This window comes from Sulfitobacter sp. F26169L (genome assembly GCF_026410285.1).
Taxonomy (GTDB): domain Bacteria; phylum Pseudomonadota; class Alphaproteobacteria; order Rhodobacterales; family Rhodobacteraceae; genus Sulfitobacter.
Genome location: NZ_JAPMLP010000008.1, coordinates 57,672 through 223,701 on the forward strand (window position 1 = coordinate 57,672; position 166,030 = coordinate 223,701).

The 166,030-nt window shown below is 55.8% G+C and carries 154 protein-coding genes, 2 tRNA genes and 3 pseudogenes (1 of these 159 running past the window's edge); 84 read left to right on the forward strand and 75 right to left on the reverse strand.

The window, feature by feature from the left end:
• Positions 1-65: the beginning of a 2,3-diaminopropionate biosynthesis protein SbnA gene (sbnA, locus tag OS189_RS15245; RefSeq protein WP_267168195.1), read on the reverse strand. 976 nt of this gene lie to the left of the window's left edge; 65 of the gene's 1,041 nt are visible here — the first part of the coding sequence; it begins with the start codon at positions 63-65; its stop codon lies beyond the left edge, outside the window.
• Positions 44-508 (reverse strand): ParB N-terminal domain-containing protein, encoded by a 465-nt coding sequence (locus OS189_RS15250; RefSeq protein WP_267168196.1) that lies wholly within the window; start codon positions 506-508, stop codon positions 44-46. Before OS189_RS15250 ends, sbnA begins: the two co-directional genes overlap by 22 nt.
• A 287-nt stretch (positions 509-795) precedes the next feature.
• On the opposite strand from OS189_RS15250, the gene OS189_RS15255 reads away from it, so the two are divergent.
• Genes OS189_RS15255 through OS189_RS15265 form a run of 3 tightly spaced genes read left to right on the forward strand, consistent with a single transcriptional unit; the run spans position 796 to position 3,456 of the window.
• A complete protein-coding gene (locus OS189_RS15255) occupies positions 796-1,212 on the forward strand; it encodes a ribbon-helix-helix domain-containing protein (protein ID WP_267168197.1) in 417 nt (138 codons plus the stop codon).
• Between the two features lie 29 nt (positions 1,213-1,241).
• Complete coding sequence (locus tag OS189_RS15260) at positions 1,242-2,330, forward strand: extracellular catalytic domain type 1 short-chain-length polyhydroxyalkanoate depolymerase (protein WP_267168198.1); 1,089 nt, start codon at positions 1,242-1,244, stop codon at positions 2,328-2,330.
• Between the two features lie 10 nt (positions 2,331-2,340).
• Positions 2,341-3,456 carry a C45 family autoproteolytic acyltransferase/hydrolase gene (locus tag OS189_RS15265; RefSeq protein WP_267168199.1) on the forward strand — a complete coding sequence of 372 codons (1,116 nt, stop codon included), beginning with the start codon at positions 2,341-2,343 and terminating at the stop codon, positions 3,454-3,456.
• A gap of 192 nt (positions 3,457-3,648) precedes the next feature.
• Here OS189_RS15265 and OS189_RS15270 read toward each other — a convergent pair whose 3' ends face one another.
• Together OS189_RS15270 and OS189_RS15275 are read right to left on the reverse strand one after the other, a co-directional pair.
• Entirely contained in the window at positions 3,649-3,990 is a 342-nt protein-coding gene (locus OS189_RS15270; RefSeq protein WP_267168200.1) for a DUF4112 domain-containing protein, read from the reverse strand.
• Between the two features lie 6 nt (positions 3,991-3,996).
• Positions 3,997-4,155: a YqaE/Pmp3 family membrane protein gene (locus tag OS189_RS15275; protein ID WP_267168201.1), complete on the reverse strand. Its 159-nt coding sequence runs from the start codon at positions 4,153-4,155 to the stop codon at positions 3,997-3,999.
• A 101-nt stretch (positions 4,156-4,256) separates the two neighbouring features.
• Here OS189_RS15275 and OS189_RS15280 point away from each other — a divergent pair, with 101 nt between their 5' ends.
• Complete coding sequence (locus OS189_RS15280; protein ID WP_267168202.1) at positions 4,257-5,024, forward strand: Crp/Fnr family transcriptional regulator; 768 nt, start codon at positions 4,257-4,259, stop codon at positions 5,022-5,024.
• A gap of 14 nt (positions 5,025-5,038) precedes the next feature.
• Here OS189_RS15280 and OS189_RS15285 read toward each other — a convergent pair whose 3' ends face one another.
• On the reverse strand, positions 5,039-5,536 hold the full coding sequence (locus OS189_RS15285; protein WP_267168203.1) for a DUF892 family protein: 498 nt from the start codon (positions 5,534-5,536) through the stop codon (positions 5,039-5,041).
• A gap of 286 nt (positions 5,537-5,822) precedes the next feature.
• On the opposite strand from OS189_RS15285, the gene OS189_RS15290 reads away from it, so the two are divergent.
• The 6 genes from OS189_RS15290 (at position 5,823) to OS189_RS15315 (ending at position 10,976) form a co-directional block, all read left to right on the forward strand.
• Positions 5,823-6,302 carry a hypothetical protein gene (locus tag OS189_RS15290; RefSeq protein WP_267168204.1) on the forward strand — a complete coding sequence of 160 codons (480 nt, stop codon included), beginning with the start codon at positions 5,823-5,825 and terminating at the stop codon, positions 6,300-6,302.
• Positions 6,299-6,700, forward strand: coding sequence for a phage holin family protein (locus tag OS189_RS15295; protein WP_267168205.1), 402 nt, complete (start codon positions 6,299-6,301; stop codon positions 6,698-6,700). Before OS189_RS15290 ends, OS189_RS15295 begins: the two co-directional genes overlap by 4 nt.
• The gene (locus OS189_RS15300; protein WP_267168206.1) at positions 6,690-7,841 is read left to right on the forward strand and encodes a DUF3618 domain-containing protein; all 1,152 of its coding nucleotides are present in this window, start codon (positions 6,690-6,692) and stop codon (positions 7,839-7,841) included. Before OS189_RS15295 ends, OS189_RS15300 begins: the two co-directional genes overlap by 11 nt.
• Before the next feature lie 62 nt (positions 7,842-7,903).
• On the forward strand, positions 7,904-8,851 hold the full coding sequence (locus tag OS189_RS15305; RefSeq protein ID WP_267168207.1) for a YihY/virulence factor BrkB family protein: 948 nt from the start codon (positions 7,904-7,906) through the stop codon (positions 8,849-8,851).
• 15 nt (positions 8,852-8,866) lie between these two features.
• Positions 8,867-9,847 carry an endonuclease/exonuclease/phosphatase family protein gene (locus OS189_RS15310; protein WP_267168208.1) on the forward strand — a complete coding sequence of 327 codons (981 nt, stop codon included), beginning with the start codon at positions 8,867-8,869 and terminating at the stop codon, positions 9,845-9,847.
• Positions 9,837-10,976, forward strand: coding sequence for an AI-2E family transporter (locus OS189_RS15315; RefSeq protein ID WP_267168209.1), 1,140 nt, complete (start codon positions 9,837-9,839; stop codon positions 10,974-10,976). Before OS189_RS15310 ends, OS189_RS15315 begins: the two co-directional genes overlap by 11 nt.
• A 47-nt stretch (positions 10,977-11,023) precedes the next feature.
• Here OS189_RS15315 and OS189_RS15320 read toward each other — a convergent pair whose 3' ends face one another.
• From OS189_RS15320 to OS189_RS15350, 7 genes are all read right to left on the reverse strand, one after another.
• Positions 11,024-11,272, reverse strand: coding sequence for a GlsB/YeaQ/YmgE family stress response membrane protein (locus OS189_RS15320; RefSeq protein ID WP_267168210.1), 249 nt, complete (start codon positions 11,270-11,272; stop codon positions 11,024-11,026).
• 128 nt (positions 11,273-11,400) lie between these two features.
• Positions 11,401-12,474, reverse strand: a complete 1,074-nt coding sequence (locus OS189_RS15325; RefSeq protein WP_267168211.1) for a PRC-barrel domain-containing protein — start codon at positions 12,472-12,474, stop codon at positions 11,401-11,403.
• A 256-nt stretch (positions 12,475-12,730) separates the two neighbouring features.
• On the reverse strand, positions 12,731-13,249 hold the full coding sequence (locus OS189_RS15330; protein WP_267168212.1) for a DUF421 domain-containing protein: 519 nt from the start codon (positions 13,247-13,249) through the stop codon (positions 12,731-12,733).
• 3 nt (positions 13,250-13,252) lie between these two features.
• Complete coding sequence (locus OS189_RS15335; protein ID WP_267168213.1) at positions 13,253-13,900, reverse strand: DUF998 domain-containing protein; 648 nt, start codon at positions 13,898-13,900, stop codon at positions 13,253-13,255.
• Positions 13,901-14,150: 250 nt separating this feature from the next.
• On the reverse strand, positions 14,151-14,972 hold the full coding sequence (locus OS189_RS15340) for a Crp/Fnr family transcriptional regulator (RefSeq protein WP_267168214.1): 822 nt from the start codon (positions 14,970-14,972) through the stop codon (positions 14,151-14,153).
• Positions 14,973-15,138: 166 nt separating this feature from the next.
• Entirely contained in the window at positions 15,139-16,650 is a 1,512-nt protein-coding gene (locus OS189_RS15345) for a mechanosensitive ion channel family protein (protein ID WP_267168215.1), read from the reverse strand.
• A gap of 383 nt (positions 16,651-17,033) precedes the next feature.
• Positions 17,034-18,152 (reverse strand): extracellular catalytic domain type 1 short-chain-length polyhydroxyalkanoate depolymerase, encoded by a 1,119-nt coding sequence (locus OS189_RS15350; RefSeq protein WP_267168216.1) that lies wholly within the window; start codon positions 18,150-18,152, stop codon positions 17,034-17,036.
• A gap of 187 nt (positions 18,153-18,339) precedes the next feature.
• On the opposite strand from OS189_RS15350, the gene OS189_RS15355 reads away from it, so the two are divergent.
• The 3 genes and pseudogenes from OS189_RS15355 (at position 18,340) to OS189_RS15365 (ending at position 21,176) form a co-directional block, all read left to right on the forward strand.
• The gene (locus OS189_RS15355; protein WP_267168217.1) at positions 18,340-18,513 is read left to right on the forward strand and encodes a CsbD family protein; all 174 of its coding nucleotides are present in this window, start codon (positions 18,340-18,342) and stop codon (positions 18,511-18,513) included.
• Between the two features lie 417 nt (positions 18,514-18,930).
• A pseudogene (locus OS189_RS15360) lies at positions 18,931-19,768 on the forward strand (transposase family protein); the annotation flags it as partial.
• Positions 19,769-19,973: 205 nt separating this feature from the next.
• Positions 19,974-21,176, forward strand: coding sequence for a zinc metalloprotease (locus tag OS189_RS15365; protein ID WP_267168218.1), 1,203 nt, complete (start codon positions 19,974-19,976; stop codon positions 21,174-21,176).
• Between the two features lie 40 nt (positions 21,177-21,216).
• Here the strand turns inward: OS189_RS15365 and OS189_RS15370 are convergent, their stop codons facing one another.
• Positions 21,217-21,969 carry a ZIP family metal transporter gene (locus OS189_RS15370; protein ID WP_267168219.1) on the reverse strand — a complete coding sequence of 251 codons (753 nt, stop codon included), beginning with the start codon at positions 21,967-21,969 and terminating at the stop codon, positions 21,217-21,219.
• Between the two features lie 173 nt (positions 21,970-22,142).
• Positions 22,143-23,195, reverse strand: a complete 1,053-nt coding sequence (locus OS189_RS15375) for a hypothetical protein (RefSeq protein ID WP_267168220.1) — start codon at positions 23,193-23,195, stop codon at positions 22,143-22,145.
• Between the two features lie 366 nt (positions 23,196-23,561).
• Here OS189_RS15375 and OS189_RS15380 point away from each other — a divergent pair, with 366 nt between their 5' ends.
• A complete protein-coding gene (locus OS189_RS15380) occupies positions 23,562-25,127 on the forward strand; it encodes a phospholipase D-like domain-containing protein (RefSeq protein ID WP_267168221.1) in 1,566 nt (521 codons plus the stop codon).
• Between the two features lie 29 nt (positions 25,128-25,156).
• Here the strand turns inward: OS189_RS15380 and OS189_RS15385 are convergent, their stop codons facing one another.
• The 3 genes and pseudogenes from OS189_RS15385 to OS189_RS15390 all read right to left on the reverse strand — a co-directional run.
• Entirely contained in the window at positions 25,157-25,861 is a 705-nt protein-coding gene (locus tag OS189_RS15385) for a phosphatase PAP2 family protein (RefSeq protein ID WP_267168222.1), read from the reverse strand.
• Positions 25,862-25,973: 112 nt separating this feature from the next.
• On the reverse strand, positions 25,974-26,177 hold the full coding sequence (locus tag OS189_RS18730) for an integrase core domain-containing protein (protein WP_416237488.1): 204 nt from the start codon (positions 26,175-26,177) through the stop codon (positions 25,974-25,976).
• A 30-nt stretch (positions 26,178-26,207) separates the two neighbouring features.
• Positions 26,208-26,558, reverse strand: a pseudogene (locus OS189_RS15390) (transposase); the annotation flags it as partial.
• A 398-nt stretch (positions 26,559-26,956) separates the two neighbouring features.
• Here OS189_RS15390 and OS189_RS15395 point away from each other — a divergent pair.
• From OS189_RS15395 to OS189_RS15405, 3 genes are read left to right on the forward strand one after another with little or no spacing between them, the layout of a single operon-like run.
• Positions 26,957-27,433, forward strand: a complete 477-nt coding sequence (locus OS189_RS15395) for a hypothetical protein (RefSeq protein ID WP_267168223.1) — start codon at positions 26,957-26,959, stop codon at positions 27,431-27,433.
• Positions 27,430-27,798: a hypothetical protein gene (locus OS189_RS15400; protein ID WP_267168224.1), complete on the forward strand. Its 369-nt coding sequence runs from the start codon at positions 27,430-27,432 to the stop codon at positions 27,796-27,798. The genes OS189_RS15395 and OS189_RS15400 overlap by 4 nt, the downstream gene beginning before the upstream one ends.
• A complete protein-coding gene (locus tag OS189_RS15405; RefSeq protein ID WP_323380240.1) occupies positions 27,776-29,509 on the forward strand; it encodes a relaxase/mobilization nuclease domain-containing protein in 1,734 nt (577 codons plus the stop codon). The genes OS189_RS15400 and OS189_RS15405 overlap by 23 nt, the downstream gene beginning before the upstream one ends.
• A gap of 131 nt (positions 29,510-29,640) precedes the next feature.
• Here OS189_RS15405 and OS189_RS15410 read toward each other — a convergent pair whose 3' ends face one another.
• From OS189_RS15410 to OS189_RS15420, 3 genes are all read right to left on the reverse strand, one after another.
• Positions 29,641-31,047 carry a hypothetical protein gene (locus tag OS189_RS15410; RefSeq protein WP_267168226.1) on the reverse strand — a complete coding sequence of 469 codons (1,407 nt, stop codon included), beginning with the start codon at positions 31,045-31,047 and terminating at the stop codon, positions 29,641-29,643.
• A gap of 54 nt (positions 31,048-31,101) precedes the next feature.
• Positions 31,102-31,701, reverse strand: a complete 600-nt coding sequence (locus OS189_RS15415) for a hypothetical protein (protein WP_267168227.1) — start codon at positions 31,699-31,701, stop codon at positions 31,102-31,104.
• Positions 31,702-31,835: 134 nt separating this feature from the next.
• Positions 31,836-32,387 (reverse strand): hypothetical protein, encoded by a 552-nt coding sequence (locus tag OS189_RS15420; RefSeq protein ID WP_267168228.1) that lies wholly within the window; start codon positions 32,385-32,387, stop codon positions 31,836-31,838.
• Between the two features lie 109 nt (positions 32,388-32,496).
• Here OS189_RS15420 and OS189_RS15425 point away from each other — a divergent pair, with 109 nt between their 5' ends.
• From OS189_RS15425 to OS189_RS18660, 5 genes and pseudogenes are all read left to right on the forward strand, one after another.
• The gene (locus tag OS189_RS15425; protein ID WP_267168229.1) at positions 32,497-32,910 is read left to right on the forward strand and encodes a helix-turn-helix domain-containing protein; all 414 of its coding nucleotides are present in this window, start codon (positions 32,497-32,499) and stop codon (positions 32,908-32,910) included.
• A gap of 326 nt (positions 32,911-33,236) precedes the next feature.
• Positions 33,237-33,755, forward strand: a complete 519-nt coding sequence (locus tag OS189_RS15435) for a hypothetical protein (protein WP_267168231.1) — start codon at positions 33,237-33,239, stop codon at positions 33,753-33,755.
• Positions 33,756-34,013: 258 nt separating this feature from the next.
• Positions 34,014-34,832, forward strand: coding sequence for a GIY-YIG nuclease family protein (locus OS189_RS15440; RefSeq protein ID WP_267168232.1), 819 nt, complete (start codon positions 34,014-34,016; stop codon positions 34,830-34,832).
• 77 nt (positions 34,833-34,909) lie between these two features.
• Positions 34,910-37,024 carry an AAA family ATPase gene (locus OS189_RS15445; protein WP_267168233.1) on the forward strand — a complete coding sequence of 705 codons (2,115 nt, stop codon included), beginning with the start codon at positions 34,910-34,912 and terminating at the stop codon, positions 37,022-37,024.
• A gap of 769 nt (positions 37,025-37,793) precedes the next feature.
• Positions 37,794-38,831: pseudogene (locus tag OS189_RS18660) on the forward strand (recombinase family protein); the annotation flags it as partial.
• 359 nt (positions 38,832-39,190) lie between these two features.
• Here the strand turns inward: OS189_RS18660 and OS189_RS18665 are convergent.
• The 4 genes from OS189_RS18665 to OS189_RS15465 form a co-directional block, all read right to left on the reverse strand.
• Entirely contained in the window at positions 39,191-39,319 is a 129-nt protein-coding gene (locus OS189_RS18665; protein WP_323380241.1) for a hypothetical protein, read from the reverse strand.
• Between the two features lie 125 nt (positions 39,320-39,444).
• Positions 39,445-39,521 (reverse strand) — tRNA-Met (locus OS189_RS15455).
• 1,163 nt (positions 39,522-40,684) lie between these two features.
• Positions 40,685-41,533 (reverse strand): S-formylglutathione hydrolase, encoded by an 849-nt coding sequence (gene fghA, locus OS189_RS15460; RefSeq protein WP_267168234.1) that lies wholly within the window; start codon positions 41,531-41,533, stop codon positions 40,685-40,687.
• A 60-nt stretch (positions 41,534-41,593) separates the two neighbouring features.
• Positions 41,594-42,709 carry an S-(hydroxymethyl)glutathione dehydrogenase/class III alcohol dehydrogenase gene (locus tag OS189_RS15465; RefSeq protein ID WP_267168342.1) on the reverse strand — a complete coding sequence of 372 codons (1,116 nt, stop codon included), beginning with the start codon at positions 42,707-42,709 and terminating at the stop codon, positions 41,594-41,596.
• Positions 42,710-42,846: 137 nt separating this feature from the next.
• On the opposite strand from OS189_RS15465, the gene OS189_RS15470 reads away from it, so the two are divergent.
• The 18 genes from OS189_RS15470 to OS189_RS15555 all read left to right on the forward strand — a co-directional run bounded on the left by OS189_RS15470 (position 42,847) and on the right by OS189_RS15555 (position 66,447).
• Positions 42,847-43,749: a LysR family transcriptional regulator gene (locus tag OS189_RS15470; RefSeq protein WP_267168235.1), complete on the forward strand. Its 903-nt coding sequence runs from the start codon at positions 42,847-42,849 to the stop codon at positions 43,747-43,749.
• Positions 43,750-43,789: 40 nt separating this feature from the next.
• Positions 43,790-44,695, forward strand: a complete 906-nt coding sequence (locus OS189_RS15475) for a bestrophin family protein (protein ID WP_267168236.1) — start codon at positions 43,790-43,792, stop codon at positions 44,693-44,695.
• Between the two features lie 410 nt (positions 44,696-45,105).
• The gene (locus tag OS189_RS15480) at positions 45,106-46,356 is read left to right on the forward strand and encodes an acyl-CoA dehydrogenase family protein (RefSeq protein WP_267168237.1); all 1,251 of its coding nucleotides are present in this window, start codon (positions 45,106-45,108) and stop codon (positions 46,354-46,356) included.
• A 1,157-nt stretch (positions 46,357-47,513) separates the two neighbouring features.
• On the forward strand, positions 47,514-49,715 hold the full coding sequence (locus tag OS189_RS15485) for a NosR/NirI family protein (protein ID WP_267168238.1): 2,202 nt from the start codon (positions 47,514-47,516) through the stop codon (positions 49,713-49,715).
• 11 nt (positions 49,716-49,726) lie between these two features.
• A complete protein-coding gene (gene nosZ / locus OS189_RS15490) occupies positions 49,727-51,664 on the forward strand; it encodes a TAT-dependent nitrous-oxide reductase (protein WP_267168239.1) in 1,938 nt (645 codons plus the stop codon).
• A 3-nt stretch (positions 51,665-51,667) separates the two neighbouring features.
• Positions 51,668-52,999, forward strand: coding sequence for a nitrous oxide reductase family maturation protein NosD (locus tag OS189_RS15495; RefSeq protein ID WP_267168240.1), 1,332 nt, complete (start codon positions 51,668-51,670; stop codon positions 52,997-52,999).
• Positions 52,965-53,861, forward strand: coding sequence for an ABC transporter ATP-binding protein (locus tag OS189_RS15500; RefSeq protein WP_267168241.1), 897 nt, complete (start codon positions 52,965-52,967; stop codon positions 53,859-53,861). Before OS189_RS15495 ends, OS189_RS15500 begins: the two co-directional genes overlap by 35 nt.
• Positions 53,858-54,682: an ABC transporter permease gene (locus tag OS189_RS15505; RefSeq protein WP_267168242.1), complete on the forward strand. Its 825-nt coding sequence runs from the start codon at positions 53,858-53,860 to the stop codon at positions 54,680-54,682. The genes OS189_RS15500 and OS189_RS15505 overlap by 4 nt, the downstream gene beginning before the upstream one ends.
• Positions 54,679-55,245, forward strand: coding sequence for a nitrous oxide reductase accessory protein NosL (locus tag OS189_RS15510; protein ID WP_267168243.1), 567 nt, complete (start codon positions 54,679-54,681; stop codon positions 55,243-55,245). The genes OS189_RS15505 and OS189_RS15510 overlap by 4 nt, the downstream gene beginning before the upstream one ends.
• 4 nt (positions 55,246-55,249) lie before the next feature.
• Positions 55,250-56,167, forward strand: coding sequence for an FAD:protein FMN transferase (locus tag OS189_RS15515; RefSeq protein ID WP_267168244.1), 918 nt, complete (start codon positions 55,250-55,252; stop codon positions 56,165-56,167).
• Positions 56,168-56,723: 556 nt separating this feature from the next.
• Positions 56,724-57,092, forward strand: coding sequence for a hypothetical protein (locus OS189_RS15520; RefSeq protein ID WP_267168245.1), 369 nt, complete (start codon positions 56,724-56,726; stop codon positions 57,090-57,092).
• Positions 57,089-57,697: a TetR/AcrR family transcriptional regulator gene (locus tag OS189_RS15525; protein WP_267168246.1), complete on the forward strand. Its 609-nt coding sequence runs from the start codon at positions 57,089-57,091 to the stop codon at positions 57,695-57,697. The genes OS189_RS15520 and OS189_RS15525 overlap by 4 nt, the downstream gene beginning before the upstream one ends.
• Positions 57,694-59,052 (forward strand): efflux RND transporter periplasmic adaptor subunit, encoded by a 1,359-nt coding sequence (locus OS189_RS15530; protein ID WP_267168247.1) that lies wholly within the window; start codon positions 57,694-57,696, stop codon positions 59,050-59,052. The genes OS189_RS15525 and OS189_RS15530 overlap by 4 nt, the downstream gene beginning before the upstream one ends.
• A 41-nt stretch (positions 59,053-59,093) precedes the next feature.
• Entirely contained in the window at positions 59,094-62,174 is a 3,081-nt protein-coding gene (locus OS189_RS15535; protein ID WP_267168248.1) for an efflux RND transporter permease subunit, read from the forward strand.
• Between the two features lie 281 nt (positions 62,175-62,455).
• Complete coding sequence (locus OS189_RS15540; protein ID WP_267168249.1) at positions 62,456-63,322, forward strand: glycosyltransferase family protein; 867 nt, start codon at positions 62,456-62,458, stop codon at positions 63,320-63,322.
• Positions 63,323-63,375: 53 nt separating this feature from the next.
• A tRNA-Arg gene (locus OS189_RS15545) sits at positions 63,376-63,452 on the forward strand.
• Positions 63,453-63,812: 360 nt separating this feature from the next.
• Positions 63,813-65,162: an NADP-specific glutamate dehydrogenase gene (gdhA, locus tag OS189_RS15550; RefSeq protein ID WP_323380242.1), complete on the forward strand. Its 1,350-nt coding sequence runs from the start codon at positions 63,813-63,815 to the stop codon at positions 65,160-65,162.
• A gap of 190 nt (positions 65,163-65,352) precedes the next feature.
• A complete protein-coding gene (locus tag OS189_RS15555) occupies positions 65,353-66,447 on the forward strand; it encodes a TRAP transporter substrate-binding protein (protein WP_267168250.1) in 1,095 nt (364 codons plus the stop codon).
• A 54-nt stretch (positions 66,448-66,501) separates the two neighbouring features.
• Here OS189_RS15555 and OS189_RS15560 read toward each other — a convergent pair whose 3' ends face one another.
• The 12 genes from OS189_RS15560 to OS189_RS15615 all read right to left on the reverse strand — a co-directional run bounded on the left by OS189_RS15560 (position 66,502) and on the right by OS189_RS15615 (position 78,941).
• Positions 66,502-67,893 (reverse strand): TRAP transporter large permease, encoded by a 1,392-nt coding sequence (locus OS189_RS15560; protein WP_267168251.1) that lies wholly within the window; start codon positions 67,891-67,893, stop codon positions 66,502-66,504.
• On the reverse strand, positions 67,893-68,468 hold the full coding sequence (locus OS189_RS15565) for a TRAP transporter small permease subunit (protein ID WP_267168252.1): 576 nt from the start codon (positions 68,466-68,468) through the stop codon (positions 67,893-67,895). The genes OS189_RS15560 and OS189_RS15565 overlap by 1 nt, the downstream gene beginning before the upstream one ends.
• A 132-nt stretch (positions 68,469-68,600) precedes the next feature.
• Positions 68,601-69,692, reverse strand: coding sequence for a TRAP transporter substrate-binding protein DctP (dctP, locus tag OS189_RS15570; RefSeq protein ID WP_267168253.1), 1,092 nt, complete (start codon positions 69,690-69,692; stop codon positions 68,601-68,603).
• A gap of 19 nt (positions 69,693-69,711) precedes the next feature.
• Positions 69,712-71,037: a TRAP transporter large permease gene (locus OS189_RS15575; protein WP_267168254.1), complete on the reverse strand. Its 1,326-nt coding sequence runs from the start codon at positions 71,035-71,037 to the stop codon at positions 69,712-69,714.
• Positions 71,027-71,527 (reverse strand): TRAP transporter small permease subunit, encoded by a 501-nt coding sequence (locus OS189_RS15580; protein WP_267168255.1) that lies wholly within the window; start codon positions 71,525-71,527, stop codon positions 71,027-71,029. Before OS189_RS15580 ends, OS189_RS15575 begins: the two co-directional genes overlap by 11 nt.
• Before the next feature lie 251 nt (positions 71,528-71,778).
• A complete protein-coding gene (locus tag OS189_RS15585; RefSeq protein ID WP_267168344.1) occupies positions 71,779-73,035 on the reverse strand; it encodes a D-amino acid dehydrogenase in 1,257 nt (418 codons plus the stop codon).
• 119 nt (positions 73,036-73,154) lie between these two features.
• Positions 73,155-73,586 carry a nucleoside diphosphate kinase regulator gene (gene rnk / locus OS189_RS15590; RefSeq protein ID WP_267168256.1) on the reverse strand — a complete coding sequence of 144 codons (432 nt, stop codon included), beginning with the start codon at positions 73,584-73,586 and terminating at the stop codon, positions 73,155-73,157.
• Positions 73,587-74,053: 467 nt separating this feature from the next.
• A complete protein-coding gene (locus OS189_RS15595) occupies positions 74,054-74,926 on the reverse strand; it encodes an amino acid ABC transporter permease (RefSeq protein WP_267168257.1) in 873 nt (290 codons plus the stop codon).
• A 9-nt stretch (positions 74,927-74,935) separates the two neighbouring features.
• Complete coding sequence (locus OS189_RS15600) at positions 74,936-75,784, reverse strand: transporter substrate-binding domain-containing protein (RefSeq protein WP_267168258.1); 849 nt, start codon at positions 75,782-75,784, stop codon at positions 74,936-74,938.
• A 23-nt stretch (positions 75,785-75,807) separates the two neighbouring features.
• On the reverse strand, positions 75,808-76,620 hold the full coding sequence (locus OS189_RS15605; protein ID WP_267168259.1) for an amino acid ABC transporter permease: 813 nt from the start codon (positions 76,618-76,620) through the stop codon (positions 75,808-75,810).
• Positions 76,621-77,364, reverse strand: coding sequence for an amino acid ABC transporter ATP-binding protein (locus OS189_RS15610; protein WP_323380243.1), 744 nt, complete (start codon positions 77,362-77,364; stop codon positions 76,621-76,623).
• A 137-nt stretch (positions 77,365-77,501) separates the two neighbouring features.
• On the reverse strand, positions 77,502-78,941 hold the full coding sequence (locus OS189_RS15615) for a DUF6880 family protein (RefSeq protein ID WP_323380244.1): 1,440 nt from the start codon (positions 78,939-78,941) through the stop codon (positions 77,502-77,504).
• A gap of 232 nt (positions 78,942-79,173) precedes the next feature.
• Here OS189_RS15615 and aspS point away from each other — a divergent pair, with 232 nt between their 5' ends.
• Positions 79,174-80,952, forward strand: coding sequence for an aspartate--tRNA ligase (gene aspS, locus OS189_RS15620; protein WP_267168260.1), 1,779 nt, complete (start codon positions 79,174-79,176; stop codon positions 80,950-80,952).
• A gap of 45 nt (positions 80,953-80,997) precedes the next feature.
• On the opposite strand, the gene OS189_RS15625 is transcribed toward aspS, so the two are convergent.
• Positions 80,998-81,474, reverse strand: coding sequence for a hemerythrin domain-containing protein (locus OS189_RS15625; protein WP_267168261.1), 477 nt, complete (start codon positions 81,472-81,474; stop codon positions 80,998-81,000).
• A gap of 205 nt (positions 81,475-81,679) precedes the next feature.
• Here OS189_RS15625 and OS189_RS15630 point away from each other — a divergent pair, with 205 nt between their 5' ends.
• Positions 81,680-82,417 (forward strand): GNAT family N-acetyltransferase, encoded by a 738-nt coding sequence (locus tag OS189_RS15630; protein ID WP_267168262.1) that lies wholly within the window; start codon positions 81,680-81,682, stop codon positions 82,415-82,417.
• Here the strand turns inward: OS189_RS15630 and OS189_RS15635 are convergent.
• Positions 82,414-83,133 (reverse strand): response regulator, encoded by a 720-nt coding sequence (locus OS189_RS15635; RefSeq protein WP_267168263.1) that lies wholly within the window; start codon positions 83,131-83,133, stop codon positions 82,414-82,416. The two genes, OS189_RS15630 and OS189_RS15635, sit on opposite strands and share 4 nt — an antisense overlap.
• 132 nt (positions 83,134-83,265) lie before the next feature.
• Here OS189_RS15635 and mce point away from each other — a divergent pair, with 132 nt between their 5' ends.
• Together mce and OS189_RS15645 are read left to right on the forward strand one after the other, a co-directional pair.
• On the forward strand, positions 83,266-83,670 hold the full coding sequence (mce, locus tag OS189_RS15640) for a methylmalonyl-CoA epimerase (RefSeq protein WP_267168264.1): 405 nt from the start codon (positions 83,266-83,268) through the stop codon (positions 83,668-83,670).
• Between the two features lie 3 nt (positions 83,671-83,673).
• A complete protein-coding gene (locus tag OS189_RS15645) occupies positions 83,674-83,970 on the forward strand; it encodes a DUF1467 family protein (RefSeq protein WP_267168265.1) in 297 nt (98 codons plus the stop codon).
• Here OS189_RS15645 and OS189_RS15650 read toward each other — a convergent pair.
• From OS189_RS15650 to trpS, 4 genes are all read right to left on the reverse strand, one after another.
• Positions 83,900-84,637 (reverse strand): EI24 domain-containing protein, encoded by a 738-nt coding sequence (locus OS189_RS15650; RefSeq protein WP_267168266.1) that lies wholly within the window; start codon positions 84,635-84,637, stop codon positions 83,900-83,902. The genes OS189_RS15645 and OS189_RS15650 overlap by 71 nt on opposite strands.
• Positions 84,628-85,200 carry a nitroreductase family protein gene (locus OS189_RS15655; protein WP_267168267.1) on the reverse strand — a complete coding sequence of 191 codons (573 nt, stop codon included), beginning with the start codon at positions 85,198-85,200 and terminating at the stop codon, positions 84,628-84,630. Before OS189_RS15655 ends, OS189_RS15650 begins: the two co-directional genes overlap by 10 nt.
• A gap of 115 nt (positions 85,201-85,315) precedes the next feature.
• Positions 85,316-86,041 carry a sterol desaturase family protein gene (locus OS189_RS15660; protein WP_267168268.1) on the reverse strand — a complete coding sequence of 242 codons (726 nt, stop codon included), beginning with the start codon at positions 86,039-86,041 and terminating at the stop codon, positions 85,316-85,318.
• A 117-nt stretch (positions 86,042-86,158) separates the two neighbouring features.
• Positions 86,159-87,184 carry a tryptophan--tRNA ligase gene (gene trpS, locus OS189_RS15665; RefSeq protein WP_267168269.1) on the reverse strand — a complete coding sequence of 342 codons (1,026 nt, stop codon included), beginning with the start codon at positions 87,182-87,184 and terminating at the stop codon, positions 86,159-86,161.
• A gap of 88 nt (positions 87,185-87,272) precedes the next feature.
• Here trpS and OS189_RS15670 point away from each other — a divergent pair, with 88 nt between their 5' ends.
• Positions 87,273-87,968: a rhomboid family intramembrane serine protease gene (locus OS189_RS15670; RefSeq protein ID WP_267168270.1), complete on the forward strand. Its 696-nt coding sequence runs from the start codon at positions 87,273-87,275 to the stop codon at positions 87,966-87,968.
• Here the strand turns inward: OS189_RS15670 and murJ are convergent.
• The 3 genes from murJ to OS189_RS15685 form a co-directional block, all read right to left on the reverse strand.
• Positions 87,965-89,509, reverse strand: coding sequence for a murein biosynthesis integral membrane protein MurJ (gene murJ, locus OS189_RS15675; RefSeq protein ID WP_267168271.1), 1,545 nt, complete (start codon positions 89,507-89,509; stop codon positions 87,965-87,967). The genes OS189_RS15670 and murJ overlap by 4 nt on opposite strands.
• 120 nt (positions 89,510-89,629) lie before the next feature.
• Positions 89,630-92,401: a [protein-PII] uridylyltransferase gene (locus tag OS189_RS15680; protein WP_267168272.1), complete on the reverse strand. Its 2,772-nt coding sequence runs from the start codon at positions 92,399-92,401 to the stop codon at positions 89,630-89,632.
• Between the two features lie 8 nt (positions 92,402-92,409).
• Complete coding sequence (locus OS189_RS15685) at positions 92,410-93,594, reverse strand: penicillin-binding protein activator (protein ID WP_267168273.1); 1,185 nt, start codon at positions 93,592-93,594, stop codon at positions 92,410-92,412.
• Between the two features lie 88 nt (positions 93,595-93,682).
• On the opposite strand from OS189_RS15685, the gene rsmI reads away from it, so the two are divergent.
• Genes rsmI through OS189_RS15705 form a run of 4 tightly spaced genes read left to right on the forward strand, consistent with a single transcriptional unit; the run spans position 93,683 to position 96,828 of the window.
• A complete protein-coding gene (gene rsmI / locus OS189_RS15690) occupies positions 93,683-94,555 on the forward strand; it encodes a 16S rRNA (cytidine(1402)-2'-O)-methyltransferase (RefSeq protein ID WP_267168274.1) in 873 nt (290 codons plus the stop codon).
• Complete coding sequence (locus OS189_RS15695) at positions 94,552-94,932, forward strand: YraN family protein (RefSeq protein ID WP_267168275.1); 381 nt, start codon at positions 94,552-94,554, stop codon at positions 94,930-94,932. The genes rsmI and OS189_RS15695 overlap by 4 nt, the downstream gene beginning before the upstream one ends.
• 58 nt (positions 94,933-94,990) lie before the next feature.
• Positions 94,991-95,926 carry a glutathione synthase gene (gene gshB / locus OS189_RS15700; RefSeq protein WP_267168276.1) on the forward strand — a complete coding sequence of 312 codons (936 nt, stop codon included), beginning with the start codon at positions 94,991-94,993 and terminating at the stop codon, positions 95,924-95,926.
• Positions 95,923-96,828 carry an alpha/beta hydrolase gene (locus OS189_RS15705; RefSeq protein ID WP_267168277.1) on the forward strand — a complete coding sequence of 302 codons (906 nt, stop codon included), beginning with the start codon at positions 95,923-95,925 and terminating at the stop codon, positions 96,826-96,828. The genes gshB and OS189_RS15705 overlap by 4 nt, the downstream gene beginning before the upstream one ends.
• Here OS189_RS15705 and OS189_RS15710 read toward each other — a convergent pair.
• The 4 genes from OS189_RS15710 to cobU are packed head-to-tail and all read right to left on the reverse strand — an operon-like array spanning position 96,800 to position 100,210.
• Positions 96,800-98,314 carry a YifB family Mg chelatase-like AAA ATPase gene (locus tag OS189_RS15710; RefSeq protein WP_267168278.1) on the reverse strand — a complete coding sequence of 505 codons (1,515 nt, stop codon included), beginning with the start codon at positions 98,312-98,314 and terminating at the stop codon, positions 96,800-96,802. The two genes, OS189_RS15705 and OS189_RS15710, sit on opposite strands and share 29 nt — an antisense overlap.
• A gap of 47 nt (positions 98,315-98,361) precedes the next feature.
• Positions 98,362-99,048: a glutathione S-transferase gene (locus OS189_RS15715; RefSeq protein WP_267168279.1), complete on the reverse strand. Its 687-nt coding sequence runs from the start codon at positions 99,046-99,048 to the stop codon at positions 98,362-98,364.
• A 59-nt stretch (positions 99,049-99,107) separates the two neighbouring features.
• A complete protein-coding gene (locus OS189_RS15720) occupies positions 99,108-99,692 on the reverse strand; it encodes a histidine phosphatase family protein (protein WP_267168280.1) in 585 nt (194 codons plus the stop codon).
• The gene (gene cobU / locus OS189_RS15725) at positions 99,689-100,210 is read right to left on the reverse strand and encodes a bifunctional adenosylcobinamide kinase/adenosylcobinamide-phosphate guanylyltransferase (RefSeq protein ID WP_267168281.1); all 522 of its coding nucleotides are present in this window, start codon (positions 100,208-100,210) and stop codon (positions 99,689-99,691) included. Before cobU ends, OS189_RS15720 begins: the two co-directional genes overlap by 4 nt.
• A gap of 96 nt (positions 100,211-100,306) precedes the next feature.
• Here cobU and OS189_RS15730 point away from each other — a divergent pair, with 96 nt between their 5' ends.
• From OS189_RS15730 to OS189_RS15750, 5 genes are all read left to right on the forward strand, one after another.
• A complete protein-coding gene (locus OS189_RS15730) occupies positions 100,307-101,185 on the forward strand; it encodes an RNA polymerase factor sigma-32 (protein ID WP_267168282.1) in 879 nt (292 codons plus the stop codon).
• A gap of 123 nt (positions 101,186-101,308) precedes the next feature.
• Positions 101,309-102,505 (forward strand): bifunctional phosphopantothenoylcysteine decarboxylase/phosphopantothenate--cysteine ligase CoaBC, encoded by a 1,197-nt coding sequence (coaBC, locus tag OS189_RS15735; RefSeq protein WP_267168283.1) that lies wholly within the window; start codon positions 101,309-101,311, stop codon positions 102,503-102,505.
• Positions 102,502-102,963, forward strand: a complete 462-nt coding sequence (dut, locus tag OS189_RS15740) for a dUTP diphosphatase (RefSeq protein WP_267168284.1) — start codon at positions 102,502-102,504, stop codon at positions 102,961-102,963. The genes coaBC and dut overlap by 4 nt, the downstream gene beginning before the upstream one ends.
• A 1-nt stretch (position 102,964) precedes the next feature.
• The gene (locus tag OS189_RS15745) at positions 102,965-104,023 is read left to right on the forward strand and encodes a HesA/MoeB/ThiF family protein (protein ID WP_267168347.1); all 1,059 of its coding nucleotides are present in this window, start codon (positions 102,965-102,967) and stop codon (positions 104,021-104,023) included.
• Between the two features lie 53 nt (positions 104,024-104,076).
• Complete coding sequence (locus OS189_RS15750; protein ID WP_267168285.1) at positions 104,077-106,089, forward strand: M3 family metallopeptidase; 2,013 nt, start codon at positions 104,077-104,079, stop codon at positions 106,087-106,089.
• Here the strand turns inward: OS189_RS15750 and OS189_RS15755 are convergent.
• From OS189_RS15755 to OS189_RS15785, 7 genes are all read right to left on the reverse strand, one after another.
• Positions 106,086-107,015, reverse strand: a complete 930-nt coding sequence (locus tag OS189_RS15755; RefSeq protein ID WP_267168286.1) for a 2-hydroxyacid dehydrogenase — start codon at positions 107,013-107,015, stop codon at positions 106,086-106,088. The genes OS189_RS15750 and OS189_RS15755 overlap by 4 nt on opposite strands.
• Entirely contained in the window at positions 107,012-107,422 is a 411-nt protein-coding gene (locus OS189_RS15760; protein ID WP_267168287.1) for a VOC family protein, read from the reverse strand. Before OS189_RS15760 ends, OS189_RS15755 begins: the two co-directional genes overlap by 4 nt.
• Positions 107,423-107,488: 66 nt before the next feature.
• On the reverse strand, positions 107,489-108,628 hold the full coding sequence (gene rodA / locus OS189_RS15765) for a rod shape-determining protein RodA (protein ID WP_267168288.1): 1,140 nt from the start codon (positions 108,626-108,628) through the stop codon (positions 107,489-107,491).
• Positions 108,625-110,550 carry a penicillin-binding protein 2 gene (gene mrdA / locus OS189_RS15770; RefSeq protein WP_267168289.1) on the reverse strand — a complete coding sequence of 642 codons (1,926 nt, stop codon included), beginning with the start codon at positions 110,548-110,550 and terminating at the stop codon, positions 108,625-108,627. Before mrdA ends, rodA begins: the two co-directional genes overlap by 4 nt.
• 18 nt (positions 110,551-110,568) lie before the next feature.
• Positions 110,569-111,201 (reverse strand): rod shape-determining protein MreD, encoded by a 633-nt coding sequence (locus OS189_RS15775; RefSeq protein WP_267168290.1) that lies wholly within the window; start codon positions 111,199-111,201, stop codon positions 110,569-110,571.
• 3 nt (positions 111,202-111,204) lie between these two features.
• Positions 111,205-112,125 carry a rod shape-determining protein MreC gene (gene mreC / locus OS189_RS15780; RefSeq protein WP_267168291.1) on the reverse strand — a complete coding sequence of 307 codons (921 nt, stop codon included), beginning with the start codon at positions 112,123-112,125 and terminating at the stop codon, positions 111,205-111,207.
• Between the two features lie 85 nt (positions 112,126-112,210).
• The gene (locus OS189_RS15785; protein ID WP_267168292.1) at positions 112,211-113,257 is read right to left on the reverse strand and encodes a rod shape-determining protein; all 1,047 of its coding nucleotides are present in this window, start codon (positions 113,255-113,257) and stop codon (positions 112,211-112,213) included.
• 180 nt (positions 113,258-113,437) lie between these two features.
• On the opposite strand from OS189_RS15785, the gene OS189_RS15790 reads away from it, so the two are divergent.
• Positions 113,438-114,022, forward strand: coding sequence for a VOC family protein (locus OS189_RS15790; RefSeq protein WP_267168293.1), 585 nt, complete (start codon positions 113,438-113,440; stop codon positions 114,020-114,022).
• Positions 114,023-114,025: 3 nt separating this feature from the next.
• Here the strand turns inward: OS189_RS15790 and OS189_RS15795 are convergent, their stop codons facing one another.
• Both OS189_RS15795 and OS189_RS15800 read right to left on the reverse strand, forming a co-directional pair.
• Complete coding sequence (locus OS189_RS15795; RefSeq protein WP_267168294.1) at positions 114,026-114,628, reverse strand: hypothetical protein; 603 nt, start codon at positions 114,626-114,628, stop codon at positions 114,026-114,028.
• Positions 114,629-114,745: 117 nt separating this feature from the next.
• Entirely contained in the window at positions 114,746-116,338 is a 1,593-nt protein-coding gene (locus OS189_RS15800; RefSeq protein ID WP_267168295.1) for a 2-isopropylmalate synthase, read from the reverse strand.
• Positions 116,339-116,617: 279 nt separating this feature from the next.
• Here OS189_RS15800 and OS189_RS15805 point away from each other — a divergent pair, with 279 nt between their 5' ends.
• From OS189_RS15805 to OS189_RS15815, 3 genes are all read left to right on the forward strand, one after another.
• Positions 116,618-117,283, forward strand: a complete 666-nt coding sequence (locus OS189_RS15805) for an SDR family NAD(P)-dependent oxidoreductase (RefSeq protein WP_267168296.1) — start codon at positions 116,618-116,620, stop codon at positions 117,281-117,283.
• Positions 117,280-118,806: a cryptochrome/photolyase family protein gene (locus OS189_RS15810; protein ID WP_267168297.1), complete on the forward strand. Its 1,527-nt coding sequence runs from the start codon at positions 117,280-117,282 to the stop codon at positions 118,804-118,806. The genes OS189_RS15805 and OS189_RS15810 overlap by 4 nt, the downstream gene beginning before the upstream one ends.
• Positions 118,807-118,900: 94 nt before the next feature.
• Positions 118,901-119,413 (forward strand): DUF922 domain-containing protein, encoded by a 513-nt coding sequence (locus OS189_RS15815; RefSeq protein ID WP_267168298.1) that lies wholly within the window; start codon positions 118,901-118,903, stop codon positions 119,411-119,413.
• 37 nt (positions 119,414-119,450) lie between these two features.
• On the opposite strand, the gene OS189_RS15820 is transcribed toward OS189_RS15815, so the two are convergent.
• Positions 119,451-119,795 (reverse strand): antibiotic biosynthesis monooxygenase family protein, encoded by a 345-nt coding sequence (locus OS189_RS15820; protein WP_267168299.1) that lies wholly within the window; start codon positions 119,793-119,795, stop codon positions 119,451-119,453.
• Complete coding sequence (locus OS189_RS15825; RefSeq protein WP_267168300.1) at positions 119,792-120,115, reverse strand: NIPSNAP family protein; 324 nt, start codon at positions 120,113-120,115, stop codon at positions 119,792-119,794. The genes OS189_RS15820 and OS189_RS15825 overlap by 4 nt, the downstream gene beginning before the upstream one ends.
• A gap of 70 nt (positions 120,116-120,185) precedes the next feature.
• On the opposite strand from OS189_RS15825, the gene OS189_RS15830 reads away from it, so the two are divergent.
• Both OS189_RS15830 and OS189_RS15835 read left to right on the forward strand, forming a co-directional pair.
• The gene (locus OS189_RS15830) at positions 120,186-120,872 is read left to right on the forward strand and encodes an ArsR/SmtB family transcription factor (protein WP_267168301.1); all 687 of its coding nucleotides are present in this window, start codon (positions 120,186-120,188) and stop codon (positions 120,870-120,872) included.
• 74 nt (positions 120,873-120,946) lie between these two features.
• Positions 120,947-121,669: an FkbM family methyltransferase gene (locus OS189_RS15835; protein WP_267168302.1), complete on the forward strand. Its 723-nt coding sequence runs from the start codon at positions 120,947-120,949 to the stop codon at positions 121,667-121,669.
• On the opposite strand, the gene OS189_RS15840 is transcribed toward OS189_RS15835, so the two are convergent.
• Positions 121,666-123,120 carry an MORN repeat-containing protein gene (locus OS189_RS15840; protein ID WP_267168303.1) on the reverse strand — a complete coding sequence of 485 codons (1,455 nt, stop codon included), beginning with the start codon at positions 123,118-123,120 and terminating at the stop codon, positions 121,666-121,668. The two genes, OS189_RS15835 and OS189_RS15840, sit on opposite strands and share 4 nt — an antisense overlap.
• Positions 123,121-123,270: 150 nt before the next feature.
• Between OS189_RS15840 and OS189_RS15845 the strand changes: the two genes are divergently transcribed.
• On the forward strand, positions 123,271-124,929 hold the full coding sequence (locus tag OS189_RS15845) for an NAD+ synthase (protein ID WP_267168304.1): 1,659 nt from the start codon (positions 123,271-123,273) through the stop codon (positions 124,927-124,929).
• Positions 124,930-125,074: 145 nt separating this feature from the next.
• Complete coding sequence (gltX, locus tag OS189_RS15850) at positions 125,075-126,409, forward strand: glutamate--tRNA ligase (protein WP_267168305.1); 1,335 nt, start codon at positions 125,075-125,077, stop codon at positions 126,407-126,409.
• Between the two features lie 4 nt (positions 126,410-126,413).
• On the opposite strand, the gene OS189_RS15855 is transcribed toward gltX, so the two are convergent.
• A complete protein-coding gene (locus OS189_RS15855; RefSeq protein WP_267168306.1) occupies positions 126,414-126,974 on the reverse strand; it encodes a gamma-glutamylcyclotransferase family protein in 561 nt (186 codons plus the stop codon).
• A 127-nt stretch (positions 126,975-127,101) separates the two neighbouring features.
• On the opposite strand from OS189_RS15855, the gene OS189_RS15860 reads away from it, so the two are divergent.
• The gene (locus tag OS189_RS15860) at positions 127,102-127,467 is read left to right on the forward strand and encodes a glycine cleavage system protein H (RefSeq protein WP_267168307.1); all 366 of its coding nucleotides are present in this window, start codon (positions 127,102-127,104) and stop codon (positions 127,465-127,467) included.
• Between the two features lie 3 nt (positions 127,468-127,470).
• On the opposite strand, the gene OS189_RS15865 is transcribed toward OS189_RS15860, so the two are convergent.
• The 3 genes from OS189_RS15865 to OS189_RS15875 form a co-directional block, all read right to left on the reverse strand.
• Positions 127,471-128,376 (reverse strand): inositol monophosphatase family protein, encoded by a 906-nt coding sequence (locus OS189_RS15865; RefSeq protein ID WP_267168308.1) that lies wholly within the window; start codon positions 128,374-128,376, stop codon positions 127,471-127,473.
• A gap of 68 nt (positions 128,377-128,444) precedes the next feature.
• On the reverse strand, positions 128,445-130,961 hold the full coding sequence (locus OS189_RS15870; RefSeq protein ID WP_267168309.1) for an ABC transporter permease: 2,517 nt from the start codon (positions 130,959-130,961) through the stop codon (positions 128,445-128,447).
• Positions 130,958-131,626: an ABC transporter ATP-binding protein gene (locus tag OS189_RS15875; protein WP_267168310.1), complete on the reverse strand. Its 669-nt coding sequence runs from the start codon at positions 131,624-131,626 to the stop codon at positions 130,958-130,960. Before OS189_RS15875 ends, OS189_RS15870 begins: the two co-directional genes overlap by 4 nt.
• 49 nt (positions 131,627-131,675) lie before the next feature.
• On the opposite strand from OS189_RS15875, the gene OS189_RS15880 reads away from it, so the two are divergent.
• From OS189_RS15880 to preA, 4 genes are all read left to right on the forward strand, one after another.
• Positions 131,676-132,344: an arylesterase gene (locus OS189_RS15880; RefSeq protein ID WP_267168311.1), complete on the forward strand. Its 669-nt coding sequence runs from the start codon at positions 131,676-131,678 to the stop codon at positions 132,342-132,344.
• Positions 132,345-132,479: 135 nt separating this feature from the next.
• Positions 132,480-133,802, forward strand: a complete 1,323-nt coding sequence (locus OS189_RS15885) for an NAD(P)-dependent oxidoreductase (protein ID WP_267168312.1) — start codon at positions 132,480-132,482, stop codon at positions 133,800-133,802.
• Positions 133,803-133,860: 58 nt separating this feature from the next.
• Positions 133,861-134,199 (forward strand): DUF1428 domain-containing protein, encoded by a 339-nt coding sequence (locus OS189_RS15890; RefSeq protein WP_267168313.1) that lies wholly within the window; start codon positions 133,861-133,863, stop codon positions 134,197-134,199.
• Between the two features lie 12 nt (positions 134,200-134,211).
• A complete protein-coding gene (preA, locus tag OS189_RS15895) occupies positions 134,212-135,516 on the forward strand; it encodes an NAD-dependent dihydropyrimidine dehydrogenase subunit PreA (RefSeq protein ID WP_267168314.1) in 1,305 nt (434 codons plus the stop codon).
• Between the two features lie 11 nt (positions 135,517-135,527).
• On the opposite strand, the gene OS189_RS15900 is transcribed toward preA, so the two are convergent.
• Positions 135,528-136,151, reverse strand: a complete 624-nt coding sequence (locus OS189_RS15900; RefSeq protein ID WP_267168315.1) for a TetR family transcriptional regulator C-terminal domain-containing protein — start codon at positions 136,149-136,151, stop codon at positions 135,528-135,530.
• Between the two features lie 164 nt (positions 136,152-136,315).
• Between OS189_RS15900 and OS189_RS15905 the strand changes: the two genes are divergently transcribed.
• The 6 genes from OS189_RS15905 (at position 136,316) to OS189_RS15930 (ending at position 142,816) form a co-directional block, all read left to right on the forward strand.
• Positions 136,316-137,566 (forward strand): Zn-dependent hydrolase, encoded by a 1,251-nt coding sequence (locus OS189_RS15905; RefSeq protein ID WP_267168316.1) that lies wholly within the window; start codon positions 136,316-136,318, stop codon positions 137,564-137,566.
• A gap of 88 nt (positions 137,567-137,654) precedes the next feature.
• Positions 137,655-139,115 carry a dihydropyrimidinase gene (gene hydA / locus OS189_RS15910; RefSeq protein ID WP_267168317.1) on the forward strand — a complete coding sequence of 487 codons (1,461 nt, stop codon included), beginning with the start codon at positions 137,655-137,657 and terminating at the stop codon, positions 139,113-139,115.
• Positions 139,116-139,142: 27 nt separating this feature from the next.
• Positions 139,143-139,928 carry an ABC transporter ATP-binding protein gene (locus OS189_RS15915; protein WP_267168318.1) on the forward strand — a complete coding sequence of 262 codons (786 nt, stop codon included), beginning with the start codon at positions 139,143-139,145 and terminating at the stop codon, positions 139,926-139,928.
• Between the two features lie 75 nt (positions 139,929-140,003).
• Positions 140,004-140,924 carry an ABC transporter permease gene (locus tag OS189_RS15920; RefSeq protein WP_267168319.1) on the forward strand — a complete coding sequence of 307 codons (921 nt, stop codon included), beginning with the start codon at positions 140,004-140,006 and terminating at the stop codon, positions 140,922-140,924.
• Entirely contained in the window at positions 140,921-141,763 is an 843-nt protein-coding gene (locus OS189_RS15925; protein ID WP_267168320.1) for an ABC transporter permease, read from the forward strand. Before OS189_RS15920 ends, OS189_RS15925 begins: the two co-directional genes overlap by 4 nt.
• Before the next feature lie 57 nt (positions 141,764-141,820).
• Positions 141,821-142,816, forward strand: a complete 996-nt coding sequence (locus OS189_RS15930) for an ABC transporter substrate-binding protein (RefSeq protein WP_267168321.1) — start codon at positions 141,821-141,823, stop codon at positions 142,814-142,816.
• A gap of 145 nt (positions 142,817-142,961) precedes the next feature.
• Here OS189_RS15930 and OS189_RS15935 read toward each other — a convergent pair whose 3' ends face one another.
• From OS189_RS15935 to ettA, 4 genes are all read right to left on the reverse strand, one after another.
• On the reverse strand, positions 142,962-143,435 hold the full coding sequence (locus tag OS189_RS15935; protein ID WP_267168322.1) for a hypothetical protein: 474 nt from the start codon (positions 143,433-143,435) through the stop codon (positions 142,962-142,964).
• Between the two features lie 28 nt (positions 143,436-143,463).
• Positions 143,464-144,015, reverse strand: a complete 552-nt coding sequence (locus tag OS189_RS15940; protein WP_267168323.1) for a L,D-transpeptidase — start codon at positions 144,013-144,015, stop codon at positions 143,464-143,466.
• 158 nt (positions 144,016-144,173) lie between these two features.
• A complete protein-coding gene (locus OS189_RS15945) occupies positions 144,174-144,380 on the reverse strand; it encodes a cold-shock protein (RefSeq protein WP_007117950.1) in 207 nt (68 codons plus the stop codon).
• Positions 144,381-144,638: 258 nt separating this feature from the next.
• Positions 144,639-146,294, reverse strand: coding sequence for an energy-dependent translational throttle protein EttA (gene ettA, locus OS189_RS15950; protein WP_267168324.1), 1,656 nt, complete (start codon positions 146,292-146,294; stop codon positions 144,639-144,641).
• A 276-nt stretch (positions 146,295-146,570) separates the two neighbouring features.
• Between ettA and OS189_RS15955 the strand changes: the two genes are divergently transcribed.
• The gene (locus tag OS189_RS15955; protein ID WP_267168348.1) at positions 146,571-147,185 is read left to right on the forward strand and encodes a nicotinate-nucleotide adenylyltransferase; all 615 of its coding nucleotides are present in this window, start codon (positions 146,571-146,573) and stop codon (positions 147,183-147,185) included.
• Here OS189_RS15955 and OS189_RS15960 read toward each other — a convergent pair.
• Positions 147,168-147,992 carry a DMT family transporter gene (locus OS189_RS15960; RefSeq protein WP_267168325.1) on the reverse strand — a complete coding sequence of 275 codons (825 nt, stop codon included), beginning with the start codon at positions 147,990-147,992 and terminating at the stop codon, positions 147,168-147,170. The two genes, OS189_RS15955 and OS189_RS15960, sit on opposite strands and share 18 nt — an antisense overlap.
• An 88-nt stretch (positions 147,993-148,080) precedes the next feature.
• On the opposite strand from OS189_RS15960, the gene dacB reads away from it, so the two are divergent.
• Positions 148,081-149,592: a D-alanyl-D-alanine carboxypeptidase/D-alanyl-D-alanine endopeptidase gene (dacB, locus tag OS189_RS15965; protein WP_267168326.1), complete on the forward strand. Its 1,512-nt coding sequence runs from the start codon at positions 148,081-148,083 to the stop codon at positions 149,590-149,592.
• Between the two features lie 97 nt (positions 149,593-149,689).
• On the opposite strand, the gene OS189_RS15970 is transcribed toward dacB, so the two are convergent.
• Positions 149,690-150,112, reverse strand: coding sequence for a tellurite resistance TerB family protein (locus OS189_RS15970; RefSeq protein ID WP_267168327.1), 423 nt, complete (start codon positions 150,110-150,112; stop codon positions 149,690-149,692).
• 122 nt (positions 150,113-150,234) lie between these two features.
• On the opposite strand from OS189_RS15970, the gene OS189_RS15975 reads away from it, so the two are divergent.
• The 3 genes from OS189_RS15975 (at position 150,235) to OS189_RS15985 (ending at position 154,661) form a co-directional block, all read left to right on the forward strand.
• Complete coding sequence (locus OS189_RS15975) at positions 150,235-151,815, forward strand: lysine--tRNA ligase (protein WP_267168328.1); 1,581 nt, start codon at positions 150,235-150,237, stop codon at positions 151,813-151,815.
• A gap of 60 nt (positions 151,816-151,875) precedes the next feature.
• Positions 151,876-152,277, forward strand: a complete 402-nt coding sequence (locus OS189_RS15980; protein ID WP_267168329.1) for a DUF4864 domain-containing protein — start codon at positions 151,876-151,878, stop codon at positions 152,275-152,277.
• A 104-nt stretch (positions 152,278-152,381) separates the two neighbouring features.
• Entirely contained in the window at positions 152,382-154,661 is a 2,280-nt protein-coding gene (locus tag OS189_RS15985) for a glycosyl hydrolase family 28-related protein (protein ID WP_267168330.1), read from the forward strand.
• 33 nt (positions 154,662-154,694) lie between these two features.
• Here OS189_RS15985 and OS189_RS15990 read toward each other — a convergent pair whose 3' ends face one another.
• The gene (locus tag OS189_RS15990) at positions 154,695-155,240 is read right to left on the reverse strand and encodes a hypothetical protein (protein ID WP_267168331.1); all 546 of its coding nucleotides are present in this window, start codon (positions 155,238-155,240) and stop codon (positions 154,695-154,697) included.
• A 236-nt stretch (positions 155,241-155,476) separates the two neighbouring features.
• Positions 155,477-155,662 carry a PLD nuclease N-terminal domain-containing protein gene (locus OS189_RS15995; protein ID WP_267168332.1) on the reverse strand — a complete coding sequence of 62 codons (186 nt, stop codon included), beginning with the start codon at positions 155,660-155,662 and terminating at the stop codon, positions 155,477-155,479.
• Positions 155,663-155,758: 96 nt separating this feature from the next.
• Here OS189_RS15995 and OS189_RS16000 point away from each other — a divergent pair, with 96 nt between their 5' ends.
• Positions 155,759-156,157: an NYN domain-containing protein gene (locus OS189_RS16000; protein WP_267168333.1), complete on the forward strand. Its 399-nt coding sequence runs from the start codon at positions 155,759-155,761 to the stop codon at positions 156,155-156,157.
• 6 nt (positions 156,158-156,163) lie between these two features.
• Here the strand turns inward: OS189_RS16000 and uvrB are convergent, their stop codons facing one another.
• Positions 156,164-158,368, reverse strand: coding sequence for an excinuclease ABC subunit UvrB (gene uvrB / locus OS189_RS16005; RefSeq protein WP_267168334.1), 2,205 nt, complete (start codon positions 158,366-158,368; stop codon positions 156,164-156,166).
• A gap of 158 nt (positions 158,369-158,526) precedes the next feature.
• Here uvrB and OS189_RS16010 point away from each other — a divergent pair, with 158 nt between their 5' ends.
• The 5 genes from OS189_RS16010 (at position 158,527) to OS189_RS16030 (ending at position 165,575) form a co-directional block, all read left to right on the forward strand.
• On the forward strand, positions 158,527-158,838 hold the full coding sequence (locus tag OS189_RS16010) for an ETC complex I subunit (protein ID WP_267168335.1): 312 nt from the start codon (positions 158,527-158,529) through the stop codon (positions 158,836-158,838).
• Between the two features lie 90 nt (positions 158,839-158,928).
• Complete coding sequence (locus tag OS189_RS16015; protein WP_267168336.1) at positions 158,929-159,858, forward strand: MYG1 family protein; 930 nt, start codon at positions 158,929-158,931, stop codon at positions 159,856-159,858.
• A gap of 125 nt (positions 159,859-159,983) precedes the next feature.
• Positions 159,984-162,173, forward strand: coding sequence for an NADP-dependent isocitrate dehydrogenase (locus OS189_RS16020; protein WP_267168337.1), 2,190 nt, complete (start codon positions 159,984-159,986; stop codon positions 162,171-162,173).
• Between the two features lie 153 nt (positions 162,174-162,326).
• Complete coding sequence (locus OS189_RS16025; protein WP_267168338.1) at positions 162,327-164,648, forward strand: Tex family protein; 2,322 nt, start codon at positions 162,327-162,329, stop codon at positions 164,646-164,648.
• Between the two features lie 120 nt (positions 164,649-164,768).
• Positions 164,769-165,575: a crotonase/enoyl-CoA hydratase family protein gene (locus OS189_RS16030; RefSeq protein ID WP_267168339.1), complete on the forward strand. Its 807-nt coding sequence runs from the start codon at positions 164,769-164,771 to the stop codon at positions 165,573-165,575.
• Positions 165,576-166,030: the final 455 nt, after the last annotated feature.

The window sequence follows — 166,030 nt, forward strand, 5'->3', positions numbered from 1 at the left end:
ACGTCATCGGCAATGCGTGCGAAAGGGTTGTTTGTGTCAGACGTTAAGGTTGGATTGGCGCGCATGGGCTTTCCTTTTCGACCTGTGTCAATACAGGTTCACGAATATCAAAATTGTCTGTAAACAGATCCGCAAGAGGCATCCCCATTAGGGGCACAGCGAATTTCAGCATGTGCCGGGACGTTTTGATCGGCAACATCTGGTTGCTTGCTGCGGCGCTGCGAATGATCTCTCGGGTCACCACCTCGCCCTCGCGCCATGAATCCACTTCGACCAAACTACGGTCATCGTAATCCACCACGACACAGGGCAAAAAATCCACTTCCAGCAGACGCAACGCGTGATACCGATGATGCCCGTCCAATAGCGTCTTACAGCCACGCGCAACAATCAAAGGCCGCTTGATAACTCGGTCTGTGACGATAGCGGTCATGATGTGATCGACATGGCTTGCGTCCACCTCTTCGTGAGGCGACACGTCCGCGATCGGAATTAGGTCCTGGTTCATCTCACTGTCCTTATCCGCTTAGAGCGCAGTGACGCATCCAACACTACGCGCCCTGATCCTCTATCATTGTCAGCTGTTATTCTTATGTTGTGTATCAGTTGTCATCCTAAGTGGCGCATCAATTGCGCATGGACCATCCTTCAAGGGGATCGAATGGTAAGAATGCTAAACCAGAATAGCATTTCTAACGCACACGGCTTCCTGGCCAAATTTTGCAGGAATATTTCAGATTGAGGTTGCACGGCTGAAAATAACGCCATACACCATCCATATGGATGGAGTATTCAATGAGTAACGTTAAACAACTGCGTGACAAGCAGCCCGAGAATGAAAAAATCACGATCAACCTTGGATTTGTCGACCTCGGTCGCATCGACCTGTTGGTTCAGGAAGGGTTTTATTCAAATCGAAGCGACCTGATCCGCACAGCGATCCGCAACCAGTTGGAAAGCCACACCGGCGTTGTCAGCCAATCGTTGGAGCGCCACACGATGGAGTTGGGCCTGCGCGACTATTCCGCGTCCGATCTGGAAGCGTTGCGCGACGCCGGTGAGGTGCTGCACGTCAAGGTTGTCGGGCTTGCCCGTATTGGCGCAGATGTCACGCCGGAACTGGCGCTCCAGACCATCGGCTCCATCACCGTTCTGGGTGCCCTGCAGGCAAGCCCCGGAATCAAAAAGGCACTTGCGGACCGCATCAAATAGGCTGCGCCACACCTAAAAAAGGAAACGAAATGAAACTCTTTAACGTAGGCGCTCTGCGCCCTGCGGCTGATGACGCACGCCTGTCCGCTGCGAGCGATCTGGTGCAGCGCACCCTTGCCCAGCACGGGCTGTTGCCCGGCAGCCAGACTCCGCAATCGGGTTGTCTCCATAATGGGGGGCTGCCCAACGTGGATGGGCTGATGGCCCGATTTACGCAAAACAGCGGAGGATTCGCCCCTGCGCACACCGAAATCCCCGAGGGGGCCCAATTTTTACAGAAAACCTACACACATGCGGAAGGCAGCCGGATGTATCGAACCTATATTCCGGCCTCGGCAGATATGGGCATCACGGGCGTTGTCATGATGTTACATGGATGCACCCAATCCCCCGAAGACTTTGCGGCTGGCACTGGAATGAATGCTCTTGCAGAACAGCATCGGATTGCAGTGGTCTATCCGGCGCAATCGCGCGGCGACAATGCGCAGTCATGCTGGAACTGGTTCAGCCGCGGCGACCAGCAGCGCGGCCGCGGAGAACCCGCGATACTGGCGGGATTAGCGTCTCAAATCTGTGGCTTTCATGGCGTTGAGCGGGACCGCACCTTTGTGGCCGGATTGTCCGCAGGCGGCGCGATGGCGAGTATTTTGGGAGAAACTTATCCGGATGTCTTTGCTGCTGTCGGGACCCACTCCGGTTTACCGGTCGGTGCCGCCAAGGACATCCCATCGGCTTTCGCTGCGATGGGCGGCAAAATTCTGGATACGCCGATCCGCGCCCGCAACGAAACGCGGGTCCGAACAATCGTTTTTCACGGCACAGCCGATGCGACTGTCAGTCCGAAAAACAGCGACATTATCGTGCAGCGTGCCTTGGGCACCAACATGAGCCAAAGCATCGAGACAAACGAACAGGGTCAAGAAAACGGACGCAGCTTTACACGGTACATATCAACCGACACGGACGGCACTGCTGTGGTGGAATACTGGCGCATTGACGGACAGGGCCATGCATGGTCGGGCGGATCGAACGCCGGAACCTACACTGACCCGAAAGGTCCGGATGCCAGCGCCGAGATGCTGCGGTTCTTTTTTGACAACGCCGATGAGGTTAATTGAAATGACACCCATGACATTCGACGCAGTGAAAGAAGCAAAGCCAGGCCCGAAATGGAAGGGACGCTGGAACCGTTCCTGGCCCGCTTACGAGGCTTGGTTTATCGCAAATGGCGGTGACAAAGGGCCAACCACGGTGCAATGCCGGGACGCGTTAAAGCGGTATATGCCCGAACTGGTATCCCTCTATGACAGACTGGTATTGATTTCAGGCGGTTCAGACCGCGCTGCGCGATTTTTGTCGACGTGGTGCCCGCCGTGTTATCTTGGAGGTTGCTCGCTTGCCGCTGTCGCCGACAAGGACGAGGTGCGCCTTGTGCGTAATTACGACCTGTCACCGGAACTGAATGAAGGGTTGTTGCTCCATAGTTCGTGGACCGGCCGCCCTGTCATGGGCATGGTCGAATTTCTTTGGGGGTTGTCCGATGGTATCAACGATGCGGGGCTCAGCGTCGCACTCGCTTACGGGGGCCGCTCGGAGACCGCTGAGGGGTTCGGGATCACGACGATCCTGCGATATGTGCTGGAGACTTGCGATACCGTGGCACAAGCAATTGCGGCGTTTGGGCGTGTGCCGTCGCACATGGCATATAATCTGGTGCTTGCCGATGCATCAGGGCGGACGGCCAGCTTAGAGTTGTCTCCCGGCGGTGGGGTCAAAATTATGCCCAATGCTATTGCCACCAACCATCAAAGTGGCCCGAAGCCCGCTGAGCGGCCTTCGTTTACACGCAGTTTCGAGCGACTTGAATATCTTGATGGTCTACGTGCAACACCGGCTGAGCTGAACAAGGCGTTCCTCCGTGCGCCGTTGATACAAGACCGCTATTCTCACGGCTTCGGCACGTTGTTTACGGCTGAATACGATCCCAATCGGCGAACGCTTGGCCTTACGATCAAAGGGGAACGCTGGGATCAATCGCTTCATGGATTTGAGGAAGGACAGAGGACTGTAAACTATGCCGATAATGGGCCGACCTTGCCAGGCGAAATTCAAGAGACGGTGCCGGATTGGTCTGCTGCGGCCATGATCGACTGGCAGCGGTTAGCCTCGGATTATGCCAAAGGCGCGGGGCGACCTGTTGTCGAGTATTTGCCGTCGTCGACAGAGGTGAAAGACGTGGCCTGATCTCTGCCCCGCGTCAAATGCTCTTGCTCATGCCGTCGGATATCGTTCCGGTCCCCGATGGCATGTGCATTGGGATCTACTGACGATATCCTCAGGTTATCGAAACCTCGATGCGACCGCCTCTCTCAACAAAAGCCCTTCGTCTGATTAATCGTAAAAAAAGCATGGCAACAACAGCAGTCATGGCACTCGCTAATCGCTTCGTCGTTCCAATTCTGCCCGAAGCAACGCAAAGTTCCGATTATTTGCCTTAAATACCAGATCGAAGATATCCCCGATAAGCGGCACCGCTCCTATGAAAAAGTCAAAACCGGTGTTGGCAACCATCCGGCCGAGCGTGCGCTTTCTCGCACCAAGCCTTTGGGCGCGATAGATCAGATATGCCGATGGCCCCAGACTCGCCAGATCGCCCACACCCGGAATGATGCCCACCACTGAATCCCATCCAAACCGGATGGGCGTTCCCGGTATTCGGTATCGACTGTCCAGCAAGGTTGAAAGCCGGTCAAGTTTTTCAATCTCCGTGGCTGACATGCGCGATTAGTCGCGCGCAACGATATAGATTGCATGCACCAGCCCCGGAATGTAGCCAAGGATCGTCAGTAAGATATTCAGCCAAAAGTGCTTTCCGATGCCGACCTTAAAAAATACGCCCAGTGGTGGAATAATGACCGATAAGATGATGCGGATGATATCCATGCTTTTACTTTCTTTCAGGTAGGTCTACGCTGAAAACACGAAGTCGGGTAGTTAGGCAATATAATAACAATACCCTGACTTAATCCATGTTAAGAATATGAATGAATGATAATTATAAAAGCTGCCTTGTCAGCAGGCTATCGCGCTTCGTCACTCTGACGGAAGCTGAATGCGCGTTTATTGCCCTTATGGAGGCAGACGAGAATGATTGCCGTAAAGGGCGTCCCGTCCTTGCCGTAGGCGATACGACCGAGGGCGTCATTGTGCTGAAGTCGGGGTGGGCGGTCGTCAAAGCCGACAGTTCAGATGGCCGCAGTCAAATCTTGCGGGTCTATTTGCCCGGAGAGGTCATGGGGCTGGCAGAGATCGGATCAACCCACGCCAATCATCGTATCGTTATGCAAACAGATGGCAAGATTTGTCCATTCCCCCGCAGCGGTCTGGCACCGTTGTTTTCGGACTATCCCAGACTTGGGGCATTGCTGGCAGCTTTGGGCAGCCTTGACCAAATTGCCTTGCGCCATCACGCCAGCAGCCTCGCCTCTATGGATGCGGCAAACAAGCTCAAGTTCTGGCTCCTTCAGCTTAGATCAAGACTGGAAGTTGCAAACGTCGGTCTCGGGAACCGGTTTCGTGTTCCTTTCAGTCAGGTCGAGATCGGTCAGGCCGTCGGTTTGACATCGATCTATGTGAACAAGTTGCTACGAAAATTTGTTGAGGAGGGAGCTATCGAAGTCGAACGGCCCTATGTTCGTTTGCTGAAACGCGATGAGTGGGAAAAGGACTGCGAGTTTGTAAACGCGTTTCATGACATGGACACGTCATGGTTTCCGGCGGCGAAGGACGATACTGCAAACGCGACGTCGTAATCACCCCTGCCCCATTAATGGCGCGCTTGTTCGTTGATATTATCCGTGGCAAGCCGCATCATCGTGTGATCATCATCATGGGATGCGGCAAGACAGATTTTTAGCGCCATCAAATCCTGATCCAGCTCTAGGTGGTCGGCAAAGGCAACGAGAGAGGCATATCCGGCGATAGCGTAATGCGCCAAACGCTGATATTGAATGATGATCATCGCATCTTTAGTCGTTTCTTCCCCGATGAACTCTTCCAACGCTTGAGCACGAGCGTCCTTCACAAGTCCCTCCATACCTTCGCAATGTGTTCCCATGATCTCTTCCTCATGGCCGACCGCGATATTTTCCAAGGTAGCAATCCCCTCACTTATATTGCCAACTCCTGCGCGCAACGCATGAACAAGTCTTCGGTTTCGGGCCACTTGTCCCAGCGCTTTGGTGACATCAAGTGCCTGTGTATTTGCGCTATAAAGGTCTTTGAGTTGCTCGATGTAGAGGTCTTCCAATGTGTCGATACGCATCGCGAGTCCTTTCAATATCTCCCGCCACGCTATCGCATATAGACCAACACGACAGGGAGCATCTGACAAGCATCGCTGGTTTCAGGGTTTTTGCTAAACCAGTTTAGCGTCTGCGGCCCACGGAACCAAAGCGATCACGTATAAGTTATCTTTAGAAAGCAGCAACCCCGCTGCGACACCGAAGGGAGACATCACTTATGCACAACGTTTTCTATCTCATTGGCCTTATTGTCGTCGTCTTGGCGATTATCGGCTTCGTATTTTGAACCTTAAAGGGAGTGATAACATGACAACCGATAATAACAAAAATGCTGGCCAAACCTCTTCAACCAAATCACAAGTCGAAGAAAGCGCATCGAATTTAGCAGAGCAAGGTAAGGCGGCGGCTGGCAAGCTGGCGCAAGACGCGACTTCGGCTGCGGCGCAACAGGCGGACGCCGCCAAGTCATCCGTCGCGGATGAGGTGTCTGGCGTGGCCTCTGCCCTACGCACCGCAGCCGAAGAAATGCGCAGTGGGTCGCCACAGGAACGGACATTCGGTCAAATTGCCGAAGGACTGGCAGACGCGTCTGATGCAATGCGCGAAAAAGACCTAAGCACGATGGTGCAAGACGTCAGTGCGTTCGCACGTAAGAACCCGATGGTTTTCTTGGGGGGTGCTGCGTTGATCGGTTTTGCAGCGACACGCTTCGCGAAAGCGTCAGGTGATACGTCAAACGATGTGACACACACAACACCAACCACATACCGGAGTGACTTTTCATGAGCGATCATAACACAAACAAGAGCGCTGGCGGCTTGCTTCAAGACGCTTTGCAAAACGTTAGCGGAATGGTCCGTAATGAGGTTGATCTGGCTCGAGCCGAGGTCAGTGAAAACATCAACAAGGCTGGTGTTGCTGTCGGTCTGATCGCGGGTGCTGCAATCATCGCACTTGTTGCATTGAATGTGCTTGCTGCAGCCCTTGTCGCGGCCCTCACCGAAGCCGGGATCGACGCAGGCTGGTCAGCGCTGATCGTTGGCGCTTTGCTGGGACTGCTCGCCTATCTATTGATCAACAAAGGCATCAATGACCTGAAACTTTCAAGCCTTGCACCGACGCGGACGGTTAAGAACGTTCAGCGCGATGCCGCAGCCGTAAAGGAAGCTTACGATGACAAATGATACACGTAGCCCGAAAGAAATCGAACGTGAAATCGAAGCACAGCGTTCGGACCTGACATCCAACCTCGAAGATTTGCAAGATAAGTTTTCGATAGATACGGTGGTGCGTCAAATCGGCGACCAGTTCCGCGAACACGGGGGAGATATGGGGCGCTCAATCTCGGAACAGGTCAAAGCCAACCCCATCCCACTTGCGTTGACGGGTATCGGTTTGGCGTGGATGATGTTTGGAAACAGCCAAAAACAGACGGCATCGGTCCGGTCCCGTGATTACGACGACGACCAGGGTTATAGCCAATACGAGCGCGATTTCCGCCGCACTCGTCTGGCTCAGGATCGGCCATACACACCACCCGCTCGCCCTGCTGCGTTCTATAACCGCGGACCGTCCTGGGCGCGTGACGATGAAGACGATAACGATACTTCATTGACTGAAAAAGCTGCTCACGCAACGGGAACCGCCAAAGACAAGGCGTCGCAGGCAGCTTCTGCCGTAAAGGAAGGCGTTGGGTCTACTGCATCTTCAGTCTCGGACAGTGCTTCACGTGCCGGATCAGCAATATCTGACGCCGCATCCTCGACAGGGTCCGCCATTTCGAGCGGTGCGCAATCTGCACGCAGTAGCATAGCTGCTGCCGGAAGCCGGATTTCCGAAGGCACGGAAACCCTGACTGAAGAAGGTCGTCAGCGGGTCGTTGAAGCCCGTCGCAAAGCTATTGAGATGCGCGACTCGGCAGCCCGCTCCATGAGCGACGGTGCGGACGCCGCCGCCGATATTTATGACCGCCAGCCGTTGGTGATCGGGGCCTTGGCTCTCGCCGTGGGAGCAGCGCTTGGTGGTGCGTTGCCGCGCTCCAAAACCGAAGACGACCTGATGGGCGCGCAAAGCGATGATCTGTTTGACCAGGCAGAGCGTATCTATGAAGAAGAGAAAACCAAGGCGTTGTCGGTCGCCAAATCTGTGAAGGACGAGGTCAAAGACATCGCGTCCGAAACAAAAGCGGATCTGGATTCGGGTGCGCCCGGCGACAAGTCTGCTGTTGATGCCATTGGCGATAAGGCCAAATCTGCCGCCAAAAGGGTTGCTGACAAGGCAGAGAGCACCGCTAAAGACAAAGATTTAGGCAAGCCCAAAACTTGAACCGGGTCGAGGGGGCCGCAATTACGGCCCCTTCGAGCAACTGACTTTATTTGGGGTATCTCATGGCACGTGGACGCGACGCTGAAAAACCGACCGAAATTCCGGCATCTGGCTGGAAGGATATTGCATTTCGTCTCAAGGATGAAATTGCAGATGATCGCGTCGGTTTGATTGCTGCTGGTGTCGCATTTTACGGCCTCCTTGCCCTGTTTCCAGCCATCACTGCGCTTATCGCAATCAGTGGTTTGCTGGTGGAGCCGAGCGCCATCGTTGAACAATTGCGCGGATTGTCGGGCGTCATGCCCGACGAAGTTATCACCATTATCACCAAGCAGGCCACAGCCGTAGCCGGCTCACGCGAGGGTGGATTGGGTTTGGCCGCTCTACTGGGTATTATCATTGCGCTCTATTCCGCGTCCAAAGGTGTCGCCAGCCTGATGCAGGGCATAAACGTTGCCTACGATGAACAAGAAAAGCGGGGATTTATCAAACTCAAACTGGTTACTTTCGGCCTGACGATTGCGTTGATGATCGGGCTGTTGGTGGCGCTGCTTATGATGATCGGTCTACCCGCAGCCCTGTCCTTCGTTGATCTGGGCGGCATGATTGAGACTTTGATTACTGTGGCAATGTGGATCGGCCTCTTGTGTCTGACAATTCTTGGACTTTCGGTGCTTTACCGTTACGCTCCGTCGCGCGACGAACCCGAATGGAAATGGGCTTCTCCGGGTGCGGTTGCCGGATGTTTGTTGTGGATTGGGGCGTCGGCAGGCTTTGCGTTTTATGTGAGTAACTTTGGCTCCTATAATGAAAGCTTCGGCACGCTTGCCGGTGTTGTTGTCCTGTTGATGTGGTTTTGGATTTCTGCGTTTATCATACTTTTGGGTGCTGAACTGAACGCCGAATTAGAGGCGCAGACCCGCGCCGACACGACCCAAGGCCACGATGAGCCCATGGGCCACCGCGATGCCGTGAAAGCCGACAATCTCGGCGATGCTGCGGGCAAATAAAGATTGGACTAAGAAATGCTTACGTCAGTCTTTTGGGCGCTCGCCCTTATCGTTCTCGTGACGACAGCGTTGCCTCTGACCAACAGCGCGCGCTGGTGGGTGCGCATGTGGGATTTTCCAAGACTGCATATCGCGATTTTTGCTTTGATTGTTTTTCTGGCGGCGTTGCCGGTTGATTTTGCCTTCAAACGGATTTTGCTCGCACTGTTGTGTGTCGCTTTCATTTATCAGGCAAAGCAGATTTTCCCCTATACGCCGTTTGCCAAGACCGAAGTCAATACGTCTGACCCACCGTCGCCCTCGGACACAGTGACGATGCTTGCGGTTAACGTTTTGATGGAAAATGACCGATACGATGATTTAATCACAATCATTAGACGTGAAGACCCTGATATCCTGTTTTTGATGGAAACCGATAAGGTCTGGGGCGATGCGCTCGCTCCGGTGCTTGCGCGGTATGATGAGGTAAAGGCACATCTGACAAACGATCACTACGGCCTGATATTCGCAACCCGTCTGGACGTTGAAGATATCGAACTCCAGTGGCCCGACAAGGACGACACACCAGCAATCAAAGCGGTTTTGCGCGCGCAGAGCGGGGTAGATTTCAATTTTATAGGTCTGCACCCTCGTCCGCCCGTGCCCGGAAATGACACTAAAGCCAGAGATCAGCAAATTAAAGACAAGGCCCTGATGACGTCGTCCGCTGACCGACCAACCGTCTGTATGGGTGACTTCAATGATGTAGCATGGTCTTGGACCACAAAACGTTTCAAACGATATGGCAACTTCGCAGAACCGCGTGTCGGACGGGGGATGATATCCAGCTTTCACGCCAATCATTCCTACATGCGCCTACCCATTGATCAGTTGTTCATCACGGATAAAGTCAGGCTCGTCTCGTTCGCACGGCTTGAGAATTTCGGCTCTGATCATTTCCCGATAACAGCGACGGTCTTTTTTGACACCGGTAAAGGGGCGCACAATGACGGATAATGCAACACCAACAGATACTCAAAGCGCCGCCGCAAAACGGCCCGAAGCCTCGCTGAACTGGAGGAACCTTTATTTCCCCTTATACGGAATTTTTGGTCTGTTGCTGTTGCAGGCGCTTGTCTCTGCAAGCGGTTTTCTGATCCCTGTCATCACGGCATTTCTTGGCTATTTTGTGCTTAATCGCCCACGCAGATGGCTGCAACGGATCGGTGTTCCACCGGTCGCGTCGGCCGCTTTGTTCACAACGTTCATGGCCATGATGATCTTTATCCTGCTTGTACAACTCAGCAGCCCGGCCGCGCAATTCATCGAGGATTTACCCTCGCTGGTAGACGAGATCAAACAAAAGATCGCGGGCACTGGTGGCGCACTTGAAGCTCTCAACGACGCATCAGAGGCAGCCGAAGAGGTCATGGCGGATCAGGAGGCTAACACCGTCGAAGTCGAGGTCGTATCCGACACGGGATTCGTGGCGACCGTCCTCAGCATGGCGCCGAGCTTTTTAAGTCGGGTCGGTTTTGCCTTGGTTCTGCTTTTCTTCCTCGTAGCATCTGGCGATATGTTCCTCACAAAAACGCTGGAAAGTCTCAAGTCGTTCAGCGACAAACGTCAGGCAGTGGAAGTATTGCATTCGATTGAGGAACGCCTTGGATATTATCTTGGCGGTATCGCGATTATCAATGCGGGATTGGGCATAGCGGTCGCTGTCGCGATGTATTTATGGCAAATTCCAGGCGCATTGATCTTCGGCTTCATGGCCTTCGGGTTGAACTTTGTGCCGTTTCTGGGGGGCTTGATGGGTGCCGTAATCGCGGCAGCTGTTGCATTTGTAAGCCTGAACGGCACATGGGCAGCAGCCGGAGTGTTTGCGACTTACATCGTGCTGACCTCTATCGAAGGTCAGTTCATCACGCCGCTCGTCATTTCGCGCAGGATGAGATTGAATACCACTGTCGTATTTCTTTCTGTCGCATTTTTCGCCTGGATATGGTCCATTATGGGTATGGTCGTCGCCCTGCCGATTTTGATAGTCATAAAGATCGCCTGCGATGAAACCGGCACATTTTTGACGCTCGCGCGGTTTCTTGGTGATAGCGAAGATTATGCCAACGACACTGAAAAAGGGTAGTAGCGGCATACAAAGGTGTTATCTTCGCCTGCCGGTCATTATTGGATCTAGCGTCGAACAAGTCTCGCTACGAAGATCAACAAACAGGCACCTGCCGCTGCCACGATGAGCTGACCAAACCAACCGCCTAATGTTGATCCGGTAATCGCAACAAGAAGCCAGTTCAACACCAGCGCACCGACGATGCCAAGGATAATATTCATCAGTAAACCCTGATCGGTTTTCATTATTTTCTCGGCGATCCAGCCCGCCAGAGCACCAAGGATGATCGAGCCGATCCAACCTATTCCAGTCATTTCAATTTCCTTTCAAAGACCTCTAATGAGGCAAAAAACGGGCGAAGCATCATCGACCATGGAATAACCCGTCTTGATGGTTCGCCCGCTGATAACGCAGCCGGGACAAGGGCTGCGTTATATTCGATTTAGTCGAGGCCGAGCTGTTCAGCCAAACGAAGGCCGGGGTCCAGAACGCGAACCTCGTTTTCGTTGTATTCCGGCATGTTTTCCAGCTGGGATTGGGTAAACTCTGGCAAGATCAACTCATCTTGACGCAAGATCAACTTTTCAACCGGCACTGCGACTTCATTTTCGCCCATACCCAGGAACCCGCCAACGCCGATAATAGCGACAAGCGTTTGACCGCGCATACCAATGAAGTCGACTTCGCCGACATCTTCGCCCGTTTCAGTTGCGACGCTGCGACCGATCAGGTCTTCGGCCTTACGGTCAAAGATCGGCAGAACGCGAACAGCTTCCTGATAACGGGCACGATCCTCGTCCGCCATGTTACCTTGTTCGTCAGCGTTGAAATCTTCCATAACAACGCGAGCCTGCATCTGTTCGATTTCAACATCTGCTTCGCCGCCACCAACGACGTTTACTTCTGGCTCTTCGCTGGTCACAGACACATTGGCATTATCGCCCTGTTCCACGTTCACCTGCGCGTCCTCTTGCGTAACATTAACATCTGCATCCGCAGCTTCGGTGACACTCACCTCAGCTTCACCTTGATCAAATTCAACACGCGGCTGCGCTTCCTGAATCGTGATCCGCGGTTCGGGCCGGATAAAACGCACAACCGGCTCCGGTTGATCCAGGTCGATAATCGGCTCGCCTGTTTCGACGTCTATTTCAGGCTTCGGCACCATGACCGTGACAACAGGTTCCGGGATGACCACAGTAATTTGCGGCTGGGCTTGCTCGACTGTGATGATCGGCGCCTGTTGACGCACGCGCACCGTTGGTTCTGGCACGACAACGGTGATTTCCGGCTGCGGTTGTTCCACTGTGACGACGGGCTGGCCTTGAGTCACTTCGACGTTAGGGTCGGGCACTGTCACATTTACAGTGGCATCTTCCTGTTCAACGACGACCTGTCCGCCCTGAACCGGAACAGCTGTCTGGTCGGTATCTGTCGTCGTCTGCGCGATTGCGCCACCCGCAACTATCGCGCCCAACGCAACAGAGCCGAGAAGTGTTTTCATTAACGAATTCATAGTGTTTTCCTTGATCTTGACCGTTGGCCCGCCGCCCCAAGAAAAGGGGCCGGCGAAGTAGTCAACGGTCATCGGTTTACACGAACGTAGATCGGTAGAGACGCTGCCCAACCGTCGTCATCCGTGATCGCCCAAACCAGCATTGCCGCCGGTCTTTGAAGCTGATCAAATCATATCAGCGCAAGATATCGCGTGGGGAACGCAGGCACTAATCCCTGACAAGTTTGATGGACTTTTCAAGCGGTGACATCGACATCTATCGGGATTTGCCCAATCCCTTTAAAAGGATTCCGTCTACCTGTGGTCCGTGCAAGACAGATACGTCACCCGTGGTTTCCAACACGACGGCCCTTATCGACGACATCTCAAGCGCATTGGCCTCACGCAGTTTGGCTAAAAGATCGCCTTCTGTAACGCGTGTTTTCAGCAGGGCTTCGTGGAGTATCTCACCATCTTTCATCAACAGCGCAGGTTCGTTCTGTAAAACACTGTCAATCGCTTCCGAGCGGTGGCGTAAAAATGCAACGCAGAACTGCACGGCAAACAATGCAGCCATTGCAGTCATGGTCTGCACCAATCCAGCCCAATCCGAGGACTGAGATGCACCGGCGAGCAGTGATCCCATGCCAACCGTCATGACAAAATCGAAGTTGGTCATTTTTGAAAATGATCGCAGGCCGAGAAAGCGAACAAGCACAATAATCCAGCAAAGACCCAAAGCGCTCAGCAATGCCCCTTTTGCAACGGCATCTATCAGCGTGTGATCGAAAAACATGATTTATCCTTCAGAGTAAGAGTTAACGGTGAGACGATCCTGCGCCACAGCTATCAACAGCCATGCAAATGCAGTGACCCAAATAATCGTGATTATCCCCAAACCCCGCTCAAAGGCGCCATCGTATCCCGTCGGCATGACAAAGAAAATCGGCGCTGCGATGATCCATAAAGCCGCACAGCAATAGCTGATCACAGCATAGCGACGAGCTGCGCGGGCCATTCCACGCGCCATCAGAAGAAAAAGTAGGGCAAACAACAATCCAAGCACATAAACGACATAAATATGTATCACGATGCCTTCGTTATCCTGATCGCCGTATTCGTTACGCGCGCCGATGATGACAACACACATCGCAAGTAAAGCCAGAGAGCCGATACCCAAGTTCCACCGCGTTCCATCCATATGAAGATGTGACGCGCCGATGGCACAGGCAATCAAGGTCGCCGCATATCCATACAACGCAACATCCTGAATGATTTCGTATTTGCCAGCTGCAAGATCGCTGACAGTATCCGCAATCCAATCGTGGTCCGGTACAACAATGCTACCGACCACATTTCCGAGGACCATCGCTATGGCACCCAAAATCGCAATGATCCCGCACGACGTCAGTAAATGTGAATCGATAGAGGCAGAAGAAAACCGCATGTCATCGCCCTTTCCTTGGTTTGGTATTTCGAAACCGCAATGATCCCAGCAGCGACAAAGGGCGTTTTAAACCGCCCGCATGCAGCACGCGTCACCATCCCTAACAGCTTCAAGCCGACCGTTCTCCCCTAACAGCTTCAAGCCGACCGTTCTTCTTTTTTTTCCTAAACCAAGACAGGAAACCGGCCTTTTAGCTCGGGCCTGTCAACAACAGACAGTCCGGCGATGCACCAAGTGGTTTGGGTATCCGTTAGTGGAAAGTCGCTGTTTGACGCTTGTAACGCTGAGCGCGTGAAACACTTGCCTTGCCTTGGGCCTGCCCCTCGCATTGGTCAGCCTCTGGAAACCATGAAGTATCGAGATTGACAAACGCGTCCTGGAACTCGGTTTCTGCTTCCCATTTATTACGCTCGAGCAACCGGAAATAAGGCCTCTGGATTTCTAATTCACCAGCGTCCTTGAACGCGCGCAACAACTTATTGACATAGATCGACGTCATCCCGATCGCTTGTCCGATCTCGACTTGACTGAACGGAACCTGAAATCTGTCGCCTCGTCCGATATTCGTGACATGCAGCCTCGATCGCAGTTGTAACAGAAAAAATTTAAGGTTTTGGCCTCCGTCCATCGAACTCATACATGCGTTGTGGTAGCGGAGAGCCGCCAGATCGAGGCTGCCAATAGCCAGCAACAGCGCCGAGAGATGCGGGTGGAGGGTCAAGCCTTGATAAAAATCATTGCGTGAAGTCTGACTCACAGTTCCATCAGTTTGCATGACAATCTCATGGGTCGCATAGATTGATCCGATCTCCGATAAGCCTATGATATCACCGGGCAAATAAATGTGAAGAATCTGATTCCCTTTCTCCTTGCTCTTGGATTTCATAACCGCCCAACCGGATTGCAAAACCATCACTTGTGCCGAAACTTTTCCCAACCTGATTAGGCAATCACCTTTCTGTTTTGAAACTTTATCGGCCTGAACAGACAACAGGAAGTCTGTTTCAAATTCCGAGATAGGACCGTATCCAGCCAGCCGTTCTGACAGCGCGTTCGGTTCAAAATCAAGCATATATTCCCTAAGACACTTCTTTCGAATGCCCCCATTGAAGAAAGATCGAGTTGCAAAACATATGCTCTTGGGCGCGTCACACGACTTTCAAGCGACAACTTCACGTTGGGTCAACTCATGGTTGCTGGATTAGTTCCGTGCGCATCAACTCTCTGGACGGCGTGTCTCAAGTCATGGCGGCTGCGGTTATGCTCTCGGGAAACACGTGTCTCCCGCTTTCTTCCTCAATCTGCGCTGCCTTCGCAACAAGCCGTTCACGCACATCGCAAGCGACTTCCCAGGAAGTGTTTGGGTCCTTGCACGGAATACTGAACCAGACCTCGATACCAAATGCATCCTGATCCGCGACATTCACGCTTGATCCCGAAAGATCATCAAGATTTCGCCCTGTATCGCTGTCCGACACTTTTTGCAGAACATCATTGAATGCATCACGCAGCGCGCTCACGTCAGCTCTTGGATCAAGTTTTAGCTTGATAATGCGCAGCATGGCCGGATCTTGCAGCGTCCAGTTCGAGAACGTCTCGGATACGAACTCCTCGACGGGCACAATTAACCGTGTGCTGTCCCAGTTGCGCAGTTGCACGAAGGTCATATTGATGCGTTCAACGTGGCAAAGCTCATCTTTGTAAAGAACGCGATCTCCCACGCGTGCGGATTGGTTCAAGGCAATCTGTAGCGATGCCATGATGCTGCCCAGCACGTTGCGCGCGGCAAAGCCCAGAACAATCGTCAGCGCACCCGCTGAGGCAAGAAGGGACAGGCCAAGGTTGCTTGCAAGATTGGCCGATGACAGGACCACACCTGCGCCGATCAAAAAGACGATAACAACCAGCACGCGCTTTGCCGCATTCAACCTTGTCGCCAGCACGCGTGCATCGGCTTGTTTAGCAAGCGTCAGGTCCACATCGTCGCCAGGTGCGATCAGTTCATCCAACAGAACCTCAACGCTGTTTACGATAAAAAGCAGCAGTGCGGTGACAAATCCGGTGGCAATCAGCGGAGCCAGAAAGATGTCGATCCGGCCTGAAAAAACAAAGATGCTCCCCGTGACCCACCACACAAGACTGGTAACGCTGACAATGATAATCGGTATAGACGACGCGCGCAACAGTCCGGTTGTGACTCTCGTATTCGCGCGCCGCCAGAAAACCTGAAGAATTCGGTGAACGACCCAGCCAAGTGCGATTGCGGCCAGCACCAGCAATGGCAAGCCAATCAACTCCCACCACATCAATCCACCAATTGTCTTGTTGCGAAGAATGGCCGGCAGTGACTGCTCAAGACTGGAGGGGCCATAGTGCAGATGCAGGGCGGGAATGTTGCGCACCGTCTGGCGCGTAAAGACCCAGACAGCTTGCTCTGCCCCCTCTGGCAGAACGCGATTAAGCCGGATTTCTGCGGGAATGACATCAAGCGGCAAATCCCGCAGTAAAAGCGAGCGGCGCGGCTCACCGGCCTGAGCTTTGTTGTCACCGCCCTCGGTCTGAAGCGCATCCGGCCGATCAATCAGCAACGACCAATCCAGAACCGCCTTGCGGTCGATCACACCGTGAAGCTGGCGCGCCAACACGGGCCCTTCCGCCGCCTGCCGCTCGGCGGGCAGTTCGTTCAGGTCAAGCAAATGCGCAGCCGCTTTCCAATCATCGTCAATTGCGGCTTGCAGAAAACTTGCCATTGCTGAACGGGGTGTCCGCCGGTCAATCCGGTCAGGGACTGGCGGCAGCCCTGAATTCAGCGATGATATTTCAAATGATGTTTCCTGAGCGCGTGCGCTTGATGGATACGCGCCGGCCAATGCCGCTAACAAAAGCAGGGCGCACGCGACATTTTTCAGAACATTTTTATGCACAAAGCCACCAGACTGTAATCGAAATGTAGATCCGAATTTGATCATGTTGAGGTGATGTCCCTTTGGGCTGTGAAATGCTTGTCTCTGACAAGGAAGTTATCAAATACCGGCGGTCTGGATTCAATCCATACCCGATAACTCATCGTAATGGGCCAACCAAATGTGAAAGTCATCCGCCACGGATATCACGATCCACATCCAGCGAATATTCAGGAGCCAAACTGCGCCCGTTTCTTTTTGGTCGTCCTGTGCTTCAAAAAGAAACGGACCATTTCGTGTGAAGCATCCGGCCCCGCCGGGTCAGTATAGCTTCCGGTGGGATGCCCGCCCGACCAAGCGTGGCCGGTTCCGTGAACGATCCATTGTTCGACATAGGGACGTCCTTTTCCGACGCGGTGCAGCAGGCGTGTGAATTCGCGCCCATCTGCGATACGGCCTTTGCGTTCGGTCGTTGTCAAACCACTGAAGGGTTCTAATGCGCGAATGGTGATAAACCGGCTGTTGCGCGGGTTGACCACCTTGTCCGCATCGCCATGAAAAATGATTGTCGGCACGGGCGCTTCATGACGATTGCCCGGGTTCCCAATTTGCATGGCCCGACTGGCAGATCCGGCATCATGTGCGGCACCGGCCGGCAAACCGGAATGGACACCGACGGCCGCAAAGATATCTGGATAGGCCGTTGCGACAATCATTGCCGCCGATGCGCCGGCTGACAGCCCGGCCACATAGATTTTTGCCGGATCAATGTTTTGCGTGGCAATAACCTGACGCGTCAGGCCAGCGATTATAGCGGGTTCGCCAAGCGCGCGGGCCTGATCTTCTCGTTTGAACCAATTCCAGCATCGGTTGAGATGTGCGTGGCGTGATTGAGCCGGGTAAAGCACCAGAAACCCAAATTCCTCGGCCAGTGCATTCATGCCGGTGCCGCGTGCAAAGTCGTCAGGCGTTTGTCCGCATCCGTGAAGCATTACGATGAGCGGCACCGGTTTTTCCGCCTTACGAGCGATGACCGGAATATAAATCTTATAAGAGCGCGCGCCTTCAGCGCTGTTATAAGTGCCGTCGGTAAATGTGGCACCGCGCGGAACGGTTATCTCTAATCGCGATGTTGTCAGCGGCTTTGATTTGGCTGCGGGCTTTGCATCTTTGGATTTGCGCACAGTTTTTCGCGAACTGGCAGATGTCCCGGCTTTTTTGGCAGCCTTCCGCTTGGCGGGTTTGGCAGGCGCGAGCGCTGAACCCCAAGCGTCATTGATCGCAGAAACGGCCGTGCGTTGTAGCCTTTTGGCCGCCTTGCGGCGTGTGCGTTTGAAGGGGTCGAACATGTGTCCTCGGAGTTGAGCATGGTCTCACCGTCCTATGACGGGCTCGCGTCAACTCGCTCTTGCAGCTTATCTGCTGGTTTACAATGTATGGTTTCAACAAGGATCGCGGGGCGTTCCGGCTGTAGAAGGAACTAACTGTCACGTTACACGTTGTTCTATCAGACAAGATATAAATATGGAGATGACGATGCCTAATGAAGATCAAGTAAAAGGTAAAGCGAAAGACATCGGCGGCAAGATTAAAGAAGAAACCGGTGACGCGATTGATAACGACGAGATGAAGCATGAAGGCCAGGCCGATCAGGCTGAGGGTAAAGTGCAAAAGAGTGTCGGTGATGTCAAAGACAAGATGAACGATTGAATATGACAAGTAGGGGTCGGCAGTTGCCGGCCCCTCATTCATTTATTGGAGAAGAAAATGGGAAAGCCGGAAAACGATAAAAGTGACAGTCAAAAGACACCACCGAAGAAACCGAAAGACGATCTTCATCGGCCCGAAAAGACACTGGGTGATGCTCCGGCGGGTGGACCAAACCCAACAGAGCGGTCCCGATTGGACGATTGATTATGACACATAACCCAAATCCAATTGAGGTGCCCGAAAGCGAACCTACTTAAGCACTATCAATTAAGCACTACCAAACTGTAGATCGGCCATTACTCTCGAGATATTTCCGTTTATCTCCCATGTCTGGGAAGGAGGAGATAATCAAAGACAAACGCGAACTTCGGATGTTGCACCACGCCGATGAGATCGAATGTTTCGCTAAGGCATGCCGCTACTTCATGCCGCTATTTTAGGATCGGTCGCGCCATTTTCACCGCCGGCGCAAAGCCTACAGCGAGCGCGGAAAGGGCTGAAAGGCTGGTCTGTTCTACGTGCCGCCCATCCTCAAATGGAGTGCCAACAGAACGCCGCCCAAGCTCGAGGGAGGGGATCTTTGCCTTCGTCGCAAATAGCACCTCGGTGCAATTCGGATCGTTTGGAAATTGCCGCGTTATCACGACATCAAGATGTCCGACTCGCAGGTCTCACGAAGCTTTGCAGCACCATGAAATGAAACGCTTCCCTCGCGGTACCCGCGTGCGTAAAGTTCACACCAAGAGTATCCAAAGCAGGTTGCCGGGCATCACATCCGAATGTATGTTAAGTTACTTATTTTAAAGACCAAAAGGGAGAGATATATGTCGATTTCAACATACGGCTGTTGAAGGAGCGACCCGTGTGCGAGCGTTACGAGCGTTAAAGGTTTATGAGAGAAAGCCCCAAGCCAACGCCATAGATTTTGCAAATCACATTATTGAAAAGTTCCCGTTTCGCACGCGGGAAATCCCCATTAACAAGAGCAACGGGTTCCAAGCTAAGAGCCATTGGCACGTCGAGGACCTTGGCAACCCCACGCTTAACTAAAAAGCGGCACGCCCGGGTTGAACAGCAAGAAGGTCGAACGATCTCGCAGGTCGGATGACCAAGAAATCTGCCAGTGCTCAGCTACAAAGACGATGTCGATCTCGGAGCCAAGCTGGAAGAATGGGAGCGCTTCGACAACCTCCACCGGCTTCACGGCGTCCACAATGAAAAGACACTCTACGAAGCGCCCATAGAAAAGCTATAATAAACAGTGGGAAGTCTCACGAGTAGCCTCATCTATCAACTTTGAGCACCAGCGAAAAAATTGCGACTATATGAAAATATTCCGGCTTTACCGGTCTTTTGTCAAACCTGACAGAAGCAGGGTATATGTAGACAGGTTTTGCCGAGTCTATGTCATGGGATAGATGAAGCATTTTCAATAAGACGACTGGCACGGGGCAAGGATAATGACCGAAAATAAAATTGCATCGCTGCAATCAGAACATTTAGCCCCTTTCGTTGTCGGTGTGATGAAGATGGAAGTTGAGGGCCGTAATTCGGAGCAGTTCAACGATGTGGTCGCTCGGGCGGTTGTCATACTGGAAGCCGCCTTGAGGCACGATTCACGCTTAAGCACCAGATCATTGGCCTTTGCGGGTCCACATCTGACCCCGGGCGCCGGGAACTATGCACCGCTCGACTTTCTGGAGATCGGTCTTGCCGAGAAACTCGAACGCGATCTCCCGTTTCTGCTGATCGTGACCGAGGTTGACCTGTCTTCCTCATCGCTTGCCTACACGCTGGCCCTGCCAAGTCCGCTAACCAATATCGCAATCATTTCCACGCGCCGTCTTGACCCCGGTTTTTGGGGCGATCAGCCGGATCGGGAAAAATCCGCGCGGCGTCTGGCAGGCCTGTTGTTGCACAGCTTCGGTCATCTTGTCTCGCTCAAGCATGAATGCGATCCCGCGAATGCCATGTATCCGCTCGAAGGAGTCGAGGATCTTGATCAAATGGGGCAAATGACCGCTGCACAACAAGAGCGAATGTTCCGCATGCTGCCGCTCGAAGCCAACGAACGATCAACGCGTGACGGCAAATTGGAATTTATATTTCAAACCCTTTTCAGAAACGCCGGTGCCATTGCGCGCGCCGTCGTGCGTGCCAATCCGTTTCGGTTGCTCACGCGAATGCCAACTATGCTGGCAGCAGCTTTATCCGTCATAATCGTGCTACTTTTCAGCGCGGAAACATGGGACGTTGCCCATGCCGTAACGGTTCCCCAGATCGCATTTTTCTCGGTCGTTAGTCTGGCAGTGGCAGTATTCGTTCTTTATCGTGCCTTTGCCTTTGACACATTGCTCAGCCGCGACAGACGGATCACGGAATCCAGCGTCATAACGATCGCTGCTACCTTTTTGTCGCTTTTGTTGACCCTGATGGTCATGTTCACATTCTTCGGCGGCATCATGTATCTTGCCATCCTGACCGTATTTCCTCAGCAGTTGATGGAAAGCTGGCCCGGTGCCGGAGAAGCCACAACCGCGCTCGACCACCTCAAGCTCAGCCTCTTCCTTGCGGCGATGGGGGTGCTTGCGGGCTCGCTTGGCGGGCGTTCGGACAGCCGTGATCTTGTTCGTGGCGTTCTGTTCATTCTGGAAGATACGTGAAATTCGCGCTGGATAGCCCCCTTGAAGTCCTAAATCCTGTTCAGGCAGGATCGCTTGTTGCCTCAACTGAACCGGCATTCGAGGTGTTTCCCTGCTTGTCAGATCCATCGCCCAACTCTCCGAGTGCCAGCGCAAGTAGCAGCCCGAGCGCGGTTGCTATGCCTGCGATGTCATTGTCTTCGCGGTAGGCTTTCGGAAACACGGCTGTTGCCAAAGATGCAACAACCGCTCCTGCAGCAAAACAACGGATCGCGGCCAGATACTCCGCTGCGACACCTGACAGAAGCAAGTTACCTGCAATGGCTGCCACCGATAGAAGTGCCGCCGTTGCGCCCCATAGCAGAAAAACACGGCGTCTGGATTGATTTTCCGCCATTTCCTTGGCACCTCCTGCTGCCTCGGGAAGATTTGACAGAAAGATTGATCCTGCCAGCGCCGCAACTTGCATTGGTCCAGCGCCGATCAGGGCCACGCCAAGCGCCAGATTTTCAGGAATACCGTCAAGCGTTACAGATGCCAGCAAACCGCCACCGCTGTCGTTACCGAACTTCTTTTTGATCAGACTTGCAACGCCGGTGAAAACAATCGCGCCCAAGGCAACCGACAGAGTAACGAATATCAAGGAGATTTTTCCAAGTGCCGGTTCGATCAATTCGGACATCGCCGACACGATTAGCGCACCACCCGCTGTCGCGATCATGAACCCTTCCAGTTTTTTGGGCAGTGACCAGAAAAGACCCCAAGCCGCGCCTAAAAGCAAAGCACCGGATACGACGCATACGACGATTATCATCATTAACATCAGAGTATTTCCGGTTGTTGCAGAGCGGTGGTCGGGTTGCGCTGAAAATTATGAACAACCCGTGCCAGCTATGGGCTCGCGCTGCTCACAGACTTTTATTTATGAATTTGCCGCCTGCCCCCGCTACGAATGTAGCGATGACAGGCGACCGCGGTGCGCAGGGATCAGTCTACCTCAGCGGGACGGCCAGCGATCGCACCACCCGCAGCGGCAAGGAGGCCCAGCAGGGAAGCGAGCGCCGCCCACAGAGCGGCGGATGCCGCAGCATCAACTGCCTGATCTGCTGCATCAGCTGCTGCTGTCTGCGCCTCTTGGATAGCAGCTTGTGCTTCGTCGATAGACTGCTGTGCGTCGGTGCGGATTTCATCCAGACGTGCCTGCACCTGATCGACATACGCTTCTGCTTCCTGAGGCGAGAGGTTCAGGCGGCGCTGCATCACCCGCATGGCTTCTTTGCGGTCTTCTTCGTTCAGCACGGCATTTTCGCCGCCTACCAGTGTGTCGGCCAAGCTGGAAATTTCAGCTTTTGCGTCAGTTGGTGACTGGGCGATATCCATGGCAGTTCCCGTCACCAAGCGGCGCGCACGCGCCTGTTCGGAACGGCTGATCACATTGCGGAATGCTTCTTGGGCCTCATCGCGGAAATTCTGTGGCGTAATACCGTTTTCGCGCAGACGCGTTGCAACCGGATTGGGAAGATCTTCCATGCCGACTTGGCTCACGGCCATGTCAGGCAGATTGACGTCATCGGGAATAATCGCCTGAACAGCCGAACTGGCGCCGGACGCCGTAGCCGAGATCGCATTTCCGGCACCGCTAAGGGCGGATCCCGCTAAGTTGAAAAGCCCCGCTCCCGCACTCACTGTTAGCCAGACCGCGGCAAGGGTAGCAACGCCCCAGACGGCGGCACCATGCAAAACCGACCCAGCCTTGTGCAGGACCCCTGCGAGGCGTCCGGCAACGTAGCCGCCTGCGCCAAGGGCAACAATCTGGCTGATGAACATCCAGATTGGCGATGCTGTCGGGACGACGCCCATAGGGTTGTCGGCGTCGACCTCGATCGCGGTCAAACCGATCCCCATACCCAACAGGGTGAGCATCGCAAATATGGCAAGCCCTACGACAGTTCCGGCGAGTATCGCGCCCCAAGCGGTGCGACCTCCCCGATCAAGTTCAACCTCTGAAACAAGAGAAGGTGCTGTGCGAGTTTTTGCCATTCTAAATTCCTTACGATTAGTTGGTTGAGCCTGTCCAGTTATCGTGACGGCCTCTCGTTGCGATTTACGAATCCATGCAATTGCAACGTCTGAAAGGTTGTTTCGTTCCAAACTCCATATACCCTTCTGATCCCCGGCCTCGGAAAAAAGGGCGTCGAACAGGCATGTGACAAGTTCGATTAGTCGGTAAACCTCCCTTCTCTATTTGCTCTGTAAGGGCGCGATTGTGTTATTCGGACTGCGCTCTGTGCATCGGAAATTCCGGGTGGCAAACGTTTGTCTGTCGATAAGTTGCACGGTCACAAAAGCTGTTGCATACAATAGCAGTGATAGACGGAGAAACATCTGGCTTCCAAAGGATCCAATATGACATCCAGCGCGGTAGAGACTTCGAGCAGCGATAGAAACGGGTCGATATTTGAACCTGATGAAACCTGCTGGCGGGTAGCGCGCGCTGACAAGTTTTCCCTGATCGTTGATGCAGCAGACTATTTTCGCGTTTTGCGCAAGACATTTAAGGCGGCGCGCAAAGAGCTGTTGCTGATTGGATGGGACTTTGACTTCGAGATGGATATGCTACCCGGCGAAAGCGACGAAGACGGGATCGCTCCTGACGGGTTGCCCAACCATCTGGGTAATTTTATCGAGGCTGTGGTAGAGCAATCGCCTGACCTTCATGTGTATCTGTTGAAATGGAACGGCGCGGTTCTGGCCGCACCGGGCGCGATACTGCCCTCACTTGCGCTGGCAACATTTGGCAGCGACCGTATCCATTTCGCGCTTGATGGGCATCATCCGTTCGGGGCCTGCCATCACCAGAAGATCGTTGTGGCCGACGATAGCCTTGCCTTTTGTGGCGGGATCGACGCGACAGCGGAGCGGTGGGACACGTCTAAACATTTGCCGGATGATCCACGACGGGTGCGCAAGGACGGAACCATGTCTGGACCGTGGCATGACGCGACCACTGCGATGACCGGACCGGCGGCCTCTGCACTGGCCGATTTGTCCCGCATGCGGTGGTGTCGTGCCAATGGCGAAAAGCTCGAACGCCCCGATATTTCAGACATTATGCAGTGGCCTGAAATGCTGGATGCCGATGCCACCGGTGTCGAAGTCGCGATCGCGCGCACGGAGCCACCCTATGACGACTCGCCTTTGATCAACGAGATCGAGACGCTTTATCTGAGAAGTATCGAGATGGCGCAGGAAACGATCTATATTGAATCCCAGTATTTTGCCGCTGAGAAAATTTGTGCCGCGCTTGAAAAGAGACTGAACGAAAGCGACGGCCCGGAAGTGGTTGTCATCAACCCCTATGAGGCTGAATCCCAGCTGGAAGACGACGCGATGCATGTTCTGCGCGGCCGCATGATCGCGCGGCTGAACGAAGCCGGCCACGGCGACAGGTTCCGCATTTACTATCCCGTCAACAGTGCGGGTGAACCGATCTATGTTCATGCGAAAATCATGATCGTCGATGACCGTATCCTCCGCCTTGGATCGAGCAATCTGAATGACCGTTCAATGGGTTTTGATACGGAGTGTGATGTTGCAATCGAAGGGCAGGAAGAGCTGATCACCGAATTTAGAACACGGCTTTTGTCGGAACATCTGGATGTCTCGCCCGATGAATTCGATAAGGTTTTACGAGAACATGAAACGCTTATTGGCGCAATCGAAAGCGTTAATGCTTCAGAAGGACGCGGTTTGCGCAGAATTCACCCGGACGAGGAAGGTTGGGTGGGCAGCTTTCTTGCAGACACGCGCCTGCTGGACCCCCGCTATTTGCCGGGGCAAAGCACATCGGCAGGCGAGGGCGTGCGTCCGCGGCACCTTGCAATGATCGCCGGGATTGCGGTTCTGGGATATCTGGGCTGGAGGGCGTTGGACAATCACAAAAACAGAAGATCGCGCGCCTGGACGCGTTAATCATACCCGGCATCTTTGGTTGCTTCCGCTTAGATGTGTCCGCGGCGCGCCAGTATGCGGGCCATGATCAGACAAATCATCGCCCATGCCCCTCCGGCGAGCCAACCTGCTGCAACATCTGTCGGCCAATGAACGCCCATGTAGATCCTGCTGATCCCCACAAACAGTGTCAGTAAGATCGCAACGATCATAACATATAGCTTGAGAAAGAAGCGCGGCTGCACCCGCGCAATCAAAACTCCCAGTGAAAGGTAAACAATCGCCGCCATCATGGAATGACCTGATGGAAAGCTGGCGGTATGGACTATGGAATCGTGCGGCACGAGGTCGGGCCGCGGGCGGTCGAAAAAGTCTTTTGCAACACTGCTGATCAAAATTCCGCTTCCGATGGTTACCAGAATGTAGAGCGCTGATGTCCAGCGGCGGAGCAGTAAAAAGAAGATCGAGACAATGAGTGTCGTGAGCGTCAAAACTGCAACGCCCCCAAGGGCAGTGATGTCGCGGCCCATTTCCTCAAACCACCAAGGACCGATTGGATCGGACAGATCCCCCGGCGTCCGCAGAAGCAAGAGAATATCCCGATCAAGGTTGCGGGTTGACCCTTCCACGACCTCATCGGTCAATTCAGCGAGAGCCCATACTGAAGCAACAGCGATGCTCAAGATCACCAATGAAACAATCTCGATGTGGCGACGGGTCCAGCGAACCAAATTTAGAATTTTTTCGTATTTCATGTGTCAACTCCACACTGAGGGAAACAGGCGTGGGATCGGGCGCACCGCGATACATCTGGACGACCTCAATCATTGAAGTGGATCCACCACTTTGGACAGGTTTACAGCTTTTCTAGAGTGCATCGGGTTTAGGTTTCATGCTGCTCTTTTGCTCTTCGCGACTAACCCAGTATGCCTCGTCCGGCGTTCGCCAATCAAGTGCGGAATGGGGCCGGTTGGAGTTGTAGAACGCCATCCAAACTTTGACGACTCGCCGGGCTTGGAAGTTATCGTGATCTCTTCGAGATAGATCGCTTCCTGCTTCAGGCTGCGCCACATCCGTTCAATGAAGATGTTATCAAGGTAGACGTAACCGTCCAATTGCGTTGATGTTAAGAGCGCTGCTTGCTGCTCGATCGCCACCTCGGTTCAACCGATGCCGCGTCGTTTTCCCCAATGATATCGGAACCGGGCTATTGCCACATAAAGCAGCAAAGCTGGCTTCGGATTTGAGCCAGTCCGGATTGCCGCCTGCGGTCAGCAATAAATGAGGCGCGCTGCTAAATCCGACCCCGCTGCATGCGATCAGATCCGGAGCAAGGTCAGTGACAATTGTTTTGATCATGTCGTCCAGATCGGCGATCTCATCGTGCGTTTCGAGATATCGACGTATCAGCGATTTGAGCGCAATCCGGTAAGCCTCTTCCACATCCCGATCACTCTCGGTTGGCGGCCCGAGCAACCGGATTTAGGGACATGCTTGGTCATGGTCATAGTATGTAAGCCAACACCCATGCCAACAAGATCACTACGTGCTGTAGGCGCGGGCTTTTTGTGACGGCGCAGTCAATCGCTCAACCATCAAGCTGACGACACCATTTTTCCAATAAGACCTTTCTAAGAATATCAATAAAATCAGGCGGTCCGACCGCCCGCATACCCTGCTGTTTTCGGAAATCTGGAAATATTGAAATACTTGGCCCATATGGATCACTTCCAGATATTATCTGAATCACAAGAAAATTACGTAATCCACAGAAAAATTGCGAACCTTGTTTTGAATTTTCGCGAATCGCCCATAGTAAAAGAGTCGGTCGTAATTAAAAGGAAACCGACATGCCCAAGAATATCAATATCATATCGATTGACGCTGCGGCGCGATTTGCAAAAAAGCTTGCAGATGCACCAGCCAAAGAAAAGACTTCATTCTCTGCACGCGAAGTTGTGCAAATGAACAAAGACGCAATCTTGCAAGCCGTAAATGAGCAGGGATACAGTTTTCAAGAAATTGCCGAATGGCTTTCTGAAGAAGGCGCGAAGCTCAGCGTAAGCACCCTACGCAGTTATCTCCGTGACCCGAAAAAACGCATTGCCAAGACCGGCGCACGAGCCAAAACGAAACCCAAAGGCAACCAAGCTATAACTCCGCAAAATAAAGATTTGCCCGAGAAAGGATTGTCGATAACCAATCAAGAGACTGACGTTTCACCACTTGAACTAGAGATCAGCCTGCAAGAAGAGAAGCAAAGAGAGCGGATTGATGCAGAGAAATTGTTCAACAAGTTCGGCGGAACTGAAGGCCGCGTTGTGTGATGCTGATGGAAAAGGAAAAAACTCCCAAGCCCCGCTCCAACCAACGCAGACAGACGGAGAGCATCTGCTTGCGCTGCACCACGGAAGAAAAGTCATCGTTCCGGCGGTCCGCAAACCGATTTGGCTTTGACAGCCTGTCGGCATGGATAAAAGATCTGATCAACAGCAATGGCGAACTCAGCTTGCATCTCCGTCGAATGATATCAGGTAGGCTCGGTCAGATTGGTGCGCGTGTCGTCATTCTCGGAAAAAAGGATGTTCCGAGTGCCGTTGAAGATGAACTGGCGGCAATCGTGTCGGACATCACGTTGCTGCAAACGGCGCTGATCGAGGGGGACATCAATGCTCGCAAAAGTGATCCCTAACCGATCGTGGGCTGGCAACGGGGCAAACGTTTTCCGACAGCGGGTTGAATACGCGTCTCGGACAGCTTCTGCCATACTGATGCTCAATCTCATCGGCGATTGTCAGGACGCATCTACGCAAATGGCATTTACTGCCGGACTCAACCCGCCGATCCGCGCACCATGTAGCCACATCGTCTTATGTTTCCATGAAACGGAACGGCCCAGTGATGATGATCTGCTTTCCGCTGCACAGATGGTGCTGAACGAAATTGGAGCCTCGGAGCATCAGGCGATACTTGCGGTCCACCGTAACACAGATAGCACCCATGTTCATATCATCCTGAACCGCGTGCATCCCTCTACGGGCGCAAGTCTGTCCCTCAGCAACGATTACGCACGCCTTGAGCGTGCTTGTCGGCAAACTGAACACCGTTTCGGCTGGCCCGCAGACCGAGGGCGGTTCGATATCGCGTTGGTGAATGGCAAGATTGAACTTTGCCCAAAGCCCCAAGAACACTGGGACCGCAAAACGCAAGAGCGCGCGCAAGGACTGAGGCCAGATGGCAAGGCCGTAAGAGAGCATCACCGACTTACAAATCAAGGCTATTTACGCAACGATCTTACCGCCAACCTGCGTGACTTCGCGCGCAAAATATTGAAAACGGCACTCCATTGGCGTTCGGTCCACTCCGGTCTAAAGAACGCGGGGCTGGAGTATGTGCCCGCAGGCAGCGGCGCGCGCATCCGCGAGATTAAAACACAGCGGTTCATGCAGGCGAACCAGCTGGGCGCCGCATTCAGCTTTGGCGCCATGTGCAAGCGCCTTGGCACGTTTATCCCCCGCAGCAATGCGTCCGCTGGAACTGCGCAGGTCGCTCAATCCGGATACCGTGAGCAAATCAATAATCTGAAGCGTAAACAATTGCGCGCACGGATTGCGGTGCGAGTCACGCTGAGAGGCGCGAGATTTTTTGCGGCTCAGGGCTTGCGTGCTGCCATGCGTGAATCACAAAATAACGAAATCAAAGCGCTGAAACATCAGCTGACGGCGACGCGACCGCCGCGCATGCCTGAGCCGAAGGCAACACATCTTGAACGCTATCGCCTCGTGCTACGCACAAGGCAGAGTGGCTTGGCCTCGCGCGATGATCACACTGCCAGACGACAGGACTGGATGGTCGCACCATCCATCAAAGATCCATATGCGTCCCAGATCATTAAAGACACTGTTGCACGGCATCAAAATACACTGCGCGTTGATGGAAATAACGGCCTGCTATTTGCCCGTTGCGATACAAAGGGAAGAATAGTCGGGTTTGATCGTATGTTGCTGGAAGCTGATCCTCGCGCACCGATCCGAGAGACTTCAACTGGTGGGGTTTGCATAATCGGTCCTCAGCCCGCCGACACGTGTCTGCTGGTGCGCACACCTTTCGACGCAATCACGAGCCTGCTGCAAGTTGATGGTCCGACGCCTATGATTGTAATTGTTGGAAACGCATTATCGAAGGCGCGCACGGCACATATCAATTGGCTGACTAAGGGTCGCAAGATCATTATTAATGAGGACTCGTTCGCTGAACGTCCCGATTTAAACCAGCAGCTCAACGAAATGTTCCCGAATGCAAAGCTTTTGACTCAAGCCCACGCTCAGAAAACTGTTACGCCTGAGTCTCAAATTTCAAATATAACAGACGAATACTCCGCAGAAGGTCTGAAATTTTCCTGATGACAACCGAGCATGACCTCAGATTATCGTCTGCAGAAAAAAGATATACGTCATGCCAAGTGATCAGCTTTGTAATTCCTGCCGCCCGGTTATTGAAGGGCAGTAGGATGTGAGCTCACGAATTTTCAGACTTATTGCAGCACGAACAGCAGCGGGATTCGATCTGGTGCGCCATCGATGGCGAACAATGCAACCTCGCGAGTGACCGAATTGAGTCCTGTGGTGTTTTCAAGCGGATCATACAGCGGCGCGCCCTCACGGTCTTCTCCTGCCCCCATGACATAGGCAGACACACCACGGACGCCCGAATAAGACGCCAGAACGCCCGTCTTTAAGGTGTCGGCATCATAGTCGACCTGTGCGCCAAAGGCGTCAAAAGCAGCGATATTATCTCCCGCAAACTCTTCCGCCGCCTCCCGCGTCGTTCCCGAGCGTTCAAGTTCGATGACACCGTAAGCGCGTGTCAAAATGTGACCACCGTCTGCTGGGGAGAATTCAAGCACTGCGCATCGATCGATTACGCCGGGCGTATAGCATGCAAGGCCCGGCCCAGTTCCTTTAACGCTAACCGAATTGCCTGCGCTCAGATCCACCGAGAACCCCCTCGTGGTGCGCCAGTCCCCTTCAGTCTGCTGAAGATAGATGCGAAAAGCTTTATTTTCTTCGTGCGGTGCGTCGAGGACTGTGGTGCCATTATCATACTGATATGCAATCACCTTGCCCTTGTCAGTATAAGCATACGTATCGCTGGCGCTGTGTGGATAGCTTGACTGGATAATGGCCCTCGCGTCTGCCCAGGGCGTGCCGAGCGGGGGGATGCCCGCCATCTCTATGATCTTTGACCGGATGGTTGCCACCTGATCCGCTGCAACGCTTGCAGGCAGTGGTGCGGCTTCAGTCGCAGTGAATTCGCCCACAACCAGACCGTCGGCGGCCGTGTAGACCACCTTGCTCACGAACGCCTCGAAGGCTCGCGGTCGGGTGGTTGATGCCTGAATATTGGTCAACGTCACATCAGCAGTCAGCGCCCGTGTGCCGATGCGGTCGCGCAGAGCTTTCCCTTGATCACGCGTAGCAGAAAGAATGCGAAAATCGTGAAAATTCCGGAAGAAGAGCTTTTGAACTCCAATCGGCAGATGCATGTTTGGGACAAACACGCTTGACGGAAAGCCCCCAGCTTGAGCGCTATAATCGCCCAGCGTCGCGCTGATTGTGACCGTGATCTCAGCACTCCCGACGTCAATTCGCCCCTGCTGTTGTTTGAGTTCTGCAACAAGTCGCGTCAGCACCTCGTCGCGATCAAATTCGCTTGCAGCGATGTAGGCCGGATCCTTTTTGGCGATCATCTCAAAATCGGGCTGTTGGCTCTCTACGGCGTTGAAAAAGCGGCCCCACCATATGGGATCAGGGTTAGAATATGTCTCGGCATAGGCGGCTGAAGACATCGCGGCACCGAAGCTAAGGATAAGAGCGGTTCTAGAAATCATGAGGATGATCCTTTTTTTGTATGGGAATTTATTTGGGAATAAGGGCGACATCAGCTACCTCGATGAGAGGCGTCTGACTTAACCGGGAGTGGCCCGCTGCAATTCTCAGGCTTCGACCTTCTGCTCGGTGGTCAGAAGGTTGAAGAGTGCGATGGCGCGGTCCTGCTTAAGGTTGCGCCCAAGCTTTATGGTCTTGCTGCCATAGCGGATCATCACGCGATACCGCCGTTTTGCCGAGGAACGGCCAATTGCAATACTTGCGCCAGCCATAGCTGAGGTCGTTGCGTTAGCCATGGCCCCCGTCGCAGCAAACGAAGCCCCGGCTACCCCACTGCCGCCGAACACAAACATCGGCTGTCCGGTGAGCATCACATTTTTATCTAGAGGATTGTCGATGAAGACCTCGGTTACCCGATCCAGATCGTATTCCACTCCGCCTTTAACGATCCCCGAAGGCGTCAGCGTAAAGGATTGACGCTGAAACGTCGTGTAGATGAGGTAAGCAAAACCGAGGATCAGGGCGACAAGAACCGGCCACCAAGATGCGGGAAAAACTAAAGTAATCGAAAGAAGGAAAAACGGAACAGCAATTGGAAAAACGACATACGCTGCCCAAGAAAGTCCATCCCCGCCAAAAGAAATGACCTGCTTATTGCCCTCTTGTTGAATCTCATATCCTTGCTGAAATACTGCTTTTTTGGTCATGACAATCTCCTTCTTACTTGTCGCTCTCGAGGCAAAAAGACATGCGCGACTCTGCAACTTCCCGCACGCTGCCCTTTGGACAAGATCGCTATGCCACTCTGATGGATGTTAAATTTAGGGAGGTGACTACCAGTTCACCATGCGCACAGTTTAACGGTCGCGTTGGTCCAACAGGCCCCGTCGCGGCGCAGTGCGCCAAGTGGCGTATGCGCGCGTACCTCACCAGTCACCCCATTCCAGTGCCCGCTCCCCAGGTCGGGACCCTCGACGTAAAGATATGCAAAATATTTGCCGCCAGCGCCCGTGATTTGGAAATCGCCAGCTCCTGCAGAGAGAGGCCTAAAATCGCAATCCCCGTCAATGTAGACGCCGCCATCAACTTGAAGAAGGCATTGCACGGGACGCGCTTCAACAAAGGAAGAGAAGAAGCTACAAAAGCAAATTGCGGCACTGAAAGTTGCTGTTCTCATATGCATCCGACGGCTCCTTGAATGGAGTGAACTCAATGACGCATTTTTCGCACAGGTCCATTTTTCGGGAAATACAGCATAAAGCAGGTATTCAGCATTGAAGAACGCATATCGGCATGCCAAATATGTCAAGCGGCGCAGCAAATTCTGCACGTGGGGCTTAGTAACTCCAATAGCACACAGGCCGGTCAGGATTTTTCTTGGCCGGGTGGCCACCATACATGTCCAGGGCTCGCCTAAAAATGGTGGCGTCCTGTGCTGTGTGCGGGATTACTAACACCCGGCTCTATGCCGGTCAGCCTCTCAACACGATGGAGGCTTCGCGATGTCCACCCAATTCAGATCACCAGTTCGGATGGAAGTGTCCGACGACCCTTTGGCAATGCTCTCGCGTGTTGCCTTCCCGGATCACTTCAAGATGCCTGCTTTTGATCAGTTCAATCAGCATCTCGTAAATAACATGACTTCCTTTAAAGCTGACAAAATCGGCTCCAAAGGAACCAATCAAGAAATTGCTTCGGGCATCCACCTGCCTGCAAATGTAACCCTTGCACCACGAGAGAAAGATGTTCTCCTGTGGGCAGCAAACGGAAAATCCGCTTGGGAGACCGCAATTCTGCTTGAGTTGACGGAAAACACGGTCAAGTTCTACATCAGAAAAGCATGTTCCCGTTTGGGTGCCCAAAACAAAACCCACGCAGTCGCTATCTGCTTAGCCCATGATCTGCTGAAGGATTGATAAGTCCGAACATCACGGCACAACTCCAGTGAAGTTCGGACTATTGTTTTAGGTCTTCTGAGCGAGGCATTCTGTTAAAAGCCGCCGGATCATCTCCGGGCGCGTTGGCAGGTCAGGCTCTGATCGCCTTCTGTCATCAAGTGCCTCAATCATATCACGCGAAAGGCGAAGTGTTAGCGCCTCGGTATCTTTTTTTGGGGGTGCCATAGAACTTCCTTACATTTTGATGTTGACATCATAATGTTGTGATGGCATATTAGTCGAACGAAAGCAAGGGTTGCAGCCCTCGCCTTCGTCCTAACCATTCAGATCCTTAGGAGATCATCATGACTAACTATAACATTACCACGCAAGTCGCGGCGCTTAAAGCTGACTGTTCAAATTATCCCACATCCCTTGCAAATGCATTTGCCGCTTTGCTCCCGGCGCTCGCTCGTCATATCGAAGCAGAACGCGAAATCGAAGAAGTTGATATCTGGAACCCAGCTTTCAGAGCTTGGCTTACGGACGCTGAAGAGGCCTTTGCAGATGTTACGACACATCTGTCAACTATCGCGTCTCTTGAACTTACATGCGACCACGACAAACCACTTAAACGCATGTCTTTGTTGTTAACAAATCTGATCGGCTCGGAAGAACCGGACACATTTGTGTATCTCTACAGTTTGCGGCCGCACTTCGAAGACCTGTTTCAGTGTGAAGGCAGCAGTCCCGCTGTGCGCCATCGCAATGTCATGCTTGGGCAAGCATTGGCACACATTGACGCGATGGCGACCCTGCTTACCTACGATGGGTATGATGAAGTCGAAGTCGACGATTCAATCGATCCTCCGGCGCTTACCTAAGTCTTTAGTCTGGCCGTAACAGGCCAGACCATTTTCCACCAATACGCGCCGCGGCAACTTACATCTGACCCATTCAGGTGCCCTATTGTCATGTCGCCATTCTCTCTAATCTTTACGGAGGACTTCATTATGCACACGTTTAACACACCAAATCATATGACAATCGCAGACTTCCCGTTTCCGATCCACACCGGTGCGATCAAGCCCAAATGGATCGAAGAGGCACAGAAAAAGGGGTTTAATATTGTCGCCCGCGTTGTGGACCGCCTTCATATTGCCTTGCAGTGCAAAGAGTGCGGTCACCTCAACAAAACTCGCCTTTACACGCTGATGAGCGCCAAGCCGCTTTGCGAAAATTGCATGGAACAGGCCTGGAAAGCGGACGCGACTGCCGCGGGGGGGACGTTCATCAAGCGCGATCCGGCGCACCGCCACTACGGCATCTACCGCATGGCTTGCGGGCATGAGATCAGTCGCCAGTTCGCGCTGATCAAAAGGGTCGCGGCAGGCGAAACCGGTCTACGTTGCGAGATCTGCCATGCTGCAGTCGAAGCTGCAGAGGCGCAGGTGATGGGCTGGGATCTGATAGGCTCTGACCCCCAAGGCAACCCAAACTATCGCCTCTATAAACATGCGGATTGCGGCCACACGCAACGTATTGCGCGCGCCAATATGCAAAGTGGGCGCTTTGGCTGTGGAGAATGCGGGGTCGATTGGCCTGCCGCGCCAAGCTTTATCTACGCGATGCATTTCACGCTCGAGAATGGCCGCGAGGTGGTCAAAGTAGGATTTTCGCGCATTCCATGGAACCGTCTGCACCATCAGCTGAGGGTGAACGCCGAGATGCCAAGCGCCGTTTTACAGACCGTTGCTGTGTCAACAGGGCAAATTGCAATGTCGCTGGAAAAACGCCTGCATAAGGCGTTGAAGCAGTCGCACCCTGACCACATTGTCGACCCTGCGTGCTATCGCGGCCAGATCCGGGTAATCTCGGAAGTCTACGATGGCTCCTTGACGCATGTGATCATTGCCCACCTTAACGATATCGAGGCGAGGATCACCCGTAGCGTCGCCTAACGCCCCACTAAAAGACACCTCAAACCCGGGCATTGAGCCTGGGGCCTTAACACCCACTCATTAGGGAGGGCGCAGCTATGCCCCAATCCAACTTCATCCAGCCCGTTTGGGCCGATTTCGCCTTTGCCACCATCGACACCTTACGCCGCCATCATGGCGTGCCTGCGCCTTACAGCGCGGACACCGTCCGTAAGATGGAGCCGCTGTCCGAACTTGATGAATTATTTGCCCGTTTTGACGATGGCAAAACGACCGAGATATTGGCGGAATGCTCCAGTCTGCCGTCGCGCTATGTCCCTGCGCGCCAGCTCCTGACCACGATCCGGATCTCCGCCACAATCGACGGGTCAGGCGCCTATGAGCAAAGCCGTCTCTGCGGCGCGTTGACGGTCATCAGCGATATCACCCCCAGTGATATGCGCAGCCTGAAGGACGTTCTGGCATTGGCCTTTCCGCATGAAGGTTGGCAAATTGTCTCGCCGGACATCGTAGATGGCAGTGTCACAAAGAACGCGCAGGACCGCTTTGACATCGCGATTGCCGAGCATCTTGACCGGATCGAACCGGTTTTGATCTTGCAGGCTAACGGGGTATCGCTGCCGCGCCATCTTGTGGCGACGGTCCCGCAGATTCTACCTTTTGCGGCAATATCGCGCGAAATTCTCATGACTTACATGTTGGCGGGGCATCTCTGCGATCAAATCCCTGATCCGGACGCGCTATATGCCGCCCTGCCGAATGACGCCGATCTCGCCCATCTCGACACACTTGATACCTGTGCGGCCTTACGGGCACCAACGCCCCTGTCAGCAGTGCGTCGTTTAGATGCAATGATCCGCAACGACGCCAGATCATCCGGCCCGCGCCTGAAAGACTTCGCAGGCGATAGTCCTGCCCTTGTCGCTGCACGCCGGATCGTCGATGACCTTTTACTGTGGCAGCAAGGCAAAGCAGGGTGGAACGAGATCAGCCGTTCAATGCTGCTTTGCGGCCCGTCGGGCACGGGCAAAACCTATCTTGCAAGGGCAATTGCCAACAGCGCAGAGATTGCGGCGGTTAACGCCAGCTTTGCGGATTGGCAGGCCAAAGGCCATCTGGGCGAGATGCTTGCGGCCATGAAGCACAGCTTTGCCGAAGCACGGCGGCTGGCCCCAAGTGTGCTGATTATCGACGAGATTGATGCCGTTGGATCGCGCTCAGACGGAGATCGCCACGCCTCCAATTATCGCATTCAGGTGATCAACGCATTTCTGGGCGAGATGGATTCCATCGCCCAAAAGGAAGGCGTGGTTGTGATTGGCACGTGCAATCACCCCGAACGGATGGACCCTGCTGTTATTCGCGCCGGTCGCATGGACGTCAAAATCCATGTGCCGCTGCCCGACGCAGAGGCCATCCTTGGCATCCTGCGCCACCATCTGCGCGAGGATATTGCGGACGCGGATTTGATGGCGCTGTCGCATCTCGCTGTCGGTCGGAGCGCGGCAGATATTGACGCTGCAATCCGCGCCGCGCGGTCAGATGCTCGGCACACGCGTAAGTTGTTGAATGTTGAAATGCTGCATAAAAATATGGGTATCGAGACCACCGGCGCGGACGAAAAAGTGCTGTGGCGGATTGCGGTCCATGAAGCGGGGCATGCAGTGTCGGGTGCCGCGCTGGGGCTCGGTATGATCCAAAGCATCTCCATCACAACAAACGGAGGCCAAATCCAGCGCAGCAATGTGCCGAATGAAAGCCTGCTGTCAGACATCGAAGCCGAGATTGTCTACTCCCTCGCAGGCCGTGCTGCCGAAAAGCTGGTTCTGGGCGAAGTCTCGGCCGGTGCGGGAGGACAAGACGTGTCTGACCTTGCATTGGCAACACGATGGGCCATCCGCCTTGAAACCACCTTCGGCCTCGGGTTTGAAGGGCTGGTCTGGCATGCCGAACCCGAGGCCGTGCATCTACAAACACCTGCGATCCGCGACCGCGTGCGCCAGCGACTGACCCGCGCAGAACAGCGGGCCGGTGTTTTGCTCGCACAGCACCGCGATATTCTGGAAGGCCTGGCCCGCGATCTGGTCAAACGCCGTTCCATGCGGGAGCGCGACATCCATCACTGGCTGCAAGACATTGCCAACAACACCGTTGAACCGGAGGCCAACACCGCACCCGCGCGCGAAAACCCCAACCAACCCATCTCGGGCTGATCAACAACTTCTATCCACATCGTCTTTGGGCGGTGTAGGTAAGGCCGCAAAGAGCTGTTCTGGAGAGGTGAAAGGATGCCTTTATGATCGCTGTAAATCTTGGCTTGAACATGAATACGCTTATTTACGACCCTCCGCAGTTATTCTTCAAAGCTCTTTTGGTGTTTCTCGTTTTTGAGTTTTTTTAGTTGTGTGTTTTTAAAGGCAGGAGGTTTTTTGGTTTTTTCAAGAAAGAGCAAGGTGATTCCTTTTTCGATTTTTTGAGGAAGGAAAAGTAACGGGTTTTGGGTTTTGGAAATTTAATGGCTATTTTTTTGCGTTTCCTACGCTTTTAAGTTTTTGACATACTTTTCCAACCCATTGTTTATCCACATAAAAAAGACTTTTGGCACCATTATCGACAACCCATGAGGACCCCAATGCCCTATATTGACGATCACACCCCCGGACCAAATCCGGTCACAAAACACATCAATTTGAACCGTCCGGCTCACCGCCGTAACGGGCAGGAGACCTCGGCCAATGGCACGGGACCGGAAAAGACATGCGCGCGACAGGGAGGTGCCAGCGGCGGTACCACCTGCGACCGCGATGCCTTCGAACGTGCGTATTGCCTCAGCCCGTGTAGCATCACAGTATCAAGCTCAGATTTTGGCTCTGGTCCGCGCACTGGCACGCGATGCGGCGCAGGTGGATCACGAGGCCGATTTGCTTGATAAAAATATGAACGACACGTCCAGGAAATAGTTCGGCATATTGGAGAAGAAGAATGACAACATCACCTGTTCGCGTTGCAATCTACGCCCGCTTTTCTTCGGACCTTCAGAACGCCGCATCTATTGATGACCAGATCCGGCTGTGCCGCACCCGTGCCGCGCGCGAAGACTGGGAGATCGTCGGCACATACGAGGACCACGCCACGTCGGGCGCCAGTATGATGCGCCCCGGTATCCAGCGGCTGCAGAGCGATGCGTCCGCCCGTCGGTTCGATATCGTATTGTCCGAAGCCCTTGATCGGTTGTCCCGCAATCAGGCGGACATCGCGCATCTTTATCAGACGCTTGCCTTTGCGGGTGTGGGGATCGAGACCGTTTCTGAGGGCACCGTCAACGAAATGCACATCGGTCTGAAGGGCACGATGAACGCCCTTTTCCTCAAAGACCTCGCGACCAAGACTCGTCGGGGACTCAGCGGGCGCATCCAGAAAGGCAAATCTGCTGGCGGCAAGGCCTACGGCTATGATGTCGTGCGCAGCCTTCGCGAAGATGGTGAGCTAAACAGAGGTGATCTGGCGATCAACCCGGATCAGGCCCCGATCGTGGTGCGGATCTTTCAGGCGTATCTCGATGGCATGTCTCCGAACAAGATCGCCGACATGCTCAACCGCGAAGGTATTTCGGGACCGCGCGGCCCGTCATGGGACAAATCTACAATCCACGGCAACCCGAAGCGCGGGACGGGTATCCTCAACAACGAGCTCTATATTGGCCGCCGCGTCTGGAACCGGCAGGGGTTCGTGAAGGACCCCCAGAATGGCAAACGGCAGGCCCGACCAAAATCCGAAGCTGAGCTGGAGACCAAGGATGTGCCGGAATTGCGCATCGTGCCGCAAGAACTCTGGGACGCGGTCAAAGCCCGACAACAAAGCCGCAAGATCAAGCACACACAGACCGAAGCCTGGGAGCGCCGCAAGCCCCGGTTCTTGTTCAGCGGGCTGATCAAATGCGGGTGCTGCGGTGGGGGCTTCTCCACCGTCTCCTTGGATCGCTTCGGCTGCAGTAACTCCCGCAACAAAGGCACGTCGGTTTGCACCAACCGGACCACGATCGCACGTCAGGACATGGAAGGGCAGATCCTGAATGCGCTCACCAATCACTTGATGGATCCCGCATTGGTGAAGGCCTTTGCCGAGGAATACATCGCAGAGCGCAACCGCCTTGCGGCGACCAAAACGGACGATACGGCGAATAAAAAGAAAGAACTGGCCAAGGTGATCAAGGATCAGGATGTGCTGGTCAACGCCATTCTGGCAGGAACGCCTGCGGACCGGATCAAGGACCGCATGGCCCAGCTAGAGGCGCGTCAGAAGCAGTTGGAGACAGAACTGTCCGCTGCGCCTCAGTCGAATGCGACCCTGCGCATCCACCCGAAGATGGCGGACACCTATCACACCCGCATCAAGGCCCTGATCGAGCGATTGGCCGAACCAGACAGCGATAGCGATGCAAAGGAGGAGATACGAAGCCTGATCGACAAGATCGTGGTCACGCCTGTGCCGACGGGTGGCAAGCGCATGACCCCACAATTGCAGGTACACGGCGCACTCGCGGGCATCCTGTCGCTCAGCCTTGCCATGAAGGAGATGCCTCAACAGCAAAAAACCTCCTGCGAACAGGAGGTTATGCAAAGTATAGTGTTTATGGTTGCGGGAGTAGGATTTGAACCTACGACCTTCAGGTTATGAGCCTGACGAGCTACCGGGCTGCTCCATCCCGCGTCAATAACGGTTCACTAATCTATATGTGCCCGAGCAACAAGAGCAATTTTGTAAAAATGTTCGTCTAGGTCGATGAGTTTTTCATAATGTTTTATGGTGTTCTGATTAATCTACTTCTGTGCCTAGTGAGTTGCTTTGTAAGGTTAAACAGGTATGCACCTTATTCGCGGGGCAGACGCCTTCGGGATTGCGTTGCCAAACGAGCTGATGAATGGGTCCGAAATTCCCTGAGATGTCTTTCGACTCGCGAAAGACTCAGGCCAGAGCGCATTTATTGACCGCGAGAGGAGGGGGCAAAGGGCAATAAATATACCGAACACACAGTCGGCATTGAACGTTTTAGGGAGCGGGGCTTGAGTTGCGCAATCCTTGAAAGGGGGGGGGCTGAGAAGGGGTTTTGCTCGAATAGGTTTGCTTCCGTCAAACTTTGATTGAAGGAGTTGTCTCCGATTTTTTTGGCGATGAGCCGTCACATCTTCAACTGAGATAGCTAGGCTCAAGGGCTGGGCTACTTGTTAGGTGCCTTCACGGAGGTCTCGACTTTTTTCTGCCGCTCGTTTCAAGGTTTCGGCCTGACCGTGCCCGTCGGCTTCCGTGGTTTATGGGCGTTGATGGCATCGGAATGGAGCAACCTTATCACGTTGAAGGATGGTGCGGTGTCTAGTGGGTTCCCGATGCTATCGGTTGTGGGGGCAGTTTCGACCCCGGTCAGCGGTTCGGGGTGAAAGGTATCAAAGCCGAGAAGGCCAATTGGGTCCGCTTTGATTGTTTGTCCGCCACTATTCTTGAGGGTAAGATGATATCTTCATTCCGCTTCATTTATGGGCAATCCTCCACGGTAGTTGCCCTGTTGGAATTGTAGTATTTCCGGCGCATTCGACGCGAAGTGCGAGGCCGTATTGAAAATTTGGATCCTGGTGAGCCATTCGCAGAAGATCAAATATCACATAACTATGAGAGGTGTCTTGTCGGAGGAGGTGCCACTACTAAAGACAGTCGGGTCTTCCTGCTGGGAAGCACTTTGTCTGAAATCAAGGCCGAATATGCATGAAAACTGCCGGACAAAACATGCGGAGCGAAAGTTATAGCGATCAGGGTCATCCGCTCATGTTTAAGCCGTCATTGCTGCACAACGTTCGACCCTGATCTTTCGGCCCAAATCACTATGAATTTAATGCGTTCAAGTGTTTCGCGTGAAAGCGCAGGTGATCGTCGATGAAACTGGCGATGAAGTAATAGCTGTGATCATACCCTTCACGAAAGTTCAGCTCCAAAGGGTAGCCGCTGGCCTTTGCTGCCGCTTCCAATGTTTCCGGCTTTAGCTGTTCAGCAAGGAAATTGTCTGCTTCTCCTTGGTCGACAAGCGCGGGAACGACGCCTGATGCTTTGCGCATCAGCAGGCTGGCGTCGTAATCTGCCCATGCGCCGCGTTCCTCGCCAAGATAAGCGGTAAAGGCTTTCTGACCCCAAGGGCAATCAACCGGATTGCCGATCGGGCTGAACGCGGACACGGATTTGAAACGGTCCGGATGACGCAATGCCATTACCAATGCGCCGTGACCGCCCATAGAATGTCCGAAAATTGAACGTTGGTCGGTGATAGGGAAAGTCGCCTCAACCAGTTGTGGCAGTTCGTTCATCACGTAATCATACATATGATAGTGACGGTTCCACGGGGCCTGCGTTGCGTTGACATAAAACCCGGCCCCCTTTCCGAGATCATAAGCTGGATCGTCGGCAACATCGTCGCCGCGCGGGCTGGTGTCCGGTGCGACAATTGCAATACCCAGTTCCGCAGCCATGCGCTGGGCGCCGGATTTCTGGATGAAGTTTTCGTCGGTGCAGGTTAATCCGGACAGGAAATAGACCACAGGCACCTTTTGTCCGTTTGCCGTTTGTGGCGGCAGGTAGATGGCGAACCGCATATCGCAGTTAAGCACTTCTGAATGGTGGGAATAATGCTTTGTCCAGCCACCATAACTTTTGTTAACGCTCGTGTTTTCAAGTGACATGCTGCACCTCATACTTGGGAGTTGGGGTCGCGCCACATAGAGCGCGACCGAAAGACCAATTTACTTGTCGAAGTGGATGACTGTACGAATGCTTTTGCCTTCGTGCATCAGCTTGAACGCTTCGTTGATATCTTCAAGAGCCATGGTGTGGGTGATGAAATCATTCAGCGCAAATTCACCTTTCAGGTAGCGTTCGACATATTCCGGCAGTTCCGACCGACCTTTAACGCCACCGAAAGCCGACCCGCGCCAGACGCGGCCAGTAACCAGCTGGAATGGACGGGTGGAGATTTCCTGACCCGCTCCGGCAACACCGATCACGACGGACTCGCCCCAACCTTTGTGGCAGCACTCCAATGCAGACCTCATGACATTGACGTTGCCAATACATTCGAATGAATAGTCAACGCCGCCGTCTGTCATCTCGATGATCACATCTTGGATCGGCTTGTCATGGTCTTTGGGGTTAATAAAATCGGTTGCGCCCAATTTGCGGGCAAGGTCGAATTTGCTTTCGTTGATGTCGATCACAATGATCCGGCTGGCCTTGGCCATCGTCGCGCCGATGACTGCCGACAAGCCGATGCCACCCATGCCAAAGATCGCAACTGTCGCGCCTTCTTCAACTTTGGCGGTATTCATCACAGCGCCCATGCCGGTGGTGACACCGCACCCTAGTAAGCAGACTTCTTCAAGCGGTGCCTCGGGGTTTACTTTTGCCAATGAAATTTCCGGCAGCACTGTGTACTCCGAGAACGTCGAGCAGCCCATGTAGTGAAGGATCGGCTTTCCGTCTTTAAAGAAGCGGCTGGTGCCATCGGGCATCAGGCCGCGGCCTTGGGTTTCGCGGATTTTCTGGCACAAGTTGGTTTTGCCGGATTTACAGAATTTGCATTCCCCACATTCAGGTGTGTAAAGGGGAATCACGTGATCGCCTACAGCTACGCTAGTCACGCCTTCGCCGATGGATTCCACGATGCCGCCGCCTTCGTGGCCCAATATGACGGGGAACAGCCCCTCAGGGTCATCGCCGGATAGCGTGAAAGCGTCGGTGTGGCATACTCCTGATGCGATGATGCGCACGCGCACTTCGCCTTTTTGTGGTGGCATCACATCGATTTCTTCAATCGAAAGCGGTTGATTTACCGCCCAGGCTACAGCGGCTTTGGATTTAATCATTTCGGTCATGGGGTCTCGCTCTGTTAGTGAATGTTGAGATGCCGCCTGAACAGCGACTGTACAAATGTGTCTATACTATTTCCCTGCTGTCATAATCTTATATTATTGCAAATAACTATTGCAGATGCGTAATAATGATGGATGGCTTTTGTGGTAAGGGGGCGTCGATGTTCAGTTGGGAAGGTGTTTCCGAATTTGTTGCGGTTGCAGAAGCCGAAAGTTTTACGGGCGCAGCCAACAAATTGAGAATATCCACAGCACAAGTCAGCCGCCAGATCGGGGCGTTGGAAGCGCGGTTGGAAGTGAAGCTGTTCTATCGCACGACACGCAAGGTTACGATCACAGAAACCGGCCAAATTTACTACAATCACTGTCGACAGGTGCTTGACGGGTTGGCCGAGGCAGAGCGAGCCATTTCGGACTTGCACCAGACACCCAAGGGAAGGTTAAACCTGACCGCTCCGGTGACATATGGCGAAAACCGGATCGCCCCCTTGGTAAATGACTTCGTTGCCTGCTATCCTGATCTGGAGGTCAATTTGAAGCTGACCAACCAGGTGGTTGATTTGGTCGCAGAAAGTTATGATCTCGCGATCCGTCTTGGCGAACTTGAAGACAGCACGATGATGGCCAAACGGCTCGCGTCTCGCACCCATTACGTCTGCGCTTCACACGATTATTTGGCTGCCCATGGCGCACCACATACATTATCCGAACTTGAACAGCATAACTGCTTGCAAGGCACGCTGGGCTACTGGAGGTTTCAGGAAGAAGGTAAGCCGCGTCATATTCGGGTAAAGGGAAATATGCGTTGTAACAGCGGCAGATCACTGGTTGATGCTGCCCGAAAAAGTATAGGGATCATTCAGCTGCCGGATTATTATGTCCAGACAGAGCTTCAAGCGGGTCGATTGGTGGCTGTGCTGGACTCTTATCGCGCAAGGGATGACGGCATCTGGGCGATATATCCGCAGAACCGTCACCTTTCGCCGAAGGTGCGTTTGTTGCTGGATCATTTATCTCAGGGACTGGCCTAACCTTGCACGCTATTAAATTGCTCTCGAATAGGATTACCAAATGATCGTCAGGGACCATCCGACTTCATTGCAACTGTTCTTTGTCATGCAGGGATCAGTCGTGCCAAAAATCATGAGCCGGATCATCGGCGTTGCGCTTTTGTCTGTGCTTGTCCTGTTGATTGATCAACACGTCATCACGCTGCCGCATATTTCCATCGGAGCCATGGGTATTTTCGGCGTCGCACTCTCGCTGTTTCTCGGATTTCGCAACAATGCAGCCTATGATCGCTGGTGGGAAGCCCGCAAGCTATGGGGAGCGATGATCGCCGATGTGCGAAATTTAGGCCGGCATACGTCTATTTTTATAGGCACTGGGCCGGACCGTTCCAATATTCTGTCATGTGCCGCTGCCTTTGCGCATCTTCATCGCGGATTTTTGCGGGGCGTGGATGTGAAACCTGAAATCATTGGATGGGTTGGTGAAGATAAGGCCGATGCGTTGATCGCGCAAAAGAATCCCGCAGATGCAGCGTTACGGTCGATAGCCGACAAGATCGGACAGCTGATCAAGGAAGACGCAATAAGCGGGTTTGGCCAGATGACCATCTCGCAAACCCTTTCAAAACTGGCTTTGGCGCAAGCAGGCTGCGAACGCATCGTCACGACACCGCTGCCATTTGTGTATTCCTTATTGGTCCGTCGAACGACATACCTTTACTGCTGGTTGCTACCTTTTGCATTAATCGAAACCACGGGCTGGTTCGCTCCGGTATTTGCGGCAGTTGTCGCCTATGTTTTCTTTGGCCTGCAAGCTGTAACCAACGAATTGGAATCACCTTTCCGCAATGTACAAAACGGTCTGCCTCTTGATGCGATGTGCCGCACGATTGAAATTTCGATAGCAGAAGCACTTGACCAGACCCCACCAGATGCCTCGTCCCCTGTAAACCATGTGTTGAGCTGATGGCCTAACCCTCAGCCGCAACTTAGATAACGCGCTCTTGGTAGAAATGACTGACGTGCTGGACAGCCGTTGCCTAGATCCGGCAAGGACCTAGAGCTGGAGTTTGTCCGATATCCCCGCGCGCGCTGCCTGTGTCGGTTAGTTACGGATTGATCGACCTCACGATCCCCTGTCTCGAAGACGTGTTTCTTTTTTCTGACGAGCAACCTGTTCCGAGTTTGATCTTGCGCAATGTCCAGCGTGAAAGCGCGACCTAAGCTGCGAACATTATGGGCCGATCCGGCACAGGTAAATGCTGATGCGGGGCCGCTATCCCGACGTGGGGCGACCCTTGGAGAGCTGGATACAGCTTTTGTACGGTGTCTTCATTCAACCGGAGGTGCGCTAGCGTTAGAACAGGAGCAGTTGAGATGGAATTTTCACATTCGCCCCGAAGCAGGGAATATCTGCGGTTGGTTTCGGATTTCATGGATAACCACATCGCGCCACGTAACGCATCGTGGCACGCTGAAGTTGCCGCAGGGAATTATCCGGTTTCATTTATGGCTGATTTGAAAGCCTTGGCAAAATCCGAAGGGCTCTGGAACCTGTTCTTGCCGTCCTTGAAGCATGATGAACCGGGGCAGGGGCTCAGCACACTTGATTACGCACCGATTGCAGAAGTTATGGGCTGGATCCCATGGGCATCAGAAGTATTTAATTGCAGTGCGCCGGACACGGGCAATATGGAACTGCTGCATCTGTTTGCCACGGTCAAGCAGCGTGAAAACTGGTTGATGCCGTTGCTGGAAGGCGAGATCAGGTCCGCTTTTGCCATGTCGGAGCCAGATGTTCCGTCGTCCGATGCGACAAACATCCAGACCTCGATCAAAAAAGATGGTAACGGCTACACTGTAAGCGGGCGCAAATGGTTTATCACAAATGCGGCGCACCCTGATTGCAAATTATTGATCGTCATGGGCAAGACCGATTTTGGCGCTCCGCGCCATTTGCAACAGAGTATGGTTTTGGTGCCCATCGACACCCCCGGCGTAGAGATCAAGCGCAATATTCCCGTGCTTAACCACCATACACCCGAAGGCCATTGTGAAATCCTGTTCAGTAACGTGAAAGTGCCTGCCGATAATCTGCTGGGTGGCGAGGGTGAGGGCTTTCAAATGGCGCAGGCGCGTCTGGGGCCTGGGCGAATTCATCACTGTATGCGCTCGATTGGGCAGGCTGAACTGGCGCTCGCGCTGATGTGTGACCGCGCCAAAGAGCGTAAAACCTTCGGGAGCTATCTAAGTGATCGTGCGAATGTCGCTGACTGGGTCGCTCACTCCCGATTAGAGATCGAGCAAGCGCGGTTGCTGGTGCTGAAAGCGGCATGGATGATTGACACAGTCGGAGTAGAGAGCGCACGGGCTGAAATTTCGATGATAAAGGCGCTTGTACCGTCCATGCTCTGCCGTGTGACGGACCGCGCCATGCAGACCTTTGGAGCAATGGGGATGAGCCCTGATACCCCGTTGGCCGAGATATATACATTCGCGCGGGCTTTGCGGTTTGCGGATGGCCCTGACGAAGTGCATTTGCGATCAATCGCCAAGGGAGAATTCAAGGCAAGTTCCGAACGGTTCGGCGCGTCGGCCAAATACATGACGCCTCCTATGAGCAGTTAAACGGACGGGCATCCGCCTTGCCTTTTGTGGATGTCTAAATCCGGTCGGGCAGCCTCAAACAAGTCCGGACTAAAGAAGGTATTAACGCCCATAGGTTTTATCTGGGATACTCAAAGGCCGAATTTCCCGTTATCGAAAACAGCGGCTCTGATCGGCTGAGGCACGGCGACAGTCGACTGGCACGTATTGTCGGGATCGCGGAAGATTAACTTTTCCACTTGGCCTCGATTTCCATCAGGCGCTTCGATTGCGTGGTCAGCATCTTCTATGCAAAACCGCCCCCCCCCCCAAGCATTGATGCTGCCGCCTCTGTCCCAAGGGCTTTTTAGCCAGTCCACCGGCACCGCCTAAAACTACACGTAATTGTTAGAAGGTTGATCTGGCGCAAAGTTCGATCGTTCAAAGTCAGCCATTGATGTTTCTGAAATTGATTCATTTCAAAGGAAATCTGGTGTCTCTCGCGTTGCTTCACTCTGTTCCAGTTCTACCCACCTTCGGGCGCGGTGTTGACGACGGCGCGAATCCCTTCCCGGATGTGAAAATTCTGAAAAATGCCATGGCCTGGTTTAGGGTAAGTCTCAGCGTTATTTTTCAGACCCACCCGACCGGACAGGGACAGTCTCCACGTCGAGTTATCGATTTTTCGGAAGCTAGACTGCGTCGCCCAAATTCAAGATTACTCGAAATAGTGCTTTTGCCATGAAAGCTGTCTCCACTTCTCTCTTTGGCGTTCTGCTGACCGTGTGCCTTGCGTTGTACGGCCCATTTAGCATTGCGCAGACTGCTGGCGCGGTGGTTTTCTCAATGGAGATTTGTGCAGACGGTGTTGCGAAAACAGTTCTGTTTGATGCGGATGGGAATCCGGTTGAACCTGGTGCAAGCTGTCCTGACTGTATGACCTGTTGTCACGCTGTCGCGACCCTAATTCCGCAAAACTGCGGAGCTAGTCCGTCTATTGTCATAGTCACACTAGCAACAGAGCCTCGTTCCGCACAAAATCCCATCCTCACTAAACGACATGTTCTACCCGAGCCGCGTGGCCCTCCAGTCGTGCAAATTTCTAAGTTAGCCAACTCCGCCATGGTCTTGGCAGCCCACATTGGGTTGGGCAAATATGCGCACAGCGACGGGCAACTTCTGTTTAAGGACGCCTTCGCATGAAAACACTACACACCCCACTTAAATTTCTGGCAATGTTTGCGACGTTGCTCTTTATCGCGCTTCCTGTTGCTGCTGATACGATTTTGTCCAAGCTTCTGCCCGATATCAGCGCAGCAGAGTTGGTCGAGGGGGCAGATGCCTTTGGCGCAACCCATCCAGACATTCCCGTAGTCCAGGTTCTTAAAGGTGGAGAGCGGATCGGCTGGGCCTACATTACCTCGGATTTTGTTTCTACCACGGGATATTCGGGCAAGCCCATTCATACGATGGTCGCTATTGATGATGCGGCGCAGGTGATCGGCGTGGAGCTGGTCAAGCACTACGAGCCAATCGTGCTGATCGGTATTCCGGATTCGAAAGTAAAAGCACTCGTCGCCAATTATCGGGGTCTAGACCTTGTGGCAGAGGCAGAATCCGGCGGGACCGCACACCAGCTTGATATTATCTCCGGTGCGACGGTCACGATCATGGTCATCGACGACTCTATTGTGCGTGCTGGTCTGAAAGTTGCGCGGCAGCTTGGACTGGGTGGACTGGCCGTTGAAGACAAAAACACCGGCCCGCAATTCGAGATAAATCCAGATGCCGACGCGTCGAGCGACTGGATGACGCTTGAGGGTGATGGCACATTGCGCCGCCTGTCACTGGATGTGGGTCAGGTAAACGCCGCATTTGCCGCAATGGAAGACAAACGCGCAGGCGAACGCGCGCTCACCGAAGCGCCTGAGACAACCTTTATCGAGATGCAAGCCGCACTCATTTCGCACCCCGCCATCGGGCGCGCCATATTGGGCGAAGCAGTGGCTGAGAACATTGAGGCATGGCTGGAAGAAGGGGATCACGCGGTCGCGATTGTGGGGCGTGGTCTCTATTCTTTCAAGGGATCCGGCTATGTACGGGGAGGAATCTTTGACCGGATATTCCTGATTCAGGATGACGTGTCTGTCCGGTTCCGCGACAGGATGCACAAGCGGATCAATACCATCGCCGCAGAAGGTGCGCCGGTGTTTGCCGAGGCTGATCTGTTCAAAATTCCCGCCGACAGCGGCTTTGACCCGACAAAACCGTTCCGCATCCAGCTGTTGGTGCAGCGCGAAGTGGGCGCGATCGAAAAGGTCTTTACGACATTCGATCTAGGTTACCAATTGCCGTCACAGTATGTCCGCTCCATCGCTCCGCCCCCTGCAGCAAAGGTTCCAGCCAGTGTCGCAGCTGTAACATCGCAAACCGAGCTTGATGCGCAACAAGCCCTATGGAAACGCATCTGGGCGGGAAAACAGGTCGAGATTGCTGTGCTAGGCGTCATGCTAACCCTGCTTACAGGCGTGTTCTTCTTTCAAAATCTGGCCGTGCGGAACGAGCGGAGGTTTTACTGGTTCCGCATCGGTTTTCTAACGGTTACGCTGGTTTACCTCGGCTGGATCGCCAACGCACAACTGTCTGTGGTCAATCTGATGGCGCTGTTCGGCTCGCTGGTGTCGGGCTTTAGCTGGCAGGCTTTCCTGCTGGACCCGCTTACATTTATTCTATGGTTCTCGGTGGCGGCTGCACTGCTGTTCTGGGGGCGCGGTGCCTATTGCGGCTGGTTGTGCCCCTTCGGCGCACTTCAGGAATTGCTCAATCAGGTGGCACGCAAATTGCGCATCCCGCAGTGGACCTTGCCGTGGGGGCTGCACGAGCGTTTGTGGCCCCTGAAATATATGATTTTCCTCGGCCTGTTTGGTGTTTCGTTGGTGAGTATCGAGCAGGCAGAGCGGCTTGCCGAGGTCGAGCCATTCAAAACGGCCATCATTCTGAATTTTGTGCGCGCATGGCCCTTTGTCGCCTATGCTGCTGCGCTCCTGATCGCTGGTCTTTTTGTCGAACGGTTCTTCTGTCGTTATCTGTGTCCGTTAGGCGCCGCGCTTGCGATCCCCGCACGGCTGCGAATGTTTGATTGGCTCAAACGCTATAAAGAGTGCGGAAATCCGTGCCAGACCTGTGCAAATCAATGCCCTGTACAGGCCATCCATCCCACCGGTGAGATCAACCCGAACGAATGCATCAATTGTCTGCATTGTCAGGTCCTCTACCAGTCCGAGACAACCTGTCCCGTTGTGATCAAAAAACTCAAGCGTCGTGAAAAAGTTGGCACAGCGCCCGACCTCACACGCGCCGGAATGGGACATCCAAACCAACTAAAAATACCTACAACATGAAAGGATACGACATGTCTAAGGATAAAAAACTGCCGATTTCGCGTAGAAGCCTGCTGGGGGCGACTGCAGGCGGCGCGGCCCTTGCCGGAACATGGGGAGGCCGTGCCATGCTGGGTGGTGCCACCGTGGGGGCGGCGACAGTTGCCACCGCTACCAGCGCTCGTGCGGCGGCAGGCGCCGAGGTTGGCCCCGGACAGCTTGATGAGTTTTATGGCTTTTGGTCTTCGGGCCAATGTGGCGAAATGCGTATCTTAGGCATCCCCTCGATGCGCGAATTGATGCGTGTACCTGTGTTTAATACCTGTTCCGCTACCGGTTGGGGCATCACAAACGAATCCAAGAAGATCCTGACCGAAGGTCTGCTGCCCAAAACTAAGGAATACCTTAAAGCGAACGGTCTGGAATTCCCACCGAACGGCGACTTGCACCACCCCCATATGTCCTTCACCGAAGGCACGTACGATGGTCGCTTTCTGTTTATGAATGATAAGGCAAACACCCGTGTGGCACGTGTACGTTGCGACGTGATGAAATGCGACAAAATCATCGAGATCCCGAACGCCAAGGCAATCCACGGTCTGCGTCCGCAAAAATGGCCCCGCACGGACTATGTCTTCTGTAACGGCGAAGACGAGGTGCCGATGGTCAACGATGGCTCTATTCTGGATGAGCCCGAAAAGTACGTAAACTTCTATACAGCAGTAAACGCTGACGAAATGACAGTCGCATGGCAGGTCATGGTGACAGGCAACCTTGATAACACCGACTGTGACTATGACGGAAAATACGCATTCTCGACCTCCTACAACTCGGAAATGGGCATGACACTGCCCGACATGACCGAGGCAGACATGGATCACGTTGTGGTCTTCAACATCAAAGAGATCGAAAAAGGCATCGAGACCGGCGACTACATAGAGCTGAATGGCGTTAAGGTGATCGACGGACGAAAGGGGCAGAACAAGAAATATACCCGCTATATCCCGATCCCGAACAACCCGCACGGTTGCAACATGGCACCGGACAAAATCCACCTGTGCATTGCAGGCAAACTGTCACCCACCGTATCTGTGATCGACGTGCGCAAGCTGGATGCGGTATTTGACGAGGACGCCGACCCTCGCAGCGTTGTGGTGGCAGAACCTGAATTGGGACTTGGGCCGCTTCACACCTGCTTTGACGGCAAAGGTGATGCATACACCACGCTGTTCCTCGACAGCCAGGTGGTCAAATGGAACATCGAGGATGCGATCAAGCTTTACAACGGCGAGGACGTAAACCCGATCCGCACCAAGCAAGACGTGCATTACCAGCCGGGCCATAACTCCACCGTTATGGGCGAGACACTTGACGCTAGCGGCAAATATTACCTGACCATGAACAAGTTCTCCAAGGACCGGTTCCTTAATGTCGGCCCTCTTAAGCCCGAAAACGAGCAATTGTTTGCAATTGACGGGGACAAGATGACGCTGATCCATGACGGTCCGACCTTTGCCGAGCCGCATGATTCTATCATCGTCGATCCGTCCAAACTGAACATCAAATCGGTCTGGGAGCGTGATGACCCGATGTGGGCTGACGTTCGCGCGCAGGCCGAAATCGACGGTGTCGATCTGGATGATTGGCAAGAGACAATCATCCGCGATGGTAAAAAAGTGCGGGTCTATATGTCCAGCAATGCGCCGAACTTCTCGATGGAATCCTTTGCAGTGCAGCAGGATGACGAGGTGACTGTCATTGTAACCAACCTCGATGACATCGATGACCTGACCCACGGCTTCACCATGGGCAACCACGGTGCAGCGATGGAACTCGGACCGCAGGCGACAGCTTCGATCACTTTTGTCGCGGCGCAACCCGGTGTGTACTGGTATTATTGCCAGTGGTTCTGCCACGCACTGCACATGGAAATGCGCGGCCGGATGTTTGTTGAACCAAAGGCGAGCTAAGTCATGATGCGTACCCTGACCCTGTTGCTGTTTGTGCTGACTGCGCTGCCCCTTTGGGCGGAAGAGCGGCTTGTACCATCGGGTCAGGGTACGCTTGCAACCGCCATCGCCGGGGCCAACCCTGGCGATGTGCTTATTCTCCAACCGGGCCTGCACCTTGGTCCGGTCGTAATCGATCGCCCGCTGACGCTAACGGGTGGCCATGACGCAATAATCGATGGCACGGGTCAGGGTACGGTCGTAAGTATCAATGCCTCTGATGTGATCATTCGCAACGTTACCGTGACCGGATCGGGCCTCAACAGTGAAGAGACAGACGCGGGCATCAAGGTCCTCAAAAAGGCCGATCGCGCCATCATCGAAAACAACCGTGTGCTGGGTAATCTGCATGGCATTGATGTGCACGGCGGACATGATGCGCAGGTGCGGAGCAATACAATCGAGGGCACGCAACAGCGGCGCATGAACGACCGTGGAAACGGGATTTATATCTGGAATTCACCGGGAACGGTAGTCGAGGGAAATTCCGTCCGTTGGGGCCGTGACGGGATATTCTCCAACACCTCGCGCAAAGGGATTTACAGAAATAACCTGTTCCGCGATTTGCGGTTTGCGGTCCATTATATGTACACTAACGATTCCGAAGTATCGGGCAATGTGTCGATCGGCAACCACCTCGGTTATGCCATCATGTTTTCGAACAAGGTAATCATCAAGGACAATCTGAGCCTGTCGGACCGCAGTCATGGTGTCATGCTGAATTTCGCCAACAACGCGGATGTATCGGGAAATCTGGTGCGCGGCGGGGCGGACAGGTGTACCTTTATCTACAACGCACATAAAAACCTGATCTATGGAAACCGTTTCGAGGGGTGCAATATCGGCATCCATTTCACCGCCGGTTCGGAACGCAATGTGCTGACCGGAAACGCGTTTTTGGGTAACCGCACGCAGGTAAAATATGTGGGCACCCGTGATATCGAATGGAGCTTTGAAGGCAGGGGCAATTACTGGTCCGATCACGCCAGCTTTGATCTGGGTGGTGACGGGATTGCCGACAGTGCATTCCGGCCCAATGATCTGATGGATCACATCCTCTGGTCACAGCCTGCGGCATCATTGCTGACCGGCGCCCCTGTGGTGCAACTTATCCGCTGGGCGCAATCAAGCTTTCCCGCGACGCTGCCCGGTGGTGTTATTGATTCAAACCCGCTTATGACAGCACCGACCATTGAAATACCCTTAAAATATCTCGCCATGGAGGCCGAAGCGGCCGAGCGGTGGAGTGAAAGCGAACCCGATGACTTCGACATTAACGATCTCTCATCTCACTAAGGCCTTTGGCGGGGTGAAGGCCCTGTCGGATGTGTCACTGGATGTGGCCGCAGGTGAGCGGGTCGCATTGCTGGGCCATAATGGCGCTGGAAAATCGACCCTGATGAAAGTGATTTTGGGCTTGATTGCAGCGGACAGTGGCGAAATTTCTGTCTGTGGCAGCGCACCGGGAGACGCCGCTGCGCGCGCCAGGGTCGCCTATTTGCCCGAAAATGCGACCTTCCATTCCGCGCTGACAGGATTGGAGCAAATCACCTATTACCTTCGGTTACGCGGCGAGGATACATCGGGGGCGATGACGCTGCTCGACAAGGTCGGGCTGGGCCATGCAGCCAATCGCAGAATCGGCACGTATTCAAAAGGCATGCGGCAACGTGTTGGACTGGCGCAGACGCTGATCGGGCGTCCTGACCTGCTGATACTGGACGAGCCGACAAGCGGTCTTGATCCCGTCTCGCGCCGCGACTTTTACCAACTTCTGGACGGGCTTGCGGCGGAGGGCGCTGCGATCCTGCTGTCCAGCCATGCCTTGACTGAAGTAGAGGCGCGCACCGACCGTCTGCTAATTCTGTCGGGCGGCAAAATGGTCGCGACCGGATCCTTGACAGATTTGCGGCGCGAAGCGGCATTGCCTGTGGCAATGCATATCACTGCCATCAACGGCTATGATGCCGATGTCTTGTCGGTCTTGCCGGATGCTATCCGAGTGGGCAGCGCCCTGCACCTGACCTGCACCCAAGAAGAAAAGCTTGGTACCCTCGCTCTGGTTGCAGGCCTCAAGGAAAAGGTGGCGGACATCGACGTCATCCCGCCCAGCCTTGAAGACATTTATAGTCATTTCAGCCGGAGGGACGGCCAATGATTGCGCGTATATTTGCCACTGCCATCACCGAAGCGCACATTGCGCGACGCAACCGCTGGGTGCTGATCGCAGTGGGGTTGATGGTGGTCTTCTCGCTGGTGCTTTCGGCTGTCGGCTCCGCCCCCAGTGGCGGGCTTGGGGCGGACAGACTCTCTGTCACGGTTGCGTCGCTGACCTCGCTTTCGGTCTATCTGGTGCCTTTGGTCGCGTTGCTCATGTCCTTCGACGCTGTTGCGGGGGAGGTTGAGCGGGGCACGCTTCCTCTGCTGCTTACCTATCCGGTGGCGCGTTGGGAAATTCTGGCGGGTAAGCTGGTGGCGCATACTGGTATTCTGCTTGTCGCTCTGGTGGCTGGTTACGGCGCGGCAGCCCTTATCGCCGTTGCTGGCGATCCCGCCGCAGCTGCCGGTTTCGCAGCCTTGTGGCGGCTGACATGGGCATCAACCCTTTTGGGCGCAACGTTCCTTGGGATCGGTTATGCCCTGTCGTCTCTGGCGCGCCGCGCGTCCGGTGCTGCGGGTCTGGCGATCGGGCTTTGGCTGGGGCTGGTGGTGCTTTATGATCTCGCACTGTTGGCAGCGGTTGTGGCCGATGATGGTGGTATCTTCACCACCCGGTTTTTTCCCGCAGCCTTGCTTGCAAACCCTGCCGACGCTTTTCGTCTGTTCAACCTGACCGCCTCGCAGGCCACTGCGGCGGCCTCCGGTATCGGCGCTGCTGGTGCTACGATTGCGCTGTGGAAATCGCTGGTGTCGGTTCTGGTCTGGCCTCTGATTGCCCTCGGTTTCGCAACGCTGACCTTTCGAAAGGTCGAGCCATGATCCGTTTGCTGTGCATCTTGGCCCTTGTTTCTCTGGTCGCCTGCAAAGAGGAGGCGGCGCAAGATACGTCCCCCCTTCCGCTGACGGTCGAGGCGGTCGGGCATTTCTGCCAAATGAACCTGTTCGAGCATGAAGGACCGAAAGGACAGGCCCATTTGAACGGTCTGCCACAGATGCCGCTGTTTTTTAGCCAAGTGCGCGATGTGGTTGCATACCTGCGCCTACCTGAGCAGACCCACGAAGTGCTGGCTGTGTGGGTAAACGATATGGGAGCACCGGAGGCTAATTGGTCTGCTCCCGGAACCACCAACTGGATTGATGCCGAAGAGGCGCACTACGTGGTGGGCAGTCGTCTGATTGGCGGGATGGGCGCGCCGGAACTTGTTCCCTTTTCGGATGCTGCCAAAGCGCGGGCATTTGCTACGGAAAATGGCGGCAAGGTCATGCGATTGACGCAGATACCCGATGAAGCCGTGCTGGCTCCCGTCACGCTTGAAGGTGAGAGCGACGATGCCGATTTCGAACAACGCCTGCGCGCTCTTTCGCGCAAATCAGGAGATTAGAACCATGACAACCCGCCGTCGTTTCCTCGCCATCAGCGCTGCTGCCGCAACTTTTCCAAGCGTTGGTAGCACCGCATCCGTTTATACTTGGCAGGGTGTCGCCCTTGGGGCACGCGCAACTTTGCGGCTTGAGCATACGGACGCGAAGGCCATCAGCGAGCGGGTGGCATCAGAAATTTCGCGGCTCGAAGATATCTTCAGTCTATACCGCCCTGATAGCAGTTTGATGCAACTGAACCAGACGGGCAGGCTCGATGCTCCGCCTTTCGAATTGCTCGAATGTCTTACTCTTGCCGGTGCTGTACACAAGGCAAGCGAGGGACAGTTCGATGTGACTATTCAACCTTTGTGGGCTTGCTATGCCGATGCTTCTGTGTTGGGACAAACGCCTGAACGCAACGCTCTGAGCGCGGCTCTCTCGCGAACAGGTTGGGCGCATGTTCGTTTCCACGCCTCTTCCGTTCAATTGAAACCGGACATGGCACTCACGCTTAACGGTATTGCGCAGGGGTATATCGCAGACCGTGTGGCCGTCATGCTGGAGGCTGAAGGGCTCACTAACGTTCTTGTCGACACAGGTGAGTATCGCGCTTTGGGCAGTCACCCAAACGGGCGGGCTTGGCCTGTCAAATTAGCTGCGGGGGGGGAGGTTCCGCTCGCATCCCGCGCGCTTGCCACCTCTGCTCCTTTGGGAACGACGTTTGATACAGATGCGCAGGTCGGGCATATACTTGATCCCCGCACGGGCCTTCCTGCACCCGCTTTGTGGAAGGAAATTTCAATCTCTGCGGGTTCTGCCGCTCTTGCGGATGCGCTTTCTACTGCGGCCTGCCTGTGCGAGAGCGAAATGGCGATGGAACAGCTCGTCGAGAAATTTGCAGGTACACGTATCGAGGCGGCTGTGCCATTCCGCCGTCTTTAGAATAAAGCGTGCGCACCTGCTTTGGTGGCAGTTTTTGGCACGCTTAACTCCATTGGGCTAAAACCTTCTGGCCGGATTAGATTGCTCGCTGCAGTCCTAGAAGGACGAGTTGCGTCGGAGTGGTGACGCCTCGTTGACAGGCTTGCCATGAAGCTCAAGGTGCAGATGCTTCGTGCTAGAGAATTCGTCCGGCCACGCGAAACTTGTGCGTGTCTATCAGCCGCACGATTACTCTTCCCTAGATATTCATTCGAAAAGACAGCTAAAATATTTTGCGTTGAATTAATAAAAATTCAACCTCACTTCGGAAGCTGAATTTCCGAGCCAGAAAATTCGCGCTGCGACATCATCGTATAAGTTCGACGTCACTATTGCGCACCGGACTAACCCGTGAGTAATTCGATTGTCTGACGCCAGAACAGTTGCAAGCTTTTTTGAATGATGTATGGTTATAGTACTATAACCATTCCTTCGTCAGCCTTATTCCCGTTTCAGTTGAATGGAGTTCGAACTTGTGAAAGTTGCGATTGGACGAAAAACAAGCCCATCCAGACAGATGAGAGGCATTGCACTGGTTGCAATTGTGTTCGGGCTGGTCACATTGTTTTCCGGCGGCAGCGTCTTGTTTGGCACCGGCAATGCCCGCGAAATGGCGGGCGCCTATGTTCCGTTTGTTGTCATGTTCAACTTCATTGCCGGATTCATTTACATCCTCGCTGGGGCCGGCATCTGGCAAGGGCGCGCTTGGGCATTCAAGCTTTCCATACTGATCGCGGTTGCAACGGCAGCGGCGGCATTGATCTTTGGTGCTTTAATCCTTCAGGGCAGCGCCTTCGAGGTGCGAACCGTTGGTGCGCTGGCTGTCAGGACGGGCTTTTGGACAGTGATCGCGCTTTTTCTGCACGGACGGACAGGCCGCCTATGAAAGAGCGGAAATCGCAACAGGATCGTAAAGCCGAGATACTGCAGGCTTCTCTCGATCTGGCCTTTGAGGCGGGACCGGATAGACTGACAACGGGGATGATAGCGGATAGGCTCGGGCTGACGCAGCCGGCGATCTACAAGCACTTCAAAAACAAGGAAGATATCTGGCAGGGTGTCGCCAACAGTCTATGCGACCAGATTTTGGCTAATATTGTAAAGTCGGGGGAATCATCACCGACGCCTGATAGTCGCATTCGAAAGCTTGTTTTGGGTCACCTGCGTCTGGTGCAAGTCAATCCCGCCCTGCCGCAGATTATGGTGATGCGTGACCCTACAGAGGCACAAAGCGCATCCCTCACACAGATCAGGGCGAGCATGTCGAAGTTCCGTGAGGAGTTACTAGACACGATTCGCCAAGCGCAAGCAGCCAGGCAGCTCCGTGCGGATATCAGCGCGTCAGATATTGCCGCCTTGATTTTCGGGATCATACAAGGCCTTGCATTGAGGCTGCTTCTTACGCGTGATCCCGAGATATTGTTGAGAGAAGGGGAACGGCTGCTGGATTTGCAGCTATCGCTACTAACATCGGAAGGAGACAGTATTTGAGAAATGTCTTGAAACTGCTGTTCGTTACGGTGCCGCTGGTTGCGATCGGGGCCGGCATACTTGCCTATACCATTGCAAACCGTCCACCTCCCGAGCGTATCGCGCTAACAGAGCGGCCTACGCCGGTGCGCGTGATCATCGCGCGCAACCGGGCTGTCACTCCCAGTATCGTCGGATTTGGCCTGATCAATCCGGCCAGAACCTACGAGGCAATCGCGCAGGTGGGTGGCACGGTAAGCTATATGAACCCCGGCTTGGCGAAAGGCGCGATTTTGCCATCCGGCGCCGTGTTGATCCGTCTTTCTCCGGCTGATTTCAATCTCGCCATAGCGCAAGCCGATGCCAATATTCGAGCCGCCGAGGCACGGTTGGAGGAATTGACGGTGTCCGAGATCAACCAAACCGCGTCGTTGGAAATCGAGAAACAGACTTTGGCACTGAAAGAAGCGGATCTGGACCGCGCCGAAACCCTGCTGTCGGGCGGCACTGTTCCAGCGACAGTGCGTGATGCGGCCCGAGCGGCACTTTTGGCGCAACGCCAAAAAGTCCAGAATGTCGAAAGCGCGCTGGCTTTGCTGCCAACACAGCGCACGGTGCAAACCGAGCAGATTGCCGTTTACCGATCAAACCTCGAAACTGCGAAGCTGAGCCTTGAGCGCACTGAACTGACGCTGCCCTTTGCCGCGCGGGTTTCTTCTACATCTGTAGAGGTTGGGCAATTCGTGAGGGTCGGCCAGACCGCAGCTGTGCTGAACGGCATCGACGCTGCCGAGGTGGAGGCGCAAGTTTCGATCACGACAATGCGCAATTTGATGCAATCGACAGACCGAGGCGCTGACTCCGTCCCGGTCGATCCGTCAAGGATGACCGAAATTCTTCGTGACATGGGTCTTTCGGCAGAGGTGCACTTGCGGCTGGGTCAGGATGTTTTGACATGGGCCGCGTCGGTAGAGCGAATAAGCGATACAATCGATCAGAAAACCGGAACGTTAGGCGTGATCGTTCGTGTTGATTCCGCCTATACAGATGCAAAACCCGGCAAGCGCCCGCCTCTGACCAAGGGGATGTTCGTCGAAGTTACCTTGAAGGCGCAACAGATCAACGGTTTCGTCGTTCCGCGTAGCGCCTTACGGGATGGGCAACTGATGGTGGCTGATGCGGAAGACCGGTTGCACCTGCTTCCGGTGGGGTTTGATATGGTGCAGGACGGGATCGCCGTGATTACAAGTGGCATCGCTGAGGGCGCGCGCATTGTTGTCAGCACACCAAGCCCGACCATTTCGGGTATGCTGTTGGACGTCACCGAAGACCGGGCCTTGATGGCGCAGCTTGCTGCGCAGGGCAGCACAGAATGATCAGGTTCTTCGCGGGTCATCCAACTATTGCGAACCTGCTGATGATCTTCTTCCTCGTGACGGGTCTATTCGTGGCGCCAACCCTGTTGCGCGAAACCTTCCCGCGCGCCGATCAGAACGAAGTGGAAATCGCAGTACCTTATCCGGGTGCGCGCCCTGAAGACGTTGAAAGTGCGATTTGCAAGCGCATTGAAAACGCGCTTGATGCGGTGACGGGCATCGAGCGTCATTCTTGCGAGGCGCGGGAAAGCTCCGCGCGATCCGTAGTGAAGATGCGCGAAGGTGAGAATTTCCAAAGCTTCATGGCGGAAGTGAAGTCCGAAATCGACGCGATCACCGATTTTCCTGATCGTGCCGAAACCGCCCGTGTCAGACCGTTGGATCAGACCGATTTCGTGGCCTCGGTTGCCATCACCGGCCCCGCTACCAGAACCGACCTGAAAGACTACGGCGAGCAGGTGCGCACGCGTATGCTGCAATGGGGCGGTATTCCCAAAGTTGATCTTCGAGGGTTTTCTACCCGTGAGTTGCAGATCGGCCTGAGGCCCGAGGCGCTGCACCAGTTCGGCGTTTCTGTTTCTGATATTGCACGGGCAGTGCAGGCGGGCAGTCTGGATCTACCGGCGGGCACTATCGAGACCTCAACCGAGACCCTGCTGATCCGCATTGCCGAGGAACGGCGCGATGTTAACGATCTGGCGGGCTTAATTGTGCGTTCTTCAGCAGGGGGAGGTCAGGTCCGGCTGGGAGATATTGCCGAAATCACCGAACAGTTCGCGCTGGAAGATGATGCGGTTGTGTTCGACGGGCGGCCCGCGGCAATTCTGGATATCCACAAGACCCGTGCTGAGGATTCACTGCGCATCATCGACGCACTAGACGCTTTTTTGACATCCGAGCGCCAACAGGCGCCGCTGGGGGTGATCATGGAAATCAGCACCGATGCGGCCTCGGTGGTGCGTGATCGTTTGACGTTGGTGGTGGTCAACGGTTTGCAGGGATTGGCGCTGGTTTTTCTGGTATTGTGGCTGTTCTTTGGCTTTCGGTTTTCGTTCTGGGTCACCATGGGCCTGCCAGTTTCGTTTATGGGAGGCGTCGCGCTGATGGGGTTGGTCGGTTATTCGCTCAACCTGATGACCACACTTGGCTTGCTGATCGTCATCGGGTTGTTGATGGACGACGCTATTGTCATCGCCGAGAACATCGCCCGCTTGCGTGAGAAGGGACGTAGTGCGATGGACGCTGCTGTTGATGGCGCGGTGCAGGTATTTCCCAATGTGCTTGCATCATTCGGCACAACAGCGATGATTTTCGGGTCATTGGCGTTCTTGGAAGGTGATCTTGGCGCGATTCTGCGGGTTGTGCCGGTGGTGATGTTATTCGTGTTGATGATTTCGCTGATAGAGGCGTTTCTGATCCTGCCACATCATCTTATCCATTCTCTTGAGACGCGCACAAAGCCGAGCGGTATTTCGGCCCGTGTCGAAGCCGCTATCGTTTGGGCGCGCGAGCGGTTTGTGGGGCCGCTGGTGGATTTTACCATTCGCTGGCGCTATGTGACGGCGGGCGCGAATATTGCGGTTTTGCTTGTCTCGGTAGCCATGCTGACGGGCGGCTACCTGAAATTCACCGCTTTCCCGGAACTGGATGGTGATACGATTGTGGCGCGTGTTCTGCTACCGCAAGGCACGCCGCTATCACGCACCGAAGCGATTGTGGCTGAACTGGAGGACGGGCTTGCGCAGGTAAATGAACAGCTATCACCAGAGCAGCCTGATGGCGCGGACCTGATCCGCCATATCTCGGTCTATTACGGCCTCAACCGTGACGCATTTGAAACCGGCGCTCATGTCGCCACTGTCAGCGTCGATTTGCTGCCTTCGGCAGACCGTGTCAGCCGCCCCGATGCAATTATGCAGTTATGGCGCGAGATCGTCGGTCCGGTTCCCGATGTGATCAGCTTGAAATTCGCTGAATCGACCATTGGTCCGGCTGGCATCGCCATTGACCTGCGCCTGAAAGGAGATGATCTAAAGATACTTAAATCAGCCTCGCTCGAATTGCAGGACTGGTTGTGGCAATACAACGGCGTCACGTCCGTTCTGGATGATTTGCGACCAGGAAAGCGGGAACTACGCATCACTCTAAATGATGCCGCCGGACCATTGGGTGTGACGGCAGCGATGATCGCCGACCAGCTTCGCGCAGCTTATTTCGGGATTACAATCAGCGAAATGCAGATCGATGGAAGCTTGTTGGAGGTCACAGCACAGTTGGCTGCTCAGGCGCGGAGCAGTGAACGGGTATTCGATAATTTTATTATCACCAGTGGCAACGGATCAAATGTACCGCTTGGGGTGGTAGCGCATGTCGAGACCGGACAGGGATATGCCCGCATCAACCGCGAGAACGGTGTCCGCACTGTGACGGTGCAGGGTACAATCGACACGCGCGTCGCCAATGCTAACGCAATTGTCGACGATACGTTGGCCCGTTTCGTTCCCGACCTGCGGGCGAACTATCCGGGAATTGCGGTCACTGTCGAAGGTCAGAATTCCGAAGCAGGGAAGACCCAGAAATCGATGCTAAAAGGGTTTCTCTTCGGGCTGATCGGGGTGTTTCTACTCCTTAGCTTTTTGTTTCGATCCTATATCGAGCCGGTAGTGGTCATGATGGTCATTCCGCTGTCACTGCCCGGCGCAATATTCGGCCATATGGCAATGGGGTTGGACTTTTCTATGCCTAGCATGTTGGGGTTTGTGGCGCTGGCGGGCGTGGTGGTTAATAACTCGATCCTGCTGGTCGATTTCGTGAAACGCGAACATGGTGATGCGTCGACTGTTGCTATTGCTGCGGGCCGCGCTGCGCGCGCCAGATTCCGAGCGATTTTTCTGACCACCACCACGACAGCCGCGGGACTGCTCCCAATTCTGACGGAGACAAGCCTGCAGGCACAAATCCTGATACCTCTGGTGGCCAGCTTGGTTTTCGGCCTGCTGACGGCCAGCCTTATCGTTCTCTTCGTTCTTCCCGCCATCTATGCGATTCTGGACGACCTCGGGCTCAGTTCTTTGGCCAGAGAACGGCGGACCGCGGCTGCGAACGATCCGACACTGGTTTAAGGTAGGGGAGCAATCGGACCGCTAAAAAACTGCGTCGACGCATTTTGATGTTTTGCAGGCTACTAAGATGGCTGGATTGTAACCGAAGAGGATGACAATCGTGTTAAGGGGGGCAGAAACTCGTCATTCTCCGCGAGAAAGGTGCCGAAATATCCTGACGATAAAATCAGAATATTCTAAGGGACATTGAAGGACTGCAACCTTAAGCTATGCCGACTATTGCCGCTACTTGATCCGATACCTTCCATCGGATAATTCCAGACAAACGCCGAGGCCAATCGATGAAAATTTGTGCCATTACGATGGTCCACCAAGACTACTGGGCGATAGAGCAATGGTACCGATATTATGGTCGCCATTTGGGCAATCGTAATCTGTACATAATTTCGCATGGATATGATCCAGAGATCGAACGCCTCTGTCCCGAAGCCAGCATTATTACGATCCCGCGGGACGAGTTGAAGAACTTTGATAGGGTCCGGCTGCGTTTGATCAACGGCATCCAGTCGGGTCTGAACAATATCTATGACTGGGTTATCCAGACCGACGCGGACGAGCTGGTGTGCTTCAACCCCGATAACTACAATTCTTTTGAGGCGCTGTTCAAAACAACGTCGGCGCCGGCACTTTTTGCCCTTGGTCTGAACCTCGCAGAGATTGAAGGGGACATCCCCTTAAGACCCGAGGACAGCGCGCTGACACACCGCAAGGTCGCATGTGTAACCGGAAATTACAGCAAGGCATGGGCAGTCCGAAAGCCAATCCCATTGCGCTGGCACGGCGTCTTTTGCGGTTATCGCAAGACCGATGATTTTCCGTTTGAAATGCCGGACGATGTTTTTTTCGTGCACCTCAAACATGCCAACTCCGAAGCGCTAAAGCTCACCAACGCCACGCGCAAATCTGTTGCGGATACAGTGGGGGAAGATTGGAACGTAAACGGTTGGGCCAATCCCGATTTTCATGCCAAAAGATTCTATCGCAAGCTGGCCGCTGTTCAAGAACTGCCTTGGCCGGAAGCGGTGGCGTTGGGATATGAGCAAATCAGGGAAAACCCTGTAAGAGACGCAAAACGGGGTATCGTAAAGCCCCCGTTTATTAATTATGTGTGCCGAACGATACTCCCTGACTGGTTTCAAAATGTTTAAGGTTTCACTCTGCTATTGATGGAAGCTAAACCTTAGCGCATAAGCGTCAAAGTGGTCCCGTAGCTCAACTGGATAGAGCACCTGACTTCTAATCAGGATGTTGGGGGTTCGAGTCCTCCCGGGATCGCCATAAGGCACAGTGTTGTTGGCATTGATCGATTGCGACGCGCAGGTTGCAAATCGGGTCGGTTGTTTTTTGACTCGATGATCTAAACTTTAATCACGCAAAACACTGGAGGCCCCGGCGACGCCTGTGGCATCAATTTTTGCATTGGCAAACTGGGACAAACCGGACTAACGCATATTTTCTACCCGCCAGTACGAATTACGCGTTGGATATATTTTCAGGGTGTGGCAAAACACGGCAAACCAGATTGCCTGAACAGAACCTCTTGCAAGATCTCACATCTTTCGGGGCAGGGCTGTAGCGCCATTGCATCTTTGCCGATCTTGGGCGAAATCAGGGAAGAAACCAAGGAAAGTATGTATTGTGAACGAGATAGTCGAAAAATTACAACCGATCCTGCGCACTATTGAACACCGCAACGCGGGCGAGGCGGAATTTCATCAGGCCGCGCGCGAGGTGCTGGAAAGCCTTGGGCGGGTGATTGAACGGCATCCCAAATACTCCGATGAAGCACTGATCGAGCGGATTTGCGAACCGGAGCGACAGATCATTTTCCGCGTTCCGTGGATTGATGACGCCAATCAGGTCCAGATCAACCGCGGCTTTCGGGTGCAATTCAACTCGGCCCTCGGCCCGTACAAGGGTGGCTTGCGCTTTCACCCTTCGGTCAATGTCGGGATTATCAAATTTCTCGGCTTCGAGCAGACGTTCAAAAATGCGCTGACGGGTATGCCCATCGGCGGCGGTAAAGGCGGTTCCGACTTTGACCCCAAAGGCAAATCAGACCGCGAGATCATGCGGTTCTGCCAATCGTTCATGATCGAACTGCACCGTCATATCGGCGAATATGTCGATGTCCCTGCTGGCGATATCGGTGTTGGCGCGCGTGAAATCGGCTATATGTTCGGCATGTACAAGCGTCTGAACAACCGCTTCGAAGCAGGTATCCTGACGGGAAAAGCGCTGTCTTACGGTGGATCACGCGCGCGCAAGGAAGCGACCGGATTTGGCACCACATATTTTGTCCGCTCGATGCTGACGCGTCAGGGGACGGACTTTGATGGCAAACGTTGTGTTGTTTCAGGCTCTGGCAATGTGGCGATTTATGCCATGGAAAAGATCATGGCTTTCGGTGGCAAGGTTGTCGCGTGCTCGGATTCGGGCGGTTATATCGTTGACGAGGGCGGGATTGATCTGAACCTGATCAAACAGATCAAGGAAGTCCGTCGTGGTCGTATTTCGGAATATGTCGATCTGAAAGGTGGCGATGCCCAATATGTGAAGGGCGGATCAATCTGGCACGTTCCTTGTGATATCGCGATGCCCTGCGCGACACAGAATGAACTGGATGGCGCGGACGCAAAGGCGCTTATCGAAAACGGTGTCATCGCTGTAGCAGAAGGTGCCAACATGCCTTGTACGCCCAAAGCGGTCCAAATGTTCCAGACGGCCAAGGTTCTGTTTGCACCGGGTAAGGCAGCGAACGCGGGCGGTGTTGCAACCTCTGCACTTGAAATGCAGCAAAACGCCAGCCGCGACAGTTGGTCGTTTGAAAAGACCGAAACGAAGCTGGCCGAAATTATGCACGGCATCCATGAAATCTGTGACGAGACTGCAGATGAGTATGGCGCACCGGGAAATTATGTTCTCGGGGCCAATATTGCGGGCTTTGTGCGTGTCGCGGAAGCGATGGATGCAATGGGTATTATCTGACGCGAAGGGTGGGCAAACCCTTTGTCCACCCACATAAATCCGCCCGAAACTAAATTTGCGGAAATTCAGTCCCAGCCTGTCTGGACATTATGTCTCCCAGAGATTTAGCTGTAAGCGCAGGTTGTTATGACCGCCATGCCAAATAAAACGGAGTACCGTCTGGCATGTCATCTCATTTTGGGAGGTCCCAATGGATCGTCGTTCCTTTATCAAGCGCGCCGGCGTTGCAGGCGTAGGCGCAACAGCAGCCACCCTCGCGGCTCCGGCCATTGCGCAAGGCAACATCACGTGGCGCATGGTTACTACATGGCCAAAAAACTTTCCCGGTCTGGGTGTCGGGGCGCAGCGCCTTGCCGACCGTGTTACAGCCGCATCCGGCGGCCGGCTGACAGTGCAGGTTTACTCTGCCGGTGAACTGGTCCCGCCGTTGCAATCGCTGGATGCTGTCATTGATGGCACCGCCGAGATGAGCCACGGCGCCGCGTATTACTGGCAGAACAAATCACCCGCCCTGTCGTTCTTTACTGGCGTTCCTTACGGAATGACCACACCCGAACTGACAGCATGGATGCGCTATATGGGCGGTCAGGAAATTTGGGATGAAATCTATGACCAGTTTGGCGTTCAGGGCTTTTTGTCCGGCAATACAGGCACCCAGACAGGTGGCTGGTTCCGTGACGAGCTGAAAAGCCTTGAGGACATCAAAGGCGTACGTTTCCGCACACCCGGCCTTGGCGGTCGCGTTTGGGAAAAACTGGGCGCAACTGTTACCAACATGGCGGCGGGCGAAATTTTTCAGGCGTTGCAGTCCGGTACGCTGGACGCAGCCGAATTTGTCGGCCCCTACAACGATCTGGCGCTGGGCTTCCATCAGGTTGCTAAAAACTACTACATGCCGTCATTTGTTGAATCCGGTCTGGCGACAGAACTGGTTGTCGACAAGAAAAAGTATCAGGAATTGCCTGATGACCTACAGGCGATCATCCGCGATGTAGCGCAGGCCGAGTATGATCAGGTGTCCGCCGACTTTATCGCTAACGATCCACGCGCGCTGCGCACGCTGGTCAATGATCACGGCGTAACTGTACGGAACTTCCCCGATGACATCATGGAAGCAGGTGCAAACGCGTCTGTCGAGGTTATTCAGGAGCTGCGTGAAAGCGACGATCCGTTGGTCAAGAAGACTGCCGAAAGCTTTATCGAGGCGCTGGGCCTTGTGCGCGAGCGGACAGAGAAAATCGACGGTCCGTACGTGACAGCGCGTCAGAGATTCCTGAAGTACTAAAAGGTTTTCAGCGAAAATCGAAAGGCCCGACAATCGCGTCGGGCCTTTCTTGTATTAACCGGCAATCAACCGCGGCAACCATGTGACAATTCCGGGGAATATAAACAGGATTGCAATTGCGGTGATCTGCAACACCACAAAGGGCAGGATGCCTTTGTAAATCGCCGAGGTTGGCAAATCATCCGGCGCAACCCCACGCAGATAGAACAAGGCAAATCCGAACGGCGGCGTCAGGAACGATGTTTGCAGGTTCACGCCCACCAACACGCCCAGCCAGACAGGATCAACATCCAGCATCAGCAGAACGGGTGCGGTGATCGGGATAACGATGAAGATAATCTCGAATGTATCAAGGATGAAGCCCAGCACAAACATGATCGCCATAACTACAGCCACCGCCATCAGCGTACCACCGGGCAGGTTTGACAGGAACTCATGCACCAGATTGTCACCCCCCATAAGCCGGAAAACAACAGAGAACACTGAAGCGCCCAACAAGATCACAAAAACCATGGATGTAATCGTTGCTGTCGCGACAGCTGTTTCCCGCAGGATTGTGAAGGAAAGACGCCAGCGGATTGCGGCCAGTATCATCGCGCCGATTGCGCCGACCGATGCAGCTTCTGTCGGGGTGGCAATACCGCCAAGGATCGAACCGAGAACCGACAGGATCAACAGCATCGGCGGGAGCAGCGAAACAACGACCTCGCGCAGCAGGTCTTTCTTTTCTTCCTGTGGAACGGGCGTTGCAGGGCAGCTTTCGGGATCGGTGAACGCCTTGAAGATGGTATAGGCAAGGTACAGCCCCACCAGCAGAAACCCCGGCAACAACGCACCTGCAAACAGATCACCGACCGAAACAGCGGTCGGAGCAAAGTTGCCCTTTGCCATCTGCACCTGCGAGTTTATGCCCGACAGCATGTCGCCCATAAAAATCAGGACCGTAGAAGGCGGGATAATTTGGCCCAGCGTTCCGCTTGCGCAGATCACACCTGTTGCCAGCTTGGGGTCATACCCCGCCCGCAGCATCGCCGGCAGCGAGATGAGCCCCATCGTGACCACAGTGGCCCCGACAACACCTGTAGACGCTGCCAGCATGGCTCCCACAATGATCACCGACATGCCCAGACCGCCGCGCAGGTTGCCAAACAGCTTGCCCATGGTCAGCAACAACTGCTCGGCGATGTTGGATCGTTCCAGCATCACGCCCATGAAAATAAAGAGGGGCACCGCGACCAGCACTTCGCTGGTCATAAAACCGATGTAGCGGTTGGGCAGCGCACCGAAATTCGACGGGTCGAACACGCCGAACGCCATGCCCATCGCGCCAAACATCAGCGAAACACCCGCCAGCGTAAACGCCACCGGAAAACCCAACAGCAAAAAGGCGATAATGCCAAAGAACATCAGCCCCGAAAGAAGCTCTCCGATCAGAACAGGATCCATCACGCAACTCCCCCGGTGTCAGACAGCGGGTCGTCCGCGCTGTAACGTTGTGAAACTGGCAGCAGATCGGAACGGCCCGCCAGCACCAGAACAGAGCGCAGGATCATGCCGATACCCTGCAGGGCAAGCAGGCCGACAAAAACGATGATAAAGCTTTTGAGAATATACAGTCCCGGCATTCCGCCGACGTTTGCAGAAGCTTCAGAATAGCTCCACGCGCGCATCACGAAAGGCATGGAGTAGGTGTAAACAACCGCACAGAACGGCAGCAGAAACAGAACGGACCCCAAAAGATCAACGAGAGCTTTGGTCCTCGGCTTTGCAGGGCGGTAGAATATGTCAACGCGCACATGATCACCGCGCATAAGCGCAAAACCGGCAACCGCCGTAAACATCGCGCCATTCAACCAGATATAAAGATCCTGCATCCAGACATAGGAAGCCGCGAACAGATATCGCTGCACAACCACGGTAAAACAGACCAGAACGATGCCCAGCGACAGCCATGAAAACACATGGCCAACGAGTGCGTTCAGCCCGCAAATCGCCCGAAATATCATTGCCAAGACGCGCATACCATTTCTCCAAAAGCAATTTGCGTGGCTCTAATTGTCACGAATACCACCACCGTACAATACGACGCACCAGAGATAAAATGCGAAAGGCCCGCAAAATGCAGGCCTTTCACTCATCGGATCAAGAGTAGATCAGTTACCGGCGCAAGCGCGCAGTTTTTCTACATCAGGGCCGTTAGGAGTACGGCCAAGGTTGAACGGTGCGGATGCATCGCGCCACTTGGAATAATCGCTCAGATACTCAACCATGCTGAGGTAAACTTTTGCGCTGTCAGGGTTTTCACAAGCGGTTTCTTCGATGGTTGTGTTCGCCATGTCCTGAATTTTCGCCAGTGTTTCGTCATCATAGCGGGTGATTTCGATGCCTGCATCCTTGAACTGCTGGTAGGCTTCTGTGGCGCGCTTTTCAGTAAACGCAAGCGACCAGATCAGGTTTGCGTCCGCCGCAACCTGCAGCATTTCGCGTGTCTCGTCAGACAGGGCATCCCATGATGATTTGTTGATCATCACACCAAAAATCGATGCCGACTGGTGCCAACCCGGCGTTGCCCAGAACTTTGTCACCTGCTGGAAACCACCGGAGAAATCCACGTTGGGTGTGGAGAATTCGGCGCCGTCAATTACGCCACGCTCAAGCGACTGATAGATTTCGCCACCGGCCATGGAAATCTGGCTGCCGCCGAGTTTTTCCAGCAGGCGACCCTGCTCAAGGCCGGAAAGACGCAGGCGCATGCCTTCGAGATCGGCAAGCGTTTCGATCTTTTTGTTGGTGCGGAAACCGGATTCGTTGTTGGTTACGCCGTAGGGCAGGTAAACCATGTCGAATTTGCCGTAGATTTCGTTGTACAGCTCTGCGCCGCCCCACTGCTGGATCCAGTTTACGTAGTCAACTGCGTTGAACAGCGACGCTGTTGTGGCAAGCGGAGAGAATGCAGAGTTACGGCCAGCCCAGTAACCGGGCCAGTCGGCACCGGCCTGAATGGTGCCGGATTGTACCGCGCCGAAAACTTCGCCTGCGGGAACAAGTGCGCCGCCTTCAAAGAATTCGATGGTCAGGTCGTCGCCTGTCAGCTTGTTGGCAAGCTCGACAAAGTGCTTGTCGATTTCGATCAACTCAAGCGATGTGGGCCATGTGGTTGTCATGGTCCAGCTTTCCTGCGCCATGGCAGCGCCGGACAGGCCGAGCGCCGTTGCGGCGGTGGCGATAAAGTGAGTCAGTTTCATGAGAAACTCCTTTCTTGGGTTATTTGGAATAGAGAGTGTCAGGCAGCCACAGCACCAGCTGCGGTAGCAGGGCAACCGCGACACACATCGCGATGATGATGCCGATGAACGGCAGTACACCTTTGATGATATCGCTGGTACGCACCTCTTTTGGCGCGATTGCGCGCAAATAGAACAATGCATATCCGAACGGTGGCGTCAGGAATGATGTCTGCAACACAAGTGCCACCAGCACAACAAACCACAGCAACGACACATCCGGCATCTCCTGAATGATTGGCAGGAAGATCGGGAACGACAGCAAAACAATGCCTGTCCAGTCGAGAAACGCCCCCAGAATAAAAACGATCAGCAGCATCGTGGCAATCAGCAGCCATGGGGCCATGTCAAAGTTGCGAATGATCTCTTGGGTCGCGCGCAGGCCGCCCGTGATGTTGAAAACGCCTGTAAACGCGGTCGCACCAACTACGATAAACAGGATCATTGCCGAAGTACGTCCGGTTTCCAGCATCGCAGAATAGAAGTTCTTCAGCGTGAAACGCCCGCGCAAAATTACGATCAGCAGTGCAAGGGCTGCACCGATGGCGGAGGCTTCTGTTGCGGTGGCGATGCCTGCCAGAAGCGAGCCGAGGATACCTAGAATCAGGATCAGCGGTGGAACTGCTTCAAATGCCAGCATCCGCAACAGCGCACCGCGAGAGATCTTTTCATCGGGCTGAACAGCCGGAGCAGATTTGGGATCGAAGATTGCAACAATAACGACCCACACCGCATAGAGCAGACCCAACAGAACACCGGGGATCATCGCACCGGCAAACAATTCACCCACAGACAACGGTGAATAGGATGCCATCAGGATAAGCATGATTGATGGGGGAATGATGATGCCCAGACAACCTGACGCCGCGATAACGCCCGTAGTCAGCGTGGGCGAATAGCCATACTGCAACATCGGGCGCAGGGCCATTACACCCATTACAGTGATCGATGCGCCCACAATACCCGTGGTCGCGGCCAGCAGGATAGAGATGAAAACAACCGCCAGCGCCAGACCGCCGCGCACGTTTGACAGTAGGAGCCGCAGCGCTTCAAACATCCGGTCCGTGACACCACTGTCAGACAGAAACCTTGCCATCAGAATAAACAACGGAATGGCGATCAGCACAAAGTTCTCTAGAACCTCGCCAAAAATGCGGTTGATCACAATGCCCAGCACCATTGGCTTGCCTGCGATCAAAGCACCCAGAACAGCCGTGCCGCCCAGAACAAAGGCCAGCGGATGGCCCATAAAAAGACCAGTCAGAAGCAGGCCAAACATGCAAAGGGCGATAAGTTCAGGCGTCATGGTGTGGAACCTCGCGACCAAGGACAAGTTTCAACGTTTCGGCAATGCCTTGCAAGAACAACAGCCCCGCCGCGACAGCCATAGACATTTTGACTGGATAAACCGGCAGCTGGACCGATCCGTAAGTGGTTTCACCCTGATTCCAAGAGGTAAGCGCAAAATCCCACGAGCGGGTCATAAAGACCCAAGCAAAAGGAAAGAAAAAGATAAGATAACCGGCGACTTCGACCCAGCGGCGCGCGCCTGATCCCAGCTTTTCGGTTACCAAATCGACGCGTACGTGCGCCTGATGGCGCAATGCGTACCCGCCCAGCAAAACAAAATAAAACCCGTAAAGCTGTTTCGTCACGTCAAACGCCCAGCGAGTCGGATCATTGAAGGCGTAGCGCATGACAACATCAAATATGATGATCGCGGCAAAAATGACCGCGACAACCGAGATGACCCGCCCGACCGCCTCGTTCAAACTGTCGATTGCTTTGATTATCATGAGACACCTTGTTCACAAAGAATTGAGGCAACATGATCCAAATTTCAGAAGAGTTTCAAGCACAATTTGTGGTTGATAGATCGCCCGAAGAGGTATAGGGGCAACGACCTTTGATCGAAAATTTTTTCTAAAGGATAACAAGTTACCGGACGCATCGCGTGTCTGCTTCGATATATTGAATGAAAAGATCCCGTCAGGAGATCAACGTCGATCGCGCTCCCGCAACATTGCTCTTGTCGGCGGTTGAGACGTCATCCGTAACGTGCTGCGGTCAGGCCATCCATTGATATCTCCGGCTGTTTGCCCAGCACAACATCCGCGACAGCGCGGCCTGATCCGCAGGCCATTGTCCAGCCAAGCGTGCCGTGCCCCGTGTTCAGGAAAAGGTTGTCGTATTGCGTCGGGCCCAGAACGGGTGTTCCGTCAGGTGTCATCGGGCGCAGACCGGTCCAGCCTTCGGCACGCGAAATGTCACCACCTTTCGGAAACAGATCGTTGATCACATGCTTGACCGTGTCTGTAGCGTGCGGGCCAAGCCTGTCCGAATATCCGGCAATTTCTGCCTGACCCGCAACGCGGATACGATCGCCCAGACGGGTAATTGCCACCTTGTGCGTTTCATCCATTATCGTTGACTGCGGAGCAAAAGCATCATCGGTGACCGGCAGGGTCACAGAATAGCCTTTGACGGGATAAACAGGCAGCTTGATACCGATCGGGTTCAAAACGCTTACGGCATAGCTTCCCATGGCGCAGACATAAGCATCACCAGTGATACGCCCCGCAATTTCTGTATCTACGCCGGCAATTTTGCCGTTTTCTACCGCGATAGATTTGATTGACTGACCATATTGAAATTCCACGCCCATTTCGACGCATTTTTCGGTCAACGCGATGGTGAACATGCGGCAATCGCCCGTGCGGTCGGCGGTCAGTCGCAAGCCGCCGACAAATTTGTCGCTAACCTCTGCCAGCGCCGGTTCGGCATTGATGCAGGCGTCACGGCCCAAAACTTCATAGGGAGAGTCATACTCTGCCAGAATGTCCTGATCCGCCTTTGATGCTTTCATCTGTTTTGCAGTACGAAAGAGTTGCAAAGTACCTTGCGCACGTCCGTCATATTCAATGCCTGTCTCTGCTATCAGTTCCGGCATCACATCGCGCGAATAGCTGGAAATACGAACCATGCGGCCTTTGTTGATCCGGTAGCTTTCTTCGTTGCAGTTGCGCACCATCTGCACACACCACTTCCACATCGTCGGGCTGATCAAAGGCCAGATGAATAGCGGGCGGCGCTTCATAAACATCCATTTAACCGCTTTTAACGGAATGCCGGGAGCTGCCCATGGCGATGTCATTCCGTAACTCAACTGGCCTGCATTGGCATAGCTGGTTTCCAGCCCTGGCCCGGTCTGGCGGTCAATCACGACAACCTGCGCGCCTTGCTTGGCCAGATAATACGCGGTGGTGACACCGATCACACCTGCACCCATCACAACGATTTTCATCACTAACGCCTTTCGCATGCGCCATCTGGCAAGGTTTTGCCAAATCGGGAGGGATCATCCCCTGTTTAACGGGCACCATGTCACAGAAATGGTGCCCATAGAATTTAATTGATGTGACATCAGGCCTCGGTGGAGGGTTGTTCCACCTTGATGATCGTCAGGGTGCGACGCTGGTCCTCACGGGTGTCCCAGTAAAAGACAGCCCCTTCGGCCAGCCCCAGCAGAGCCACCCCGATGGGCGTCATCACGGATACACGAAGCTGGGTGATGTCGGCCTCTTCGGGGTAGACCAGCACAACAGACTTTTCCTGCCCCGTTGCCTCGTCGCGGTAGGTTACGGTGCTGCCCATGCTAACAACATTTGCAGGCATTTTTGCCGCTGGCACAACGCGCGCGCGCCCGATCTCTTCGAACAGGCGGTCTGCCAGCGCGGGGTGGCGCCGCATCATGCCGTCAGCCAACCCTTCAAGATGGGCAAGATCATCTGCGTTAATCACAACTTTCGGGTTACGTTTGCTGGGCTTTTTCGGTGTTTGGGTCGCGGTGGTCATCTGAAAAACTCCTTTGGTTAATCTTTGATTTGTAGGGCAGGGCCGGATTACGGATGGTGGTTGGTGCACATCTGGCGGCAGGTCTGTGGTGGGGTCGATCCGGCCTGAGAGTATTCAGGCAACTGCTGATCCAAGCTGTCCCGCAGGAACATTACGAAAGCGGAAGTTTCTAGGGCAGACGGATGCGTGTTCGAGAAGCCAGATCATAGTTTAACCCCGAGCGATATGCGCCGTTTTCACGTTTCGGTAATGTGAGGAAACCCCGGTAGGTTAGAAAAGCGTAAACGCCCCTAGACCGCCCGGGGAAAGGGGCGGTTCAGCAATAGAAACCGGAAATGATTTGCGTGCTTCATCATAATGAAAAAAGGTAGGTACAAGCGGTTCAATAGTCAATGCTGTACAATAAATGTGGTCACGCTGGTGACAAAAATGGCCCGAAATCCGCCGGTTGGCTATGTTGCGGGGTTTCAGGGCGATTTTTCCAATCTGCGAAACAGCATCGACAGGCCGAAACACAAGACAAAGTAAAACCCTGCCGTGGTGATCCACGCCTCGAATATCAGTCGGGTCGACGCGACCAGCTCGACGGTCTTGTAGGTCAGCTCCTGCACGGAAATAAGCGATATGATCGAGGTGTCCTTGATCAGGCTGATAAATTGGTTGGCCATTGGCGGCACCACCTTGCGCAGGGCTATCGGCATCACAATAAAGCGCATCTCCTGATAGCGGCTCATGCCGATGGCACGCGCGGCCTCGCGCTGGCCTTTGGGCACCGACTGGATGCCTGCGCGCACGATCTCACCCACAAACGCGGCTTCGAACATCGCCAGCACCAGCACTCCTGAAACCAGCGAGGGAAAGCGGCGCATTTCGCCAAAGAAAAACTCCCAGACCGGCGCGCTGTCACTGCGTGCAATGCTGCGTGACCATGAATTCAGGTTCAGCGCGTCGATCAATTGCTGAGAGAGGAAAAAGAAGAAGATGAAGATAATGACAACCGGAGGAATATTGCGCAGCAATTCAAGATAGGTGCGCGCCAGCAGCCGGATGGTCAGGTTTTCCGATACACGGGCAATACCCAGAACTGTGCCGAAAATCAGCGCAAGGATACCTGCATAGATACTGATCCTGATTGTTGCAAACAGCCCCTGCAACAGCAGATTGGCAAACCACTCGCCGCGGTCTTCGCGGTAGCGCAGGATATAATCGGGGATCAGCTCCCAACGCCATTCATAGTTGAGCGTGCCTTCGACCCGTATCACCACATAGCCGACGATCCCCGTCAAAATGACGAGGATCAGCCAGTCAAGCCAGCGTAATTTGGTAATGAACGAGGGCACGCGCGTGGCTTATTGGTTAACCTGATCGGCCCAGTCTTCTGTCTTGAACCAGTAATCGTTGCGCTCTTTCAGCCAGCCGTTTGCGTGGCGCACGGCAATCCAGTTGTTGAAAAAGTTCAGCGCGTCAACGTCGCCCTTACGCACGGCAAAACCTTCGCCGGTTGCAAGGAAGGGAGTATCGAACGGGATCGACAACGTGTCGGGATAGCGGCGCACTTCGATAGACGGTGTCGGCTCGGCCTGCATGTTTGCATGGGCGTTGCCGTTCAACACTTCTTGCGTGGCTGCACCGTCTTCGTCGAACAACAACAGCTGCGCTTCGGGGAAAAGCTGCGCGATGGTAGAGGCAGGCGTGCCACCACGGCGGGCGGCAAAGGTCACATCGGGGCTGTTGTAATCTTCCAGCGTGAAACCCTCGGTCATTGCCGTGTTCGCCAGAATGGTCAGGCCGGAATAGCCGTATGGGTCTGTAAAGTTCACCGTCAGGTTGCGCGCGGGGGTGATCGACATGCCCGAAATGATCACATCAAAGTTGCCCGATACAAGCTGGGGAATGATACCATCCCATGCGGTTGGCACAAATTCGACATCCACACCCATGTCTTCGGCAAGCGCACGACCCACATCAAGTTCGAACCCGATCAATTCGCCGTTCTTGTCGCGCATGGACCAGGGCGTAAAGATAGACAGCCCGATCCGGATGACGCCGTCTTTCTTGATCGTTTCGATCACGGATTCGGAGCTGATGGATTGGGTGGCGGATTGGGCCAGCGCCGGCAGGGTGAACACAGTGCTTGTCAGGGCTGCAAAAGCCAGTCCAAGCGCGTTTGACATGATTTTTCTACGTGTGGTGGACATCAGGAATTCCTTGTTGGGTTTTATCAGGTTTCGGGCTGAAAGCGCCTTTCGACAGCGGAAACGCCGAACGACAGGATCAGGGTTAGTACAAGATATACGGCTGCAACCGTAAACCAGATCTCAAAACTCATGTATGTGTCGGAAATAATGTTGCGCCCGACGGTCGTAAGCTCGGCCACAGCGATTACGCTGACAATGGCAGACGATTTGATCAGGTGAACAACTTCGCCCGTAAGGGGGGGTAACATGATGCGAATTGACTGGGGTAAAATGATATAATGGTAAGCCTGTGCACGGCTCATCCCGATAGAGGCTGCTGCCTCCCACTGGCCGACAGGAACCGAGTTGATGCCCGCGCGAAAAATCTCGGAGATCAGCGCCGAGTGGAAGACCGCCAGCGTCAGCATTGCGGCTGTCCAACGGTCAAGCCCGAAGACCGGCCCTAAAACGTAGTAGAACAGATACAACAGAACCAGCAGGGGGATGTTGCGGATGAATTCCAGATATCCAACCGCCACGCCCTTACCCACCAACAGGCCGGACAGACGCAGCAAAGCAACGCCAAGCCCCAACAACAGCGCCAACGCAAATGACGACACCGACAGTACGATTGTCGCCCAAAGACCCGTCAAAATCTCGCCCGCCTGAAACCCGTCGTCGGTAAAGCGGTAAAGATACTTGGGCACCTGATACCATTGCCAGTTATAGCCCATATTCTGCGCACCGGTGTAGGACACAAAACAGATCAATCCCACGATTGCCGCATAAAGCGTGATCGCAATGGCTGGCGTGTTCAGCACACGCTTTAATGTCAGGGGGCGGTTGGCGGCAGGCACTTAATGCTCCAGAATTTGGTCAAGGAACATCCGCGCGCGCGCGCTCGCGGGGTTGGTAAAAAATGTCTCCGGCGGAGAGATTTCGACAATGCGCCCGACCTCCATAAAGACCATCTTGTCGGCCACCTTGCGTGCAAAGCCCATTTCATGGGTGACAACAACCATCGTCATGCCGGTCTGCGCCAGTTCAACCATCACATCCAGAACCTCGCCGATCATTTCGGGGTCCAGCGATGACGTCGGTTCGTCAAACAACATTACACGCGGCTCCATACACAGCGCGCGTGCGATCGCGACCCGCTGCTGCTGCCCCCCTGACAGCTGCGCAGGACGTTTTTCGGCCTGTTCGGGGATGCGCACACGTTCAAGATACTTACGTGCTGTCGTTTCGGCTTGCGCCCGGCTGAGTTTGCGCACTTTCATCGGGCCGATGATCAGGTTTTCCAGAACTGTCAGGTGAGGAAACAGATTGAATTGCTGAAACACCATCCCGACATCCTGACGCAACTGCCGGATGTGCGGCGCGTCCTCATACAACTCTGCGCCATCTATAGTCAGATGTCCGGTATCGTGGTTTTCCAACCCGTTAAAACAGCGGATAAGTGTGGATTTTCCGGACCCTGACGGCCCGCAAACAACGACACGTTCCCCCTTGTGAACGGTTAGGCTGACATCGGTTAGCGCTTTGAAGTCGCCAAATGACTTGCCGATGCCCTGCGCGACAATGATCGGTTCTTTCGACATATCGCTTCGCGCTCCCGTTCCTTTGAAGCCAAGGTAAAGTAGCATCGCCTGTAAGCAACCTGTTTAACCGGCATATTTAACAATTTTCAGGGAGCGGTTCACCAGAACGCTGTGTACAGGGCGGAATTTTCTGCGGCTTAAGGCAGCTTTGCCCAGAATGATGTCTTGTGACGATGTGCGGCGCGCAGGCTTTCCATATAGATTTGATGGGATGGAAATCTGCCGTAATCTGCAATGTCGTTATCCGCAGCCGCGCAATCCTGTATATGATCGGCTGCTTGTGCGTAACGGTTGGTGCGGCTCTGCCAGAGGGCGTGATTGATCATCGACCGCCACAGCAACACTGCAGCGAGAGGATATTTGTTCCGAAGCGTATCGGCTGCGGGTGCCAGAATATGGGCGAAATCGTCGTCCAGTTCTGCAATGCGGCTTTCGATCAGGCGCGCGGCCATCGCCGGATCAGGCCAGTCGATGAAAAACTGCAATGCGGTGAATGCATCCTCGAACGCCAGCGCGTGGTCTTTTGCGCCGTCCTCAATCTCGATATCCTCAAAGTCCGGCAAAAGTTTCAGATAGTCCCGTAGCATCTGGCCATCGAGCGTCTCGCAAAAACAGGTCCAGCGATGGTTTTGTGCATCCTCAACGCGATCAAGCGCAAGCAAGCTGTCGATATAGGCAGCATCCCATTCGGTTCGTCCCGCGCCGTTGTCGATGTCTGCCCCTGTGAGAATATCCAGTGCTTCCTCTGCGCGGGCGGCATCCAGCAACAGACGCGCAACTTTCGCAGCGATGCGGGGGCGGGCAAGATCGCTGCTCCTGTATTGCGCAATAAATGTGTCCAGATCACCTTGGACGGTTGCGATGTCCTGCAAAGATGATTGTATCAATCGCGCCTTGCGATCAGCGGCAAAGCTGCCACCGCTGCTGCGCAGATCCCGCAAAAACTGTAGGGCGGCGTGGTCTTCGCCGGTTTCCAGCGGGGCATCCTGATAGGCGATTACCAACGCCTTTAATTGCGCCAGTCCCTCATCCCCCAGCGCGGGGGCAAGCAGGGGGATGATCCCGTCGAATTCACCATAGCTGTTGGCGCGCAACGCATCCCAAACCCGCACCGCCAGATCAGTCGGGCTGAGCTGTGCACACGGTGCGATATCGCCAAACCGCGCCAGTGCCGCGCGAAACACATCACCCACATCGCCGCGACTGTCATCAACACGTTCATAAACCGATGGTGCCAACTCGATAAATTGCCACAGCAGATCAAACGCCTCTGCCGGCGCGTCGGGTGCGATTTTTTCGGTGATCATCTCCGCCTGTGTGCTCAAATCCCTGACCAGCGCCTTGCGCTTGCGCCATCCGACAAAACTACGTGATTTACGGATTGATGCCAGACGTTTGCGCACATCGCGCGCCAGCTCCTCTGCCCCCAGATTGTGGCTCAATTCCAGCCGTAGCCGCCGCTTTATCTCGGCGCTGCCCGTGCTGACCTCGATCAACAGGCGGGCAAGTTTCTGTGCGCCAAGGGCGGCAAGGTTTGCTTCATTCAGGGTTTTCTTTGACATATCTGCTTTTGACATCGGGTGCGCCGGATGGGAAGGGCAGCAGGCATTTGTTGCACTTCGGCTCGCGACACGGGCTTGCCTTGCTTGCCAGTAGCAGTGTTTTAGCGCCGCAATACCCTTCGTTTCAGGCGGTTTCTCGGCCCGTCCTCTTGACTTCGCAGCTTGTGCGCGGTGTAGCTGCGCGCGATATATCCGTTTTGGCGCAGCCATCGCCGCGCCATATTCGCTGAAAACAAAAGGGACCGCCATGCACGCCTACCGAAGCCAGACCTGCGCCGAATTGAATGCCTCGAATGTGGGCGATAATATCCGCCTGTCCGGCTGGGTGCATCGCGTACGTGACCACGGCGGGGTTTTGTTTATCGACTTGCGTGATCACTACGGTATCACACAGTTGATTTGTGATCCCGACTCGGCCGCATTTGCCGAAGTCGAGAAGGTGCGCGCAGAGTGGGTCATTCGCATTGACGGCGAGGTAAAAGCGCGCGCGCCCGAACTGGTGAATACAAAAATACCGACAGGCGAGATCGAAGTGTTTATTCGCGACATCGAAGTGCTGGGCCGGGTAAACGGCGATCTGCCGTTGCAGGTGTTCGGAGAGCAGGAATACCCCGAAGAAACCCGCCTGCGCTACCGTTACCTCGATCTGCGTCGTGAGAAGATGCAGCGCAACATGATCCTGCGCTCGGACGTCGTGGCCTCTATCCGCCAGCGCATGTGGGCACAGGATTTCAAGGAATTCCAGACGCCGATCATCACAGCTTCTTCACCCGAAGGGGCGCGCGATTTTCTGGTGCCATCCCGCCTGCATCCGGGCAAATTTTATGCCCTGCCGCAAGCGCCGCAGCAATTCAAACAGCTGTTGATGGTGTCCGGCTTTGACAAGTACTTCCAGATCGCACCGTGTTTCCGTGACGAAGATCCGCGCGCAGACCGCTCGCCTACCGATTTTTACCAGCTCGACCTCGAGATGTCCTTTGTCGAGCAGCAAGACGTGTTTGACACTATTCAGCCCGTGCTGACCGGCATTTTCGAAGAGTTCGGCGGAGGTAAATCCGTCGATCAGGAATGGCCGCAGATTTCCTATAAGGATGCCGCGTTGTGGTATGGCTCTGACAAGCCGGACCTGCGAAACCCGATCAAAATGCAGATCGTGTCCGAACACTTCGAGGGGTCAGGCTTTGCTATATTTGCCAAACTGCTGGAGCAAGAAGGCACGCAAATCCGCGCGATCCCCGCACCCACAGGCGGCAGCCGCAAATTCTGCGACCGAATGAATGCCTTTGCCCAAAAAGAAGGGTTGCCTGGAATGGGGTATATCTTCTGGCGTGATCAGGGCGAGGGGATGGAAGCAGCCGGACCGCTGGCCAAGAACATCGGACCAGAGCGCACGGAAGCCATTCGCCAGCAACTTGGCCTTGGCGTCGGTGATGCGGCGTTTTTCCTTGGGGGTAAGCCTAAAACGTTTGAAAGCGTTGCAGGCCGTGCGCGCAATGTGATCGGTGAAGAACTGGGCCTGACCGAGAAGGATCGCTTTGCGTTTGCGTGGATTGTTGACTTCCCGATTTACGAAAAAGACGAAGAGACCGGCAAGATCGACTTTGAGCACAACCCGTTCTCTATGCCACAAGGCGGTATGGAAGCGCTGAACGGCGACCCGCTGAACGTGTTGGGATACCAGTATGATCTTGCCTGCAACGGGTATGAGCTTGTGTCAGGCGCGATCCGTAACCACCGCCCCGAAATCATGTTCAAAGCGTTTGAAATTGCCGGTTACGGCGAGGAAGAAGTGCGCAAGCGGTTTGGCGGTATGGTTAACGCATTCCAGTACGGCGCACCGCCCCACGGTGGCTGTGCGGCAGGGATCGACCGGATTGTGATGTTGCTGGCCGAGGAAAGCAACATTCGCGAGGTGATCCTGTTCCCGATGAACCAGCGCGCGGAAGATCTGATGATGAACGCGCCAAGTGATCCGACATCGGATCAATTAATGGAACTGGGCCTGCGCGTAATCCCGCAGGATTAAACTTACAACAGCGCCGCGGATAACTGCGGCGCTGATTAGGGTGCCTCAATCTTCCAGACTATCGGCTTTTTTCTGTTCGATCAGTGCGCGCTCTTCCTTTTTGCGCGCTTCAAATTGCATACCAAAGCCATCATTCTGTTCCTCACCGATCACCTGCTTGGCGCGGTCAAAAACGTCCTGCTCTTCTTCGTCCATGTGATGTTCGTAATCATGTTTGAGCGTTTTGAAACGGGTCAGCCAGCCAGAGGATGACATGTCCATCCCGTTCAACTCCTCCATCAGATCATCAAGCTGCTGGTGCTCGTGGACTGAATGGCGCGCGGCATCTTGCCCCCATGTTTCGGAAATAAGTTTGGAATAAAACGTCTCCTCTTCCGCGGCGGCGTGAGATTTTACATCTTCGTAAAATTCCTTCCACTTCTTGCGGCGTGTTTCGCTGTCTCCGCTGGTCTGTTCGAGTTCGTCCAACAGTGCACGATGATTATTGTGATCTTCTGTAATGGCATCATAAATGGAAGGCATGGAATTCTCCTCAGAACTGTTTTGCGGTATAACTTTTGGCGCCGCTCAATAGTTCCCGAAACCCCGACAGAAGGTCTCGGGTTTTGCATTTCCTAACCATCCGAAACGATATGCTGTCGAAAACCGGCGCAAAAGGAGTGTATTCTAACGATGAGGTGGGAATTCTGTGCTTGGCGCGCCGCAAGTTGCAGCATATCCATAGCCGATGAACACAAACACACCTTCCGGCGCACCCCTTGGCGCAATCGTTGAAAACTGGTCGATCCCGCCGCGCCCGGATTGGCAAGTGCAAGAAGGTGCGTACGCGCGGCTTGAGCCACTGAACGCCGATGCTCATGCTGCCCTGTTGCACCGTGCTTTTTCTGGGCATGATACTTTGTGGGATTATATGCCTTACGGCCCGTTTTCGTCTGCATCGCAATATCACCGCTGGGTGCGCGAATACGAGCAGCGCGATGATCCGTCATTTTATGCAATCAAGAACCTGCAAACCGGCAACTGGGAAGGCGTGGCAAGTTATCTGCGTATTAACCCGGATGCCGGATCGATCGAGGTGGGGCACATCAACTTCAGTCCGGCACTTCAACGAACCCGCGCTGCAACCGAAGCCATGTATCTGATGATGTCGTGGGCATTTGATGCAGGTTACCGGCGCTATGAATGGAAGTGTAATGCGCTGAATTTGGCATCGCGCCGAGCCGCACAGCGGCTTGGTCTGAGCTATGAAGGCGTGTTCCGGCAGGCGGCTGTTGTGAAAGGGCGCAACCGCGATACCGCTTGGTTCGCTGCGATTGATGCGGAATGGCCCGCACTGAAGGAAGCCTATGCCGCATGGCTGGCCCCCGCCAATTTCGATGGAAATGGTGTCCAGCGCGAAAGCCTTGGTGATATGACGCGGCTTGTGCGTGTTCTGGACGATCCGGCGTTGTCGTCACAGCGTTAAATCGCTATTTTGTTTGCCAATCGTTGTTGGATAAGCCCGCAAATCTGCGCCGTTTCGGATGCAGCTGTTTTTCCGGCTGCCCGTTTGTCCGCCAGTGCGCGCGCTGCGTTTTCCATATTCCCGTCCTCGACAGATCGTGCGACCCCTTCGAGGAATTGCGCAATATAATCCAGCGCCTGATCGTCGGGGGCGTTTTCTAACAATTCGGCGGCGTAATTCATATCGTCGTGATAGGCGATCTGGTCGGGGGATACCTGCTCGTCCACAACGGCACGCAGGCCGGCAGGCTGACGATCGGTAGGAAGTGCCGCAAGAATAAGCTGCTGGAAAACGGCAAGAGACGTGATCGGTTTACTTAAAAACCCCTGCGCACCTGCGGCGATGGCTTCCCCCTCCAGCGTGTCATCGCCGGATGTGGCCAGAACCACGCTTCGCTCCGTTTCGACGTGGGCCAGTTCTGCGATCAGGTCGGCGCCGTTACCGTCCGGCAACCCCATATCAACCACCACAACAGAGGGGCGGTACACTTGCAGATGGCGGCGGGCCGAGCGGATACAATCGGCCCGCCTGATCCGCGCACCGGATCGCAAGCAGAGCAACCGCATCGCTTCGCAGGCGTATCTGCTATCTTCGACCACCAGCACAGTAAGACCCAGAAGCGGGCGTGCGGCGGTTGGGGCCGGATAATTGGCCGCGAAAGGGTCGTTGGTGTCCATTCTGGTCTCCGATTCCATGTGATGTTGCCCCATCGTTACGCAGTCATACCTAAGAGAGGGTTAACGCGTCGCATTGCGTGTCGGCCCATTGCATCGCATAACCGCGCAAACCATTTTTCTAAGGAGAGATCCATGATCGGACGTCTTAACCATGTCGCCATCGCTGTGCCCGACCTTGAGGCCGCAGCAGACCAGTATCGCAACGCGCTGGGCGCAAATGTCGGTGCGCCGCAGGACGAGCCTGATCACGGCGTCACTGTGATCTTTATCGAACTGCCCAACACCAAGATCGAGCTGCTTTATCCGCTGGGCGAAAACTCCCCCATCCAAGGGTTTCTGGACAAGAACCCGTCAGGCGGTATTCACCACATTTGCTACGAAGTTGATGATATTATCGCGGCCCGTGACCATCTGAAATCAACAGGCGCGCGGGTGTTGGGGGATGGTGAACCGAAGATCGGCGCACACGGCAAGCCGGTGATCTTTCTGCACCCCAAGGATTTCAACGGCGCGCTCGTCGAACTCGAGCAGGTGTAAACCATGGGTCCTGTATCTGCTGCCGTATTGTTTGCCGTTGTCTGGTTCATGGTGTTCCTGATCATTTTGCCCATTCGGGTGCAGACGCAGGGTGATCTGAAAGACATCGTGCCCGGCACACACGCTGGCGCGCCGGAGCATCATCATCTGGGAAAGAAAGCGATCTGGTGTACGGTGATCGCTCTTGTCGTTTGGGGATTCTTTGTTGCGGTTATTCTGTCCGGAATGATCAGCGTTGATAATCTTGAGGACTGGATGGGGCGGGGCGCCCCTGCGGCAACATCTGAAACAGGTGCGTAAATGTTGCGGCGCCAAGGATAGGAACCAGCAGGTTCAACAGCGGGATGGACAGCGGCATTGCCATCAGGATGCCCGCTGCCCAGATCGTGGCAAAGTGTTTACGCCGCAATTCACGCGCCCGTTTTCGTCCGACACGGCGCATCGCGGCAAGGGTGTAATACTCCCGCCCCAGTAAAAAGCCGTTCACCGCCCAGAAAATGAAAATCGCCACCGGCGCAAAAATGACGTACAGGATCAGGGCGACGATATTCACACCCACAATTACACCTAGAAAATTAACGGTATCGCGCAGGGCTTCCCAGAACGGTGTGCGCGGTTGCTGGGAAATATGCGGATAATGCACCGCCTCGACCGCGTCAGCCACATCATCCAAAAACATGGATGTGATGGCGGACGCCACCGGCACCATTAGAAACACCGACAAAAACAGCACCAGAAACGCAGCGCCCCAGCTGAACAGATCGTCCAGCCATTGCACTTCGCCCAAGACCGGCAACCATGCGCTTTCGCCGGTAATCCAGTCTACGAACCAGACGAATCCGGCAGCTGCACCGATCAGCAATGCCAGCGTCAAGCCGACGCCGATCATCAGAACACGGCGGAAACGCGGGTCACCGACTTGGCCCAGCGCCAGACCGAAGGCTTTGAAAATCGTGTCTATAGCCATGTTGTTATTGCCTCTATGTCAGGGCGGGGGCGTTCCGGCGGGGTGCTTTTGGGGGTCCCGATATGGATCAGCCCTGCAATACGTTCATGCGCACCAAGGCCAAACCCCTGCTCCATAAACCCACGGTCATGGCTGACCCAACCGCTCAGCCAGTTCGCGCCCCATCCAGAAGCCAGCGCAGCATTAAGCAGCGCCAGACAGACCGCGCCTGCGGAATAGGTCTGCTCAAGCGGGGGAATTTTCGGCGCATCTCTTTGCACTTCGATAACGGCCACTGCCAGATTGCCTTGATCAAACTGCGCGCATCCCTTTGCGATCTGTTCAGGGTCCAGCGCCAGTTCCGCACCACGGGTTTTGGCAAGTTCAGACAGGCGTGCCATCGCGGCATGATCAATCACGATAAAACGCCACGGCTCCAGCTTCCCGTGATCAGGGGTGCGGGCGGCGGCCGTCAATATCTGCATCAGCTCGTCTTTTTGCGGCACTGGTGTGGTCAGTGTCTTGGCGGGACGCGAGCGGCGGTTAAGTAAAAATTCCAGCGCGGCAGGGTTCGGGGTTGGCATAGTGGTTCATCCTGTATCTCTGTGGGTGATCGCCATTATTCAGCTTTGCACAAAGGTCGCAAAGCAGGTGCGGATTGTCCACGTCAATCATGACTATTTGGGTAAGGTATCCGCATCACGCCGCCGCAGCGCGCGCCACCTCGGCATCCGATAAGCCATATTTTGGCGCAAACCGCGCCCGTGCGGCGACGAGACGTTTATCATCAGGGCGCAGCCCCAATGTGCGTATGAATTCGATACGTTGTTTCGATTTCAGCGCCTCGCGGTCAATCGCCGTGTTCATGGCTCGGTCAATAACCTCCCCACCGGGAGAGACGTGAAACCACTTTGAAAAGTCGCGAAAATGATGCTGGTTGTGCAGGGTCGTCACATGGCGCTCGATCCTGGTTTTGGGTATGTTGAGGTGTGAGGTCATGTGAAACCATTCGTACGCCATAAACATCAGCACACCGCCCACCAGAACAATGGCGACAGCGATGTCAAACGCCGCAGGCAGGCCTATCAATGTTGCAATGCCCCAGACCAGACAGAAGTTGAACGCCAGCACCGGCAGCGCCACCCAAGGCGGCACAAAGAACAATCCGTGATTGGTGGGAAAGTCGTGGTGACCGTAATGCGCTTGGTACAGCAGATCAAACGCCCATTGATTTTGCGGTGGGGGCAGATGGAAGATGAACCTGTGAAGATTGTATTCATTCAGCATCTGCGCGCCAACGCCCAGAGGAATCAACAGCCATGCCCACCACGGCGCATGAGCAACCATGACAATGACGCCAACCAATGCGGCGAGCGCCATTGCCACGACGCTGACGTGCGAAAACATAATCCTGAGCCGTGCCATAAATGGATCCTCCGCATCTGGCGGCGATCCTATTTGACACCGTTCAGAGAAGTCAAACCTGTCTTCACGACATCCCGTGTGCTGGTTCTTCAGCGTGACGCCCGGCGTTCGAACGTGTTAACTGCCAACCATTCCGACAATTTCATAGGTCTGTTTCAGGATCGGCGCAGTGATTTCGCGCGCCTGAACGGCACCTTTGGCCAGCAGGCGGTCAATCTCGGCGGGGTCGTTCATCAGGCGCGCCATCTCGGTCGAGATCGGCGACAGCTTTGCAACAGCCAGATCAACCAGCGCGGGTTTAAACGTGCCAAACTGCTGGCCGCCAACCTCTGCAAGCACCTCATCCACAGATTGTTCGTTCAAGGCGGCGTAGATATTGACCAGATTGCGCGCCTCTGGACGGTCTTTCAGGCCTGCCGCTTCGGATGGAAGCGCATCGGGATCGGTTTTGGCTTTGCGAATCTTTTTAGCGATGGTGTCGGCGTCATCGGTCATGTTGATCCGGCTGGCATCTGACGGATCGGACTTTGACATTTTCTTTGATCCATCGCGCAAGGACATCACGCGCGTTGCAGCACCTTCGATTACAGGCTCGACGATTGGAAAGAAATCAACGCCATAGTCGTGGTTAAACTTGGTGGCAATGTCGCGTGTTAGTTCAAGGTGCTGTTTCTGGTCTTCGCCCACGGGCACATGGGTTGCGTGATAGATCATAATATCAGCAGCCATCAGCGCAGGGTATGCAAACAGCCCCAATGATGCGGCCTCGGCATTTTTGCCGGCCTTGTCTTTCCATTGGGTCATCCGGCCCATCCAACCCATGCGCGCCACGCAGTTGAAAATCCACGCAAGCTGCGCGTGTTCGGGCACCTGACTTTGGTTGATCAGTATTGATTTTTCGGGGCTGATACCGGAAGCGATGAAACCTGCGGCCAGTTCGCGGGTGTTATGGCGCAGAGTCGCCGGGTCAAGCAGCTTGGCCGTAATCGCGTGCAGATCAACCATGCAATAGACCGTCTGGAAATCACCCTGATCCTGCATGTCCACGAAGCGTTTGATCGCGCCCAGATAATTCCCCAACGTCAGCCCGCCCGAGGGCTGGATGCCGGAAAAAACGCGAGGGGTAAATGTGGTTTTGGTCATGGGAGGCTCCGCTTGGGGCTGGATATGCTATTGCGATGGGCTTACCCATGGCGCTACGTCCCGTCAACCAGACCTGAAAGCCACGCCCATGTCAGACCAGCACGACCCCGAGTTCGAATCCCCGTTCAACAAATTGCCGGTGGTGGTGATCATCCTGTTCCTGATCATCGCCGGGATCGAACTGACCCTGACCGCGGGAGAGGCGGGGCTGGTCGGCGGGCCGCAGGCGATTGGCTGGCGGCTTGGGCTGGTGCGTGATTGGGGGTTCTCGGGTGATCTGTTCGACGCGATGCTGGCGCAAGGGTACTGGGCGCCTGAACATCTGGCGCGGTTTGTCACCTATCCGTTTATCCACCTGAGTTTTACCCATGCCTTGATTGCAACAGTGCTTATGTTGGCGCTGGGCAAGATGGCGGCGGAGGTCATGGGGCAACTGGCGATGTTGGCGCTTTTTGTCCTGTCGGGCATTGGCGGCGCGCTGGCCTATGCGCTGTTCCTGAATGATCCGGTGTGGCTGGTGGGGGCGTATCCATCGGTTTACGGGTTGATCGGCGGCTACAGCTTTTTGCTGTGGCGCAAGCTGGGGGCCAATGGCGGGCAACAACTTCAGGCCTTCACTCTGATTGCCATGCTGATGGGACTGCAACTGGTGTGGAGCCTGTTTACATCTGTCGGCTACGGTTGGGTGGCCGAGCTGTCTGGATTTGTCTGCGGCTTTGTGATCAGTTTTGTCTGCGCGCCGGGGGAGTGGGCGCGCATCTTGCAGCGTCTGCGGCAGCGTTAACCGCCACGTCGCATCGCGGCCTTGAACTCGGAAACTTTGAACGCGCCCAGCATCTGGCCGCTGCTGAAATAAGCCAGCGCTCCGATGCAAAGCAGGATCAACAAGCCCAGACCGCGCCACCACGGCACCGCCATTAGGGTATTGAGCTGTACGTTAAAGAACCATAGCACCGCGCCCATGATCAGGGACGCAGCGATGATCCGCCAGATCCGGCGACGGAACCGCGCGTCAACACGTGCTGCATCACCGAAACCGCGCGCGCCAATAGCCAGTAACCCGTACATGCCCCAACCCGCGACAGTTGTGGCCATGGCAGGGGCCAGCCAGCCAACCCATGGCGCAAGGCCCACCGCAAGGACTGCATTGATCACCATAGCCACCAGCGCAAAGTAGAAAGGGCGGCGGGTGTCTTCACGGGCGAAATAAAGCGGCTGAACGATTTTCTGCAAAACAAACGCAGGCAGGCCGAGACCGTAGATCATAACAGCAGTGGCAATCGCGGCGCTGTCATCCGTACCGGACGCGCCACGTTCAAACAAAACCGACACCAGTGTTAGGGGAATGACCATCAGCGCAACTGCTGATGGAATCGTCAACGCCAGTGATATTTCGGCGGCGCGGCTCAGCGCGTTTTGTGCGCCTGCATTATCGCCTGACCGCATGCGGCGTGAAAGATCGGGGAGCAAAACAACACCGACTGCGATACCCACGACACCCAGCGGCAGCTGGTAAAGACGGTCGGCTGCAAATAGCCAGCTAACAGCGTTTTCATACTGGGACGCGACAAGCTGTCCGACCACGAGGTTGATCTGCATCACACCGGATGCAAGTGCCGCAGGCAGCGCAATGACAACCAGATCGCGCATGTTTTTATTCCAGCGCGGGCGTTTGGGGCGCAGGGAAAAGCCTGCCTGTGACGCCGCGCGCCACGTCAGCGCCAGTTGCGCCATACCAGCCAGCGGAATGGCCCAGATCAGCCAGTTTATCGCCGCGCCGCCTGTAAGCGCGGCAAACGTCAGAGCAGAGATCACAAAGACATTCAGCAGGACAGGTGCTGCAGCCGCCACCGCAAAGCGTCCCGTCGCATTCAGGATGCCGGAAAACAGCGCCGACAAGGACATAAACAGGATATAGGGGAATACGATGCGCCCGAAACCGACCGTAAGATCAAATCTGCCGTCCCCTGTAAAACCTTCAGCGGTGAGCCAGACAAGACCGGGCATAAAGATCATGCCAAGTGCGGTCAGCAGGGCGACCATGAAAAACAAGCCGGAAAACGCGTTTTGGGCAAATTTGGCGGCATCTTCGCCGGCCTCCAGCCGCTTGGAAAACATCGGCACAAAGGCTGCGTTAAACGCGCCTTCGGCAAAGAAGCGGCGGAACATGTTGGGCAGCCGGAAGGCCGCGACAAAGGCATCCATTAGCGGACCGGGGCCGATCAGTGACAGGATCATCACTTCGCGCACAAAGCCGAGGATGCGGCTGAGCAGGGTCCAGACTCCGACAGTGAAGAAGCCGGACATCAGGCGAATGGATTTCATTGGGCCAAGCCTTTGTTGCAGGTATTGCATGGCCTAGCGATTGGTGCGCGCCTGTGCAATTGCCTTTTGCCGCACGCGCAACGCGTTGTGCAAGCAGAGGCCATGCAAAGCGGCAACAGTTCAGCTATCAGCGCGCGCTACACCATCCATAATCGCTTGGCGCAGGCGTTTTTCCAAAGTGCGCTGTTTGCTTTCGGAGTGATATTTCAGGCCGAACATGTCTTTTACGTAGAACGTATCGACAACCTGCTCGCCGTAGGTCGCGATGACGGCATTGGCGATATAGACATTCATCTCTGCAAATGTGCGGGCAAGATCATACAGCAGGCCCGGGCGATCACGCGTGTCGACCTCGATAATCGTGTAAATCTCGGAGCCGTCGTTATCGAATGTGATCGACGTGGGCACACGGAAAGCCTTTTCACGCTTTTTGATCTTGTCGCGGGCTTTTAACGCATCCCGTGCGATCACCTCGCCGCGCAACGTCTTTTCAATCATTTCGCGTAGGCGCGGCAGTTTCGATGCTTCATAGGGTTTGCCTTCGGCATCCTGTATCCAGAAGGCATCAGTGATATATCCGTCCTTGGTGGTATAGCTGCGCGCATCTACAACATTGGCGCCGACCAGCGCCAGCGCGCCTGTCAGACGGCTGAAAATACCGTGATGGTCGGGCATCACAAAACACGCCCTTGTGGCGTCGCGGTCTTCGTCGGGGTGCAGATCGATGTTGACCTTATCCTTGTCCACCTCGCGCAACAGATTGGCAAAAGCCACATGCGCAGTAACGTGCAGGCCTTGCCAGTAAGGGTCATAATGGCGCGCTGTCTCTTCCTTCAACGCCTTTTTGGGCCAGTCCGGCAGCGCAGCACGCAGGGCTTTTTTCGCCTCTGTACCACGGTTTTTGCGGTTCAGGTCTTCCAGGCCGGTTTCCAATGCGCGTTTGGTCTGGCGGTAAAGGCCCCGGATCAGGACGGCCTTCCAGTTATTCCACGTATTCGGCCCCACACCGCGAATATCGCAAACTGTCAGCACGCACAGCAGATCAAGCCGTTTGACGGTTTGCACAGCTTTGGCAAAATCACGCACAGTGCGCGGATCAGCGATATCGCGTTTCTGCGCCATGTCAGACATCAACAGATGATAGCGCACCAGCCATTCGACAGTATCGACTTCATCCTGTTTCAGGCCCAGACGCGGGGCAACCTTGCGCACAATCCTGGCCCCTAGGATCGAGTGATCCTCCGAGCGGCCTTTTCCAATATCGTGCAGCAACAGAGCCACAAACAAAACCTTGCGGTTGACCCCTCTTTTGAGGATCGAGGAGGCAACCGGGAGTTCTTCCTCCAGCTCGTTCTTTTCGATCATTGCAAGATGCGCGATGGTCTGGATCGTGTGTTCGTCCACGGTATAGCTGTGATACATGTTGAACTGCATCATCGCTACAATGGGTTCAAATTCGGGGATAAAGGCGGCAAGCACGCCTAACTCGTTCATGCGGCGCAACGCGCGTTCGGGGTTGCCGTGTTTCAGCAGAAGATCCAGAAAGATGCGCTGTGCTTCGGGTGTCGTGCGGACAGTGTCATCAATCAGATGCAGATTGGCCTTAACCGTGCGCATTGCATCGGGGTGGATCAACATGCCTGTGCGCAACGCTTCTTCGAACAGGCGCAACAGATTCAGCGGATCCCTTAAAAAGTTATCGTTGTTGTCAATTGCGATGCGGTTATAAATGACTGAATACCCCGCCTTGATGCGCGGACGACGGCGAAACAGCCGCTCCAGCAGTGGTTCGGATTTGACGTGCATATCTTCCAGCTTGGTCACGAAAATGCGGGTCAGATCACCCACAGCCGTGGCATGCCGGAAGAAGGCCTGCATAAATACCTCAACCGCGCGGCGGCCTTCGCTGTCTTCGTATTGCATGGCCTCGGCGACGCTGACCTGCATGTCAAATGTCAATTGTTCGGTCGCGCGATTTGTCAGCAGGTGCAGATGGCCGCGTACCGCCCAGAGAAAATTCTCGGCTTCTTTGAATGTCTCGTATTCATCGATGCGGAAAACGCCAGCCGTGACCAGATCGGCGGAGTGCTCGGCACCATGAATATATTTCGCGATCCAGAACAGAGACTGCAAATCGCGAAGGCCGCCTTTACCCTCTTTGACATTCGGTTCAACCACATACCGCTGACCCTGCTTGAGGTGGCGGGCATCCCGCTCGGCCAGTTTCGCTTCGATAAAGGCGTGGCCCGTGCCGGAAAACAGCTCCCGCTTCAGTGTTTCGTCCAGTTGTTCGGCCAGATCACTGTCACCACAAACATACCGATGCTCCAGTAGAGCTGTCTGGATCGTGTAATCTTCTGTGGCGAGCTTTACACATTCTTCAATCGTGCGGCTGGCATGGCCGACCTTCAGCTTTAGATCCCAAAGGATATATAGCATCGCCTCGATCACGCTGCTGGCCCATGGTGTCACTTCGCCGGGTAAAAGAAACAACACATCCACATCGGAAAAAGGCGCCATTTCACCACGACCGTATCCACCTACGCCAATTACACTCAGTGCGGGGGCGTTGCCGGGAGCAGGATGCAGATAAGTGGTGGCAACCTTGAGGGCCGATTTTACCATGCCATCTGTCAGGTAGGTATACGATGCAGTCATTGCGCCTGCATCAAAGGGTGCAGCGGCAAAGGCGCTTGCGATTTCAGCGCGGCCTTTTATCTGAGCTGCTTGCAGGATTTTGACAGTCTGTTCACGCAATTCGGATGGGGCACTGTCTTGTGCAGCAGCTGCGATAGCTGCGTCGATTGCCGTGCGATCGTAGATTTCGTTTGGATGGGTACTCAGACGTGGCTCTTGAACCACGTCTGAGTCTTCTGCGCTGACGTTATACACAATCGCGCCTAGAAACCTGCGCCGCCAAAAGCCCTTGGCGCAGCTTCCAGCAATACCACCTGCTTATTGCGGATCGTCGCCACCGCCAGACCACGTTCGTTTGTACCATTGGCACGCAGGCGGAAGATGCCGTTCGCCCCCTTGAAACCCGCTCCCTGGGTTAGTGCTCCTCCGGTAAGTGCATTTTTATTGCCGCTCTTAACCAGTGAACCGATGGCCGCGATACCATCAAAGGCGAGCCCAGCAATATCATGTGGCCGCTCGCCATAAGCTGCGTTGTAGCGTGATGCAAAAGCTGCACTGGCACCTGGATCGGGCAGGGCAAACCAGCCCCCCTGAATGCCGGGCAGGGCGAGTGTCTGAGCTGGAATATCCCAACGGGTCAGACCAATATATTGGGAGGAAGAATTGGTCACACCTACGCTGGGCAGCAGATCAGCAAGCAGCGGAAGGGCTGTGGAAGAATTGGATGTCATAAACAGCGCATTCGCCCCCGAGCTTGCCATGACGGCTTTCACTTTGGGAACGGATGCACGCACCGCTTCCTGGCTGAGGGCGTATCCAACAGTACCGGACAATGTTGCACCATTCGCCGCAATGGCCTGCTGGATTGCGTTGCGGCCCAACTGACCACCGATATCGTCCGCATGAAGAACGACGATTTTGCTTTTACCGGCGCGCTTGGCGTAACTTACCAGCCTGTTCGCCGTATTGTCGAACGTTGGCCCCAAAACAAAAACATTACCGCCCGCAATGGTGGTGTTGTTGGAGAAGGACAGGACATTTACGCCCGACGCGGCCACGGCTAAACCGGCGGCATTGGCTGCCTCACCATAGACCGGCCCCAGAATGATCTTCGCGCCATCCGAAACCGCTTGGGTAGCAGCAGTTGCAGCGGTGCTTGCCTGACCCGCAGTGCCGTACACCCGCAGGTCGATTTTCACACCGCCCAGATCACGAATGGCCAGCCGCGCCGCATTTTCAAGGTTTTTGGCTAACAGATTGTCAGCCGCAGACCCACCACGGGGAATCAGCAACGCTACTGGAACTGGCGCGCTGGGGTCGATTTTGGGGCCGCCGGCACTGCTAAGTCCGCCCAGCGCTGCAGGATCACAAGCTGACAACAACATTGCAAATATTGGCAATATCAATAGCCGAAAGGGCTTTCGGATGGTGCGCATAATGGCAAACATGGTAACGGTACTCCCCAGTCAATTGTGCGGGCAACGGCCCAAATAGTGATTGCGGCAATCATATCGTGTCCAAAGGGCGGGTCCAGCGTTGAATATCCATAAGCAAAAGTTAGCAGCCGGCATAACATTCGTGGGTGTCCCGATTGGGACGGCGCGCGATATTACGCTACGTGCCCTCGATGTATTGGCCAGCGCCGATATGTTGGCGGCAGAAGACACCCGAAGCCTCCTTAAGCTTATGGATATACATGGAATTTCGCTGGACGGCCGGCGAATCACGGCCCTGCATGATCACTCAAGCGAGAGCGCAGTGGATCGATTGGTTAAAGCCGCACAAGAGGGAAAATCAGTTGCTTATGCCTCTGAGGCAGGGATGCCACTTATCGCTGATCCGGGGTTCGAGCTTTCGCGCGCTGCGACCCGAGCAGGTGTAAGCGTTACCTGTGCGCCCGGTCCCTCTGCGGTGCTGACCGCGCTCGCGCTCGGCGGATTGCCCACTGATGCATTCTACTTTGCCGGTTTTTTACCCAGCAGTAAGGCTGCAAGGCTGAGCGCGCTTGAGGGTCTGCGAGATACGCGGGCCACATTGGTTTTTTACGAATCGCCAAAACGGATCGGAGCAATGTTGCGGGATGCCGCAACGGCCCTTGGAGGTGAGCGGATGGCGGCGGTCTGTCGGGAATTGACCAAAAAATTCGAAGAAGTCCGGCGCGGCTCACTGACAGAGCTAGCAGAATTTTACAGTAGCAATACCCCGAAAGGCGAGATCGTCGTTCTGGTGGATCGTGGCGATTTAGAAACTATTAATCCGGATGATTTAGAAACGTCTCTGAAAGCTGCGCTAAAGGAACTGTCGATGCGCGATGCGGTGGATTTGGTTGCGAAGGCCCACGCACTGCCGCGCCGACAAGTTTATCAGCAGGCGTTGGAACTGAACACACAGAAGGACGGATCGGAATGAAGGTATCCCAGACGCGCAAACACCGTGGTAGTATGTCATTCCACGCAGGACTGGCCGCTGAAAATCGTATCGCGCAAGATTACGAAAGACGCGGATTTCCCGTAGCGCGCCAAAGATGGCGGGGAAAAACGGGGGAAGTGGATTTGATTGTAAAAGATGGCGAAGGTTTAATCTTTATCGAGGTTAAACAGAGCCGCAGCTTTGAACGCGCAGCCCACCGGGTGAGCGCTGCGCAGATGCGGCGCATTTACTCCTGTGCAGAGGAATATCTGGGCACGCAGCCGCTCGGCAGTCTAACGGACGTGCGCTTTGACGTCGCGTTGGTAAACGGACACGGCGAGACCCAGATCATTGAAAATGCCTTTGCGCACTGTTGAAGGCATTGCGTAGGGCGCCCTGCTTTGTCATCAAGATGACAACAGTAAGGAAAAGCCCATGAGAATTGCATTTCAGATGGACCCGATCGGGGCCGTGAATATTGACGCAGACAGCAGCTTCCGCCTAGCCGAAGAGGCGCAGGCACGGGGGCATACGCTCTTTTTCTACACGCCGGATCATCTGGCGTATCAGGAGGGGCGGATCACAGCGCGTGGTCAGGATATGACCGTTCAGCGCGTTGCGGACACCCCCGCCGTGTTGGGGGAAATGCGGGAAGTGGACCTGGCAGAGTTTGACGTTGTCTGGTTGCGGCAGGACCCGCCCTTTGACATGCACTACATTACCTCTACCCATCTGCTCGACCGGATTGCAGAGACAACATTGGTTGTAAATAATCCGTTCTGGGTGCGCAATTATCCCGAAAAACTGCTGGTACTTGATTTCCCCGATCTGACCCCGCCAACAACAATTGCCCGTGATCTGGCGACGATAAAAGCGTTCAAGGAAAAGCACGGCGATGTGATACTAAAGCCGCTGTACGGCAACGGCGGCGCCGGAGTGTTCAAGCTTACCAAGGACGATCGCAACCTGAGTTCACTGCACGAGTTGTTCACCGCTTTTTCGCGTGAGCCGCTGATTGTGCAAAAATTTCTGCCGGATGTGTCCAAAGGGGACAAGCGCGTCATTCTGGTTGATGGTGAGCCGGTTGGCGCGATAAACCGTGTGCCTGCCGAAGGTGAAACACGATCAAACATGCACGTTGGCGGGCGGCCGGAAAAAGTGGGGCTGAGCGCGCGGGACCACGAAATCTGCAAGCGAATTGGCGGGCTGTTGAAGGAGAAAGGGCAGGTTTTTGTGGGCATCGACGTGATCGGCGACTATCTGACCGAAATCAACGTGACCTCCCCGACCGGCATTCAGGAACTTGAGCGTTTCGATGGTGTAAACATTGCCGCAAAAATCTGGGATGTGATCGAGGCCAAGCGCGCATGAGTCTTGCGCGCCGGTTGCTTAACCCTTGGTTGCGCAGGGTCGAAAAGCGGCGCCTGCGCAACGGGTCTCCGGAAACCTTGCGCAAAGCGCTGGAAGTGCAGGCGCGCCTGTTCTTCCATCCGCCATTCGGCACGAGCCGTCACTGGACCAGTTTCGGCAACGTTCCTTGCCTTACCCTCAATTCGCGCAGCGAGACCGCCAATCGGGTGCTGTTTTATATTCACGGCGGCGGTTTTGTTTTTGGCAGCCCGAATACGCACAGCGCCATGGCCGCGAACCTAGCGCACCGGCTCGGCGCGCGGGCGATTATGCCAAAATACCGGCTTGCGCCCGAGGCTGCTTTCCCCGCGGCGCCGCAAGATGTGCGCGATGCGTGGGACGGTCTGTTGGCCAGCGGCGTTGATCCTGCCAGCGTTGTAATCGGAGGGGACAGTGCGGGCGGCGCGCTGGCTTTTGGTCTGGTTTCGACACTCTGTGAAGAGAGCGCGCCACTTCCGGGTGCAGTGTTCGGTTTTTCTCCTCTTACCGACCTTACGTACAGCGGAGAAAGTTTTGAGCGGAATGCAGAAAGTGATGTCGTGCTGCCAGCGGAACGGGCAGCCGAGCTTGCGGAAATGCTTCTGCAGGGTCACGCCGGTAACACGCCAAGCGTGAGCCCGTTGTTTGGTACGTTCAAAGATGCCCCGCCCGCTTGGATTACGGTAGGAGATACCGAAATTCTGCTGGATGATGCGCGCAGGCTTGCTGCGCGGTTGGAGGAATATAACGGCACGGTCGATCTGGTGATCGAGAAAGATCTACCTCACGTCTGGCCGATTTTTCACAACATCCTGCCCGAGGGCCGAAAAACATTGGATGCGCTCGCGTTTTGGATCAGGCAACAGCAAAACTGGGAAGCCTGAAGCTTACCGCCTCGGCGATATGGGGTTTGCGGACATCGGCAGATCCGTCAAGATCGGCGATGGTGCGCGCCACACGCAAAACACGGTGATAGCCGCGCGCCGACAGGCTGAACCGTTTGGCAGCGCGCAAAAGTAGATCACGACCTTCTGCATCGGGGGCTGCAATGGACTCTAGCATATCGCCTTGCGCATCTGCGTTGCTGGCAAGGTTGCCTTTTGGCGCAAATCGCGCCAGTTGGATATCACGCGCTTGCGCCACGCGGGCAGCAACAGTGGACGAATGTTCTCCAGAGGCCGGTAGGTCCAGGTCGGAATAGGCGACGGGAGGAACATCGACCCGCAAATCAAAGCGATCCATAAGTGGCCCCGATATCCGGCCCATATAGTCGTCCCCGCACTGCGGCACGCGTGCGCAGGCGCGGGCCGGGTCAGGCAGATAGCCGCATTTGCAGGGGTTTGCCGCAGCGACCAGCATAAATCGGCAGGGGTATTTCACATGTGCGTTCGCGCGCGAGATCATGACTTCCCCTGTTTCGATAGGCTGGCGCAGGGTTTCCAGTACGTTGCGTGCGAATTCGGGAAATTCATCCATGAACAGAACACCGTTATGGGCAAGACTGACCTCGCCGGGTTTGGCGTTGCGTCCGCCTCCGATTATTGCTGCCATGGATGCAGTGTGGTGGGGGTCGCGGAACGGGCGCGCACGGCTGATCCCGCCTTCGTCGAGCAAACCGGCGAGGGAATGGACCATGGATGTGCCCAATGCTTCGGCAGCCGAAAGTGGCGGCAAGATGCCCGGAAGACAGGATGCGAGCATGGATTTACCTGAACCGGGGGTGCCAACCATGATCAGGTGATGTCGGCCAGCGGCGGCAACTTCCAGGGCGCGTTTGGCGCGTTCCTGTCCTTTTACTTCGCGCAAGTCGCGGCTGTGTTGCTGCGGCGCAACCTCGCCGGGTTCGGCGGGGGGCAATGGCACCTGTCCGGTGTAGTGGCGCACAACATCGCCCAACGATTGCGCAGCGATGACCTGACAGGCGTTTACCCACGCGGCCTCTGCCCCTGATCCGGCTGGGCAAAGCAGGCTTCGCTCGTCCTGCGCCGCTGCCACCGCAGCAGGAAGGGCGCCGACAACCGGTACCAGTGAGCCGTCGAGAGACAGTTCGCCGAGCGCGACAACGGTTTCGACTACGTCTTTTGGCAGAATATCGAGGGCAGCCAGCAAAGCCAGTGCAATGGGAAGGTCAAAATGGCTACCCTCTTTTGGCAGATCAGCAGGGCTCAGGTTGATGGTGATGCGTTTGGAGGGAAGCGCGATCGCCATCGAGGTAAGCGCTGTACGCACACGGTCGCGCGCTTCAGAAACTGCCTTGTCAGGTAGCCCTACGATGGAAAATGCCGGCAACCCGGGCGTGACGGCGCATTGCACTTCGACAATGCGCGCCTCGACCCCTTGAAACGCTACGCTGTACGCGCGTGCAACCATTTTCCGACTCCGTGCTTACCCGAAGGTTAACGTACGGCAGCGAGTCTTTAGGAATGGTTAACGGGCCACGGCAGCGTGCGCCCCGCCGGAGGGTATGGAAAAGGATCGTACGTGGCTTTCAAACCTTCGCTGCGCCATGTCGCAAAATCAGGGTCTTTCAGTGTGGTCATGCAATATGCGCGTGCATCATCGGACACCGGCAAGGCGTAGCCAATGATACGCGCACAAACCGGCGCGTAAAATACATCGGCCAGCGAATACATCCCGAAAAGCCATGGCCCGTCCGTGGCTTTCTCACGTGCGAAACGCCATAGCGTTTCAATACGCGCGAGGTCATCCAACACTGCATCTGACGGCGTAAACTTTGCATCGACATGGGCTAGTTGCATGGGGCAATTCCCGCGTAATGCAGCAAAACCGGTTGCCATTTCTGCACAGAGCCATCGCGCGCGGATGCGTGCACTAACGTCCTTGGGCCACATTGCGATGTTGCTATGCCGCTCGGCCAGTGTCTCGGCCATGGCCAGGCTTTCGCCGATTACATCACCTTCCGGTGTGCGCAAAGCTGGCACCAGACGAGCGGGGGCAAGACTCGCCATATCCTGTGCCATTGTGTTGCTGTACAGGCCAACCGGATGCACCTGATACGGTAGACTGAATTTTTGCAGCATTAGCCAGCCGCGCAAAGACCAGCTTGAGAATGTGCGGTCACCGATAAAAAGATCATATTCCATGGATACAGCAATATTCTGATGCGGCGTCGGCGGCAAATCAATTTACGTTCCGGAAGCCATCAGGGAAGGTGGTTGATCCGCTCAACCTGCCAATCTTCGCCGCCCTGATGGTGCAATGTGGTGACCGAAATATTGTCGATTTTGTGTGACATCGCTTCAAAAGCAGTGACGCCCAGCGCCCGTTGTACCTGAGTTAGAATCACGCCGAAATGCGCGACTGCGATGATATGGGCGTCGGGATAGCTGTTATTCATCCGGTCCACGACGGCGCTAACCCGCTGCATCGTCTGGTTCCAGCTTTCACCGTCAGGCGCGCGTATGTCCCCCGGCTGGTCCCAGAATGCGCGGCTGAGTTCAGGATCCCGTATGGCCACGGCATCAAATCGCATCCCGTCCCAGACGCCAAAATCGATTTCGCGCAAATCGGGTTCGTGTGGCAGACGGGTGTGGGTCTGTCCCGCCAAGGCGTCAGCCGTATGTACAGAGCGGATCAGATCGGACGACACCATGATGGCCCGTTGCGGCAAATGCCTGCGCACGCGGCCTAGCAAAGCGGTATCGGATAAATCGGCAGGCACGTCCCGCCAACCGACAAAAGATTTCTCATGCGTAGGGCCATGGCGCACCCAATGCCACGTTGTCACGGTAACCTTCCTTTCAGCACCTGTGGCAGACCGGCAATTACCATCACGGCAAGGTCGGCATCCCGCGCGAGGGCGATGTTCAGCCTGCCTTGTGCTTCGCGGAATCGCCGCGCCAGTTTGTTGTCAGGCACGATGCCGTGCCCCACCTCGTTGGAGACGATTACCCAAGGTGCCGCACAGTTGTGAAGTGCATAGAGCAATGCGGCAGTAGCCTTGCCTAGATCGGCGTTCTGCATCATCTGGTTGCTCAGCCACATGGTTGCGCAGTCGATCAATACTGGCCTGTCGGGCGACAACTCGGCAAGCGGCGCTGTCAAGTCCAATGGCTCCTCTATCGTGGTCCAGCGGGCATCGCGACGGTTCTGGTGAAGCGTGACGCGTTGTTTTGTCTCGTCATCTCCGATCCGGCCAGTTGCCAGATAGACAGGGGGCAACATACTGGAAAGGATATAGCTTTCGGCCCATTCGGATTTGCCCGATGCTGCGCCCCCTAGAATGAATGTTCCTTTCGGCAACATTTTTCGCGCCCCTTTTTGAACCAACTCGCCCGTTCATGCGTAGTATTAACAACACGTTGCCACAAGGTGGCGGCTTGAACCAGGGGGACGAAACAGATGGCAATTGGAACCGCGCAGGACTTTTCACTGACCCGCACTGCAATGAAAGCCGAACTTTTGGATGCAGAGACAGAGCTTAAGCTCGCCTACGCATGGCGGGACGAGCGTGATGAGGCGGCCTTGCATCGCTTGATCACAGCTTACATGCGGCTTGCGATCTCCATGGCATCTAAATTCAAACGCTACGGCGCGCCGATGAACGATCTTGTTCAGGAAGCGGGTCTTGGGCTAATGAAAGCTGCGGATAAATTTGATCCTGATCGTGGTGTGCGCTTTTCAACCTATGCCGTCTGGTGGATCAAAGCGTCGATTCAGGATCACGTGATGCGCAACTGGTCAATGGTACGCACCGGTTCGACATCTTCGCAGAAGTCGCTGTTCTTCAACATGCGCCGCGTTCAGGCGCGGCTTGAGCGTGAGGCCGCAAGTGCGGGCGAGGAACTGGACCGCCACCAGCTTCGTCAGATGATTTCGACCGAGATCGGTGTGCCTCTGCGTGATGTCGAGATGATGGAGGGGCGTTTGTCCGGCTCCGATTATTCGCTGAATGCCACACAATCAGCCGAGGATGAAGGCCGCGAGTGGATTGACGCACTGGAGGATGACAGCGCGCAAGCCGCCGAAAACGTCGAGCTGCGTCACGACACTGAGCAGTTGCGCGCTTGGTTGCTATCGGCGATGGCGGCGTTGAATGAGCGTGAGCAGTTTATCGTGCGCGAGCGCAAGCTGCGTGATGAGCCTCGCACATTGGAAAGTTTGGGCGCTGAGTTGAGCCTGAGCAAAGAGCGCGTGAGACAGCTTGAGGCAGCGGCCTTCCAGAAAATGCGTAAATCACTTGAAATGCAATCGCAGGAAGTTTTCCACTTTCTGAACTGATCGCGGCGGCGTTTTCGGGGATACCAGCAGAAAATCGGACAGAAGCCAGGTTTCACTAGGGTCTGGCGTTGCACTCCGCTGACGCCTATGTTGAACCGGTACTGGTGATCCGAGGGGCGCGCGATGCTGGCTGGCAAACATATTCTGTTGATTATTGGCGGCGGGATCGCAGCGTTCAAATCGCTGGACCTGATCCGCCGATTGCGTGAACGCGGTGCGACAGTGACCCCGGTTCTTACCCGCGCGGGCGAAGAGTTTGTGACGCCTCTCTCTGTATCGGCGCTGGCAGGCAACAAGGTTTTCCGGGATCTGTTCGATCTGGGCGATGAGGCAGAGATGGGTCATATCCAGCTGAGCCGCGTTGCCGATCTGGTGGTGGTTGCCCCTGCAACGGCAGATATGATGGCAAAGATGGCGGCGGGTTTGGCAAACGATCTGGCCTCTACGTTGCTGATGGCGACAGACACGCCAGTGATGATTGTCCCCGCTATGAACGTGCGCATGTGGGAGCACGCCGCGACCCAGCGCAATCTTTCGACATTGCGCGGCGATGGCATTGCCGTGGTCGGGCCGAATGCCGGTGATATGGCCTGTGGTGAACATGGCCCGGGCCGGATGTCGGAACCGATGGAGATCGTCGCAGCTGTTGAGGCAGCGCTGTCGGATGGGCCATTAAAGGGCCGCCGGATTCTGGTAACCTCTGGCCCGACACATGAGCCGATTGATCCGGTGCGCTATATTGCCAACCGCTCGTCAGGGGCGCAGGGGACTGCGTTGGCGCGCGCGTTGGCAGCGCTGGGCGCAGATGTTGTGTTTGTAACTGGCCCCGCTGATGTGCCCCCGCCCGAAGGGGTGGAGGTGGTTGCGGTACAAACGGCCCAGCAGATGAAAGACGCGGTTGACGCGGCGCTGCCCGTTGATGCAGCAGTTTTTGCTGCCGCCGTCGCTGACTGGCGGGTGAGTTCGGCATCTGATCGCAAACTGAAAAAAACCAAAGACGGTTTGCCGGAGCTGCAATTCGCTGAAAACCCCGACATTTTGCGCGCCGTAAGCCGTTTGGAGACAGGGCGCCCGCCGTTGGTGGTCGGTTTTGCAGCCGAAACGAATGATGTGATCGAAAATGCCACCGCCAAGCGGTTGCGCAAGGGCTGTGACTGGATTGTCGCCAATGATGTTTCCGCTGCAACGGGCATTATGGGCGGCAGCGAAAATGCCGTGACGCTGATCAGCGACGCAGGCGCTGAAGAATGGCCGCGGATGGATAAAACCGCCGTCGCCCAAAAGCTTGCGGCACGTATTGCAGCGGCGATAACGGGATGAACGGCGTCGATATCCGCATGATGTGGGAACAGGGCGCCGACCGTACGCTTGGTCTGCCCAGATATGAAACTACAGGGGCTGCCGGTGCGGACCTGCGCGCAAACATCCAGGATCGCAACGCGATCACAATCGGCATCGGCGCGCGCGCGCTGGTGCCGACGGGCCTTCGGCTGGCCATTCCAGGCGGATACGAGGTTCAGATCCGCCCCCGCTCGGGGCTTGCGCTAAAGCACGGAATTACATTGCCGAATGCACCCGGAACGATCGATAGCGACTATCGCGGCCCGCTGGGGGTGATTGTGATGAACGCAGGGGACGCGCCCTTTGTGATTGAGCACGGAATGAGAATTGCGCAGATGGTCGTTGCCCCCGTTGTTCAGGCCAGATTTCATATCGTAGAAGAGCTTGAAGAGACAGCGCGCAGCGTGGGCGGCTTCGGCTCTACCGGAACGGGATGAGTTGATGCTGGTAGTTGTTCTTGCAGCCGCACTTTGGGGGTTGGGTGCGATGATGCGCGTCCCGCGATCGGCAAGGTGGATGATAATCGCGCTGCTGCTGGTGGCTGTGATTGGTGTGCAACTGGTGTTTCCCGATGGTCACCCGCTGCGCACCGCCACCGGGGGCAGTGCGGCACTGTGGCTGATTGTGATCGGGATGGGTGCGCTGGTTTGGGTGTATTCACGGTTTATCGTGCGGTTGCGTGCGCGCACAGGTGTTGATGCCAAACCGCCCGCATCCGCAGCACCCCGACAGGGCGGCAGCTTCTCGGAAAGTGAACTTAACCGCTACGCGCGCCACATCGTCCTGCGCGAGGTTGGCGGTGCCGGACAGAAGGCGCTGAAAAACGCGAGGGTTCTCGTTATCGGCGCCGGCGGTCTGGGCGCGCCTGCGTTGCAATATCTGGCAGCGGCAGGTGTGGGCACAATCGGCGTGATAGATGACGATACGGTCGAAAACACCAATCTGCACCGTCAGGTGATCCACAAGGATGGGTCAATCGGGATGGCCAAGGTTTTCTCGGCACAAGCCGAAATGCAGGCGCAAAACCCGTTCATTACCGTGCGCCCCTACAACCGACGGCTGGATGAAAATATCGCACCGGAACTGTTTGCAGAATATGATCTGGTACTTGACGGCACTGACAATTCCGCAACCCGCTATCTGGTCAACGCAACCTGCGTGGCGGGCGGCCTCCCGCTGATCTCGGGCGCGCTCAGCCAGTGGGAGGGGCAGTTGAGCGTTTTTGATCCTGCCCGTGGTGCGCCCTGTTATCAGTGTATCTTCCCCCAAGCCGCCGCCGCACACCTGGCCCCCAGTTGCGCAGAGGCAGGTGTGATCGGCCCATTGCCCGGCGTTGTCGGCGCAATGATGGCGGTTGAAGCGGTCAAGATCATCACGGGGGCCGGCACTCCGCTGCGGGGCCAGATGGTAATCTATGACGCGCTTTATGCTGAAAACCGCAGCATTCGCATTGCACCGCGCGGTGATTGCCCGATCTGCGCACAAACCCGCGCCTGATTGTTGTATCCCCCGTCCCGCGCTCCTAGGTTGAGCGCAAAGGAGAACCGCCCATGAACCCCCTTCTGCAAAACTGGACCACGCCGTTTGCCATCGCCCCGTTCGACAAGATCGCGGATGAAGATTTTGGTCCGGCGCTTGAGCAGGCATTGGCCACCCACAACGACGAGATTGCCGCAATTGCATCAGATACCACGCCCGCAACCTTTGAAAATACCGTTGAGGCGCTGGAGGCGGCAGGACAACAGCTGGATCAGGTGCTGAGTGTTTTCTTCACCGTCGCAGGGGCCGACAGCACCCCCGCGCGCGAGGCATTGCAGCGCGACTTTTCGCCCAAGCTGTCCGCACATTTCGCAGAAATTTCCGCCAACAAGGCGTTGTTCAACCGCATTGATGCGGTCTGGCAACAGCGCGACACGCTGGACCTGAGTGATGAACAGGCGCGCGTGTTGATGCTGACGCACCGTGGCTTTGTGCGGGCAGGTTCGGCGCTGACGGGGGCAGACGAAGCCCGCATGAAGGAGATCAAGAGCCGTCTCGCCGTGCTGGGGACACAATTCACGCAGAACCTGCTAAGCGACGAGCGCAGCTGGTTTATGCCGTTGTCCGAGGATGATCTGGATGGCCTGCCGGAGTTCATCGTTGATGCCGCCCGTGCGGCAGGCGAGGAAAAAGAGGCGGGTGGCCCTGTGGTCACGCTGTCGCGTTCGTTGATCACGCCGTTTCTGCAATTCAGCCCGCGCCGTGATCTGCGCGAAAAGGCGTTCAAAGCGTGGGAGGCGCGCGGTGCCAATGGTGGCGAAACAGACAACCGCGCCACCGCCGCTGAAATACTTGCCTTGCGTAAAGAGCGCGCAGCCCTGCTCGGCTATGACAGCTTTGCCGATTACAAGCTTGAAACAGAAATGGCCAAGACACCGGAGGCGGTGCGCGATCTGTTGATGCAGGTCTGGGAACCTGCAAAGACGCAGGCAAACGCCGATGCCGAGGTGTTGACACAGATGATGCATGCCGACGGTGTGAACGGTGATCTTGCCCCGTGGGACTGGCGCTATTACGCGGAAAAACGCCGCGCGGCGGAGCATGATCTGAATGAAGCCGCGCTCAAACCCTATTTCCAGCTGGACCGGATGATCGAGGCATCGTTTGCCTGCGCGAATCGTCTGTTCGGGCTGGAGTTCAAACCGCTGGATGTGCCGCTGTACCACGCGGACTGCCGCGCATGGGAAGTGACCCGCGATGGCGCGCATGTGGCGGTGTTTATCGGGGATTATTTCGCGCGCGGCTCGAAACGGTCGGGGGCGTGGTGTTCGGCCATGCGGTCGCAGGCGAAATTTCCGGCGGTACAATCGCCTGTGGTAATCAACGTGTGCAACTTTGCCAAAGGTGACCCTGCGCTGTTGTCGTATGACGATGCGCGCACCCTGTTTCATGAATTTGGCCATGCCCTGCACCAGATGCTGTCAAACGTAACTTACGAAAGCATCTCGGGCACTTCTGTCGCGCGCGATTTTGTCGAATTGCCAAGCCAGCTTTATGAACACTGGCTTGAAGTGCCAGAAGTCTTGGGAGAGTTCGCGACCCATGCGAAAACCGGTAAAGCAATGCCGAAAGAGATGCTCGACAAGGTGTTGGGCGCGGCGACATTCGACATGGGGTTCCAGACTGTTGAATATGTTGCGTCCGCGCTGGTTGATCTGGCTTTCCACGAAGGAGAGCCGCCAGCCGATCCGGTGCGTCGACAGCGCGAAGTGCTAGACAGCATCGGGATGCCTTCCGCGATCACAATGCGCCACGCAACCCCGCAATTTGCGCATGTGTTTTCCGGTGACGGTTATTCCAGCGGATATTACAGCTATATGTGGTCCGAGGTGATGGACGCCGATGCATTTGAAGCGTTCGAGGAAGCGGGCGGTGCGTTTGATCCCGAGCGCGCACGCGCGTTGGAGGAACACATCCTGTCCACCGGCGGCAGCCGTGACGCAGCAGATTTGTACGTTGCGTTCAGAGGCCGCCTACCGGGGGTTGAGGCGTTGCTGAAGGGCCGCGGATTGGTAGCGGCCTAATAGCCCAGTTTGCGATCGACAAGGTTGATAAAGGGTTCGCCCGCCTCGCCGCGGCGGATATTTTCGACCAACTGTTCGCTTGCCGTCTTGTCGCGCGTTGCTGCGGCGATATGCGGGGTCACTGTTACCCGCGGATGGGCCCAGTAAGGGTCCGTCTGCGGCAATGGCTCGGTGCGGAACACGTCCAATGTGGCATGTGCGAGCTGGCCGTTGTCGAGGGCCGCAATCAGTGCATCATCGTCAATCAGCGGGCCACGGCCCGGATTGATCAGGAACGCGCCACGGGGCATCTGCGCCAGGGTCTGTGCGTTGATGATATCCGTTGTCGCCGGAGTGTCCGGCAGTAGAGTCACAACAATCTCACCACGATTAAGCGCTTGGCTCAGGCCTGCGTCCCCGTGCAGACAATCCACGCCTTTCACATTCTTGGGGCTGCGTGACCATCCGGTCACGCGAAACCCCAGACCCAGAAGGGCATCCGCACATGCCGTTCCCAAGGCACCGAGCCCGAGGATTACAACATTGCGTTCATGGGCAAGCGGTGGTGTCGTTACGTGCCATTCATGTGCGGGGTTAACGATATGGGCGTCCATCCCCAGATGATAGCGCAACACATGCCCTGTGACCCATTCAACCATGCCTTTGGTCAGTCCGGGATCAACCATGCGCGCGAGCGGAATTCGCAGCGTTTTATTGTCCGTGATCCGTTCGACGCCGGCCCACAGGTTCAGCACCGCTTTTGCGCGGGTGTAGGGGGTGAAATCCTGCAAATCGCTGTTGGGGGCGTAAATGATGTAATCCACTTCGGCAGGAGTAATTTCTTCGGCCAGATGGGCTGTTATACCCGCAGCTTGCAGTGCATCACGCAGGGGTTGTTCGTATGCTGTCCAGCGTTCGGGACGTGCGGCAAACAGAATGTTGATCATTTCGCAAATGCTCCGTCCATGCTGGCCAGTCCCTTGATCTCGACCGGATTACCAGACGGATCCATAAAGAACATGGTCGACTGCTCGCCCGGCTCTCCGGGAAAACGTGTCTGTGGTTCCAACACGAAATCAACGCCCTGATCCGTCAGGCGGTCGGCCAGATCACGCCATTCTTCATAGGGCAGGACGATTCCGAAATGTGGCATGGGCACTTTGTGCTCTCCGACCAAACCTGTTGCGGCGATGCTCATCGGGGTGCCCAAATGGCACGACAACTGGTGGCCGAAGAAATCGAAATCAACCCATGTTTGTGTGCTGCGCCCCTCTGTACAGCCCAGCAAGGTGCCGTAGAACGCGCGCGTTTCATCAAGGTCTGTTACATTGAAAGCAAAGTGAAAAATCGACATGATATGTGCCCTGTCTCTGGAAGAGTTCGGCCCAGAGATAGCGCAGCCCATCCACGATGCAAAGGGTCAGCGGGGCCTGTGAACGTGCGCAGATTGCACAAGCCCGAATGCCAACATCAACACCAGCATGGCAGACCCGCCGTAACTGACCAGTGGCAGCGGCACACCCACCACAGGCGCAAGCCCCATCACCATCGACATATTGACCGCAAAGAACAAAAAGAAGTTCAGCGCGATGCCAAGTGTCAGCAGCGATGCAAAGCGGTCTTTGTTCATAATTGCTGAAAAAACACAAAACAGGATGATCAGCGCATAAAGCGCAAGTAGGGAAATCCCGCCGATAAACCCGAACTCCTCTGCCAGCGTGGTAAAGATAAAGTCGGTGTGTTTTTCCGGCAGGAAGTTCAAACGCGATTGTGTGCCCTGCATAAACCCGCGCCCCGTCCAGCCGCCGGAACCAAGTGCGATCTTGGACTGGGTGATATGATACCCCGCTCCCAGCGGATCGGAACTGGGGTCAAGAAACGTATCAATGCGGCGGAACTGGTAATCTTTCAACATCTGCCACGATGTGCCGCGTGATTGAAAAACCGCTGTCACCAACGCCAGTCCTGCGGCAATTACGGTGGCGAAATAGGCCCAGTGCACACCTGCAAGAAACATCAGACCACCGCCCGCTGCCAGCAAAAGGATTGCGGTGCCAAGGTCGGGCTGTTTCAGCACCAGCGCGGTGGGTACAAAGATAATCAACAAAGGCAGCAGCACCCAGAACGGGCGCGAAGTTTTCTTGGCCGGAAGCCAGTCGTAGTAGGCGGCAAGAAACATCACTAAGGTGATTTTGGTCAACTCGGACGGCTGCAAACGGATCACGCCGAGATCGATCCATCGCTGGGCACCCATGCCCACTGCGCCAAAGAATTCCACCGCGACAAGCAGCATGATTGATATACCATAGGCAACCCCGGCAAGGTTGCGCCACATCCAGATCGGCACCAGCCCGACCGCCAGCATCAGCACCACACCCAGCCCAAAGCGTTTCATTTGCGGGGCGGCCCACGGATCATACCCGCCACCGGCAACCGAATAGAGCATCAGGAAACCGGTGCCTGCCACCGCCGTTAACAACAACACTAACGGCCAGTTCAGAAACAGCACTTTGCGCAATCCGGTAGGAACCGATTTTACGGTGTATTCAAGATAGCTCATGCTTGGTCCTTGCCCTTTTTCACACGGGCCTCGGGCTGGACATCCCGCAGCTTGCGCTGTTGGGTTTTAATCCGGCCACGGTCAGCGGTGGGATAGGCCTCAAGCGGGGGTTCGCCATCGTAAAGCGCCTGTAGCATGACATCCCGCGCGATCGGCGCCGCCGCGGTGGAACCGCCGCCGCCATGTTCGACCAAGACGGCACAGGCATATCGGGGGTTTTCATACGGGGCGAAGCTGACAAACAACGCATGGTCGCGCTGCTCCCAGGGGACTTCGTTGTTGTTCACCACAGCAGAGCGGACCTGCGAGGTGCCGGTTTTACCGGCCATCCGCATCCCGTCGGCAATAATGCGGCTCCGGTAGGCAGTACCGCGTCTGTCGTTCACCACTGAATACATCGATTTGCGCATTTTGCGCAGGTTGGTCTCGCGCATGTCCAGCGGGCCGTTGCCCTTTACCGGTTGTTCTATTCCGTTCACGGATTTCACCAGTCGCGGTGTTACCTCGCGCCCTGTAGCCAACCGCGCGGTCATCACAGCCAGTTGCAGCGGCGAGGCCAGCATGAAACCCTGCCCGATAGAAGCGTTGACCGTATCCCCGATCACCCATTGCTCACCGCGCTGGCGTAATTTCCACTCCTTCGTAGGGGTAAGCCCCGAATTGACCGAACTAAGCGCCAGATCATGTTTGATCCCAAGGCCAAAACGGTTGGACATCGCCGAAATCTTCTCGATGCCGACTTTCAGGGCCAGATCGTAGTAGTAGACATCACAGGACCGCTTTAGCGATGTTTCCAGATCGACCCAGCCGTGGCCGCCGCGTTTCCAGCAGTGAAACCGTCGCCCCCCGACCTCCAGGTGACCGGGGCAGTACACGGTTTCATCGGGCCCGATGATACCTGCCTCGATTGCGGCCATCGCCGTCATCATTTTGAACGTCGATCCGGGCGGATAGGCACCTTGCACGGTCTTGTTCACCAGCGGGCGGTATTTGTCGTTCAGCAGCGGGTCGTAATCCTTTGACAGGATACCCCCGATAAACAGGTTGGGATCGTATGAGGGGGCCGATGAATTTGCGAGGATATCGCCGTTCTCGCAATCCATGATGACCACCGCAGCACTTTCACCCATCAGACGCGCCTGCACATAGTTTTGCAGTTTGGCATCAACGGTAAGTTGCAGATCGGCACCCGACTGGCCTTCGCGGCGCTCAAGCTCGCGCATGACGCGGCCTGTGGCGTTGACCTCTACCTGTTTGGTGCCGGCCACGCCGCGCAGCAGGGATTCCTCGCGCGCTTCGACATTGATCTTGCCAATCTGGAAGCGCGGGATGCGCAACACCGCGTCAGGATCTTCCAGCGCTTCAAGGTCTTTGGGGCTTACCCGTCCGACACGGCCCACCACATGCGCAAAATCCGATCCACGGGGATACACTCTTGTGCTGCCGACTTCGGGTGTGACGCCGGGCAGGGCGGGGGCGTTGACCGAAACAGCGCTGACCGCCTCCCAGCTGACATCCTCTGCGATTGTGATCGGCAGGAAGCGCGCAGTATTCTGATTCAACTCTTCGAGGGCGCGTGCCGTTTGCTCGGGGCTGAGATTGATCAGCTTGGCAAGGCGCATCATGACGGCTTCAACATCGCCGGCGTCCTCGCGCACCATCACGATGCGATAGCTGGGTACGTTTTGGGCCAGTTGCATCCCGTTGCGATCAAAAATCTCGCCGCGTACCGGCGGGATGAGGCGGATGTTAATCCGGTTTTCTTCGGCCAGCAGGCGAAATTGGTCGGCCTGATCGACCTGCAAATAACGCATTCGGGCGGCCAATCCGCCCATGAACAACAGCTGCGCACCGCCCAGCAGCGCAGCGCGGCGGCTGAGCTTTGCGTGATTTGCATCTGTTTCCGCTCTTGAGCGTCTCATACGGTCAGCCTCATTTCGTCATGTCCGCCTACCAAGGGTATCCAGCTCTCCCGGGGCAGCGCGGCGCACCCCCATGACCGAGCGGGTCACAAAAACTACGACTGGGTAAACCAGAATCGTTATTCCCAGTTCCAGGAGACTCAGCCGCAGGTGTGGGGGTGTCACCATTAATACAGATAGCACAACTCGGTTTGCGATCAAAATTCCGGTCAGCAGCAACGACACCGCTATCCACTCTGCGCCGAAAGTTGAATCCCGCAGGGTCCGGCTGCGCCCTTTCAGGTTTTCGCAAGCCAGCAAAGCCAGAAGCGCCCATAATCCGGGAGGGCGTTGAAGCAGTAGATCGCTGAGCAGGAAAATCACCGCAAGCAGAAGGGTCGGCACATATTCGGGGCGCCGCAGGGACCAAGCGAAGGCGAACGCAATCAGCAGATCGGGGCCGATTAACATCCGCCGTGTACCCTGATCCAGCAGCGCGCGAAGGCGTGCCTCGGCGGGATCAATGCTGGCCAGAGGTGGCAATAATTCTGGCGCGAAAAGTGTAACGGGCTGTGTATCGATCGGCAGCAGGTGGAAAAAGATAATCAGCAGCGTGATCGCAACGAACAAGCTCCGCATCAGAAACAGGCGGGCAGGTGACAACTCGTCCATATATCACTCCGAAAGGGCGGGTGTCGTCTCCGCCTCTGTCGATGGTGGCGCGTCGGAATAGACCGGAGTTCCAGAAATAACCTCCGGTTTGTCCTCCAGCTTGGTTGTCCCGTGATGGCGCAAGACGCGCAGAAACTCCAGCCGCTCGAAATCGGCGGCAAGGCGCACACGCAGTCGCCCCCCTGGATCGGCGGCGATTTGACCGATCAGCAAATCAGCGGGAAAAACGCCGCCATCGCCGGAACTGATAACCCGATCACCGGGGCGCACCAGATCGGGGTTTTCCAGAAAATCAATGGGGGGTGCGGATGTGTTATCGCCCGCAACAATCGCACGCTGGCCCGAGGGTTGGATAACAACGGGAATCCGGCTGGAGGCATCGGTCAGCAAAATCACCCGGGCTGTATTCTCGCCAACGCCGGAAATACGACCTACAAGGCCGATCCCGTCCATCGTGGCCCAGCCTTCCACCAGCCCGTCCCGCGCCCCGACATTCAGCAGAACCGACTGCCGGAAAGGAGAGCCTGAGTCAGCCAGCACGACACCGGTGACATAGGTCAGGCGCGGATCGAGCCGCACTTTGTTGAGGTCCAGCAAGCGGGCGTTTTCCTGCTCCAGTTGCAAGGCCGCTTCTTTCCACGTCTGCATGCGCCGCAATTCCGAGCGCAATTCACGGTTCTGATCTGACAGACGTTGATAGCTTTGAAAATCACGCAGAAGGTTCACCGTTCCTGTGACCGGTGCCATTGCCCAGTCTAGGTTCGGAATCAGGCTATCGGTCACCTGCGAGCGGAACCGCTCAACCCGCGGGCTGTCGATGCGCCATAGGATGAAAATCGCTGCCAACACCAGCGCCAGCACAGCCGTGAGCAACCGGCGCAGAGGGCCGGTATAATCACTGGACTGATAGCGATCTTTGGCCATGACGGCGTGACGCTCTCCTTGACGGGGCTGCTTTTGTGATGCCCTTCTTGGGCAGTGATGATTTAGGTGCGCCGGTTGCGGGCGCTTAGCTGTCGTAATCTATAGCGTGACGCAACTGCTGCTCGTACTCAAGCGCTTTGCCCGTTCCCAAGGCCACGCAATTCAGCGGCTCGTCCGCGACCGAAATGGCCAGACCCGTCTGCTCGCGCAGCGCCAGATCAAGATCGCCCAGCAACGCGCCGCCACCCGTCAGCATCACGCCACGGTCTACAATATCCGCCGCAAGGTCAGGCGGGGTTGTTTCAAGCGCTGTCATCACGGCTTCGCAAATCTGCTGCACAGGCTCTGCAAGGGCTTCGGCAATCTGCGCCTGGGTTACCTCGATTTCCTTGGGAACCCCGTTCAGCAGGTCACGCCCGCGGATTTGCATGGATGTACCCCGCCCGTCGTCGGGCATACGTGCCGTCCCGATGGAGGTTTTGATCCGTTCGGCGGTGGTTTCACCGACCAGCAGGTTCTGCTGGCGGCGCAGATAGCTGATAATTGCCTCGTCCATCCGGTCACCACCCACGCGGACCGAACGGGCGTAAACGATATCACCCAATGACAGAACCGCGACTTCGGTTGTACCGCCGCCGATGTCCACTACCATGTTGCCGGTCGGGTCGGTGATAGGCATGCCCGCGCCGATGGCGGCTGCAATCGGTTCTGCAATCAGCCCTGCGCGGCGCGCCCCTGCGGACAGCACCGATTGGCGGATTGCGCGCTTTTCAACGGGTGTCGCGCCATGCGGCACACAGACAATGATCTTTGGTTTGGAAAACGTCGAGCGTTTGTGAACCTTGCGGATGAAGTGTTTTATCATCTCTTCGGCGGTGTCGAAATCCGCGATGACCCCTTCGCGCATGGGGCGGATCGCCTCTATGCTCCCGGGCGTGCGGCCCAGCATCAGCTTTGCGTCCTCTCCCACGGCCAGCACCTTTTTCACGCCATCCTTGACGTGATAGGCGACTACCGATGGTTCGCTTAGCACGATGCCCTTGCCTTTCACATAAACCAGTGTGTTAGCTGTACCTAGATCGATCGCCATATCAGACGAGAACAGGCCGCGGAGGTTTCCAAAGATCGACATGTGGGGCAGCACCTTGCAAAATACGTATTCGCCCACGACTCTGGCGAGGGCAGGCAGCGCCCTTATAGGCGCGCATAGCCGCAGGTTAAAGAGGCAGTTCGTGATGTTTCGGCGTGATTGCGCCACCCGAAAGATCCGCCAGATTTGTGGCCTGCCAACAATTTTACGAAGGAGAGCACAATGGAGAAAATCCAGTCACTTGGCGTGCATCACATTACGCTGACAGGGGCAGGCCGTCAGGCCAGCATTGATTTTTGGGAGGGTGTTCTGGGGATGCCTTTTGTCTTCGAGCAGCCAAATCTTGATGACCCAGACGAGGGACATCTGTATTTTGATCCCGGTGACGGGCGTCTGATTACGATTTTTACAAACGAAACCCGCACGCGGATACACCGGCGTACGCCCATGGACCCAGGATGTGTGCATCACATTGCGTTCGAAGTAGACCGCGCGATGTTCGACCAGATTATCGAGCGTCTGGAGGCGCGTGGGATCGGCCATTCCGGCGTAAAAGACCGCGGGTTTATGGATTCGATCTATTTCAAAGATCCGCTTGGATTGTTGATAGAGCTGGCCTGCTACACCTTCATACCGCCACGCGGCTCATCACATGCCGAAGTGATGATGCAGGCGCATAAATTGCGCGTAGAACGTGGTGACAAGGCTATCGCGCGCAAGCATCTGGCGGATGCCAGCGTTATGATCGTCGAGCGCAGTCAGCAATCATTGTCAGCAGACCGCAGTCCGTCCAATCCGTATGAGTGATTTCTATTCGGCGCTGATCTTGTCTGGGGCAAAGCCGCTACGGCGGCGCTTGCCATCGCGGCCCAGCGCGTAAGAGGTCAGGACAATGCCCAGCGTGGGTGCATAAATCTTTTCGCGCGACGAAATCGGCAATTTGCCGGTTTCATATGTTTCGACAACCGACCAGACAGGATATTTGCATCCGCCAACCGTATGTGTGCCCTTGCCGCCTAGCCGCATGGTTACAGACCCTTTGTCGATGGTTTTTGTGCCGTCCAGTATTTCGATCCGGCTTCGCCAGACCTTCGTGTTGTCGAGGTTCTGGAGGGATTTGGTATTGCGGCTGTACTTCATGGTCAGCACAGAGCGCGTGTCTTGGCGCTGCGCCACGGCAAGCGGATGCAGATAGGTCGAGCGTACACGCGTTGTCTTGCCGTTCCGCTTTACCCGCCGCTCGGATATCTGGGTATCGCCGCGATTGGTCAACAACACCGTCATAAACGGCGCGCTGCGGGTAAGGCGGATACCATCCCCGTTCAGATCCGCGCGCGTCGGGCAGGATTTCGCCAGCGCTGGAAACGCCGTCACAAGGCAGAGGGCAAAGGCGGTCAGAAGGCTGCGGCGCATAAAGCTGTCCTTTGAATGTGAAGGCCCGGGTTTGACCAAGCATGTGATTTGCAGAGCAGGGCGCGTTTACGCAAACCGCCGCCGCGGGCCAGCGTTGTGACCTGCGGCGGCATAACGTTAACTCACGTCTTTATAGCTGACTTCGCGCTTGTCAGAGCCGCTTTTTTCGCGGCGCACCAACAGGTTGTTGAGTGCGTGAATATACGCGCGCGCCGAAGCCACCACTGTATCAGTGTCCGCTGACTGCCCTGTTACGATCTTGTCGTTCTCTTCAAGCCGTACTGAAACGGTGGCCTGCGCATCGGTGCCTTCGGTAACAGCAGCAACCTGATACAACTGCAAGCGGGCGGAATGCTCTACCAATGCCTTGATACACTTGAACGATGCATCAACCGGTCCGTCACCGGACTGCTCGGTGCTATGCTCCACGCCATCAACGATCAGGGTCATCTTGGCTTCGTTCGGGCCGTCTGTGCCACAGACGACATGCATTGATTTCAGCTTGATCCGGTCTGCTTCGGGGTCGGATGATGTCCGCATAAGCGCGACAAGGTCGTCATCATACACCTCCTTTTTGCGATCGGCGAGTTCCTTGAACCGCACAAAGACATCCTTCAACTGGTTGTCACCCAACTGATATCCGAGGTTTTCCAGCTTTGAGCGCAGCGCGGCGCGGCCAGAGTGTTTGCCCATCACAATGTTGGTTTCGGACAGGCCGACATGTTCGGGGCGCATGATCTCGAATGTCTCGGCGTTTTTCAGCATGCCGTCCTGATGGATACCGCTTTCGTGGGCAAACGCGTTTTTGCCGACAATCGCTTTGTTGAACTGCACGGCAAAGCCGCTCACTGCGGCGACGCGGCGCGAGATGTTCATCAGCTTGGTGCTGTCAACGCCGGTCTGGAATGGCATGATGTCGTTGCGCACTTTCAGGGCCATGACGACTTCTTCCAATGCGGTATTGCCTGCACGTTCGCCCAGACCGTTGATGGTACATTCGATCTGGCGCGCGCCTGCCTCTACTGCGGCAAGGCTGTTGGCGGTCGCCATGCCCAAATCGTTGTGGCAATGGGTGGCAAAAACGATCTCGTCCGCGCCGGGAACACGTTCAAGCAGCATGGCAATCAGCGCGGCACTTTCGCGGGGCGCAGTATATCCGACAGTGTCGGGAATGTTGATTGTGGTGGCACCCGCCTTGATCGCAATCTCGACCGTGCGGCACAGAAAATCCGCTTCGGTGCGGGTGGCATCCATGGGCGACCATTGCACATTTTCGCAAAGGTTGCGCGCATGTGTGACCGTTTCGTGAATGCGGTTCGCCATCTGGTCCATATCAAGGTTCGGGATGGCGCGGTGCAGCGGCGAGGTGCCGATAAACGTGTGGATGCGCGGGTTCACGGCGTGTTTGATCGCCTCCCAGCAGCGGTCGATATCGGGAAGCTGCGCACGCGCAAGCCCGCAAATCTGGGCGTTTTTTGCTTGGCGGGCAATTTCGGAAACGGCAGCAAAATCACCGTCGGACGCGATTGGGAAACCCGCCTCGATGATATCGACACCCATTTCATCCAGTAATTGCGCGATTTCCAACTTTTCGGCGTGGGACATCGTAGCGCCGGGCGATTGCTCTCCGTCGCGCAACGTTGTGTCAAAGATCAACACACGGTCCTGGGTCACACCTGTGGCAAGGGATTTTATTGTCGGGTCTGTCATGTAATTGGCTTTCTCTTGTCTGCTGTAGCTGTTTTTGGCGCGCGGCACATCCCTCTGAGCGGGCGCGCCGAACGGCACGCTCAGAGGCGGGCTAGCAGCAGGGCACGTAGCAATGGCGCAGAAAAGCGCGCAGAAATCTGACTATGTGCAATATTATTCATAGACTCATTTATAACGGCGGTTTTGCGGATGGGAAGGGGGATATGACTCTTTGTTGGCATTGCGCAAAACTGCTGAAATCCCGTTGATCCCAAGGTTGCGCGCGCTACCTCGCGGTACATGGGCAGATATTTGGTGATAGGCGCTTCGGGCGGCATTGGTTCGGCGCTGGTTGCAGCGCTGACAGAACGGGGCGTGCAGGTGGTGCCGCTGTCGCGGTCGGCCGACGGATTCGACATTACAGACGAGGCATCGGTCGATGCCCATCTGGACGCGCTTGAAGGGCAGTTTGACGGGATCATCATCGCTACCGGCGCGTTGGAGGTTGACGGGGCAACGCCGGAAAAAACCGTCAAGGCGGTAAGCGCGCAGGCGATGGCAGACCAGTTTGCCCTTAACGCGACCGGTCCCGCGCTGGTGCTGCGTCACGCCGCGCGCCTGTTGCCGCGTGAGGGGGCCAGCGTGTGCGCCGTGCTGACAGCGCGTGTCGGATCGATCGGAGATAATCGCATCGGCGGCTGGACCAGCTACCGCGCGGCCAAAGCGGCTGCAAACCAGATAGTGCACACCACAGCGATAGAGCTTGCCCGCACGCACCCCGATCTGGTCTGTGTCGCGATCCACCCCGGCACGGTGAAAACCCCGTTCACCGCCAAATATCTGGCGCGACATCCTGCTGTGCCCGCGGATGAAGCCGCTGACAATATCTTGGACGTCCTACAGGGGCTGACCCCGGATCAATCCGGCGGTTTCTACGACTGGGCGGGAAAAGAGGTGGCTTGGTGAGCCGTCTTATCCTTGTGCTGGGGGACCAGTTGAGTGAAAAGCTAAGCGCGCTGCGCGAAGGTGACCGCACAACAGACACCGTTGTCATGGCAGAGGTGAAGGACGAAGCGACATATGTGCGCCACCATCCGAAAAAGATTGCGCTGATTTTCAGCGCGATGCGCAAATTCGCCAGCGTGCTGGAGGATGACGGATGGCTCGTAGCCTACACACAATTGGACGACACGGAAAATGCGGGGTCTATTGTGGGGGAGCTTCTGCGCCGTGCAGAGCAAACCGGCGCGGCAGAGGTAATCTGCACAGAGCCGGGGGAGTGGCGCCTGATCAACAAGCTGACCCATGCACCGATCAAAACCACATTGCTGCCCGATGACCGCTTTATCGCTTCGCATGGCGAATTCGAGGCATGGGCCGACGGGCGCAAGGCTCTGCGGATGGAGTATTTCTATCGCGACATGCGGCGTAAGACGGGCCTGTTGATGGAGGGTGACGAGCCTGCCGGAGGGCAGTGGAATTTTGATCATGATAACCGCAAACGCGCGCCTGCCGACATAGACGCAAAGGGGCCGCTGCGGTTTGAGCCGGACAATATCACAGGCGATGTTCTGGCCTTGGTCGAGACGCAGTTTGATACCCATTTCGGAGAGCTGCGCCCGTTCTGGTTTGCCACGACACGCGCGCAGGCGCTTGAGGCGCTTGATCATTTTATCAAACACTCCCTGCCCGGATTCGGGGATTATCAGGATGCTATGCTGCACGACGAGGCGTTCCTGTTCCACGCGATCATCTCGCCCTACCTCAACATCGGCCTCCTGGGGCCGCTGGAGGTTTGCCAAGCTGCGGAAAAGGCGTACACCGATGGCATCGCCCCGATCAACGCGGTTGAGGGGTTCATCCGGCAGATTATCGGCTGGCGGGAATACGTGCGCGGCATCTATTTTCTGGAAGGGCCGGAATACGCGAAGCGCAATGTCCTGAAGCAAACCCGCGATTTGCCGGCAATGTACTGGGGCGGGGAAACCGGGATGGCATGTATGAAAGCCGCAGTAAGCCAGACTGCGCAGCACGCCTATGCCCACCACATCCAGCGTCTGATGGTAACCGGCAACTTTGCGCTAATCGCAGGCATAGATCCCGCGCAGGTGTCTGACTGGTATCTCGAGGTTTACGCGGATGCGTTCGAATGGGTCGAAGCGCCCAACGTGGTGGGGATGAGCCAGTTTGCCGATGGCGGGGTGATCGCGTCAAAACCATACGTATCATCGGGCGCCTACATCAACCGGATGTCGGATTATTGCAAAGGCTGCGCGTATAAAGTGAGCCAGAAAACAGGCGAGGGCGCATGCCCGTTCAATACACTTTACTGGCACTTTCTGGACCGTCACCGCGACCGGTTTTCCGGCAATCCACGGATGGGCAACATGTACCGCACTTGGGAACGGATGGATGAAGACAAGCGCAAAACGGTGCTGCAAGATGCCGAGGCCGTTCTGGCAAAGCTGGATGCGGGCGAGGTGGTGTGACGCCAAAGCGATCTTTTTTGTGCGACCGCCCCAGTTTTGCCGCGCGATGATGTGAGGCTCACTCTATCGACCGATAGCAGGAGAGCAGCGATCAATGCCCGATTTCAATCCGTTTCGAAATTTCTTTGCACGACTCCCGTGGTATGGAGGTATCGCAATGGCCTGCGCCATGATCCCGACCAGTGGATATGCCACCGAGGTGAAACGGACCCTCGAATTTGACTACTATCTCGTAAACGGCAATTCCCTCGCGCAGATCGCGAAAAATATGTCGTCCAAAGGTCCGAAAAAGAAATGGGCACTTACGGCCTGGACCGTAAACTCGTCGGCCGGTTGTGATGTTAGCGTCGATATTCAGGTCACCATGCCAAAGCTGCTTGGCTCCGGCGGGCTGAGTGACGTTGACAGGCTGAAGTTAGCAAAAATGATAATCGCCCTGCGCGCCCATGAGATGCAGCATGTGGCAATTGCAACCTACACCGCTGAAGAAATCAAGCGCCACAATTGTGTCGGGACGGGTGCGATCACGAAATACTGGAAGCTGAAAAACCGTGAATTCGACCAACGGACGAAATCGGGAAAGCTGGAAGGCGTGACGCTGGAATAATCACCCATAGCGTGCAGCTTTTCGGTAGTCTGCCATCTTAGCCATGTGTTTCCTTGCTGTCTTCGGGCGCTTCTTCGCGATCAAACATGCCATAGTCGCGGATCACATGGGCAATGCGCAGGTGGTAATCTGTGAAGATGTCAGCGCGGCCAGATTTTTGCGCCACGCGGTGTTTGCTTAGGCGGCGCCAATTCGCGACGGCTTCTTCATCACGAAAGAATGATAGCGACAGCAATTTGTCGGGATTTGTAAGGCTCTGAAACCGTTCGACGGAAATGAAACCGTCTATCTCATCCACCAGCGGACGCATAGCTGCGGCAATGTCGAGGTATTCGGCCTTGCGGTCGGGGTCGGGCATGACTTCGAAGATAACTGCGATCATTGGTGTTCTCCATGGGGTGCAGAGGCGAGGGTGAGGAAGGTGCGGTCTTCACGCAAGAGAAACTTCTCGGCTTGGGCAAATTCGTAATTCTCGCGGCCCAGTGGATCAGCGGCAAGGCGGGTGCGGTAGGCTTCGTACTCAGCGAGCGAAGGGATATTATAGATGCCATAGGCCAGGGTGGAGGAGCCTTCGTGCGGTGCGTAATATCCCACCAAATCCGCGCCGCAACGCGGTATGGCTTGGCCCCAGTTGCGCGCATAATGTTGGAATTGCGCCTTTTTGGTCGGGTCGATCTGATAGCGGATAATACAGGTGAGCATTTGTTTTCCTTTTTGTGTGATCGCTGTCTAGCGCGTTGCCGCACACCAATGCTTCGGTTACGGTCGAAGTATGAAAGAAGGTCCGGATATCGCGCGTATCGCATCCCTGATCGGTGATCCGGCACGTGCAAACATTCTTGGCGCGCTGATGACGGGCAAGGCGCTGACGGCGACCGAACTGGCAGGCGAGGCGGGTGTAACCGTGCAAACCGCCAGCACGCATCTATCCAAGCTGGAGGTCGGTGGCCTGACAGTGGTGCGCAAATCAGGGCGGCATAAATACATTTCATTGGCAGGGCCGGATGTGGCCGAAGTGCTTGAGGCCCTGATGGGGCTGGCCGCGGGTGCAGGGCATATGCGCACGCGTACCGGACCCGCCGACAGTGTGCTGCGCGACGCGCGGGTGTGCTATAATCATCTGGCTGGATCGCAGGGCATCGCGATGTTCGATGCCATGGTCGCGCGGGGCTTTTTGCAAGTAAACGGTGATGTGATCACGCTGACACCTGCCGGAAATGACTTTGTCACAGGTTTCGGTGTGGATCTGGCAGCGCTGCAACGCGCCCGCGCGCCGGTTTGCCGTGCCTGTCTGGACTGGAGCGCGCGGCGCACCCATCTGGCGGGTGGGTTGGGCCGCGCCTTGCTGGCCAGGATCGAAGTCTTGGGTTGGGCCAAGCGGCAAAGCGGCAGCCGCGCCGTGCGTTTTACCACCGCAGGGCGCGGGGCGTTTAGGGCACAGTTCGGGATTAAAGATTAACGGGCGGGATTGTGACGCGCGCGCGCATCTGCAACCTTTCGTCGCAATCAGCAGTTAATTAAAAAGAAGATAATATGCCAGCTACAACACCGGATTTTCCGTATCTTACCGCAGTAAATGCGTACGGGTTTTATTGTATTCCCCGTCCGTTTCGCAAACGGGAGGTATCCAAACTTCTTTTGAAGGGTGAGATTAACGAGCCGAGAACGCTGCAACTGATCCAGCAATTCGTTGGCAATGGCGATATCGTGAGCGGTGGCGCGTTTGTCGGGGATTTTCTGCCGGTCATGTCACGCGCGCTAAAGCGGGGTGCGCATTTGCATTCGTTCGAGCCGAACCCGATGGGGTTTGCCGCAACCGAAATGACGATAGCCCTGAATGATCTGCAAAATGTCAAACTGTCACCTGTTGCTGTGGGACGTGAAAAGGCTGTTCTGCCGCTCCAGATTGCCAATGCGTCAGGGAAAGTGATGGGCGGCACATCCAAGATTGTGAAGCAGGCCTCAGAGGGCCAGACGATAGATGTCGAAATTACCAGAATTGATGATCTGGTGCCCGACAGCCGCAAGGTGAGTGTGTTGCAACTGGATATCGAGGGGCACGAATGGCCCGCGATTGAGGGCGCACAGCAGACCATATCCAACAGCCACCCGTTGATCGTGCTGGAAACGCTGACAGGTCAGGACCCCAGCGACGTGGAGAAAAAGCTGCAGGAAATGTTCCCCGATGCCCAATACGTGCTGATGGGAATGATGGAGCGGAATGCGTTTTACAAACCGCTAAAGCGCAAGGACTAGTTATTGTCGGCGGCTGCTTCGGCGGGCTGGGTTTCACCAATGGCAGGAGCTTGGGCAGCAGGGGCCGTAAGTGCCCCGTTCTCCCATTCGCCTGTTGCTTCTTCACCGGTATGATAGCGCATTGTGCCGGTTCCCTGCCGCTTGCCCTCTTTGAAAGTACCGACATAGACATCGCCGTTGGTATAGTTGGCGGTGCCGGTGCCATCGATTTCGCCCTCGGCCCATTCGCCTTCGTAGACAAATCCGCTGGCCATCGTGATTTTGCCGGTGCCCGAGCGGCGACCATTCTCGAACTCACCCACGTAAACGGTGCCGTCAGGGTAAGTGGCTGTGCCGGTGCCGTGGCGCAATCCTTCCTTCCACATGCCGACATAGGTGCGCCCGTCGGGATAGGTTAGCGTGCCTTGCCCGTGGTTGCGTGCATCGGCAAAGCCGCCTTCATATACCATCCCGTTGGGATAGGTCGCGCGGCCCTGACCCTCGATCACTCCGGCAACCCAGTCCCCCTCATAGGTGGAGCCATCGGGATAGGTGATCTTGCCCGGCCCCTCGGCGAGGTTGTCCTTGAAAATGCCGGTTTGTACCGATCCGTCAGGGTAGGTCACGGTGCCTGTACCTTCAGCGCGCCCTTCTACCCATTCGCCTTCGTATTTATAGCCGTCAGCGCCTGTAAATGTGCCCACGCCATGGCGCTGGTCGTTCAGATACGCGCCAAGATATGTATCACCCGTCGCAGTCGTGGAGGCGCCCATGCCTTCGCGGCGTCCCTCTACCAGATCGCCCTCATAGGTGTCGCCGTTGGCCTGAACGATTTTGCCCTTGCCGTTCAGCTGGCCATTGGCCCATGTGCCCTCCAGCGTGAACCCTTCGGGATGGGTCAGCGTGCCTGTACCCGAGCGCGCGCCATTGACCACGGTGCCTTCATACACGGCCCCTTCGGCGTCTTTGATCACGGCCTGACCCGTGGCTTTCCCATCGACCCAGTCGCCTTTGTATTCATACCCCGACGGCGTCACCAGAACGCCTTTGCCATGCCGTTTGCCATTGCGAAAGCCGCCTTCATAGCGGTCGCCGCTCGCGTGAATGGCCACGCCTTGCCCCACAATTGTACCCGCCTGCCACTCACCCTCATAGGTGCCACCGTCTGACATGGTGATCTTGCCGATGCCTTCGGGTTTGCCTTTGGCAAATTCGCCCTCGTAAACTGAACCGTTGGGGAAACGTGCCACGCCAGTGCCCTTGATCTCGCCCTCGACCCACTGGCCACTATATTGATAGCCGTTGGGCAGGGTGTAGGTGCCGCTGCCATGTTGCAGGCCGTCTTTAAACGTTCCCTCGTAAACGCCGCCATCGTCGTATTGCTTGCTAAGCACCTGCGTGTTCTGCGCCAGCGCAGAGGTCAACAGTATAGGTGTCAGGGCGGCGGCAAGAAGCAGGGTGCGAAGGGTCATGGTGATCCTGTTATCTGAGGCGTAACGTGTCTGGCCCAGACTAAGGGCGCGGCGACAAAGGGGCAACGGCCTTTTGCCACGCAGGGCAATGTGGGCTTTCCCTTGCGCGGCGATCTGCTACATCCCATAGCGTAATCGAGAGGGATAGACATGGCAGAGCGGTTTCGCATTACACTGGGTCAGTTGAACCCGACAGTTGGTGATTTGGCAGGCAATGCCGCACAGGCGCACGCCGCTTGGATCGAGGGGCGCGAAGCGGGTGCTGATCTGGTTGCCCTGCCGGAAATGTTTATCACAGGCTATAACGCACAAGACCTGGTAGCCAAACAAGCCTTCCAGATGGATGTAATGACCCACATCGAGGCATTGGCCAAAGATTGTGCCGACGGGCCCGCACTGGCCATTGGCGCACCGCTGGTCGTGGGAGCAGAGCTGTTTAACGCTTATCTGATCCTCAAGGATGGCAAGATCGCTTCGCGCACGCTGAAGCATCATCTGCCTAACGAAACAGTTTTTGACGAGGTGCGGATATTTGCCCAAGGGCCGCTGGGGGGGCCGTATTCGGTGGGTGATGTGCGCATTGGCAGCCCGATCTGCGAGGATGCGTGGCATGAGGACGTTTCCGAAACATTGGCTGAAACCGGTGCCGAGATTCTGCTGGTGCCCAACGGATCGCCCTATTATCGCGGAAAATTCGACACGCGGATCAATCACATGGTCGCACGCGTGATTGATACCGAATTGCCGCTGATCTACCTGAATATGGTCGGCGGACAGGATGATCAGGTGTTTGACGGCGCCAGTTTTGGCCTGAACCCCAGTGGCAAGCTGGCGTTCCAGATGCCCGCATTCGAGGCGATGACACAGCATATCGATCTGGAGCGCGGGCCGGATGGCTGGCAGCTCGTCGAAGGTTTGAAAGCGGTACATGAAAACGCCTATGCGCAGGATTACCGCGTGATGGTGCAGGGGTTGCGCGACTACATGCGCAAGACCGGCTTTAAGAAAGTGCTGCTGGGCATGTCGGGCGGGATTGATTCGGCTATTGTGGCAACAATCGCCGTGGATGCGCTGGGCGCTGAAAACGTGCGCTGTGTGATGTTGCCCTCGGAATATACCTCTGATGCATCGCTGAAAGATGCCGAAGACTGCGCCAAAGCACTGGGCGTGCGGTATGATTTTCTACCCATCAAGGCAGGGCGTGACGCGATCACGGAAACCCTGGCGCCGTTGTTTGAAGACACCGAGCCCGATCTGACAGAGGAAAATATCCAGAGCCGTTTGCGCGGATTGCTGTTGATGGCTATGTCGAACAAATTTGGTGAAATGCTGCTGACCACGGGCAACAAATCCGAAGTGGCGGTCGGTTATTCCACCATCTACGGCGATATGGCTGGCGGGTATAACCCGATTAAAGATCTGTACAAAATGCGGGTGTTTGAAACCTGCCGTTGGCGCAATGCCAATCACGCCGACTGGATGATGGGGCCAAAGGGGCCGCTAATTCCCGAAAATATCATCACCAAAGCCCCCTCAGCCGAGTTGCGCGATGATCAAAAAGACAGTGACAGCCTGCCGGATTACCCTGAACTGGATGCCATACTTGAAATACTGGTCGATAACGACGGCTCCATCGCCGATTGCGTTGCCGCAGGGTTTGACCGAGATGTAGCCAAAAAGATTGAACATCTAATCTATATTTCCGAATATAAGCGGTTCCAGTCGGCACCGGGACCGCGGCTGACGAAAAGCGCGTTCTGGCTGGACCGCCGATACCCAATTGTTAACCGCTGGCGCGACCCAAGTTAAACGGGCACGACCGCCCGCCGCTTTGGCATTGTAAGAAAGGCTTTGGAGGGGATGCTGCCAGGCAGCATCAACGACGGGTTGCACGGTTGCCAAACTGGACAAATCCACAGCACTGTGCCAGCAAGCGCGCCAACAGGAGGCTTTCATGTCTGACAAAACAATTACACGTTTCGCCCCGTCGCCCACCGGCTGGATTCATGTGGGGAATTTGCGCACCGCGCTGATGAATTATCTGATTTCGCGCAAGGCGGGCGGCGAGTTTATCTTGCGGATTGATGACACCGATCCGAACCGCTCGAAGGAAGAATATGTCGACGGGATCAAACGTGATCTTGACTGGCTTGGCTTGCATTGGGACCGCGTCGAGCGCCAATCGCTGCGGTTGGAAAAATACCACGAAGCGGCACAGAAACTGCGCGATATGGGCCGTTTCTATGAGGCATTCGAAACCCCGACCGAGTTGGACCTCAAGCGCAAGAAGCAGTTGAACATGGGCAAACCGCCTGTGTACGACCGCGCAGCGCTTGCGCTGGATGATGCCGCCAAGGACGCGTTGCGCGCAGAGCGTGGCAATGGCGTCTGGCGCTTCAAGCTACTGCACGAGCGGATCGTCTGGAATGACGGAATTCTGGGGGATGTGAGCATAGATGGCGCATCTGTCTCGGACCCGGTTCTGATCCGTGGGGACGGGCAAATCTTGTACACGCTGGCCTCTGTTGTGGATGATACCGAAATGGGTGTCACCCATGTTGTGCGAGGGTCTGATCACGTAACCAACACAGGTACACAAATTCAGATCATGCAGGCGCTGGGCGGCTCTGTGCCAAAATTTGCGCACCACTCCCTGTTGACAGGTCCGCAGGGCGAAGCGCTGAGCAAGCGTTTGGGCACACTGGCGCTGAAAGACCTGCGCGAAGCGGGTATCGCGCCGCAGGCCTTGCTGAGCTTGATGTCGCGTCTGGGGTCAAGCGATCCGGTAGAATTGCGCACCGAAATGTCCGAGTTCATCGAGGGTTTCGACATTTCGCGTTTCGGTTCCGCGCCAACGAAATTCGATGCCGAAGATCTGAAACCGCTGACTGCGCGCTACCTTCAAACGCTGGAACTGGCCGATGTGGCTGATGAAATTGCCGCATTGGGTGTGCCGGACGATCAGGCAGAGAGTTTCTGGGCCGTGACCCGTGAGAACATTACCACACTGCACGATCTCAAGGGGTGGTGGCGGATGTTCAGCGAAGGCGCAGAGCCGCTGATTGATGATGAGGACCGCGAATTTGTTGCGCAGGCCATGACGCTGCTGCCCGAAGGGGAATTTGACGCGCAGACATGGGGCAACTGGACCGCCGCAGTGAAAGAGGCAACAGGCCGTAAAGGTAAAGCGCTGTTCATGCCGCTGCGCAAGGCGCTGACAGGGCAAGCGCACGGGCCGGATATGGCAACGGTGATGTCCCTGTTGCAAGTTGTAAAAGCGCGCGGCTGATCCGTCAGGTCGCGACAATCCGTGCGCTGCGCAGGGCAAGGTGCTGGTCAACCAGCGTTGTTTCCTGCGCAGACAGCTTTTGATCGCGCGGATATCGTGGCTGCGCGCGGTCATTCAGGATCGGGGTGTCCCATCCGTCTGTAGTGGCGAAGAAATCTGTCACACCGCCTGCGCCGTATTCGCGCAAATACCCCTGCACAACGACATCCAGATAACTAAGCAGGATGTAACTATCACTGCCCTGCATCCATGTATCTTTCGGAACGGCGTAGTGCGAAATTTGCGTCGCCGGATCGCGCGGATGCTGCACAGCCGGGCCTGACACGATACGCGCATACCCGTACTCCCGTGCATCCAGCGCGTCCCAGTCGGCGTTGGGAACGTCTGCTATCAAACCGTCGATCGACGTGGTCGCATCGGGAATAACACTCAGAAAAGCAAGGCCGCGTTCCTGCGTGTAGACCCATTTACGCCGCCAGCCGTCAAGGCGGGCGCGCGATGCTTCTGCATAGGTGTGTGTAGCGCGGTTAACGAGGCTGCCGTAGCCGAAAAAACATGGGTGCATCGTGGGCCTTTGTAATGAAAAATCCAGCGCTACATAATCACTGCTGTGGCTTCTGAGCAACCACGCACAGAGCGGATTGAAAAAGGGTTACAGCTTTGGCAATAAAGGCGGGCGGAGGGCCAGTAGCATGAAATTTACAGAAGAACATTTGTGGTTGCGCGTCGAGGACGGCGAAGACGAAATCACAGTCGGATTGACCACTTATGGCGCGGCTGAACTGGGCGAGGCCAAATTTATCGAACTGCCGGACGAAGGGGATGTCATCTCTATTGATGATCCGGTTGTTGTGATCGAAGCAGATGATGACGCAGTCGATATTCTTGCCCCGCTGGATGGCGAGGTCACAGAGGCCAACACACGTTTGATCGACGCGCCCGAAATCATTACCGAAGACCCGCAAGGCAACGGCTGGCTCTTCAAGATGAGCATTGATGATCCGGACGCGCTGGAAGAATTCATGTCGGAAGCGGTTTATCAGAAATACACCCGCTAAGGGCTATTCGCTTTTCTGCTCCGCGATAAGGAAGTTGAATACTTTTTTCAGCTTGTTCCATGTCGCTTTGTCAGGTGCGATCAGCAGATGACCGGTGTTGCGCGTGGCGGTGTATTCACCCCCGTCCAGCATTTCGACATGCGCACCGGCACGCGCCGCAATCAGCGCGCCTGCCGCGTGATCCCACGGATGCAGAAGGGCCGTCAGGCTGAAATCGGAAAAGCCTTGCGCCAGCAACCGGTATTCGTGCGCCGAGCAGCGCAGCGTGCTTACCCGTGCAAAACCGGGAAAGGTCGCCGCCAGTTGCGTTTGTGCCTCTTTGGGGAAGAGATGCAGCGGGATTATGCCCGACAATTCCTCCAGCGGCTTGCTCATGGCAACTTTCAGATCACGTGCGGCACCGAATGGGCGTTGCAGCTGGGGCGTCATCTCCTCATCCGCAATAACCCAATCATCGCCAACGGGATCATAGATCAGGCCGAATACCGGTTTGCCGTACCGTGTGGCGGCGATGATAACGCCGAACAGGGGCAGGCTGTGCGCGAAGTTCCATGTACCGTCTACCGGATCAATGTGAAATGCCAGTTGCGCATCTGCGATACCATCCAGCAACTCCGGCTTGTCGGCGACGGCCTCTTCTCCGATCACCAGTGCAGAGGGGAAGGCAATTTGCAGTGCGCGTGTGATCATGGCTTCGGCTTTGGTATCGGCGTCGGTGACCAGATCATTGCCGTTGGATTTTGTACGGATATCACCGTCTGACAGGCTGCGGAAACGGGGCATGATCTCAGCGCGCGCGGCTCGGCGCACAATGTTGATGATTTGCGTGCGTTGGGCAGGTGTGACCGCCGGTTCGAGGCGGGCTGGCAGGTTTCCGGTTTCGTCGGACGAGGTGTTTTTTTCAGACATAATGGCGCTCCTTGTTGGACTATATCTACGCCGCCGCCATGCGAAGGGCAAAGGGGAAGCGGCGGTAATTATTCACGCGCGCGCAGCACCCGTGCCGGACGGGCCTGAAGCGCGCGGCGGGCAAAACCCAGCCCCGCCAGCACGGTTGCTGTAATGCCGCCCGCGATGATCAACAGGGCAGAGGACCAGATCACAGTATAATCCGTCTCCATCACGAATCGGCTCACCGCCCAGCCGCCAAGGATTCCTGCCAGCAGCGCAACAGCACCAGCGGCAAGGCCCAGCAAGGCCGCGCGCAAAATAAAACTGGCCGCGATCATTCGGCGCGATGCCCCCAGTGTTTTCAGCATCGCCGCTTCGTAAGTGCGCGCATCCGCCCCCGCTGCTGCTGCGCCGATCAACACCAGAAACCCTGTCAGCAGGGTTGCCGCTGCGCCGTATGATGTGGCCGCTGCCAACCCGCCCAGCACATCGGCCACGCGGTCAATCGCGTCGCGGACGCGAATTGCGGTGATGTTGGGATAGGCCGAGGCCAGATCACGTAGAATAGCCGCCTCTGCCTGTGGTTCGGCATAGACGGTTGAGATGAACGTATGCGGCGCACCCTCCAGGGCGGCGGGGTTCATGGTAATGATAAAGCCGATACCGGCGGTTGAAAAGTCAACCTCTTGAAAGCTGGCGATTTCGCCGGTGATGTCACGGCCAAGGATGTTGACGGTTAGGGTGTCGCCGATCTTCAGGCCCATTTCCTCGGCTTCTTCTGCGGCAAAGCTGATCAGCGGCGGACCGGTATAGTCGGGCGCCCACCATGTGCCTTGTGTTATATTGGCCTTTTCGCCAGCAGTGGCCGCGTATGTGACGCCGCGGTCGCCCTCAAGCACCCAGTGATCGCCGGCGGTGTCGCGCGCAGGTGCGCCGTTGATCTGGGTGATCACGCCGCGCAGCATTGGCGCGCTGTCAATCCGGCTGACGGCGGAGTCATCTGTCAGACGTTTGGTATAGCCTTCCATCTGGTCGCGCTGGATATCGACAAAGAAATAGCTGGGCGCGATGTCGGGCAGGTTACCAGCAATTGCCTGACGCAGGTTGCCGTCAATCTGGCCCACGGCGGCCAGCACCGAAAGGCCAAGGCCAAGCGACAGTACAACCGCACCCGCCCCTTCGCCAGTGCCGCCGATGGCCGCCATTGCCCAGCGCCAGCGCGGATATCCGCGTAAGCGGCGGCCTAACCCGCGTGCTGCGATGCGGATCACGAATGCGGCACAGGCCAGCAGCGCCAATGCCCCTGCAATGCCCCCCAAAGTCCAGAGGGTCAGCCACCAACTGCCGTTAAACCACCCTACCAATGCCACAAGTGCTGCGGTGACAGTCGCTGTGGCAAGGATATAGGGCAACGCAGGCAGGCGGCGGGCTCCGTCCCATGCATCGCGAAACAACGTGGCTGCACGGACGCTGTCGGTGCGCGCAAGCGGCCAGAGCGTGAAGATAAAGGCGGTCAGGATACCGTACAGCGCGGCTTCGATCAGCGGAGCGGGGTAGATACCAAAGCTCGCCGGAACGGGCAGACGCGCCTCCAGCACGGGGGCAAGGGCCAGCGGCGCAAGCGCGCCAAGCGCCACGCCCATCGCCACGCCAAGTATGGCGAGGACACCGATCTGGATAAAGTAGGTTTGAAAAATGGTAGCGCGGTCTGCACCAAGGGCGCGAAGGGTTGCGATAACTTCGGTTTTGCGCGCCAGATAACTGCGCACCGCAGCCGATACACCCACCCCGCCAACCGCAAGACCGGACAGGCCCACAAGGATCAGAAACGCGCTGAGCCTGTCAACAAACTGCGCGACACCCGGCGCTCCGTTGCGCGCATCGCGCCAGCGCATTCCGCTGTTGGCGAATGTCTGTTTTGCCTCAACCTCAAGCGCGGGAATGGATGTGTCGGGCGAAAGCATCAGGCGGTATTTGCTGTTAAACAGCGTTCCGGCAGACAACAGGCCGGAGGCGGCAAGACTGTCACGCAACACCAGCGTGCGCGGGCCGAGCGCGAAACCCGCAGCAGCATTGTCAGGCTCGCGCATGATTTCTGCGCTCAGCCGCAGGGTCTGGGTGCCAAGGGCGAACGTATCGCCCACCGTCAGGCCCAACCGATCGATTAATGCACGCTCCATCACCGCGCTGGCGATGCCGTTGCGAACAGAAAGCGCATCGGCCAGTGGTATATCGGGCTGCAAGACAACTGTGCCAATCAGCGGATATTGCGCGTCAACAGCTTTTACCTGGGTTAGTGCGCGGTCCGTTCCCGTACTCGCCATGGAGCGGAACTCGGCAATTTCGGACACGGCGAGAGATTGCGCCTGCATCCATTCAAGTTCTGTTGCGTCGGCAAAGCGGTAGGTGAGCTCAAGCTCGGCGTCGCCGCCCAGCAATGCGGCACCTTCACGGGCCAGCCCCGCCTCGATGCCGGATCTGACCGATCCTACCGCGGCGATTGCGGCCACGCCAAGGGTCAGGCACGCCAGAAACAGCCGGAACCCGCGCAAACCACCGCGCAATTCGCGGCGTGCAAATCTGGTGGCCAGTCGCAGGCTCATGCGATTTGCCCGTCGCGCAGCGTGATCACCCGGTCACAGCGCGCCGCCAGCGCATCGGAGTGTGTGACCAGCACCAAGGTCGAGCCGTGCCGGTCGCGCAGATCAAACAGGAGGTCCATGATCGCATCGCCATTGGCACTGTCGAGATTGCCTGTGGGTTCATCCGCGAGCAGTATTGCGGGCCGTGGCGCGGTCGCGCGGGCAAGCGCCACGCGCTGTTGCTCGCCCCCTGACAGCTGCGCGGGATAGTGGCCGGTGCGCGCCCCAAGGCCGACACCCTGCAACGCCTCTGCGGCACGTTCGAACGCGTCTTTGTGCCCCGCCAGTTCCAGCGGGGTGGCGACATTTTCAAGCGCGGTCATCGTGGGGATCAGGTGAAAGGACTGAAACACGATGCCCATCCGGTCACGGCGGAACCGCGCCAACGCGTCTTCATTCATTGCCGTCAGATCGTGGCCCATTGCATGAACGCTGCCGCCGGTCGCCTGCTCCAACCCGCCCATGATCATCAGCAGCGATGATTTGCCCGAACCCGAAGGCCCGACAAGGCCGATGCTCGCTCCCGCAGTGATGTCGAGCGTGATGCCGCGCAGGATTTCGACAGGTCCGGCATTGCCATTCAGGCGCAGGGCTGCATCTTTGAGGGAGAATATTGGATTGCTCATGGGGTGCCCTTTTGTTGGCGTCCCTACGGGATATGGAGAGATTGACGCGATGCGCAAGGTTTGGATGGGTTTTCTTGTGGTTTGGGTCAACGTCTTTGCGCTGGTCGGTACTATCGCGCAGGCGGGCGAAGTTGTGATTGCGGCATTGGGTGATAGTCTGACGCAGGGCTATGGATTGACGCAGGAAAACGGATTTGTGCCGCAGCTGGAGGCGTGGCTGCGCGACCACGATGCTGACGTACGGCTGATCAATGCGGGTGTGTCCGGTGATACAACCGCAGGCGGGCTGGCGCGGGTCGGATGGACACTGGAGCCGCAGGTGGATGCCATGATCGTGGCGCTGGGCGGCAATGATCTGTTGCGCGGTCTGGACCCGGCGCAAGCCCGCAGCAACATCGAGGGGATACTGCAAGCCGCACAAAAGGCGGAGGTGGAGGTTCTGTTGATCGGGATGCAGGCACCGGGAAATTTCGGGGCCGACTACAAATCGCGGTTTGATGCGATTTATCCCGAACTGGCACAAGCCTACGGGACAGAGTATTTCGAAAGCTTCTTTGCCGGTCTGTCAGATGGGCAGGCCCCGACAAACCCCGCCGCATTACGTCAATGGTTTCAGCCGGATGGCATCCATCCGAATGCCGAAGGCGTGGCACGTATTGTGCAGGCGATCGGGCCTGCGGTGCTGGCGCTGATTGCCGGGGTGGACGGCCAAAGCTGAGCTGTGGCGCTGTGTTTGCCTGCCATTGCAGGTAGTATAAAAGCGCGACAGGCGATAAATTTTACCAGTTGATAAAAAAATAGACCTGTGCAAGCGTGAAATCCTACCCATACGATTTAGGCAGAGGATGCGCAGATGGCAGACAGGATATTCGAGGCCGGAGTACAGGCCGGACGCTTGGACCCGCAGACCTATGAAACCCATTTTGCCGACCTGCATCCGCCGCTGGATGGTCACGAGGCGCTGGTTGCCGCAGACCGCTGTTACTTCTGCCATGATGCGCCCTGCATTACGGCCTGCCCGACAGATATCGACATCCCGCTGTTCATTCGCCAGATCGCAACAGGCACCCCTGATGCGGCGGCCAAGACAATCCTGAGCCAGAATATTCTGGGCGGGATGTGCGCGCGCGTCTGCCCGACAGAGCAGCTGTGCGAGGAAGCCTGTGTGCGCGAAGCAGCAGAGGGCAAGCCGGTGCTGATCGGCCAGTTGCAGCGCTATGCCACCGACCATTTACAAGAGCAGGGGCTGCACCCATTCACCCGCGCTGCAAGTACCGGCAAGCGGGTCGCCGTTGTGGGCGCAGGGCCGGCAGGGTTAAGCGCGGCGCACCGTCTGGCAATGCTGGGCCATGACATTGTGATGTTGGATGCACGGGCAAAACCGGGCGGCTTGAACGAATACGGCATCGCAACTTACAAAACACCCGACGGCTTTGCGCAGGGTGAAGTGGATTGGCTGCTGAAAATCGGCGGTATCACGGTCATGACAGATCGCGCGCTGGGCCGTGATGTGACGCTGGACGAGCTTAATTCCGATTATGACGCCGTGTTTCTTGGTCTCGGGCTTCGCGGTGTGAACGCGCTGGGGGTTGATGGTGATGACAAGGATGGCGTGCTGGACGCTGTCGATTTCATTGCTGATTTACGGCAGGCATCAGATGTGGCGCAGGTGCCCGTGGGCCGCGATGTCGTGGTGATCGGCGGCGGTATGACCGCCATCGACGCGGCGGTGCAATCCAAACTGCTGGGCGCGCTGAACGTAACACTTGTTTACCGCCGCGGACGCGACCGCATGAACGCGAGTGTGTTCGAGCAGGATCTGGCCGCTTCCAAGGGTGTGCGGATTGTCACCCACGCTGTTCCGCGCGCGATTCACGGCAACGGTGCCGTGCGCGAGATTGAATTTGAATATGTTGGCGAGGATTTGACCCCCACGGGCCAGACCCTGCGCCTTGCTGCGGATCAGGTTTTCAAGGCAATTGGCCAGACGCTCAGCGGATCGGGATTACCCGCGCTTGAAGGGCGCAAGATTGCGGTAGACGAACGGGGCCGCACAAGCATCGAAGGTATCTGGGCAGGGGGCGATTGCGCCGCTGGTGGTGATGACCTGACAGTTACGGCAGTGGCCGAAGGCCGCGATGCCGCGATGGATATGCACGCGGTTCTGATGGGGTAGACCGGCATGGGCCAACTGGATGGTCCCGATATTTCTGGGAGGAAAAACTGTGTATGTAATGAGCTTTGTCGCCGCTGTGCCGACAGCCAACAAGGACAGCTATCTGGCGCACTGCAAGGAGGCCGCCAAGATATTCAAATCCCACGGTGCGCTGCGTGTCGTTGAATTGTGGGGTGATATGATTCCCGATGGCAAGATGACATCCTTTCCGCTGGCCGTTGCCGCCAAGGAGGGGGAAACCGTCGTGACCGGCTGGCAGGAATGGCCTGACAAGGAAACCTGTGACGCCAACATGGAGAAAGCCATGCAAGACCCGCGCATCGCTGACATGGGTGCGATGCCGTTTGACGGTGCGCGTATGATTTATGGCGGGTTCCAGACCCTCGTTGACGTTTAGGAGCAATTTGACATGGCTGATCTGACAACCGACTTTCTGGGCATCAAATCCCCCAATCCGTTCTGGCTGGCATCCGCGCCGCCGACCGACAAGGAGTACAACGTCCGCCGTGCATTCGAGGCAGGCTGGGGCGGGGTGGTCTGGAAGACACTGGGGTCCGAGGGGCCGCCGGTGGTGAATGTGAACGGGCCGCGGTACGGCGTGATCCACGGTGCCGACCGGCGGGTGCTGGGCCTGAACAACATCGAATTGATTACTGACCGTGATTTACAGACCAATCTGGATGAAATCACGCGGGTCAAAGCCGATTACCCCGACCGGGCCTTGATCGTGTCGATCATGGTCCCGTGTGAGGAGCAGGCGTGGAAGGACATCCTGCCGCGTGTGGAGGCAACCGGTGCAGACGGGATCGAGCTGAACTTCGGCTGTCCGCACGGCATGTCAGAACGTGGGATGGGGGCCGCGGTGGGGCAGGTGCCCGAATATATCGAAATGGTCACCCGCTGGTGCAAGCAGTATTACTCCAGGCCCGTGATCGTAAAGCTGACGCCGAACATCACCGATGTGCGCCTGCCCGCAGCGGCGGCAAAACGCGGCGGTGCGGACGCGGTAAGCCTGATCAACACGATCAATTCGATTGTCTCGGTCAATCTGGACACGATGAGCCCCGAGCCAAGCATTGATGGCAAGGGAAGCCATGGCGGATACTGCGGACCTGCGGTTAAACCCATCGCGCTCAGCATGGTGAGCGAGATCGCGCGCGCCCCTGACACAGCGGGTCTTCCCATCAGTGGCATCGGCGGCGTGACAACGTGGCGCGATGCGGCGGAATTCATCACGTTGGGCTGCGGAAATGTGCAGGTTTGTACGGCGGCGATGACCTATGGCTTCAAGGTTGTTCAGGAAATGATCAGTGGTTTGTCCGAGTGGATGGATGAAAAGGGCCATACTTCTATTCAGGATTTCAAAGGTGCGGCGGTTCCGAACACAACCGACTGGCAGTACCTGAACCTGAACTATGTGACCAAGGCGTCAATCAGTCAGGATGATTGTATCAGCTGCGGGCGGTGCTACGCAGCGTGCGAAGATACCTCGCATCAGGCGATTGCGATGTCCGAGGACCGCACATTCACCGTGATTGATGAGGAATGCGTGGCCTGTAATTTGTGTGTCGAGGTCTGTCCGGTAGAAAATTGCATCACCATGGTCGAGATGGAGGCAGGCTCCACCGATCCGCGTACAGGCAAGGTTGTCGAGGAGGTGTACGCCAACTGGACAACCCATCCGAACAATCCGGCGGCCACCGCTGCCGAATAATCCGTGACTGATCATTCGGTTTCGGGTGTAAGCAACTGGCGAAACATCTGTTCCAGATGGGCGTGAGCACGTTTGGTGGGGTCTTGTCCGGCAAGCAATACGGATAGTTGCGCGCCAAAATCTGCGTAGTGCTGTGTGGTTGCCCAGATCGAAAAGATCAGATGCGCGGGATCGACGGGCGCCAGTTGACCAGCGTCGATCCAGCGTTGGATCAATGCGCATTTGCGATCAAACAGTGGTTTGAGTTCGTCCTTCAGGTGCGTTGTGATGCGCGGCGCGCCTTGCAGGATTTCGCCTGCGAACAGTTTGCTTTCGGCGGGCAGGTCCAGCGAGATATCTAGTTTGTGGCGCACATACCCCAGCAGTTCTTCAACAGGGTCCCCTTCGGGATCAAGCTCGATCAGCGGGTCAAGCCATGTTTCCAGAAGCTGGCTGAGCAGGGTGACATAAATTTCCTTTTTCCCGTCAAAGTAATAGAGCAGGTTTGGCTTGCTGAGGCCCGCACCTTTGGCGATAGCATCAAGCGTGGCGCCGCCGTAGCCATCGCGGGAGAAAACATCGAGAGCGGCGTCCAGAATCAGGCGGCGGTTGCGCGTCTGGATGCGGCTCGGCTTTTTTACGGGTTGGTCGGTCACGGAAGGCTCGCTGCGGTTTGCGGAAAGGGCAGTTGGTCAAATTCACTGGAGTTCTTTCTAAAGCAGTTCTTGACAGACATGAAGGGAGGCGCAATCGTTGCTTTACCAATTGGTAAAATTTTTGGCCGCCTGCGCGGCTCAACCCGACAAACAGGAGCCAGCCTATGCCAGCGTCCGGACAGAACCTCAAAATCAACCCTGACCGTTTGTGGAACAGTTTGATGGAGATGGCGAAAATCGGGCCGGGGGTGGCGGGAGGCAACAACCGTCAGACATTGACAGACGAAGACGCGGAGGGCCGTGCACTGTTCCAGAGATGGTGTGAGGACGCAGGCTGCACCATGGGGCTGGACCAAATGGGCAATATGTTCGCGCGCCGCGAGGGCACGGATGCCGATGCGCTGCCTGTGTACGTCGGCTCGCATCTGGACACGCAGCCAACGGGCGGCAAGTATGACGGTGTATTGGGTGTGCTGGGTGGGCTGGAGATTTTGCGTACGCTCAATGACCTGAACATCAAAACAAAGCATCCGATTGTAGTAACAAATTTCACCAACGAAGAAGGCACGCGTTTTGCGCCCGCGATGCTGTCATCGGGCGTCTTTGCGGGCGTTCATACGCAGGACTGGGCGTATGAAAAGACCGATGCGGAGGGGAAAACTTTTGGTGACGAATTAAAGCGGATCGGGTGGCGCGGTGAAGAAGAGACAGGCGCGCGCAAAATGCATGCATTTTTTGAGTTACACATCGAACAAGGCCCGATTCTGGAGGCCGAGGGCAAGGATATCGGAATCGTCACGCACGGTCAGGGCCTGTCGTGGACGCAGGTGACTGTCACCGGCAAGGACAGCCACACCGGATCAACACCGATGCCGATGCGCCGGAACGCCGGCCTTGGCATGGCGAGGATTCTGGAAAAGGTAGAAGAGATAGCACTGAGCCACGCCCCCCATGCGGTTGGCGCGGCAGGGCATATCGATGTCTTTCCCAACTCGCGTAATGTGATCCCCGGTAAGGTGGTGTTTACGGTGGATTTCCGTTCGCCCGAACTGAGCGTGATTGAGGATATGGAAGCGCGGCTGCGTGTCGAGGCGCAAAAGATTGCCGATGATATGGGATTGGGAATTGAATTCGAGAAGGTTGGCGGGTTTGATCCTGTGGCCTTTGACGAGGGGTGCGTGACTGCTGTGCGAAATGCGGCGGAGCGGCTGGGTTACAGCCATATGAATCTGATTTCAGGCGCCGGGCATGATGCCTGCTGGATCAACCGCGTGGCGCCGACGGCGATGGTGATGTGCCCTTGTGTGGACGGGCTGTCGCACAATGAAGCGGAGGAGATCACCAAGGAATGGGCGATGGCGGGAGCGGATGTGCTGTTGCATGCGGTTGTGGAGACGGCGGAGATTATTCGCTGAGCGGGGCGTGGATATCTCGGGTCGGATCGGGGCCAGCCCCGAACCCCGGGATGCTTAGGGCCAAAAGAAATAGTTGGGGAGAATTGATGTGACCAAGGTAATCAAAGGCGGCACGGTTGTTACGGCGGACCGGACCTGGAAAGCGGATGTGCTGATCGAAGGCGAGAAAATTGCGCGCATCGGCGAGGACCTGGTTGGTGACGAATACATTGATGCCGAGGGAGCTTATGTGATCCCCGGCGGGATTGATCCGCATACGCATCTGGAAATGCCGTTTATGGGCACCACGGCGGCCGAGACATTTGAGAGCGGGACTTGGGCTGCTGCCGTTGGCGGGACCACGATGATTGTGGATTTCTGCCTGCCGGGTGAGGACGGCTCGATCAAGAATGCAATCAACGAGTGGCACCGCAAGTCCGCGCCGCAGATTTGTGGCGATGTGGGCTATCACATGGCGATCACGGGCTGGGACGAGAACGTCTTTAACGAGATGAAAGACGCTGTGGATATGGGGGTGAACTCGTTCAAGCATTTCATGGCGTATAAAGGCGCGTTGATGATTGAGGACGACGAGATGTTTGCCTCTTTCAAGCGCTGTGCGGAGCTGGGCGCGCTGCCGATGGTGCATGCGGAGAACGGCGATCTGGTTGCGGAACTGCAGCAGAAGTATTTTGATGAAGGGATCACGGGGCCTGAGGGGCATGCCTATTCCCGCCCTCCGGAGTTGGAGGGGGAAGCGGCCAACCGTGCGATCACGATTGCAGATACGGCGGGAGTGCCGCTGTATATTGTGCATGTTTCGTGCGAGCAGACACACGAGGCGATCCGCCGTGCGCGCCAGAAGGGTATGCGGGTATACGGGGAGCCTTTGGTCCAGTTTTTGACGTTGGATGAGAGTGTGTATTTTGACACGGATTGGGATTATGCCGCGCGTCGGGTCATGTCACCGCCATTTCGCAGCAAAGATCATCAGGACAGCCTGTGGGCGGGATTGCAGGCGGGATCGTTGCAGGTGGTTGCGACGGATCACGCGGCTTTCAGCACCGAGCAGAAACGGGCCGGTCGCGATGATTTCCGGATCATTCCGAACGGGTCGAACGGATTGGAAGAGCGTCTTGCCGTGCTGTGGACAGAAGGTGTTGAGACAGGGCGTCTAACGATGAACGAGTTTGTTGCCACAACCAGCACAAATGTGGCGAAGATACTGAACATCTACCCGCGCAAAGGTGCGATAGTGGAAGGGGCGGATGCGGATATAGTGGTGTGGGATCCGAAAATTACCAAGACAATTTCCCCCGCAAATCACCATTCGGTGTTGGATTATAACGTGTTTGAAGGGTTCGAAGTACGGGCGCAAAGCCGGTTTACCCTTAGCCGAGGAGAAGTGATTTGGGCTTGGGGGCAGAACTCGCAGCCTAATCCGGGCCGCGGCAGGTTTATCCCGCGGCCTGCTTTCCCGAGTGCGAACGTGGCGTTGAGCAAATGGAAAGAGCTGAATGCGCCGAAGATGATAAAACGCGATCCGTTGAATATTCCGGCCGGGATTTGAGACGTTTGTGCAGACAGGAACTGATTTGTGAGTGAGCCGCAAAGCGTTATCAGCGCTAGAAACCTAGACCTGACGTTTCAGACCAACGATGGGCCTGTCCACGCGTTGAAAGGTGTTGATCTGGATATCAGACAGGGCGAATTCGTCAGCTTTATCGGGCCGTCTGGCTGTGGAAAGACAACTTTTTTGCGGGTGATGGCCGATTTGGAGCAGCCTACGGGGGGGGAGATTACCGTAAATGGAGTCTCGCCACGAGAGGCGCGGGAGGCGCGGGCCTATGGGTATGTTTTTCAGGCGGCGGGGCTGTATCCCTGGCGTACGATTGGCGGTAATATCCGGCTGCCGCTGGAAATTATGGGTGTGCCGAAGGCCGAGCATGCGGAGCGGGTTGCACGGGTGCTGGAACTGGTTGAACTGGCTGGGTTCGAGAAGAAATTCCCGTGGCAGTTGTCGGGGGGGATGCAGCAACGGGCGAGCATTGCGAGGGCGCTTTCGTTTAACGCCGATCTGTTGTTGATGGATGAACCGTTTGGCGCGCTGGATGAAATTGTGCGCGATCACCTGAACGAGCAGTTGCTAAAGCTGTGGGACAGGACGGGGAAAACCATTGCTTTTGTTACACACTCGATCCCCGAAGCAGTGTACCTGAGTACCAAGATTGTGGTGATGTCCCCCCGTCCGGGACGTATTACAGATGTAATTGAAAGCCCGTTGCCGAAAGAGCGGCCTTTGGAAATAAGGGAAAGTGCGGAATTTCTGGAGATCGCCCATAGAGTGCGTGAAGGGCTGCGTGCGGGGCATGCAGATGATTGAGCATTGCAGTGATACCGCGCGGCGCGCGTCGGTGACGACGCCCCGCCCGCCATCCCGCAGAGCGGAGTATCTGTTGTGAAGTCGGTTTTGCCAGTGCTCACTGTGATAGCGGCGATCCTTGGCATCTGGTTGCTGGCGGTTATTCCGATGAACATGCATCTGGTCGCGGATCAGGCACAGCGTGACGGCGCGGTTGTTCAACCCGAAACACCCGCCGCGCGTCAGGGCCTGAGCGGCGCGGCCCTTGCGGTGCGCAACCCCGCGTTGATCCCGCTTACGTACAGTTTCAAACGGCCAAGGCTGCCCAGCCCGCAACAGGTGGCGGGCGAGATGTATGAAACGATATTTGCCAAAAAGATCACCTCGAAACGGTCACTGGTCTATCACGGATGGGTCACGCTGGCGCCGACCTTGTTGGGATTTGCGATTGGCACGGGATTGGGGATTCTGTTGGCTGTGGGGATTGTGTACAGCCGTGTTATGGACCGTTCGGTCATGCCGTGGGCGATTGTGAGCCAGACAATCCCTATTCTGGCGTTGGCACCGATGGTAATTGTGGTGATGGGATCGATGGGCATACAGGGGCTGTTCCCCAAATCCCTGATTGCGGCTTATCTGTCTTTCTTTCCTGTGGTCGTGGGCATGGTCAAAGGCCTGCGCAGCCCCTCTGCGATGCAGCTGGATTTGTTGCGCACCTATAATGCAACCGGCAGTCAGGGGTTTTGGACATTGCGGCTGCCTGCATCCGCGCCCTATCTGTTTGCATCGCTGAAAATCGGTGTTTCGGCATCGCTGGTCGGCACCATTGTTGCGGAACTGCCCACCGGCGCGCGTGCGGGGTTTGGCGCGCGGATGCTGGTGGGGGATCAATACGGTCAACCGCTTGTGTCTTGGGCAGCGCTGTTTGCGGCGGCCTTGACGGCTGCTGCATTGGTGGGGCTGTTTAGTGCGATCGAGCGTATCACCCTGCGTCGCATGGGGATGGCAGCCGCATGATGTATATAATCGCAGCAGTATTGATATGGGTCGCAGGCTGGTGGCTGAACGTGCGTCTTGCTAACGGTGCGACATCGGACCGGATGGCGGTAAAATTCATGATACCTGCAATATTTGGCCTGACTATTGTGATTGTCTGGGAACTGCTGGTACGGGGGTTTGAGGTAAATCCCGTTATTTTGCCCGCACCATCCTCGGTGCTGCTGCGGTTGGTGGATGAAGGGCCTATCCTTTGGGCAGATTTCCGGCAGACGATTCTGAAAGGTGCCGTAAGCGGCTATGTCATCGGCACTGTTGCGGCTTTTGTGGTAGCAATCATTGCAGACCGTTCGGATTTTCTGACGCGGGGCATTCTGCCGGTTGGCAGCTTTATGGCTGCACTGCCCATCGTCGGCACCGCGCCGATATTTGTGAAGTGGCTGGGCAGCGATTGGGAGTCCAAAGCTGCGGTTGTTGCGGTGATGGTGTTCTTTCCCATCCTTGTGAACACTGTTGCCGGACTGAAAGACACCAGCGGTATGCAGCGTGATCTGATGCGCACCTATGCGGCAGGGTATTGGCAGACGCTGTTCAAACTGCGCCTGCCCAGTGCTGCGCCGTTCATTTTCAACGGTCTGAAGATTGGTACGACGCTGGCCTTGATCGGCGCGATTGTTGCTGAATTCTTCGGCTCTCCCACGGTTGGAATGGGGTTTCGCATTTCTACCAGTTTCGGCCAGCTTGCGCTGGATATGGTGTGGGCCGAGATCGTGGTGGCGGCATTGGCGGGCAGTGCGTTCTATGGCGCAATGACATGGATGGAAAAACGGGTAACCTTCTGGCACCCGTCGCAACGATAACGATGACCCTGCCTGAACGGGGCGCGATATAAAACCAACCGACTTGGAGGTCGAAAGATGAAAAAATTTGTAATGGCTGCGGCATGTGCCGCTGGACTAACAGCCGCACCCGCATTTGCGGACGGACATGCAAACACAGTGAAATTGCAGTTGCAGTGGGTCACGCAATCACAATTTGCGGGATATTATGTGGCGCAGGACAAAGGATACTATGAGGAAGAAGGGCTGGAGGTAACGATCCTTCCGGGAGGGCCGGACATCGCACCGCCACAGGTATTGGCGGGGGGCGGCGCTGATGCGATGCTGAACTGGATGCCATCGGCGCTGGCCGCGCGCGAGAAAGGTCTGCCGGTGGTGAACATCGCACAGCCCTTTAAGACATCCGGCCTGATGCTGACGTGCTGGAAAGATACCGGCATCTCGTCGGTGCAGGATTTCAAAGGAAAAACCATCGGCGTCTGGTTTTTTGGTAACGAGTATCCGTTCCTGAGCTGGATGAGCAAGGAAGGCATCAGTACGGATGGCGGTGACGAGGGTGTCACGGTCCTCAAGCAGGGGTTCAACGTGGACCCGCTGTTGCAGCGTGAGGCCGATTGTATTTCGACGATGACCTATAATGAATACGGTCAAGTGTTGGATGCCGGAGTGAATCCTGACGAGCTGATTACTTTCAAATATGAGGATCAGGGCGTGGCCACATTGGAGGATGGCATTTGGGTGCTTGAGGACAATCTGGATGATCCTGTGTTTGTCGACAAAATGGTACGCTTTGTCCGCGCCTCTATGAAGGGTTGGAAGTACGCGGAAGAGAACGCAGAAGAAGCGGGCGCGATCATTATCGAGAATGACGAAACCGGTGCGCAATCAGAAGAAGCACAGGTACGGATGATGCAGGAAGTCGCCAAGCTGACCGCAGGTTCAAACGGCGCATTGGCCGAGGCGGATTACCAGCGAACGGTTGATACACTGCTTGCGGGTGGATCTGATCCGGTGATTTCCAAGCAGCCTGAGGGTGCATGGACAAATATGATCACGGACAAAGCGCTCAACTAAGTCCGTTGCGATTTGAGGAAAGGGGCCGGTACATTTCACCGGCCCCTTCATGTTTTCAAGGAAAAGCACAAAGGGCAGAATTATCTGGGTTTTTCTGAAAAGGATTGCCGCTATGGATTCACTCAATTGATCCAGAACAGCAACGCTAGGCCGCAACTTGCGGCGAAAAAGAAATGCAAAGGCAGATAGCGGCCCTGTAAATGTGTATATTGAACTTTGTGTCGGTGATGTAGGCAGCCAGCTTCGATCCAGCGCCGCCTTGCACGATAAGACGCTGTAGCAACCGTGCATAAGTGCGCCACATCGCGGGCTGAATAAATGCAAATGCCGTGCCCCCCAGCAGCGTAACGAGGGCGAGGGTGGCGCGGGCGGCCAGATCCCTGTCGCCATTGAACGGGCCGATCAGGCGCGTCTCTTCAAGAAGAGAGATCACGACGAGCGCACCGAAACAGACGAGCGAGATCATCCACATGTGTTTGCGCATTCTGTCGCACTCCGCATCATTTGGTGTCGAGCGTTCGATTGCGTTAAATGGCGCCAAATCTAAATCATCATGGAATATGGTCGATGACTGCCGAACGAAATGATCGTTACAAATGAAAAAGGCCGGTGAAGTCACCGGCCTTTCATCAATGGGGTTTATCGCCTTACAGGACGGTTACTTTGGTGCCGATTGGCACGCGCTTGTACAGGTCTTTGACGTGTTCGTTCAACATGCGGATACAGCCGCTTGATACTGAACGGCCGATGGATTTTGGGGCAGTTGTACCGTGAATACGGTAATATGTGTCTTTACCGCCTTGAAACAGATACAGCGCACGCGCACCCAGCGGGTTGCCCGGGCCGCCGGGCTGGGCATCTGTGTTGCCGACAAAACGGGCGTAGGCTTTCGGATCACGTTCGATCATCTCGTTTGTGGGGCGCCATGTGGGCCACTCTTTCTTGACGGAGATCGTGGCCGTGCCGGTAAATTCAAGACCGGCTTTGCCGACACCTACGCCATAGCGCATCGCTTCGCCGGGGGCGGTGACATAATACAGGTAATAGCTGCGCGGCAGGATCAACAGTTCGCCCACCTTGTAGCTCTTTTTAATTCGTACCATTTGTGGCGTTGGATCAAAAACAACAGTCTTCGCCATTGCGATCTGCGGCAGTGCGGTGGCGGCAAGTGTGCTTGCGATAAATGTACGACGGAGCATGGATGGGTCCTTTTGCAGCATTGGATTGTTTCTAATGTCTCAATAGTTGCGACATTATCAAGCTATAAACAGAAAAAACCGGCCATCCGTTGCAGAATGGCCGGTCAAATCTTTGTGTGCGTCCGGATCAGGAAGGTTTTCCCGTCCGGCAATCCAGCTTATGCGAGCGCGATGTTTGTCGCGGACTCGCGGCCATCACGGCCTGCTTCGATGTCAAAAGTCACTTTCTGGTTGTCTGCCAGACCTGTAAGGCCTGCGCGCTCAACAGCAGAAATGTGTACAAACACGTCTTTGCTGCCGCCATCGGGTGCGATAAAGCCGAAGCCTTTTGTTGTGTTAAACCATTTTACGGTGCCAGTAGCCATTCCGTAGTCTCCTAGTATAGTGCGCCATCCGCGTTGTGCGATGGCTTGGCGTGGTCGTTCTGAGTTCGATCTGCGCCGTGTTAGGGAGACAGTGGGTCGAAATAGATAAACGTTAGCCAGACAGAACATAGGGCGGACAAAGGATTCGATCAAGGCCTGTACAGGGCATTGGCAGCTTTTGGCCTGCGGCCAAAAAAAGGGGCGACCCGAAGGCCGCCCGAACGCGAAACGCGAGATAGAACAGATGGCAGAATACGCCTAGCGCACGAACTTTTTGTGCTTCAGGCGCTTTGGCTCAAGCGCATCGGCACCCAAGCGGCGCTTTTTATCTTCTTCATAGTCGGTGAAACCGCCCTCGAACCATTCGACATGGGCATTGCCCTCGAAGGCGAGGATATGTGTACAAATACGGTCAAGGAAGAAGCGGTCGTGCGAGATGACAACAGCGCAGCCAGCGAAATCGACAAGCGCGTCTTCCAGCGCGCGCAGGGTTTCGACATCAAGATCGTTTGTCGGTTCGTCCAGAAGCAGTACGTTGCCGCCCGATTTCAGCAGGCGCGCCATGTGCACGCGGTTGCGTTCACCACCAGACAGCAGCCCCACCTTTTTCTGCTGGTCACCGCCTTTGAAGTTGAAAGACGAGCAATAGGCGCGTGAGTTCACCTCAGCATCGCCAAGCTGGATCAGTTCCGCACCGCCCGAGATCGCCTGCCAGACGTTATCATCCGGGTTCAGATCGTCACGCGACTGGTCAACGTAGGACAGCTGCACGGTGTCACCGATTTCGATCGTGCCGGAATCGGGCTGTTCCTGACCTGTCAGCATTTTGAACAGCGTTGATTTACCCGCACCGTTGGGGCCGATCACGCCGACAATGCCACCGGGCGGCAAAGAGAAGCTGAGGTTTTCAACCAGAAGCTTGTCGCCCATCGCTTTTGTCAGACCTTCGACATCCATAACCTTGGAGCCAAGACGCTGGCCGCTGGGAATAACGATCTGGGCGTTGGCCAGTTTTTCACGCTCTGACTGTTCGGCCATTTCGTTGTAGGACTTGATACGGGCTTTGGATTTCGACTGGCGCGCTTTGGCCCCCTGACGCATCCATTCAAGCTCGCGCTCAAGCGTTTTCTGGCGCGATTTGTCTTCGCGCGCTTCCTGACTAAGACGTTTTGCTTTTTGTTCCAGCCAGTCGGAATAGTTCCCCTCATAGGGAATGCCACGGCCACGGTCGAGTTCCAAAATCCAGCTGGTGATATCGTCAAGGAAGTAACGGTCGTGGGTGACGATCAGGATCGTGCCTTTGTAAGCGATCAGGTGCTGCTGCAGCCAGGCGATTGTTTCGGCGTCGAGGTGGTTGGTCGGTTCGTCAAGCAACAGCATTTCCGGCGCTTCAAGCAGCAGTTTGCACAGTGCGACGCGGCGCAATTCGCCGCCCGATAGTTTGGAAATATCGGCATCGTCGGGCGGGCAGCGCAGGGCTTCCATGCTCACGTCGATCTGGCTGTCGAGGTCCCAAAGGTTCTCGGCATCAATCTGGTCTTGCAGGGCAGCCATTTCATCGGCGGTTTCGTCAGAATAGTTCATCGCCAGTTCGTTGTAGCGATCAAGGACCGCCTTTTTCTTGGCAACGCCCAGCATGACGTTTTCCCGCACGGTCAGGCTCTCGTCGAGCTTTGGTTCCTGCGGAAGATAGCCGACTTTGGCCCCTTCGGCGACCCAAGCTTCGCCGGTGAAATCTTTATCCAGCCCTGCCATGATCTTCATCAGGGTGGATTTACCCGCGCCGTTAACGCCAACAACACCGATTTTCACCCCCGGAAGGAAGTTCAGGTGGATGTTTTCAAAGCACTTTTTGCCGCCGGGATAGGTCTTTGAGACCCCTTGCATGTGATAGACGTATTGATAAGCGGCCATGGCGCGACTCCTCGTGTGTGTCAGGATTTGCCCTGCAATATCGGTCGGGGCGCGCAAGATCAACGGCACACAGTGGCACGGCGTGAGTTGGTGTGGGAATGCCCGCTGGATTGAGCCGCCTCGCCAGATGGTTTTGCCCAAATTGATTGTGATAGGTGGGGCGGGAAGTGCCAAAAACTACAGCTTGGTTTTCCAGCATGATGGATTGCACGCGATTGACAAACAGGTTGTCATCCCGTCACTTCCAATCCTGCACATTGTCCGGAGATCATTTTGATATTTCGCCACGAAATCCCCTATGCGTCATCCGGTCAGGTGATTGGATTGCTGGGCGGATCATTTGATCCTGCGCACGCAGGCCATGTGCATATCACCCTTGAGGCGCTCAAGCGGTTTGGTCTGGATCAGGTATGGTGGCTGGTCAGCCCCGGAAACCCGCTAAAATCCCGCGGACCCGCCCCGTTGGCGCAGCGCGTCGAGCGGGCGCGCAGTTTGATGGATCATCCGCGCGTGCAGATTACCGACATCGAGGCACGTATCGGCACACGCTACACCGCCCAGACCTTGCGCGCCCTGCAACAGCACTATCCGGCACAGCGGTTTGTATGGCTGATGGGCGCTGATAATCTGGCTCAGTTCCATCTGTGGCAGGATTGGCAAGGTATCGCCGAAAGCGTGCCGTTGGGTATTCTGGCACGTCCCGGACAGCGCATTTCGGCCCGGATGAGCCGGACTGCCAAGTTTTATGCGGACTACCGGATAGCCGGGCGCAATAGCCAACTGCTGTCCCATGCGCGCGCGCCCGCATGGTGCTTTGTGAATGTGCCGATGATAAATGTATCATCTTCAGCAATCCGCGCGTCTGGTGGGTGGTCAGCGCAGGCGCGCTGATGCTAGACCGGCAACAAGGACCACGACAAGGCCGGTCCAGGTCCATGCATCGGGCAAATCCGCAAAGATGATCCAGCCCAACCCTACAGCAGCGACAAGCTGAAAATAAACAAGCGGCGCAACACGCGTGGCAGGCGCAAATTTATAAGCATAGAGCAACAGTAAATTCCCGAGCATGGAGCAGAGAGCAGAAGTGGCGGTGAGTGCCGTAACGGCACCGGAGAATGCGGGAAGGTTGACAATGCCAAGCGGCAACAACAGCAATGCCGCGATAAATAGCTGGGTGAACGTCAGCGCGATCGGGCTGCCCAGATGACCAAGCCAGCGCGACATTGTCAGAAAGACGCCATAGCACGCACCAGCGGCCAGCGCCCACAAGACCCCGACACTGGCCCCCAAGCCAGGACGAACAACAATCAGAACACCGATAAACCCCAGCAAAACCAGAGCCGAACGCATCCGCGTCACAGGTTCGCGCAGAAAGATCACCGCAAGGACATAGCTGATCAGCGGCCCCACAAAGAACGCGGCAAAAACCGTTGCAATCTGCTCGACCTGAAGCGCCATTTGGATAGAGGTTATCCCCAGCGCCAATGTGGCAGCCCGTGCCCATATACGCCAATCGAGGAGTAGCGCCCAAGCATTACGTGAAACAAACGGCAGTACCATAACGGCACCAACCGCAAATCGTGACCAGGCAACAAAGATGGGGGCAATGTCGAAGGTGCCTGTCAACAACTTGCCTGCGCTGTCCCCCGCGGGGATCAGCGACATTGCCAGAAACATGATTAATACAGCGCGTTGCATGGCGGTGCGCTATCACGGGCTTACGCGGGGGGGAATGTGAATTATCGGTCCTTGTAGCTGCTTACGGATTCGGGGTAATCCATGGTTTATGAAACGCGTATTTTCACGACGGAACTTTCTGGGCTCGGCTGCTTCGGCCGGCTTTATCGGAGCAGGAGCCGGCCTATCGCGGGGGGCATATGCCAGCCCGCCGGCAACATCGCTGCGTCCCGTCCTGCGCGGCGAGGATTTTTTCAAGCGTGCGGTACGCGGTGTTGACGACATTCTTGCTCAGGCAAAACTGGCAGGCAAAGTCTCGTTCGCAGTGTCTGACGCCGAAACCGGTCTTGGGTTGGAAAGCCGCGAGGCGACAACAGGGCGTCCTCCGGCAAGTGTGACAAAAACGGTCACGGCATTATACGCACTGGATGCTTTGGGTGAAGATCACCGTTTCGAAACGCGCCTGATGGCCACAGGCGGCATCATAAACGGAGAGATTGAGGGCGATCTGATACTTGTCGGCGGCAGTGATCCGACACTGGATACCGATGCATTGGCGACGATGGCGGCCAATCTAAAATCTTCGGGCATCATCGGCGTCAAAGGCGCGCTGAAAGTGTACGAAGCGGGCCTTCCCGTCATGCCGCGCATTGATGCTGCCCAACCTGACCAGGTCGGCTATAACCCCGGCGTTTCCGGATTGGCGCTGAACTACAACCGCGTTCACTTCGAATGGAAGCGCGCAAACGGTAAGTACGCCGTTACCATGGAAGGGCGCACAGACCGGTATCGCCCCGCCGTGCGCATGGCAGTGATGCAAATTCGCGACCGCGCCACACCGGTTTACACTTACGAAGATGTCAGTGGCATCGATGCATGGACCGTGGCGCGCGGTGCGTTGGGGGGCAATGGATCACGCTGGTTGCCCGTTCGCAAACCCGGCCTTTACGCGGGTGAGGTTTTCCAGAGCCTTGCAGGCGCCCATGGTATCAGGCTGTCTGCGCCCGAATTGATCGACACCCTTCCCGCAGGTGAAACACTGGTAAGTCACAAAAGCGCCAATCTGCGCAGCCTTGCACGTGACATGCTGAAATGGTCCAATAACCTGACGGCTGAAATGCTGGGCCTCGCAGCTACCGCGGCAAGCACCGGAAAACCTGAAAACCTGAAAGCATCCGCAGACCAGATGAACATCTGGGCACGCGAAAACCTCGGAATGAAAAGCGTGGCCTTGGTGGACCACTCCGGCTTGGGGGATGCCAGCTTAATGACCGCCGAAGACATGGTCACAGCGCTGGTCAAAATGCATAGCACCGGCCTGCGCGATATTCTGAAACCGATTGCCATGCGCGACGACAAGCGCAAAGTGATCAAAGACCACCCCATTAAGGTGGATGCCAAAACAGGTACGCTTAACTTCGTTTCCTCTCTCGCAGGATATCTGAGTGGACCGGACGGCACAGAAATGGCCTTCGCGATTTTCGCCGCTGATGAAGACATACGCACAACACTGACGCGCGCTGAACGCGAACGCCCTGCAGGTGGCGCAAGCTGGAATCGTCGCGCCAAACGAATGCAGCAACAACTTATAGAACGTTGGGGCGTCCTCTACGGCGCCTGATACCAGACCACCTATTTCTTTTGGTCAAAAATATCCCGGGGGAGGCTTCGCTTTGCGAAGGCGGGGGCTGGCCCCCCTTGTGCCCCTCTATCCGCGCTTAGGTCAGATGGCGTGCACGTGCACCGCGCTCAATCGCAGCCGCGTGCAGGCGGTCAATGTCCAGCTCATAACGGATTTCTTCGAGTAGACGAAGTTCGGCTTCTTCCAGTGTTCCATCCGCCGCCGCCACATCACAGGCAAGCGCATAGGCTGTTTCGTTTAACCGGTGCGGCAGTGCTTCCTTGATCAGTCCGAACAGCGCATCCAGCCCGTCCTCCTGCTCGAATAGGTCGAACACCATTTGGCTGACGGTTTTTATCCGGTCCACATCGAAATCCGCAAAAATTGGCAGCAAATTCACTGCGGTCTGGATCTTGATCAACTCTGTAGTGCCGATGTTCTCGTCAGAGGCAGAGATTGCAACCATAACGGCAACTAGACAATCTTGCGCGCTCAAGGTGAGGGAAGGGTTTTCGGGCATCTGATCACTTTCTGTGCATGGCTGGGCCTGAGGACGAGATTATTGACGACACTGGCGTTGCACAATAGATGAAGCCACAGTTGCGCGATAGTGCGCTGGCGATTAATTTCGGGAAGTTTGATATGTCTGAGACGCGGGAAGCAGCACTGCAGAGCAAAGCGTGGCCTTTTGAAGAAGCGCGCCGTGTACTCAAACGGTATTCCGGGAAGATGCCGGAAAAGGGTTATGTTCTGTTTGAAACAGGCTATGGTCCGTCCGGATTGCCCCATATCGGCACCTTCGGCGAAGTAGCGCGCACAACGATGATCCGCCGCGCATTCGAAGTGATCAGCGACATCCCAACGCGGCTGATTTGTTTTTCCGATGATCTGGACGGAATGCGCAAAGTGCCGTCAAACGTGCCCGACCCCGACGCGCTTGCGGAGCATTTGCAAAAGCCGCTGACATCGGTGCCTGATCCGTTCGGTACTCACGAAAGCTTTGGTCATCACAACAATGCCATGTTGCGGCGTTTTCTGGATACGTTCGGATTTGAATACGAGTTTTACTCGGCGACCGAATTCTACGCATCGGGCCAATTTGATGAAATTCTGATGCGGGCCGCGGAAAAATACGATGAAATCATGGCGGTGATGCTGAAATCATTGCGCGAAGAACGCCGCCAGACTTATTCTATCTTCTTGCCGATCCACCCCGAAACGGGCCGTGTGATGTATGTGCCGATGAAAGAGGTAGATGCCAAAGCGGGCACAATTACCTTTGACACGCCCGAGGGTGAGGAAATGACACTGCCGGTCACAGGCGGCAACGTAAAACTCCAGTGGAAGCCGGATTTCGGTGCGCGCTGGGCGGCGCTGGGCGTGGATTTTGAAATGTATGGCAAAGACCATTCCACCAACACACCGATCTACGATTCAATCTGTAGGATACTTGGCGCCCGCGCGCCCGAGCATTTCACTTACGAGCTGTTTCTGGATCAGGATGGGCACAAAATTTCGAAATCCTCGGGCAATGGTCTGACGATTGACGAATGGCTGACATATGCCTCGTCGGAGTCGCTGTCCTATTTCATGTATCTCAAGCCCAAGACCGCCAAGCGGATGTATTTCGATGTGATCCCCAAGGCAGTCGATGAATATCACCAACAATTGCGCGCCTATGAAACCCAGGACATCAAAGCCCGGCTGAACAATCCGGTCTGGCACATTCACAGTGGCGATGTGCCCAAGTCGGATATGGTTGTGCCGTTTTCAATGCTGCTCAACCTCGCGTCTGTTTCCTCGGCAGAGGACAAAGCGCAGCTTTGGGGATTTATCCAGCGGTACGCACCAGAAGCGACTCCGCAAACCCATCCGGGAATGGATGCCGCGGCCGAACATGCGGTGCGCTATTTTAATGATTTCGTTAAGCCTGAAAAAGTATTCCGCGCGCCCACGGACAAAGAACGTGAGGCTCTGGAAGATTTGCGCGCCCGTCTGGCTGCATGGGAGGGTGGGCTGGACGCCGAAGCGCTGCAATCAGAAGTATTTGCATGCGGTCGCGACCGTTTTGATCCGCTGCGCGATTGGTTCACAGCGCTGTACGAGGTTTTGTTGGGAGCATCTCAGGGGCCACGGTTTGGCGGTTTTATCGCGCTTTACGGCGTTGATGAAACCATTTCCCTGATTGACGATGCTTTGACCGGAAAACTTGTCGAGGCGTGAAACTATTGTCCTGTGGCCCGCGTGCGTTAGGTAACGTAACGCGGGTGAAAGGGGCAAGAGATGCGAAACGGATTGATGGCGGCGGGACTTATGATTGCCAGCGTGACAGGCGCGCAGGCGCAGGACGCGGAAATACGCGACACAATCACCCGACAGTTTGACGCCTTCAAACTGGACGATTTTGCAACTGCATTCAGTTTCGCCAGCCCCGATTTGCAGCGGTTTTTCCAGACGCCGCAAAACTTCGGCAGCATGGTAACACAGGGCTATCCGATGGTCTGGCGCCCCGCGAAAGTTGATTACCTCGAACTGCGTGAAGAAAACGGCACCTTTTGGCAGAAGGTGCAGATTGTGGATGATAAGGGCCGCGTTCATTACCTTGAATACCGGATGCAGCAAACCCCGAAGGGGTGGCGCATAGGTGCTGTGCAGATACTGGATGCGCCGGGCGCGGCCGTCTGAGCGCAACGCCACCGTTACGGTCGTGTAGCCGGCCTTTAACATGCTGTTGATATTTCCCTGTACCTGTCCGGCAGTTGCGCCGGAGAAGCGCGAAAGGGATATCCATGAGCACGGCTACACTTACACCCGCCCCCTATTCCGAGGGACTGGGCGCATATTCAAACGGAAACGGTACATCTGGGTCACCCAGCTACGCGACGTCTGGAAATGGGGCGTTTGTTCCTGCGGATCAGGATTTTGGCGGTGCGCTGGAAATTGTCAAAACTCAGGCGACACAGACCTTGCGCTACAAGGGCAAGACCCCGATCAAGCCAGGGTGTTATTTACAGATCAAGGTGCGGCTGAAAGCGGTAAGTGGTAATCTGCCTTCCGTGCGTATTGCGGCCTATGCGGCAAAATTCGATGATAGTCCGATTGCAAATGTGGTGACGCAAGGGGCCATCACCCCGCTCACGAGCTACGGCGAGGTGATCGAGATCAGTGCCGTTGTCGGCATCGGCAACCGTACCGGCGTGGATATGGTGTGGGGCGCGTCCGCAGATTATGGCCATTTCGGCATTGATCTGCTGGGGCAAAATGGTGGCGTGGTTCGTGTGGATGATATCGAAATCACCGATGTCTCAAGCCGCTTTCTGGCGGATGTTGTTGCAACCATCGATGTGCGCGACTACGGCGCAGTCGGAGATGGCACCACAGACGATACCGCAGCATTTGTAGCTGCAAATAGTGCGGCAAATGACCGGACTGTTTTGATCCCTGCGGGAACATTCCGGCTGGAAGGCAATGTAACTTTTGACGCACCGACAAAGTTCGAGGGTACGGTAAGCATGCCGGTGAATGCCGTCTTGCTGTTGCGCCAGAACTTTGACTTGCCCAACTATATTCAGGCGTTCGACGATGAGGAACTGGCGTTCCGTAAGGCGTTTCAGGCGCTGCTGAACAATTCCGACCATGAATCGCTTGATCTTGGTGGCCGTAAGGTGGCGCTGACCAAGCCTGTTGATATGCAGGCCGCCGTGCCCAACCGCACCCGCTACGAGACGCGGCGCGCTATCCATAACGGCCAGTTGATTGCGATGACGGGTGGCGATTGGGACACGACAACTATCACCGCTCAGGCAACCTATAACACCGCGAACACCCGCACGCTGAGCAATGTGGCAAACGTGGCAAACATCCCAATCGGCAGCCATGTCAGCGGTCCGGGCGTTGGACGGGAAATTTACGTGCGCGGAAAGAACATTGCCCGTGGTGAGCTGACCTTGAGCGGGCCGTTGTATGATGCCGCCGGCACACAAAACTTTACCTTCAGGCGTTATAAATACATGCTTGATTTCAGCGGCTTCGAAGTTTTTGCGAAATTCATCCTGCACAACATCGAGTTCCAGTGTCAGGAACTGTGTAGCGGTATTATGCTGGCCAATGCGGGCACAATTTTTACGGTTCGTGATTGCTTTATCACAACGCCGAAAGACCGTGGTATTACCTCTATGGGAGGCGGCTGTCAGGGCATGTTTATTGAGCGGTGCCAGTTCCTGTCGGCTGAAAACAATCTTCCCGTGTCACAGCGCAAAACCATTGCGCTGAACGTGAATGCCAATGACGTAAAGCTTCGCAATTGTCGCGCCGAGAGGTTCCGCCATTTTGCGGTGATGACGGGGCAAAACCATCTGATTACGGGAAACCATTTTTTTCAGGGGGATACGGTCGCCGGCGGTATCCGTTCGGCGGGAGTCGTGTTGGCCGAAGCCTACGCCTCGTGCGTCTTTTCGCAGAACTACGTGGACAATGCGTTCTTTGAATGGACCAACGAACGTGATCCCACACCGGCATTCAACGGCGGGTTTTCGTTCAGTGCGCTGGACATAACCAGCAATATCTTTTTGTCGGGAGAGGTGGCGACCAGTTTCAGTTATCTGGTGGTTAAACCCTACGGTGCCGGACATTTTATCAATGGGTTGAATGTGTCCGGTAACAGATTTCGCAGCATCAACGGTTTTGTTGAACGGGCTGAGCGGGTTGATACCAGTTTCGCCGATTTGAACTTCACACGTATGCGTAACATCCGGTTTGAGGGCAATTCATTCCACGGGATTAACAAACCTGTCGCAAATCCGCACTTGATTGAATTCGAGCAAAATTCGAATTCCCAGACCTGGGTTGTTCCGACTGGCCCCGGCCTTCCGTTTCAGGGGCGCGCGCTGAGTGTCGATGCGGTTGTGGTGCGCGGCGGGGTGCGCAATGCTGCCAATGCGCTGGTTTACAGCAACCCGTTTGTGCGCGCACAACAAAGCGCCACAGCCGATCGGGTGCATGTGATCTGGCCAGCGCCTGTGCGGGGAAAGATTGCCGTGACTGCCCGTATGGATAACGACGTCGTCTGATCTATCAAAGCTCCGGTGCAAGCGCCGGAGCTTTCAAAACTCCCGCCAGAGGCCGAGTTTTATTGCACTGTTTCCCAAATTCCCGATCTGGCTTTCCGTCCCGATCTGTATCTTGAATTTGCTGACCTTTGACGAAAAGATCACCGAGGGCGCAAACGTCGCGATGTGCTGCTCTGATGTGTGGGCGGTGTAGATCTGGAGCATTCCCGCTGTGACATCGGTGAAATTTATCCCGAAAGTCGCGTCGACCTTGCCAAGGTGCAGCGCGTCGGTGAGGTCCCAGATCACCGCGGCTTCTATCGTGGCCCAGCCCGATTTCTTGCCCCAGGTGACACCGCGCCCCCAACTTAGTCCTGTGTGTAAATGGGGCAAAACCTCATCGCCCAGCCATCCGGCGCCGACGCCGACTTCATATGCCCATTTCGATGTAGCATCGGGTGCGGATAGCGCGCGGCGCATTGAAAATGTCGCATATCCGCCGCTGGGGGAGTGCCGTAAACGCGCCATGCCAATGTTGGCGACTATTGTTGTTTTATCTGTCAGCCCGTGTTCCAGATACGACTGGCTTGCAGTATCCATGTGATAAGTGCTGGCAAACGATGCCGAGGTGAACGATGTTCCTTTTGCGCGCAGCCAAGGTCCTGCACTCGCCGTTTGGGTGCAAGCAAAAATAATTAGGATCGCAAGAAGGCGGCGTAACGTGTCGCATAGACTCATGCGATTGATCTTGGTTAATTCCGGTTAACAAAGTGTTACCGCGAAATGCAAAAAGGCTCGGCCAAACTGCCGAGCCTTTAAGTGTAGTATGGTTAGCCTCAGGCGTGGACAGAGCCGCCGCGCGGACCGGCAATAAGCCAGACAATGAAGCCTACAACAGGGAAGATTATCACGCCAAGCGTCCAGAGAACCTTTGCAAGACCAGAGGCGCGTGACGTGAAGATTTGGTAAATTGCGTAGATGTCGGCAATAAGTACCAGAAGACCGAATAACCCATATTCCATTTTGAATTTCTCCCGAAAATGTTTCGTTGTTGATTGTTGAATAAACCGCTACGCCAAAAGAAAGTTCCCGAGAAAATTACCGAAAGAGGGTAACAGGTGTCAGTTAGGATACTGGTAGACGGCTCTAACGTACTTTACTGGCGGGGTGGTCAGGCCGATGTGGCCGCGCCGGAAATGGTGGTTGCAGCGCTAACAGCGCGTCGCTTTTCACCTGTCATCTACTTTGACAATAGTATCCGGCTTTACGCAGATCAGGCCACCCTGAACCGGCTGGAAACGCTTGCGCCAGTCATTATCGCGCCGGGTGGTACACAGGCGGACGCGCTGTTGCTTGGTGACTGCGGGCAAGGGCGCATCCAGATTGTCAGCAATGACCGTTTCCGCACATGGCGTGCGGAACATCCCCGATTGCGCGGTGACTGGCTGGTGACAGGATCAATCGCAAAGCGCGGGCGGGTCTGTTTTTCGAAGAAGCTCAGACCCGCGCCGCTGTGATATTATTTAGCGACCACGCCGCTTGACGCCGCCACGCATCCCGCCGCGCCCCATGGTGCTGCGACCGGATTTCTGCTGCGCATCGTTCACAGCCTTATCAACCGCATACTGGCGCGCCAGCGGATCATCGGCAATGGTCAGATCAACTGCTTCAAGGCGCTTGACCTCGTCACGTAAACGCGCAGCTTCTTCAAACTCAAGGTTCTCTGCAGCTTTGCGCATATCGGTGCGCAGCCCTTCAAGAACGGTTTGCAGATTGCCCCCCGCCAGCGGGTTATCGATTTTGGCAGTAATGCGGGATTGATCCGTGTCGCCTTTATAAAGGCCAGCCAGAATATCCTCGACGTTCTTCTTGACGGTTGTGGGCGTGATGCCGTGCAGCTCGTTATAGGCGAGCTGTTTGGCGCGGCGACGGTCTGTCTCGCCCATCGCGCGTTCCATACTGCCTGTGATGCGGTCGGCGTACATGATAACGCGGCCTTCAGCGTTCCGCGCCGCGCGGCCGATAGTCTGGATCAATGACGTTTCAGAGCGCAAAAAGCCCTCCTTGTCCGCATCCAGAATCGCCACCAAACCGCATTCGGGAATATCCAGACCTTCGCGCAGCAGGTTGATCCCGATCAGCACGTCAAAAGCACCCAGTCGCAAGTCGCGCAGGATTTCGATCCGTTCAATGGTGTCGATATCCGAGTGCATGTAGCGCACCCGAATACCCTGCTCGTGCATGTATTCTGTCAGATCTTCGGCCATGCGCTTGGTGAGGGTGGTGCACAGCGTGCGCATACCATCGGCTGCGACCTTGCGCACCTCGTCCAGCAAATCATCGACCTGCATCTCAACGGGGCGAATCTCGATCTGAGGGTCAATCAGGCCGGTGGGGCGGATGATCTGTTCGGTGAACACACCGCCTGCCTGTTCGATCTCCCACGCGGCGGGGGTAGCAGACACAAAGACGGATTGCGGACGCATCGCATCCCATTCCTCGAACTTCAGCGGGCGGTTGTCCATACAGGACGGCAGGCGGAAGCCATGCTCGGCCAATGTGAATTTGCGCCGGTAGTCACCTTTGTACATACCGCCGATCTGGGGCACGCTGACGTGGCTTTCATCGGCAAAGACAATTGCATTATCGGGGATGAATTCGAACAGGGTCGGGGGTGGCTCTCCGGGGGCGCGGCCGGTCAGGTAGCGCGAATAGTTCTCGATGCCGTTACACACGCCGGTTGCTTCCAGCATCTCCAGATCGAAATTGCAGCGTTGTTCCAGCCGTTGCGCCTCCAGCAGCTTGCCCTCGCTTACCAGCTGGTCCAGCCGCATCCGCAGTTCTTTCTTGATGCCTACCAGAGCCTGATTCATCGTGGGCTTGGGGGTGACATAGTGTGAGTTCGCGTAAACGCGCACCTGCTCCATCGTGTCCGTCTTTTCACCCGTGAGGGGGTCAAATTCGGTGATGCTTTCCAGTTCTTCGCCAAAGAACGACAGACGCCACGCGCGATCATCAAGGTGGGCAGGGAAAATTTCCAGACTGTCACCGCGCACACGAAACGTACCGCGCTGAAAGGCGGCATCGTTGCGCTTGTACGCCTGCGCGACCAGATCGGCGATCACCTGCCGCTGGTCATATGATGACCCGACCTTCAAATCCTGTGTCATCGCGCCATAGGTTTCGACCGACCCGATACCATAGATACAAGACACCGAGGCCACGATGATCACATCGTCGCGCTCCAGCAGCGAACGTGTAGCCGAGTGGCGCATCCGGTCAATCTGCTCGTTGATCTGGCTTTCCTTCTCGATGAAGGTATCGGACCGCGCCACGTAGGCTTCGGGTTGGTAATAGTCATAAAAGCTGACAAAATACTCGACCGCGTTATCAGGGAAAAAGCCTTTGAATTCGCCAAACAACTGCGCGGCCAGCGTTTTGTTTGGCGCCAGAATAATGGCAGGGCGTTGGGTTTCCTCGATCATCTTGGCAATGGTAAAAGTTTTGCCGGTGCCGGTTGCGCCAAGCAGCACTTGGTTGCGCTCGCCGTTGCGGATGCCCTCGGACAGCTCCTTGATCGCCGCGGGCTGATCCCCCGCCGGCTCGAATTCGGTCTTGAGCACAAATTTCTTGCCGCCTTCCAGCTTGCCGCGGGTGCGCACATCTGGGGCAGCGTTGGCCAGAATAGGCTCTGCAAGTTCGCTTTTGTCAGTCAGCGCATAGGGCATTGGACAGTCTCCGGTTTGGCGTCCTGTATAAGTGTCATGTTTTACGCACGGTTCAAGACGCAGCGCGTGTTCACCTGTCAGAAACTGTCAGCAGCAGGCGCTCTTGATCCGACAGCGCCGCCATGTCATATCCGGTGCAGCAACGACGGAGAGCTTAGATGCGCGCGAGAATCTATCAACCAGCCAGAACCGCAATGTCATCGGGTACGGCAAAAACCCACATGTGGGTGTTGGAATTCGCACCGGCCGTGGCCCGTGAGGTTGATCCGCTGATGGGCTGGACCTCCTCTTCTGATACGCAAAGCCAAGTGAAGCTGCAATTCGCTACCAAGGAAAAAGCAGTGGAATACGCCGAAGAGCATGGCATCACCGTGCAAATTCAAGATCCCAATCGCCGCAAGCCCAACATTCGCGCTGGCGGCTACGGCGAAAACTTCGCGACAAACCGTCGGGGTTCTTGGACGCATTAATCCTTCGCGGACGACAAGAAACAATACAGAGAAAAACTTGCGGGCGACCTATCCGGTCGCCCTTCGTCTTTTCTGAAAGAGGTGTTTTCAATGACAATTACCCATCTCGTCACCCATTCTGGCGGGTTCCATGCAGATGAATTGCTTTCGACTGTCATATTGTCGCGGCTGTTTCCGCAGGCAGAACTGGTACGGTCCCGTGATGCTGCGTGGATCACACCGTCGCCTGAAAAGATCATCTATGACGTGGGTCGCGACTATGACGCCGCTGCGCAACTGTTTGACCACCACCAGCGGCCCAACCCGCTGCGTGAGGATGGCCAGCCCTACAGCTCTTTCGGGTTGATCTGGTTGCATTACGGGCGCGACTATCTGCGCGCCCTGGATGTTCCAGAGGCAGATATCGAGGATATTCACAGCAGCTTTGATGCCGGTTTTGTCCTGCCGATCGATCTGGTCGATAACGGCGCATTGGCCCCCGCAACGGCTGGGCAATTGGCAGGCATGACCCTGCCCGTGTTGCTTGAAACGCTTAAACCTGTCTTCGACAATCGCGGGGCAGGGGCTGATGATCAGGCGTTTGCGGCCGCCGTGCCGGTCGCGCGGGCGTTCGTCGAAGCATCCATCGCTGGCAAAGCCGCCAAACGTCGCGCCAAAGCGATGGTGCTGAGGGCGATTGCCGAGACAGGCCGCGCGCGGGTTCTCGAGCTGCCCATGGGCATGCCGTTTCGCGCCGCCATTGAAGAGGCAGGCGCCGATCATTTGCTGTTTGTTGTGCATCCGCGTGACACAGACTGGGCCATCACCGGCATCCGGCTGAGTGGTGACAGTTTTGAACAGCGCGCAGATTTGCCTGCCGCGTGGGCGGGGCTGACCGATGATGCGCTGGAACAGGCCAGCGGTGTGAAGGGGGCAAAGTTTTGCCACAACGGGCGGTTTATTGCCGTTGCCGATACCCGCGAAGCGGCGTTGCGGATGGCAGACCTCGCCGTGCAAGAAGCGCAACAACCCGTTACTTAGTGCTGTTCGGCATCTGAATTCTTGGCAGTGCCCTCGGGAATTTCTTTCGTATACTACGGTATACTATCGACGCCTGCCGTTGCATCCGCTAAGAGGTGGCCAAACCACATATAAGGAGTCTTCTGATGTCTGATATCATTTACACCAAAGTGGACGAAGCGCCCGAATTGGCGTCTGCATCCTTCCTGCCCATCATCCAGAAATTTGCCGCCGCTGCCGGCGTTTCTGTCGGAACAAAAGACATCAGCCTTGCAGGCCGTATCCTCGCCACCTTCCCCGAGCATCTGGACGAGGCGCAGCGCCAGTCGGACGATCTTGCCGAACTGGGTCGCTTGGTAAAAACAACCGACGCAAACGTCATCAAACTCCCCAATATCTCCGCGTCTGTTCCGCAGCTGGTTGCAGCGGTGAAAGAGCTTCAGTCGCAGGGTTTTGCGCTGCCGGATTATCCCGAAGCGCCCAAAAGCGATGAAGAAAAAGAAATCCGCGCAAAGTACGACACGCTGAAAGGCTCTGCCGTGAACCCTGTTCTGCGCGAAGGCAACTCTGACCGCCGCGCCGCCAAAGCTGTTAAAAGCTTTGCCCAGAAGAACCCGCACCGCATGGGTGACTGGACGGCCGACAGCAAAACACAGGTTTCCGCAATGTCGGGTGGTGATTTCTTCTCGAACGAGACATCGGCGACCCTGTCCGATGAGGCGACAGCAAAAATCGTGCTGGTCAATGACGATGGTGAAACGGTTCTCAAAGACGGTTTGACATATCCCGCCGGCACCGTGGTTGACGCAACTTACATGAGCGCCGATGCACTTCAGTCTTTCCTGAAAGACGAAATCGAGCAGACCAAAAAAGACGGCACGCTGTTTTCACTGCATATGAAGGCCACCATGATGAAGGTGTCCGACCCGATCATTTTCGGCCACGCGGTAAAGGCATATCTTGCGCCGGTGTTTGAAAAGCACGGTGATGCGATGCGCGATCTGGGTGTGAACCCGAACTCGGGTCTTGGTGATCTGCTGGAGCGGGTCAAGGGCAACGCCGATATCATGGCCGATATCGAAGCCTGCATGGCCGAGCGCCCGCCGATGTACATGGTCGATTCCGACAAGGGCATCACAAACCTGCATGTTCCATCGGACGTGATTATTGACGCCTCCATGCCCGCGCTGATCCGCGCAGGCGGCAAAGGCTGGGGGCCGGACGGGAACGAATCCGACACGAATTGCGTGATCCCGGATAATTCCTACGCGCCTGTTTATGATGAAACGATCAAGTTCTTCAAAGAAAATGGCAAGCTTGATCCGGCAACTGCTGGCACCGTCCAGAACATCGGTCTGATGGCACAGAAGGCCGAAGAATACGGCTCCCACCCGACCACATTCGAAATGCCCGCAGCAGGCACTGTCAAGATGATCCTTGGCGATGGCACGGTGCTGCATGAGCACAAGGTTGAAAAGGGCGACATCTGGCGCTCTGCCTCTGCCCGTAAGGCGCCGATCGAAGACTGGGTGAACCTTGCGATTGACCGCCAGAAAGCTGAAGGCTGCCGCGCGATTTTCTGGCTGGATGCCGACCGCGCCCATGATGCGGAACTGATCGCTTATGTGAAGCCGATCCTCGAAGCAAAGGGTGTTGTCGACAAATTCGAGATCATGGCCCCCCGCGAAGCCACGCGCGCCTCGCTTGAGACAATCACTAAGGGTGAAAATACAATCGCCATCACCGGCAACGTGCTGCGCGACTACCTGACCGATCTGTTCCCGATTCTGGAACTGGCGACATCTGCCAAGATGTTGTCGATTGTAAAACTGATGAACGGTGGCGGCTTGTTTGAAACCGGCGCTGGCGGCTCTGCCCCCAAGCACGTTCAGCAATTGCAACAGGAAAACCATCTGCGCTGGGACAGTCTGGGTGAATTCTGCGCGCTGGGTGAAAGCCTGACGTTCCTTGCGGATGCCAAGAACAATGAAAAGGCGCGTGTGCTGGGGCAGGCGGTAGATGCCGCGACCCAAGGTATACTCGACAATGGCCGCTCGCCCTCGCGCAAGGTCGGTGAGCCTGACAACCGCGACAGCCACTACTGGTTCGCGCGCTACTGGGCGCAGGCCCTGGCCGATCAGAAAGACGATGCAGAACTGGCCGAGCATTTTGCGCCGGTCGCCAAAGCGCTGGGCGAGAACGAAGACAAGATCATCTCCGAACTTGCCGCGGCACAGGGCAGCCCTGCCGATCTGGGCGGGTATTATCACACGGACGACGCCAAGACCGCAGCAGTTATGCGCCCGTCGAAAACCCTGAACGACATTATCGGGTAACTGTCCGATACCCCGATCATCAGGCCGCGCTTTGCAAAAAGCGCGGCCTTTTTCGTGTTTGCCCCGGCGGAGCAAGCTTGATTGAAAATGGGGCTTGGCGGCCTCGCACTGCGCCGCTATCAATCGGCTTCCGACCTTGAAAAGGAGCCTGCCATGAGTGCTGTCGCTGATCGTATTGCCCGTAATATCGCAGACGATATCGGTGCCAGTCCGGCGCAAGTAACCGCCACGGTTGCATTGCTGGACGGGGGGGACACGGTGCCGTTTGTGGCGCGCTACCGCAAAGAGGCGACTGGCGGTCTTGATGATACCCAGCTTCGCCGCCTTGCCGAGCGGCTGGATTATCTGCGTGACCTTGAAAAGCGCCGTGCAAGCATCCTTGGTGAAATTACATCACAGGGCAAACTGACCGATGCGCTGGCGCGCGAGATTGCCAAGGCCGACACGAAATCGGTGCTGGAAGATCTCTATCTGCCGTTCAAACCCAAGCGGCGCACCAAAGCGATGATCGCCCGCGAAAACGGGTTGGAACCATTGCTGCGTGCCATTCTTGAAAATCGCACAGCTGATCCCGCCAAGCTGGCGCAATCCTATCTGGGCGACACGGTCGCAACCGAAAAAGACGCGCTGAACGGCGCACGTGACATTCTGGTAGAAGAGCTGGGCGAAAACGCCACCTTGCTGGGGCGTCTGCGCGATGTGATGCAGAAAGAGGCGCTGATCACCGCGCGCGTGATTGCAGGCAAAGAAGAGACCGGCGCGAAATTCTCGGATTACTTCGATCACAGCGAAAAGTGGGCAACGATACCGGAACACCGAGCGCTTGCCATTCTGCGCGCTGCCAAGGAAGAAGTCGTCACACTCAACATCGCGCCCGATCCGGAGGTTGGTCTGCCGCGCATCATCAACATCATCGCGGCAGAAATCGGAATAACGGGCCAGGGGGCTGGTGATCTGTGGTTGCGCGGTGTGGTAAGCTGGGCGTGGAACCTAAAGCTTGGCCTGTCGATGTTCATGGATCTGATGGCCGATCTACGTCAACGCGCCCATGCCGCTGCAATAGATGTGTTTGCGCGCAATCTGCGTGATTTGTTGTTGGCCGCCCCTGCGGGAGCGCGCGCAACGCTGGGTCTTGATCCTGGTATCCGCACAGGCTGCAAGCTGGCCGTGGTGGATGAAACGGGCAAGCTGTTAGAGACAGCGACGATTTATCCGTTCCAGCCGCGCAATGATCTGCGCGGGGCAGAGGAAGCGCTGATCCAGTTAATCCGCCGCCACAAGATTGCCCTGATCGCGGTGGGCAATGGCACCGCCAGCCGTGAATCCGAACGGCTTGTCGCGGATGTGATCAAGCGCTTGCCAGCAGGCAGCCCCCGCCCGACGCCTGTTATCGTTTCCGAAGCAGGCGCGTCGGTCTATTCGGCGTCCGAACTGGCCTCGCAGGAATTTCCCGATATCGATGTATCCCTGCGCGGCGCGGTATCCATCGCGCGCCGCTTGCAGGACCCGCTGGCCGAACTGGTAAAAATCGAACCCCAGGCTATCGGGGTAGGGCAATACCAGCATGACGTTGATCAACGACGTCTTGCACAAACCCTTGCTGCGGTTGTCGAGGATGCTGTGAACGCGGTGGGCGTCAACGTTAACATGGCATCCGCGCCGCTGCTGTCCCATGTGGCAGGACTTGGCCCGTCGCTGGCGCAGTCCATATTGGCGCATCGTGATGCAAACGGCCCGTTTGCAAACCGCAAGGCGCTTTTGAAGGTGGCAGGGTTGGGGCCGAAAGCGTTTGAGCAATGCGCGGGCTTTTTGCGGATCACCGACGGGACGGAACCGCTTGATGCATCATCCGTCCACCCCGAGGCTTACGGGCTTGCGCGCAAGATCGTGCAAGCCTGCGGTCGCGATATCCGCGCAATCATGGGCGACAGCAGCGCGTTGGCAAATGTCACGGCAGAGCAGTTTGTCGATGATACCTTCGGTCTGCCCACTGTCCGCGATATTCTGGCAGAGCTGGAAAAGCCCGGCCGTGACCCGCGCCCGACATTCAAAACCGCCACCTTTGCCGAAGGTATCGACAGTATTACAGACCTCAAGGCTGGCATGTCACTGGAAGGAACTGTGACAAACGTTGCGGCCTTTGGTGCCTTTGTTGATATAGGTGTACATCAGGACGGGTTGGTGCATGTCAGCCAGCTTGCCGATCGCTTTGTCAAAGACCCGCACGAAGTTGTCAAAGCCGGTGATATCGTGCGGGTGCGGGTGACCGAAGTAGACGTTGCCCGCAAACGGATCGGTCTGAGCATGCGCAGGGATGGCGGCGGGGCGTCTGCACAAAATAAACAGCCCGAGAAACAGCCCAGGTCGAACAAGAAGCCAAAAACTGCCAAGCCGGCCCAATCACAAGGCGAGGGTCAGGGCGCATTTGGTTCGGCGCTGGCCGCCGCGATGAAACGCCCTGCCAGTGGCGCCTAACGGTAGAGCATAACCCCGAGAGCGGTGCGGTATTGTGGTCAAAACAATGGCTTGCTGTATTGTAGAAAATAGCACACCAAATCACTGATGAAATTTTGCCTATAGAATAAGGACACGCTCATGGCTCTTGCAATCGATACGGCCCAGTATACCAACCTTGACGTTAAAGATCATGGTGAAGGCGTCTGGGTAGTGACGTTGAACCGTCCGGCAAAGCGCAATGCGCTGGACATCGATACGATCGAGGAACTGGTCGAGTTTTTTTCAACCGCACCACGCGCAGGTGTGCGTGCGGTTGTGCTGGCCGGAGCAGGGGATCACTTCTGCGCAGGCCTTGATCTGATTGAACACCATGACGAAGACCGCAGCCCGGCCGATTTCATGCATGTCTGCTTGCGCTGGCACGAAGCGTTTAATAAAATGGAATATGGCGGCGTACCCGTGATCGCTGCATTGCAAGGCGCCGTTGTCGGTGGAGGTCTGGAGCTGGCCAGCTCAGCCCACATCCGTGTAATGGACCAGACAGCCTACTTCGCCCTACCTGAAGGTCAGCGCGGCTTGTTCACCGGTGGCGGGGCAACCATCCGCGTCACCGATCTGGTCGGTAAATCCCGTATGATAGACATGATGCTGACAGGACGCGTTTATCAGGGTCAGGAAGCTGTCGATCTGGGACTGGCCCAGTATATCGTAGACGGCTCAAGCTATGATGCCGCGCTGGAACTGGCGCGCAAGGCAGCGCAGAACCTTCCACTATCCAATTTCGCAATCTGCTCGGCCGTCAGCCACATGCAGAACATGTCGGCAATGGATGCCGCCTATGCCGAAGCAGTCGTTGCAGGTGTCGTGAACACTCAGCCGGACGCGCGCGCACGCCTTGCCGCATTCGCCGATAAAAGCGCAGCACGCGTACGCCCGAACGACTAAAAATGTTCTGGCACCCTATTGTGGTGCCAGACCGTCCTCACTTGGTTGAAGTTCCTTCCGGAATCTCCTTCGTGTGACAAAAACCAAATCCCAAACACATCGATGTACTTCACGGGTTGCCGGATCCAGCCGAATCCGTGCGGTTCGATGCAATCGTAACCAAGGCCCAGTTTGATTCTGGTGATTCCATGGCAGAATCGGGATGGAACGGCTGATTCACACCCCTGATGGTCAGAAATACAGCTGAGTCTGCCTGATTTTCAGAGACCAGGGAGAATTTGACTGAAAGCGGCGTGCTCTCTGAAGAAATGATTATCAAATAAAATCATTAATATACAGCGTCTTATACTGAAAAACGCAAGAAGTTTGGATTTTTTGCGGAAAGCGCTTGCGGGTCTTTGAAAGTAACACTAGAACGCCTCTTACCGAAGCGCAGCAATGAGCGACGGGGCAGC

Coding starts and splice junctions, on each gene's coding strand:
- OS189_RS15355 (WP_267168217.1), top strand. CDS start 18,340: ATGCCTAATGAAGATCAAGTAAAAGGTAAAGCGAAAGACATCGGCGGC.
- OS189_RS15485 (WP_267168238.1), top strand. CDS start 47,514: ATGAAAACACTACACACCCCACTTAAATTTCTGGCAATGTTTGCGACG.
- aspS (WP_267168260.1), top strand. CDS start 79,174: ATGCACGCCTACCGAAGCCAGACCTGCGCCGAATTGAATGCCTCGAAT.
- OS189_RS15555 (WP_267168250.1), top strand. CDS start 65,353: ATGGATCGTCGTTCCTTTATCAAGCGCGCCGGCGTTGCAGGCGTAGGC.
- OS189_RS15695 (WP_267168275.1), top strand. CDS start 94,552: ATGAAGGTATCCCAGACGCGCAAACACCGTGGTAGTATGTCATTCCAC.
- preA (WP_267168314.1), top strand. CDS start 134,212: ATGGCTGATCTGACAACCGACTTTCTGGGCATCAAATCCCCCAATCCG.
- OS189_RS15995 (WP_267168332.1), bottom strand. CDS start 155,662: ATGGAATATGGGTTATTCGGTCTTCTGGTACTTATTGCCGACATCTAC.
- OS189_RS15580 (WP_267168255.1), bottom strand. CDS start 71,527: ATGATAATCAAAGCAATCGACAGTTTGAACGAGGCGGTCGGGCGGGTC.
- OS189_RS15790 (WP_267168293.1), top strand. CDS start 113,438: ATGGAGAAAATCCAGTCACTTGGCGTGCATCACATTACGCTGACAGGG.
- OS189_RS15600 (WP_267168258.1), bottom strand. CDS start 75,784: ATGTCCACCACACGTAGAAAAATCATGTCAAACGCGCTTGGACTGGCT.
- uvrB (WP_267168334.1), bottom strand. CDS start 158,368: ATGCCCTATGCGCTGACTGACAAAAGCGAACTTGCAGAGCCTATTCTG.
- OS189_RS15395 (WP_267168223.1), top strand. CDS start 26,957: ATGCCCAAGAATATCAATATCATATCGATTGACGCTGCGGCGCGATTT.
- OS189_RS15275 (WP_267168201.1), bottom strand. CDS start 4,155: ATGGATATCATCCGCATCATCTTATCGGTCATTATTCCACCACTGGGC.
- OS189_RS15990 (WP_267168331.1), bottom strand. CDS start 155,240: ATGGATACTGCAAGCCAGTCGTATCTGGAACACGGGCTGACAGATAAA.
- OS189_RS15775 (WP_267168290.1), bottom strand. CDS start 111,201: ATGGACGAGTTGTCACCTGCCCGCCTGTTTCTGATGCGGAGCTTGTTC.
- OS189_RS15255 (WP_267168197.1), top strand. CDS start 796: ATGAGTAACGTTAAACAACTGCGTGACAAGCAGCCCGAGAATGAAAAA.
- coaBC (WP_267168283.1), top strand. CDS start 101,309: ATGCTGGCTGGCAAACATATTCTGTTGATTATTGGCGGCGGGATCGCA.
- OS189_RS15870 (WP_267168309.1), bottom strand. CDS start 130,961: ATGAGCCTGCGACTGGCCACCAGATTTGCACGCCGCGAATTGCGCGGT.
- OS189_RS15715 (WP_267168279.1), bottom strand. CDS start 99,048: ATGGAATATGATCTTTTTATCGGTGACCGCACATTCTCAAGCTGGTCT.
- OS189_RS15710 (WP_267168278.1), bottom strand. CDS start 98,314: ATGGTTGCACGCGCGTACAGCGTAGCGTTTCAAGGGGTCGAGGCGCGC.
- OS189_RS15330 (WP_267168212.1), bottom strand. CDS start 13,249: ATGTTTTTCGATCACACGCTGATAGATGCCGTTGCAAAAGGGGCATTG.
- fghA (WP_267168234.1), bottom strand. CDS start 41,533: ATGTCACTTGAAAACACGAGCGTTAACAAAAGTTATGGTGGCTGGACA.
- OS189_RS15585 (WP_267168344.1), bottom strand. CDS start 73,035: ATGAAAATCGTTGTGATGGGTGCAGGTGTGATCGGTGTCACCACCGCG.
- OS189_RS15280 (WP_267168202.1), top strand. CDS start 4,257: ATGAATGATAATTATAAAAGCTGCCTTGTCAGCAGGCTATCGCGCTTC.
- OS189_RS15650 (WP_267168266.1), bottom strand. CDS start 84,637: ATGGCTATAGACACGATTTTCAAAGCCTTCGGTCTGGCGCTGGGCCAA.
- nosZ (WP_267168239.1), top strand. CDS start 49,727: ATGTCTAAGGATAAAAAACTGCCGATTTCGCGTAGAAGCCTGCTGGGG.
- OS189_RS15960 (WP_267168325.1), bottom strand. CDS start 147,992: ATGCAACGCGCTGTATTAATCATGTTTCTGGCAATGTCGCTGATCCCC.
- OS189_RS15800 (WP_267168295.1), bottom strand. CDS start 116,338: ATGACAGACCCGACAATAAAATCCCTTGCCACAGGTGTGACCCAGGAC.
- OS189_RS15410 (WP_267168226.1), bottom strand. CDS start 31,047: ATGTCGCCCTTATTCCCAAATAAATTCCCATACAAAAAAAGGATCATC.
- OS189_RS15865 (WP_267168308.1), bottom strand. CDS start 128,376: ATGTCTGAAAAAAACACCTCGTCCGACGAAACCGGAAACCTGCCAGCC.
- OS189_RS15505 (WP_267168242.1), top strand. CDS start 53,858: ATGATTGCGCGTATATTTGCCACTGCCATCACCGAAGCGCACATTGCG.
- OS189_RS15510 (WP_267168243.1), top strand. CDS start 54,679: ATGATCCGTTTGCTGTGCATCTTGGCCCTTGTTTCTCTGGTCGCCTGC.
- OS189_RS15625 (WP_267168261.1), bottom strand. CDS start 81,474: ATGCCTTCCATTTATGATGCCATTACAGAAGATCACAATAATCATCGT.
- OS189_RS15300 (WP_267168206.1), top strand. CDS start 6,690: ATGACAAATGATACACGTAGCCCGAAAGAAATCGAACGTGAAATCGAA.
- OS189_RS15560 (WP_267168251.1), bottom strand. CDS start 67,893: ATGGATCCTGTTCTGATCGGAGAGCTTCTTTCGGGGCTGATGTTCTTT.
- OS189_RS15475 (WP_267168236.1), top strand. CDS start 43,790: ATGATCGTCAGGGACCATCCGACTTCATTGCAACTGTTCTTTGTCATG.
- OS189_RS15350 (WP_267168216.1), bottom strand. CDS start 18,152: ATGTTCGACCCCTTCAAACGCACACGCCGCAAGGCGGCCAAAAGGCTA.
- OS189_RS15670 (WP_267168270.1), top strand. CDS start 87,273: ATGTCAGACCAGCACGACCCCGAGTTCGAATCCCCGTTCAACAAATTG.
- OS189_RS15370 (WP_267168219.1), bottom strand. CDS start 21,969: ATGATAATCGTCGTATGCGTCGTATCCGGTGCTTTGCTTTTAGGCGCG.
- OS189_RS15980 (WP_267168329.1), top strand. CDS start 151,876: ATGCGAAACGGATTGATGGCGGCGGGACTTATGATTGCCAGCGTGACA.
- mreC (WP_267168291.1), bottom strand. CDS start 112,125: ATGGCCAAAGATCGCTATCAGTCCAGTGATTATACCGGCCCTCTGCGC.
- OS189_RS15500 (WP_267168241.1), top strand. CDS start 52,965: ATGACTTCGACATTAACGATCTCTCATCTCACTAAGGCCTTTGGCGGG.
- OS189_RS15415 (WP_267168227.1), bottom strand. CDS start 31,701: ATGACCAAAAAAGCAGTATTTCAGCAAGGATATGAGATTCAACAAGAG.
- OS189_RS15635 (WP_267168263.1), bottom strand. CDS start 83,133: ATGGACACCAACGACCCTTTCGCGGCCAATTATCCGGCCCCAACCGCC.
- murJ (WP_267168271.1), bottom strand. CDS start 89,509: ATGAAATCCATTCGCCTGATGTCCGGCTTCTTCACTGTCGGAGTCTGG.
- OS189_RS15930 (WP_267168321.1), top strand. CDS start 141,821: ATGAAAAAATTTGTAATGGCTGCGGCATGTGCCGCTGGACTAACAGCC.
- OS189_RS15470 (WP_267168235.1), top strand. CDS start 42,847: ATGATGGATGGCTTTTGTGGTAAGGGGGCGTCGATGTTCAGTTGGGAA.
- OS189_RS15825 (WP_267168300.1), bottom strand. CDS start 120,115: ATGCTCACCTGTATTATCCGCTATCAGATCGACCCGACCAAAAAGGCG.
- OS189_RS15760 (WP_267168287.1), bottom strand. CDS start 107,422: ATGTCGATTTTTCACTTTGCTTTCAATGTAACAGACCTTGATGAAACG.
- OS189_RS15540 (WP_267168249.1), top strand. CDS start 62,456: ATGAAAATTTGTGCCATTACGATGGTCCACCAAGACTACTGGGCGATA.
- OS189_RS15335 (WP_267168213.1), bottom strand. CDS start 13,900: ATGCGGTTTTCTTCTGCCTCTATCGATTCACATTTACTGACGTCGTGC.
- OS189_RS15320 (WP_267168210.1), bottom strand. CDS start 11,272: ATGACTGGAATAGGTTGGATCGGCTCGATCATCCTTGGTGCTCTGGCG.
- OS189_RS15265 (WP_267168199.1), top strand. CDS start 2,341: ATGACATTCGACGCAGTGAAAGAAGCAAAGCCAGGCCCGAAATGGAAG.
- OS189_RS16025 (WP_267168338.1), top strand. CDS start 162,327: ATGAGTGCTGTCGCTGATCGTATTGCCCGTAATATCGCAGACGATATC.
- OS189_RS15730 (WP_267168282.1), top strand. CDS start 100,307: ATGGCAATTGGAACCGCGCAGGACTTTTCACTGACCCGCACTGCAATG.
- OS189_RS15835 (WP_267168302.1), top strand. CDS start 120,947: ATGCCAGCTACAACACCGGATTTTCCGTATCTTACCGCAGTAAATGCG.
- gltX (WP_267168305.1), top strand. CDS start 125,075: ATGTCTGACAAAACAATTACACGTTTCGCCCCGTCGCCCACCGGCTGG.
- dut (WP_267168284.1), top strand. CDS start 102,502: ATGAACGGCGTCGATATCCGCATGATGTGGGAACAGGGCGCCGACCGT.
- OS189_RS15885 (WP_267168312.1), top strand. CDS start 132,480: ATGGCAGACAGGATATTCGAGGCCGGAGTACAGGCCGGACGCTTGGAC.
- OS189_RS15345 (WP_267168215.1), bottom strand. CDS start 16,650: ATGGCAAGTTTTCTGCAAGCCGCAATTGACGATGATTGGAAAGCGGCT.
- OS189_RS15970 (WP_267168327.1), bottom strand. CDS start 150,112: ATGCCCGAAAACCCTTCCCTCACCTTGAGCGCGCAAGATTGTCTAGTT.
- OS189_RS15985 (WP_267168330.1), top strand. CDS start 152,382: ATGAGCACGGCTACACTTACACCCGCCCCCTATTCCGAGGGACTGGGC.
- OS189_RS16030 (WP_267168339.1), top strand. CDS start 164,769: ATGGCTCTTGCAATCGATACGGCCCAGTATACCAACCTTGACGTTAAA.
- OS189_RS15575 (WP_267168254.1), bottom strand. CDS start 71,037: ATGACGCCTGAACTTATCGCCCTTTGCATGTTTGGCCTGCTTCTGACT.
- OS189_RS15295 (WP_267168205.1), top strand. CDS start 6,299: ATGAGCGATCATAACACAAACAAGAGCGCTGGCGGCTTGCTTCAAGAC.
- OS189_RS15925 (WP_267168320.1), top strand. CDS start 140,921: ATGATGTATATAATCGCAGCAGTATTGATATGGGTCGCAGGCTGGTGG.
- OS189_RS15435 (WP_267168231.1), top strand. CDS start 33,237: ATGACTAACTATAACATTACCACGCAAGTCGCGGCGCTTAAAGCTGAC.
- OS189_RS15795 (WP_267168294.1), bottom strand. CDS start 114,628: ATGCGCCGCAGCCTTCTGACCGCCTTTGCCCTCTGCCTTGTGACGGCG.
- OS189_RS15405 (WP_323380240.1), top strand. CDS start 27,776: ATGCTCGCAAAAGTGATCCCTAACCGATCGTGGGCTGGCAACGGGGCA.
- OS189_RS15805 (WP_267168296.1), top strand. CDS start 116,618: ATGGGCAGATATTTGGTGATAGGCGCTTCGGGCGGCATTGGTTCGGCG.
- OS189_RS15515 (WP_267168244.1), top strand. CDS start 55,250: ATGACAACCCGCCGTCGTTTCCTCGCCATCAGCGCTGCTGCCGCAACT.
- OS189_RS15905 (WP_267168316.1), top strand. CDS start 136,316: ATGCCAGCGTCCGGACAGAACCTCAAAATCAACCCTGACCGTTTGTGG.
- OS189_RS15285 (WP_267168203.1), bottom strand. CDS start 5,536: ATGCGTATCGACACATTGGAAGACCTCTACATCGAGCAACTCAAAGAC.
- OS189_RS15945 (WP_007117950.1), bottom strand. CDS start 144,380: ATGGCTACTGGCACCGTAAAATGGTTTAACACAACAAAAGGCTTCGGC.
- OS189_RS15655 (WP_267168267.1), bottom strand. CDS start 85,200: ATGCCAACCCCGAACCCTGCCGCGCTGGAATTTTTACTTAACCGCCGC.
- OS189_RS15305 (WP_267168207.1), top strand. CDS start 7,904: ATGGCACGTGGACGCGACGCTGAAAAACCGACCGAAATTCCGGCATCT.
- OS189_RS15880 (WP_267168311.1), top strand. CDS start 131,676: ATGCGCAAGGTTTGGATGGGTTTTCTTGTGGTTTGGGTCAACGTCTTT.
- OS189_RS15290 (WP_267168204.1), top strand. CDS start 5,823: ATGACAACCGATAATAACAAAAATGCTGGCCAAACCTCTTCAACCAAA.
- OS189_RS15520 (WP_267168245.1), top strand. CDS start 56,724: ATGAGAGGCATTGCACTGGTTGCAATTGTGTTCGGGCTGGTCACATTG.
- OS189_RS15535 (WP_267168248.1), top strand. CDS start 59,094: ATGATCTTCTTCCTCGTGACGGGTCTATTCGTGGCGCCAACCCTGTTG.
- OS189_RS15270 (WP_267168200.1), bottom strand. CDS start 3,990: ATGTCAGCCACGGAGATTGAAAAACTTGACCGGCTTTCAACCTTGCTG.
- OS189_RS15445 (WP_267168233.1), top strand. CDS start 34,910: ATGCCCCAATCCAACTTCATCCAGCCCGTTTGGGCCGATTTCGCCTTT.
- OS189_RS15365 (WP_267168218.1), top strand. CDS start 19,974: ATGACCGAAAATAAAATTGCATCGCTGCAATCAGAACATTTAGCCCCT.
- OS189_RS15660 (WP_267168268.1), bottom strand. CDS start 86,041: ATGGCACGGCTCAGGATTATGTTTTCGCACGTCAGCGTCGTGGCAATG.
- OS189_RS15890 (WP_267168313.1), top strand. CDS start 133,861: ATGAGCTTTGTCGCCGCTGTGCCGACAGCCAACAAGGACAGCTATCTG.
- OS189_RS15425 (WP_267168229.1), top strand. CDS start 32,497: ATGTCCACCCAATTCAGATCACCAGTTCGGATGGAAGTGTCCGACGAC.
- OS189_RS15750 (WP_267168285.1), top strand. CDS start 104,077: ATGAACCCCCTTCTGCAAAACTGGACCACGCCGTTTGCCATCGCCCCG.
- OS189_RS15685 (WP_267168273.1), bottom strand. CDS start 93,594: ATGTTTGCCATTATGCGCACCATCCGAAAGCCCTTTCGGCTATTGATA.
- dctP (WP_267168253.1), bottom strand. CDS start 69,692: ATGAAACTGACTCACTTTATCGCCACCGCCGCAACGGCGCTCGGCCTG.
- dacB (WP_267168326.1), top strand. CDS start 148,081: ATGAAACGCGTATTTTCACGACGGAACTTTCTGGGCTCGGCTGCTTCG.
- OS189_RS15375 (WP_267168220.1), bottom strand. CDS start 23,195: ATGGCAAAAACTCGCACAGCACCTTCTCTTGTTTCAGAGGTTGAACTT.
- OS189_RS15645 (WP_267168265.1), top strand. CDS start 83,674: ATGGGTCCTGTATCTGCTGCCGTATTGTTTGCCGTTGTCTGGTTCATG.
- OS189_RS15385 (WP_267168222.1), bottom strand. CDS start 25,861: ATGAAATACGAAAAAATTCTAAATTTGGTTCGCTGGACCCGTCGCCAC.
- OS189_RS15830 (WP_267168301.1), top strand. CDS start 120,186: ATGAAAGAAGGTCCGGATATCGCGCGTATCGCATCCCTGATCGGTGAT.
- OS189_RS15855 (WP_267168306.1), bottom strand. CDS start 126,974: ATGCACCCATGTTTTTTCGGCTACGGCAGCCTCGTTAACCGCGCTACA.
- OS189_RS15325 (WP_267168211.1), bottom strand. CDS start 12,474: ATGAATTCGTTAATGAAAACACTTCTCGGCTCTGTTGCGTTGGGCGCG.
- OS189_RS15495 (WP_267168240.1), top strand. CDS start 51,668: ATGATGCGTACCCTGACCCTGTTGCTGTTTGTGCTGACTGCGCTGCCC.
- OS189_RS15525 (WP_267168246.1), top strand. CDS start 57,089: ATGAAAGAGCGGAAATCGCAACAGGATCGTAAAGCCGAGATACTGCAG.
- OS189_RS16015 (WP_267168336.1), top strand. CDS start 158,929: ATGACAATTACCCATCTCGTCACCCATTCTGGCGGGTTCCATGCAGAT.
- OS189_RS15315 (WP_267168209.1), top strand. CDS start 9,837: ATGACGGATAATGCAACACCAACAGATACTCAAAGCGCCGCCGCAAAA.
- OS189_RS15785 (WP_267168292.1), bottom strand. CDS start 113,257: ATGTCGATCTTTGGAAACCTCCGCGGCCTGTTCTCGTCTGATATGGCG.
- mrdA (WP_267168289.1), bottom strand. CDS start 110,550: ATGAGACGCTCAAGAGCGGAAACAGATGCAAATCACGCAAAGCTCAGC.
- OS189_RS15340 (WP_267168214.1), bottom strand. CDS start 14,972: ATGCTTGATTTTGAACCGAACGCGCTGTCAGAACGGCTGGCTGGATAC.
- OS189_RS16020 (WP_267168337.1), top strand. CDS start 159,984: ATGTCTGATATCATTTACACCAAAGTGGACGAAGCGCCCGAATTGGCG.
- OS189_RS15860 (WP_267168307.1), top strand. CDS start 127,102: ATGAAATTTACAGAAGAACATTTGTGGTTGCGCGTCGAGGACGGCGAA.
- OS189_RS15310 (WP_267168208.1), top strand. CDS start 8,867: ATGCTTACGTCAGTCTTTTGGGCGCTCGCCCTTATCGTTCTCGTGACG.
- OS189_RS15815 (WP_267168298.1), top strand. CDS start 118,901: ATGCCCGATTTCAATCCGTTTCGAAATTTCTTTGCACGACTCCCGTGG.
- trpS (WP_267168269.1), bottom strand. CDS start 87,184: ATGACCAAAACCACATTTACCCCTCGCGTTTTTTCCGGCATCCAGCCC.
- OS189_RS15975 (WP_267168328.1), top strand. CDS start 150,235: ATGTCTGAGACGCGGGAAGCAGCACTGCAGAGCAAAGCGTGGCCTTTT.
- OS189_RS15610 (WP_323380243.1), bottom strand. CDS start 77,364: ATGTCGAAAGAACCGATCATTGTCGCGCAGGGCATCGGCAAGTCATTT.
- OS189_RS16010 (WP_267168335.1), top strand. CDS start 158,527: ATGCGCGCGAGAATCTATCAACCAGCCAGAACCGCAATGTCATCGGGT.
- OS189_RS15380 (WP_267168221.1), top strand. CDS start 23,562: ATGACATCCAGCGCGGTAGAGACTTCGAGCAGCGATAGAAACGGGTCG.
- cobU (WP_267168281.1), bottom strand. CDS start 100,210: ATGTTGCCGAAAGGAACATTCATTCTAGGGGGCGCAGCATCGGGCAAA.
- gshB (WP_267168276.1), top strand. CDS start 94,991: ATGAGAATTGCATTTCAGATGGACCCGATCGGGGCCGTGAATATTGAC.
- OS189_RS15480 (WP_267168237.1), top strand. CDS start 45,106: ATGGAATTTTCACATTCGCCCCGAAGCAGGGAATATCTGCGGTTGGTT.
- rodA (WP_267168288.1), bottom strand. CDS start 108,628: ATGAGCTATCTTGAATACACCGTAAAATCGGTTCCTACCGGATTGCGC.
- OS189_RS18665 (WP_323380241.1), bottom strand. CDS start 39,319: ATGCGCTTGCCACCCGTCGGCACAGGCGTGACCACGATCTTGTCGATC.
- OS189_RS15820 (WP_267168299.1), bottom strand. CDS start 119,795: ATGATCGCAGTTATCTTCGAAGTCATGCCCGACCCCGACCGCAAGGCC.
- OS189_RS15615 (WP_323380244.1), bottom strand. CDS start 78,941: ATGTCAAAAGCAGATATGTCAAAGAAAACCCTGAATGAAGCAAACCTT.
- OS189_RS15705 (WP_267168277.1), top strand. CDS start 95,923: ATGAGTCTTGCGCGCCGGTTGCTTAACCCTTGGTTGCGCAGGGTCGAA.
- OS189_RS15260 (WP_267168198.1), top strand. CDS start 1,242: ATGAAACTCTTTAACGTAGGCGCTCTGCGCCCTGCGGCTGATGACGCA.
- mce (WP_267168264.1), top strand. CDS start 83,266: ATGATCGGACGTCTTAACCATGTCGCCATCGCTGTGCCCGACCTTGAG.
- ettA (WP_267168324.1), bottom strand. CDS start 146,294: ATGGCCGCTTATCAATACGTCTATCACATGCAAGGGGTCTCAAAGACC.
- OS189_RS15630 (WP_267168262.1), top strand. CDS start 81,680: ATGAACACAAACACACCTTCCGGCGCACCCCTTGGCGCAATCGTTGAA.
- rnk (WP_267168256.1), bottom strand. CDS start 73,586: ATGACCACCGCGACCCAAACACCGAAAAAGCCCAGCAAACGTAACCCG.
- OS189_RS15755 (WP_267168286.1), bottom strand. CDS start 107,015: ATGATCAACATTCTGTTTGCCGCACGTCCCGAACGCTGGACAGCATAC.
- OS189_RS15250 (WP_267168196.1), bottom strand. CDS start 508: ATGAACCAGGACCTAATTCCGATCGCGGACGTGTCGCCTCACGAAGAG.
- OS189_RS15840 (WP_267168303.1), bottom strand. CDS start 123,120: ATGACCCTTCGCACCCTGCTTCTTGCCGCCGCCCTGACACCTATACTG.
- OS189_RS15845 (WP_267168304.1), top strand. CDS start 123,271: ATGGCAGAGCGGTTTCGCATTACACTGGGTCAGTTGAACCCGACAGTT.
- OS189_RS15565 (WP_267168252.1), bottom strand. CDS start 68,468: ATGCGCGTCTTGGCAATGATATTTCGGGCGATTTGCGGGCTGAACGCA.
- OS189_RS15875 (WP_267168310.1), bottom strand. CDS start 131,626: ATGAGCAATCCAATATTCTCCCTCAAAGATGCAGCCCTGCGCCTGAAT.
- OS189_RS15940 (WP_267168323.1), bottom strand. CDS start 144,015: ATGCTCCGTCGTACATTTATCGCAAGCACACTTGCCGCCACCGCACTG.